Origin of the sequence: Caballeronia sp. INML3B (assembly GCF_023631305.1) — a bacterium.
GTDB classification, from domain to species: Bacteria; Pseudomonadota; Gammaproteobacteria; order Burkholderiales; family Burkholderiaceae; genus Caballeronia; species Caballeronia turbans.
The window spans coordinates 57,672-284,577 of sequence record NZ_JALQDI010000003.1 but is presented as its reverse complement, the minus strand read 5'-3'; the positions used below and the strand labels follow the sequence as shown (position 1 = coordinate 284,577).

The 226,906-nt window shown below is 64.0% G+C and carries 209 protein-coding genes, 7 tRNA genes, 1 other RNA gene, 1 pseudogene and 1 riboswitch (2 of these 219 only partly in view); of the genes and pseudogenes, 114 read left to right on the top strand and 104 right to left on the bottom strand.

The genetic code is table 11. The annotated features are described in order from the left end of the window. Both NCS58_RS04560 and NCS58_RS04555 read left to right on the top strand, forming a co-directional pair. Positions 1–592, top strand: the 3' portion of a protein-coding gene (locus NCS58_RS04560; protein WP_250537971.1) for an asparaginase. It extends 404 nt beyond the left edge of the window; 592 of the gene's 996 nt are visible here — the last part of the coding sequence; its start codon lies off the left edge, out of view; it ends in the stop codon at positions 590–592. A 4-nt stretch (positions 593–596) separates the two neighbouring features. Next, complete coding sequence (locus tag NCS58_RS04555) at positions 597–1,265, top strand: LysE family translocator (protein WP_250537970.1); 669 nt, start codon at positions 597–599, stop codon at positions 1,263–1,265. Positions 1,266–1,278: 13 nt separating this feature from the next. On the opposite strand, the gene NCS58_RS04550 is transcribed toward NCS58_RS04555, so the two are convergent. From NCS58_RS04550 to NCS58_RS04540, 3 genes are all read right to left on the bottom strand, one after another. Further along, entirely contained in the window at positions 1,279–2,244 is a 966-nt protein-coding gene (locus NCS58_RS04550; RefSeq protein WP_061118880.1) for a threo-3-hydroxy-L-aspartate ammonia-lyase, read from the bottom strand. Positions 2,245–2,368: 124 nt separating this feature from the next. Continuing rightward, positions 2,369–2,698 carry a hypothetical protein gene (locus NCS58_RS04545; RefSeq protein ID WP_250537969.1) on the bottom strand — a complete coding sequence of 110 codons (330 nt, stop codon included), beginning with the start codon at positions 2,696–2,698 and terminating at the stop codon, positions 2,369–2,371. A gap of 334 nt (positions 2,699–3,032) precedes the next feature. Continuing rightward, positions 3,033–3,194 carry a hypothetical protein gene (locus tag NCS58_RS04540; RefSeq protein ID WP_167354150.1) on the bottom strand — a complete coding sequence of 54 codons (162 nt, stop codon included), beginning with the start codon at positions 3,192–3,194 and terminating at the stop codon, positions 3,033–3,035. 784 nt (positions 3,195–3,978) lie between these two features. Between NCS58_RS04540 and NCS58_RS04535 the strand changes: the two genes are divergently transcribed. The 3 genes from NCS58_RS04535 to trmB all read left to right on the top strand — a co-directional run bounded on the left by NCS58_RS04535 (position 3,979) and on the right by trmB (position 5,491). After that, the gene (locus NCS58_RS04535; protein ID WP_061118878.1) at positions 3,979–4,539 is read left to right on the top strand and encodes a YggT family protein; all 561 of its coding nucleotides are present in this window, start codon (positions 3,979–3,981) and stop codon (positions 4,537–4,539) included. A gap of 54 nt (positions 4,540–4,593) precedes the next feature. Further along, positions 4,594–4,668 (top strand) — tRNA-Gly (locus NCS58_RS04530). A 76-nt stretch (positions 4,669–4,744) separates the two neighbouring features. Further along, on the top strand, positions 4,745–5,491 hold the full coding sequence (gene trmB, locus NCS58_RS04525) for a tRNA (guanosine(46)-N7)-methyltransferase TrmB (RefSeq protein ID WP_250537968.1): 747 nt from the start codon (positions 4,745–4,747) through the stop codon (positions 5,489–5,491). Between the two features lie 73 nt (positions 5,492–5,564). On the opposite strand, the gene NCS58_RS04520 is transcribed toward trmB, so the two are convergent. The 3 genes from NCS58_RS04520 to NCS58_RS04510 all read right to left on the bottom strand — a co-directional run bounded on the left by NCS58_RS04520 (position 5,565) and on the right by NCS58_RS04510 (position 7,414). After that, entirely contained in the window at positions 5,565–6,398 is an 834-nt protein-coding gene (locus tag NCS58_RS04520) for an undecaprenyl-diphosphate phosphatase (RefSeq protein WP_061118876.1), read from the bottom strand. Positions 6,399–6,462: 64 nt separating this feature from the next. Continuing rightward, positions 6,463–7,056 carry a DUF1439 domain-containing protein gene (locus tag NCS58_RS04515; protein WP_061118875.1) on the bottom strand — a complete coding sequence of 198 codons (594 nt, stop codon included), beginning with the start codon at positions 7,054–7,056 and terminating at the stop codon, positions 6,463–6,465. Positions 7,057–7,123: 67 nt separating this feature from the next. After that, entirely contained in the window at positions 7,124–7,414 is a 291-nt protein-coding gene (locus NCS58_RS04510; RefSeq protein WP_250537967.1) for a YkgJ family cysteine cluster protein, read from the bottom strand. A gap of 147 nt (positions 7,415–7,561) precedes the next feature. Here NCS58_RS04510 and hemN point away from each other — a divergent pair, with 147 nt between their 5' ends. From hemN to NCS58_RS04460, 10 genes are all read left to right on the top strand, one after another. Continuing rightward, complete coding sequence (gene hemN / locus NCS58_RS04505; protein ID WP_250537966.1) at positions 7,562–8,944, top strand: oxygen-independent coproporphyrinogen III oxidase; 1,383 nt, start codon at positions 7,562–7,564, stop codon at positions 8,942–8,944. Between the two features lie 146 nt (positions 8,945–9,090). Next, a complete protein-coding gene (locus tag NCS58_RS04500; protein WP_061118872.1) occupies positions 9,091–10,470 on the top strand; it encodes an amidase in 1,380 nt (459 codons plus the stop codon). A 181-nt stretch (positions 10,471–10,651) separates the two neighbouring features. Further along, positions 10,652–11,170, top strand: a complete 519-nt coding sequence (locus NCS58_RS04495) for a disulfide bond formation protein B (protein ID WP_061118918.1) — start codon at positions 10,652–10,654, stop codon at positions 11,168–11,170. Between the two features lie 275 nt (positions 11,171–11,445). Next, entirely contained in the window at positions 11,446–12,954 is a 1,509-nt protein-coding gene (gene xdhA / locus NCS58_RS04490) for a xanthine dehydrogenase small subunit (protein WP_250537965.1), read from the top strand. Continuing rightward, a complete protein-coding gene (xdhB, locus tag NCS58_RS04485; protein ID WP_250537964.1) occupies positions 12,951–15,293 on the top strand; it encodes a xanthine dehydrogenase molybdopterin binding subunit in 2,343 nt (780 codons plus the stop codon). The genes xdhA and xdhB overlap by 4 nt, the downstream gene beginning before the upstream one ends. Before the next feature lie 40 nt (positions 15,294–15,333). After that, entirely contained in the window at positions 15,334–16,362 is a 1,029-nt protein-coding gene (gene xdhC, locus NCS58_RS04480) for a xanthine dehydrogenase accessory protein XdhC (RefSeq protein ID WP_061118869.1), read from the top strand. A gap of 40 nt (positions 16,363–16,402) precedes the next feature. Next, complete coding sequence (locus tag NCS58_RS04475) at positions 16,403–17,425, top strand: adenosine deaminase (RefSeq protein ID WP_250537963.1); 1,023 nt, start codon at positions 16,403–16,405, stop codon at positions 17,423–17,425. Between the two features lie 9 nt (positions 17,426–17,434). Further along, positions 17,435–18,808, top strand: a complete 1,374-nt coding sequence (locus NCS58_RS04470) for an NCS2 family permease (RefSeq protein WP_061118867.1) — start codon at positions 17,435–17,437, stop codon at positions 18,806–18,808. Between the two features lie 24 nt (positions 18,809–18,832). Then, entirely contained in the window at positions 18,833–20,161 is a 1,329-nt protein-coding gene (gene guaD / locus NCS58_RS04465; RefSeq protein ID WP_061118866.1) for a guanine deaminase, read from the top strand. A gap of 145 nt (positions 20,162–20,306) precedes the next feature. Continuing rightward, positions 20,307–20,744, top strand: a complete 438-nt coding sequence (locus tag NCS58_RS04460; RefSeq protein WP_250537962.1) for a hypothetical protein — start codon at positions 20,307–20,309, stop codon at positions 20,742–20,744. A gap of 12 nt (positions 20,745–20,756) precedes the next feature. Here the strand turns inward: NCS58_RS04460 and NCS58_RS04455 are convergent, their stop codons facing one another. From NCS58_RS04455 to NCS58_RS04420, 8 genes are all read right to left on the bottom strand, one after another. After that, positions 20,757–21,821 carry a 2-aminoethylphosphonate aminotransferase gene (locus NCS58_RS04455; protein ID WP_250537961.1) on the bottom strand — a complete coding sequence of 355 codons (1,065 nt, stop codon included), beginning with the start codon at positions 21,819–21,821 and terminating at the stop codon, positions 20,757–20,759. Next, positions 21,821–22,978: a phosphonopyruvate decarboxylase gene (gene aepY, locus NCS58_RS04450; RefSeq protein WP_061118863.1), complete on the bottom strand. Its 1,158-nt coding sequence runs from the start codon at positions 22,976–22,978 to the stop codon at positions 21,821–21,823. Before aepY ends, NCS58_RS04455 begins: the two co-directional genes overlap by 1 nt. Further along, positions 22,971–24,668, bottom strand: coding sequence for a phosphoenolpyruvate mutase (gene aepX / locus NCS58_RS04445; RefSeq protein ID WP_061118862.1), 1,698 nt, complete (start codon positions 24,666–24,668; stop codon positions 22,971–22,973). The genes aepY and aepX overlap by 8 nt, the downstream gene beginning before the upstream one ends. Beyond that, positions 24,665–25,441: an NTP transferase domain-containing protein gene (locus tag NCS58_RS04440; RefSeq protein ID WP_061118861.1), complete on the bottom strand. Its 777-nt coding sequence runs from the start codon at positions 25,439–25,441 to the stop codon at positions 24,665–24,667. The genes aepX and NCS58_RS04440 overlap by 4 nt, the downstream gene beginning before the upstream one ends. Positions 25,442–25,464: 23 nt before the next feature. Next, positions 25,465–26,481 carry a flippase-like domain-containing protein gene (locus NCS58_RS04435; RefSeq protein ID WP_250476431.1) on the bottom strand — a complete coding sequence of 339 codons (1,017 nt, stop codon included), beginning with the start codon at positions 26,479–26,481 and terminating at the stop codon, positions 25,465–25,467. Continuing rightward, positions 26,478–27,290 carry a 2OG-Fe(II) oxygenase gene (locus NCS58_RS04430; protein ID WP_250537960.1) on the bottom strand — a complete coding sequence of 271 codons (813 nt, stop codon included), beginning with the start codon at positions 27,288–27,290 and terminating at the stop codon, positions 26,478–26,480. The genes NCS58_RS04435 and NCS58_RS04430 overlap by 4 nt, the downstream gene beginning before the upstream one ends. Further along, positions 27,287–27,985 (bottom strand): CDP-alcohol phosphatidyltransferase family protein, encoded by a 699-nt coding sequence (locus NCS58_RS04425; protein ID WP_061118858.1) that lies wholly within the window; start codon positions 27,983–27,985, stop codon positions 27,287–27,289. Before NCS58_RS04425 ends, NCS58_RS04430 begins: the two co-directional genes overlap by 4 nt. 208 nt (positions 27,986–28,193) lie before the next feature. Then, entirely contained in the window at positions 28,194–28,910 is a 717-nt protein-coding gene (locus NCS58_RS04420) for a DUF4136 domain-containing protein (RefSeq protein WP_250537989.1), read from the bottom strand. Between the two features lie 221 nt (positions 28,911–29,131). Between NCS58_RS04420 and pepN the strand changes: the two genes are divergently transcribed. The 5 genes from pepN (at position 29,132) to NCS58_RS04395 (ending at position 34,761) form a co-directional block, all read left to right on the top strand. Continuing rightward, positions 29,132–31,849: an aminopeptidase N gene (gene pepN / locus NCS58_RS04415; RefSeq protein ID WP_250537959.1), complete on the top strand. Its 2,718-nt coding sequence runs from the start codon at positions 29,132–29,134 to the stop codon at positions 31,847–31,849. Between the two features lie 136 nt (positions 31,850–31,985). Next, entirely contained in the window at positions 31,986–33,005 is a 1,020-nt protein-coding gene (locus tag NCS58_RS04410; RefSeq protein ID WP_250537958.1) for a class 1 fructose-bisphosphatase, read from the top strand. A gap of 53 nt (positions 33,006–33,058) precedes the next feature. After that, a tRNA-Thr gene (locus tag NCS58_RS04405) sits at positions 33,059–33,134 on the top strand. Positions 33,135–33,755: 621 nt separating this feature from the next. Continuing rightward, positions 33,756–33,905: a hypothetical protein gene (locus NCS58_RS04400; RefSeq protein WP_250476429.1), complete on the top strand. Its 150-nt coding sequence runs from the start codon at positions 33,756–33,758 to the stop codon at positions 33,903–33,905. Between the two features lie 253 nt (positions 33,906–34,158). Next, entirely contained in the window at positions 34,159–34,761 is a 603-nt protein-coding gene (locus tag NCS58_RS04395; RefSeq protein ID WP_061118855.1) for a chorismate mutase, read from the top strand. A gap of 7 nt (positions 34,762–34,768) precedes the next feature. Here NCS58_RS04395 and NCS58_RS04390 read toward each other — a convergent pair whose 3' ends face one another. Further along, positions 34,769–35,914: an exonuclease domain-containing protein gene (locus tag NCS58_RS04390; RefSeq protein ID WP_250537957.1), complete on the bottom strand. Its 1,146-nt coding sequence runs from the start codon at positions 35,912–35,914 to the stop codon at positions 34,769–34,771. A gap of 1,416 nt (positions 35,915–37,330) precedes the next feature. On the opposite strand from NCS58_RS04390, the gene NCS58_RS04385 reads away from it, so the two are divergent. Beyond that, positions 37,331–38,473 carry a porin gene (locus NCS58_RS04385; RefSeq protein WP_250537956.1) on the top strand — a complete coding sequence of 381 codons (1,143 nt, stop codon included), beginning with the start codon at positions 37,331–37,333 and terminating at the stop codon, positions 38,471–38,473. Between the two features lie 73 nt (positions 38,474–38,546). Here NCS58_RS04385 and greB read toward each other — a convergent pair whose 3' ends face one another. Beyond that, the gene (gene greB / locus NCS58_RS04380; protein ID WP_250537955.1) at positions 38,547–39,098 is read right to left on the bottom strand and encodes a transcription elongation factor GreB; all 552 of its coding nucleotides are present in this window, start codon (positions 39,096–39,098) and stop codon (positions 38,547–38,549) included. 173 nt (positions 39,099–39,271) lie between these two features. Here greB and NCS58_RS04375 point away from each other — a divergent pair. Next, a tRNA-Arg gene (locus tag NCS58_RS04375) sits at positions 39,272–39,348 on the top strand. Between the two features lie 100 nt (positions 39,349–39,448). Continuing rightward, positions 39,449–39,525, top strand: a tRNA-Arg gene (locus tag NCS58_RS04370). Positions 39,526–39,586: 61 nt separating this feature from the next. Here the strand turns inward: NCS58_RS04370 and NCS58_RS04365 are convergent. The 5 genes from NCS58_RS04365 to NCS58_RS04345 form a co-directional block, all read right to left on the bottom strand. Further along, positions 39,587–40,078: a phage protein NinX family protein gene (locus NCS58_RS04365; protein ID WP_250476427.1), complete on the bottom strand. Its 492-nt coding sequence runs from the start codon at positions 40,076–40,078 to the stop codon at positions 39,587–39,589. A 62-nt stretch (positions 40,079–40,140) separates the two neighbouring features. Further along, positions 40,141–42,537, bottom strand: a complete 2,397-nt coding sequence (locus NCS58_RS04360) for a bifunctional (p)ppGpp synthetase/guanosine-3',5'-bis(diphosphate) 3'-pyrophosphohydrolase (RefSeq protein ID WP_250476426.1) — start codon at positions 42,535–42,537, stop codon at positions 40,141–40,143. 72 nt (positions 42,538–42,609) lie between these two features. Beyond that, entirely contained in the window at positions 42,610–42,813 is a 204-nt protein-coding gene (gene rpoZ, locus NCS58_RS04355; RefSeq protein ID WP_006999799.1) for a DNA-directed RNA polymerase subunit omega, read from the bottom strand. 70 nt (positions 42,814–42,883) lie between these two features. Continuing rightward, complete coding sequence (gene gmk / locus NCS58_RS04350) at positions 42,884–43,558, bottom strand: guanylate kinase (RefSeq protein WP_061118850.1); 675 nt, start codon at positions 43,556–43,558, stop codon at positions 42,884–42,886. A 9-nt stretch (positions 43,559–43,567) separates the two neighbouring features. Continuing rightward, on the bottom strand, positions 43,568–44,518 hold the full coding sequence (locus tag NCS58_RS04345; RefSeq protein WP_250537954.1) for a YicC/YloC family endoribonuclease: 951 nt from the start codon (positions 44,516–44,518) through the stop codon (positions 43,568–43,570). Positions 44,519–44,761: 243 nt separating this feature from the next. Between NCS58_RS04345 and rph the strand changes: the two genes are divergently transcribed. From rph to NCS58_RS04315, 6 genes are all read left to right on the top strand, one after another. After that, positions 44,762–45,520 carry a ribonuclease PH gene (rph, locus tag NCS58_RS04340; protein WP_250537953.1) on the top strand — a complete coding sequence of 253 codons (759 nt, stop codon included), beginning with the start codon at positions 44,762–44,764 and terminating at the stop codon, positions 45,518–45,520. Further along, a complete protein-coding gene (gene rdgB, locus NCS58_RS04335; RefSeq protein ID WP_250537952.1) occupies positions 45,513–46,130 on the top strand; it encodes an RdgB/HAM1 family non-canonical purine NTP pyrophosphatase in 618 nt (205 codons plus the stop codon). Before rph ends, rdgB begins: the two co-directional genes overlap by 8 nt. Further along, positions 46,127–47,350, top strand: a complete 1,224-nt coding sequence (hemW, locus tag NCS58_RS04330; protein WP_250537951.1) for a radical SAM family heme chaperone HemW — start codon at positions 46,127–46,129, stop codon at positions 47,348–47,350. Before rdgB ends, hemW begins: the two co-directional genes overlap by 4 nt. Before the next feature lie 11 nt (positions 47,351–47,361). Further along, a complete protein-coding gene (locus NCS58_RS04325) occupies positions 47,362–48,570 on the top strand; it encodes an MFS transporter (RefSeq protein WP_250476450.1) in 1,209 nt (402 codons plus the stop codon). Positions 48,571–48,615: 45 nt separating this feature from the next. Beyond that, a tRNA-Ser gene (locus NCS58_RS04320) sits at positions 48,616–48,705 on the top strand. Between the two features lie 471 nt (positions 48,706–49,176). Further along, positions 49,177–49,494 (top strand): hypothetical protein, encoded by a 318-nt coding sequence (locus tag NCS58_RS04315; RefSeq protein ID WP_250537950.1) that lies wholly within the window; start codon positions 49,177–49,179, stop codon positions 49,492–49,494. Positions 49,495–49,518: 24 nt separating this feature from the next. Here NCS58_RS04315 and NCS58_RS04310 read toward each other — a convergent pair whose 3' ends face one another. Both NCS58_RS04310 and NCS58_RS04305 read right to left on the bottom strand, forming a co-directional pair. Continuing rightward, positions 49,519–49,689 carry a hypothetical protein gene (locus tag NCS58_RS04310; RefSeq protein WP_250476424.1) on the bottom strand — a complete coding sequence of 57 codons (171 nt, stop codon included), beginning with the start codon at positions 49,687–49,689 and terminating at the stop codon, positions 49,519–49,521. Positions 49,690–49,766: 77 nt separating this feature from the next. Continuing rightward, positions 49,767–49,925: a hypothetical protein gene (locus NCS58_RS04305; RefSeq protein ID WP_250537949.1), complete on the bottom strand. Its 159-nt coding sequence runs from the start codon at positions 49,923–49,925 to the stop codon at positions 49,767–49,769. Positions 49,926–50,065: 140 nt separating this feature from the next. Here NCS58_RS04305 and NCS58_RS04300 point away from each other — a divergent pair, with 140 nt between their 5' ends. Next, on the top strand, positions 50,066–50,545 hold the full coding sequence (locus tag NCS58_RS04300; RefSeq protein WP_250537948.1) for a TonB family protein: 480 nt from the start codon (positions 50,066–50,068) through the stop codon (positions 50,543–50,545). A gap of 303 nt (positions 50,546–50,848) precedes the next feature. After that, positions 50,849–52,153 carry an MFS transporter gene (locus NCS58_RS04295; RefSeq protein WP_061118843.1) on the top strand — a complete coding sequence of 435 codons (1,305 nt, stop codon included), beginning with the start codon at positions 50,849–50,851 and terminating at the stop codon, positions 52,151–52,153. Between the two features lie 19 nt (positions 52,154–52,172). On the opposite strand, the gene NCS58_RS04290 is transcribed toward NCS58_RS04295, so the two are convergent. Beyond that, positions 52,173–53,357: an OpgC domain-containing protein gene (locus NCS58_RS04290; RefSeq protein ID WP_250537947.1), complete on the bottom strand. Its 1,185-nt coding sequence runs from the start codon at positions 53,355–53,357 to the stop codon at positions 52,173–52,175. 261 nt (positions 53,358–53,618) lie between these two features. On the opposite strand from NCS58_RS04290, the gene NCS58_RS04285 reads away from it, so the two are divergent. Further along, on the top strand, positions 53,619–53,798 hold the full coding sequence (locus tag NCS58_RS04285; protein WP_250537946.1) for a hypothetical protein: 180 nt from the start codon (positions 53,619–53,621) through the stop codon (positions 53,796–53,798). A gap of 292 nt (positions 53,799–54,090) precedes the next feature. Then, the gene (locus tag NCS58_RS04280; protein ID WP_250537945.1) at positions 54,091–55,437 is read left to right on the top strand and encodes a chloride channel protein; all 1,347 of its coding nucleotides are present in this window, start codon (positions 54,091–54,093) and stop codon (positions 55,435–55,437) included. A 134-nt stretch (positions 55,438–55,571) separates the two neighbouring features. On the opposite strand, the gene NCS58_RS04275 is transcribed toward NCS58_RS04280, so the two are convergent. Then, positions 55,572–55,883, bottom strand: a complete 312-nt coding sequence (locus tag NCS58_RS04275) for a YXWGXW repeat-containing protein (protein WP_061118841.1) — start codon at positions 55,881–55,883, stop codon at positions 55,572–55,574. Between NCS58_RS04275 and NCS58_RS04270 the strand changes: the two genes are divergently transcribed. After that, positions 55,882–56,157, top strand: coding sequence for a hypothetical protein (locus NCS58_RS04270; protein ID WP_250537944.1), 276 nt, complete (start codon positions 55,882–55,884; stop codon positions 56,155–56,157). The genes NCS58_RS04275 and NCS58_RS04270 overlap by 2 nt on opposite strands. A 34-nt stretch (positions 56,158–56,191) precedes the next feature. On the opposite strand, the gene minE is transcribed toward NCS58_RS04270, so the two are convergent. The 5 genes from minE to map form a co-directional block, all read right to left on the bottom strand. Continuing rightward, positions 56,192–56,446, bottom strand: coding sequence for a cell division topological specificity factor MinE (minE, locus tag NCS58_RS04265; protein WP_006999197.1), 255 nt, complete (start codon positions 56,444–56,446; stop codon positions 56,192–56,194). A gap of 9 nt (positions 56,447–56,455) precedes the next feature. Next, positions 56,456–57,271 (bottom strand): septum site-determining protein MinD, encoded by an 816-nt coding sequence (gene minD, locus NCS58_RS04260; RefSeq protein ID WP_035505288.1) that lies wholly within the window; start codon positions 57,269–57,271, stop codon positions 56,456–56,458. Between the two features lie 87 nt (positions 57,272–57,358). Further along, entirely contained in the window at positions 57,359–58,144 is a 786-nt protein-coding gene (gene minC, locus NCS58_RS04255; RefSeq protein ID WP_250537943.1) for a septum site-determining protein MinC, read from the bottom strand. A gap of 143 nt (positions 58,145–58,287) precedes the next feature. After that, positions 58,288–58,812, bottom strand: a complete 525-nt coding sequence (locus NCS58_RS04250) for a GNAT family N-acetyltransferase (RefSeq protein WP_061118838.1) — start codon at positions 58,810–58,812, stop codon at positions 58,288–58,290. Between the two features lie 158 nt (positions 58,813–58,970). Then, the gene (gene map / locus NCS58_RS04245) at positions 58,971–59,753 is read right to left on the bottom strand and encodes a type I methionyl aminopeptidase (RefSeq protein ID WP_250537942.1); all 783 of its coding nucleotides are present in this window, start codon (positions 59,751–59,753) and stop codon (positions 58,971–58,973) included. 247 nt (positions 59,754–60,000) lie between these two features. Between map and NCS58_RS04240 the strand changes: the two genes are divergently transcribed. Continuing rightward, positions 60,001–60,351, top strand: a complete 351-nt coding sequence (locus tag NCS58_RS04240) for a hypothetical protein (RefSeq protein WP_250537941.1) — start codon at positions 60,001–60,003, stop codon at positions 60,349–60,351. 107 nt (positions 60,352–60,458) lie between these two features. On the opposite strand, the gene NCS58_RS04235 is transcribed toward NCS58_RS04240, so the two are convergent. From NCS58_RS04235 to NCS58_RS04225, 3 genes are all read right to left on the bottom strand, one after another. Further along, positions 60,459–60,549, bottom strand: a tRNA-Ser gene (locus NCS58_RS04235). A 116-nt stretch (positions 60,550–60,665) separates the two neighbouring features. Next, complete coding sequence (serS, locus tag NCS58_RS04230; RefSeq protein WP_250537940.1) at positions 60,666–61,964, bottom strand: serine--tRNA ligase; 1,299 nt, start codon at positions 61,962–61,964, stop codon at positions 60,666–60,668. A gap of 128 nt (positions 61,965–62,092) precedes the next feature. Further along, positions 62,093–63,409, bottom strand: coding sequence for a replication-associated recombination protein A (locus NCS58_RS04225; RefSeq protein ID WP_250537988.1), 1,317 nt, complete (start codon positions 63,407–63,409; stop codon positions 62,093–62,095). A 177-nt stretch (positions 63,410–63,586) separates the two neighbouring features. Here NCS58_RS04225 and cytX point away from each other — a divergent pair, with 177 nt between their 5' ends. Continuing rightward, the gene (cytX, locus tag NCS58_RS04220; RefSeq protein WP_250537939.1) at positions 63,587–64,915 is read left to right on the top strand and encodes a putative hydroxymethylpyrimidine transporter CytX; all 1,329 of its coding nucleotides are present in this window, start codon (positions 63,587–63,589) and stop codon (positions 64,913–64,915) included. Between the two features lie 104 nt (positions 64,916–65,019). On the opposite strand, the gene speB is transcribed toward cytX, so the two are convergent. Next, positions 65,020–66,036: an agmatinase gene (gene speB, locus NCS58_RS04215; protein ID WP_250537938.1), complete on the bottom strand. Its 1,017-nt coding sequence runs from the start codon at positions 66,034–66,036 to the stop codon at positions 65,020–65,022. Positions 66,037–66,151: 115 nt separating this feature from the next. On the opposite strand from speB, the gene NCS58_RS04210 reads away from it, so the two are divergent. Beyond that, positions 66,152–67,072, top strand: coding sequence for a LysR family transcriptional regulator (locus NCS58_RS04210; protein WP_061118912.1), 921 nt, complete (start codon positions 66,152–66,154; stop codon positions 67,070–67,072). A 31-nt stretch (positions 67,073–67,103) separates the two neighbouring features. Here NCS58_RS04210 and lolA read toward each other — a convergent pair whose 3' ends face one another. Next, entirely contained in the window at positions 67,104–67,784 is a 681-nt protein-coding gene (gene lolA / locus NCS58_RS04205) for an outer membrane lipoprotein chaperone LolA (RefSeq protein WP_061118832.1), read from the bottom strand. Positions 67,785–67,812: 28 nt separating this feature from the next. After that, positions 67,813–70,128 (bottom strand): DNA translocase FtsK, encoded by a 2,316-nt coding sequence (locus NCS58_RS04200; protein WP_250537937.1) that lies wholly within the window; start codon positions 70,126–70,128, stop codon positions 67,813–67,815. 378 nt (positions 70,129–70,506) lie between these two features. Between NCS58_RS04200 and trxB the strand changes: the two genes are divergently transcribed. The 5 genes from trxB to NCS58_RS04175 all read left to right on the top strand — a co-directional run bounded on the left by trxB (position 70,507) and on the right by NCS58_RS04175 (position 74,321). Continuing rightward, positions 70,507–71,502, top strand: a complete 996-nt coding sequence (gene trxB / locus NCS58_RS04195) for a thioredoxin-disulfide reductase (RefSeq protein ID WP_284502126.1) — start codon at positions 70,507–70,509, stop codon at positions 71,500–71,502. 218 nt (positions 71,503–71,720) lie between these two features. Continuing rightward, positions 71,721–72,548: a Smr/MutS family protein gene (locus NCS58_RS04190; RefSeq protein ID WP_061118830.1), complete on the top strand. Its 828-nt coding sequence runs from the start codon at positions 71,721–71,723 to the stop codon at positions 72,546–72,548. 22 nt (positions 72,549–72,570) lie between these two features. Beyond that, positions 72,571–73,158, top strand: a complete 588-nt coding sequence (locus NCS58_RS04185; RefSeq protein ID WP_250476448.1) for a trimeric intracellular cation channel family protein — start codon at positions 72,571–72,573, stop codon at positions 73,156–73,158. 131 nt (positions 73,159–73,289) lie between these two features. Next, on the top strand, positions 73,290–73,943 hold the full coding sequence (locus NCS58_RS04180; protein ID WP_061118828.1) for a protein-L-isoaspartate O-methyltransferase: 654 nt from the start codon (positions 73,290–73,292) through the stop codon (positions 73,941–73,943). 54 nt (positions 73,944–73,997) lie between these two features. Next, on the top strand, positions 73,998–74,321 hold the full coding sequence (locus tag NCS58_RS04175; RefSeq protein ID WP_061118910.1) for a rhodanese-like domain-containing protein: 324 nt from the start codon (positions 73,998–74,000) through the stop codon (positions 74,319–74,321). A 42-nt stretch (positions 74,322–74,363) separates the two neighbouring features. On the opposite strand, the gene NCS58_RS04170 is transcribed toward NCS58_RS04175, so the two are convergent. The 4 genes from NCS58_RS04170 to hemC all read right to left on the bottom strand — a co-directional run bounded on the left by NCS58_RS04170 (position 74,364) and on the right by hemC (position 80,489). Beyond that, entirely contained in the window at positions 74,364–75,941 is a 1,578-nt protein-coding gene (locus tag NCS58_RS04170) for a GDSL-type esterase/lipase family protein (protein ID WP_250537936.1), read from the bottom strand. Positions 75,942–76,156: 215 nt separating this feature from the next. Continuing rightward, positions 76,157–77,350: a heme biosynthesis protein HemY gene (locus tag NCS58_RS04165; RefSeq protein WP_250476447.1), complete on the bottom strand. Its 1,194-nt coding sequence runs from the start codon at positions 77,348–77,350 to the stop codon at positions 76,157–76,159. Further along, entirely contained in the window at positions 77,350–79,482 is a 2,133-nt protein-coding gene (hemDX, locus tag NCS58_RS04160) for a fused uroporphyrinogen-III synthase HemD/membrane protein HemX (protein ID WP_250537935.1), read from the bottom strand. The genes NCS58_RS04165 and hemDX overlap by 1 nt, the downstream gene beginning before the upstream one ends. Further along, the gene (gene hemC, locus NCS58_RS04155; protein ID WP_250476417.1) at positions 79,482–80,489 is read right to left on the bottom strand and encodes a hydroxymethylbilane synthase; all 1,008 of its coding nucleotides are present in this window, start codon (positions 80,487–80,489) and stop codon (positions 79,482–79,484) included. Before hemC ends, hemDX begins: the two co-directional genes overlap by 1 nt. Before the next feature lie 334 nt (positions 80,490–80,823). Between hemC and ppc the strand changes: the two genes are divergently transcribed. After that, positions 80,824–83,883, top strand: a complete 3,060-nt coding sequence (gene ppc / locus NCS58_RS04150; RefSeq protein WP_250537934.1) for a phosphoenolpyruvate carboxylase — start codon at positions 80,824–80,826, stop codon at positions 83,881–83,883. Between the two features lie 41 nt (positions 83,884–83,924). Here the strand turns inward: ppc and NCS58_RS04145 are convergent, their stop codons facing one another. Then, entirely contained in the window at positions 83,925–84,689 is a 765-nt protein-coding gene (locus NCS58_RS04145; RefSeq protein WP_250537933.1) for a class I SAM-dependent methyltransferase, read from the bottom strand. Between the two features lie 110 nt (positions 84,690–84,799). Between NCS58_RS04145 and NCS58_RS04140 the strand changes: the two genes are divergently transcribed. The 3 genes from NCS58_RS04140 to NCS58_RS04130 all read left to right on the top strand — a co-directional run bounded on the left by NCS58_RS04140 (position 84,800) and on the right by NCS58_RS04130 (position 88,168). After that, positions 84,800–85,606, top strand: coding sequence for a helix-turn-helix transcriptional regulator (locus tag NCS58_RS04140; protein WP_061118821.1), 807 nt, complete (start codon positions 84,800–84,802; stop codon positions 85,604–85,606). A gap of 69 nt (positions 85,607–85,675) precedes the next feature. Beyond that, entirely contained in the window at positions 85,676–87,079 is a 1,404-nt protein-coding gene (argH, locus tag NCS58_RS04135; protein ID WP_250537932.1) for an argininosuccinate lyase, read from the top strand. Positions 87,080–87,235: 156 nt separating this feature from the next. Continuing rightward, entirely contained in the window at positions 87,236–88,168 is a 933-nt protein-coding gene (locus NCS58_RS04130) for a bestrophin family protein (RefSeq protein ID WP_250537931.1), read from the top strand. Positions 88,169–88,211: 43 nt separating this feature from the next. Here NCS58_RS04130 and NCS58_RS34440 read toward each other — a convergent pair. Next, positions 88,212–88,256, bottom strand: a pseudogene (locus NCS58_RS34440) (hypothetical protein); the annotation flags it as partial. A 274-nt stretch (positions 88,257–88,530) separates the two neighbouring features. Here NCS58_RS34440 and gstA point away from each other — a divergent pair. Beyond that, positions 88,531–89,136, top strand: coding sequence for a glutathione transferase GstA (gene gstA / locus NCS58_RS04125; protein WP_061118817.1), 606 nt, complete (start codon positions 88,531–88,533; stop codon positions 89,134–89,136). Positions 89,137–89,211: 75 nt separating this feature from the next. On the opposite strand, the gene NCS58_RS04120 is transcribed toward gstA, so the two are convergent. The 4 genes from NCS58_RS04120 to apbC all read right to left on the bottom strand — a co-directional run bounded on the left by NCS58_RS04120 (position 89,212) and on the right by apbC (position 94,074). Next, positions 89,212–91,497 (bottom strand): arginine/lysine/ornithine decarboxylase, encoded by a 2,286-nt coding sequence (locus NCS58_RS04120; protein WP_061118909.1) that lies wholly within the window; start codon positions 91,495–91,497, stop codon positions 89,212–89,214. Between the two features lie 104 nt (positions 91,498–91,601). After that, the gene (gene dcd, locus NCS58_RS04115; RefSeq protein WP_061118816.1) at positions 91,602–92,171 is read right to left on the bottom strand and encodes a dCTP deaminase; all 570 of its coding nucleotides are present in this window, start codon (positions 92,169–92,171) and stop codon (positions 91,602–91,604) included. 161 nt (positions 92,172–92,332) lie between these two features. Then, positions 92,333–92,866: a superoxide dismutase family protein gene (locus NCS58_RS04110; RefSeq protein WP_250537930.1), complete on the bottom strand. Its 534-nt coding sequence runs from the start codon at positions 92,864–92,866 to the stop codon at positions 92,333–92,335. 119 nt (positions 92,867–92,985) lie between these two features. Next, positions 92,986–94,074: an iron-sulfur cluster carrier protein ApbC gene (gene apbC / locus NCS58_RS04105; protein ID WP_250537929.1), complete on the bottom strand. Its 1,089-nt coding sequence runs from the start codon at positions 94,072–94,074 to the stop codon at positions 92,986–92,988. A 264-nt stretch (positions 94,075–94,338) separates the two neighbouring features. Between apbC and NCS58_RS04100 the strand changes: the two genes are divergently transcribed. Next, positions 94,339–94,995 (top strand): OmpA family protein, encoded by a 657-nt coding sequence (locus NCS58_RS04100; protein WP_061118813.1) that lies wholly within the window; start codon positions 94,339–94,341, stop codon positions 94,993–94,995. 118 nt (positions 94,996–95,113) lie between these two features. On the opposite strand, the gene NCS58_RS04095 is transcribed toward NCS58_RS04100, so the two are convergent. Next, on the bottom strand, positions 95,114–95,323 hold the full coding sequence (locus NCS58_RS04095; RefSeq protein ID WP_250537928.1) for a hypothetical protein: 210 nt from the start codon (positions 95,321–95,323) through the stop codon (positions 95,114–95,116). 139 nt (positions 95,324–95,462) lie between these two features. On the opposite strand from NCS58_RS04095, the gene metG reads away from it, so the two are divergent. Next, on the top strand, positions 95,463–97,586 hold the full coding sequence (gene metG, locus NCS58_RS04090) for a methionine--tRNA ligase (protein WP_250537927.1): 2,124 nt from the start codon (positions 95,463–95,465) through the stop codon (positions 97,584–97,586). 79 nt (positions 97,587–97,665) lie between these two features. Here metG and NCS58_RS04085 read toward each other — a convergent pair whose 3' ends face one another. Then, complete coding sequence (locus NCS58_RS04085; protein ID WP_250537926.1) at positions 97,666–101,766, bottom strand: translocation/assembly module TamB domain-containing protein; 4,101 nt, start codon at positions 101,764–101,766, stop codon at positions 97,666–97,668. 34 nt (positions 101,767–101,800) lie between these two features. Continuing rightward, positions 101,801–103,588: an autotransporter assembly complex family protein gene (locus tag NCS58_RS04080; protein WP_250537925.1), complete on the bottom strand. Its 1,788-nt coding sequence runs from the start codon at positions 103,586–103,588 to the stop codon at positions 101,801–101,803. Positions 103,589–103,930: 342 nt separating this feature from the next. On the opposite strand from NCS58_RS04080, the gene NCS58_RS04075 reads away from it, so the two are divergent. From NCS58_RS04075 to panD, 4 genes are all read left to right on the top strand, one after another. Beyond that, positions 103,931–104,119, top strand: a complete 189-nt coding sequence (locus tag NCS58_RS04075) for a DUF3460 family protein (protein WP_250476444.1) — start codon at positions 103,931–103,933, stop codon at positions 104,117–104,119. 86 nt (positions 104,120–104,205) lie between these two features. Then, positions 104,206–105,033 (top strand): ScpA family protein, encoded by an 828-nt coding sequence (locus tag NCS58_RS04070; RefSeq protein ID WP_061118907.1) that lies wholly within the window; start codon positions 104,206–104,208, stop codon positions 105,031–105,033. A 70-nt stretch (positions 105,034–105,103) separates the two neighbouring features. Further along, a complete protein-coding gene (gene panC, locus NCS58_RS04065) occupies positions 105,104–105,937 on the top strand; it encodes a pantoate--beta-alanine ligase (RefSeq protein ID WP_061118809.1) in 834 nt (277 codons plus the stop codon). A 10-nt stretch (positions 105,938–105,947) separates the two neighbouring features. After that, positions 105,948–106,334 (top strand): aspartate 1-decarboxylase, encoded by a 387-nt coding sequence (gene panD / locus NCS58_RS04060; RefSeq protein WP_061118808.1) that lies wholly within the window; start codon positions 105,948–105,950, stop codon positions 106,332–106,334. A 48-nt stretch (positions 106,335–106,382) separates the two neighbouring features. On the opposite strand, the gene NCS58_RS04055 is transcribed toward panD, so the two are convergent. Beyond that, positions 106,383–107,009 (bottom strand): ParA family protein, encoded by a 627-nt coding sequence (locus NCS58_RS04055; protein ID WP_250537924.1) that lies wholly within the window; start codon positions 107,007–107,009, stop codon positions 106,383–106,385. A 198-nt stretch (positions 107,010–107,207) separates the two neighbouring features. On the opposite strand from NCS58_RS04055, the gene NCS58_RS04050 reads away from it, so the two are divergent. Then, complete coding sequence (locus NCS58_RS04050; protein ID WP_250537923.1) at positions 107,208–107,627, top strand: PaaI family thioesterase; 420 nt, start codon at positions 107,208–107,210, stop codon at positions 107,625–107,627. Here NCS58_RS04050 and NCS58_RS04045 read toward each other — a convergent pair. Beyond that, positions 107,621–109,096, bottom strand: coding sequence for a cobyric acid synthase (locus NCS58_RS04045; RefSeq protein ID WP_250537922.1), 1,476 nt, complete (start codon positions 109,094–109,096; stop codon positions 107,621–107,623). The two genes, NCS58_RS04050 and NCS58_RS04045, sit on opposite strands and share 7 nt — an antisense overlap. A 56-nt stretch (positions 109,097–109,152) precedes the next feature. Here NCS58_RS04045 and cobU point away from each other — a divergent pair, with 56 nt between their 5' ends. From cobU to NCS58_RS04025, 4 genes are read left to right on the top strand one after another with little or no spacing between them, the layout of a single operon-like run. After that, positions 109,153–109,701, top strand: coding sequence for a bifunctional adenosylcobinamide kinase/adenosylcobinamide-phosphate guanylyltransferase (gene cobU, locus NCS58_RS04040; protein WP_250537921.1), 549 nt, complete (start codon positions 109,153–109,155; stop codon positions 109,699–109,701). A 5-nt stretch (positions 109,702–109,706) separates the two neighbouring features. After that, positions 109,707–110,648 carry an adenosylcobinamide-phosphate synthase CbiB gene (gene cbiB, locus NCS58_RS04035; RefSeq protein WP_061118804.1) on the top strand — a complete coding sequence of 314 codons (942 nt, stop codon included), beginning with the start codon at positions 109,707–109,709 and terminating at the stop codon, positions 110,646–110,648. Between the two features lies 1 nt (position 110,649). Next, positions 110,650–111,645: a threonine-phosphate decarboxylase CobD gene (gene cobD / locus NCS58_RS04030; RefSeq protein WP_250537920.1), complete on the top strand. Its 996-nt coding sequence runs from the start codon at positions 110,650–110,652 to the stop codon at positions 111,643–111,645. Next, the gene (locus NCS58_RS04025; protein WP_061118802.1) at positions 111,645–112,535 is read left to right on the top strand and encodes a cobalamin-binding protein; all 891 of its coding nucleotides are present in this window, start codon (positions 111,645–111,647) and stop codon (positions 112,533–112,535) included. Before cobD ends, NCS58_RS04025 begins: the two co-directional genes overlap by 1 nt. 19 nt (positions 112,536–112,554) lie before the next feature. Here the strand turns inward: NCS58_RS04025 and cobC are convergent, their stop codons facing one another. From cobC to NCS58_RS03995, 6 genes are read right to left on the bottom strand one after another with little or no spacing between them, the layout of a single operon-like run. Further along, the gene (gene cobC, locus NCS58_RS04020; protein ID WP_250537919.1) at positions 112,555–113,124 is read right to left on the bottom strand and encodes an alpha-ribazole phosphatase family protein; all 570 of its coding nucleotides are present in this window, start codon (positions 113,122–113,124) and stop codon (positions 112,555–112,557) included. Further along, complete coding sequence (locus NCS58_RS04015; RefSeq protein ID WP_250537918.1) at positions 113,109–113,867, bottom strand: adenosylcobinamide-GDP ribazoletransferase; 759 nt, start codon at positions 113,865–113,867, stop codon at positions 113,109–113,111. The genes cobC and NCS58_RS04015 overlap by 16 nt, the downstream gene beginning before the upstream one ends. A 1-nt stretch (position 113,868) precedes the next feature. After that, complete coding sequence (gene cobT / locus NCS58_RS04010; RefSeq protein ID WP_250537917.1) at positions 113,869–114,918, bottom strand: nicotinate-nucleotide--dimethylbenzimidazole phosphoribosyltransferase; 1,050 nt, start codon at positions 114,916–114,918, stop codon at positions 113,869–113,871. Between the two features lie 11 nt (positions 114,919–114,929). Beyond that, positions 114,930–115,706, bottom strand: coding sequence for an ABC transporter ATP-binding protein (locus NCS58_RS04005; RefSeq protein ID WP_250476404.1), 777 nt, complete (start codon positions 115,704–115,706; stop codon positions 114,930–114,932). Next, positions 115,703–116,701 carry an iron ABC transporter permease gene (locus NCS58_RS04000; RefSeq protein ID WP_250537987.1) on the bottom strand — a complete coding sequence of 333 codons (999 nt, stop codon included), beginning with the start codon at positions 116,699–116,701 and terminating at the stop codon, positions 115,703–115,705. Before NCS58_RS04000 ends, NCS58_RS04005 begins: the two co-directional genes overlap by 4 nt. 35 nt (positions 116,702–116,736) lie before the next feature. Continuing rightward, positions 116,737–118,611: a TonB-dependent receptor domain-containing protein gene (locus tag NCS58_RS03995; protein ID WP_250537916.1), complete on the bottom strand. Its 1,875-nt coding sequence runs from the start codon at positions 118,609–118,611 to the stop codon at positions 116,737–116,739. A 79-nt stretch (positions 118,612–118,690) separates the two neighbouring features. Further along, positions 118,691–119,016, bottom strand: a riboswitch (cobalamin riboswitch). Positions 119,017–119,274: 258 nt separating this feature from the next. On the opposite strand from NCS58_RS03995, the gene NCS58_RS03990 reads away from it, so the two are divergent. The 5 genes from NCS58_RS03990 to NCS58_RS03970 all read left to right on the top strand — a co-directional run bounded on the left by NCS58_RS03990 (position 119,275) and on the right by NCS58_RS03970 (position 121,579). Beyond that, the gene (locus NCS58_RS03990; RefSeq protein ID WP_061118797.1) at positions 119,275–119,643 is read left to right on the top strand and encodes a hypothetical protein; all 369 of its coding nucleotides are present in this window, start codon (positions 119,275–119,277) and stop codon (positions 119,641–119,643) included. Then, positions 119,640–119,954 carry a cell division protein ZapA gene (locus tag NCS58_RS03985; protein WP_061118796.1) on the top strand — a complete coding sequence of 105 codons (315 nt, stop codon included), beginning with the start codon at positions 119,640–119,642 and terminating at the stop codon, positions 119,952–119,954. Before NCS58_RS03990 ends, NCS58_RS03985 begins: the two co-directional genes overlap by 4 nt. Before the next feature lie 105 nt (positions 119,955–120,059). Continuing rightward, a non-coding RNA gene (gene ssrS, locus NCS58_RS03980) (6S RNA) lies at positions 120,060–120,241 on the top strand. Between the two features lie 71 nt (positions 120,242–120,312). Then, positions 120,313–120,771, top strand: a complete 459-nt coding sequence (locus NCS58_RS03975; protein ID WP_061118795.1) for an EVE domain-containing protein — start codon at positions 120,313–120,315, stop codon at positions 120,769–120,771. 76 nt (positions 120,772–120,847) lie between these two features. Then, the gene (locus NCS58_RS03970) at positions 120,848–121,579 is read left to right on the top strand and encodes an SIMPL domain-containing protein (RefSeq protein WP_284502124.1); all 732 of its coding nucleotides are present in this window, start codon (positions 120,848–120,850) and stop codon (positions 121,577–121,579) included. A 29-nt stretch (positions 121,580–121,608) separates the two neighbouring features. Here the strand turns inward: NCS58_RS03970 and lgt are convergent, their stop codons facing one another. After that, entirely contained in the window at positions 121,609–122,511 is a 903-nt protein-coding gene (gene lgt, locus NCS58_RS03965) for a prolipoprotein diacylglyceryl transferase (RefSeq protein ID WP_250537915.1), read from the bottom strand. A gap of 36 nt (positions 122,512–122,547) precedes the next feature. Then, positions 122,548–123,507, bottom strand: a complete 960-nt coding sequence (locus NCS58_RS03960) for a LysR family transcriptional regulator (RefSeq protein ID WP_250537914.1) — start codon at positions 123,505–123,507, stop codon at positions 122,548–122,550. A gap of 109 nt (positions 123,508–123,616) precedes the next feature. On the opposite strand from NCS58_RS03960, the gene ilvD reads away from it, so the two are divergent. After that, positions 123,617–125,290 (top strand): dihydroxy-acid dehydratase, encoded by a 1,674-nt coding sequence (ilvD, locus tag NCS58_RS03955; RefSeq protein WP_250537913.1) that lies wholly within the window; start codon positions 123,617–123,619, stop codon positions 125,288–125,290. Between the two features lie 77 nt (positions 125,291–125,367). On the opposite strand, the gene NCS58_RS03950 is transcribed toward ilvD, so the two are convergent. The 3 genes from NCS58_RS03950 to NCS58_RS03940 all read right to left on the bottom strand — a co-directional run bounded on the left by NCS58_RS03950 (position 125,368) and on the right by NCS58_RS03940 (position 127,769). Beyond that, positions 125,368–125,709, bottom strand: coding sequence for a DUF2486 family protein (locus NCS58_RS03950; RefSeq protein ID WP_250537912.1), 342 nt, complete (start codon positions 125,707–125,709; stop codon positions 125,368–125,370). Positions 125,710–125,821: 112 nt separating this feature from the next. Further along, positions 125,822–126,238: a DNA polymerase III subunit chi gene (locus NCS58_RS03945; protein WP_061118790.1), complete on the bottom strand. Its 417-nt coding sequence runs from the start codon at positions 126,236–126,238 to the stop codon at positions 125,822–125,824. Between the two features lie 7 nt (positions 126,239–126,245). Then, positions 126,246–127,769 carry a leucyl aminopeptidase gene (locus tag NCS58_RS03940; RefSeq protein WP_061118789.1) on the bottom strand — a complete coding sequence of 508 codons (1,524 nt, stop codon included), beginning with the start codon at positions 127,767–127,769 and terminating at the stop codon, positions 126,246–126,248. 171 nt (positions 127,770–127,940) lie between these two features. Between NCS58_RS03940 and lptF the strand changes: the two genes are divergently transcribed. From lptF to NCS58_RS03925, 3 genes are read left to right on the top strand one after another with little or no spacing between them, the layout of a single operon-like run. Next, entirely contained in the window at positions 127,941–129,032 is a 1,092-nt protein-coding gene (lptF, locus tag NCS58_RS03935) for an LPS export ABC transporter permease LptF (RefSeq protein ID WP_250537911.1), read from the top strand. A gap of 4 nt (positions 129,033–129,036) precedes the next feature. Then, positions 129,037–130,185, top strand: coding sequence for an LPS export ABC transporter permease LptG (gene lptG, locus NCS58_RS03930; RefSeq protein WP_250537910.1), 1,149 nt, complete (start codon positions 129,037–129,039; stop codon positions 130,183–130,185). 22 nt (positions 130,186–130,207) lie between these two features. Further along, positions 130,208–130,579 (top strand): sirohydrochlorin chelatase, encoded by a 372-nt coding sequence (locus NCS58_RS03925; protein WP_250476403.1) that lies wholly within the window; start codon positions 130,208–130,210, stop codon positions 130,577–130,579. 88 nt (positions 130,580–130,667) lie between these two features. On the opposite strand, the gene cobA is transcribed toward NCS58_RS03925, so the two are convergent. The 6 genes from cobA to NCS58_RS03895 form a co-directional block, all read right to left on the bottom strand. Continuing rightward, entirely contained in the window at positions 130,668–131,423 is a 756-nt protein-coding gene (gene cobA / locus NCS58_RS03920; RefSeq protein ID WP_250537985.1) for a uroporphyrinogen-III C-methyltransferase, read from the bottom strand. A gap of 34 nt (positions 131,424–131,457) precedes the next feature. Beyond that, entirely contained in the window at positions 131,458–132,783 is a 1,326-nt protein-coding gene (locus NCS58_RS03915) for a GTP-binding protein (protein ID WP_284502123.1), read from the bottom strand. A gap of 28 nt (positions 132,784–132,811) precedes the next feature. Further along, positions 132,812–133,774: a sulfate adenylyltransferase subunit CysD gene (gene cysD / locus NCS58_RS03910; RefSeq protein ID WP_061118902.1), complete on the bottom strand. Its 963-nt coding sequence runs from the start codon at positions 133,772–133,774 to the stop codon at positions 132,812–132,814. An 89-nt stretch (positions 133,775–133,863) separates the two neighbouring features. Next, the gene (locus NCS58_RS03905) at positions 133,864–134,586 is read right to left on the bottom strand and encodes a phosphoadenylyl-sulfate reductase (RefSeq protein ID WP_250537908.1); all 723 of its coding nucleotides are present in this window, start codon (positions 134,584–134,586) and stop codon (positions 133,864–133,866) included. A 3-nt stretch (positions 134,587–134,589) separates the two neighbouring features. Then, the gene (locus NCS58_RS03900) at positions 134,590–135,129 is read right to left on the bottom strand and encodes a DUF934 domain-containing protein (RefSeq protein WP_250537907.1); all 540 of its coding nucleotides are present in this window, start codon (positions 135,127–135,129) and stop codon (positions 134,590–134,592) included. 9 nt (positions 135,130–135,138) lie between these two features. After that, positions 135,139–136,815 carry a nitrite/sulfite reductase gene (locus tag NCS58_RS03895; RefSeq protein WP_250537905.1) on the bottom strand — a complete coding sequence of 559 codons (1,677 nt, stop codon included), beginning with the start codon at positions 136,813–136,815 and terminating at the stop codon, positions 135,139–135,141. A gap of 225 nt (positions 136,816–137,040) precedes the next feature. Here NCS58_RS03895 and NCS58_RS03890 point away from each other — a divergent pair, with 225 nt between their 5' ends. The 3 genes from NCS58_RS03890 to NCS58_RS03880 all read left to right on the top strand — a co-directional run bounded on the left by NCS58_RS03890 (position 137,041) and on the right by NCS58_RS03880 (position 139,397). Further along, complete coding sequence (locus tag NCS58_RS03890; RefSeq protein WP_061118780.1) at positions 137,041–137,982, top strand: CysB family HTH-type transcriptional regulator; 942 nt, start codon at positions 137,041–137,043, stop codon at positions 137,980–137,982. Positions 137,983–138,037: 55 nt separating this feature from the next. Next, a complete protein-coding gene (locus NCS58_RS03885) occupies positions 138,038–139,198 on the top strand; it encodes an ABC transporter substrate-binding protein (protein ID WP_061118779.1) in 1,161 nt (386 codons plus the stop codon). Positions 139,199–139,312: 114 nt separating this feature from the next. Next, positions 139,313–139,397 (top strand) — tRNA-Leu (locus tag NCS58_RS03880). A 260-nt stretch (positions 139,398–139,657) separates the two neighbouring features. On the opposite strand, the gene NCS58_RS03875 is transcribed toward NCS58_RS03880, so the two are convergent. Then, a complete protein-coding gene (locus tag NCS58_RS03875; protein WP_250537903.1) occupies positions 139,658–139,990 on the bottom strand; it encodes a hypothetical protein in 333 nt (110 codons plus the stop codon). Between the two features lie 323 nt (positions 139,991–140,313). Between NCS58_RS03875 and NCS58_RS03870 the strand changes: the two genes are divergently transcribed. From NCS58_RS03870 to NCS58_RS03855, 4 genes are all read left to right on the top strand, one after another. Next, positions 140,314–141,909 (top strand): hypothetical protein, encoded by a 1,596-nt coding sequence (locus NCS58_RS03870; RefSeq protein ID WP_250537902.1) that lies wholly within the window; start codon positions 140,314–140,316, stop codon positions 141,907–141,909. A gap of 109 nt (positions 141,910–142,018) precedes the next feature. Then, a complete protein-coding gene (locus NCS58_RS03865; RefSeq protein ID WP_250537900.1) occupies positions 142,019–143,116 on the top strand; it encodes a TIGR03118 family protein in 1,098 nt (365 codons plus the stop codon). A gap of 192 nt (positions 143,117–143,308) precedes the next feature. Next, positions 143,309–144,031, top strand: a complete 723-nt coding sequence (locus NCS58_RS03860) for a pseudouridine synthase (RefSeq protein ID WP_250476393.1) — start codon at positions 143,309–143,311, stop codon at positions 144,029–144,031. A gap of 219 nt (positions 144,032–144,250) precedes the next feature. Continuing rightward, positions 144,251–144,427 carry a hypothetical protein gene (locus tag NCS58_RS03855; protein ID WP_250537898.1) on the top strand — a complete coding sequence of 59 codons (177 nt, stop codon included), beginning with the start codon at positions 144,251–144,253 and terminating at the stop codon, positions 144,425–144,427. Here the strand turns inward: NCS58_RS03855 and NCS58_RS03850 are convergent. Continuing rightward, positions 144,424–145,437 carry an NAD-dependent epimerase/dehydratase family protein gene (locus tag NCS58_RS03850; protein WP_250537897.1) on the bottom strand — a complete coding sequence of 338 codons (1,014 nt, stop codon included), beginning with the start codon at positions 145,435–145,437 and terminating at the stop codon, positions 144,424–144,426. The genes NCS58_RS03855 and NCS58_RS03850 overlap by 4 nt on opposite strands. Before the next feature lie 85 nt (positions 145,438–145,522). Here NCS58_RS03850 and NCS58_RS03845 point away from each other — a divergent pair, with 85 nt between their 5' ends. From NCS58_RS03845 to NCS58_RS03835, 3 genes are all read left to right on the top strand, one after another. Beyond that, positions 145,523–146,554 (top strand): CDP-6-deoxy-delta-3,4-glucoseen reductase, encoded by a 1,032-nt coding sequence (locus NCS58_RS03845; RefSeq protein WP_061118774.1) that lies wholly within the window; start codon positions 145,523–145,525, stop codon positions 146,552–146,554. Positions 146,555–146,830: 276 nt separating this feature from the next. Next, complete coding sequence (locus NCS58_RS03840) at positions 146,831–148,015, top strand: acetylornithine transaminase (protein ID WP_250537896.1); 1,185 nt, start codon at positions 146,831–146,833, stop codon at positions 148,013–148,015. Then, entirely contained in the window at positions 148,012–148,434 is a 423-nt protein-coding gene (locus NCS58_RS03835; protein ID WP_250537894.1) for a GNAT family acetyltransferase, read from the top strand. Before NCS58_RS03840 ends, NCS58_RS03835 begins: the two co-directional genes overlap by 4 nt. Before the next feature lie 45 nt (positions 148,435–148,479). Here the strand turns inward: NCS58_RS03835 and NCS58_RS03830 are convergent, their stop codons facing one another. The 7 genes from NCS58_RS03830 to NCS58_RS03800 all read right to left on the bottom strand — a co-directional run bounded on the left by NCS58_RS03830 (position 148,480) and on the right by NCS58_RS03800 (position 155,397). Next, positions 148,480–149,184, bottom strand: coding sequence for an ABC transporter ATP-binding protein (locus NCS58_RS03830; RefSeq protein WP_409219255.1), 705 nt, complete (start codon positions 149,182–149,184; stop codon positions 148,480–148,482). 18 nt (positions 149,185–149,202) lie between these two features. Continuing rightward, positions 149,203–149,979: an ABC transporter ATP-binding protein gene (locus NCS58_RS03825; RefSeq protein ID WP_035497906.1), complete on the bottom strand. Its 777-nt coding sequence runs from the start codon at positions 149,977–149,979 to the stop codon at positions 149,203–149,205. A gap of 16 nt (positions 149,980–149,995) precedes the next feature. Further along, entirely contained in the window at positions 149,996–151,165 is a 1,170-nt protein-coding gene (locus NCS58_RS03820; RefSeq protein WP_250476387.1) for an ABC transporter permease subunit, read from the bottom strand. Between the two features lie 24 nt (positions 151,166–151,189). After that, on the bottom strand, positions 151,190–152,140 hold the full coding sequence (locus NCS58_RS03815) for a branched-chain amino acid ABC transporter permease (protein WP_061118769.1): 951 nt from the start codon (positions 152,138–152,140) through the stop codon (positions 151,190–151,192). A gap of 212 nt (positions 152,141–152,352) precedes the next feature. Further along, entirely contained in the window at positions 152,353–153,579 is a 1,227-nt protein-coding gene (locus NCS58_RS03810; protein WP_061118768.1) for a branched-chain amino acid ABC transporter substrate-binding protein, read from the bottom strand. Positions 153,580–153,976: 397 nt separating this feature from the next. Then, complete coding sequence (ispH, locus tag NCS58_RS03805) at positions 153,977–154,939, bottom strand: 4-hydroxy-3-methylbut-2-enyl diphosphate reductase (protein WP_061118767.1); 963 nt, start codon at positions 154,937–154,939, stop codon at positions 153,977–153,979. Between the two features lie 2 nt (positions 154,940–154,941). Continuing rightward, a complete protein-coding gene (locus NCS58_RS03800; RefSeq protein ID WP_250476386.1) occupies positions 154,942–155,397 on the bottom strand; it encodes a peptidylprolyl isomerase in 456 nt (151 codons plus the stop codon). Positions 155,398–155,601: 204 nt separating this feature from the next. Here NCS58_RS03800 and radC point away from each other — a divergent pair, with 204 nt between their 5' ends. The 4 genes from radC to nadB all read left to right on the top strand — a co-directional run bounded on the left by radC (position 155,602) and on the right by nadB (position 158,805). Next, positions 155,602–156,348 carry a RadC family protein gene (gene radC / locus NCS58_RS03795; RefSeq protein WP_409219254.1) on the top strand — a complete coding sequence of 249 codons (747 nt, stop codon included), beginning with the start codon at positions 155,602–155,604 and terminating at the stop codon, positions 156,346–156,348. Positions 156,349–156,606: 258 nt separating this feature from the next. Further along, a complete protein-coding gene (rpmB, locus tag NCS58_RS03790; RefSeq protein ID WP_008351171.1) occupies positions 156,607–156,840 on the top strand; it encodes a 50S ribosomal protein L28 in 234 nt (77 codons plus the stop codon). Between the two features lie 11 nt (positions 156,841–156,851). Then, positions 156,852–157,019 carry a 50S ribosomal protein L33 gene (gene rpmG / locus NCS58_RS03785; RefSeq protein ID WP_006478046.1) on the top strand — a complete coding sequence of 56 codons (168 nt, stop codon included), beginning with the start codon at positions 156,852–156,854 and terminating at the stop codon, positions 157,017–157,019. A gap of 187 nt (positions 157,020–157,206) precedes the next feature. After that, positions 157,207–158,805: an L-aspartate oxidase gene (nadB, locus tag NCS58_RS03780; protein ID WP_250537893.1), complete on the top strand. Its 1,599-nt coding sequence runs from the start codon at positions 157,207–157,209 to the stop codon at positions 158,803–158,805. Here nadB and nadC read toward each other — a convergent pair. From nadC to purN, 6 genes are all read right to left on the bottom strand, one after another. Continuing rightward, positions 158,802–159,674: a carboxylating nicotinate-nucleotide diphosphorylase gene (nadC, locus tag NCS58_RS03775; protein WP_250537892.1), complete on the bottom strand. Its 873-nt coding sequence runs from the start codon at positions 159,672–159,674 to the stop codon at positions 158,802–158,804. The two genes, nadB and nadC, sit on opposite strands and share 4 nt — an antisense overlap. Next, entirely contained in the window at positions 159,674–160,801 is a 1,128-nt protein-coding gene (gene nadA / locus NCS58_RS03770) for a quinolinate synthase NadA (RefSeq protein WP_250537891.1), read from the bottom strand. Before nadA ends, nadC begins: the two co-directional genes overlap by 1 nt. 119 nt (positions 160,802–160,920) lie before the next feature. Beyond that, entirely contained in the window at positions 160,921–162,117 is a 1,197-nt protein-coding gene (locus NCS58_RS03765; protein ID WP_250537890.1) for an acyl-CoA desaturase, read from the bottom strand. Between the two features lie 243 nt (positions 162,118–162,360). Beyond that, positions 162,361–163,725 carry a mechanosensitive ion channel family protein gene (locus tag NCS58_RS03760; RefSeq protein ID WP_250537888.1) on the bottom strand — a complete coding sequence of 455 codons (1,365 nt, stop codon included), beginning with the start codon at positions 163,723–163,725 and terminating at the stop codon, positions 162,361–162,363. 3 nt (positions 163,726–163,728) lie between these two features. Continuing rightward, positions 163,729–165,027 carry an RsmB/NOP family class I SAM-dependent RNA methyltransferase gene (locus tag NCS58_RS03755; RefSeq protein ID WP_250476381.1) on the bottom strand — a complete coding sequence of 433 codons (1,299 nt, stop codon included), beginning with the start codon at positions 165,025–165,027 and terminating at the stop codon, positions 163,729–163,731. Next, positions 165,024–165,686, bottom strand: coding sequence for a phosphoribosylglycinamide formyltransferase (gene purN / locus NCS58_RS03750; protein WP_061118758.1), 663 nt, complete (start codon positions 165,684–165,686; stop codon positions 165,024–165,026). Before purN ends, NCS58_RS03755 begins: the two co-directional genes overlap by 4 nt. Before the next feature lie 150 nt (positions 165,687–165,836). Here purN and NCS58_RS03745 point away from each other — a divergent pair, with 150 nt between their 5' ends. From NCS58_RS03745 to dut, 6 genes are all read left to right on the top strand, one after another. Then, the gene (locus tag NCS58_RS03745) at positions 165,837–166,832 is read left to right on the top strand and encodes a bifunctional riboflavin kinase/FAD synthetase (protein WP_250537886.1); all 996 of its coding nucleotides are present in this window, start codon (positions 165,837–165,839) and stop codon (positions 166,830–166,832) included. Between the two features lie 92 nt (positions 166,833–166,924). After that, positions 166,925–169,756, top strand: coding sequence for an isoleucine--tRNA ligase (ileS, locus tag NCS58_RS03740; RefSeq protein ID WP_061118900.1), 2,832 nt, complete (start codon positions 166,925–166,927; stop codon positions 169,754–169,756). Beyond that, complete coding sequence (lspA, locus tag NCS58_RS03735; protein WP_061118756.1) at positions 169,756–170,262, top strand: signal peptidase II; 507 nt, start codon at positions 169,756–169,758, stop codon at positions 170,260–170,262. Before ileS ends, lspA begins: the two co-directional genes overlap by 1 nt. After that, the gene (gene coaBC, locus NCS58_RS03730; protein WP_250537884.1) at positions 170,262–171,524 is read left to right on the top strand and encodes a bifunctional phosphopantothenoylcysteine decarboxylase/phosphopantothenate--cysteine ligase CoaBC; all 1,263 of its coding nucleotides are present in this window, start codon (positions 170,262–170,264) and stop codon (positions 171,522–171,524) included. Before lspA ends, coaBC begins: the two co-directional genes overlap by 1 nt. Positions 171,525–171,528: 4 nt before the next feature. Beyond that, positions 171,529–172,530 carry an LLM class flavin-dependent oxidoreductase gene (locus NCS58_RS03725; RefSeq protein ID WP_250537882.1) on the top strand — a complete coding sequence of 334 codons (1,002 nt, stop codon included), beginning with the start codon at positions 171,529–171,531 and terminating at the stop codon, positions 172,528–172,530. Positions 172,531–172,541: 11 nt separating this feature from the next. Further along, entirely contained in the window at positions 172,542–172,988 is a 447-nt protein-coding gene (dut, locus tag NCS58_RS03720; RefSeq protein WP_061118753.1) for a dUTP diphosphatase, read from the top strand. Between the two features lie 68 nt (positions 172,989–173,056). Here dut and clpA read toward each other — a convergent pair whose 3' ends face one another. Beyond that, on the bottom strand, positions 173,057–175,360 hold the full coding sequence (clpA, locus tag NCS58_RS03715; protein ID WP_061117638.1) for an ATP-dependent Clp protease ATP-binding subunit ClpA: 2,304 nt from the start codon (positions 175,358–175,360) through the stop codon (positions 173,057–173,059). Next, positions 175,357–175,671, bottom strand: a complete 315-nt coding sequence (gene clpS, locus NCS58_RS03710) for an ATP-dependent Clp protease adapter ClpS (RefSeq protein ID WP_008351199.1) — start codon at positions 175,669–175,671, stop codon at positions 175,357–175,359. Before clpS ends, clpA begins: the two co-directional genes overlap by 4 nt. 521 nt (positions 175,672–176,192) lie before the next feature. On the opposite strand from clpS, the gene cspD reads away from it, so the two are divergent. Then, positions 176,193–176,399: a cold shock domain-containing protein CspD gene (gene cspD / locus NCS58_RS03705; RefSeq protein WP_008351201.1), complete on the top strand. Its 207-nt coding sequence runs from the start codon at positions 176,193–176,195 to the stop codon at positions 176,397–176,399. Positions 176,400–176,559: 160 nt separating this feature from the next. On the opposite strand, the gene icd is transcribed toward cspD, so the two are convergent. After that, positions 176,560–177,816: an NADP-dependent isocitrate dehydrogenase gene (icd, locus tag NCS58_RS03700; protein ID WP_250476376.1), complete on the bottom strand. Its 1,257-nt coding sequence runs from the start codon at positions 177,814–177,816 to the stop codon at positions 176,560–176,562. Positions 177,817–178,019: 203 nt separating this feature from the next. On the opposite strand from icd, the gene NCS58_RS03695 reads away from it, so the two are divergent. The 10 genes from NCS58_RS03695 (at position 178,020) to NCS58_RS03650 (ending at position 189,080) form a co-directional block, all read left to right on the top strand. Then, entirely contained in the window at positions 178,020–178,595 is a 576-nt protein-coding gene (locus tag NCS58_RS03695) for a pseudouridine synthase (RefSeq protein WP_250537881.1), read from the top strand. 381 nt (positions 178,596–178,976) lie between these two features. Continuing rightward, complete coding sequence (locus NCS58_RS03690) at positions 178,977–179,183, top strand: hypothetical protein (protein WP_061117641.1); 207 nt, start codon at positions 178,977–178,979, stop codon at positions 179,181–179,183. Between the two features lie 280 nt (positions 179,184–179,463). Further along, a complete protein-coding gene (locus NCS58_RS03685) occupies positions 179,464–179,901 on the top strand; it encodes a DUF192 domain-containing protein (protein WP_250537983.1) in 438 nt (145 codons plus the stop codon). A gap of 236 nt (positions 179,902–180,137) precedes the next feature. Beyond that, the gene (gene fusA, locus NCS58_RS03680; RefSeq protein ID WP_061117642.1) at positions 180,138–182,243 is read left to right on the top strand and encodes an elongation factor G; all 2,106 of its coding nucleotides are present in this window, start codon (positions 180,138–180,140) and stop codon (positions 182,241–182,243) included. 96 nt (positions 182,244–182,339) lie between these two features. Beyond that, positions 182,340–182,822, top strand: a complete 483-nt coding sequence (locus NCS58_RS03675; protein ID WP_035497879.1) for a cupin domain-containing protein — start codon at positions 182,340–182,342, stop codon at positions 182,820–182,822. 142 nt (positions 182,823–182,964) lie between these two features. Then, complete coding sequence (locus tag NCS58_RS03670) at positions 182,965–184,626, top strand: ABC transporter substrate-binding protein (RefSeq protein WP_250537879.1); 1,662 nt, start codon at positions 182,965–182,967, stop codon at positions 184,624–184,626. Then, positions 184,627–185,646, top strand: coding sequence for an ABC transporter permease (locus NCS58_RS03665; RefSeq protein WP_061117644.1), 1,020 nt, complete (start codon positions 184,627–184,629; stop codon positions 185,644–185,646). Then, positions 185,643–186,506, top strand: coding sequence for an ABC transporter permease (locus NCS58_RS03660; RefSeq protein WP_061117645.1), 864 nt, complete (start codon positions 185,643–185,645; stop codon positions 186,504–186,506). The genes NCS58_RS03665 and NCS58_RS03660 overlap by 4 nt, the downstream gene beginning before the upstream one ends. Then, a complete protein-coding gene (locus NCS58_RS03655; RefSeq protein ID WP_250537877.1) occupies positions 186,503–188,572 on the top strand; it encodes an ABC transporter ATP-binding protein in 2,070 nt (689 codons plus the stop codon). Before NCS58_RS03660 ends, NCS58_RS03655 begins: the two co-directional genes overlap by 4 nt. An 88-nt stretch (positions 188,573–188,660) precedes the next feature. Then, positions 188,661–189,080 (top strand): hypothetical protein, encoded by a 420-nt coding sequence (locus NCS58_RS03650; RefSeq protein ID WP_061117647.1) that lies wholly within the window; start codon positions 188,661–188,663, stop codon positions 189,078–189,080. A gap of 12 nt (positions 189,081–189,092) precedes the next feature. On the opposite strand, the gene NCS58_RS03645 is transcribed toward NCS58_RS03650, so the two are convergent. Genes NCS58_RS03645 through NCS58_RS03635 form a run of 3 tightly spaced genes read right to left on the bottom strand, consistent with a single transcriptional unit; the run spans position 189,093 to position 190,552 of the window. Next, positions 189,093–189,941, bottom strand: coding sequence for an aldo/keto reductase (locus tag NCS58_RS03645; RefSeq protein WP_250537875.1), 849 nt, complete (start codon positions 189,939–189,941; stop codon positions 189,093–189,095). 27 nt (positions 189,942–189,968) lie between these two features. Beyond that, on the bottom strand, positions 189,969–190,121 hold the full coding sequence (locus tag NCS58_RS03640) for a hypothetical protein (protein ID WP_250489877.1): 153 nt from the start codon (positions 190,119–190,121) through the stop codon (positions 189,969–189,971). After that, positions 190,118–190,552: a hypothetical protein gene (locus NCS58_RS03635; protein ID WP_311766295.1), complete on the bottom strand. Its 435-nt coding sequence runs from the start codon at positions 190,550–190,552 to the stop codon at positions 190,118–190,120. The genes NCS58_RS03640 and NCS58_RS03635 overlap by 4 nt, the downstream gene beginning before the upstream one ends. A gap of 570 nt (positions 190,553–191,122) precedes the next feature. Between NCS58_RS03635 and NCS58_RS03630 the strand changes: the two genes are divergently transcribed. After that, positions 191,123–192,121, top strand: coding sequence for a LysR family transcriptional regulator (locus NCS58_RS03630; protein ID WP_061117650.1), 999 nt, complete (start codon positions 191,123–191,125; stop codon positions 192,119–192,121). A gap of 90 nt (positions 192,122–192,211) precedes the next feature. Here NCS58_RS03630 and NCS58_RS03625 read toward each other — a convergent pair whose 3' ends face one another. After that, the gene (locus NCS58_RS03625) at positions 192,212–192,718 is read right to left on the bottom strand and encodes a plasmid fertility inhibition factor family protein (RefSeq protein ID WP_086960950.1); all 507 of its coding nucleotides are present in this window, start codon (positions 192,716–192,718) and stop codon (positions 192,212–192,214) included. 234 nt (positions 192,719–192,952) lie between these two features. Between NCS58_RS03625 and NCS58_RS03620 the strand changes: the two genes are divergently transcribed. The 5 genes from NCS58_RS03620 (at position 192,953) to pdeM (ending at position 199,392) form a co-directional block, all read left to right on the top strand. Next, positions 192,953–193,993 (top strand): ligase-associated DNA damage response exonuclease, encoded by a 1,041-nt coding sequence (locus NCS58_RS03620; RefSeq protein WP_061117651.1) that lies wholly within the window; start codon positions 192,953–192,955, stop codon positions 193,991–193,993. Further along, the gene (locus tag NCS58_RS03615; protein ID WP_250537872.1) at positions 193,990–195,657 is read left to right on the top strand and encodes an ATP-dependent DNA ligase; all 1,668 of its coding nucleotides are present in this window, start codon (positions 193,990–193,992) and stop codon (positions 195,655–195,657) included. The genes NCS58_RS03620 and NCS58_RS03615 overlap by 4 nt, the downstream gene beginning before the upstream one ends. Continuing rightward, positions 195,654–198,224, top strand: coding sequence for a ligase-associated DNA damage response DEXH box helicase (locus tag NCS58_RS03610; protein WP_250537871.1), 2,571 nt, complete (start codon positions 195,654–195,656; stop codon positions 198,222–198,224). The genes NCS58_RS03615 and NCS58_RS03610 overlap by 4 nt, the downstream gene beginning before the upstream one ends. Before the next feature lie 55 nt (positions 198,225–198,279). Then, positions 198,280–198,618: a hypothetical protein gene (locus tag NCS58_RS03605; protein ID WP_250537870.1), complete on the top strand. Its 339-nt coding sequence runs from the start codon at positions 198,280–198,282 to the stop codon at positions 198,616–198,618. A gap of 84 nt (positions 198,619–198,702) precedes the next feature. Then, positions 198,703–199,392, top strand: coding sequence for a ligase-associated DNA damage response endonuclease PdeM (gene pdeM, locus NCS58_RS03600; protein WP_061117655.1), 690 nt, complete (start codon positions 198,703–198,705; stop codon positions 199,390–199,392). Here the strand turns inward: pdeM and NCS58_RS03595 are convergent. Then, positions 199,355–199,798 (bottom strand): hypothetical protein, encoded by a 444-nt coding sequence (locus NCS58_RS03595; protein WP_061117656.1) that lies wholly within the window; start codon positions 199,796–199,798, stop codon positions 199,355–199,357. The genes pdeM and NCS58_RS03595 overlap by 38 nt on opposite strands. A gap of 327 nt (positions 199,799–200,125) precedes the next feature. On the opposite strand from NCS58_RS03595, the gene NCS58_RS03590 reads away from it, so the two are divergent. Together NCS58_RS03590 and NCS58_RS03585 are read left to right on the top strand one after the other, a co-directional pair. Further along, complete coding sequence (locus NCS58_RS03590) at positions 200,126–201,298, top strand: MFS transporter (protein WP_250537868.1); 1,173 nt, start codon at positions 200,126–200,128, stop codon at positions 201,296–201,298. Between the two features lie 22 nt (positions 201,299–201,320). Next, positions 201,321–202,481 carry an MFS transporter gene (locus NCS58_RS03585; protein ID WP_250537867.1) on the top strand — a complete coding sequence of 387 codons (1,161 nt, stop codon included), beginning with the start codon at positions 201,321–201,323 and terminating at the stop codon, positions 202,479–202,481. A gap of 260 nt (positions 202,482–202,741) precedes the next feature. Here the strand turns inward: NCS58_RS03585 and fahA are convergent, their stop codons facing one another. Beyond that, positions 202,742–204,028 (bottom strand): fumarylacetoacetase, encoded by a 1,287-nt coding sequence (gene fahA, locus NCS58_RS03580; RefSeq protein WP_250537866.1) that lies wholly within the window; start codon positions 204,026–204,028, stop codon positions 202,742–202,744. Continuing rightward, entirely contained in the window at positions 204,025–205,374 is a 1,350-nt protein-coding gene (gene hmgA, locus NCS58_RS03575; RefSeq protein ID WP_061117663.1) for a homogentisate 1,2-dioxygenase, read from the bottom strand. The genes fahA and hmgA overlap by 4 nt, the downstream gene beginning before the upstream one ends. 252 nt (positions 205,375–205,626) lie before the next feature. Here hmgA and NCS58_RS03570 point away from each other — a divergent pair, with 252 nt between their 5' ends. Beyond that, positions 205,627–206,448, top strand: a complete 822-nt coding sequence (locus NCS58_RS03570; RefSeq protein ID WP_061117664.1) for an EAL domain-containing protein — start codon at positions 205,627–205,629, stop codon at positions 206,446–206,448. A gap of 30 nt (positions 206,449–206,478) precedes the next feature. Here NCS58_RS03570 and NCS58_RS03565 read toward each other — a convergent pair whose 3' ends face one another. Continuing rightward, positions 206,479–208,023 carry an FGGY-family carbohydrate kinase gene (locus tag NCS58_RS03565; protein WP_250537864.1) on the bottom strand — a complete coding sequence of 515 codons (1,545 nt, stop codon included), beginning with the start codon at positions 208,021–208,023 and terminating at the stop codon, positions 206,479–206,481. Positions 208,024–208,389: 366 nt separating this feature from the next. Between NCS58_RS03565 and dalD the strand changes: the two genes are divergently transcribed. The 3 genes from dalD to NCS58_RS03550 all read left to right on the top strand — a co-directional run bounded on the left by dalD (position 208,390) and on the right by NCS58_RS03550 (position 213,134). Beyond that, positions 208,390–209,769 carry a D-arabinitol 4-dehydrogenase gene (dalD, locus tag NCS58_RS03560; protein WP_250537863.1) on the top strand — a complete coding sequence of 460 codons (1,380 nt, stop codon included), beginning with the start codon at positions 208,390–208,392 and terminating at the stop codon, positions 209,767–209,769. 170 nt (positions 209,770–209,939) lie between these two features. Next, positions 209,940–211,421: a xylulokinase gene (gene xylB, locus NCS58_RS03555; protein ID WP_061117667.1), complete on the top strand. Its 1,482-nt coding sequence runs from the start codon at positions 209,940–209,942 to the stop codon at positions 211,419–211,421. A 765-nt stretch (positions 211,422–212,186) separates the two neighbouring features. Then, entirely contained in the window at positions 212,187–213,134 is a 948-nt protein-coding gene (locus tag NCS58_RS03550) for a sugar-binding transcriptional regulator (protein WP_250537862.1), read from the top strand. Positions 213,135–213,137: 3 nt separating this feature from the next. Here NCS58_RS03550 and NCS58_RS03545 read toward each other — a convergent pair whose 3' ends face one another. The 7 genes from NCS58_RS03545 to NCS58_RS03515 all read right to left on the bottom strand — a co-directional run bounded on the left by NCS58_RS03545 (position 213,138) and on the right by NCS58_RS03515 (position 220,295). After that, positions 213,138–214,001: an MOSC domain-containing protein gene (locus NCS58_RS03545; RefSeq protein WP_250537860.1), complete on the bottom strand. Its 864-nt coding sequence runs from the start codon at positions 213,999–214,001 to the stop codon at positions 213,138–213,140. A 135-nt stretch (positions 214,002–214,136) separates the two neighbouring features. After that, entirely contained in the window at positions 214,137–215,273 is a 1,137-nt protein-coding gene (locus NCS58_RS03540; protein WP_250537859.1) for an ABC transporter ATP-binding protein, read from the bottom strand. 46 nt (positions 215,274–215,319) lie between these two features. Then, positions 215,320–216,033, bottom strand: coding sequence for an HAD family phosphatase (locus NCS58_RS03535; RefSeq protein WP_061117671.1), 714 nt, complete (start codon positions 216,031–216,033; stop codon positions 215,320–215,322). Positions 216,034–216,043: 10 nt separating this feature from the next. Continuing rightward, positions 216,044–216,895 carry a carbohydrate ABC transporter permease gene (locus NCS58_RS03530; protein WP_061117672.1) on the bottom strand — a complete coding sequence of 284 codons (852 nt, stop codon included), beginning with the start codon at positions 216,893–216,895 and terminating at the stop codon, positions 216,044–216,046. Then, positions 216,892–217,830, bottom strand: a complete 939-nt coding sequence (locus NCS58_RS03525; protein WP_061117673.1) for a carbohydrate ABC transporter permease — start codon at positions 217,828–217,830, stop codon at positions 216,892–216,894. The genes NCS58_RS03530 and NCS58_RS03525 overlap by 4 nt, the downstream gene beginning before the upstream one ends. A gap of 68 nt (positions 217,831–217,898) precedes the next feature. Next, positions 217,899–219,266: a sugar ABC transporter substrate-binding protein gene (locus NCS58_RS03520; RefSeq protein WP_250489874.1), complete on the bottom strand. Its 1,368-nt coding sequence runs from the start codon at positions 219,264–219,266 to the stop codon at positions 217,899–217,901. A 255-nt stretch (positions 219,267–219,521) separates the two neighbouring features. Continuing rightward, positions 219,522–220,295, bottom strand: coding sequence for an L-iditol 2-dehydrogenase (locus tag NCS58_RS03515; protein ID WP_250537858.1), 774 nt, complete (start codon positions 220,293–220,295; stop codon positions 219,522–219,524). Between the two features lie 352 nt (positions 220,296–220,647). Here NCS58_RS03515 and NCS58_RS03510 point away from each other — a divergent pair, with 352 nt between their 5' ends. From NCS58_RS03510 to NCS58_RS03495, 4 genes are read left to right on the top strand one after another with little or no spacing between them, the layout of a single operon-like run. Beyond that, positions 220,648–221,106: a Fur family transcriptional regulator gene (locus NCS58_RS03510; protein WP_250476361.1), complete on the top strand. Its 459-nt coding sequence runs from the start codon at positions 220,648–220,650 to the stop codon at positions 221,104–221,106. 40 nt (positions 221,107–221,146) lie between these two features. Continuing rightward, positions 221,147–222,028, top strand: a complete 882-nt coding sequence (locus NCS58_RS03505) for a metal ABC transporter solute-binding protein (RefSeq protein ID WP_061117677.1) — start codon at positions 221,147–221,149, stop codon at positions 222,026–222,028. Continuing rightward, a complete protein-coding gene (locus tag NCS58_RS03500) occupies positions 222,025–222,906 on the top strand; it encodes a metal ABC transporter ATP-binding protein (protein ID WP_250537857.1) in 882 nt (293 codons plus the stop codon). The genes NCS58_RS03505 and NCS58_RS03500 overlap by 4 nt, the downstream gene beginning before the upstream one ends. Positions 222,907–222,916: 10 nt before the next feature. Then, positions 222,917–223,705, top strand: a complete 789-nt coding sequence (locus tag NCS58_RS03495) for a metal ABC transporter permease (protein ID WP_250476359.1) — start codon at positions 222,917–222,919, stop codon at positions 223,703–223,705. Between the two features lie 125 nt (positions 223,706–223,830). Here the strand turns inward: NCS58_RS03495 and fghA are convergent, their stop codons facing one another. The 3 genes in view from fghA to NCS58_RS03480 are tightly spaced (at most 38 nt apart) and all read right to left on the bottom strand, a layout consistent with a single transcriptional unit that may run on beyond the window. Then, on the bottom strand, positions 223,831–224,679 hold the full coding sequence (gene fghA, locus NCS58_RS03490; protein ID WP_250537856.1) for an S-formylglutathione hydrolase: 849 nt from the start codon (positions 224,677–224,679) through the stop codon (positions 223,831–223,833). A gap of 14 nt (positions 224,680–224,693) precedes the next feature. Next, positions 224,694–225,800, bottom strand: a complete 1,107-nt coding sequence (locus NCS58_RS03485; RefSeq protein ID WP_250476345.1) for an S-(hydroxymethyl)glutathione dehydrogenase/class III alcohol dehydrogenase — start codon at positions 225,798–225,800, stop codon at positions 224,694–224,696. A 38-nt stretch (positions 225,801–225,838) separates the two neighbouring features. Then, positions 225,839–226,906, bottom strand: the 3' portion of a protein-coding gene (locus NCS58_RS03480; protein WP_250537855.1) for an AGE family epimerase/isomerase. The gene runs 147 nt beyond the window's last position; only the last 1,068 of its 1,215 coding nucleotides appear in the window; its start codon lies beyond the right edge, outside the window — the gene reads right to left on this strand; it ends in the stop codon at positions 225,839–225,841.

The following is a 226,906-nucleotide window of genomic DNA, read 5'->3' as shown; positions in this document are numbered from 1 at the left end:
CGCCGGCATGCTCGCCGGCGCGCGGGCGATGAACGCGCCGCCCGGCGATTATCACCTGCCCGATCATCCGTTCCAGACGCACGTGAAGCGCACGGTCGCGCGCGCGGTCGATCTCACCGACGACGCTGTGCAATGGGCCATCGACGGCTGCAATCTGCCGACGCCCGCCTTCCCGCTCGAACGTCTCGCGCGGCTCTATATGAAAATCGCCGCCGCGCCGGACGGCTCGCCGCTTGCGCGCATCCATCGCGCGATGACGTCGCATCCGGAGCTCGTTGCCGGCGAAGGGCGTTTCTGCACGCTGTCGATGCAGGCGTTCGGCGGCACGCTCGTCGGCAAGACGGGCGCGGATGCAAGCTATGCAATCGGCGTGCGCCGCGAACGAGGTCCGATCGGCATCGCGGTGAAGGTCGAGGACGGCAACACGTCGGTGCTCAATGCTGTCGTCGTCCGCGTGCTCGATACGCTCGGCATCGGCACGCAACGGCAACGCGACGCGCTCGCCGCGTTCCGCAATCCGCCGACGCGCAACACGATGAACGTGCCGACCGGCCGTCTCGACGTGAGTTTCGAGCTTCACAACCATCAATAACAATATGCATTCGTGGTCGTTGCTGTCGGACGGTTTCTTTCTGTCGCTGTCGCTGTGTCTGGATATCGGGATCGCCAATGTCGCGATCATTTCGCTTGCGCTGTCGCATGGCTTCAAACCGGGGCTCGTGCTCGGCCTCGGGACATGCTTCGGCGATCTGGTCTATGCGATGCTCGCGCTCGCGGGCATGTCGGCGCTGCTGCAGTTTTCCGCGGTGCGCTGGGTCGTGTGGATCGGCGGTGCGATCGTGCTGCTCTTCCTCACGTGGAAGATGGCGCGGGAAGCGCTCAATCCGGCATCCGCGCCGCCCGTCGAAGGCGAAGCGGATCTCACCGTGCCCCGTCCCGGCCACTGGAAAAGCTTCTTGCGCGGATGCCTGCTCGCGGTGTCGTCGCCGAGTGCAATCCTGTGGTTCGCGGCGGTCGGCGGCGCGCTCATCGCCAAGTCCGGCGCGACGAGCCCCGTCTCCGCGTCCGTGTTTCTGATCGGCTTTTTCTGCGGCGGACTCGGCTGGACCATCTTTATCTGCACGCTCGCGAGCCACGGCAGAAAGCGCGCCGGAACCCAGCTCCTGCGCGCGTGCCACGTGATGTCCACCCTGCTCTTCGCGTACTTCGCGTACAGCGTGATCGTCAACGGCTACCGCGATCTGATCGTCAACGCGACATCATGACGAAGCACCATCATCACGCGACGAACTGAGCCAGCTTCGCGAGATCGACGTTGCCGCCCGACACGATCACGCCGACCCGCTTGCCTTCGACCGGCACGACCTTCTGCAGGACGGCCGCGGCCGCGAGACAGCCGGTCGGCTCGACGACCATCTTCATGCGCTGCGCAAAGAAGCGCAGCGTCTCGATCAACTGCGCGTCGCTCACGGTGACGATCCGGTCGACGTGACGCTGGATGATCGGGAAGTTGTATTCACCGACATGCGTGGACGCGGCGCCATCGGCGATCGTGCGCGGCACCTCGATATGCACGATCTCGCCGCGCGCGAGCGACTGCTGCGCGTCGTTGCCCGCTTCCGGCTCGACGCCGATCACCTTGCAGTCCGGCGACAGCGCCGCCGCCGCGAGCGCGCATCCGCCGATCAACCCGCCGCCGCCCAGGCACACGAACAGATAATCGAGCGGCCCGGTTTCCTCGATCAGTTCCTTCGCCGACGTGCCCTGCCCGGCGATGACATGCGGATGATCGTAAGGCGGGATCAGCGTCATGCCGCGCTCATCGGCCAGCTTGCGGCCGATTTCCTCACGGTTTTGCGTGTAGCGGTCGTAGGTGATCACTTCGCCGCCGTAGCCGCGCGTCGCCTCCATCTTCGCGGCGGGCGCGTCCTCCGGCATCACGATCGTTGCGCGGATGCCCGCGAGCTTCGCGGACAGCGCGATCGCCTGCGCATGATTGCCGGACGAGTACGTGATCACGCCCGCGGCGCGCTGCCGGTCGTCGAAATGGGAGAGCGCGTTGTAGGCGCCGCGGAACTTGAACGCGCCCATGCGCTGGAAGTTCTCGCACTTGAAAAAGAGCGACGCGCCCGCGATAGCATCGGCAGTGCGGGAAGTCAGGACGGGCGTGCGATGGGCGACGCCTTCGATGCGCCGGGCGGCATCGGCGACGTCATCGAAAGTCGGGGCAGGAAGAGAGGACATCGGCGTGGGCGTGCGAGTTGAAGGGGATCACCATTCTCCCAGTTCCATCGCAGAATTCAAAAGCCCTGAAACGAAGAAGGCGACGCACGCTTGCATCGCCTTCTTGATTTGCCCGCCGGACCGATCAGTAACGCCAGCCCGGACCATGACGGTAGTAGCCATGATGCCGATAGTACGGACGGCCGTAGTAGCGGTATCCGCCATATCCGCCATATCCGCCATATCCGCCGTAACCGCCTACGACCACGGCAGGCGGCGGCCCATAGACGACCGGTGGCGGCGGCGCGACGTACACGGGCTGCGGCGGAGCTACATAGACGGGTGCGGGCGGCGCAGCGTAGACCGGATAGGCTGGCACCCCGATGCCCACGCCAACTGAGACATGCGCCTGCGCAGCACCGACAAAACCGACGCCGAGCGCACCAGCAACCAACAAACCACCGAGCTTTTTCACTTTCGTTCTCCTCGCCGCTTCGCGTGTGGCCGGTATCCACGGCTCACGAGCGACGGTATGAACTAAATTTATCGAAAAAGACGGTCGGTCGCAGGGGCCATTTGTTGCAAATTGCAAGTTCCTTAACGCCGGCGCGGACGTGAAAGCCCGACGTCGCCGGCGAAAGTGTTCGAATTCGCCGTTCGGCGGTCGTTGGCGAGCGATGCACGAGACGCCCCGCTGAAAACGGCAAAAAATGCGTAACGTCTATTTACAAATGAAGCGAAAAGCCCCGCCAGACAGCGCGTCCGGCGGGGCTTTTTATGTACTCCGCGAGATTTTTAAACGGTTCGCTTCAGCCTACTTTCACGTAAGCGAACTCACGCGTGACGTTGGGCGGCACATACGCCGCGCCGATGACCACCCGTGGCGTAAGGCGCTTCTTCTGGTCCCACCAGCGGCGCCGCTGGGCTTGGCTCAAGAAGCGCAGATGCTTTCGGTAAGAGAAAATGCTCATGGCGACCTCCGAACGTAGCGAATGAAACCCTTAAGGGAGAACGGGCGGCTTCGGCCGCATGCCGTCTGCCGCTGAATCCTTGTTCTCGTTAGTATTGAGCGCCGGTTCGTTCCTCGATGTTCGCAAAGAAACCTAGAATGACGTCGAATGTGCGTCTAACCACGTACAGCAGGAAAGATACCCTTGAATCCGGAAACCGGCCTTTCCACTTCCGCTCGCCAGTACTTCGACCACAAAATAAGCCCGCCACTGTTTGCTTTGTATTTATATCCTGCCAGTTTTGCGTGAAATAAGCGTTTTCGAGATCGTCTCGGATTGGCAACACTAGGGTTTTCCGATGGTGACGTTGGGTGGCGCGAGCGCCCTCGCGAACCACTTTCACTTGCCTTTCACGCCATTGTCCGGAGAATCGCTCGCGCCACGTGCGACAACGTCCCCAAGCGGCCTTAAAGCCATGTTAAGGTGACGTCCGTCCCCCATCAGGCACGCCTGCTGGGCGGGGAATCCGAGTCGCCGCATTCAGTCAATCGCGACGCTTCATCGAAGGGAACGGGCGCGATCGCGTGGATCGCGCGCGATGCGCTGGCTTCGGCACGATACTCAAGTCCAGAGAACGAACAATGATCAAGGTCAGCATTCACGATTCGCGCCGCATGGCCGAGCGCTCCTCCGAGACCACCACCGGCCGGATCTTCGCCCGCTAGCACCTCCGCATTCCTTCACTCTTCGTCAATACGACCCGGCGCAAGTCGCGACACTGCGCACGCATCCTAGAGGACCCGAGATGTTCGGCGATATCGCCCGTTTTCTGCTTAACACGCTTTTCACCCTGTTCGGCGCGGCGCTTTTGCTGCGCGCATGGATACAGGTCGTGCGCATGCCGCCCTACAACCCGGTCTCGAACGCCGTCATGCAGGCGACCAACTGGATCGTCCTGCCGCTGCGCAAGATCCTGCCCGGCGGGAAGATCGACTGGGCGAGCATCGTCGCGGCATTCATCGCGTCGGCTGTCTATGTCACGCTGATGGTCGTGCTCGCAGGCGTCGATCCGACGCTCATGGCGCCGATCCTTCTGCTCGTCGCGCTGCTGACCGTCGTCAAGTGGGCGCTGAACCTGGTCATCTGGGTGACGATCCTGATGGCGCTGCTGTCATGGCTCAATCCGCAGTCGCCTGCGATGCCGCTGCTCTACCAGATCACCGCGCCGTTCCTCGATCCGTTGCGGCGCATTCTGCCGCGGCTCGGCGGCATCGATCTCTCGCCGATCCTGCTCTTCGTGATCGTGCAGGTGCTGCTGATGGTCGTGACGCGCGTCGCCGTCTCGATGACGCTGTTCGGGATCTGAACGCCGGGCGCAATTGCGCCTCGGGGCGTGTTGCGCTTACAATAGCCGGTTCATGCGGGCGTCGTATAATGGCTATTACCGTAGCTTCCCAAGCTACTGACGTGGGTTCGATTCCCATCGCCCGCTCCAGAATTCCAGCGAAAGCCGCCCCAAGTCACGTTTGGGCGGCTTTTTAGTTTCCCGCATCCGTTTCCAGCATCGCCTCATGAACCACGATCCCAAGGACGACGCCGACGCCAACGGCAATCACCAGCCCGAGGTCAACAGCGGCGAAGACGTCACGCTGCGCCATCGCCGCATCCGCAGCTTCGTCACGCGCGCGGGCCGTGTGTCGCCGGGCCAGCAGCGCGCAATCGACGATCTCGGTCCGCGCTATGTCGTGCCCTACGCGCCTCAGCCCGGCGATTGGGATGCGCTCTTCGGCCGACAGGCGCCGCGCGTGCTGGAGATCGGCTTCGGCATGGGCGCCACCACGGCGGAGATCGCGGCCGCGCGTCCCGGCGATGACTTCATCGGCGTGGAAGTGCATGAGCCGGGCGTCGGCGCACTCCTGAAGCTGATTGGCGAGCAAGGGCTCGGCAATATCCGGATCCTTCAGCACGACGCGGTTGAAGTGCTCGAACACATGATCGCGCCCGACAGTCTCGACGGCGTGCACATCTACTTCCCCGATCCGTGGCACAAGGCGCGTCATCACAAGCGCCGCCTGATCCAGCCGAAGTTCGTCGCGCTGCTCGTGTCGCGCATGAAACCGGGCGGCTACATCCATCTTGCGACCGACTGGCAGAACTATGCCGAGCAGATGCTCGAAGTGCTGTCCGCCGAGCCGGCACTGGAAAATACCGCGGACGGGTACGCGCCGCGCCCCGATTTCCGTCCGGTCACCAAGTTCGAGCGACGCGGACTGCGGCTCGGACACGGGGTCTGGGACCTGATGTTCCGCCGCTGCTGAAACGCGCCCGGGCAAAAAACGACAACGCCACGGCAAGCCGTGGCGCTTTGCATCCTGCGCGGCGAGACGCGCGTCAGTCGGCCCAGCTCAAGCCCCCGCTGTATCCGACGATCAGAATCAGCAAGCCGAAGCCGATGCGATACCACGCGAACGCCGTGAAATCGTGCGAGGCGACGTAGCGCAGCAGCCACCGCACGCAGACGAAGGCGCTGATGAAGGCCGCGACGAGCCCGACCGCGAAGAGCCCGAAATCGTTCACGGTCAGCGTGCGCCAGTACTTCGCCATTTCGTAGAGCGTCGCGCCGAAGATGATCGGAATGGCGAGGAAGAACGAAAACTCGGTGGCGACGCGTCGTTCGAGTCCGAACAGCATCCCGCCGATGATCGTCGCGCCGGAACGCGAGGTGCCCGGAATCAGCGCGAAGCACTGCGCGAGACCGACCTTGAAGGCATCCGTGTAAGAGAGATCATCGACGGATTGCACGCGTGGCGTGACGGCGCGTTCGCGCTGGCGCGACTCGGCCCACAAGATCACGATGCCGCCGACGATCAGCGCCACCGACACCGGCACCGGCGAGAACAGAACCGACTTGATGCCCTTCTCGAAAAGCAGACCGAGCACGATGGCCGGAATGGTCGCGATGATCAGGTTCAGCGTGAATCGCCGCGCATCGGCGCGTACGGGCAGACCCGTGACCACGGAACCGATCTTCCCGCGATATTCCCAGCAGATCGCGAGAATGGCGCCGAACTGGATGACGACATCGAAGGTTTTCGATTGCGCGTCGGTGAAATTCAGCAAACTGCCCGCCACGATCAGATGCCCCGTGCTCGAAACCGGCAGGAATTCGGTCAAGCCCTCCACGACGCCCAGAATGAGCGCCTTCACCATCAATATCCAGTCCATCCGTTCAGCCCTTGTTCGCCGTTATCGCCGTTGCTTGCGGAGCACATTGCGCAGAGATTTCGACTCACTTCTCAACGATCTGCACACGTATGCCGTTTGTAAGGACTGTGATTGTACCGGGTTCGTAGGACACGCCGGCGAACTGGAGTTCCTCGGGTTTGAAGGTGTGGATCGGATAACGATCGAGCAATTGCGCGGCGAGTTGCGCGCCGACCGACGCAATCTGCTGGTTGTACTGCCCGGCGTCACCACTAAACTGCGCATCGTCAACGGATGGCGAGACGAGAATGACTGAACGGCTCGGCGCGTCGTAAGCGAGTTGCGTCGAGAGCGTGAACGCGCCGATCACGGGATTCGGCATGAATGGCGTGGACAGACGCGCGTCGACGCGCACCGTCACGCGATTCCGATCCGGCGCCATGCCAACGACCGGATTGCTCAGGACGACATCGAATATCTGCGACGCCGTGCGTTGCAGCGGGAATTTGCGCGCGACGGCTTGCTGAACCTGCTGCGTCGAAAATGTGTAGTGGTCCGGAATGAAGGGGAATATCGAGTTCGACGCGGATTGCGCCGTCGAAGTGAATGCGAGTGCGGACAAAGACACCAGTCCTGCCAGCACGAACCGGCGCCGCAGCGGCGCGACGGGTTCCGTCATGCGTAATCCTCCAAAGCTTTTTTTCAAGTCTGCGCCGTGTGGGGCGATTCGCGAATTGGACTGCCGATCATCGAGACAGTTGCGTCGGCCGCGTCTGCGTTTCCAGTCGTTCGATCCACGTCAGCGCATATTCGCGCGTCTCTCCGCACATCTCCACGGACGGCTGCAAACCGCCGCAGCACGCCGGCCTGCGCGGATCGCCGAAAATCCCGCAGCGCAGATCGTCGCCCAGTTGGACGCAACGCTCGCCCGCGCGCTTGCCTTCCGGCATTCCTGGAATCGGACTCGAGATGGACGGCGCGATGCAGCAGGCGCCGCAACCTTCCCGGCAGGCATGAGACGAAGAATCGATCGGCATGGCGACACTCAACCGCATAAAAAGAAACGATATTGTCCCACGCCTCATCTTTGCGCTTCGTCAAATCGCTGCTATCAGGCTGCGACCTTATCGCGCAATGCCGCGTTCACCGCCCGACTACACTCGGAAGATTCCCCGAGGTTCGCCATGACTGCCGCCGCCCCGCTCTTTCGTCCCGATCTGCTCACGCGCTACGACGCGCACGGCCCGCGCTACACGTCCTACCCGACCGCCGTCCAGTTCACCGACACGTTCGACCCCGCGCATTATCGCGAAGCCGCGAGCAAGGCGAAAGCGAACGCCGATCTCTCGCTCTACTTCCACATCCCGTTCTGCGACACCGTCTGCTTCTACTGCGGCTGCAACAAGGTCGCGACGAAAAATCGCGCGCACGCACGCCCCTATCTCGACCGGATGAAGCGCGAACTGGCCTTGCAGGCCGCGCTCTTCGACACTTCGCGTCCGGTCACGCAGCTTCACTGGGGCGGCGGCACGCCGACCTTCCTCTCGCACGACGAGATGGCCGAACTGATGTCCGCCACGCGCGAGCATTTCAATCTCGTCGCCGACGAGCGCGCCGAATATTCGATCGAAGTCGATCCGCGCGAGGCGTCGGAGGCGACGATCGCGTTGCTGCGCGAGCTCGGTTTCAATCGGCTGAGCCTCGGCGTGCAGGACTTCGACGAACGCGTGCAGCGCGCCGTCAATCGCATCCAGCCGCGCGAAATGACCGAAACGGTGCTCGACGCCGCGCGCAAGAACGGCTTCGAGTCCGTGAGCGTCGACCTGATTTATGGCCTGCCGCATCAGAGCGTCGAGAGCTTTTCGCGCACGCTCGACACGATCATCGATCTGAAACCGGATCGCGTGTCCGTGTTCGGCTACGCGCACATGCCGTCGCTCTTCAAGATGCAGCGGCAAATCGACGAAAGCGCGCTGCCCTCGCCTGCCGTGCGGCTCGCGATTCTCGAGCGCGTGATCGCGCGCATGGGCGAAGCGGGCTACGTGTACATCGGCATGGATCACTTCGCGCTGCCGGGCGACGAGCTCGCGCGCGCGTTCGAAGCCGGCACGCTTCAGCGCAACTTCCAGGGCTACAGCACGCGGGCGGATTGCGATCTGATCGGCATCGGCGCGTCGTCGATCGGCAAGATCGGCGATGTCTACGCGCAAAACGCGCGCGAACTCGCCGACTACGCCGCGGCGATCGACGCGGGCGATCTCGCCATCGCGCGCGGCGTGCGTCTTTGCGCCGATGACGAACTCCGCCGCGACATCATCATGCGTCTCATGTGCGGCGGCGAGCTGCGTTTCGACGATGTCGCGAGCGCGCACGGCATCGAGTTCCCGGCCGCTTTCGCCAGCGAACTCGCGCGCCTCGCGCCGATGGCCGACGACGGCCTCATCGACCTCTCTCGCGACGCGATCCGCGTGCTGCCCGCCGGACGCATGCTGGTGCGCAATATCGCCTCGGTATTCGACCGCTATCTGGGACAAGCGAGCCTGCGGCGCTTCTCGCGCACGATCTGAGCGGTGTTCGATCGGCGGCGGTGGCTTAGAATGACAGCCACCTCGGGCGCCCCGGCTTTGCGAACGGCGCCCCTTCATTCACTGCCGATGCGAAACGCCGGGCGCGCCCGACCTTCTCGCATCAGGCAACGCCACTGCCCGACGCCATGCCGACCACTTCGCCGCAGTTCGCCCCGCTCGCCCAACTCGCCGCCGATCTGAAGCGCGGCCGCACGACGAGCCGCGCGCTCGTCGAGGCGGCGCTCGAGCGCATCGCCGATCCTGCCGGACAGGGCTCGACCGTCTTCCTCCATGTCGATGCCGAACACGCCCGCGCCGCCGCCGATGCCCACGATGCGCTGCGCCGCGCCGGCACCGTGCTCTCGCCGCTCGCGGGCATTCCGGTGTCGATCAAGGATCTCTTCGATATCGAAGGCGAAGTGACGCGAGCCGGCTCGAAAGCGTTGCAGGATGCCGCTCCCGCGAAGGCCGACGCCATCGCCGTCGCGCGCCTGCGCCGCGCGGGCGCGGTAATCGTCGGGCGCACCAACATGAGCGAGTTCGCATTCTCCGGCCTCGGGCTGAACCCGCACTACGGCACGCCGCGCTCGCCGTGGCATGCGGACGTGCCGGGCGACGCGCGCATCGCGGGCGGCTCGTCGTCGGGTGCGGCGGCGTCGGTCGCGGACGGCATGGCCGCCGTCGCGCTCGGGACCGACACGGGCGGCTCCATCCGCATTCCCGCCGCGCTGTGCGGCCTCACCGGCTTCAAGCCGACCGCGAGCCGCATTCCGAAGCAAGGCGGCGTGCCGCTTTCGAAAACGCTCGATTCGTTCGGGCCCATCGGCGTGTCGGTCGCGTGCTGCGCGCTCGTCGACCGCATTCTCGCCGGGCGCGACCCGGGCGTGCCCGCCACGCGCCCACTCGACGGCGTGCGCCTCGGCGTGCTCACGAATTACGTGACCGATGGCGTCGAATCGCCCGTCGCGAGTGCGGTCGCCGCCGCAGTCAATCACCTCGCCGCGGCGGGCGCGCTCGTGGAAGACGTGCGTTTCGCGCCGCTCGATCGGCTGCCTGACATCAATCGCTATCCGCTCGTGGCGATCGAGGCTTACGCGTGGCATCGGAAGCTGATGGCTGAGCGCGGCAACGATTACGACCCGCGCGTGCTCGCGCGTCTGAAGCGCGCCGAAGCGGCCAGCGCGGCGGACTACATCGACTTGTGCGAGGCGCGCGCCGCGATGATCGAAGAAGCCCGCACGACGCTCTGGCAGCGCTTCGACGCAATCATCTGCCCGACCGTGCCGGTGCTGCCGCCGCGCATCGCCGATCTGGAAACGGACGACGACGCCTTCACGCGCACCAATGCGCTGATTCTCCGCAACCCGACGGCCTTCAACTTCCTCGATGCGTGCGCGCTGTCGCTGCCCTGCCATCCGCGCGGCGAGGCGCCCGTCGGCCTGATGCTCGCAGGCGCGCCGAACGCCGATGACACGCTGCTGTCGATCGGGCGCGCCGTCGAAGCGGTGCTGGAGACGACCCGCTGAGCGCCTGAAAAACAGCTGACCATCGCGACCGAACATCGCGGCCGAACATCGCGGCCGAACATCGCGGCTGATTTTGCGCATCGGGCGTTCGCGCTAGAATTCACCGCGATCCCCGCGCAACTCAGGTGCTTCCTTCTCGAATCGTTGAGAAATAATGAACAACTCTTTGAATCACTTCACGATGCATCAGGACGACCGGGTGATGCGCCGCGAGCGCCGCCTGCTCGTGTTGCTCGGTTTCGTCAGTCTCGGGCTCGTCGGCGGCGCGCTGTATCTGCAATTCTTCCACGGCGAAGATCCTTGCCCGCTGTGCATCATCCAGCGCTATTTTTTCGTGCTGGTCGCGATTTTCGCGTTTCTCGGTGCGGCCTTCCGTAACTGGCGCGGCATTGCGCTGCTCGAAACGCTCGTCGCAATTTCGGCGCTCGGCGGCGCCGCCACCGCCGCGCGCCACGTCTATGTGCAATCACATCCCGGCTTCAGTTGCGGTTTCGATGCGCTTCAGCCGATCGTCGACGGTCTGCCGCCCGCAAGCTGGCTGCCGCAGGTATTCAAGGTCGCGGGTCTGTGCGAAACGCCGTATCCGCCGATTCTCGGTCTGTCTCTGCCGCAATGGTCGCTCATCGCGTTTGTGCTGATTTTCGTGCTGGTCGCGGCGAGCGTGCGTTTGAAGCGCAAGTTGCGCACGACGGTCCGGTAATTTGTTCCGGGCGGCGACATTCGCGCGCCGCCCGTTTTCTCCGCTTCACTGCGCACTCCGCGCTTCCTCCTTTCCCGCATCAGCGCATCCGCATAATCTTGATACGTGCCCGACAATATTTTTGGGATATTGGGGTGTTAAGGTCGCGTCTGGATGGCGATCTACGTGCGCGCAGTCCGATTCGTTCAAAGGCAGCCTGAGCGTTTTCTCACGCCAACCATGAAACGAACGGAAACCGCGTAACGCGCGCCCGGTCCGCAATGTCTTCCTGAGTCATGACAACGCAAACCATCCGCTTCCTTCAACGCGGCGCCGTGCGCGAAATCGGCGGCGCGCCCGCCACGCGCACGGTGCTTCAGCATCTGCGCGAGGACGCGCTTTGCACCGGCACGAAGGAAGGCTGCGCGGAAGGCGATTGCGGCGCGTGCACCGTCGTGATCGGCGAGCTCGACGCTTGCGGGGCACTCGCGCTCAAAGCCGTCAACGCGTGCATCCAGTTTCTGCCGACGCTCGATTCCCGCGCCCTCTTCACCGTCGAAGATCTGCGTGGTGCGGATGGCACGCTGCATCCGGTGCAGCAGGCGCTCATCGACTGTCACGGCTCGCAATGCGGCTTTTGCACGCCGGGCTTCGTGATGTCGCTGTGGGCGCTCTATCACCGTCATCCGCGCGATGCAGGCCCGCCGTCGCGCGACGAAATCGCCGCCGCGCTCTCGGGCAATCTGTGCCGCTGCACGGGATATCGGCCGATCGTCGATGCCGCGCAGCGCATGTTCGAGTATCCGCGTCCGCCCTTCGATGCCGACGCCCTCACGCAACAGTTGATCGCACTGAAGCGCACGCAGACGTTCGAATATCGCGCGTCCGATGCATCCGGTCAGCACACCTTCCACGCGCCCGTCACGCGCGCCGAATTCGCCCGGTTGCGCGCCGCGCATCCGAACGCGCGCCTGCTCGCGGGCAGCACCGATGTCGGCCTGTGGGTCACGAAGCAGTTCCGCGATCTCGGCGAGCTGCTCTACATCGGCAACGTCGACGAGCTGAAGACGATCGAGCGCGACGCGCACACGCTGACGATCGGCGCGGCGGCCTCGCTCGAAGACGCGTATGCCGCGCTCGCCGCCGACTATCCCGGGCTTGCCGAGCTGTGGACGCGGTTCGCGTCGCGGCCGATCCGCAACGCGGGCACGCTCGGCGGCAATGTGGCGAACGGTTCGCCGATCGGCGATTCGATGCCGGCGCTCATCGCGCTGAATGCGCAACTCGTGCTGCAGAAGGCCGACAAGACCCGCACGGTGCGCCTCGACGCGTTCTATCTCGGCTATCAGAAGACCGCGCTCGATGCCGGCGAATTCGTCGCGGCGATTCGCGTACCGCGCCCGGTCGCGGCGTTGCGCTTTCGGACTTACAAGGTGTCGAAGCGTTACGACCAGGACATTTCGGCGGTCTGCGCGGCGTTCGCGATCTGGCTCGACGACAGCCATCGCGTGACGGATGCGCGCATCGCGTTCGGCGGCATGGCGGCGACGCCCAGACGCGCGGCGCAGGCCGAGGCGGCGCTCATCGGGCGCGAGTGGAACGAAGCGTCGGCACGCGCCGCGATGACCGCGCTCGACGCCGATTTCCAGCCGCTCACCGACATGCGCGCGTCGAGCGCCTATCGCGCGAAAGTGGCGCGCAACGTACTGTGGCGCTTCTATCTGGAAACGCGACCGGACGCGCCGCTCGCGCCCGCCGAAGTGAATGCCTTCGCGTACGCCGCGCATGGGGAGGAAACGTCATGAACCGACTGACCGAACCGATGGATATCGACGCCGCCGGCGCGTCGCTGCCGCACGAATCGGCGGCGCTGCACGTGAGCGGCGAAGCGGTGTACACCGACGACATCCCCGAGTTGCGCGGCACGCTGCACGCGGCGCTCGGCCTGTCGCGGCACGCACATGCGCGCATCGTGTCGCTGGATCTGGACGCGGTGCGCGCCGCGCCCGGCGTCGTCGCGGTGCTCACGGCCGCGGACATTCCCGGCGAGAACAATTGCGGCCCGGTGCTGCACGACGATCCGATTCTCGCCGCCGATGTCGTGCAGTACCTCGGCCAGCCGGTATTCGCCGTCATCGCCGAGAGTCGCGATCTGGCGCGCCGCGCCGCCGCGCTCGCGAAAAGCGAGGATGTCGTTCGTTACGAGCCGCTCGAAGCCGTGCTGACGCCGCGCGAAGCGAAGGCGCGCAACCAGTTCGTCCTGCCGCCGCTGCACTTGCGTCGCGGCGACGCGGCCGGGCGCATCGCATCGGCGAAACATCGGCTCGCGGGCGAGTTCGAAGTCGGCGGGCAGGAGCAGTTCTATCTCGAAGGACAGGTCGCCTACGCGATTCCGAAAGAGCAGGACGGCATGCTCGTCCATAGCTCGACGCAGCATCCGAGCGAGATGCAGCAGGTCGTCGCGCACATGCTCGACTGGCCGACACACGCCGTGCTGTGCGAATGCCGGCGCATGGGCGGCGGCTTCGGCGGCAAGGAATCCCAATCGGCGCTGTTCGCGTGCGTGGCGTCGCTCGCGGCGCATTGGCTGAAGCGTCCCGTGAAGCTGCGCGCCGATCGCGACGACGACTTCATGATCACCGGCAAACGTCACGACGCGGTCTACGAATACGAATGCGGCTTCGATGACGACGGGCGCATCGCCGGCGTGCGCGTCGAGATCGCGTTGCGGGCCGGCTATTCAGCGGATCTGTCCGGTGCGGTCGCCACGCGCGCCGTATGCCACTTCGACAACGCGTACTTTCTGGGCGATGTCGAGATCCGCGCGCTGTGCTGCAAGACCAACACGCAGTCGAACACCGCGTTTCGCGGCTTCGGCGGCCCGCAAGGCGCGCTCGTGATGGAAGTCATGCTAGACGAGATCGCGCATCGGCTGAAGCGCGATCCGCTCGACGTGCGGCGCGCGAACTATTACGGCATCGGCGATCGCAACGTGACGCCTTACGGTCAGCCGGTCGCGGACAACGTGATCGCGGCATTGACCGACGAACTCGTCGCGTCGAGCGAGTATCAGAAGCGCCGCACCGAAGTCGCCGCGTTCAACGCGAAAAACGGCGTGCTCAGGCGCGGCATCGCGTTCACGCCCGTCAAGTTCGGCATTTCGTTCAACGTGCCGTTCCTGAACCAGGCGGGCGCGCTCGTGCACGTCTACAAGGACGGCTCGGTGCTCGTCAATCACGGCGGCACCGAAATGGGACAAGGCCTCAACACGAAAGTCGCGCAGGTCGTCGCGAGCGTGTTCGGCGTCGGCTTGCAGCGCGTGCGCGTCACGGCGACCGACACATCGAAGGTCGCGAATACATCGGCGACGGCGGCATCGACGGGCAGCGATCTGAACGGCAAGGCCGCCGAAGCCGCGGCACTCACGATCCGCGCGCGTCTCGCCGAGCTCGTCGTCAAGCAGCTCGGCGGCAATGCAGCCGACGTACGCTTTCACGGCGGCGTCGTGGACGTGAACGGCGGGCAGATGCCGTTCGATCAGCTCGTCGCGGCCGCGTATCTCGCGCGCGTGCAACTGTGGTCGGACGGCTTCTATGCCACGCCGAAAGTGCACTGGGACGCGAAGACGCTGCAAGGCCATCCGTTCTATTACTTCGCGTACGGCGCGGCGGTGTCGGAAGTCGTCGTCGATACGCTCACCGGCGAGTGGAAGCTCCTGCGCGCCGATCTGCTGCATGACGCGGGACGCTCGATCAATCCGGCGATCGATATCGGCCAGGTGGAAGGCGGCTTCATCCAGGGCATGGGCTGGCTCACGACCGAAGAACTGTGGTGGAACCGCGACGGACGCCTGATGACGCATGCGCCGTCGACCTACAAGATCCCGGCCGTCAGCGACGCGCCCGCGATCTTCAACGTCGCGCTCTATCGTAATGACAACGCGGAGCCGACGATTTTCCGTTCGAAAGCCGTCGGCGAGCCGCCGCTCCTGCTGTCGTTTTCGGTGCTGCTCGCGATACGCGCGGCGATCGCATCGGTTTCCCCCGATTCAACCGATGCGCCCAAACTGCGCGCGCCGGCGACGCCGGAGGCAATTCTTGACGCGCTCTCTGTCGAGGCGGAGGAAGCGGCCCCGGTAAACTAACGCCTGCAACGACGCAAACCGACATTTCTGGAGCTCACCGATGCAAGTTTGGCTGAACGACCTGCAACACCTGCTCGCGCACGGCGACGCCGTCGTGCTCGTGACGGTCGCGCGTGTCGAAGGCTCCGCGCCGCGCGAGCCGGGCACGAAGATGATCGTCACGCGCGAGGACGCGCGCTACACGATCGGCGGCGGCCATCTGGAATGGAAGGCCATCGAGACCGCACGGCAAGTGCTGAAGGACGGCATGCGCAGCCCGCGCATGAGGCGGCTGGAGCGTTTCGCTCTGGGCCCGAGCCTCGGCCAGTGCTGCGGCGGCGCGGTCGTGCTGGCGTTCGAGCGGCTCGACGTATCCGATCTGAACTGGGTGACGACGCTTGCGAAGCGCACCGCGCAGGGTTTGTCGACCGTGCGCAGCGTCTCGTTCGCGCCGATGCCCGATGCCGTCATGCTCTCCGACCCCGAACCGGGCGCGACCGACGCCGACTGCCTCTTGTGGGACGGCGCCGGTTTCGACGAGAGCGGCGCGCTCCTGACCGAAACCATCGCGCCGCGCGATTTCCAGGTCGTGCTGTTCGGCGCGGGACACGTTGGCGCGGCGCTCGTGCGCGTGCTCGCGACGCTGCCCTGTCACGTCACCTGGGTCGACGAGCGGGACGCCGCCGGCTTCGGCCAGTTCGCCGCGCCGCAGTCCGTGCCGGAAAACGTAACGATCGAGCCGAACGGCGCGCCCGATGAAGCCGTCGACAATGCGCCGCCCAACGCGTACTTCATCGTGATGACGCACAACCACACGGTGGATCTCGCGCTGGCGGAGTGCATTCTCAGACGCGGCGACTTTGCGTTCTTCGGCATGATCGGCTCGTTTGCGAAGAAGAAGCAGTTCGAGCATCGGCTCGCGGCGCGCGGGATCGACCCCGCGCGCATCGCGAGGATGGTGTGTCCGATCGGCATCGACGGCATCGTCGACAAGGCGCCCGAAGTGATCGCCGTTGCAGCGGCAGCCCAACTGCTGCAGGCGGTCGAAGCCAACGCTTCGAGCCACGCGTCGTCGCAACAGACCGCCTGACCCACAGGCACAACCGTAGCCCCATCACAACAAAGCCCACATGAATCCCACACTCGCCGACAAGATTGCACGCGCGCCGAAAGCCGAGCTGCATATCCATATCGAAGGGTCGCTCGAACCCGAGCTCATTTTCGCGCTCGCGAAGCGCAACAACGTGAAGCTCGCGTACGACTCGATCGAGGCGCTGCGCGCCGCCTACGCGTTCACCGACCTGCAATCGTTCCTCGACATCTACTACGCGGGCGCGAGCGTGCTGCTCACCGAGCAGGATTTCTACGACATGACGATGGCGTATGTCGAGCGCGCGCTCGCGGACCACGTCGCGCACGCGGAAATCTTCTTCGATCCGCAGACGCACACGGAACGCGGCGTATCGATCGAAACGGCCGTCGCGGGCATCGAGGCCGCACTCGCCGAAGGTGAGAAGCGCGGTCTTTCGAGCAAGCTGATTCTCTGTTTCCTGCGCCATCTTTCTGAAGAGGACGCGCTCGCGACCTATGAAAGCGCATTGCCGCTGTTCGACAAGTACGCGCATCGGCTGATCGGTGTCGGGCTGGATTCGTCGGAGCGCGGGCATCCGCCCTCGAAGTTCGAGCGCGTGTTCGCGAAGGCGCGTGAGCGCGGCCTGAAGCTCGTCGCGCATGCGGGCGAGGAAGGGCCGCCCTCGTATGTCTATGAAGCGCTCGATCTGCTGAAGGTGGATCGCGTCGATCACGGCGTGCGCAGCATCGAGGACGCGGCGCTCGTCGCGCGTCTCGCGGATGCGCGCATCGCACTGACCGTGTGCCCGCTCTCGAACATCAAGCTCTGCGTGTTCGACGACATGACGAAGCACACGCTGAAAGACCTGCTGGACCAAGGCGTCGCGGTGATGATCAACTCCGACGATCCCGCGTACTTCGGTGGCTACGTCAACGCGAATTACTTCGCGATCGTCGACGCGCTGAAGCTCACCGATCACGAGGTCTACACGCTGTTGAAGAACAGCCTGGAAGCCTCGTTCGTCACCGAAGAAGAACGCGACGCAATGGTCGCGCGCCTGGATCAGCACTGGAAGCAGTAAAGAACAAGCATGGAAACCACAGCAACAACTCCACAACGCGACGCGACCGCGCTCGAGCGCTTCTTCGGCATTCGCGCCGCGGGCTCGCGCACGAAGACGGAAATCGTCGCGGGCATCACGACGTTCCTCACGGCGATGTACATCATCGTCGTCAATCCGGGCATTTTGTCGGCGGCGGGCGTGCCGTTTCCGGCCGCGCTGACGGCGACCGTCATCGTCAGCTTTCTCGGCAGTTGCGCGATGGGCCTCTACGCGCGCAATCCGGTGCTCGTCGCGCCCGGCATGGGCATGAACGCGCTCTTCGCGTTCGTCATGGTTCACGGCGGCAAAATGCCGTGGCAAACCGCGCTCGGCTGCGTGTTCTGGTCCGGCGTGATCTTCGCGGTGCTCGCGGTGTTCAACGCGCGCAAGCTCGTCGTCGATGCGATTCCCGCGAATCTGCGGCACGCGGTGTCGTGCGGCATCGGTCTGTTCATCAGCCTCATCGGCCTCGTGAACGCGAAGTTCGTCGTCGGCGACCCGGTGACGATCGTGCATTCGGCGTCGCTGAATCCCGTCGTCATCACGTTCCTGATCGGTCTCGCGGTCACGACGATTCTCGTCGCCCGCAAGGTCACCGGCGCGCTGATGCTCGGCATCGTGTTCACGACCGTCATCTCGATTCCGATCGGCCGCTTCTGGGGCGACGGCACCGCATACTGGCCCGCCGCGATCGCCACGAAGACGCTCGTCAACTGGAACGGCTTGTTCGCCGCGCCGGATTTTTCCGCGATCGGCCAGCTCGATCTCGTCGGCTCGCTGAAGGTCGTCTACTGGCCGTTCATCTTCGTGATGCTGTTCACGTCGTTCTTCGACGCGCTCTCCACGTTCATGGCGATATCCGAAGCCGGCAAGCTTTACGACTCGGACGGCAATCCGCGCAACATCCGCCAGTCGATGATGGTCGATTCCTTCGCCGCGCTCGTTTCCGCGCCGCTCGGCACGAGCCCGGCGAACGCGTATATCGAATCGGCGGCAGGCATTTCTGCGGGCGGGCGCACGGGCCTCGTCGCCGTCGTCGCGGGCCTGTGCTTTTTGCCCTTCCTGTTTCTCTCGCCGCTCCTGTCGCTCGTTCCGGCGATCGCGACCGCGCCCGCGCTCGTGCTCGTCGGCGTGTTCATGATGGAAGCGATCACGCAGATCGAATGGCATCGCTTCGATGAAGCCATTCCCGCGTTCCTCGCGATGATCCTGATCCCGCTGACCTACTCGATCACCGATGGCGTCGCGTACGGCTTTCTCGCGTTCGTCGTGCTGAAGTCGGCCACGGGGCGCGCGAAGGAAATCAAGCCGGCGATGTGGATCATCGCTGCCTTTTCTCTAGTGCTGCTTTCACAGCTTTAAACCCAGAAACGGAGACGTTGCATCATGACTCAAACCGCCTACCGCGCCCAGTTGCTGACCTTTCGGGAAGATCCCGCGCATGCCGCTGACGGCGCGGTCTACGAGGCCGATGGCCTTCTGATCGTCGAGGACGGCAAAGTGGTCGCGGCAGGCGCGTATGCGTCGCTGCGCGAGCGGCTCAGCCCCGACGCGACCGTCCACACCATGCGCGACAAACTGATCGCGCCGGGTTTCATCGACTCGCACATTCACTATCCGCAGACGGACATGATCGCGTCGCCCGCGCCGGGGCTGCTGCCGTGGCTCAACACGTACACGTTTCCGACGGAGCGCGGCTTCGAGAATCCGGCGGTCGCGCGTGAAACGGCGAGCTTTTTCATCGACGAACTGCTCGCCTGCGGCACGACGACGGCGCTCGTCTACTGCACGGTGCACAAGCAATCCGCCGATGCGTTCTTCACCGAAAGCGAGGCGCGCAATCTGCGCATGGTCGCGGGCAAGGTGCTGATGGATCGCAACTGCCCCGAGTTTCTGCGCGACACGGCGCAATCCGGCTACGACGACAGCGCGGAACTCATCGCGCGCTGGCATGGCCGCGGCCGTCAGCATTACGCGCTGACGCCGCGTTTCGCGCCGACATCGACGCAAGCGCAACTCGAAGCGTGCGGCGCGCTCGCGCAGCAGCATCAGGACGTGTTCATCCAGAGCCACGTCGCGGAAAACACGGATGAGATCAAATGGGTCGAGAGCCTCTTTCCGGGGCATCGCAGCTATCTCGACATTTACGATCACTACGGACTCTTGCGTCGCCGGGCGGTGTACGGCCACTGCATTTATCTCGATGACCGCGATCGCGAGCGCATGGCGGAAACGGGCGCGGTGGCATCGCACTGCCCGACATCGAATCTGTTCCTCGGCAGCGGCCTGTTCGACTTCGAGAAGGCGGGCGCGTCGAACATGCCCGTGGCGCTCGCGACGGACGTGGGCGGCGGCACATCGTTCTCCATGCTGCAGACGATGAACGAAGCGCACAAGGTCGCGCGCCTGACCGGCCATCATCTGACCGCGACGCGCATGTTCTGGCTCGCCACGACGGGCGCCGCACAAGTGCTCGAACTCGACGACAGGATCGGCACGCTTCGCCCCGGCAGCGAAGCGGACTTCGTCGTGCTCGATCCGAACGCGACGCCGCTGCTCGCGCGCCGCACCTCACGCACGGAATCGCTGGAAGAACTGCTGTTCGCGTTCGCGCTGCTCGGCGACGATCGCGCGGTGTTCGAAACCTACGCGGCCGGCAAGCGCGTGCATTCGCGCGACACGCGCAACACGGCGAAGCTGGAGCTGGCGGCCTGACGCGCCCTCGACGCTTCATCCGATGAGCGGCCTGCGGGCCGCTTTTTCGTTGGATCGACCACGCGCCACGACGATTCGCTCGATGTTTCGTGCAGATTTATTGCAATCTCGTTAAAGTGCAAGCTGTCCTGAACATCGTGTCAACATGAAGCACGTCGCCCGAACCTCCCGAATCGCGCTGACCGTGACGCTCGCGTCGGTCGGTGCGCTCGCGCATGCGAAGCCGATCGATGCGCAACTCGACTGCAAATCGACCGCGCATGATTTCGTCGCGCCGTTGCAGCGAGACGGACTGCTGGAAACCAGGCCGATGCGCGTGGAGCCGAACTCCGTCAACGCGTTCAAGCCCGTGAAAGGCGCGACGCTGACGGCTTATGGCTTCAAGGTCTATGTGGTCGTCGCCTACCAGAAGGACGACCCGATCTTCAGGCCCGGCAAGGGCGAGCCGATCGCCGATTCCGCTTACGGCGCGGTCGTGTGGGGGGGCGATAAAGAGGTCGAACAGCAGGTGCGCGCCGCGGGCAGCGACGCGGATGTGCACCACGTCGCGCCCTTCATTACGGCGATTTTTTGCAAGCAGTGAGCGGCTCGCGACTCAGCGCAGCAACTCGACGAACGACGAGATCAGCCGGTCCATGTCGTTGGCATCGACCGCGCCCATCGTCGAAATACGGAACAGTTCCTTCGACAACCCGCCCTGCCCCGCATAGATCACGAAGCCTTTCGCCTTGAGCGCATCGTGCAGCTTGTCGTACGTGACGCCCGCAGGCAGCCGGTACGCCCGCAGCACGACCGACGACTCCTCGGGCGACAACGCGCTGTCGATGCCGAGCGCAGCCAGTCCCGAGCGGACCTGCTCCGCGAGCTTTGCATACCGCGCGTGACGCGCGCGCCAGCCGCCTTCCTCTTCGAACTCGCGCAACGCTTCGACGAGCGCGTAATACGCATGCACCGACGGCGTGAACGGCGTATTGCGCTCGTCCTGCAACTTTGCGAGACGCGCGATGCCGAGGTAGTAGTTGCGGCTCGCCGACTTCGCCAGCGCATCGCGGCGCGCGATGACGAACGCCGCGCCCGGCACGCCGTGCAGGCACTTGTTCGCGGTCGCGGCGATCGCGGCGATGCCGCCGCCGTCGAAGTCGATCGCTTCGGCGCCGAAGCTGCTCACCGCGTCGAGCAGCAGGCCGAGGCCGCGATCCTTGCACGCGCGGGACAACTGATCGATCGCGTTCAGGCGGCCGGTGGTCGTTTCGTGATGGATGATCGCGACGTTCGTGAACGGCTTGCTGTCGAGCAGCGCGATGATCGCGTCGATATCCGGCGCCTGCATCCACTCGTATTTGGCGACCTCGTAGTCGATGCCGTATTGCTTTGCGATCTGCGCGATGCGATCGCCATACACGCCGTTTTCGACGACGAGCAAGCGCCCGCCTTCCGGCACGAGACCGGCGATCATGCTTTCGACCGCGGCGGTGCCCGAACCCGTCATCAGCACGGCGCTCCAGACGGACGGATCGAGTTCGTAAGCGGCGACGAGACGCTTGCGCGCCTCATCCTGCAAGTCGAAAAACTCCGGCTCGCGATGGCACAAGTCGGTTTGCAGCAGGCTCTTGCGCACGCGTTCGCTCAGCGTGACAGGACCGGGATTGAGCAGCAGCATCAACGGCCTCCAATGTGTTGTTGCAAGCGCGCACGCACGTCCTCGGGCGTGATCTTCGGGCGCGGCAAATCGCCCGGCGTGCCCGTCCTGATCGACAGACGCGCGAAACGCGCGCCGTTCACATCTTTCGCATCGAAAAGACGATCGATCACGCCGATATCGTCACCGTCGAGCGCGAGCGCGTAGCCGCACGCCGACGCGATCGATGCAAAATCGACTGCGCGCGAAACCGTCGCCTGGCCGCCCGTCGATTCGTGCGCGCCATTATCGAGCAGCAGGTGAACCAGATTCGACGGACCGTACGCGCCGAGCGTCGCGAAGACGCCCATGCGCATGAGCGCCGCGCCGTCGCCGTCGAGCGCGACGACGCGCAGGTCGGGACGCGAGAGCGCAAGGCCGAGCGCCATCGGCGTGACACAGCCCATCGAGCCGACGAGATAGAGCTGGTTCTCGCGGTCGTCGATCGCGTAGAGCTCGCGGCCGCAGAAGCCGGTCGATGCGAGCACGACCGTCGAATCCTTCGGCGTGTTGGCGATGACCTGGCGCAATGCCTCGTGGCGCGTCACGCGCTCGCCTTCGAAGCGCTCCACCGTTGCGGGATGCGCGTTGACGCGCACGCCCGACAAACCCGTGTTCTTCAATTCGAAAGGCGCGACGCTGCCCTTCTGCATGACGAGCGCATACGGGCGGCCGGTGCTGTCCATGTACTGCGTCGCGCGATCGAGCGCCGGGCCGATCTGGTCGGCTTCCGTCGGGAACAGCTCCCACGGAATCTCCATCGTCTCGAGCATCTGCGGGGTGATCGGGCCCATCAGCGCGTGCTGCGGCTCGTCATGAACGCCCGGCTGGCCGCGCCATGTGACGATCAGCAATTGCGGCAGACGGAACGTCCATGTTAGCGACGTCAGCGGGCTCACCGCATTGCCGAGGCCGGAGTTCTGCATCATCGCGATGCCTCTGCGCTTGCGACTTGCGCCCAGTTCGACCCCCGCGATCAGCGCGACCGCATCGCCCTCGTTCGCCGCCGACACATAGTGCAGCGATTCGTCCTGCAACACGTAATTGATAAAGGGCGTGAGAAACGAGCAAGGCACGCCCGCGTACCAGTCGAAACCGCGCTCGCGCGCGGCCTCGACGAACTGGGCGGCCTCAATCACGGGCGTTCTCCGTTCCTTCCGAGCCGATGGGGCTCTGCCCGTGGGCGAAATCGCCCGCGCGACGGAAATCGTCGAGGTCGTTGACGCCGCGCCAGTGGCCGTGCACGTATTGCACTTCGATCTTCTGCCCCGCGGCGATCAGCGCGTTGAGCAGCGCGGCCATGTCGAGCTTGTCGAAATCCGGGCGCTGTTGCAGCGTGCCGAGCGTCGCGAGCAGGCGTTCGCGCGCGCCGGCGCGCACCTTGATGAGGCCCATCCAGCGGCCTTGCGGCGCGCGGCCGTCCGTGAGCGCCTGCCCCGCGCCGACCACGCCGTCGAGCCACACTTTCTGGCCGAACAGCGCGCGGTCGTCGGCGGTCGAGCAGTACGCAAAATCGGTCGCGGCGGCGCCCGCCTCCGGCGCCTGCGACGAATCGACGACCACGCAGAAATCGCTGTCCGATTCGGTCAGGTCGCGCAGGATGTAGCTGCGAAACAGCAGGTCGCCGTAGGAGATCACGGTGTCGCCGTTCATGTGCCCGACGGCGCACGCGAGCGATGCGAGCTCGCCCGTGGTGTCATGGCGCTCGTTGACGACGAGACGGATGCCGCCCTTCTCGATCGCATCGGCCCGATAACCGCCGACCACGGTGATGTCGTTGATGCTTTCCTTCTTGAACGCCTCGACGAGATGCCGCAGAAGCGGCTTGCCGGCGACTGGCAGCATCACCTTCGGACGCGCTTCGGTCAGCGCCTCGAGGCCCGCGCCCCGGCTCGCCGCGAGCACGATCGCGCTGCGCTTTTCGTTGGCCGCGCTCAGGTAGATGTTTTCGGCAGCCGAATACTCGTCGGCGTCCTGCAGACGGAAGATCTCGTTCACCGACGCGATGCGGTCTTCCACGTTCACGAGCGTCTCGCTGTCGTGGATTTCCTTCGCGATCGCCTGCATCGCGGATACGGCGCCGCGGATCAGATGGTTCGCCCAGATCACGCAGCTGATACCGGCCTGACGGAACGCGTCGGTCGGCGTGCTGTAGTACTTCGTCGGCACGATGACGAGCGGACCGCGGCCCGCCCACTCGCGCGCGAAGGTCAGAATCTCGTCGGGCTTCGACAGCTTGCTGTGGATCAGGATCGCGTCCGCGCCCGCCAGGCGATACGCCTCGGCGCGCTTGAGCGCTTCTTCCATCCCCCAGCCGGCGATCAGCGCTTCCACGCGCGCGACGATCGAAAAGTTCGGATCGCTCTGCGAATCCTTGCCGGCCTTGATCTTGCCGCAGAACTCGTCGATGTCGGCGAGCGGCTGCGCTTCGCCGTTGATGAAGCTGTTGGTCTTCGGAAACTGCTTGTCCTCGATGCACACGCCCGCGATGCCGCGCTGCTCCAGCTTCCTCACGAGACGGCGCACGTTGTTGAAGTTGCCGTAGCCGGTGTCCCCGTCGAGCAGGATCGGCAGATCGCTGGCGTCGGCCATGAATTCGAGGTTGTCGACGACCTGCGTCCAGCTCGCTTCGTTGTTGTCGCGCACGCCGAACTGCGCGGAGATCGACAGGCCCGAGCCCCAGATCGCCTTGAAGCCGGCTTCCTTCGCGATGCGCGCCGAAATGCCGTTGTGCGCCTCCATCAAAAATTCGAGGCGATTGCTTTGCAGCATCTCGCGCAGGCGCATGGTGCGCGAATAGCCGACGGGAATGTTTCCGGGTGCGTTCATTGTTGAGAGGCTCCTGCAAACTGACGCAGCGCGTTCAACTGCGGCAGCACTTCATCGGCCGCGCGCTTCACGTCGTTCTGAAAATCGATTTCGATCCACGGTGCGCCGGTCACGTCGGCGATATCGAACACGTGGGACTTTTCCAGCAACAGGTCGCGCACCGCTTCTTCGTGCGGCATCTTCGCACGGCCCGTCGCCACATAATCGGCGCAGATTTCGGCGAGGCGCGTGGCCGCTTTCTCGTCGAAGCGGAAGAAGCCCACCGATTCGCCGATGGTGTCGTACTTCAGACCCGCCGCGACCTGCTTGCGCAGTTCGACCGGCACGCCATTCTCGACGCACAGCTTCACCGGTTCGTCGCCGGCTTCGAAGTCGCGATCGATCAGCAGGCGATTCACCGCGCCGCCCGCGACGAGCGGATCGAAGATGCGTTCGTCGTAGAGCACGTCGGCGTCCATCAGCAGGACATCGCCGCCGCGCGTCATCGCGTCGCGCGCGGTATGCACGGATAGCACGCTGCCGAGCGTGAATTCCTCGTTGACGACGATCTCGGTCTTCGGCTTCCAGTCGATGGATGCGAGCTCCGCTTCGATCTGCTCGCTCTTGAAGCCGGTCACGAAGACGACTTCATCGACGCCGGCGGCTTTCAAAAAGTGCAGATGACGTTCGAGCAGCGATGCATCGCCAAAACGGAGCAGACATTTCGGCTTTTGCTGGCCTTCGGGCTGAACGAGGCGCAAGCCCATCCCGGCCGCAAGAATAATTGCGCGCATGCTTGGTTCCCTTCGTGGGTGGGTCAGTCGATATCCGGCACGCGCGCGAGACGGCGGCGCTGCCAGCCTTTTTCAACGAAATGCAGATAGACGATGCCCGGCACGCCGAGCAGCAGTTCGCGCGCGCGCTTGGCGAGCGACAGCGCGAGCGCCGCCTCGGGCGGCAGGCCGACCAGACGCGCGAGCAGCAGATAGCCGCCTTCCTGCACGCCGAGCGAGCCGGGAATCGCGAAGGCCGCGCCGCGGATCGCCTGGCCGAGACTTTCCAGCAGCAGCGCTTCCGTCCAGCCGACCGGATGGCCGAGCAGATGCAGCGCGAGCCACACTTCGCCCGTGCCGACGATCCAGCCGATGAAACTCAACCCGAAGCTCGACGCCACCTTGCCGCGCTCGCGATACATCTCGTGCACGGCGGCATCGACGGCTTCGGCGCGCGTCACGAGCGACGACCAGTCGCGTTTGGCCGAGAATTTCGCGGCGATGCCCGACGCGAAGCGCATCGCGCGGCCGAAGAGACCGCGCCGCTGCGCGAGATAGAAACCGAAGATCATGAGGCCGATCACGCCGATCACCGACAGCACCGCGATCGTCACGGTCGACGACGAGCCGCCCGCCGCATAACCCGTCAGCAGGACGACGCCGATCAGCGCGAAGATCAGTTGCGCGACGGTCTGCATCGTCGTGCTGACGGTGATGACCGCGGCCGCGTCTCGCGCGCGCATGCCGCGCTGCGCGAGATAGCGGACCATCAGCATCGGCCCGCCGATCTGGCCTGCGGGCATCAGGCTGTTTACCGATTCGCCGGCCCAGCGCGCGAGCAAGGCGTCGAGCAGTGACACGTCGCGCTGACGGTCGGCGAAGAGCACGCTGATCGCGACGGCATCGATGACGAGCGGCACGAAGTGAAAGGCCGCGACCGCGACCAGCCCCCAGCCCGCCGCGGCAAGCGTCGATGCAACGGAGCCGAAGCCTTGCCAGCCGAGCAGCGCGATGAACAGCACCACGCCGACCGACAGCAGGAATGTGCCGGCGCGGCTCATGCCTGTCCGTTCGTGCCGCCCTTGCGGCGAAAGACCTGCCTGAACCCGAAATACGCGATCGAGTCCTTCATGTTCGAGATGAAGCGCTGGAACGGGCGCATGGTGGGATTCGTCACGTACTCGAACGTGAGCGACACGCGCATCTCGTTCTCGCCGAGCGGCGTGACGCGATGGCGCAGCTTGTCGCCATCGAAGAACACGAACGCGCCGGGCGGATACTGCACAGAGCCCGGCTGATCCGGAACCCCGGGCGTCTTCGTGTGCAGTTCGTAGTCGAGCTTGCAGGACGAATCGTCGATCACGCCGAGCAGGAGCGTGTAGCGCCGGCCGTCGTAATACGACGTGTCGTAATGCCAGCCGATGTGGTCGCCCGGACGTGTGTAGAAGTACAGCGCGTAGGCGTGCGGATCGTCTTCCGGCGAAAGTTGCAGCTTGTCGCCGGTGATCGTCTCCAGCCACCTGATGAGCGCTTCCGAACGATACAAATCCGCGATGAACGGCGCGAGCTTGTCGAGCGTATGGCGGCTCACGCTTCCGCCCGCCTTGTGACCCGGCAGATAGTTGCGGTTCACGGACGGCATCACGTCATGCACGGCGGCAATCAGCCGCTCCGTGTAGTCGCGCGGCAAAAAATCTTCGATGTAGAGAAACGAGCCTTGCTGGCCGTATTCGTCGCGCAGCTTCGGCGTTTGCAGCGCGGCGAGCCGCGCGTTCATGGTCGAATCGATGTCGCGCTTCGACGGGCGGGTCGCCGCAGCCCCATGCGCCGGTTGCGTCAGCGTGCTGTCCGGAGTTGCCGTATCGCTCATCTCACCGCCTGAAAATCTTTGTCGTCTTTTGCGTGGGTGGCCTGCGCACGGCGTTTCAACTGCGCGGTCACGCGCTGATAGTCCACCGCCACATAAATGGCGAAGAGCGGCGCGCCGATCGCCGACGCGACCAGAAACGGCGTCATGCCATTCAGGATGGTCACGACCGGCAGCAGATACAACACGTCTTCCGTTTCGAATCCGCCCATCGACGCCTGCTTCGTGCCGGACTTGCCGACCATCGACTCGACACGCATGCGCAGAAAAAAGATCAGCGCGACCGCCACGCCCGCAATGCCGCCGAGCCATTGCGCGGGCACGATCATCGACGGATGGTGCACGGCGACATAAAACCCGATGCCGAGAAACAGCAACACGGTCACGAGCGCGTCGCACGCGAGGTCGTAGAAGTGGCCGATCTTGCTGGACTGTCCGCTGATGCGCGCGAGTTCGCCGTCGGTGTGATCGACGAGATTCGACAGTGCGATCAGGAGCGCGCCTAGCGTGCACATCCAGAACTGGCCGAGCGACAAATAGTACGCCCCGGCCAGACCGATAACGAGGCGCAGCGTGGTCAGGTGATTGGGCGTTACCGGCGTGCCGACGAGCGGCGTGACGAGGCGGCGTGCGAGCCGCGCGTCCCATGTGGTGGGCTCGGGAACGGTTTTAGGATCGGGCGGACACGATTTTGTCATCCCGGAAATATATCGCTAATTCGCCGAAGCTGCATATATTGCGGCCCAGCATCGAGGCGATGATTCCCTGTTTGGTCAAGGCTGACGGGCGATTCTGAAACTTTCGCTGACATCGTGAGCAGCACCGAGCCGCCACACGTCGCGGCAATATTTTCCGATGCGATCTTCGACGTTGCGACGGCGCGTGGCCGTCGCATTCGCCTCTCGATCAATCGACGGCCTTGTTTGCGGGCGCGGGCGCCGCGCTGCGTTCGTTCGAGCCGGCTGCCGCCGTTTCGTTGGAGATGCCGCCATGCTGGTCGACCGGCAGCGTCACCGTGCGAACCGTGCCGTTGCCGAGCGGGAAATTCGCGAGCGCGCTGCGCACGAGGTAGGGCATCGCCTGATAGAGCGAAGGGTCGCCGGTCGAGTTGACCGCCGTCACCTTGTAGGTCTCGCGACCGGTCTTGCGATCGTTCATGCGGATTTGCAGCGCGTGGATGTAGATCGGATAGCTCTGGTCGACGTAACCCGCCGGGCCCCATGGTCCGTACGGCCCCCACGGCCCCCACGGTCCGCCCCCGAACGGACCGCCCCAGGCGCCGTACATCGGCCACGGATCGTAGTAGACCGGCTGGCGCACGGTCATCATGTCGCCGCGAACCGAATAGGCGAGCGCGACCTGATAGTTCGCGCTCGCCTCCGGCACTTGCCGGAAGTTGTATTTCGAGAGCTCGCTCGCGACGAGCGTCTCGTAGGTCGTCTGCTCGATGCTGTTTTGCTGCTCGCCCTTGCGCGCGAACGCATACGTGCGCGCCGAGTCGCTGCCGCTCCAGTCGGAGAACGCGGTGACCTGCGTCTGGACGTAGGTCGTGCAGCCCGTGAGCCACATCGCCATCAATATCAGCGCCGCCCATCTGGCGAGCGTCCTGATCGGAACATTCATGGTCATCCTCACTTCGTTCGGCACCCTTCCCAGTCATAGATAGCACCGCCGCGGCTTGCACGGCGGCGTCCTGTTTTGTGGGGTCCACGACGCGCTGCGCCGCCCGATTCGCGATCTCCGGACGGCTTGTACAATGATTCGACCAGGCGCGCACGCGTTGGTGCTCGAAAGCACACACGCCCGACGCCCCCGCCGTTCAATCCAAACATGAAGATCTTGCCATGTCTACCACGACCGCATCCGCTGTGATTCGCCGCCAGGACTACACGCCGCCCGCCTTCCTGATCGACTCCGTCGCGCTCGAGTTCGATCTCGTGCCGGCACGCACGGTCGTCAAGAATACGATGAAACTGCGCCGCAACCCCGACGCCCACGGCGACGCGTCGCGGCTCGAATTGATGGGCGAACAGCTCGAATTCGTGAGCGCGGCGATCGACGGCGTCGCGCACGCGGATGTCCGTGTCCACGAAAACGGACTGTCCATCGGCAATATTCCAGCGGATGCGTTCGAGCTCAGCATCGAGAGCATCTGCAATCCGGCGGAGAACACGACGCTCTCCGGGCTGTATGTTTCCAGCGGCAACTTCTTCACGCAGTGCGAAGCAGAAGGCTTTCGCCGCATCACCTACTTCCTCGATCGCCCCGACGTGATGGCCACCTACGTCGTCACGCTGCGCGCCGACAAGACTGCTTATCCGGTGCTGCTGTCGAACGGCAATCTGATCGAGGAAGGCGATCTGCCCGATGGCCGCCACTTTGCCAAATGGGAAGACCCGTTCAAGAAGCCGAGCTACCTGTTCGCGCTCGTCGCGGGCAAGCTCGTGTGCATCGAGGAGCGCATCCGGTCCGGATCGGGAAAGGAAAAGCTGCTGCAGGTCTGGGTCGAGCCGCAAGACCTCGACAAAACCCGCCACGCGATGGACTCGCTCATCAACTCGATCCGCTGGGACGAAAAGCGCTTCGGGCTGGAGCTGGATCTGGACCGCTTCATGATCGTCGCGGTGAGCGACTTCAACATGGGCGCGATGGAGAACAAGGGTCTCAACATCTTCAATACGAAGTATGTGCTCGCGAATCCCGAAACCGCGACGGACACGGACTTCTCGAATATCGAGGCGGTGGTCGGTCACGAGTACTTCCATAACTGGACGGGCAATCGCGTGACCTGTCGCGACTGGTTCCAGCTCAGCCTGAAGGAAGGCCTCACGGTGTTCCGCGATCAGGAATTCTCGGCCGACATGGCCGCAGGCGATGCCGAAGGCGCGGCGAGCGCCGCGGCGCGTGCGACCAAGCGGATCGAGGACGTGCGCGTGCTGCGTCAGATGCAGTTCGCCGAGGACGCCGGCCCGATGGCGCATCCGGTGCGCCCGGAAAGCTACGTCGAAATCAACAACTTCTACACGATGACCGTCTACGAGAAAGGCTCGGAAGTCGTGCGGATGTACCAGACGCTCTTCGGCCGCGACGGTTTCCGGCGCGGCATGGATCTCTATTTCCAGCGGTTCGACGGCCAGGCCGTGACCTGCGACGACTTCCGTCAGGCGCTCGCCGACGCGAACCATCGCGATCTTGCGCAGTTCGAGCGCTGGTACAGCCAGGCGGGCACGCCCCGCGTGTCGGTCCGCGCGAACCACGACGCGGCGAACAAGCGCTACACGCTGACGCTCACGCAAGGTTACGGCGACGCATCCGAAGCGGCGCGCGCCACCCAGAAAGGTCCGCTGCTCATTCCGTTCTCGGTCGGTCTGATCGGGCAGAACGGCGCGGATTTGCCGCTGCGTCTCGAAGGCGAGAAAGAGCCGAACGGCACGACGCGCGTGCTCGAATTCACGGAGCGCGAGCAGACCTTTACTTTCGTCGACGTGAACGAGAAGCCGCTGCCGTCGCTTCTGCGCAATTTCTCGGCGCCGGTGATCGTCGAATACGACTATACGAACGACGAGCTCGCGTTCCTGCTCGCGCACGACAGCGATCCGTTCAACCGCTGGGAAGCCGGCCAGCGTCTCGCCACGCGCGAGCTGCTCGCGCTTGCCGGGCGCGCGGCCAAGGGCGAGCAGCTTGCCATCGACGATCAGGTGATCGCGGCATTCGCCCGCGTCCTCGAGGACACCACGCTCACGCCCGCCTTCCGCGAACTCGCGTTGATGTTGCCGTCGGAAAGCTATCTCGCCGAGCAGATGGCCGTGTCGGATCCGGCCGCCGTGCACGCGGCGCGCGTCTTCATGAGCCGCCGTCTCGCGTCGCAATTGCGCGACAAGTGGCTCGCGACGTATGAAGCGAATCGCACACCGGGCGAATATCGCCCGCTGCCCGAGGATGCCGGCAAGCGCGGGCTGAAGAATCTCTCGCTCGCCTATCTGAGCCAGCTCGACGATCCGCGCGAAGCCGTCAAGCTCGCGCAGGCGCAATACGATGCCGCAAACAACATGACGGACCGCTCGGCGGCGCTCTCCGCGCTGCTGCTCGCCAGCGCGACGAAGGGCGCGAACCCGAGCGTCGCGGACGCGGCGCTTGCGGACTTCTATCGACGTTTCGAGAACGAGGCGCTCGTCATCGACAAGTGGTTCGCGCTTCAGGCGACGCAGCGCGGCGGCCCGGATCGCAAGGTGATCGAGATCGTGCGCAAGCTGATGCAGCATCAGGCGTTCAACATCAAGAACCCGAATCGCGCACGCTCGCTGATCTTCAGCTTCTGCAGCGGCAACCCGGCGCAGTTCCACGCCGCCGACGGTTCCGGCTACGCGTTCTGGGCAGAGCAGGTGATCGCGCTCGACGCGCTCAATCCGCAGGTCGCGGCGCGTCTCGCACGCGGACTCGAACTGTGGCGACGCTTTACGCCGCAGTTGCGCGAGAAGATGCACGCGGCGTTGAGCGAAGTCGCGTCGAAGGCGAAATCGCGCGACGTGCGCGAGGTGGTCGAGAAGGCGCTCGCGGCTTGAGCGCCGTGTCATCGTAGCCTTTCGCTGTGTAGCGACGGCCGCGCGATGTTTTCGCGCGGCCGTCGCTGTCACATGGAGTGGCCGGGGCGAGCGGTTAGAATCGTGAATATTCGTCTAACGCTCACGGAGCCCAAGCATGTCCTCCATCTCCAGCCGCACCACGCTATCGAAATACCTCATCGAACAGCAGCGTGAACACCAGAACCTGCCGGCCGACCTGCGTCTCTTGATCGAAGTCGTCGCGCGCGCGTGCAAGCAGATCAGTTATCACGTGAGCAAGGGCGCGCTGGGCGAGGCGCTCGGCTCGGCCGGCAGCGAGAACGTTCAGGGCGAAGTGCAGAAGAATCTCGACGTGCTCTCGAACGAAATCCTGCTCGAAGCCAATGAATGGGGCGGCAACCTTGCCGCGATGGCATCGGAAGAAATGGAAAAAATCTTCCCGATTCCGAATCGCTATCCGAAGGGCAATTATCTGCTGACGTTCGATCCGCTCGATGGCTCGTCGAACATCGATGTCAATGTATCGATCGGCACGATTTTCTCGGTGCTGCGTTGCCCGGACGGCGTCGAGCCGACCGAGCAGGCGTTCATGCAGCCGGGATCGCAGCAGGTCGCGGCGGGTTATGCGGTGTACGGCCCGCAGACGGTGCTCGTGCTGACGACCGGCCACGGCGTGAACTGCTTCACGCTCGATCGCGAACTCGGTTCGTGGGTGCTCACCCAGCGCGACATGACGATCCCGGTCGAGACGCGCGAATACGCCATCAACGCGTCGAACAGCCGGCACTGGTACGAGCCGGTGCAGCGTTATGTCGACGAACTGAATGCCGGCAAGGACGGCGCGCGCAAAGAAGACTTCAACATGCGCTGGATTGCATCGATGGTCGCGGACGTGCACCGTATCCTGAATCGGGGCGGCATCTTCATGTATCCCGCCGACAAGCGCGATCCGTGGAAACCCGGCAAGCTGCGCCTCATGTACGAAGCGAACCCCATGTCGTTCATCGTCGAGCAGGCCGGCGGCGCCGCGACCAATGGCGAGGAACGCATCCTCGATATCGTTCCCACGAGCCTGCATCAACGCGTGGCCGTGTTCCTCGGCTCGAAGAGCGAGGTGGATCGCGTGACCCGCTACCATCTCGAAAACAAAAATTGATTCAGGGTATTGCCAAATCGAGAATGTGGTCGCTATAATCTTGTTTCTCTGATGCCGGAATAGCTCAGACGGTAGAGCAGCGCATTCGTAATGCGAAGGTCGGGGGTTCGATTCCTCTTTCCGGCACCAACAAGATTCAGCAATATCAAAAACCCGCGGTCACGCAAGTGATCGCGGGTTTTTGCTTTTGTGCTTCGTGCTTGCGATTTGCTCCGCGATTCAGCGACGTGTTTTCCCGCTTTTGCAACAGCCGCCGAGTTCGTACACAGTATTGCGACAGGAATCGAAATCGGCTTCATCGATTTCACAAGCTGCCGCTCTGAGCACCTGATTTGCCCTATATGTGCGCTTTCGTACAACAACAAGCCATTTTCCGCCCCGCACCATCAAGCGTCAACGCTGGTTTCCCGGTATCGTTATATCCATAGAGGAAAAGCTAAAGTTTAAGTACACGGTTGGCTGCTCCACGTCGAGCCATGCTGGACGTGGCCTCCGAGGCGGTCATGACCAATAGGGAAAGCTGTATCTTTTGCGTCGGATTCGGCAGAAGGAAGGCAAAGAATTACCGCTTTGACCCGTTCTAACGAACGGTCATGCGCAAACAATGAATCTGCTTAACCGGCTCAAGCCGAAGCGGCTGCGATCCGATAACGCATTTATAGAGAGACCCGTTTTCATGTCGCATGCGGCGGCGCAAAAACCGCATCGACCAAGTTGTTGCAAATGTCGTAGTCACCGAGGAGAGAAAACATGGACGCAAAACCGACCAAAATCCCGACGCCCGACACGGTGCATTGTCCGGATCCGGAGCCGGTTGGCGTCGAGTTTCTCGCGACCGAATTGCCCGAACACGTGCGCGCGTTCTTCGACGAACAGCGCAAATCGGCGCAGTCGAAATAGGCGAACAGGCTGATCACGCCGTCGTCGTGAGAACGACGCCCGCTGCGCGCGGCGCACTCGGACCATCCGGTCCGGACGTGGCTGAAGCCAGGACGCCTCGCGCCCCTCGTTCATGACCGCATTCAGGCGCGTCGTGCGTTGCGACTCGTCGAATCCTTTCCCGTCAGTAGGCTGCGCTCATTCCGATGCGAAGGCGCTGCGCTATTCTGGCGCTTTTGCCCGCGCTTTTGCCCGCGCCTTTGCCCGCATACCGATGCGCCGCCGATCGAATTCATCCCTCCTCGCCTTTGCCGCAGTTACCTGCGTGCTCGCACTCGCCGCGCCCGCGTCCGTTCACGCGGACGGCGACGACACACCCTTCACCAACGTCATCGCGCTCGTCTCGCAACGGCTCGCGCTCGCGGAACCGGTCGCGCGCTGGAAGTGGGCCCATCACGAGCCGATCACTGACGCGCCGCGCGAAGAGGCGTTGCTCAAACACGTCGAGGAAAAGGCGTCGGCCGCGCAAGTCGATCCTGAATTCGCGCGGCAGTTTTTCCGCGATCAGATCGAAGCCAGCAAGGATGTACAGAACGCACTCTTCGCCAACTGGCGCGCGCTGAAGGCGGCGCCGGAAGCGTCGCCGCCCGATCTCGTCAACGAGACGCGACCGAAGCTGGATCGGCTCACGCAATCGCTCATGTCGGCGCTTGCGCATGTCGAGCCGATTCGTCATGCGGAGGACTGCCCGGTGCGACTCGCCGAGAGCGTCGCGCGATGGAAGCATTTGACGCGCTACAACTCGTCGATGAACGCCCCGCTCATGCGCGCGCTTTCGCACGTATGCGCGTCGGGCGGCGTGGGCGCGGTCGGGTGATCGCGCGTCAGACTGTGGACGCGAGCGTTGCGCAGGCGAGCGGCGTCACGACGAGCCCGCGCGCGAGACGCTCGCTCAAGATGCGATAGGTCGACAGCTCGAATGCGGGCGAATCGACGCTCGCGTGCAGTGCGCCAGCCTGGCCGAGCGCGTCGATGGTGCCGAGATAGCACCAGTTGTCGATGACATGCCATGCGCGTTGCCCCGACGCTTCGTCGCGTTCTTCGATGGCGATCGCGCCCGTGTAAGGCCACGACGCGCCGCGAACATCGCCCGGACGCGATTTCAGCGGGCGATTATGCGCCGGACGCGCGTTTGCGATCCATTGCGCCTCGGCCAGCAGCGCGCCGATTTCGCCGCCCGTCGCCCTCCACTCGAGGCGGCGCACGAGCGCCGCCAGCCGCAGATCTTTTGCCGAGCGCCGCGGCCCGACGAGATGCGAGCGCACGCGCTGCCGCAATCGCACGCTTCTGCCGGCATAGAGCGGCGTGTCGTCGTCGCCATAGAACATGTAGACGCCGCAACCCGCGGCGATCTGCTCGATCGTGTCTTCGTCGATATGCGCCGCGAGCTGGAATCGGCGCGTCACGCGTTCGAGGTGCGCGCGCATGGCATCCGGCGCGTTCGCGCGATGCAGATGTTGCCAGAATTGCCAGAGCAGATCGGCGTCGGCGAGCGCTCGGTGCCGCGCCGAAGGCACGAGCGCGTGACGCTCGATGAGCGCATCGAGTCCGTGACGGCTTTGCGCCGGATAGACCGCGCGGGAAAGCTGCACCGTGCAGAGCACGTCGGGTGCGAAGCGAAGCCCCATGCGCCTGAATTCGCCCTTGAGGAAGCCGTGGTCAAAGTGCGCGTTATGCGCGACGAAGAGCCGGCCATTCAACCGCTCGAGCAGACCGGATGCGAGTTGTTCGAACGTCGGGGCATCGCGCACCATCGCGTCGGTGATTCCGGTCAACTGCTGCACGAACGCGGGAATCGGCCTTTGCGGATTGACCAGCGATGTCCATTGCGAAACGCCCAATGGCCCCACTTCCACGATGCCGATTTCGGTGATGCGGTCCACGCCGAACGTTGCGCCGGTCGTTTCAAGATCGACAAAGACGATGGGCTCGGAGGGAAAGGCAAGACTCGTGGGCAGTTCGGGATGCATCGTGGACGACGGTGGCGGCTCTGGCCTGGAGCGTTGGCGGGATTGCCCATTCTAACGCAGCACAGGTTGGCGGGCTTGGCTCAGGGAAGCTGCTTCGCGGCTTACTTGCGGCGATGCGTTGATTTGAAGCGAAGGAGCTCTATAAAACTGCGGCCCGTCAGTCTTTTATTATTAAGCACGCGCTGATTTATTTTTGTCGCAATAGCGGATAACCCGTAAAGGCATTTGCTGATTAACAAAAGCCGATCTTTTACGAGCAAAGTGGATTGATCCGATCGGCGCTGCAAGTTCAGGCATCGCGGCGGGACACTCGGGCGCACCGGTGCCGGGCTTGGCGCCACGCCGGACGGCTGTCGCGAGTAGTGTTCGCCGCTCGCGGGTTTTGGGCTCGGCAGAACGAAAATCCGGCTATTAGAACTGAATAATTTTCAGCGCAGTTTCGGCATAAACTAAATCATCCGCTCCTCAGTAGATATCACGTCGTACTCGAAACAAGATCCTTGAAAAGGATTGTCGAGCAATATCCGCACTCCCAGTTTCTCGGACAATATTTCACCGTACATGGACTGGCCAAATGCAATCGAACAGGATTATTCGATTCGTAAATGTTTGCTCGTCTTGCCCGATCCTCCAGCGTTAAGCAACATGAAACTGACTCACCGGTTGAATGTAACGGAGGCGACCAACAATATTTAACTGGGTCGATTCGCGCAATGGTTGAGATCGCTTGCCGCGCCCTCGATCACAGAGGCGGCTGAGATGCGTTCGTCGCTTGATTAAAATCCCGCCCGGCATGGCGATCACTGGCAGGACCTCCTCTCGTCGCCCATGGATGCAACGCACCACGTGGTGAAGGACCGGGCGACGCCGCCTCACAGCGACCTTCTCACGAACGACGGCGCCCGACTCGATCGAGCAAAAAAAAAGCGCGACCGGGAAGTCGCGCTGACAAAGTTTGGAGATCTTTTCCGTCAACGAAAAAGTCTGCTTCGGAAAGCAGAAACGACAGTATAGCGATGCGGCCCGCATTAATTACCCGCAAAACTCGCAAACTTCTGTTTCAAATATCTCAACAATCCCGTTTTAGAAATTTTCCGTTATTTACTGTCACGAATCATGTCGCGCAAGCGCAACGTCGTTTGGTTGACACCTTCGCCCGCACGACTTTATTCGCCGATAAATCATTGTATATAAAGAAAAATATACGCCGCGGCGATCATTGCCGCATCAACAATGGTTTATTGTGGAAATTGGAAGGCCCCGCCTGTAACGCCGTCTTTACACTTCGTCTGGTCCGGAAACAAATGTATCGCATCTCGATGCATTGCTCATCCGCCCGCGCCTCTCGCAGCGCGCCGGAGCGAGGTTTCCTCAAAGCCTGGGTCCCCGGCCCAATCTGCTCTCGGAGTAACAAAGATGAAAAAGACTCTTATGGTCGCTGCCCTGACGGGCGTTTTTGCTACCGCCGCCCACGCGCAAAGCAGCGTCACGCTGTATGGCCTGATCGATGCGGGCATCACCTACACGAACAACCAGCAAGGCCACAGCAACTGGAAGGCGACGAGCGGTTCCGTGAACGGTAGCCGTTGGGGCCTGCGTGGTTCCGAAGACCTCGGCGGCGGCCTGAAGGCGATCTTCACGTTGGAGAACGGCTTCAACATCATGAACGGCACGAATGGCCAAGGTGGTCGCGAGTTCGGCCGTCAGGCATTCGTCGGTCTGTCGAGCAACCAGTTCGGCGCGGTGACCCTGGGCCGTCAATATGACTCCGTCGTTGACTACCTCGGACCTCTGGCTCTGACGGGCACGCAATACGGCGGCACGCAGTTCGCCCACCCGTTCGACAACGACAACCTCGACAACACGTTCCGCGTCAACAACTCGGTCAAGTACACGAGCGCGAACTACGCCGGCTTCAAGCTGGGCGCGATGTACGGCTTCTCGAACGAAGCAGGCGGCTTTGCGGATAACCGTGCATACAGCGTCGGCGCGTCGTACAACTACGGTCCGTTGAACGTTGCGGCCGCGTACATGCAGCTGAACAACGTCGGCTCGCCGACCAACAACGTCGGCGGCGCGATCACGACCGACAACACACCGTTCGTCGCTGGCCGTCAGCGCATCTTCGGCGGTGGCCTGAACTACGCGTTCGGCCCGGCAACGGTCGGCTTCGTGTTCACGCAGACGATGCTGGACAACGCTTCGTCGATCACCAACGTCGGCTCGCAAGGCGCTGGCTCGATCAACTTGACCGACGGCCACGTTCGCTTCACCAACTACGAAGTCAACGGCCGCTACAACCTGACGCCGGCTCTGTCGATCGCGGGTGCTTACACCTACACCGACAGCCGTATCGACGGCGAGAAGCCGAAGTTCCACCAGGTCAGCCTGCAAACGGCGTACGCGCTGTCGAAGCGTACCGACGTGTACCTGCAAGGCGAATACCAGCACATGACCGACCAGGACGGCCTGCCGATCGGTGCTGTGATCAACGGCGTGGGCATGTCGTCGAACGGCAACCAGGTTTCGGCTACGGTTGGCATGCGTCACCGCTTCTAAGCTTCACAGGCAGTCCTGCTGTAGAAAAGCCGCTCTTCGGAGCGGCTTTTTTTGTCTGTACGCCGACTTCAGATCAATGCGGATACCGCACATCCAGAATGTCGATCTGCTGCACGCCCGCCGGCGTATGCAGCGCGACCGTGTCGCCGATCTTCGCCTTCAACAGCGCCCGCGCGACCGGCGAGATCCAGCTCACATAGCCGACCTCCAGATTCACCTCGTCCACGCCGACGATCGTCACCGTCTTCACATCGCCGTCTCCGCCCGCGTAATCGACCGTCGCGCCGAAGAACACCTGATCCACGTTCTCCTGCTTGCTGCTGTCCACGACTTCCGCCAGATCCAGGCGCTTCGTCAGAAAGCGGATGCGGCGATCGATCTCGCGCAGCCGCCGCTTGCCGTAGATGTAGTCGCCGTTCTCCGAGCGATCCCCGTTGGAAGCGGCCCAGGAGACGAGCTTGACCACTTCCGGGCGCTCCGTATCCAGAAGCTGCAGAAGTTCGTCGCGCAGCCGCTTGTGTCCCGCCGGCGTGATGTAGTTCTTCGTGCCCGCCGGAACGTCCGGATGGCCGAGTTCGAGGTCGTCGTCGGTGTCATCCGACTCTTTCACAAATGCCTTGTTCATGATGCTGCTCGATGCCGGATGATGTCGAATTTCGTAAGGGACTTGGCTTTCCACTCAGCAACTTACCACGCCGGAAGCCCCTTTCGTAGAAAGCACGCTGATAGATAATTCGATAGATTGGCCAAAACCCCTTCCATTTCGGAACAGGCTTGGCTATAATTCCGCTTCTGCGTGCGGCTGTAGCTCAGTTGGATAGAGTACTTGGCTACGAACCAAGGGGTCGTGGGTTCGAATCCTGCCAGCCGCGCCACCTATTCTGCTGTTTTCACGTTCGGCGGTCGCGCCGCTCGATGAAAAGATCAAGCGCTTAACCAGAAGCGCAGTGCAGTTTAAGCAGTACCGTTTTGCGTGCGGCTGTAGCTCAGTTGGATAGAGTACTTGGCTACGAACCAAGGGGTCGTGGGTTCGAATCCTGCCAGCCGCGCCATCTTTCGAAGGGCCTTCCATACGGAAGGCCCTTTTTGTTTGCCGCGAAGCTAGAAAGTCGTCTATTGCCGCGGTACAGAGCCGATATCGCCGATATGCAACTCAGGCCTCGGCACATCCTCCACCGACGCCACCGCGCTCGATTCCCCGATCGGCTCCGCCCGCGTGCCGAGCAAAGTCTGCGAACGGCGCAGGAACTCATCGTCGACGGTATCGCCGAATGCGTGCCGGACAAAGGCGCGCAGCAGCGCGATGCGCAACGACGCGCCCCGCCCTTCCACAGGCTTGCCGTCCTTGCCGAAGCTCACGGTGCAGATCACCTCGCCGCGCCCGTGATCGTGCATCTCGAGTTTGCAGGCGCGCTCCAGAACGACGGCCGCCGCGTCCCACGACGTCGACGGCAGGAAACGTCCGTCCCACGGTTTGCCGCGGTCGTTGCCGCGTATGGAAAGCGTCTCTCCGCTGTCGGTGAAATGAATTTCTCGGATGAATTCGTGCAGTCCGCGCGCGACCCAATAGTCGAGCGTGGCGCCTTCGAGATCGGAAGTGTTCATTGCGGCGCTCTCTCCTGTTCGTCAGTCGACGACAGGCATGCACGCCGCATACCCGCGCCGCGTCAGTAGTCGGCGCGCTCGCGGTCGATGCGCATGCCGCCGTCCTGATTGCGGTGATGCGGTTCGTCGCTCGGGCGCTCGCGCGCAATGCGCATGACGTCCGGATTGGTGCGTACGCGGCGCATGACGTTCGCCAGATGCACGCGGTCGCTCACCTGGATCACGAAGCGCAAGAGCTTCGCTTCCTGCGACACGTCTTCGTCCATGGCGATATGCACGATGTTCGCGTCGGCCGACGTGATATCCGCCGCCACGCGCGCGAAGACGCCCTTCGTGTTCTTCACGAGAACCTTTACGGCGACATCGAACAGACGTCCGGGCTGCGGCGCCCACGCGACATCGATCCAGCGGCCCGGATCGCGCCGGTGAATCCGTTGCGCGACGCGGCATTCCGTCGTGTGAATCGCCATGCCGAGCCCGATGCCGATGTAACCCATGATGTCATCGCCGGGAATCGGGCGGCAGCACGGCGACAACTGCACCGACATGCCCTCCGTGCCCGTGATGACCACCGGCGGCGCGGTATTGGTGTTGTGATGCTCGCGATGAGGATGCTCGTCGTCATCGGCGATGCCGTTCATCAACACTTCGATGCGCTTCGCCATGACCGCCGCCACGCGCCGGCCGAGACCGATATCGGCGAAGATTTCCTGCCGCGTCTTGTTGCCGGTCCACTGCACGAGCCTTTCCCACACTTCCGGCGTGACGTCCGAGAGCGCAAGACCGTAGCCCTTGAGACTCTGATCGACGAGCCGCTCACCCAACTGGACGGACTCGTTCAGGCGCATCGTCTTCAGATAGTGACGGATCGCCGAGCGCGCCTTGCCGGTGCGCACGAAGCCGAGCCACGCGGGATTGGGCTTCGAATACGGCGCGGTGATCACTTCGACGATATCGCCGCTCTTCAGCTCCGTGCGCAGCGGCAGGAGCTCGTTGTTGATCTTCACCGCGACGCACTGGTTGCCGAGGTCGCTGTGGATCGAATACGCGAAGTCGAGCGCGGTCGCGCCGCGTGGCAGCGGCATGATCTTCGACTTCGGCGTGAATACATAGACCGCGTCCGGGAACAGGTCGATCTTGACATGCTCGAGGAATTCGCTCGAATCGCCCGCTTCGCTCTGGATATCGAGCAGCGATTTGAGCCATTGATGCGCGCGCTTCTGGACGTCGTTCAGATCCGCGCCGCCGTTCTTGTAGAGCCAGTGCGCCGCGACGCCCGCCTCGGCGATCTCGTGCATCTTGCGCGTGCGGATCTGGAACTCGATCGGCGCGCCGAAAGGACCGACCAGCGTCGTATGCAGGGACTGATAGCCGTTCACCTTCGGAATGGCGATGTAATCCTTGAACTTGCCCGGCACGGGCTTGTAGAGCGCATGCAGCGCGCCGATGCACGTATAGCATTCCAGCGCGCTTTCGACCACGACGCGAAAACCGTATACATCGAGCACCTGTGAAAACGACAACTGCTTGTCGCGCATCTTCTTGTAGATGCTGTAGATCGTTTTCTCGCGGCCGGTGACTTCCGCGTTGATCTTGGCATCCGCGATGGTGCGCTGCACCGTCTCGAGAATCTTGCCGACCACTTCGCGCCGATTCCCGCGCGCGGCCTTCACCGCTTTTTCGAGCGTCGCGTACCGGTTCGGATTGAAGTTCGCGAAGGACAGATCCTGCAGCTCGCGATACGTGTTGTTCAGGCCGAGCCGGTGGGCTATCGGCGCGTAGATATCCAGCGTCTCGCGCGCCACACGCCGGCGCTTCTCCGGCGGGACCGCGCCGAGCGTGCGCATGTTGTGTAGCCGGTCAGCGAGCTTGACCAGAATGACGCGCACGTCGCGCGCCATCGCGAGCAGCATCTTGCGGAAGTTCTCCGCCTGCGCTTCCTCGCGATTGCGAAATTCCATCTTGTCCAGCTTGGACAAGCCGTCGACCAGTTCCGCGACCTTCGCGCCGAAGCGCTCCGCGATCTCGGTCTTGGTCACACCCTGGTCTTCGATCACGTCGTGCAGCAAGGCCGCCATGATCGATTGCGCGTCGAGCTTCCAGCCCGCGCAGATTTCCGCGACCGCGACCGGATGCGTGATGTACGGCTCACCGCTCTGGCGATACTGCCCGAGGTGCGCTTCGTCGCTGAAGTGGAAAGCCGCCTTGACTTCCTTGATCTCTTCCGGGGTGATGTAGCTCGCTAGCGCGTTCGTCAGTTTCGCGATGGAAACGACGTCGTGCTTGCGCGGCTGCTCCGGCGTGGCGGTCGGGCCGAACAGATGGCGGAAGGACTGTTCGAGGACCGCGTCGATGTACTTGCGCGCCGCATGCGGCTTGTCCGCATCGAGCAGGGAATCCTGATCGATTTCGAGGTCGGGGTCCACGGCGGCGGAGATGGGCAACGGTGTCTGACTCATCTTCCCCTCCGTGGTGATGTGGCGCGCTGGGTTGTCGGTTGCAAAAAATGAAACCGTGCGGAAAGGCAGCCCTTAGACGGGCACCTTCTTCAACATTTCGATACCAACCTGGCCCGCGGCGATCTCGCGCAGCGCGACGACGGTCGGCTTGTCGCGGCTCTCGATTTTCGGCGTGTGGCCCTGCGCGAGCTGGCGCGCGCGATACGTTGCCGCAAGCGCGAGCTCGAAGCGATTCGGGATTTGTTTCAGGCAGTCTTCGACGGTGATGCGGGCCATGTTTGTTTCCTTCTCAATATGGGTTTTATTCTACCTTATGTGACCGAACGACCCGGCCACTGCAGGCGCGTCATGCTTGCGGCGTGGAGTGGATGCCGAGGTCCACGAAAAGCTGCGTATTGCGCGCGTATTGCGACGTGAAGCGCAGGCGCGTCGCGGCAACGAGACAGCGTAGTTCGGTCAGCGCGCGATCGAAGTTCTCGTTGATGACGACATACTCCGCTTCCGAGGCATGCGCCATCTCGCTACCGGCCGCGAGCAGGCGTCGCACGATCACTTTCTCGGAATCCTGGCCGCGTTTCTTGAGGCGGTCTTCGAGCGCTTCGAGCGACGGCGGCAGGATGAAAATTTCCACCGCGTTGCGGAACTGCTTCTTCACCTGCTGCGCGCCCTGCCAGTCGATCTCCAGCAGCACGTCATGGCCCTGCTTCATCTGCTCCGCGATCCACAGCTTCGACGTGGCGTAGTAGTTGCCATGCACCTCGGCGCTTTCGAGAAACTCACCCTTTTCCCGCCGCTCCATGAATTCGTCGACGGACACGAAGTGATATTGCACGCCGTTGGTTTCCTTCGAACGCGCTTCGCGCGTCGTGTACGAAACCGACAAGAGGATGTCCGGATCCTCGGCGAGCAGCGCGTTCACGAGCGTGGATTTGCCCGCGCCCGAGGGCGCGACGACCATGAACAGATTGCCGGGATAAATGCCCGTGTAGTGGCTGTGCGAGCGGTGTGCGGTATTCGGCATGATGTTGCGTTACTCCAGATTCTGTACTTGCTCGCGCATCTGCTCGATGAGCAGCTTGAGCGTCATCGATGCATCCGCGAGTTCCTTCGCGGCCGCCTTCGAGCCGAGCGTGTTCGCTTCGCGGTTCAGCTCCTGCATCATGAAGTCGAGCCGCTTGCCGACCTTGCCGCCCTTTTGCAGCACGTGGCGCGTCTCGGCAAGGTGCGCCGTGAGACGCTGCAACTCTTCCGCGATGTCGATGCGGATGCCGTACATGGTCACTTCCTGGCGGATGCGTTCGGCGATTTCCTCGCGCGGCACGCTCGTCGCGACCGTTGTGCCGCCTTCGGTGGTCGCGATACCGAGCGCGTCCTGCAGGCGCTCGACGATCTTCTGCTGATGCTTCGCGATGAGTTCCGGCACGAGCGGCGTGATGCGCGCGACGATCGCTTCCATCTCCGTCACGTTCTCGATGAGCACCTTACCGAGGGCCGCGCCTTCACGCGCGCGCACTTCGATGAGATCGGCAATTGCCTGCTTGCCGCACGCGAGCACCGCTTCGCGCAGCGTGTCCTGCGACACCGCGCTTTCCGCGAGCACGCCGGGCCAGCGCAGGATTTCGCCGGTGCGCATGCGCTCGGCGTCGTGAAAGACGTCGAGCACGGCACGCTCGAGCGTGGCGAGCTGCGTGAGCGCCTCGCGATTCAGCGCGCCCGCATTCGCGGTCTGCTCGACGCGATTCAGGTTGATGCGGATATCGACCTTGCCGCGCGAGAGCTTCGTCATCAGCATTTCGCGCAGTTGCGGTTCGGTTGCGCGCACGTCTTCGGGCATGCGGAAGTTCAGGTCGAGAAAGCGCGAATTCACCGTGCGCAATTCCACCGATACACCGACGCCCGAACCGCCTGCGCCATTGGGTCCCGCGCCATCCGCGACGACTTCGCGTGTCGCGCTGGCATAGCCTGTCATGCTGTAGATCATGGTACGTCTCGCGATTGAGAGCCTTCGTTGCGAAGGCCTGTCTGATACGAGCGCCCGGCGCGCCCGAAGTGCTTTGGGATTGGCACGCGTCTGGCCGCCGGGCGAGGAATCCGCATTATCCCATTTTTGATGCGAAGCCCGCCCGGACGGCACGTCCAGCGCCGTGACGCGCGCGCAACGCCGGCAGGTGAATAACGATAAAATCGCTGGGTTCGCTGGTTCCACTCTCTTCTTTCGATACCCATGACCGACTCTCCCCTGCTCAAGCCTTCTCCCCCGCGTCCGAGCGGCCGCCGCGGGAACCAGTTGCGCGACGTGCGCATCACGCGCAATTACACGAGGCACGCGGAAGGCTCGGTGCTCGTCGAATTCGGCGATACCAAGGTGATCTGCACCGCGAGCGTCGCCGAGCGCGTGCCCGAGTTTCTGCGCGGCCGCGAGCAAGGCTGGCTGACCGCCGAATACGGCATGCTGCCGCGCGCGACGCACACGCGCAGCGACCGCGAAGCCGCGCGCGGCAAGCAGACGGGCCGCACGCAGGAAATCCAGCGCCTGATCGGGCGCGCGCTGCGCTCGGTGTTCGACCTGAACGCGCTCGGCGCACGCACGCTGCATATCGATTGCGACGTGATCCAGGCCGATGGCGGCACGCGCACGGCGAGCATCACGGGCGCGTTCGTCGCCGCGCACGACGCAGTCGGCAAACTTCTCGCGGCGGGCAAGATCACGAAGACGCCGGTCAAGGACTTCGTCGCGGCGATTTCGGTCGGCATCTTCGAAGGCTCGCCCGTGCTCGATCTCGACTACGAAGAAGACTCCCAGTGCGACACCGACATGAACGTCGTGATGACGGGCGCGGGCGGTTTCGTCGAAGTGCAGGGCACGGCGGAGGGCGCGCCCTTCACGCGTGAGGAGATGAACGAACTGATCGCGCTCGCCGACAGTGGCATCCGCGCGCTGATCCTGAAGCAGAAGGAAACGTTGGGGATTCAAGGTGTCTGACGCACAGGGTCTCGGCCGCGTAGTGCTCGCGTCGAACAATGCGGGCAAGCTGCGCGAACTCGCATCGCTGCTGGATGCGGCGGGCATCGAACTGATCGCGCAAGGCGAACTCGGCGTGCCCGAAGCGCCCGAGCCGCACGTGACCTTTGTCGAGAATGCGCTCGCGAAGGCGCGGCACGCATCGAAGCTCACCGGCCTGCCCGCGCTCGCCGACGATTCCGGCTTGTGCGTGCGCGCGCTGAACGGCGCGCCGGGAGTGTATTCGGCGCGCTATGCGTCGATGAGCGGCGGCGCGAAGAGCGATGCGGCAAACAACGCGCGCCTCGTCGCCGATCTCGCCGGGCAAGCCGATCGCCGCGCGTACTACTTCTGCGTGCTCGTGCTCGTGCGTTACGCGGACGATCCCGAGCCGCTCATCGCGGAAGGCCGCTGGCATGGCGAAGTGATTGACGTCCCGCGCGGTGCAAACGGCTTCGGCTACGATCCGCACTTCTTTTTGCCGACGCTCGACGCGAGCGCCGCCGAGCTCGATCCGGCGCGCAAGAACGCGCTGAGCCATCGCGCGCTCGCGCTGCGCGACCTGCTGCAACGACTGAAGGAACTTGCGTGAGCGCCGGACCGAAGACAATCAACGTGGTGCAGGCTTTCACGTCGCCGGGAAGCATTCGGCTGACGTCGTTGCCGCCGCTCTCGCTGTACGTGCATTTCCCTTGGTGCGTGCGCAAGTGCCCCTATTGCGACTTCAACTCGCATGAATGGAAGGACGACACGTTCCCCGAGGAACGTTATCTCGACGCCTTGCGCGCCGATCTCGAAAGCGCATTGCCGCTCGTGTGGGGACGGCAGGTGCATACGATCTTCATCGGTGGCGGCACGCCGTCGCTGTTGTCGGCCAAAGGTCTCGACCGGCTGCTCTCCGACGCGCGCGCGCTGCTGCCCGTCGATGCCGACGCCGAGATCACGCTCGAAGCCAATCCCGGCACGTTCGAAGCCGCGAAATTCGCGTCGTTCCGTGCGAGCGGCGTGAATCGTCTGTCGATCGGCATCCAGAGCTTCAACGAAGCGCATCTTAAGGCGCTCGGCCGCATCCACGACGCGATGCAGGCGCGCAAAGCCGTCGAGATCGCCGCGAAGCACTTCGACAACTTCAATCTCGATCTGATGTTCGCGCTGCCGCAGCAATCACTCGACGAATGCAGGCATGACATCGACACGGCCATTTCCTTCGCGCCGCCGCATCTGTCGCTGTATCACCTGACGATGGAGCCGAACACGCTCTTCGCCAAATACCCGCCCGCCCTGCCCGACGACGACGCCTCCGCCGACATGCAGGACTGGATACACGAGCGCACGCGTGAAGCCGGTTACGCGCGCTACGAAGTGTCGGCGTATGCGAAGCCGCATCGCCAGAGCAGGCACAACCTGAACTACTGGCGCTTCGGGGACTATCTCGGCATCGGCGCGGGCGCGCATACGAAGCTGTCGTTTCCGTCGAAGGTCCTGCGTCAGGCGCGCTTCAAGCATCCGGCGACGTATATGGATCAAGCGCTTTCGCCCGGCGAAACCGCCATTCAGGAAGAACGCGACGTCGGCCCGCGCGATCTGCCGTTCGAATTCATGCTGAATACGCTGCGCCTCGTCGAAGGCTTTCCGGTGCATGCGTTCGTCGAGCGCACGGGCCTGGCGCTGTCCGCGATCGAGCCGGCGCTCGTCGAAGCGGAGCGGCGCGGGCTCATCGCGCGCGACATCGAGCGCATTGCGCCAACCGAGCTCGGCCAGCGCTTTCTCAACGATCTGCAGGAGCTGTTCTTGAAGGATCCGCAAAATTGAGCGCGCCGACGATGGCGCAGGACTCGGTAATGCGGCATCGTCCGTTCGCGCTCTTCTGGACCGCGCGGGTGATGTCGTCGGTCGCGTTTCAGATGATGTCGGTCGCGATCGGATGGCAGGTCTATTCGATCACGCATAGCGCTTATGCGCTCGGTCTCGTCGGCCTTGCGCAATTCCTGCCGATGTTCGTACTGACGCTCGTCGTCGGGCACGTCGCGGATCGTTACGACAGGCGCACGATCGCGTACGTGTGCCAATCGATCGAGGGCATCGCCGCGCTCGTGCTGTGTCTCGGCGCATGGCACGGCTGGCACGATGTCGCGCCGATCTACGCAATCGCTGCGATCACCGGCGCGGCGCGCGCGTTCGAATCGCCGTCGATGGCCGCGCTCTTGCCGAATCTCGTCGCGCGCAATCAGTTGCAGCATGCGAGCGCGTGGTCGACCTCCGCGAACCAGACCGCGCAGATCCTCGGCCCCGCGATGGGCGGCGTGCTCTATGGGCTGGGCGCGCTGACCGTGTACGGCGCGGTGACGGTCGCGTTTCTCGTCGCGGCGTGCGCGGTGGGCGCGATCAAAATCGACGAAGCGGTGCGCATGCGCGCGCCGTTGTCGCTGGAGGCGCTCTTTTCCGGCATCGGCTTCATTCGCGGCAAGCCGGTGATTCTGGGCGCGCTGTCGCTCGATCTCTTCGCGGTGCTGCTCGGCGGCGCGACCGCACTGCTGCCGGTGTACGCGCATGACATCCTGCACACCGGGCCGTGGGGACTCGGTATTCTGCGCGCCGCGCCCGCGGTCGGCGCGCTCGCCGGATCGATCTGGCTCGCGCATTTTCCGTTGCGGCAGCGCGCGGGCAATGCGCTGTTCGGCGGCGTGATCGCGTTCGGCATCGCGACCATCGTGTTCGGGCTGTCGCGCAACATCTATGTGTCGCTCGTCGCGCTCGCGGCGCTGGGGGCATCGGATGTAATCAGCGTCGTCGTGCGCATGTCGCTCGTGCAGTTGCAGACGCCCGATGAAATGCGCGGGCGCGTCGGCGCGATCAATTCGCTGTTCATCGGAACGTCGAATCAGCTCGGAGAGTTCGAATCGGGGATGACGGCGGGATTGTTCGGTGCGGTGCCCGCGGTGCTGATCGGCGGAATCGGCACGATCGTCGTCGCGATGGTCTGGATGCGCCTTTTCCCCGCGCTCAAGGCGACGAAATCACTCGAAGGATGAGCGTTTCTCCACGACGATGACTTGCGCTACAATACGCGCCTTGCTGGAGGTGTGGCCGAGCGGTTTAAGGCACCGGTCTTGAAAACCGGCGAAGGAGCGATCCTTCCGTGAGTTCGAATCTCACCGCCTCCGCCAAAAACGAAAGAAAGCCTCGTAAGTTCAAACGCTTACGGGGCTTTGTTGTTTCTGGAGGTACTCGGGGAAATCAGATTGAGTTATCGGACGGCCGTCGGTGCCAATTTCTATGGCTGCAACGCGGTTCCCCCTCGCAGCGCTGTAGTGAAAGCGCAAGTACCTCGCTGCATTCGTTCGTTTCGACATCCTTATGGTTAGCAGGAAGCCGCCACCGCGTTGCGTTGAAATTCAGACGATACGCGTAGCCCACGCGCCGCGCGCCACGTATCTTCGCCCTTCCTCCTTCCCGAGTCTCCCCATCTCGGTCGAAGGGGGCCCTCAATGGGTAAGCTGGACTTGGGCCTCGCAGCAAGCGAGGCCTTTTTTTGCTCTTCCAGCAAGCCCAATCACGCGCTTGGCAAAAAATCGATGTGAACACAATGGCCCGCACGCCATCTAACCGCCTCATCGATAACAACGCGGAGACCCCCCATGAAGCCAGGCCGCATCACGCCGATCCTCTTCGGCTGCGTCGTCGCCGCAAGCCTGCCGGCGCATGCCCAGCCCCAACCGAACGCGCAATGGCGCGCGACCGAGGCAACGCTCTTCGACCTGATCCAGAACGGGTACGGAATCGTCGCAGTGACGAGCGTGGCCGCGCGCAACTCCGGGCTCTTTGAAGACACGTACGTGCTTCAGAAAAACAATAGCCTCTATCGCTGCGTGGAAACGCGCGCGGCAGAGACGGGAACGATCCGTTCCACCGCGCCGGTGCGCTGCGCCGAGCTCGTCAAACCGTACACAGACTGACGATGAGACCGTCAACGACGCGCATCAATTGTCGTCGGACCTGACCGGCGGACGAACGTGTGGAACCGGCTCCGCCTTGGCCGCATCCGGCTTGGGCGCGGCACGTTTCGATTCACTCTTCGAATGTGCGGCCGTGGCCGGTTGCTGCTGCCGCGCGGGCGCGCCCGACGGTGCCGGATGGTTCTTGCGTGACATGGCATCCTCCCGTTAGCGGGGATATCCCCTATCTACGATAGCACCGCCTCGCCGGTGCCGTACACGCGCTGCGCGTCTCAGCCGACCGGCGCCTCGCCCTCGCCCGTCTGCTTGCCCGGCCTGTCGTTCGGGCCTTGCTTGCGGTTTTCATCCTCGCGCTCCGGCAGCTTGCTTTTCTCGTTGTCGCTGTGCTCGGCGGCCTTGCCGTCGTCCGGACTATTCGTTTCGCTGTTCATGGCGCCCTCCTCGAGTGTCGTCGAATGAAATCATCGGCAGCAAGTCGCGCGCCCGAGCGCGCGCTACCGCACGCATTTGTTCCACTCACGGCCTTTGCAGCGACTACCATATAAGTAACGCCAGTTCGTCTTTACCTGCGATGTCCGCGTCACGTTCCTGCTCTATCGCCATTGCGCTCATCGGCGCGTTTGCGATGAGCGCCTGCACGATCACGCCGCCGCCGAGCGTCGTCGCCGCGCGCCCCGCCGCGCCGGCCGTGCCCGTCCTGACGCTCGACGAATACAAGGCACGCATCGCCCAGCGCATCTTCGAGCGTAATCCGTCGCTCGTTCTGAAAGGCGCGCCGCAGGCGATGCTGCGCTCGTTCGTGCTCGTGTCGTTCACGGTGGACCGCGGCGGGCGGCTCGTCGAATCGTCGGTGTATCGCACCAATGGCGACGACGAAGCCGAAGCCACCGCGCTCGCCTCGCTGCGCCGCGCGTCGCCGCTGCCCGCACCGCCCGCGCGTCTTTTGAACGGAAAAGATCAGCTGGAGCTTTTCGAAGGCTGGATGTTCAACGACAACGGCCAGTTCCAACTGCAAACCTCGCACTCGCCGCAGGCGACGACCATCGATTGATCAGCGCGCACCCCGCACGCTCGTTATAATTTTTGGCACCCCTGCCGGACCGGTTCCGGCGCGGCCTTCGCCTCGCGCCCATCCCGCGCGCCGCGCGAAGCGCCTGAGCGCAGCCCGACTGCGCCGCGACATTGCGCGTTACTCGTGCGCGCCGTCAAAGCTGGCTTTCCTGCCATCGCATCGCAATCCCTACAAAAAGCTGACTCGCGTCGAGCGACGAAATCGCTCGTCATTCCGATCGCTCTCACCCGGCGATGCGCGCGACAATGCTTCGCACCAAGGCAACACGACAACGGAGACAACATGGCCTCACCCTCGCTTTCCGCCGCAAAGCCCGGCGACGGTTCCCAAAGCGCTTCTCGCGTTATCTTCGCGAGCTTCATCGGCACCGCGATCGAGTTCTACGACTTCTATGTCTATGCGACCGCCGCCGCGCTCGTCATCGGACCGGTGTTCTTTCCGCACGACTCGCCCGCCGCGCAGGCGCTCTCCGCATTCGTCACGTTCGGCATCGCGTTTTTCGCGCGACCGATCGGCTCGTTCCTGTTCGGTCACTTCGGCGACCGCATCGGCCGCAAATCCACGCTCGTCGCTTCGCTGCTCGTGATGGGCGTCTCGACGACACTCATCGGCTTCGTCCCCGGCTACGATTCGATCGGCAGCCTCGCGCCGATCCTGCTGTGCGTCCTGCGCTTCGGGCAGGGCATCGGCCTCGGCGGCGAATGGGGCGGCGCCGCGCTGCTCGCGACTGAATACGCGCCGAAAGGCAAGCGCGGTCTCTTCGGCATGTTTCCGCAGCTCGGACCGTCGATCGGCTTCCTCGCGTCGAACGGCCTCTTCTTCGGTCTCGCGCTGTCGCTCTCCGATGAGCAGTTCCGCAGCTGGGGCTGGCGCGTGCCGTTCATCGTGAGCGCCGTGCTGGTCGCGCTCGGCCTCTACGTGCGCCTGAAGATCGCGGAGACGCCGGCGTTCCGCGCGGCCGTCGAGCGCGAGGAGCGCGTGAAGGTGCCGGTCGCGACACTGCTGTCGAGCCATCTCGTGCCGACGCTGCTCGGCGCGTTCGCGATGGTCGTCTGCTACACGCTCTTTTACATCTCGACGGTGTTCTCGCTGTCCTACGGCGTCGCCAAGCTGCATTTCGCGCGCGAGACGTTTCTGGGGCTCCTGTGCTTCGCCGTGCTGTTCATGGCGATCGCCACGCCGATTTCCGCAATCGCGAGTGACCGCTTCGGACGCAAGCCTGTGCTGATTGTCGGCTGCCTGCTCGCGATTCTGTCCGGCTTCGCGATGGCCCCGCTCCTCGGCAGCGGCGATACGATCCAGGTCGCGCTCTTCCTCACGATCGAGCTGTTCCTGATGGGCGTCACCTTCGCGCCGATGGGCGCCCTCCTGCCCGAGCTTTTTCCGACGAACGTGCGCTACACGGGCGCCGGCGTCGCGTACAACCTGGGCGGGATTCTGGGTGCGTCGGTCGCGCCGTATATCGCGCAACTGCTCGCCAATCGCGGCGGGCTGACGTGGGTGGGCGGCTATGTGTCGGCCGCCGCGGCGGTGAGCCTCATCGCGGTGCTATGCATGCGTGAGACGCGCAACATCACGCTCGAATGAGAGTGGGCAACCGGCGCGCCTAGCGATCGCGCTGGTTCGTGACATGGGCAGGCACCGGCCTGCCCTTGATTACCGGAATGCGCGGCGCCGGCCGTTCGACGCCGTTCGCGCGCGCTGCCTTCGCCGCCTTGCGGTCGGCCCAGAAGCGCGCAAGCACGAGCAGACTCGCGATGGCGATGCCATCCGCGATGAGCCCCAGAATCCAGTGCGACGGGTAGCGCCCGAGCCCGAGCACGCCCATTGCGCGCAGTGCCGAATCCAGCACGAGCGATACGCACGTTCCCGCGATGAAGCACACGAGCCCCTGCTGGCCGATCGTCACGATGCCGGGCAACTTGCGCGCGAGTCTGCCGACCCATCCCGAATACACCCCGCGCGCGACGATCCACGCGATCGCCGCAAAGCTCACGATGCGCAGCGTCGCGAGGTTCTGCTTCATGTATCCCGGCGGCGCCTGGGTTTCGAGGAAGAGCTTGAAAAACGCGAACGTCAGCGCGAGGGCAATCGCGCCTGCGGTCAGCCAGCGCGCGGCACGGCCGGCATGAAATGCGTCGCTGATTGGCTGGACGCGCGACAGGATGCCGATCATGAACATCAGTTGCCAGGCGAACGGGTTGAACGACCACGCTTCGCCGTAGGTACCCGGCAAAAAGCGCAAGAGCGGCATGGCCGCGAGCCACACGAGCAGACTGCCGAACATCGCGATGACCGGCTTTTTCTGCGCGAGCGGAACGATGACCGGGACGGCGAGCGCGAAAACCGAGTACATCGGCAGCACCGCGGAAAGATAAGGCTGCTGACGCAGCAGAGCGATATCGACGGTCAGGCCGAACGGTCTCACGAGGAAGTTCGGCCACTCGGTGTACTCGACCATCGGCGTATCGACCTTCAGCGCCATCAGGAGCGCGCCGCCGATCAGCATCAGAAACGCCGTGAACAGGTACGCGCGATAGATTTCCCAACTGCGTTTGAAAAAGCGTCGGCGCGCGGCTGAATCGCTACGGCGAGTCGCAAGCGCCGTATAAGCCGCCGCCGACGCATAACCCCCAAGAAACACGAAAACTTCTGCGGAATCGCAGAATGCATATTGATGCAGCGTAAAGCGCGAAAGCACGCTTCCCGTTATATGGTCCACCGCGATAATGAGCAGCACGATTCCTCGAAAGAAATCGACTTCGAGAGAACGTGTCGTCGGGGAAGTCATCTGGCGAATGCTCCACGGACTTGCGGTTTCGGCGCCGCCGGGAATGGCGCGGCGCACATACGGGGTTTGTACCTAGGCTGAAAAGAAAATTCCCTGAATCAACGCTTATTTCAAAGTAACACTCGATGGCAGTCGGCAAGCTGGCGGCAAAATGACTTTTTTGTCCGCTTTCCAGTCAATATGCCGCTGCCTATACTCGAGCAACTTCGACAAAAACAGGTCGCGGAAAACAATGCCGCGAGACCAGAACCGGAGGCCGACATGCGCATTCATCTGCAGAGTTCCCACCTCGTCGCGATAATTGCAATCGCACTAATAACGGCACTGCTGCTCGCGGTGAAGTTTCGTCCGGCGACGTGGCGAGGCATGCTCTTCGAAGCGGTCATCGCGAATGTGGGCGCGCTCCTCGCGGTGCTTGCTTTCGAAGTCCTCACCGCCTGATGCCGAGTGCCGGCGTCGCACACCGGACCTACAAATAAATTTCAAGTCGAGTGAACTTTCCACTGCGCGCTTGCTCTGAGCACTTAATGCTGTTCGTGCGGCTCGCTTTCCGGGCTGACCTGACGGCTCTTCTCTCCTCTCCGCTCCTGCTTATGGCGGGAGCGTTTCTTGGGCGCCCGGCGAAAGCCTCGCGCCTGTTCTTTTTTCTGGCCTCCGCAGTACCCTGCGCATCCACCGCTTCGCCGACGGCCATCGCATGATCCGCGTGCTGCGTTCCTTCTCGGCCGTCACCATGCGACGCACACGCAGCCTGTGGCGCCGTTACGGCATCTTCTGGCTCGGTGCGATCCTGGTCGGGCTCGTCGCCGTCTACTACGCCCGGCTGATCGACTGGGGCTTCAGCGTCTTTTCCGCTATCCGCAGTGAGCATGCCTGGCTGCCGCTCGTGATCACGCCCGCCGCCGCGGCGCTCTGCGTCTTCGTCACGCGGCGATTCTTCCGTGGATCCGAAGGCAGCGGCATTCCGCAGGTCATCGCCGTGCTGGACAGCCCGACATCGGCGGCGGGCGGGCGACTGCTCACCTTGCGCATTCTCGTCGCCAAGATCGGCGTCTCGCTCGTCGCGATACTCGGCGGACTGACCATCGGCCGCGAAGGTCCGACTGTGCAGATCGGCGCGGCGCTGATGTTCAACATGCGGCGCTTCTACCCGCGCTCAAATTCGCTGATCGAACGGCAACTCGTGCTCGCGGGCGCGGCGGCCGGCCTGTCGGCGGCATTCAACACGCCGCTCGCCGGCATCGTGTTCGCGATCGAGGAGCTCACGCGCAGCTTCGAAGTTCGCACGAGCGGCGTGCTCATTACGGGCATCATCATCGCGGGTGTCATCGCGCTCGGACTGAGCGGCAATTACACGTACTTCGGCACGATCCGGGCCGGCGCGCAGTTCCCGAGGTTCTTCGCTGTGGCGGTCGTCGTGACGGGCATCGTCACCGGTATTGCGGGCGGCGTCTTCTGCTGGCTGCTGCTCAACACAAGCAAATGGATTCCCGCGTCGCTGAGACACCTCCATGCGTCGCGGCCGGTCGCGTTCGCGGCGCTCTGCGGCTTCATCATTGCCGTCGTCGGATTGCTGGCCGGCGGCACGACCTTCGGCAGCGGATACGCCGAGGCGCGCGGCCTGCTCGAAGGGCGCGAGCATCTGTCGATGCTCTATCCGCTCCTCAAAATGATCTCGATGATCGGTTCGTACCTGCCCGGCATTCCGGGCGGGATCTTCGCGCCGTCGCTATCGATCGGCGCGGGTTTCGGCAACGTCCTGCACGTGCTCTTCCCGCAGATGTCCTTGCCCATGCTGATCGCGCTCGCAATGGTCGGCTATCTCGCCGCCGTCACGCAGTCGCCGATCACCGCGTTCGTCATCGTGATGGAGATGATCGACGGCCACGCGCTCGTGATCTCGCTGATGGCGGCGGCGCTGATCTCGAGCCGCATGTCGCGCCTCTTCGCGCCGCCGCTCTACGAAGCGCTGTCGGCGAGGTACATGACGCCGCTGGAAAAGCTCGCGCCGTCGCCGGAACTGCCCGAGGGCGGCGAAGCGGCGCCCGCCGGAACGAAGGACGAAGCGCCGCTGAAATAGGCCGTCAATACACGTAGACGTGCGCCGGCCGATACGCGTAAGGATGCGCCGGCACGACGATGCAGCCCGCGAGCGCATCGGCGAGCACGACAGCCATGAGGACGAGCAGGAGCCGCTTCATCTGCGTCCTCCCATCACGCCCAGTGCGCCGGCACCCAGCGATACCGCGCGCCGTGTCCGACCCATTCGCCCGGTACCCATCGATGACCGACACGCTCGGCTTCCCAATGACCGCCGACCCACACGTAGCGGCCATGCTCCCAGTTCCAGTGACCGCGATCCCACACATATCCGGCACGCGCTGGCGGCGCGGCCTCGTAGCGCGGCGCGGGCGGCGCACTCGGCGCAACGATCACGACTTCGGCGGCAGACGCAGCCGTTACGGTGATCGCGCCGGCGACGACCAGCGCGGTTCGGGCGAGCAGCGTGCGGAGGGAAGTTTTCATGACGTACCTCTTCTTCTTTCGAGACATTGAGCGCCACATGGCGCGGATCGATGCAACCGGCGACGCAGCGCGCCGCCGATACGCACTCAATGCGCGAGAACGTCAGAAGGAGGACAAAGCGAGCATTACAACGACTCCCAATGTGCAACCGAATATTGATGAAAGGCGCGCACTGGTCGAACGAATCGCACGCGCAAACGATAGCGCGCAAAAACAAAAGCCAGGATCGTCGGATCCTGGCTTTGCTACTTTCCGCGATGCTCGCGCGGCCTGAGCCGGCGCGATGCCGCGCGCGCAAGCGCTACGCGTTACGCCTGCGGAATCTCGATCTTCACTTCCAGCACTTCGAGGTCGTCCTGACGCTCGAGGCTCACTCGAATATCGTCATCGGAAATCTTCACGTACTTCGAAATCACCGCAACGAGTTCTCGTTGCAACGCCGGCAGATAATCGGCGGCGGCTTTGCCACCCGCGCGCTCGTGCGCAATGATCAACTGCAAGCGTTCCTTCGCGACCGAAGCGGACTTTCTTTTCTCGCCCAGCAAAAACGAAAGAATCGACATTGCGTCCCCTTACTTGGTGCCGAAGATGCGTTGCAGCAGACCAGGCTTGTGATAATCCGTGAAGCGCAGCGCCGTTTCTTCCCCGAGGAAGCGCGACACCACGTCCTTGTACGATTCGGCGACATCCGTGCCATCGAGATGCACGGCCGGCAAGCCCTGGTTCGACGCATGCAGCACCGCTTCCGATTCCGGAATCACGCCGATCAGCTCGATGCGCAGGATTTCCTGAATGTCGGAGAGCGACAGCATTTCGCCCTCGCTGACACGCTTCGGGTTGTAACGCGTGATGAGCAGATGCTCCTTGACGGGCTCCTTTCCTTCGATCGCGCGCTTGGTCTTCGACGACAGGATGCCGAGAATGCGGTCCGAGTCGCGCACGGAAGACACTTCGGGATTCGTCACGATGAGCGCTTCATCGGCGAAGTGCATCGCCATCAGCGCGCCGGATTCGATGCCCGCCGGCGAATCGCAGACGATGTACTCGAAATCCATCTTGATCAGTTCGTTGATGACCTTCTCGACGCCCTCGAGCGTGAGCGCATCCTTGTCGCGCGTCTGCGACGCCGGCAGGATGTAGAGGTTCTCGCACTTCTTGTCCTTGATGAGCGCCTGATGCAGATTGGCTTCGCCCTGAATGACGTTGATCAGGTCGTACACCACGCGGCGTTCGCAACCCATGATGAGGTCGAGATTGCGCAGACCGACGTCGAAGTCGATCACGGCCGTCTTGTGGCCGCGCAATGCGAGCGCCGATGCGAAGCTCGCGCTGGTGGTCGTCTTGCCGACGCCGCCCTTCCCCGAAGTCACCACAATGATTTTTGCCATACAAGTACCTTGTGTTCGTCAATAGGTCCGCTCGCGTTGCTTTCGGGCGCGCGCCGGGGCATCGGGCGCGCGAGTCGATCCAACCCGTCAGGTCAGTCGCAGCGGTTCGATCATGAGTTTTTCTTCGTTCAGCCAGATTTGTACGGCCTTGCTGAGCACGTCGGCCGGCAGCGGGTTTTCAGTCGTCCGATAGATGCCCGCGATGGAGATGAGTTCCGGCTCGAGACAGGTGCAGAAGATCCGCGCGTCGAGATTGCCGTGCACGCCCGCGAGCGCGCGGCCGCGCAACGGCGCATAGATATGGATATTGCCTTCGGCGATCACTTCGGCCCCGTACGACACGAGTCCGAGCACGATGAGATCGCCCTTCGCGTAGACCTGCTGGCCCGAGCGCAGCGGCCGGTCGATGATGGTCGCGGGTGCGGGCAGCGACGCGGGCGCCGGCTCCTTCGCGACGGCCGCCTCGATCACCGCAGCGGCTTCGGTGTTCGGCTTCGCCTCGTCGACCGAAGGCTTCGGCGCGCCGCGCCGGTCGCGCGCTTCGAGAATCGGCAGGCCGCCTTCGTTCGCCCATTGAATCGCCCACGTCTGCGCGGGAAGCGCGACGATGCCGATCGGACGCATGCGCACGCTCTTCAGCAGCGTCTCGAGCGCGGCGAGCGACACGCGCTCGCCTTCGCCGCCCTTCGCGGAATCAGCGAGACGACGCACGTCGATTGCGACGACATCGCCTGCGAAGAATTCGGGAGTTGCTTCGAAGCGCCGCGTGAGTTCGTTACGCAGGGCATCGAGGTCGGAAGTCTTGACGACGAAGAGAAGCGTGTCGACGGAGCCGCTGCGCAGTTCGAAGAAGGGCGTTTTGTTGAGCGACATAGGAACGGCCAAAAATTTTGCGTATTTTACAGGCGTTGTCGCACACGGCCATAATTTTTAGGACCGATTTCAGCTATCGAAAACGAGAAGTGTGTGCCACGCGGGCACGCGAGAAGCGATGACAGAGCGAGAACTAACGGGAGTTAGGCGTGCTCTTCGGGGTGCATGTGGCGCACGAAGAGCGACTCGGCTTCTTCTTCGTGAGACGGCATTGCGCGACGATCGCCGGTGGGGCCAAAACCGAGACGCTCATAGAATCGCACCGCGGTGCGATTCTCCTCGGAGATCCACGCATGCACCTCGGCGACGCCCTGTCCGACGAGCCACTGCGACGCGACGTTCACGAGCAACTCGCCGCCGCGCAGATGCCGCACAGCCGGCGCCACCCACAGCGCGTTCACGAACGCGCGCGCGCTCGGCGCCTCTTCGATGTACGCGTGCACGAGACCGCAGGGATGACCTTCGGTGTAGAGCAGAAACGTCGCGAGTCGGGGCGAATTCGCATGCAGCGCCGCGGTATCGTCGAACAACGACGGGTCGACGAGCAGCGCGTCTTCCAGCGTTTCGCCGAATGCATACGGCGCTTCACGCAGCGATGCCGTGCGAAGCTCGCGCAAAACCGATCCTTGGTGCGCACCGATGCGGCTGACGGTCAATGAGGGACTCATGCGGGCTATTTCTCTCTGGCTCTCTGGCTGATGCGCTAACGGCTCTGTCGGCCGGTGCGGCGCTCGTGCCATGGACATAGCTTCAACCGAACGGGCGACCCCGTCAATTCCTAAATCCTGGAAAGTGCTTTACAGCGCACACGATAAGGCGAACGCGCTCATGGCGTCGCATAGCTTCCCGTCCCGTCCGGCCACGGCGTAAGCAGTTCGAAGCCGCCGTCGGTGACGGCGACCATGTGCTCCCATTGCGCGGAAAGCGAGCGATCTTTGGTCGTCACGGTCCAGCCGTCGCGCGACTGCTGCGTGGCGGCGCGGCCGGCGTTGATCATCGGTTCGATGGTGAAGACGAGTCCCGGCTTCAGGCGCATGCCCGCGCCGCGCTGGCCGTAATGCAGCACCTGCGGGTCCTCGTGATAAACGCGGCCGATGCCGTGGCCGCAATACTCGCGCACCACGGAAAAGCCCTCGCGATGCGCGACGCTCTGAATCGCGAAGCCGACATCGCCGAGCGTCGCGCCCGGGCGCACTTCGCGCATGCCGGCAACCATCGCTTCGTAGGTCGTTTCCGTGAGACGGCGCGCTTCGGCGCTCGGGGTGCCGGCGTAGTACATGCGGCTCGTGTCGCCGTAGTAGCCATCCTTGATGATCGCGACATCGATGTTGATGATGTCGCCGTCTTTCAGTTCTTTCGGCCCGGGAATGCCGTGGCACACGACGTGATTCACCGAGGTGCAGACCGTCTTGGGAAAGCCCATATAGCCGACGTTGGCAGGAATGGCCTTCAATTCGTCGACGATGAAGCGATTGCAGATGGCGTCGAGTTCGTCGGTGGTGACGCCCGGGCGGACGTGTTCGGCGATCATCGCGAGGACTTCGGCGGCCATGCGGCCGGAGATGCGCAACTTTTCGATGTCGGCGGGTGTCTTGAGCGTGATGGCCATTGAGCAATGCGATGGGTTCGTGCCGCCTCGCGCGCATGTTTTAACCGGTGTTCGAGGCGGGCGGCGCGCGAGGACAATGGGCCCGATGATAGCACTCCCGCGTAGGGCCGCTGCTTGGAAAGCCCCATGGGCACTGCATCTGTGGGCTTCGAGCGCGCGTTTTGCGATGCGCCGCGATCGTCGCTCGGCCTTGTGATGAAAGCGCGTTTGTGTTTTAGTGGCCCGATTTCGAACCTGTCGGAGCGTTATGAACCTGTCTCGATTTGCGCTGAGTTCCGTTCTGTCGTCGGGCATCGCCGCCCTCGCCGCCTGCAGTTCGACGAGCGGTCCCGAACTGCGCGCGTCGAAGCCCGTGATACACGTTTCGTCGGCGCGGCCTGCCTCGGATATATCGAATTGCTTGCAACGCATGATTCCGTCCGCGCAAACGCGGCTCGATCAAGGCACGACGGAGCTGCTGGTCGGCTCCAATGCGTGGCTGGTGACGCTGACGCCTTCGGCTTATGGATCGATCGTGAAGGTGCAGCAGTCGTCCAGTGACGATGGCGGAGTGCCGGAGCCGGAGCTGCGGTTCGATATCGCGCGATGTACGACTTGAGGTGAACCGAGCAAGCCGTTCCGTCAACCGGAGCGGCGCTTCTTCGCGGAAGCAGCAGTCCAAAAGCAAAACCCCGCAGTCTTGCGACTTGCGGGGTTTTTGTGTCTTGGCGGAGAGGGTGGGATTCGAACCCACGGTACGGGAAAACCGTACGCCTGATTTCGAGTCAGGTACATTCGACCACTCTGCCACCTCTCCGTCTACCAACCGCGTTTTACTTCGATCGGCCCTCGCTGAGCGGGTCGTTGCTCAACGAAGAACGAAAGTATATCGAACTCTTTCGTGCTTTCCAAGAGCCTTTTTGAAAATAAACGTCACGCCGATGCGGAAACTTCGATTCTTTCCACACCGCGCATGTACGGACGCAAGACCGCCGGAATCGTCACCGAACCGTCCGCGTTCTGGAAGTTCTCGAGCACCGCGACGAGCGTGCGTCCGACCGCCAGCCCCGAACCGTTCAGCGTATGCACGAACTCGGGCTTGCCCTGCGCATTGCGAAAGCGCGCCTGCATGCGACGCGCCTGGAACGCCTCCGTATTCGAGCAGCTCGAAATCTCGCGATACGTGTTCTGCGCAGGCAGCCACACTTCGAGATCGAACGTCTTCGCGGCCGAGAAACCCATATCGCCCGTGCAGAGCGTAATCACGCGATACGGCAGTTCCAGCTTCTGGAGGATCGTCTCCGCTTGCCCGACCATCTCGTCGAGCGCGGCATAAGAATGCTCCGGAGACACGACCTGCACCATCTCGACCTTGTCGAACTGATGCTGGCGAATCAGGCCGCGCGTGTCGCGCCCGTATGAGCCCGCTTCGGAACGGAAGCACGGCGAATGCGCGGTGAGCTTCACCGGCAGCGCACTGGCTTCGAGGATGCTGTCGCGCACCGTGTTGGTCAGCGAGATCTCGGACGTCGAGATCAAATACTGCGTGACCGTGTTCTCGTCGCCGCCCTTCTCGACTCGGAACATGTCGTCGGCGAACTTGGGCAATTGGCCCGTACCGTAGAGAATTTCCGGATTCACGATATACGGCGTGTACGCCTCGGTATAGCCGTGCTGCTCCGTGTGGGTATCGATCATGAACTGCGCGAGCGCGCGATGCAGCCGCGCAATCGGCCCGCGCAGCAACGTGAAGCGCGCGCCCGAAAGCTTCGCGCCCGTTTCGAAATCCAGGCCGAGCGGCGCGCCGACATCGACGTGATCCTTGATCTCGAAGTCGAACGAACGCGGCGCGCCCCAGCGCCGCACTTCGACGTTCTGCGTCTCGTCGTTGCCGACCGGCACGCTCTCGTGCGGCAGGTTCGGCACGGTCAGCATCAGGTCCGACAGACGCTTCTGGATATCCTCCAGCTTCGCCGCCGATTCCTTCATCGTGTCGCCGATGCCGCCCACTTCCGCCATCACCGCAGACGTGTCCTCGCCGCGGCCCTTCATCGCGCCGATCTGTTTCGACAGGCTGTTGCGGCGCGCCTGCAGTTCTTCGGTGCGGGTCTGGATCTCGCGGCGCTCGGCTTCGAGCGCGGCGAAAGCGGCGACGTCGAGCGTATAGCCTCGATCGGCGAGGCGCTTCGCGACGCCGTCCAGGTCTTTGCGGAGGGTTTGTATGTCGAGCATGGCGGGGCAGCTTTGTTAAGTAATCGGAAAGCCGATTTTAGCGCACGGTCATTGCGCGCCGGGGGCGATCGGCCGTCCGCCCCCGGCGAAACGCAGTTTGCCCGCGCGCGAAACGAACGCCGTGGATTTCATCGCTTCTTGTCGTCGCGATGTTCGCGCCGCCAGGCTTCGTCGAGTTCCGCAAGACGCGCGAGCTTTTCGCCGATCTTGCCTTCGAGTCCGCGCGGCGTCGGCTGATACCAGTACGGGTCGCGCATGCCGTCGGGCAGATACGTTTCGCCGGCCGCGTAGGCGTCGGGCTCGTCGTGCGCGTAGCGGTACTCGTGTCCGTAGCCAAGCTCCTTCATCAGCTTGGTCGGCGCGTTTCGCAGATGCACCGGCACGCCGCGCGACTGATCCTTGCCGACGTAGCGCCGCGCCTCGTTGTACGCGTTGTAGCCCGCGTTCGATTTGGGCGCGACCGCCAGATAGATGAGCGCCTGTGCGAGCGCCAGTTCACCTTCCGGCGTTCCGAGCCGCTCGTACGTCTCGGCCGCATCGAGCGCGATGCGCGCGGCGCGCGGATCGGCCAGACCGATGTCCTCCCACGCCATGCGCACGATGCGCCGCGCCATATAACGCGGGTCAGCGCCGCCGTCGAGCATGCGGCAGAACCAGTAGAGCGCGGCGTCCGGATTGCTGCCGCGCACGGATTTGTGCAGCGCGCTGATCTGGTCGTAAAACGCGTCGCCACCCTTGTCGAAGCGCCGCAGATTCTCGGCGAGCGCGCTGCCGAGGAGCGCACCGTCGATGTCGGTCTGCTTTTGCTGCGCCGCCGCGCGCGCGACGATCTCCAGATTGTTCAGCAGCTTGCGGCCGTCGCCGTCGGCGGAGCCGATCAGCGCGTCGCGGGCTTCGTCGGTGAACGTCAGTCCGCCGAGTTCCTTCGTCGCGCGTTCGAGCAGCTCTTTCAGTTCATCGGCGTCGAGACTTTTCAGCACGTAGACCGCCGCCCGCGACAAGAGCGCGCTGTTCACCTCGAACGAAGGATTCTCGGTCGTCGCGCCGACGAACACGAACAGGCCCGACTCCACGTGCGGCAAGAACGCATCCTGCTGACTCTTGTTGAAGCGATGCACTTCGTCGACGAACACGAGCGTCTGGTGCCCGTTCGCGCGATGGATCTGCGCCGTCTCCACCGCCTCGCGGATGTCCTTCACGCCCGAGAGCACCGCCGAGAGCGAGATGAACTGCGCGTGGAACGCATCGGCCATGAGGCGCGCGAGCGTGGTCTTGCCGACGCCGGGCGGGCCCCAGAGAATCATCGAATGCGCCTCACCCGATTCGAATGCGACGCGCAGCGGCTTGTTTGGACCGAGCAGATGTTTCTGGCCGATCACGTCGTCGATGGTGCGGGGGCGCAGGCGCTCCGCGAGCGGAACGTTGCCACGGTTTTCTTCGAACATGTGCTGTGCGATGCGGATTGACGCAGTTGGGTGGATCGCGGCGATAATCTCGCCCTTCAGGGAAGGCGCGGCGCGGTCGCGGAATCGGGTCATTATGACAGCCTGACAGCGGCGGACTCGCACGAAGCGGGCCGCGCGCCCGGAAACCACGCTACGACACGACAAGGACGCAATCCGATGGGGCAAGAGCACACCACGAACGCCGCGGCGCACGGCGAAACCTCGACCTACGCGCCGCTCACGCCGGTTCCGCCGGAACGGCGCGCCTTCGGCACGGGCGATGCCTTCGCGCTGTGGTTCTCGCTCGGCATCGGGCTGCTGGTCGCGCAGGCGGGTGCGCTGCTCGTGCCGGGATTGTCGTTGCCGCACGCGCTGACGGCGATCGTCATCGGCACGGTGATCGGCGTCGTACTGCTCGCGCTGGCGGGTGTCGTCGGCACGGATACGGGGCTCGCGGCGATGTCGTCGCTGCGCCCGACGCTCGGCGTGCGCGGCGCGTCGGTGCCGGCGGTGCTCAACGCGGTCCAGCTCGTCGGCTGGGGCTCGTTCGAGATCATCGTGATGCGCGATTCCGCCGATGCGCTCGCGAAGCAATCCTTCCACCTTTCGATGCCGCTCGTCTGGACGCTCATCTTCGGCGCACTCGCGACGCTGCTCGCGGTCAGCGGGCCGCTTTCGTTCGTGCGGCGCTTTCTGCGAACCTGGGGCATCTGGCTGCTGCTCGGCGGCGCGGGCTGGCTCACGTGGAATCTGCTCGCGCAGCACGATCTCGCCGCGCTGCTGTCGCGCCCCGGCACGGGCGAGCTGGCGTTCGGCGCGGGCATCGACCTCGTTGTCGCGATGCCGCTCTCGTGGTTGCCGCTCATCGCCGATTACACGCGCTTCGGCAAAAGCGCCGGCGGCGCGTTCCGCGGCACGCTGCTCGGCTACGGCATCGCGAATCTGTGGTTCTATGCGCTCGGCGCGATCTACGGACTCGCGGCGGGCGGCGGCGATGCGCTTCTCACGACCGCGTTCGCGCAGGCCGGCGGCGGCATCGCGCTCTTCCTCATTCTGATCGACGAAATCGACAACGCCTTCGCCGATATCCACTCCGCGGCCGTATCGACGGGCACGTTCTGGGCGCGCGCCAGCGTGCCGATGCTCGCATGCGCGTTCGGCGCGCTGTGCACGCTCGTCGCGCTCGTCGTCGCGATGGGCAAGTATCAGAACTTCCTGTTGCTGATCGGCTCGGTGTTCGCGCCGCTCTTCGGCGTCGTGCTGGCCGATCACTTCATCGTGCGCAAGCGCCGCATCGACGCCGCCGCGCTCGGGTCCGTCGAAGGACGCTACGGTTTTTCCGGCGGCTGGCATGTGAGCGCGTTCATCGCGTGGGGCATCGGGATCGCGGCGTATCACGCGATCAATCAATGGCTGCCGAATCTCGGCGCGACGCTGCCCGCGCTCGCGCTCGGCGCGGTGTGCTATCTGCTGCTCGTGTCGGGGCGACGCCGCGCTTACGCGTGACGCCATACGAAAAAGCCGCCTGTTTCTGGCGGCTTTTTCACATCGACTCGCGTACCTCGACCGCTGCGGCACTGAAGCGCGCGTCTCGCCGCGCGATCCGCGTCTTATCTCGCTGCGCGATACTCGACGCCCGGCAGCACGCACAGCAACTCGAACGCGAGGTTCGCGCCCAGCAGCGCCGTCGTCCCGAACGGGTCATAGGGTGGCGCAACCTCCACCAGATCCGCGCCGACGATATTCAGCCCCCGCGCGCCGCGCACGATCTCGAGCGCCTGCGGCACCGTCAACCCTGCGATTTCCGGCGTGCCGGTGCCGGGCGCAAATGCGGGATCGATGCCGTCGATATCGAACGTGATGTAGACGGGGCCATCGCCCATTTGCGCGCGCACTTCGTCCATCAGCGGCGCGAGCGATTTGTTCCAGCACTCTTCCGTCTGCACGACGCGGAAACCCTGGTCGCGGCACCAGTCGAAATCGCCGGCTTCGTAACCGGTGCCGCGCAGGCCGATCTGCACGACGCGCGAGCAATCGAGCAAGCCCTCTTCCACCGCGCGCCTGAACGGCGTGCCGTGCGCGATCTTCTCGCCGAACATCGTGTCGTTGACGTCCGCGTGGGCGTCGATATGAATCAGCCCGACCTTGCCGTGCTTCGCATGGATCGCGCGCAGGATCGGCAGCGCGATGGTGTGATCGCCGCCCAGCGTGAGCGGCTTGCAGTCGTGTTTCAGGATCTCGCGGTAAGCGCGCTCGATGCGGTCGATCGAATCGAGCAGGTTGTACGGATTGATCGCGACATCGCCGATATCCGCGACGCGCAGCGAATCGAAAGGTGCGGCGCGCGTCGCTATGTTGTATGGGCGCAGCAGCACCGATTCGCTGCGCACCTGGCGTGGACCGAAGCGCGCGCCGGTGCGGTTCGACGTGCCGAGATCGAACGGCACGCCGACGAAACATGCATCCAGCCCTTCGGCCGACCGGACGTGCGGCAGGCGCATCATTGTCGTGATGCCACCGCAGCGCGGCATCTGGTTGCCCGACAGCGGCTGCGGGCGCTCGGCGCGCTGTTCGATGAAGTGCGAATCGAAGTGTTCGGCGGGCGCGAAAAGCGATGATGTATTCATGGCGTGAGATGGGTTCCCGTTGTCTTACGACGATTAATAGCCGCTTTTCGGTGAAGATAAAATGGCGCCGAAATTAACTTAACATCGATAATTATCGATGTATCCGGCGGCGCCCATGTTCACTCACCTTTCCGATCTCGATCTGCGCCTCATTCGCGTGTTCCTCGCCATCGCCGATGCGGGCGGCGTCTCGTCGGCGCAGGCGACGCTCAACGTCGGGCAATCGACCATCAGCACGCAGCTCGCGACGCTCGAAACGCGGCTCGGCTACCGGCTCTGCGAGCGCGGGCGCGGCGGCTTCGCGCTGACCTCGCGCGGCGAACGGTTCGTCGAGGCGTGCCGGACGCTGCTCGCCGCCATCGACACGTTCGATTCGACCGCGCGCAACGTCGGCAAGAAGCTCGTCGGTACGCTCACGCTCGGCATGATCGGCAACACGCCCGTCAGCGCAAACGCGCGGGTCAGTCAGGCGATCGCGCGGTTCCGGCAGCGCGACGAATCCGTGCGCTTCGCGGTGCTGGTGCGCTCGCCGGGCGAGCTGGAGGAGATGCTGCTGGCCGAGCGTATCCAGGTGGCGATCGGCTACTTCTGGCATCGCGTGCCGTCGCTCGAGTACACCGAGATCTTCGCGGAGGATCAGCTTGCATACTGCGGACGCGGGCATCCGCTGTTCGCGCAGGCGGGCGGCGTCGGCCTTGCGCAGGCATTCGAGCACGACTGGGCATGGCGCAGCTATCCGCTGCCCGAAGCCGGCGAGCTCACGCCGCGCAATATCGGCGCGGTCGCGGACAACATGGAGGCCGTCGCGATGCTCGTGCTATCGGGCCGGCATCTCGGTTATCTGCCCGAGCATTTCGCCGCGCCGTATGTGAAAGACGGCGTCCTCGCGCCGCTGAATCCGCACGCGATGCGCTATCGCGTCGCGTTCCAGATGGTCACGCGCGCGGAACGCCTGAGCGGCGCGCGGGGCGCGAAGCGCGAGATCGTGGAAGCATTTCTCGAGGACATGGCCGCGGCGCACGCGGCCATCGAATGAAAAAGAGCGCGTTCGTCGCGCCCTTTCTGGATCAGCCGTTGATCACGTCCGCGCCCTTCGGCACGGTGAATTTGAAGGTATCGCTCTTGATCGGCGGATTCTTCTGGATGTTCGAGAACGTGAGCAGCGTGACGTTGCCGAACACGTCGTGCAGTTCCATCGCCTGCAGATTGCCGTCCTTGAAGCCGATGCCGACCGTCTCGAATTGCGTGTCCTTCGCCTTCGGCGTGAGCTCCAGCCAGTCGATGCCGCCCTTCTCTCCGGCATCGCGCAGGTTGAAGTTCTTTTCCAGATCGTTGCTGCCGAAGAGGATCGCCGCCGGACTCGCGCCGAGCGCGCCGCCGAGCGTGCGCACGGTGACCTGGTTCAGGTCCTTGTCGTAGACGTAGAGCTTGTCGCCGTCGGCCTGGAGGATCTGCGAGTACGGCTTCTGATACGACCAGATGAACTTGCCCGGCCGCGCGAACATGAAGGTTCCGCTGGAGGTCGCGCCCTTGGTCGGCATCGCGTTCGAGGTCGCGCCATTGTTGGTCTTGCCGGGCGCCTTGATTTCCTGCTGCGTGAAGTCGCCGCGCGCCGCGCGGACTTGCGACACGAATGCCTTCAGCTGCTCCGTGCCGCTCGCGAATGCGTGCGATGCGAACAGCATCGACGCCGAAAACATCGCCGCACCGAACGCCCTGGCGAGCGAATTCCCCGTAAATTGTTTCATCGTTATGTTCTCCAATTGGACGCGCACGTCACTCCGCGTCGCGGGCCGGCGTCAGGATTTCGCGGTTGCCGTTCGACGACATCGCCGACACGAGTCCCGAGTTCTCCATCTGTTCGAGCAGACGCGCCGCGCGGTTGTAGCCGATGCGCAAATGCCGCTGCACGAGCGAGATCGACGCGCGCCGGTTCTTGATGACGACCTCGACCGCCTGATCGTACAAGGGGTCGGACTCGCCATCGGCACCGCCGGTTCCGCCCGCGCCCGCCGAGCCTTCGTCGCCATCGCCCGCGAGCCCGCCTTCGAGAATGCCCTCGATATAGTTCGGCTCGCCGTGCTCCTTCAACTTGTCGACCACGCGATGCACTTCCTCGTCCGACACGAATGCGCCATGCACGCGCACCGGCAAGCCCGAGCCCGGCGGCAGATAGAGCATGTCGCCCATGCCGAGCAGCGACTCGGCGCCTTGCTGATCGAGAATCGTGCGTGAATCGATTTTCGACGACACCTGGAACGCCATGCGCGTCGGCACGTTCGCCTTGATGAGGCCGGTGATCACGTCCACCGACGGACGCTGCGTCGCGAGGATCAGGTGGATGCCCGCCGCGCGCGCTTTCTGCGCGATGCGCGCGATCAGCTCTTCGACCTTCTTGCCGACGACCATCATCAGGTCGGCGAGTTCGTCGATCACGACGACGATGTTGGGCAGGCGCGTGAGCGGCTCGGGCTCGTCGGGTGTGAGGCTGAACGGATTCGGAATCTTTTCGTCGCGCTTCTTCGCTTCGTCGATCTTCGTGTTGAAGCTCGCGAGATTGCGCACGCCCATCTTGCTCATCAGCTTGTAGCGGCGCTCCATCTCCGCGACCGCCCAGTTGAGCGCGTGGCCCGCCTGCCGCATGTCGGTTACGACCGGACACAGCAAATGAGGAATGCCTTCGTAGACGCTCATCTCGAGCATCTTCGGATCGATGAGAATCAGGCGCACCTGATCCGCGCTCGCCTTGTAGAGCAGCGAGAGGATCATCGCGTTGATGCCGACCGACTTGCCCGAGCCCGTCGTGCCGGCGACGAGCAAGTGCGGCATCTTCGCGAGATCGGCGCAGACCGGATTGCCGCCGATGTCCTTGCCGAGACCCATCGTCAGCGGCGACGCGCCGTTCGCATAGACCTCGGAGCCGAGAATCTCGGAGAGCTTGACCGTCTGACGGCGCTGGTTCGGCAGTTCGAGGGCCATGTAGTTCTTGCCCGGGATCGTCTCGACGACGCGAATCGACACGAGCGACAGCGAGCGCGCCAGATCCTTCGCGAGACCGACGATCTGGCTGCCCTTCACGCCCGTCGCCGGCTCGATTTCATAGCGCGTGACGACCGGCCCCGGATACGCGGCAATCACACTCACCTCGACGCCGAAGTCCTTCAGCTTCTTTTCGATGAGCCGCGACGTGTATTCGAGCGTATCGGCGGCGATGGTTTCCTGCGTCTTGGGCGGCGGATCGAGCAAGGCGAGCGGCGGCAATGTGGAATCGCCCGGCAGGTCCTTGAAGAGCGGCACCTGCTTTTCCTTCTCGGCGCGTTCGGAGCGCGCGGGCGTGGGCGCGGCGGGCACGATCACCACGGGTTCGTGATCCTCGCTCTTCTCTCGCGAGCGCACGACCTTGCCTTCGCGCCTCGACGCGGCCGCTTCGCCGAGCTTGCGGTCGCGTCCAGCCTCGCGGCGCAGTTGCGCGCCGGTGATCGCGTTGAGAATGCCGTCGCCGAGCTTCTCGCATACGGACAGCCACGAGAAACGGAAATAGAGCGACAAGCCGATCGCGAGCGCGATCAGAAGGAACAGTGTCGCGCCCGTAAAGCCGAGCGCATGCGAAACATGCCGCGCGACGAGATCGCCGACCACGCCGCCCGGCGCGCGCGGCAACTGCACCTTGAGCGACCACATACGCAGGGCCTCGATGCCGTCGCTCGCGATGAGCACGAGCACGAACGCGAACGCTTCGGCAAGCCAGGTGCGGTCGCGCGGCGCGTCTTCATCGACAACGGGCGGCTGCGTGATGCGCCTGTAATTCGCGACGATGCGCCGCGCGAGCAGCACGACCAGCCAGTAGGAAGACAGCCCGAAGACGAGCAGCAGGATATCGGACGTGTAGGCGCCGACGCGCCCCGCCCAGTTCCCGATGTGATCGACGCTCACCGCGTGAGTCCAGCTCGGATCCTTGCGGCTGTACGAAAGGAGCGCCATCACGAGAAACAGTCCGAGCGCGACCTGGAGGATCCAGCGAATTTCGGTGAAGAGCCGTGACATGCGGTGCGGCAACGCCTGCGGGCTCGCGGAATAGGTAGCTTTGGCCATTGATTCGGTGTCGCTGTGTGTCGCTTGCTTGCGGCTCGCGCCTTGGCGCAAGGGCCGCCTGGAACGGTGGCCTATTGTAAACGCTGCATTGCGGTGAAAGGCGCAAAACCGGCGCCTTCTTGCAACCTGTAACACTCGTCACGCGCACGTCATGCGGCCGTTTTGGCCCGCCGCGCCTATCAAACCGATTGAAAGGTTCACTCGGAAGGCTTTTCCAGCGGCCTTTATAATCCCCCTTTTGCACCTAAATTCGGTACATCGGGTGCGTCGCGGCGCGTTCTGCGGCCACGAGCCGCGTCGATATTGCTGCATTGCAGGCGATCGGCGTGACATGCCCGCGCGCACCTCCGAGCTGACCATCAAAAACGGACCATCATCATGTCTTCGCCCAAACACGCCAAAGTGCTGATTCTCGGTTCCGGCCCCGCCGGCTACTCCGCCGCCGTGTACGCCGCGCGCGCGAACCTGTCGCCGCTGCTCGTCACAGGCCTTGCGCAAGGCGGCCAGCTGATGACCACCACGGATGTCGAGAACTGGCCGGCGGACCCGTCGGGTGTGCAGGGCCCGGAGTTGATGCAGCGTTTCGAAGAGCATGCGCGCCGCTTCAACACCGAGATCGTGTTCGATCACATCCACACCGCGAAGCTCAACGAGCGCCCCTTCCGTCTGATCGGCGATTCGGGCGAGTACACCTGCGATTCGCTCATCATCGCGACGGGCGCGTCGGCGCAATATCTCGGCGTGCCGTCGGAAGAAGCGTTCATGGGCAAGGGCGTGTCGGCTTGCGCGACCTGCGACGGCTTCTTCTATCGCAACGGCGAAGTCGCAGTGATCGGCGGCGGCAATACGGCCGTCGAGGAAGCGATCTATCTCGCGGGCATCGCGAAGAAGGTGACGGTCGTGCATCGCCGCGACAAGTTCCGCGCCGAGCCTATCCTCATCGACCGGCTGCTCGCGAAGGAAAAGGAAGGCATCGTCGATATCAAGTGGAACCACGTGCTCGACGAAGTCACCGGCGATGCTTCCGGCGTCACGGGCCTGCGCGTCAAGGATACGCAGAGCGGCAAGACCACGGACATCGCGCTGCAAGGCGTGTTCGTCGCGATCGGCCACAAGCCGAATACCGATCTCTTCGTCAACCAGCTCGAGATGAAGAACGGCTACATCATCACGAAGGGCGGCACCACCGGCGACGCCACCGCGACGAGCATCCCCGGCGTGTTCGCGGCGGGCGACGTGCAGGATCACGTCTATCGCCAGGCGATCACGAGCGCGGGCACGGGCTGCATGGCCGCCCTCGATGCGCAGCGTTACCTCGAGACCATCGACGAAACGCCGACGCCGCATTCGATGAGCCACGAAGCGGATCGCTGATCGGACGCCGATCAGGCGCGGCAAGGCGGGACGAGCCGTTAGAATGGAATTCGCCCGCTTCCGGCGCGCCCCATGATGCCGAGTCGCGCCGGCATGCAACGACAACGGGCCACGGTTCAAGCCGCCGGCCCGTTTTCGATTCGACGCGCGGCATGCGGTGATTCACGCGGCGCGCATCGCGTCGAGCCTGATTCCTGTCGATTTCCGCTGGCTGAACGATGCCGAAGAATCTTCCTCACCCGAACGAACCGAAAGTCCGGCGCAAGGAAGCGCCGCGCCCCGCCACGTCCGCTGAAACCAGACCGGTCGATGCGCGCGACGTCGCCGCCGCCGTGAAACGCGACGGACTATCGGGTCTGTCGACGCTCAAGCGCGCGCTGAAAGCCGATGCCGAGAAGCGCGAAGTCCAGCGCGTCGCGGCGGCGCGCGCCGAACGCGAAGCCGTCGCCGATGCGGACGAATTCCGCCGCGCGATCGGCGAAGTCGAACCGCTCAGGACGCCGCCGCGCACGACCGTCACGCGACTGCCGCCTCCGCCCGTCGCGCTGCAAAGCCGCCGCGACGAAGAAGCCGTGCTGCAGGAAGCACTCTCCGACGAATACGATCCCGAAAGCCTGCTCGACATCGACGAAACGCTGTCCTTCCTCCGGCCCGGCATCAGCCAGGAAGTCGTGAGGAAGCTCAGGCGCGGCGCATGGATCGTGCAGGCGCAGCTCGATCTGCATGGCATGCGCCGCGAAGAAGCGCGCGAGGCGCTCGCGGAGTTCATCCGCGAATCGGTCAAGCGCGGGCTGCGGTGTCTGCGGGTGATTCACGGCAAGGGACTCGGCTCCATCGGCAAGGAGCCGGTGCTGAAGGGCAAGGTGCGCGCGTGGCTCGTGCAGAAGTCGGAAGTGATCGCCTTCTGTCAGGCGCGGCCGCACGACGGCGGCGCGGGCGCGGTGCTCGTGCTTCTGCAGCCGGGCCGCGCGCCGCGTCATCACGATCATCCGCAGGACAAGAGCCTCGGCAAGAACCGCGATCCGGGGCCGGACAGTGCATCCTAGACTCACCCTCGCCATCACCGTCATGGAGGCGCTCGCGATTTTCGCGTACGCGTTCTCCGGGCTCATCGAAGCGCGCAAGCGCCGGCTCGACGCAGTCGGCGCGTTTCTCGTCGCGCTCGTCACCGCGTTCGGCGGCGGCACGGTGCGCGACGTGCTGCTTTCGCGTCGACCGTTCTACTGGGTGGAGCATCAGGACTACGTGCTCCTCATCTTCGCGATGGCGATTTTCGCGCCCATCTTCCTGCGCGTCACATCGCGGCTCTTCGACCAGCGTGCGCTGCTCATCACCGATGCGATCGGGCTCGGGCTTTTCAGCGTGTCCGGCACCTCGATCGCGCTCGATGCGCAGATGCCCGCCTTCACCGCCACGATGATGGGCGTCGTCACCGGCGTGTTCGGCGGCGTCCTTCGCGACGTGCTCTGCAACGAGATTCCGCTGATCCTGCGCGACTCGCGCCCCTACGCGGTGTGCGCCTTCGCCGGCTGCTGGATCTATCTCGGGCTCGAGCGGCTCGATGTCGACACGATCTACAACGTGCTGATTTCGACGGCGTTCATCCTGATCGCGCGGCTCATCACCTTCAAGTTCGATATCCGCCTGCCGCACTAGCCGCAAGCGCGCGGCGCCGCCGCGCGCGAAACAGGCGGGAAAAACCGTCCATTTGCTACAATCGCGTAGTTTTCTAGCCCCGCATCCGGCCGCGATGCAGCCCGCTCCGGTCGCCATCACGCACACAGAACATGAACATCGAGCAAGCGCGTTTCAACATGATCGAGCAACAGATTCGTCCGTGGGAAGTGCTGGACCAGGACGTGCTGAACCTGCTCGCGATCGTCAAGCGCGAGAACTTCGTTCCCGCCGCGTACCGCAACATCGCTTTCGCGGACCTCGAAATTCCGCTGCCGGGCGGCGAGCGCATGCTCTCGCCGAAGGTCGAAGCGCGCGTCCTGCAGGAACTGGCAGTCCACAAGGGCGAAACCGTGCTGGAAATCGGCGCCGGCTCGGGCTACATGGCGGCGCTGCTCGCGCATCGCGGCCGCAACGTGACGACAGTCGAGATCTCGCCCGAACTCGCCGATTTCGCGAAGCAGAACCTCGCTGCGAACGGCGTGACGAACGTGGAAGTGATCACCGGCGACGGCGCACTCGGCTGGGATCGGGGCGCGCCTTACGACGTGATCTGCGTGTCGGGCGGGCTGCCCGTCATGCCGCAGGAATTCCTCGAGCAACTAAAGATCGGCGGGCGCATCGCGGCGTTCGTCGGCGCGGCGCCGGTCATGAAGGCGCAGATCATCACGCGCGTGGATGAAAAGCAGTTCCGCGTGTCGGACGTGTTCGAAACGCTCGTCGCGCCGCTGAAGAACGCGGTGCATCCGTCGCACTTCAAGTTCTAAGCCGAAAGCGCGGTGCCGGTTGTGGCCGGCGTCGCGCGTCTTGCCAGGATCTCCATGCAAAACCTCACCGCACCCGAACTCGCCGCGTGGCTCGCGGATGCCTCACGCCCCGCCCCCGTTCTGCTCGACGTGCGCGAGCCGTGGGAAATCCAGACGGCGAAGATGGACAACATCGTGGCGATTCCGATGCGCGACATCCCTGCGCGCAGCGAAGAACTCGATGACGAAGCGCAGATCGTCTGCATCTGCCATCACGGCGCGCGCAGCGCGCAGGTCGCGATGTTCCTGGAATCGCGCGGCTTCACGCAGACTTTCAACCTGTACGGCGGCATCGACGCATGGTCGCGTCAGGTCGATCCGTCGGTTCCCACGTACTGACCGCGCTTCGGGCCGCACATTGCGCGTGGCCCGCGCCCTTTCTCATCCCTCGCTCGACCACAGCGCCGTGCCGCGCGCCGAAAAGATCACGAGATATCCGTTCGGCAGGATAGTCGCATAGGCGCCCGGATTGCCCGAGGTGTGCGTCTGCCAGACCATCGCGCCATTGCTGTCGTACATCGCCAGATTGCCGTCCGGCTGCATGCGCACCTCCACACCCGGCGTGCCGCTCACGCGCGATGACCAGATCGTCGCGCCGTTCCTGACGGCGACGAGGTAACCGTCGCTCTGCAAGTTCAGTTGCACGCTGCCGCTGCACGCAGCAAGCGATCCGCCCGCGCCGAGACCTTCGCCCGACGCAAGAACGCCGCACGCGGTGGGCGCGTTGATCGGCGGCAGCGCGGCGAACCAGGCCAGATCGACGGCATTGGCGATCGCCTGCATCCCGGCATCGTTCGGATGCAGGTCGTCACCGCTGTTGTAGGTGCGCGTGAACGCGGAAGAGGTGTCCGCGCCCGCCGGGCGGCCCAGCGCTGCGGCCTGATCGAGCACGGCGTCGCAGCCGCTCTTTTTGTCGCGCAGATACGCATTCACCGTCTGGCGCGTGTTCTCGATCTCCGGCGTCCATGCGTCCAGGCCTTCAAAGGGCGTGAGCGTCGAGCAGATCAGTCCCACTCTCGCAGCACTCGTCTGCTGCACGAGCTGCTGATAGGCGCCGATGATCTGCTGCGCGCTCGGCGGATTGCCGCTGATGAGATTGTTCACCGCGTCGTCGGAAACGATCACCCACTTCACGTTGGGCTGCCCGAGCACGTCGCGGCTGAAGCGCTTGAGTCCGGACTGGCCTGAGCCGTCCGTGAAAAAGTCGTTTCCGCTGATGCCCTGATTCAGCACGCCGACCGTCATGCCCGCGCGAGTCAGCCGCTCGGCGAGCCGGTTCGGCCAGCGCCGGTTCGTGTTGGGCGTCGATGACAAGCCGTCCGTGATCGAGGCACCGAACGTGACCACCGCGCCCGTCGCCGCGGCGTTCATTACATCGACATTGGTGAGGAAGTAATACGACTGCTCGCCCGCCGCGTTCACGACGCCGCCCGCGAACGCCGGGTCCGCGCTGACGTCGCCCGGCGCAATGTAGTTGTCCTGCAAGCCCTCGATGTGGCCGGTCGATCCCGGCGGCGTTTGCGACGGAATGTGAAAGCTCACGGCGATATCGGCGAGTGCGGGCACCTGAAATGGGATGGCGTCGGTCTGAACCGTGCCGCCCGCGGGAATCGTGACGTAGGGCTGGCCGTTGAAAGTCGCGGCGCGATCCGTGCCGGCGATCGTCCGGGCTCCGCTCTCACGGCGCGCGATATGCACGTCGCCGAGCGTGACCGGCTTCGCGCCGAAGACATTGGAGAACGTCAGGCGCGCCGCCGTGCCGCCGATACTCGTGTGCACGATCTGGCGAATCGTCTGATTGTTGAAGCCGGGATCGCCCGTGACGTCAGGCGAGGCCGACCAGGTCCCGGTCCACGGTGCTGTCGTGATGACCCCCTGCGCAAAATAATGCGAGGTATCGGGCCAGGACAGAAAAACGGCGAGCGTAAGCCCGATAAACGTACGAAGCCCTCGTTTCACGCCGCCTCCCATGTGTCGACGGGCAGCAGCGTCTGAAACGCGCGGCGCCATCTTTCATTTTCGTAAAACGAAACTACAGCAGCTTGCCCGCGTGGCGCCCGTGCGCTGGCGTACAGACAACGCAAAAACCGTGGAAATAGCGGCGTTAAAAAAATAGCCGCATGGGCGCCTCGCTCATGCGGCTTCTTCCTTAAATACCTGCAGACAGCGCGATATCAGACGACGTTCATCGCCAGCGCGCTCGCGCGGTAATGCTCCGCCGCCTTTTCGGTGTCGCCGAGCTGCTCATGCAAGCGGGCGAGCGCGCGATGCGTGCGGATCTTGAGCGGTTCGTTGTCGGCGAGTTTCAGTGCCGATTCGAGGAACGCCTGCGCCTTGCCCCACAACTGCTGATGCAGGCACAGCCGTCCGAGCGTGAAGAGCAGGTCGGCGTCTTCGGTGCGCTCCTTCTGCCACGCTTCGGCGCGCTGGATCAAAGGGAACGCGTCGCCGCCAACGATGCAATCCGGATAACGCCGCAAGAGCCGCGCGTCCCAGTTGTGCGCGAGCGCATCCTCGACGATCTTCTTCGCCTCCGCGCGACGATCCAGCGCGATCAGCAGCTCCGCGGCGAGATCGGCGAGACGCGGCGACTGGCGCTCGGTCACCGAAAGCGATTGCCATAGTTCGAGCAGCGCGTCGGGATTGTGCCGCCGGTCGCGCAGCAGGTTTTCCGCCGCCACCTGACGCAGCCGCACCGCGACCGCCGGATGCAGCGCCTCGCGTTTTTCCAGCGTACGCACGAGCTTCAGCACTTCGCCCCAGTTCTTCAACTGCTGCTGCGCGCGCAGCGCGATCTGCTGCGCGTGAATACGCCGTCCGCCCTGCGCCTGCATTTCGGTGAGCGCGACGAGCGCGCCGTCGGCGTCGCGGCCATCGGCGCGCATGTCGGCGGTCGCCATGAGGCGCGCGTCCTGCCAATCCGTGCCGGAGACCTGCGCGAGCCATTCGTCGCGGCGCGCGTATTCGTGCAGGCGGTGCGCCGCGTTTGCACCGATGAGCCCGGCCGCGCCCTTGTTTTCATCGACGGAAAGCGCATCGCGCGCGGCCTTCTCGGCCTTCGAAAAGCGCCCGGCGTACAAGTGCCCGATCGCATCGCGCAGCGACGCATTCGCCTTCGCGAGCTTGCTGCGCGCGCGATACGCGGCGACGCGCGACGGCATCTTCCACACGCCGCGCACCGCACGGATGATCGCGTAGAGCACGATGAACAGCACGACGAGCGCCACCGCGAACAGGTTGAGCGACATGTCGATCCGATACGGCGGCATCACGAGCAGGATCTGCCCGCCGTTGAAGCCGCCGACCGTCGCGACGATCACCGCGACGGCGAACAGCAGCGCGAGCCAGATGAGTCCACGAATCGTCATCATCCGCCTCGCTTGAACTGATGGACGGCGGCGAGGCTGGCGTTCAGGTTCGGCACGGCGACGGCGAGCGACGCCTGATCGACCTGCTTCACGAGTTCGCGCACGGCCTGCACTTTCTTCGACGATGCATCGAAGTAGCGCGCGAGCGCAGCATCGGCGGCATGCAGATCCGACTTGAGCGTCGGCTCGCTGCGCGACAGGAGCGACAGACGCGCGGACAAGAGACGCAGCTTCACGTTCTCGCGCACGAAGTAGCCCTGATCGGGCGACGTGAGCATCGCGTCGGCATTGTCGATGCGGCGCACCGACACGAGGCTCGACAACTGCTGGCCGATGCCGTTCGTGATCTGATGCCACAGCACCTTCCAGCGCGGCTCGCCGGTCGCCGCGGCGATCGACGCGCTGTTGGCCGGTTCGGCCGTCTGCGCGCGGGCGCGGGCGATCGGCGCTTCGCCCGACAGCGGCAACTGGTCGATCTGGTCGATCGCCGTGTCGAGCTTGATCGCGAGTCCGGTGAGATCGGTGGTGGGCGTGGCCTTCAGCTTGTCGATGTCCTGCGCGATCGCTTTACGGATCGCGACGACCTGCGGGCCGGTGGTCGCGGCAAGGCGCGTGTCGGCGCTTTGCAGCGCGAAGAGCGCGAGTTGCACGTTGCCGGTCAATTGCAGTTGCTGGCTCGCGCTCGACAGGATCTGCTCGACTTCGGCGACGGTCCAGTCGTCGCGGTTGCTGGCGAGATCCTGATACTGCTGCTGCAGCGCCTGGCTATGCGCTTCCGCATCGTTGAGCTTGCCTTGCAACTGGATGATCTGCGTGTTGAGCGCGGTGGTCGCGCTCGCGGCCTGATCGGCTTTCGCGCGCAGATCGGCGTTCTGGTCGTCGGACTGGGCGAGGCGCTGCGACAGTTGCGCGTCGGCGCGGTCGAACTTGCGGTTCAGGACGAACGCGCCGGCGCCCGCCGCCACCGCCAGAATGACGACGACGAACCACAACAACACGATGCCCGCGCCGCCGCGACGCTTCTGCTGCTCGAAAGGCGTGAAAGGCGTGTTCGGCGGCAAGGGCGGTGTCACGTTCGGCTGAGGTGAGGCTTTCTTGGAATCGTTCGAATCAGTCATGCGTGATTGAGCCGTTTGGTGGGCCGGCGCGTTGGCCGGATGGGCGTCCGTCGGCGCGGATGAGGAATGCTTCGAGCTCGATGCGCTCGCTGCAGCGCTCGCGTATGCGTGGGCCTCCGGATCGCGTGAGTTGCGTTGTGGCGCCGCCTGCGCGGCTCTTTCGGCGGTGTCGAGCGGGAACAGCGCTTCCAGCGAATGTGCGATGCGTTCGTCGCCCGCGCCGGACACCGTAATCCTATCAAAACCCGCTCCCCGCGCAGCTTCGGCGATACGCGGATGAGGGCAGACGACCGGCGTGCGTTTGAGCAGCACGATTTCGTCGGCGGTGAGATGTTCGTGCGCAAGTTCGTTGAGATTGCGCACGCCTTCGGAACTCGTCAGCAGCCATGCGTGCGGTTTTCCCGCGAGCAGTTCGTGGATGCGCTCCCACTTCTGCATCGACGGCTCGGGCAGCACGCGGCGATACGCTGCGGCTTTCTCGACCCGCGCGCCCGCCTCGGTCAGCCGCTCGGCGAGCCATTCGCGGCCGCCGTCGCCGCGCACGATCAGCACGCGCCTGCCTTCGAGACCGTTCGTGCCGAAATGCGCTTCGATCGCGGTGTAGAGCGCTTCCGAGTCGAAACGCGGATCCGCTTCTTCCGTCGACGGACTGATCACGCGATGCGCGGGCGCATGCACGCCCTGCCGCGCGAGCGCCGCGACCGATCCCGGACCCACCACCGCGACCGGCAGATCCGCGGGCCACGGCGCGCCGAGCCGGGTGAACGCATGATCGATCGCATTGGGCGACACGAACACCACGAGCGCGTAACGCGCGGGCATATCCGCCAGACCCGGCGGCAGAAAGAGCTCGTCGAGCGCGGCGCGCAGCGGCGCATCGTCAGCGACGGGCGCGATATCGATGAGCGGAAATTCCAGCGTCTCGAAGCCGGCGCTCGCGAGCAGCGCGAGCAACGCGGACGACTGTCCGCCCGGACGCGTGACGATGACGGTGGCGCGGCGCTCGCTCGCCATCAGGACTTGGGCCCCGAAGGCGCGGTGTTGGGGGCATCGGCACGGCTCATCGTCGTGAGCGCGTTGACGATGTCCATCGCGCCTTGCGCTTCGAGATCCGACGACACGCGCTTGCCGAGCGCGAGCGCGCCCGCGAGATCGGGCGAGCGCACGGTTTCTTCCGCGCGCAACACGCGCTTGCCATCGGTCGTCGACACGGCGCCGCACAGATGCAACGAGCCTTCGCGCCACACGGCATGCGCCGCGAGCGGCACTTCGCAACTGCCGCCGAGCGCACGCGACACCGCGCGTTCCGCCTCGACCGCGAGCGCGGTATGTTCGTCGTGCAAAGGCGCGAGCCACGCGGCGAGATCGGCGCGATCCGCGCGAATCTCGATGCCGAGCGCGCCCTGCCCCGCCGCAGGCAAGCTCTCCGACGGATCGAGCAGCGCGCGGATGCGCGCTTCGAGCCCGAGCCGCTTCAGCCCCGCGGCCGCGAGAATGATCGCCGCATATTCGCCGCGATCGAGCTTGGAAAGACGCGTGTCGAGATTGCCGCGCAGCGGACGGACTTCGAGTTCGGGAAAGCGCGCGCGGATCATCGCTTCGCGGCGCAGGCTCGACGTGCCGACGATGCTTCCAGCAGGCAACGCTTCCAGCGATTCATAGTGCGGCGACACGAACGCATCGCGCGGATCTTCACGCTCCAGAATGGCGCCGAGCACGAAGCCTTCGGGCAATGCCATCGGCACGTCTTTCAGCGAATGCACGGCGAGATCGGCGCGGCCATCGGCGAGCGCGGCTTCGAGCTCTTTCACGAAGAGACCCTTGCCGCCGACCTTCGACAACGTGCGATCCAGAATCTGATCGCCGCGCGTCGTCATTCCGAGGATTTTTATGTCACAAGATGGATATAATTTGTGCAGCGCACACCGCACATGCTCGGCCTGCCACATCGCAAGCCGGCTTTCCCGCGAAGCGATGGTGATGCTCGCGGGCGGTGTCGTTGAATGCGTCTCGGAATTCATTGATGCTCGATCGAATGACGGGATGGATGAATACACATTAGCGAACAATGGTAGCACGCACGCCAAGGTCCACTGACACACGGGCAGCGCGCGAGAGCCTTGTCCGATGCGCCTTTCGGGGCGCCCGTGGCGCGTTTGCATCCGGGTGAACGACGGCGCAGGCCGCTTCGCGCGATGAACGCCCGGGCGCCCGCAGAACGCCGCGGCATGCTGTCGCCGGTTTGACGCACGGCCGTTCGCACGGCCTGCGGTTTCCTGCCCGATGCAGCGCCCGTCCGGGTTGCCGTATCGCGTCGATGTGCCCTGGCTTCGCAGCTTCTGAGAGGAACCCAACGTGACGTCTTCTGGATCGGCTCGCCCGGCGCGCCGCAACGCCGCATTGCCCAAGTCTTCCTCCTCCGACGCGCCCCGTTCGGCGTCGTCGCCCATCGTCACAAAGGCCGCCACGGCCGTGAAGGCATCGAAAGCGGCTATCGCGCCGAAACCGAGGCCAGGCGTCAAGGCCGCGGCCAAACGCGTTGCGACCAGGGCGAAGGCGCCGCGCGCCAACGGCGCAGCCGCTCCGAAATCCGCGAGCCGCACGCGCGACGACAAGGACCGCCCGCTCTTCGAGGACATCCGCTTCCTCGGCCGCCTGCTCGGTGAAGTGCTGCGCGAGCAGGAAGGCGACGCCGTGTTCGACGTGGTGGAAGCCATTCGTCAGACGGCCGTGAAGTTTCGCCGCGAAGACGACAGCGAAGCCGCACAGACGCTGGAGAAGAAGCTGCGCGCGTTGTCGCCGGAGCAGACGGTGTCCGTCGTACGCGCGTTCAGCTATTTCTCGCATCTCGCGAACATCGCGGAAGACCGGCATCACAACCGCCGCCGCCGCATTCACTCGCTCGCCGGCTCGGTCCCGCAGCCGGGCACGATCGCCTATGCAATCGAGCGCATGCGCGAGCACAAGAACATCAGCGCGACGCGCAAGCTGCTGGAGAAGTTCTTCGGCGATGCGCTGATCGTGCCGGTCCTCACCGCGCACCCGACCGAGGTCTCGCGCAAGAGCATTCTCGATGCGCAACATGACATCGCGCGACTGCTCGCGGAGCGCGATCAGGAACTGACGGCGCGCGAGCGCGCCCAGAACGAAGCCGTGCTGCGCGCGCGGGTGACCTCGCTGTGGCAGACGCGCATGTTGCGCGACGCGCGGCTCTCCGTCACCGATGAAATCGACAACGCGCTGTCCTACTATCGCGCGACCTTCCTCGCGGAGATTCCCGCGCTCTATGCCGATATCGAAGGCGCACTCGCCGAGCACGGCCTGCCCGTGCGCCTGCCGCCGTTCTTCCAGATGGGAAGCTGGATCGGCGGCGACCGCGACGGCAATCCGTTCGTCACCGGCGAGACGCTCGAAACCGCGATCACGCGTCAGGCGATCGTGATCTTCGAACACTATCTGGAAGAGACGCACAAGCTCGGCGCGGAATTGTCCGTGTCGAACCTGCTCGCCGGTTCGAGCGATGCGTTGAAGGCGCTCGCCGATGCCTCGCCGGATCAGTCGCCGCATCGCACGGACGAGCCGTATCGGCGCGCGCTCATCGGCATCTATACGCGGCTTGCGGCGAGCGCTCGCGTGCGGCTCGGCGAAGGCGTCGTCGCGGTGCGCAGCGCGGGTCCGGGCGCGCCGCAGATCCGCGCGAAGCCCTACGCCGACGCCTCCGAATTCGTGCGCGACCTGCACGTGCTGATCGACTCGCTCGCGGAGCATCACGGCGCGTCGATGTCGATCCTGCGCCTGTCGCCGCTCGCGCGCGCCGCGGAAGTGTTCGGCTTTCATCTCGCGAGCATCGACTTGCGGCAGAGCTCGGATATCCACGAGGCAGTCGTCGCGGAGTTGCTCGCGCGCGCGGGCGTCGCCGCCGATTACGCATCGCTCCCCGAGGAGCAGAAGCGCGAGGTGCTGCTGAAGGAACTGGCGCAGCCGCGTCCGCTGCGTCTGCCTTACGCCGAATATTCCGATCTCGCGAAGAGCGAACTCGGCGTGCTCGAAACCGCGCGCGAGACGCGCCAGAAGTTCGGCGCGCGCGCGGTGCGCAACTACATCATCTCGCACACCGAGACCGTCAGCGACCTGCTGGAAGTGATGCTGCTGCAGAAGGAAACCGGCGTGCTGCGAGGCTGCCTCGGCGCCAAGGACGACTCCCCGCGCGACGGCCTGATGGTGATTCCGCTCTTCGAGACCATCGCGGACTTGCGCAATGCGCCGGTCATCATGGGCGAGTTCTTCGCGCTGCCGGGCATCGACAAGCTGATCGAGAATCAGGGCAACGAGCAGGAAGTGATGCTCGGGTATTCCGACAGCAACAAGGACGGCGGCTTCCTCACGTCGAACTGGGAGCTGTATCGCGCGGAACTGGCGCTGGTCACGCTCTTCAAGGAACGCGGCACGACCCTGCGTCTGTTCCACGGCCGCGGCGGCACGGTCGGGCGCGGCGGCGGCCCGACCTATCAGGCGATCCTGTCGCAGCCGCCCGGCACCGTCGACGGACAAATCCGCCTGACCGAGCAAGGCGAAGTGATCGCGAGCAAGTTCGCCAACGCGGAGATCGGGCGGCGCAATCTGGAGACGGTCGTCGCCGCGACGCTCGAAGCATCGCTGCTGCCGCACGAGAACGCGCCCGCGCAGTTGCCGCAATTCGAAGCGACGATGCAAACGCTCTCCGATTCGGCGATGGCCGCGTACCGCGCGCTCGTCTACGAGACGCCCGGCTTCACCGACTACTTCTTCCTCTCGACGCCGATCTCGGAAATCGCTGAGCTGAACATCGGCAGCCGGCCGGCGTCGCGCAAGCTGCAGGATCCGAAGCAGCGCAAGATCGAGGATCTGCGCGCGATTCCGTGGGGCTTTTCATGGGGTCAGTGCCGTTTGCTGCTGACGGGCTGGTACGGCTTCGGCAGCGCGGTGACGGCGTATCTCGACAAGTCCGGCTCCGACGACGAACGCGCGAAGCGCCTCGCCACGCTTCGCAAGATGCACAAGACGTGGCCGTTCTTCAAGAACCTGCTGTCGAACATGGACATGGTGCTCGCGAAGACGGATCTCGCGGTTGCGTCGCGCTATGCGCAGCTCGTCACCGACAGAAAGCTGCGCAAGACCGTGTTCGACAAGATCGTCGCGGAGCATGAGCGCACGTCGAACGTGCTCGCGGAAATCACCGGCAAAGGCGAGCGACTCTCCGACAACCCGCTGCTCGCGCGCTCGATCAAGAACCGCTTCCCGTATCTCGATCCGCTCAACCACTTGCAGGTGGAGCTGCTTAAGCGCCACCGCGCGGGCGATCAGAACGTGCGCCTGCGTCGCGGGATTCACCTGACGATCAACGGGATCGCCGCAGGTTTGCGCAATACGGGTTGATTGAGGACGGCGTCGTGCGGTGCCGCGCGACGCCGTTTTTCTCAATCCCTTCGTTTCGCCTCGATCATCATCGCGTCCAGCTCGAACGAGCAATCGTCCTTCACGCCGAAATACTGGCGCACTTCATCGGGCGCACTTTTCCACATCGATCTGATTGCCGTCACGCGCTCGGCCGGCGTGCGCATGCGCGTCACCCACGACTCGAACTCCAGCGGAATGCGCCAGCGCTCCGTCACCTGCGCGTCGAAACCGGCGGCGTCGAGCATGGCGATCCATTCGTCGGCGCGATAGTCGCGGATGTGCGACGCATCGCGCAGGAGTTCGATCGCCTGGATGTGCGTGTCGTAAAGCGGATCGTCGATGCCCGCGATATCGATGAACCTGAGCCGCCCGCCCGGCTTCAGCACGCGATGCGCTTCCTTCAACGCGGCCGCCACGTCCCGCCAGTGGTGCGCGCTCATGCGGCTCACGGCCCAGTTGAACGTGCCGTTGGCGAACGGCAGCGTTTCAGCGGCGCCTTGCTGTGTCCGGATCGTCGTCAGACCGCGTTCCTTCGCGGCGGCCTCGACCGTCGCGAGCATCTGCGGCGCGATGTCGTACGCGACGATCTCGCGTACATGCGGCGCGATCGCGAAGCTCGCGTGACCCGCGCCGCAGCCCATGTCGAGCACGACCGCGTTGCCGCACGTGGCCGCGAAAGTCGCGGCAAGGCTCTGCAGATCGGCACCGCTCGCGTGGACGGCGCTCGTGAGATAGGCGGCGGCCGTGCTGCCGAATGCGTCGGCGACCTGATCGTGGTGTTTCATCGCGTTCTCCGGTTCGATGTGGGGAAGGTCTGCCGCTACAATAGAGCCCGCTTTGTACCAGTACAAGTTGTGAATGTATCCTGGTATATAAACCACCTGTCGACGTTTGAATGAACCTCACCGACAAAAACGAACCCCTCGCCGAAACGCCCGCGCATGCGCTCGGGGAATTTATCCGCGCGCATCGCGAAAGGCTGTCGCCGCAGGCAGTCGGCCTCGCGGGCGGTCCGCGCCGCCGCACGCCCGGCCTGCGCCGGGAGGAAGTCGCGCAATTGTGCGGCGTGAGCCCGACCTGGTACACCTGGATCGAGCAGGGCCGTCCGGTGTCCGCTTCCGCCGATGCACTTGCGCGTATCGCCGTCGCGCTGCAGTTGTCGCGCGCCGAACGCGCGTATCTGTTCGAGCTCGCCGCCCAGCGCGACCCCGCCGAGCCCGATCCCGCCAGCCAGGACGCGCCCGCCGCGCTGCTGCAGACGGTCGCGCTGATCGGCGCACCGGCCTATGTGCTCGACCGCCAGTGGAACGCGCTGCGCTGGAACGAGCATGCGTCGGCGCTGTTCGTCGGCTGGCTGGACGGCGACCATGACCGCAATCTTCTGACCTACACGTTCACGTCGCCGGCGGCGCGCGCGCTGATCGTCGATTGGGAGACGCGCGCGCGACGCCTCGCCGCCGAATTCCGCGCCGATTCGATCCGCCATCTGAACGATGCGCCGACCCGCGCGCTCATCGACAGTCTGAGCGCCGCGAGCGACGCCTTCGCGCGCTTCTGGGCGTCGCAGGACGTGTTCGAGCGCGAAGGTGGCGAGCGCGCGTTCAATCACCCGTCGCGCGGGCCTGTCGTGTTCAATCAGATCACGTTCAAGCCGGCTCACCGGGAGGATCTGAAGCTGGTGATACTCGTCGGGTCCGAATAGTCCCGAATGTTAAAATTTTCGACCTCTTGAAGCCGAATCGAAGCCAAACCCTCCGCTGAGAAAATCACCATGACGTCCCAACTCCACAAAAAAGGCGAAGCCTGGTCGGCTCGCTTCTCCGAGCCGATGTCGGAGCTCGTCAAGCGCTATACGTCGTCGGTGTTCTTCGACAATCGACTTGCGCTCGTCGACATTCAGGGCTCGCTCGCGCACGCGTCGATGCTCGCGGCGCAGAAGATCATCGGCGCCGAGGATCTTGCCGCCATCGAGCGCGGCATGACGCAGATCAAGGGCGAAATCGAGCGCGGCGAGTTCGAGTGGAAGCTGGATCTGGAAGACGTGCATCTGAACATCGAAGCGCGGCTGACGGCCTTGATCGGCGATGCCGGCAAACGCCTGCACACCGGCCGCTCGCGCAACGATCAAGTCGCAACGGATATCCGGCTGTGGCTGCGCGGCGAAATCGACCGTATCGGGGACTTGCTCAAGGATTTGCGTCTCGCGCTCATCGACATGGCCGAGAAGCATTCCGACACCATCATGCCGGGCTTCACGCATCTGCAAGTGGCGCAGCCGGTGACGTTCGGTCATCACCTTCTCGCCTACGTCGAGATGTTTTCGCGCGATGCCGAGCGCATGCGCGATCTGCGCCGTCGCGTGAACCGTCTGCCGCTGGGCGCGGCGGCGCTGGCCGGCACGAGCTATCCGATCGATCGGCACGCGGTCGCGAAGACGCTCGGCTTCGACGGCATCTGCACGAACTCGCTGGATGCCGTGTCCGACCGCGATTTCGCGATCGAATTCACCGCGGCGGCCGCGCTCGTCATGACGCACGTGTCGCGCTTCTCCGAAGAACTCGTGCTGTGGATGAGCCCGCGCGTCGGCTTCATCGATCTGGCGGACCGCTTCTGCACGGGTTCGTCGATCATGCCGCAGAAGAAGAACCCCGACGTGCCCGAGCTCGCGCGCGGCAAGACCGGCCGCGTGAACGGCCATCTCATGGCGCTGCTCACGCTGATGAAAGGCCAGCCGCTCGCGTACAACAAGGACAATCAGGAAGACAAGGAACCGCTGTTCGATACCGTCGATACGGTCGCGGACACGCTGCGCATCTTCGCGGAAATGGCGGCCGGCATCACCGTGAAGCCGCAAGCGATGCGCGCGGCGGCACTGCAAGGCTTCTCGACCGCCACCGATCTCGCGGATTACCTCGTGAAGCGCGGCCTGCCCTTCCGTGACGCGCACGAAGCGGTCGCGCATGCCGTGCGCATTTGCGTGGATCGCGAGTGCGATATCGCCGACCTGTCGCTCGAAGAAATGCGTCGCGAACTGCCGAACGTCGCACATCTGATCGGTGAGGACGTGTTCGAGTATCTGACGCTCGAGGGATCGGTCGCGAGCCGCAATCACCCAGGCGGCACCGCGCCGGATCAGGTGCGCGCGGCGGCGAAGGCGGCGCGCGCGGCGCTTTGATCGCATTGCCAGTCGTCACCTTTGCCTCGTGACATCGAGGGCCGTTCGCAAGGACGGCCTTTTTATTGCCGGACGCGGCGTCACGTCCCTGCTCGGCGCCCGGCATTTCCGAGATAATCGGATGTCACGCACTCGCGCTTATCGAAACGCTCCGTCATGATCATCCGCCCCGCGCTCAACTGGTTTCGACTGCTGTTCGTGTGGCGCGGCTCCGTCCTGCCGCAACTGCTGCCGCGCCTCGGGCTGATCTTCGCGCTGTCGGTGGCGGCGATCTTCATGCACGACCACATGCGCCACTATCCGATCGGGCTCGGCACGCCGCCGTTCGCGCTCGTGGGCATCGCGCTCGCCGTGTTTCTCGGGTTTCGCAATAGCGCGAGTTACGAGCGCTGGTGGGAAGGTCGGAAGCTGTGGGGAACGTTGCTCAATACGTCGCGCGCGCTGGCGCAGCAAGTGCTGTCGCTGCCGGCGCCTCCCGAGCGCGGTCAGTCGCATAGCTTCCTCGCGGCGCTCGGAGCACTGGCGCATGCGCTTCGACATCAGTTGCGCGGCACCGATGCGCTCGCCGATCTTGCTCCGCGATTGCCTTCCGAACTGCACGCGCGCGTCGCGGCGGCGAAATACCGGCCCGCGATGATTCTGCTCTGGCTCGGCGAGTGGGTCGCGGAACGCCGGCGCGAAGGCGCGCTCGACGGCTATGCGATGCTCGCGATTCAGCACAATCTGAACGCGCTTTCCGATGTGATCGGCGGATGCGAGCGCATTGCGAGCACGCCGCTGCCGTTTTCCTACTCGGTGATGATTCATCGCACGATCTATCTCTTCTGTGTGATGCTGCCGTTCGGGCTGGTCGATGGCGCGGGTGTGCTCACGCCGTTGTTCGCGCTGCTCGTCGCGTATGCGTTCATGGCGCTGGAAGCGATCGCCGCGCAGATCGAAGATCCGTTCGGACTCGAAGAGAACGACCTCGCGCTGAACGCGATGTGCGAGAGCATCGAGATCGCGCTGCACGATATGGCCGACGATGCCGAGTTCGCGATGCCGCCGGCTGCCGGCCCGACGTTGCAGCGAAAGTTCGTGATCGATTAACGGGCTCGCGACTTCGAGCATCCGAGCAGAAACTTCCGTCCCACTGAGTGACATGTCCTCGCGCATTGGACCAGCCGTGTCCTTTCACGACGATGATTCCTTTCCGACTTCCGCGACACTGACTCGCACTGCGGAGAAAGCAGACAGGCGCCGGCGAACGAAGGCCTTGTACCCATACGTCCCCTCAAAATCGATCGAAAACAAACCGATCCTATACTTCGCAATCCAAAACAAATGCACGAAGAGTCCGATTTCTTGCAAGCCTTTATCTCCACCCACGACACAGACAATTTCACAATCCATTCAGCCACGCCGAAACGAGTTCATTCATAATCGTGCCGACTCATCCTGGAGAAATTGTTTTGAAACTGTTCTACAAAGCAGGCGCCTGTTCCCTCGCATCGCACATCGCGCTTGAAGAATCGGGGCTGCCTTATGAAATCGAAGCCGTCGATCTCAAGACCAAACTCACCGCGAGCGGCGCGGATTTCAGCAAGATCAATGCGAAGGGCTACGTGCCCGCGCTCCTGCTCGACAGCGGCGAGCTGCTCACCGAAGGCCCCGCGATCATGCAGTACATCGCCGACCAGGTGCCGGCGAAGCATCTCGCGCCGCTCAACGACGGCATGGCGCGTTATCGCCTGCAAAGCTGGCTGACGTTTATCGGCACGGAACTGCACAAGAACTTCTCGCCGTTCTTCAATCCGGCCGCGAGCAGCGACTGGAAAGCAGCGGCGATGGCCAATCTCGAGCGTCGTCTCGCCTACGTGGCGCAGCAAGTCGACGACAAGCAATTCCTGCTCGGCAACGAATTCAGCATCGGCGATGCGTACCTCTTCACCGTGCTCGGCTGGGCAAAGCACATCGATCTCGACCTCGGCAAGTGGCCCGCGCTGGTCGCCTATCAGGAACGTGTGGGCGCGCGTGCGGGCGTGCAAGCGGCGATGAAAGCGGAAGGCCTGATCTGAACGATCGGCGTTCCTGAAACGACAAACGGCCCGTTCTGAACGGGCCGTTTGTTTTTGCAACGGGTCAGCGAAACATCAATCGCGCACGCAATCGACGAAATACTCGATACGCCCGTTGATCATCTCGCCGACGAGCCCGTGAATATCCGTGTGGAATCCCGGGAACCGCTCGTTGAACTCGCGCGCGAAACGCAGATAATCGACGATCGTGCGATTGAAGCGCTCGCCCGGAATCAGCAAGGGGATGCCCGGCGGATACGGCGTGAGCAGGATCGACGTGACGCGGCCTTCGAGTTCGTCGATCGGCACGCGGTCGATCTCACGGTGCGCGAGCTTCGCAAACGCTTCTGACGGTTTCATCGCCGGTTCCATGCTCGACAGATACATCTCCGTCGTCAGACGCGCGATATTGTTCGCGCGATAGACGCTGTGAATCTGCCCGCACAGATCGCGCAGGCCGATGCGCTCATACGACGGATGCTGCGCGACGAACTCCGGCAGCACGCGCCACAGCGGCTGATTGTTGTCGTAGTCGTCCTTGAACTGCTGAAGCTCGGTGACCATCGAGTTCCAGCGGCCCTTCGTGATGCCGATCGTGAACATGATGAAGAACGAGTAAAGCCCCGTCTTTTCCACGATGATGCCGTGCTCCGCCAGATATTTCGTCACGATCGCGGCCGGGATGCCGCTCTCGCCGAACTCGCCGTCCACGTCGAGTCCCGGCGTGATGATCGTCGCCTTGATCGGGTCGAGCATGTTGAAGTTTTCGGCGAGCGCGCCGAAGCCGTGCCAGCGGTCGTTTGGCTTCAGCATCCAGTCCTCGCGATCGCCGATACCCTCTTCCGCCAGCGCATCCGGACCCCAGACCTTGAAGAACCAGTCCTCGCCGTATTCGGCATCGACCTTGCGCATCGCGCGGCGAAAATCGAGCGCTTCGGCAATCGATTCCTCGACGAGCGCCGTGCCGCCCGGCGCCTCCATCATCGCGGCGGCGACATCGCATGACGCGATGATCGCGTATTGCGGCGAGGTCGACGTGTGCATCAGATACGCCTCGTTGAAACGATGGCGGTCGAACGTGCTGTTCTCGCTGTCCTGCACGAGAATCTGCGACGCCTGCGAAATGCCGGCGAGCAGCTTGTGCGTCGAGTGCGTCGCGAACACGAGTGCGCCCGTGCGCGGACGGCCCGCGCCGATCGCGTGCATGTCCTGATAGAACGAGTGGAACTCGGCGTGCGGCAGCCAGGCTTCGTCGAAGTGCAGCGTGTCGAGCATGTCGCCGAGCAGATCCTTGATCATCTCGACGTTGTAGATCACGCCGTCATACGTGCTCTGCGTGATCGTCAGAATGCGCGGCTTGATCTTCGGGTTCTTCGCGAGCGCCTCGCGGGCGAACGGATTCGCCTCGATCTTCCTGCGAATGTTTTCCGGCTTGAATTCGTCGCGCGGAATCGGCCCGATGATGCCGAAATGGTTGCGCGTCGGCGTGAGGAACACCGGGATCGCGCCGGTCATCGTGATCGCGTGCAGGATCGACTTGTGGCAGTTGCGGTCGACCAGGACGATATCGCCCGGCGCGACGGTCGCGTGCCACACGATCTTGTTCGACGTCGACGTGCCATTGGTCACGAAAAAGAGATGATCCGCGCTGAAGATGCGCGCCGCGTTACGTTCGGACGCCGCGACCGGACCGGTGTGATCGAGCAGCTGGCCGAGTTCGTCGACGGCATTGCACACGTCCGCGCGCAGCATGTTCTCGCCGAAGAACTGGTGAAACATCTGCCCGAGCGGATTCTTCAGGAACGCAACGCCGCCCGAGTGTCCGGGACAGTGCCACGAATACGAGCCCTCCTCCGCGTACTGCACCAGTTCCTTGAAGAACGGCGGCGCGAGCGAATCGAGATACACCTTCGCCTCGCGGATCACGTGTCGCGCGACGAATTCGGGCGTGTCCTCGAACATGTGGATGAAGCCGTGCAGCTCGCGCAGGATGTCGTTGGGCAAGTGGCGCGAGGTGCGCGTTTCGCCGTACAGGAAGATGGGGATATCGGCGTTGCGGCGGCGCACGGCGTTGATGAACGCGCGCAGCGCGACGATGGCCGATGCCAGCTCGGGCGTGTCGCCCTCCACGACGACGTTGTCCGCGTAGGGCAGCAGCTCGTCGTCGTCGATCGACAAGATGAAGCACGACGCGCGGCTCGACTGCTGCGCGAACGCGGCGAGGTCGCCGTAGCTCGTCAGGCCGAGGACTTCGGCGCCTTCTTTCTCGATCGCCTCGGCGAGCGCCCGGATGCCGGAACCCGAAATGTTCTCGGAGCGAAAGTCTTCGTCGATGATGACGACGGGAAAGCGGAACTTCATGAGGCGATTCTCCAAATGGAACGACCGCTGCCCGAGTCTTATCTCGAAGCCAGCGGTCCTTCGACAAGCGTTTGCCGTATGCGTTTCTTAAAGCGCGGCGATGATCAGGTTTTCGGCAGCGTCACGCCGTGCTGCCCTTGATACTTCCCGCCGCGATCCGCGTACGATGTCTCGCACATTTCATCGCTTTCGAAGAACAGGACTTGGGCGACGCCCTCGTTTGCGTAGATTTTGGCAGGCAAAGGTGTCGTATTCGAGAATTCGAGCGTCACGTACCCTTCCCATTCCGGCTCGAACGGCGTCACGTTGACGATGATCCCGCAGCGCGCATACGTCGATTTGCCGAGGCACACGGTCAGGCACGAGCGCGGAATCCGGAAATATTCGACCGTGCGTGCGAGCGCGAAGGAATTCGGCGGAATGATGCAGACATCGCCCTTGAAGTCGACGAACGATTTCTCGTCGAAGTTCTTCGGATCGACGATCGTGGAATTGATGTTCGTGAAGATCTTGAATTCGTCGGCGACGCGGATGTCGTAGCCGTAGCTGGACGTGCCGTAGCTCACGATCTTGCGGCCGTCCTCGCTCACGCGCACCTGATCGCGCACGAACGGCTCGATCATTCGGTGCTCTTCGGCCATGCGGCGAATCCACTTGTCGGATTTGATGCTCATAGGGACGCTACTCAACGGTGAACGGCTCGGGTCTCGCGACCGCCGCCTGCGGTGAAACGGGCAAGGTCTCCGGCGGCGATGCTCGCCGCGCGGGCCAGACGAAAGCGCGTATTTTACGCGATCGGGCGGCAGCGTCGGGTGCGGTGCGAACGGGCGCTATGTCAGCGACGAATTACGCCGCAAGCGAGCGCAGGCCCCACGTTGTGCGGCGCGCTCGCGTAAGGGTCCACCGCTTCGCGATGCAGCATGATCGCGCGCGAAATGACCGAGCGCACGCCGTCGAGCGATACGTCGGTCGCGACGATGAAGCCCGTCGCAGCGCCGGTCGCGTCCGCGTGGATATTGCCGAGTTCGCCTTCGACACGCGACGACGCCCGTCTGCGCTCCGACGGCAGCGCGAACACCGGGCTTGCATCCTGCTCGTTGACGGCGATGCAGTCGCCGCGCTCGTGAACGGTCAGCGCGTGATCGCTGTTCGGCGGCATGTCGGTCAGGTTGTAGGACACCTGCACACCGTCCGAGCGCTCGATCAGCGTGACGGTGCCGCGCGTCGCGTTGCCGGGCGTCGGTTGCAGCACCGCGTCTGCGCGTTTTTCGTGATTTTGGAAGATGAGGCGGCAACCGCTCAGCATGACGCTGCAAGCGGTCATCGCGATCAAGGCGTGAAGCGCCCTCCCGTCGAACCTGTGTCCCATGCGATCCTCTCGGCGGCCCGCCGACGCCCCGTGCGTCCACGCTGCCGCGCATCGAAGGCGACATGATACCGCGAGCCGCATTGCACAAGGCTCGCGCAGATTCGATCGAATGCTCGAAATCAGGTGTTCTGCACGACGATGCTCGGGAACTTCGAAGTCATGTCGCGCTGACGCTCGGCGATCGAAATCGCCACGCGACGCGCGATCGCGCGATACGTCTCGGCGATACGGCTTTCCGGCTGCGACACGACGCTCGGCTGGCCCGCGTCGGTGCGCTCGCGAATGGAGATATCGAGCGGCAACTGGCCGAGAATCTCGACGCCGTATTCCTTCGCCATGCGCTCGCCGCCGCCCGCGCCGAAGATGTGCTCTTCGTGACCGCAATGCGAGCAGATGTGCGTGCTCATGTTCTCGACGATGCCGAGAATCGGAATGCCGACCTTCTCGAACATTTTCAAGCCCTTCTTCGCATCGAGCAGCGCGATGTCCTGCGGCGTCGTCACGATCACCGCGCCCGTCACCGGCACCTTCTGCGACAGCGTGAGCTGGATGTCGCCCGTGCCCGGCGGCATGTCGACGACGAGGTAGTCGAGATCCTTCCAGTTGGTCTGACGCAGCAACTGCTCGAGCGCCGAGGTCACCATCGGGCCGCGCCACACCATCGGATTGTCCTGCTCGATCAGGAAGCCGATCGAATTCGCCTGGATGCCGTGGCCTTCGAGCGGGTTCATCGTCTGGTTGTCGGGCGATTCGGGCCGGCCGGTGATGCCGAGCATCATCGGCAGCGAGGGGCCGTAGATGTCCGCGTCGAGCATGCCGACCGACGCGCCCTCCGCGGCGAGCGCGAGCGCGAGATTCGCGGCCGTCGTGCTCTTGCCGACGCCGCCCTTGCCCGATGCCACCGCGATGATGTTCTTGACGTTCGGCAGCAGCTTCACGCCGCGCTGCACCGCGTGGGCGACGACCTGCGACGATACGTCCACGGTCACGTTCGCGACGCCGGGCACCTGACGCAACACGCCCTGCACCTGCTCGCGGATGAGGGCGAACTGCGTTCTCGCCGGATAGCCGAGCACGACGCTCACCGCGACGTTCGCCCCGTCGACGGACACGTTGCGAATGCTCTTCGTATCGACGAACTTGCGGTTGGTGTTGGGATCGGTCAGTGTGGCGAGTGCGGTGTCGATCTTCGCGCGGTCAATGCTCATCGAAACTCCATGGAACGGTTGTTGCTAGCGGCCTGCGGCGCGCAACAACAAACTGAAGAAATTGAAAGTATTTGTTAGCACCGTTGCGCGTGACGCCCGGGCACTGCACTATCCCGCTGCAAATCTTTCCGGGGACGCATCGCATCGGGCAGCCGGATGCCTCTTCTCATTATTGTAGAGGCTCGTCCGGAGGCTGGTCCGAAGACCCTTTCGCACTGTCGGCGCTTCTCGCGCCGAAACGCTTGTCGATTCAAGGAGATTAAGATGAACACCAAATTCTTCACTCGTCTGTCCGTGTTCGCCGTGGCCGGGGCACTCGTCGCCGGCTGCGCTTCGCAGCAAGGCACCAACACGGCGGTCGGCACGGGCGTGGGGGCCGCGACCGGCGCGGGCATCGGCGCCATTTTCGGCGGCGGCAAGGGCGCGGCGATCGGCGCGGCCACGGGCGCGGCGGTGGGCGGCATCACCGGCTACAACTGGCAGTCGATCAAGAACAAGATTTCGGGCGACTCGAAGGGCACGGGCACGCAAGTGACCGAGCAGCAGGACGGCTCGCTCAAGGTGAACATCCCCAATTCGATTTCGTTCGATACGAACAGCTATGCAATCAAGCCGTCGTTCGATCCGGTGCTGAATTCCGTCACGCAGACGATGCAGCAGCATCCGGAGCTGATCGCGAACGTCATCGGCCATACGGACAACACCGGCCAGGCGGCTTACAACCAGACGCTGTCGCAGAACCGCGCGCAGAGCGTGGCGTCGTACATCGCGACGCACGGCGTGCCGGCGCAACGTCTCTCGGCGTCGGGCATGGGCCAGAACCAGCCGATCGCGGACAATTCGACGGAAGCCGGCCGCGCGCAGAATCGCCGCGTGGAAATCTATCTGCGTGCCACGGCGCAGCCGGGTCAGGTGCAGTAAAGCAATTGATTTAAAAGGAGAATGCGTCGCCGTGAACGCGGCGGCGGAAAGCTGGAGTCCGCGGAGTTCAGTCGTCTGAAAAAAATTTGAAACTTGGACGCGGTGCCGCTGTCTTTCTCTACGGTGGGTGGATGGCGAGGCCATCACCTGCCATTCTCCTCTTGTCGTTGTTGCTCCGGGGCCCGATTGGACCCCGGTTTTTTTTGGGCGCGCGAATCGCGATCGCCAACGAGATGTTCAGCCGCTTGCCCAATGAAAGAAACGCGGCTTCCATCGCTTCGAGCTTCGACGAATGACGCGGGTCGAGCAGACGGTTGACCTGCGGCATGTGGACGTTGAGCCGCCGAAGTCAGCAAGCCTCCAATCCCGCCTTCCAACGCTGTCCCGCGCGTCCCCTCCCCCCGCCCTGCTAAAATCAAAATCCGCTTTTTCCCCAACCCCAAGCACTCGACACGGGCCGCGCCTTTATGTCAGCACCGATTTCAGCCACTGCCACCGCCGCGCCTGCCGCCTCCGCCAACGAAAGCGGCCGCCGCCAGATCCTCGTCACGTCCGCGTTGCCTTACGCGAACGGTCAGATTCATATCGGCCACATGGTCGAGTACATTCAGACGGATATCTGGGTTCGGACGCTGCGAATGCATGGCCATGAGGTCTACTACGTCGGCGCGGACGACACCCACGGCACGCCGATCATGCTGCGCGCCGAAAAGGAAGGCATCACGCCGAAACAACTCATCGAGCGCGTGTGGAAAGAGCACAAACGTGACTTCGACAGCTTCGGCATTTCGTTCGATAACTATTATTCGACCGATGCCGAGGAGAATCGCGCCCTCTGCAACACGATCTACGGCTCGCTTCAGCAAGCGGGCCTGATCGAGGCACGCGACATCGAGCAGGCCTACGATCCGGTCAAGGAAATGTTCCTGCCGGACCGCTTCATCAAGGGCCAGTGCCCGAAGTGCGGCGCAAAGGATCAATACGGCGACAACTGCGAAGTCTGCGGCTCGACCTATCAGCCGACCGAACTCATCAACCCGTATTCGGTCGTGTCGGGCGCGACGCCCATCCGCAAGACCTCGACGCATTACTTCTTCAAGCTCTCCGATCCGCGCTGCGAGGAATTCCTGCGCGGCTGGGTGAGCGGCCTCGCGCAGCCCGAAGCCACCAACAAGATGCGCGAGTGGCTCGGCGACAAGGGCGAAGCCAAGCTCGCCGACTGGGACATCTCGCGCGACTCGCCCTACTTCGGCTTCGAGATTCCGGGCGCGCCGGGCAAATACTTCTATGTCTGGGTCGACGCGCCGGTCGGCTATTACGCGAGTTTCAAGAATCTCGCGGATCGCATCGGCGTGAATTTCGACGAGTGGGTGAAGCCGGGCGCGAAGGCCGAGCAGTACCACTTCATCGGCAAGGACATTCTGTATTTCCACACGCTGTTCTGGCCGGCGATGCTGGAGTTCTCCGGTCATCGCACGCCGACCAACGTGTTCGCGCACGGCTTTCTGACCGTCGATGGCGCGAAGATGTCGAAGTCGCGCGGCACCTTCATCACCGCGCAGAGCGTGATCGACACGGGCCTGAATCCCGAGTGGCTGCGCTACTACTTCGCGGCGAAGCTCAACAGCACGATGGAAGACATCGACCTGAACCTCGAAGACTTCCAGGCGCGCGTGAACAGCGATCTCGTCGGCAAATACGTGAACATCGCGAGCCGCGCGGCGGGGTTCATCAAGCGCTTCGACGGCCGCGTGCAGGACAGCGCGATGCATCATCCGCTCGTCGCGCAATTGCGCGGGGCGATTGCGCAGATCGCCGGCTTCTACGAATCGCGCGAGTACGGCCGCGCGTTGCGCACGACGATGGAGCTCGCCGATGCCGTCAACGCCTACGTCGATTCCGCCAAGCCGTGGGAACAGGCGAAAGACCCGGCGAACGCCGTCGCGCTGCACGAGACGTGCAGTGTGAGCCTCGAAGCGTTCCGCCTGCTGTCGCTCGCGTTGAAGCCGGTGCTGCCGAAGCTGGTGGAATCGGTCGAGGCGTTCCTCGGCATCGCGCCGCTCGTCTGGGCCGATGCCGCGAAGCCGCTGTCATCGGCCAATGCGATCAACGCGTACAAGCATCTGACGACGCGCGTCGATCCGAAACAGATCGAGGCTTTGCTGGCCGCGAATCGCGAATCGCTCGCGCCGGCCGCTGAAACGGCCGCGCCTGCCGCCAAGACCGTCGCGAAAACGCAGGACGAACCAGGCGTCATCTCCATCGACGACTTCGCGAAGGTCGATCTGCGCATTGCGAAGATCGTCGATTGCAAGACGGTCGAAGGCTCCGACAAGCTGCTGCAACTTACGCTCGACGTCGGCGAGGACAAGACACGCAACGTGTTCTCGGGCATCAAGTCGGCGTATCAGCCGCAGGATCTGATCGGCAAGCTCACCGTGATGGTCGTGAACCTCGCGCCTCGCAAAATGAAGTTCGGGCTGTCGGAGGGGATGGTGCTCGCGGCGTCGGCGACCGACGAGAAGGCCGAGCCCGGGCTCTACATTCTCGAGCCGCACAGCGGCGCGAAGCCGGGCATGCGGGTGAAGTAAGACGCGGCGAAAGCACAGTTTGAAAAACAGAAAGGGCACGCGAATCGCGTGCCCTTTTTTCGTCGAGGAGCGCGGGATGTCAGTCCGGTTCCGGCGCGGACGCGGAATCCGCCGCCGACGCCCGCGCTGCCGACGAAGACGACGCCCACAAGCGCGTCCACGAATTGAACCGCCGCGTATAGGACAGATCGACGCCTTGGTACGTCCCGCCATACGCCGTCACGGCCCAGAAGCGCGACAGGTTCAACGTAGCCTTCACCGCATTGCTCGCCGATTGCAGTCCCTGCTCATAGCCGATCACGAGCCGCTCGTTGATGGCCTTCGAGACCATCACGACCTGCGGATCGGTCAGCCCGACCTCGCTCGATCCGATCGTGAACTCGTCGAGCCCGAACGTCTGCGCGATGCGCTTGCCGCTCGTGCTGCCGAGCAACGCAAGCGCGCTCGTCATGGCGCTCTGCTGGCCGACGTTGTTGCCCTGATCCGTACCATGCCCGAACAGCAGCCACGACAGCTTTTCGTTGTCGGGCACGTTCGGCTCGGAAATCAGCTTCGCGACCGGCGCCTGCACCGTGCCTGTCACCTGAACGCCCGCCTCGACCTCCTGATTGCGCCGCATCGCAAGAATATTCAGACCCGGATTCGCGACCGGCCCGTTGAACGTGAAGAAGCCGTTCTCGATATTGAGCTTGCGCCCGAACGCCGTATACGTGGAACCCGGCGTCACGCGCACGTTGCCGACGGCGCGCAGCGGCATGTTCGGCGCGCTCATCGCCGTGATGGTGCCCGCAAGGCCGAGATCCGCGCCCGCGCCCTTGAAACGGAAGCGATCGCCGAGATTGATGGCGATATTCGCGCGCGGCGTGAACGGCCCGACCGGTTTCTCCGTCGCCGCCGTGATCGGCTGATTGCCGCCCTTGATCGTGCCATCGGGGCGCTCGATCACGACATCGTCGCCGAGTGAGGGGGCCGAGGATTCCGGCAGGTCGATGAGCGCGTGATCGACGGTGAACTTGCCGTCGATCGCCATGCCGCCCTGCAGACCCGCGTTCGCGATGGAGGCGCTGCCCGACAGCATCAGCTCGCGGTCCGGCGACGCGAACAGTTCCAGCTTGTCGGCGATGATGCTTGCGGTCAGATCGGGTTGCTGCTGGTCGAGCCGCACCTTTCCGGTCGCGCGCAACGTGCCGCTCGCGCCGTGGAACTCGACCTTCTGCAAATCGACGAGATTCTCCGACAACGCGATCCGAATGATGCCGTCCTTGAGCTGCACGCCCTGATCGACGACCGTCGCGGACAGGTTGTCGCCGGTGAGCGAGCCCGACAGATTCGGCTTCGCGACGATCCCCGCGATCACGAGCTTGAGCGCGATCTTCCCGCCCAGCAGATAGCTCGCGCCGAGCAGCCCGCCCGTCGTGCGCAGTTCGGGAATGTTCGCGTCGATAGCGCCGGTGAGCGGCGCGTTGTCGTCGAGGGTGAGCATGCCGTCGCGATTGACGAGCGGCGTGTGCACGTTCGCCTCGATCACGCCGATACGGCTCGCCTGCGCATGCAGCGACGCGTTCAGGCGATTGCCGCCGGTGAAGTCCGCGCGCGCCACGATATCCGTGATGCCGAGCGCGGAGAGACCGCGCGTGCCGTCGATCGTCACGTCGCCGCCACGGCGCTTGACCTGCGCGTAGCCGGTCGCGGTCGCGCCGAGCGAGAAGTTCCAGTCGCCGTCGAAGACGAGGTCGGTGCGGATCGGCGGCTCCGCGCCCGTCAGTTCCTGGCGCACGTCGAGCAGGTGCGGCACGGACAGGTTCGTGAGCGTGCCCGCCGATTGCAGACGGCCGTTTTCCATTGCAAACGACTTCAGGTTCAGCACCGCGCCTTCCGCGACCAGCCGCGTTGCGCCGAGCACGAGGCGCTTCGGGCCATAACTCACCGTCAGCGGCGATTCGAGATTCAGCGACGGCGTGCCCTTGTTCGACAGCTTCGTGATCGCGCCGTCCCAGTGCGGGCCGTCGGGCGCATCGGTGAACTTGCCCGCCGCGCCGAGCGCGAGATTCACCGGCTGGCCGCGCACCTTGCCCGTCGCGGTGACGTCGAGCGTGTGATGCGCGCGCGTGCCGTTCAGGTTCGCGTCGAGGTTCGCGACTTCGACGCCCTCCGTGCTCGCGTCGCGCGCCTTCAGCGTGAAGACGAGCGCGCCGTTCGCGCCGTCGCGGATATCCGCTCGGCCTTCCGCATGGCCGACGCGGTTCGCGCCGAAAACGACGCCATCGGCCTGATAGTTCGCCGCAATGTTCGGATGCGCGATCGAGCCGGTCACATCGCCGTCCGCCTTCGCCGTGCCCGCGATGCCGAAGCCGAGCCGCTCCAGCGCGGGCGCATCCACCTTGAAGCGCAGGCGGTCGCCGGGCGCGCCGAAGCTGCCGTTCAGATCGACGTTGTTGCCCGCCACCGACAGCGACGCCCTGCTCGGCAGAAGACGCGTGCCCGCGACCTGCACGGTGCCCTCGCCTGTCATCGGCAGATTGTCGTACATGCTGTCGTTCAGCTTGAACGTCGCCTTGGTCGTGAGCGTGGGCGCGAGTTGCCCCGATGCGGCCAGCGTGCCGTTCACGCGTGCTTCGATCACGCGCGCCGGCGCGGCGGGCTTCTTCGGCGCGCCTTTCGTCACCGGCGCGGGCTTCTGCGCGATCAACTGCTGTTGCAATAACAGCGGGTTGAAGTCGACGATTCTTGCCTTCAGGTCGTAGCTCGAACTGGCGTCCTTCCTGAGCGCGCCGTTCAGTTCGACCCGACCCTTGCCGACCGTGAGCTTCACGTCGTCGAGCGAGGTTTGCTTCGGATCGAGCTTCACCTTGGCTTGCGCGCGGATCGCCGCTTTCGGGTCGTTGAGATCGGCGGTGATCGTCTGCGTGTCGCCCGCGAGCACGATGCCGATCGGCCCGGCGAAATCCGTCGGGCGCAGCGTCGGCTCGATCGCGTTCAGATCGAGCTTCGCGACTTTCAGATCGAACTTGCCCTTGCCGCCCGCGAGCGCGCCGCCGCCCGTCACGGTTGCGTTCTTCACGAGCCGCACGTTGAGATCGGTGATGCTTTGCTCGGCGGCGTCGAGCCGCACGTTCGCGCGCGCGTCGATAAGCGGCAGCAGCTTCTTGTCGATGGAACCGGGCTTCGCGTTGACGATCGACACCGGCCCGCTCACGACGAACGCCTTCGGGTCCGCGCCTTCGGCCGGCTTCACTTCGGCGCGCACGGCCAGATCAGCCTCGGGCGCGCTCGGGCTGAATGCCTGCGGATTCACGTGATCGAAGGTGACGAGCGCGGACTTGAGCGGCACGTCGGCGAAGGGCAACGCTTCGACATGCGCGCGCCCGACGAGCTTCATGCCGCTCGCATCGACGTCCGCGATCAGGTCTTCCAGCGAGCCGGACAGCCGCGCGCTCACATTCACCGCCTCGTTGTTGACCTTGCCGGCATAGCCCGCGTCGCCGGAGAGCGGGAACGGGCGCGCGCCGCCATCCAGCTTCAGCGCCGCCGTCACCGCGCCGAACGGCGTATCGAGGCGCTGAACCGTCGCCTGGTGATGCTGCCCGTCGCTGCGGCCGTTGAAAAGCAGCCGCGAGAATTCGGTGGTCGTCGTGCCCTGATGCAGGCGCAGCTTCTCGACGGAGAGATCGTCGATCGCCAGTTGAATCGGAATGCGCAGATCGTTCGGCAGTTCCGTCTTCTTGCTCGGCTCGTTCGACGGCGCGATGCGGGCATCGACCGTCCCGATGTGCAGATACCCGATCGTGAAGCGCAGCGGCTCGCGGGTGAGCGCCCAGCGGCCCGACACGCTGTCGACCGCGATGTCCGTGCCCTTGCCGTCTTTCCAGTGCACGTCGCGCAGTTGCAGGCCGGTCGCGATCGCGCCGCCGTCGAGCTTGCCGCTCAGTTGCCCTTTGAGCAGCGAGGTGGCGGCGTCCCACGCGTAGCGGGTGCCGCGCTCGGTCGTCAGCACGTAGAACACGCCGCCGACGGCGAGCGCGGCGATCAGCACGACGACGAGCACGAGCGCGCCAATCCAGCGCGCGAGACGGCGCCAGCCGCTTTTGCGCGGCGGCGTCGTCTTCGCGCCGCCGTCGCCGCCGCCTTCGTTGCCGGGGGGCGACGCTTCAGCGTCCGCTTGTTTCGTCGGGTCCGTCATGCCGATTCACTTCCCTTCATCGTTCTCGCGCGCATCAGAAGGCGATGCCGAGCGTCAGATACGGCTTGATGCTCTTGTTCTTGAACCCATACGCCAGGTCGACGTTCACCGGGCCGACCGGGCTGCGCCAGCGCGCGCCGATGCCCGCGCCGGGCTGGAACACGCGCTCGCCCCAGGTGTCGGTCGCGGTGCCGATGTCGAAGAACACCGCGCCGCCCCAGTCGTGCGTGAACCAGTGTTGATATTCGCTGCTGCCCGTCACCATGTACTTGGTCGGCAGGATCGAGCCCGCGACGTTGTTGCCGATACTCAGATAGCTGTATCCGCGCACCGAGTTCGCGCCACCCGCGCGAAACAGCAGCGACGCGGGCACGCCGCTCGACGGCCCGCTCGTGAACACGCCGCCGAACTCCGCGCGGAACACGAGCAGATCGTTCTTGCCGAGCGGCACATACTGCAGCGCGTTGGTGTAGAGGCGCGCGAACGTCTGATCGGCCATCACGCCCTTGACGGCGAAGCCCGCCTCCGCCCGGATGATATTGCCGCGGCGCGGGAACAGCGGATCGTCGACGTCGCGGCGCACCCAGCTCCACGCGGGCACGAGCGCGCGCGCCGTCGACGGATTCGGCTCGTTTTGCGTCAGGCGGTCGTCGTAGAAAGTCAGCGAATACGTCGTGTCGATGTTCTGACGCGAGCGCGAACGCTGCACGCCGACGCGCGCGCTGTAGATCTCCGTGCTCGATACGTCGGTGATCGTGTAGGAGCCGAATACGGCGTTCACCCAGCCGTGCGAATCGGGCGGCATCGCCAGTTGCACGCGGCCGTACTGCTGCGTCTGGTCGAGCCGGCCGGAGATCGTGAACGGATACGCCTTCCCGAACGTGTCGAGATAGCTGTACGCGCCCTGGATGTGAAAACCCGTGTCCGTCGCGTAACCCACGCCGTAGCGGATGCTGTTGTACGGGTACTCGCTCACCTTCACGTGCAGCGGCGTTTCGACCGGCTTGCTGACGTCGTTGTCCACGTCGATCGCCACGCTCGCGTAGTACGGCGTGTTCTGGATCTGCCGCTGCAACTCGTTTACGCGCGCGACGTCGTACACCTCGCCTTCCTGAATCGGATTCACGTGATCGATGATCCACGCGGGATAGCGCTTCGGCCCGCTCACATCGAGCTTGCCGAGCGTGAAGGTCGGACCGCTGTCGAAGGTCACGGAGAGATCGGCGAGATGCGCGCGCGGATTGATGCGCGCCTGCGAGCGCACGATCTTCGCGCCGAGATAGCGCTTCGACTGCAGCGCCCTCAGCGCGGCGTTCTTCGCATCGTTCCAGCCGCTTTGCGTGAACGGATCGCCTTCGTTGACCGAAAAGGCGAAACGCGCCGCGTTCTCCCGCGCGTGGTCCTCGGTCGTCACCGCGCCGGTGAAATGCAGCTGCACCGAGGCGACCTGGGTCCGCGGGCCGGGATCGACGCTCACCTTGACGCTGCGTTTGTCGTCGACGGTCGTGACATCCGTGCGCACGACCGGCGTGAAATAGCCTTCGGTCGCGACGAGATCGCGCACGTCCTTGGGCGTGGCGGTGACGAGGAACTGGAACTGGTCGTCGCTCACGTCGTCGCGCCTCGCGAAGCGCGCGATGTCGAGATTGTCCTTGAGCAGCTTCTTTACGCTGCGCGGCGCGTCGACGTCGACGTCGTACTTGGCGAATGCAGGCGTGGCGAGGCCGAACGCGATGAACGCGACCATCAAGGCCGGCAAGCGTCCCGCGCCTGGCGACTTCGCGCGCAACGCGCGCAGCGGATCAAACGAACGCCCCGCCAAACGTGACCTCCGGCATCGGGATGAATGGGATTGGTATAAACGTGCAGCCGACGCGCAAGCGGGCGCAGGCGCTATTTCACCACATCGGCATGCGCCGCCACCGCAAAGCGGCCCGCCTCGCGCCAGACGTGCGCCGTTGGACGGCTCTGTGCCGGCCGGGTTCCACAAAACCGGCACGCACGTGCGCCTTTCGAGACACGAAACACGCGCTCGCCGATATGCGTTGCCGCCGCACGCTTGCGGTAAAATTCCGCCCAAAGGCAAATTCACAGGCGAAACGCGCGCTGGCGCGTTCGCCGACATCGTCAAAGAGGCCTGCGCCTCGACCCCAACGGAAGCCGGATCATGTATCAGTCGGATATCACCCAGTTCATCAATCAGTTGAAAGAGCAAAAGCCGTCGCTGGAAGAAGAACAGCGCCGCGGCCGCGCACTTCTGTGGGACAAGCAGCCGATCGACCTCGACGAGCGCAGCACGCAACAGAAATCCCGCGTGAACCAGACGCCCTACGTCTACTACCAGAACTTCTGAACGTGAGCGCAGCCGGCCACGAGCCGCAATCGTCCGCGCATTCGCCGCATGAGGGCAAGCGCGACGACGCACGGGAAGACCGGACGGTGGCGCTCGCCACGCCCGCGACCGATTCGACGCCCGACACCATCGACGGCGTCGCGATCGCGCATCTGTACGGCGAGCCGCTCTGGAAGCTGCCCACCGACCTCTACATTCCGCCCGATGCGCTAGAGATCTTTCTCGAAGCGTTCGAAGGCCCGCTCGACCTGCTGCTCTATCTCATCCGCAAGCAGAACTTCAACGTGCTCGACATCCCGATGGCGGATGTCACCGCGCAATACCTCGGCTACGTCGACCAGATCCGCGAATCGAATCTGGAGCTCGCGTCGGAGTATCTGCTGATGGCCGCGATGCTGATCGAAATCAAGTCGCGCATGCTGCTGCCGGTCAAGAAAGCCGACACCGGCGAGGAAGCCGAAGACCCGCGCGCCGAGCTCGTGCGGCGCCTGCTGGAATACGAGCAGATGAAACTCGCCGCGCAGAAGATCGACCAGCTGCCGCAGCTCGGCCGCGACTTCCTGCGCGCGGACATCTATATCGAGCAATCCGCCGAGCAGCGCTTCCCCGACGTCGACATGAACGACCTGCGCGCCGCGTGGGCCGACGTCATCAAGCGCGCGAAGCTGGTTCAGCATCACAAGATCTCGCGCGAGGAGCTTTCGGTGCGCGAGCATATGAGCGTGATCCTGAGGCGGCTTCAGACCGCGCGTTTCATGGAGTTCACGGAGCTTTTCGACACCACGCGCGGCGTGCCGGTGGTCGTCGTGAATTTCATCGCGATGCTGGAGCTGTCGCGCGAATCGCTGATCGAAATCACGCAGGCCGAGCCTTACGCGCCGATCTACGTGAGACTCGCGTACTCGCCCGCCTAGAATTCGCTTTTCCTTTCCCTAGCCTCGGTGCGACGCTGATCCAAGCCGCCCGCCAGGAGACACCCGCTCGATGAAAGTCATCAGCTCCATCCATGAACTGCGCGACCAGTTGCGCGGCCAGAACCGAACCGCCTTCGTCCCGACGATGGGCAACCTTCACGAAGGCCATCTCTCGCTGATGCGCCTCGCGCGCCAGCATGGCGATCCGGTCGTCGCGAGCATTTTTGTGAACCGCCTGCAATTCGGCCCGAACGAAGATTTCGACAAGTATCCGCGCACGCTGCAGGACGACATCGAAAAGCTGCAGAAAGAAAACGTCTACGTGCTGTTCGCGCCGACCGAGCGGGACATGTATCCGGAGCCGCAGGAGTATCGCGTGCATCCGCCGCACAATCTCGGCGACATTCTCGAAGGCGAATTCCGCCCCGGCTTCTTCACGGGCGTGTGCACGGTCGTGATGAAGCTGATGTCGTGCGTGCAGCCGCGCGTCGCGGTGTTCGGCAAGAAGGACTATCAGCAGTTGATGATCGTGCGCGCCATGTGCAACCAGTTCGCGTTGCCGACAGAAATCGTCGCGGCGGAGACCGTGCGCGACGCGGACGGCCTCGCGCTGTCCTCGCGCAACCGGTTCCTGTCGGCGGATGAGCGGGCCGAAGCGCCCAAGCTCGCCGAAGAGCTACAGCGCGTGCGCGAAGCGGTGCTGTCGGGCAATCGCGATATCGCCGCGCTCGAGCGCGATGCGATGAACGCGCTCGCCGGTCGCGGCTGGAAGCCCGATTACATCAGCGTGCGCAAGCGGTCCAACCTGCTGCCGCCGGGCGAGGCGGACGCGGATGCGCCGCTCGTCGTGCTCGCGGCCGCGAAACTCGGCACCACGCGACTCATCGACAATCTGGAAATCTGAAGGAAGCATCATGCAACGCACTCTGCTCAAATCGAAGATTCACCGCGCGACCGTCACGCACTGCGAATTGCACTACGAAGGCTCGTGCGCGATCGACGAAGACCTGCTCGAAGCCGCGAACCTGATGGAGAACGAGCAGATCGACATCTGGAACGTGAACAACGGCGAGCGCCTCACCACATATGCCATCAAGGGCGAGCGCGGCAGCGGCATGATCTCGCTGAACGGTTCGGCCGCCCGGCGCGCGCAACTGGGCGATCTCGTGATCATCGCGGCGTTCGCGCAGGTCGATGAGGAAGAGATCAAGGCGGGCTGGAAGCCGAATCTCGTGTTCGTCGACGACGACAACCGCATCAAGGGAAGCCGCGATCACGTGCCGACGCAGAACTGGACGTAATCGCCGCTTCCTGGCACAAGCCGGCGTTCCTGCGGGACGCCGGCTTTTTTATTTTTTAGACACCCATTCGATGATCGGCGCCCACTGCTCCAGATCCTTCTCGACGCGGCTCTTCGCCACGTCCCAGATGGTGAGACCGTGCGCCGCGAGCTGGACGTAGTTCTGCGTATCGCGCAGAAAGCCGAGCACCGGCAGGTCGAGCCCCTCGACGAAGCGATGCAGCTGGTCCGCCGAACGCGTGCGCGCATCCACGCGCATGCCGACCACGCCGACTTCGATCGATCCCTTGCGCACCGCCTTTTCCTTCGCGAGTTTCGCGAGAAAGTCCTGCGTCGCGAGAATGTCGAACATCGACGGTTGCAGCGGCACGATCACCTTGTCCGCCAGTTCCAGCGCGAGCGCGAGGCGATTGCCGTGCACGCCGGCGGGGGTATCGACGACGGCTTTCTCCAGACCTTTGGGCGGCTTCGCGGGCGTATCGATGTCGATGACCCATTCCTCGATCTTCGGCAGCGTGTCGACGCGCAACGAGAGCCACGCGTGCGATGAGCGCTGCTTGTCGAGATCGGCGAGCGCGACCCACTCGCCTTCTGCCGCGAAATACCCGGCCAGATTGGTTGCGAGCGTGCTTTTGCCCACGCCGCCCTTCGGATTTGCCACCACGATCACGGTCATGAAGTGTCCCGGATTTTTTGTTGAGCGCGCGGGCGCTTGGCCGCGCGGGCGCGCACGATTTCGCTTTACAAGAACAGGTGCATGATTCGAGCGTTGATATTATCGGCAAAAGTGCTGCATCCGGCACGCTGGCCGAACGGCCGTGCCGCATTCGCCGCCAATCCCGGCATTCGTCATCCTTTCCGACTCCGACCGCCCATGACCCAGCTCCGCCCCGATGTCACGCTCGATTTCCTGCGCCACCGCCAGAAAGGCCGCCTGCCCGACCTGCTCGGCGTGCAACTGATTTCGCTCGATCAGGGCGAACTGAACGGCGAACTCACGATCCGTCCGGAGCTGCTCGCGCCCAACGGCTTTCTGCACGCCGCGACCGTCGTCGGCCTGGCGGATACGTGCTGCGGCTACGCATGCATCGCGCATCTGCCGGAGAAGGCGCAGAACTTCACGACGCTCGAACTGAAGAGCAACCACGTTTCGACGGCGCGCGAAGGAAAGATCGTCGCGAAGGCCACGGCCGTGCATCTCGGACGCAGCACGCAGGTATGGGACGCGACGGTAACGAACGGCGACGGCAAGCTCATCGCAATGTTCCGTTGCACGCAGATGATTCTTTATTGAGCGAAGACGGCCTGCAGGGCGTCGAGATCGAGAGATTGCGCGAACGAATCCGCGAGACGATCGAGCGACGCCTCGCGCAGCGCCGGGTAATCGAGCGGCTTGGCGCCCTTCACGCCCGCCCATGCGAGCAGCGCGGCGCAGGCTTCGGGTGTGTCGAATAGGCCGTGCAGATAGGTCGCGGCGATCTGACCATCGTCCGAAACGGCGCCGTCGACGCGCCCCGCATCCAGCGCGACGAACGGCCGCGCGAGCGCCGCGCCATGCGTGCGGCCCATGTGGATTTCGTAGCCGCGCACGCTCGCTTGCGTGTCGCCGATCGTCAGCCGGCCAGCGACGTTCTCCAGTTGCTTTTGCCGCGTGAGCACGGTGACGAGATCGAGCAACCCGAGCCCGTTCACGCAACCCGCCGCGCCTTCGACGCCATCCGGATCGTCGATCGTGCGCCCGAGCATCTGCATGCCGCCGCAAATGCCGAGCATCTTGCCGCCATAACGCAGATGCCGCTCGATCGCGCGGTCCCAGCCGTTCTCGCGCAGCCACGCGAGATCGCGTTGCACGCTCTTCGAGCCGGGCAGCACGATGAGATCGGCGGGAGGCGGCGCGATGCCCGCGCGCACGTAGCTGAAATCGACTTGGGCGTGCGCACGCAGCGCATCGAAATCCGTGTGATTGCTGATGCGCGGCAGCGCGGGCACGATCACCTTCAATGCAGGTGCATCGCGGCGCACGTGCGGCTGGCTCGGCAGCATGTCTTCGGCGTCGAGTGTCAGGCCGTGCAGATACGGCAGCACGCCGAACACCGGCTTGCCGGTTTGCGCTTCGAGCCAGTCGAGCCCTGGTTCCAGCAAGCCGATATCCCCGCGAAAGCGGTTGATGACGAACCCGCGCACGCGCGCCCGCTCGCTTTCCGACAGACACGCCAGCGTTCCGACGAGATGCGCGAACACGCCGCCGCGATCGATATCGGCGACGAGCACGACCGGGCAATCGACGCGCTCCGCAAAACCCATGTTGGCGATATCGCCCTCGCGCAGATTGATTTCGGCGGGACTGCCCGCGCCTTCGACGATCACCGCATCGAACTGATCCTGCAGGCGCGCATAGGATGCGAGCACGGCATCGAACGCGATGCGCTTGTAGTCGTGATACGCGCGCGCATCCAGGTTCGCGTGCGCGTGACCGTGGATGATGACCTGCGCGCCGCGATCGCTCGTCGGTTTGAGCAGCACCGGATTGAAGTCGATGCGCGCCGGCACGCCCGCCGCGATCGCCTGCAGCGCCTGCGCGCGGCCGATCTCGCCGCCGTCGATGGTCACCGCGCTGTTGAGCGCCATGTTCTGCGGCTTGAACGGCGCGACACGCACGCCGCCGCGCCGCGCGAGACGGCACAGGCCCGCGACGAGCGTGCTCTTGCCGGCATCGGACGTCGTGCCCTGGATCATCAACGTGCCGCGTGGCGTGAATGGCATCGGGGGATTCCCATGAAGAGCAACGCGCTATCTTAGCCCGTCAGTACAATATCGCGATGACCCCCGATCTCACTTTCATCCTCGGCGGCGCGCGCTCCGGCAAGAGCGCCCGCGCGGAACGTCTTGCCGCCGAAAGCGGGCTGCCCGTCACGTATATCGCGACCGCCCGCGTGGGCGATGCGGAGTTCGCCGAGCGCGTGCGGCATCATCGCGAGCGCAGGCCGGCGCACTGGTCGCTGGTCGAAGCGCCGCTCGATCTCGCGGGCGCACTTCGCGAAGCCGATCGCCCCGGGCATTGCGTGCTGATCGACTGCCTGACGCTGTGGCTCGCGAATCTGCTCTTCGCGCCGACGAACGCGGGCGAAGCAATCGCCGTCCTGCCCGCCAGCGCGCGCGAGGCCTTTGCGCAATTCGATGCGGCGCTTACCGGCGTGCGCGGCAAGGTCATCGTCGTGAGCAATGAAATCGGGCTGGGTGTGGTGCCGCTCGGCTCGGTCACGCGTCTTTACGTCGATGAACTCGGCCGTCTGAATCAGCGCGTCGCCGCCGCGAGCGCGCGCGCGACGCTGATGGTCGCGGGCCTGCCGCTCTCGCTCAAGGGATAAGCGCGATGCTCCTTCTCTCCGCCTACGCGATGGCCCTGCTGGCGGTGCTCGGCGTGATCGTCGATCGCATCGTCGGCGAGCCGCGCGCGCGGCATCCGCTCGTCGGCTTCGGCACGCTCGCAAAGAAGCTCGAAGCGCGCATGAACACCGGCTTTCGCGCGCGGCCGGCGGGCATCCTCGCGTGGTTCGTGCTGGTCGCGCCGCCGGTGGGCATCGCGTGGTTCCTCGTCAGCGTGCTCCCGTTCGCCTATGCGTGCCTCGTGCATGTGTTGCTGCTCTGGTTCGCGCTCGGCGCGAAGAGTCTGCGCGAACACATCGCGCCGATTGCGCGCGCATTGAGCTTCGGCGATATCGACCACGCGCGCACGCTGACCTCGCGCATCGTGTCGCGCGACACGTCGCACGCCGACGAAAACGCGCTCTCGCGCGCGGCCGTCGAATCCGCGCTGGAAAACGGCAACGACGCGATCTTCGGCGCGATCTTCTGGTTCGCGGTCGCGGGCGGCCCGGGCGCGCTGATGTTCCGCCTCGCCAACACCCTCGACGCGATGTGGGGCTATCGCACGCCGCGCTATCTGCGCTTCGGCTGGGCGGCCGCGCGTTTCGACGACGTGCTCAACTTCATTCCCGCGCGTCTCACGGCGGCGACCTACGCGCTTGGCGGCGATACGCACATGGCGTGGCATTGCTGGCGCACGCAGGCGCGCTCGTGGGACAGCCCGAACGCCGGCCCTGTGATGGCCGCGGGCGCGGGCAGTTTGAACGTGCTGATCGGCGGGCCGGCGGTGTATCACGGCGTGCTCGAATCGCGGCCGACGCTCGGTGCCGGTCACGCGGCGAACCCGAGGCATGTGGTCGCGGCGTTGCGACTCGTCGAACGCGCGATGCTCATGTGGCTCGTGGCGCTGCTGGTCTTCGCCGCCCTCGGCGTCACCACGGGTAGCTGACATGGCGCATCCCATCCGGCATGGCGGCAATCTGCGCGAAGCGGCGCACCGTTACGCGATTCCTTTCGATGACTGGCTCGATCTATCGACGGGCATCAATCCGCGCGGCTTTCCGGTGCCGCCCGTGCCCCCCGAGGCATGGCGACGCCTGCCCGAAGACGACGATGGCCTCGCGGAGCGCGCCGCGCGCTATTACGGCGCGCCTTTCGCGTTGCCGGTCGCCGGTTCGCAGGCGGCGATCCGCGCGCTGCCTGCGCTGTTGCGCCGCGCGACGGCGGGCGTCGCGCCACTGACCTACGGCGAATACGCGCCGGCGTTCGCGCGCGCAGGGCACGCAATCGCGACGCTCGACATCACCGAGCGCGACTTGCCCGATACGGTCGATCACGTGATCGTCGCCAATCCGAACAACCCGACGGCGCAACACATTCCGCGCGACACGCTTTTGCATTGGCACGCGCAGCTCGCATCGCGCGGCGGCACGCTGATCGTCGATGAAGCATTCGCCGATGTCGATCCCGCGTCGTCGCTGGCAAGCGAAACCGCGCGCGAAGGGCTGATCGTGTTGCGCTCGGTCGGCAAGTTCTTCGGCCTCGCGGGCATCCGCGCGGGCTTCGTGCTGGCCGCGCCTTCGATCGTCGATGTATTGCGCGACGCGCTCGGCGCGTGGACCGTCAGCGGCCCGGCGCGTCACGCGGTCATGGCCGCGTTCGCCGATACCGACTGGCAGCGCGCGACGCGCGAACGCCTGCAACGCGACGGCGCGCGCCTCGCCGCGTTGATCGCGAGCCACGGCTTCGACGTGCGCGCGACGCCGCTCTTCGCGTGGACACCGATGCCCGAAGCGCGTGAGATTCAACACGCGCTGGCGTTGCGGGGCATCTGGACGCGCCTCTTCGATTTGCCCGGCATGACGCCGAGCCTGCGCATCGGCTTGCCGGATGCGGAAGGCGACTGGGCGCGCCTGTCGCTCGCATTGCAGGAGACTTGCGCGTGATGCTGCGCGGTGCAATCGCCTTGCTGATCGGCGTCGCTGCTGCGCAAGCGCACGCGATCACCGTGACCGATGACAGCGGCGCATCGGTCACGCTCGCGAAGCCCGCGCAACGCGTCGTCAGTCTCGCGCCGCACGTGACCGAACTGCTGTTCGCGGCGGGCGGCGGCGCGCGCATCGTCGGCGCTGTGACGTATAGCGACTATCCGAAGGAAGCGCAGGCTATCCCGCGTGTCGGCGACAACAAGGCGCTCGACCTCGAACGCATCGTCGCGTTGCATCCCGATCTGATCGTCGTGTGGCGGCATGGGAACGCGGCGCGTCAGATGGATCGACTGACGGCGCTCGGCATTCCGGTCTACTTCAGCGAACCGAAACATCTCGACGATATCGCCGCGAGCATCGACAAGCTCGGCGCGCTGCTCGGCACGTCGGCGCAAGCACACGCGAGCGCGGATGCGTTCACGCGCGACATCGCGCAACTGCGCGCGCGTTATGCGGCGCGGCCGACCGTGAGCGTGTTCTATCAGGTCTGGGACGATCCGCTGATGACGCTCAATCGCGACAACGTCTTCGACGAAGTGATCGGGCTGTGCGGCGGCGTGAACGTATTCGCGGCGGAAAAACCGCGCGTGCCGACGATATCGAGCGAAGCCGTGCTCGCGGCGAATCCCGAAGCGATCGTCACCGCGACGCCCGGCGCGACGCAGCCGGATCGCCCGTTGCCGGCGCTCGAACGATGGAAGCGCTGGACATCGTTGACGGCGGTTGCGCGCGGCAATCTCTTCGGGATCGACGGCGATCTCATCAACCGGCCGACGCCGCGCCTCGTGCTCGGTGCGGCCGAGCTTTGCCGCGATCTGGAAACCGTGCGCGGGCGGCGTGTGAAATAACCAGGGTAGCGCCGAAAGCCTAAGCATTCCACCGCACAAGCAGCCACTGCCCGCGCACGCGCCTGAACCACGCGAGCCCGCCGAAATCGAGCGGCCATTGCAGCGCGCTCTCACGCGCGATGCCGAGAAGATGCGCCGCAAGCACACGCACGACGCCGGCATGAGCGACGGCATGCACGACGTTCTTATCGACACACGCCGCGTCGAACCATGCGATAACGCGTTGCGCGAACTGCGCGAGACTCTCACCGCCGTGCGGACACGCATGTTCGACATCGGCGGCCCAGGCATCGATGAGCGCGCGATCGATCGTGTCCCACGCGCGGCCTTCCCACGCGCCGAAGTGCATCTCCATGAGACGCGCATCGATATGCGCATCGGCTGAAAGGACACGCGCCAGCGACGCGCATCGCTCGAGCGGACTCGCATGCCATCCGTCCACGCACGCCGGAACGTCCAGCGCCTTCATGCGCGCCGTCAATGCGCCGGCGAGATCGCGCACATCGTGGCGCAAGGGCACATCGGTCTGGCCATAGCACACGCCCGCTTCGATGGCGACTTCTGGATGTCGAATCAGGACGAGATCCATGCGAGCCCGATGAGATAGATCGCGATTTCGAACACTTGCTGCGCGAATCCCAGGCAATCGCCCGTATAGCCGCCGATGCGACGCACGAAGTATCGCCCGATAAAGAAGCGCAAAACGATCAGCGCGACGATCGTGACGCACGCGAGCTTCCAGTCGATCACGAAAAGCCAGGGCACGCCGAACACGAGCGCGAGCGCGAACGACGCAGCGCTCATGCGCTGCGCGACCGGTTTGGCCTTGCCCTCGGCGCGCACGTAGTCGAGCGTGACGAGATAGCTGATCGCGAACGCGCGGCTCGCGGCGTGCGCGGCGATCATCGTCCACGCGACGCGTTGCGGCGGCAGCGCGGTGAGCGTCTGCCATTTCAAAGCGAGCGCGATCACGAGTGCAATCGCGCCGAATGCGCCGATGCGCGAGTCGTGCATGATGCGCAGCGCATCCTCGCGCGTGTACGCGCCGCCGAACGCATCGACGCAATCGGCGAGTCCGTCTTCATGGAACGCGCCGGTCATGACGAGCGTCGCGGCCATCGACAACAGCACTGCGACGCCCGCGGGAAACACGCGCAACGCCGCGAGATAGACGAGCGCCGCGACACCGCCGACCATCGCGCCGACGAGCGGAAAGTAACGCGCCGCCGCGTTCAGATACTCGCGCTCGAAGCCGACCCAACGCGGCACCGGCACGCGCGTGAAATAGCCGAGCGCGGTGAAGAAGTAGCGCAGTTCGTCGAGGGGACGCATCTCAACCGGCTTTGTTCGACACACCGGCCGACTCGAAGCTCGCCATCTCGTCGACGAACGCGACGGCCGCGCGCAGGATCGGCAACGCGAGCGCCGCGCCCGTGCCTTCGCCGAGCCGCAGATCGAGTTGCAAGAGCGGCGCGGCATCGAAATGCGCGAGCATGCGCCGATGCCCCGTTTCGTTCGACGCATGCGCGAACACGCAGTACTCGAGCACCTCGGGCGCGATCTTCGCGGCCACGAGCAACGCCGATGTCGCAATGAAGCCATCGACCAAGATCGTCATGCCTTCGCATGCGGCGGCGAGATACGCGCCCGTGATCATCGCGATTTCGAAGCCGCCGAAAGTCGCGAGCGTGTCGATCGCATCGCCTTCGCGATGCAGCGCGAGCGCGCGGCCGAGCACATCGCGCTTGTGCGCGAGGCCATGGTCGTCGAGACCCGTGCCGCGGCCGACGCACTCGCCGATCGGCAGATCGCACAAGCGGCTCATCAGACACGCCGCCGCCGATGTATTCGCGATGCCCATCTCGCCGAAGCCGATCACGTTCGTGCCGAGCGACGCGTGATGCCGCACGCGCGCCGCGCCGCGCGCGATGCCTTCGAGCGCGGTCTCGCGCGACATCGCGGGCTCCCGCGCGAAGTTGCGCGTGCCGAGTCCCAGCGACAGGCGTTCGTACCCGTGGTCGATGGGAATCGGCGTCGCGACACCCGCATCGACGACTTCGAGCGACATGCCGACCGAGCGCGACAACGCGTTGATCGCCGCGCCGCCGCTCAAGAAATTCGCGACCATCTGCGCCGTCACTTCCTGCGGATACGAACTCACGCCCTCCTTCGCGATGCCGTGATCGCCGGCGAAGACGATCATCCCGGGACGCTCGATGCGCGGCCTGGTCGCGCGCTGGATCAGGCCCATTTGCAGCGCGAGGGATTCGAGCCGCCCGAGACTGCCGGGCGGCTTCGTCTTCATGTCGATGACGCGGCGCAGTTCGGCTTCGAGTGCGCGGTCGAGTGCGCGGGGCAGCGGGATGTCGTTGAACGAGGACATCGAAATTCCTTTCAGGGGCGATGAATGGAAGGCACGAGCGCTTCATGCTCGCCGTCGCGGATGAGCGCGAGCGGATAGCCGAATGCCGCGCCCGCGCGTTCGGGCGTGAGGACGTCGGCGACGAGGCCCGCGTGAGCGGCGCCGTTGCCGTCGAGCAGGAGCGCATGCGTCGCGAAACGGCGCGCAAGGTTCAGATCGTGGCACGAGAAGATTACGGTGCGCTTGTGCTCGCGCGCGGTGTCGCACAACGTATGCAGGCAGTCGATCTGATGACGCAGGTCGAGATGCGAAAGCGGTTCGTCGAGCAACAGGCACGGTGCGTTCTGGCACAGCACGGCAGCCAAGGCAACGCGCTGGCGTTCGCCACCCGAGAGCGTCAGCACGTCGCGCGAGGCGAAGGACGCGAGGCCGAGCGTGTCGAGCGCGGCGCGCGCGGCGCTGCGGTCGTCTTCGTTCTCCCAACCCCAGCCGGTGAGATAGGGAAAGCGGTTGAGCAATACGGTGTCGAGCACGGTCGCGCTGAAGGCGTCGTGCATGGCTTGGGGCATCAGCGCGCGCGCGCGTGCGAGGTCCGCCGCGCGCCATGACGCGAGTGCGCGGCCATCGAGCGACACGCGGCCCGACGCCGGTTTCGAGAGACCCGCGAGCACGTTGATGAGCGTCGTCTTGCCCGCGCCGTTCGGCCCGGCGATGCACCATACTTCGCCCGTCGATATCGTCTGCGTGAGACCGCCGATGAGCGTGCGCGCGCCCGCGCGAATCACGACGGCATCGAGTTGCAAGGTCATGGCGCTCTCCGCAAGAGCATCCACAGGAACATCGGCACGCCGATCAGCGCCGTGACGACGCCCACCGGCAACTGCGCGGGCGCGATCACGGTGCGCGCGGCGAGATCGGCGGCCATCACGGCGAGGCCGCCCGCGAGCGCGGCGGCGGGCACGAGCATGCGCTGATCGTTGCCGAACGCGAGACGCAGCAGATGCGGCACGACGAGGCCGACGAAGCCGATGGTTCCCGCCGTCGTCACCGCAGCCGCCGCGGCGATCGACGCGACGAGATACACACGCAGGCGCAATCGTTCGACCGGCACGCCGAGCGCACGCGCGGTGGCATCGCCGCGCAGAAGCACGTTCAATTGCGGCGCGACAGGAACGATGGCGACGAGCGCGACAGCGAGCGCAATCAACGCAGGCCACGGCGCGGCCGCGCCATTGAGATCGCCCGTCAGCCAGAAGATCATGCCGCGCAGCCGGTTCTCGGGCGCGATGCTCAGCATCAGCGTGATCAGCGCGCCCCATCCCGATGCGATCACGACGCCCGTGAGCAATAGTCGCGGCGACGCATCCTGAGCGCTCTGCCAGAGATCCTTGCGCGCGAGTCCGAGCACGACGACGATCGATGCGAACGCGCCCGCGCACGCCGCGATATCGACGCCCCACCACGGCACCGATGCGAGCATCGCGGCAAGCGCGAACGTCGCGGCGCCGCCGGATACGCCGAGCACGTACGGCTCCGCGAGCGGATTGCGCAACAGCACTTGCAGCAGCGCACCCGCCATCGCGAGCAGCGCGCCCGATGCGAAGCCCGCGAGCGCGCGCGGCAGCCGCAAGGTGAGCACGATCTCATCGGCGATATCGGGCGTCGCGGCGTGCGTGCGAACGAGCGCGCCGAGCGCACGCGACATGGGCAACGCGACACTGCCCATCGCGAGCGACGCGACGAGCACGATGAACGTCGCCGCGGCGAGCGCGATCCAGATCGCGGCCGCGCGGCTCGCGTTCATCGCACGCGCACGCTGGAGACACTCAGGCGCGTTGCTCACGACGGATGCCAGCCGAGCGTGATATAGGCGCCGCGCCGCGGCGTGTTGTACGAGTACGCAAGTTCATAGTCCTTGTCGAACAGGTTGTCGATGCGCGCTGTGACGTACCACGACTTCGAGACGTCATAGCGCGCCGAAAGATTCACGATGCCGTAACCCGCGAGCGTCGAATCGTAATCGTGGCGCTCTCCGCTCATGATCCACTCGCCGCCGACGCGCCAGCGCGCGATCGTGCGATGCGCCGTGAGCGTCGCGAAATGCCGCGCGCGCCGCGTCAGATCCTCGTGATTCGTCTCGTCGACGGGATTCTGGAACGTGACGCCCGCGCGCACGTCGGTTGCGCCGACATGTCCCGCCCACGATCCCTCGATGCCCTGCACTTTCGCGCGCCCGACGTTCTGCGCGACATAGTAGAACCCGCCGTCGGAAACATAGTCGATCAGATTCGAATAGCGCGTCTGGAACAGCGTCACGCGCATCACGCCGAGCGCATTCGATGCGTACTGCAACGCCGCCTCGACCGAATGGCTGCGCTCCGGCTGGATCGACGGATTGCCGCTGAACGGATAGTAGAGGTCGTCGAAGCTCGGCGCGCGAAACGAAGCCGCATAGCTCGCGCTCGCCTTCCAGTGCGCATCGAAGTGATATGCGTAGCCCAGATAGTAGCTGTTCGCGCCGCCGAAATCGGAATACTGATCGTGCCGCAGATTCGCCTGCAAATCGTTCGCGCCGATGTGCCCCACGTAGCCCGCGAACACCGAATTCACGTGACGATCGGGCGCGGTGAACTGGTCGGAATCGAGCGTCTGATCGAGATGCTCGTAACCGGACAACAGCGTGTGCGCATCGGTGATCCTGAAATCGTTCTGCCACGTGTATTGCCGATTCTCCGAGTCGAAGCGGCTCGTATAGGCGCCGTTCTGCTCGATATTCGCGCGATCCTGCCCCTGCGCGACCGTGAAGTGCGTGGTCCAGTTGTCGGTGATCCTGCCATTCGCGAACACCGACGCCGAACGCACGCGATCGTGCGCTTCGTTGATGTCGGATGGCTGGCCGTAGGCATCGTCGAAACTGTCGATGCCGTTCGATTGCATGAAGCGCACGCCCGCATCCCACTTGTCGCTGAACCGGTGGCGCAGCGTCGCCGCGACGCTCTCGTTCAGATAGCCGTTCGCGTTAGGATTCGCGCCGGGCGCGATCGCCGGATCGATCGACGAGAATCCATCGGTCTTTTCGCGTGACACGTTCAGGCTGAAGGTCGTGCGGCCGTCCTTGTCGAGCGCGCCGTTCACGCCCGCCGATTGACGCTGCGTGTGATAGCTGCCGTACTCGGCCTCGAAAGCGAAGCGCGGCGGATGCGGCTCGCCTTCCCTGGTGAAGATCTGCACGACCCCGCCAATCGCATTCGAGCCGTACAACGCCGATACATTGCCGTTCACGACCTCGACGCGCCCGATCTCATCGAGCATCAATTGCGATAGCTGCGCCGCGCCGAGCGACACCGATTCGACGCGCACGCCATCGATCAGAACGAGCGATTGCGACGACGCCGCGCCGCGTATGTAGACGCCGGAATTCGCGCCCGGTCCGCCGTTGCGCGTGACCTGCACGCCGGGCGCGAGCGCGACGAGGCCGAGCGCGTCGTCGGCGTTGGCATCGGCGATGTCCTGTTCATCGAACGCCGATGTCTGCGGGATCGATTCGGCGAGCGGCTGCGGCGCGCGCGTCGCGGTGACGACGACTGGGGCAAGCGTTTGCGAGGCGCCGTCGGCGGCGTGCGCCGCGCCGGGGAGCGCCGAGCCGAAGACCGCTGCAACGAGCGCGACATGACGAGTGGGGCCGTTCTTGAGCGCGGCCTGTGGCAATACCATGAGTGAAGTTCCGTTTCGCATGAGCGCGACCCCGCTCCCCGCGAGGACGATGCGCGACGAACGCACTTGCGCATTGAGCGCCGATGCGTCGAACTCTGGCCGGTATCCGGGCTGACGACGGATCGTCTCGCCTTCCCGCGCATCGTGCGCAGTGGCGTCGACACGTTTCTTGCAGTGGATTCGAATAACAAACCCGGTGTGATGAAAATCCACACGTTTGCGCTGCAAAAACGCGCATGAGACGACTTGCAACTTGCGTTGCGGTCGCTTACCGTTGCGGGGGCAGCACAGGTTGGCTCATCCCGGGTGGGTCCCGGTCGGACTTCGGAGACTTCGCTCCCTGTTTCCCGTTTGACTGCATCCGCGAGATCCGCGAATGCGAGCACCAAAAAGTGCGGCAAGTGTAGGAGCGCGGGTTGGGGCCGTCAAGAAAACGGCACGGACAGAGTAGCGCGGCACATGACGAATCGAACGAGAATCGGCCGGCCTGTCCCCACGAGCGATGACCAGCGCTCGCCTTTTCTGCACACGAATGCATGGCGACATGCGCTTGATTCGAAGGATTAAGCGCAAGATCGCATGCTGTTACGTCTCGAAACGAGACAATTATCGGAAGCTCCGTTGAACCGCGCTAAAATGCGAGGTCTTTAGAGGACGCAGCACATGCTCAACGAACTCGAATCACTGTCAGGAAATATCGGCCGGCTGATCCAGATCAGCGAGCGCCACAATCAGGCGCGTCAGGCGCTGCAAGAGCAACTCGAACAACTGCGCGCCGACTATGCGAACGTGCAGGCCGAACTTGCGCAAGTGCGTGAAGAGCGCGATACGCTGCAATCCGAACGCGACTCGCTCTCCGCGAAAATCGACGACGCGCAAGTACGCCTCAACGCCATTCTCGAAAAGCTGCCCCGCGCGAAGTCCGCGCAACATGCCGAATCCGACAATCAACTCGATCTCCTCGACGCCGATTCCCGGGAAGCACAGGAAGCGGAATTGCACGGCGAGCATCATCAAGGAGAGAAGGCATGACGACCACGCAGATCGAAGTATCCATTCTCGGGCAGCCGTATCGCCTCGCGTGCTCGCCGGAAACGGAAGGCGCATTGCGCGAAGCCGTCGCGCGCGTCGATGCCGAGATGAACAAGGTGCGTAATGCGAGCAGCGTGCGCGGCACGGATCGCATCGCGGTGATGGCAGCGCTTTCGCTGGCGTCGGAATTGCTTAAGCTGCAGGACAGCGTGCGTCACGGCGAGGCCTTCCCCGCCGAGGAAATCCGCCGCACGATGCATTCGATGAACGAACAACTGGGCGCGGTCATCGCGCAGTATGAAGCGCAGTGAGACGTCTGCGCGCTGAGTCAATCAGCACGCAATATCAATCGAAAAAAGAAACTGCCGATTTGCTCCCGAGAGGCTGCATAAGGCAAACGATTGGTGTAGAGTGACGGTTCCCTGCCTGGTTCGCCAAGGTCATATATTCCTTGAACCAATGCTACATTGGCACGGTTGCGGAACCTTGCAGCACGGGCGCGCGCGTCGCTAGTCCGATGTACCCGAAGTGTTGCTTACCGCGACCAATCTTGAACCCAGGTTCAGGATGCCGGCCTAGCGGCCGTGGCGGGGACCCATTCAAGAAACGGCATCGGTTTTTCCGATGCCGTTTTCATTTGCATCGACGATTTCCGCATAGCGAACCATCATGCGCTACTGGCTGATGAAGTCCGAACCGGACGAAGCGAGCATCGATCACCTCGCGCACGCGCCGAATAAAACCTTGCCGTGGACGGGCGTGCGCAACTATCAGGCGCGCAACTTCATGCGCGATCAGATGCAGCTCGGCGACGGTGTGCTTTTCTATCATTCGAGTTGTCCGGAGCCTGGCATCGCGGGCATCGCGAAAGTGTGCTCGACGGCGTATCCCGATCCCACTCAGTTCGATCCGAAGAGCGATTACTACGATCCCAAGTCCACGCAGGAAACGCCGCGCTGGATGCTCGTCGATGTCGAGTTCGTGAAGAAGACGCCGCTCATTTCTCTCGCCACGTTGCGCGAGCATGAGGCGCTCGCGGACATGCAGGTGCTCGCGCGCGGCAATCGCCTGTCGATCACGCCGGTAACAGAAGCGCAGTGGCGATTTATTACCGAACAACTCGTCTAACAAGGAACTTACGACACGAAGGCCGCGCCTAAATCCCGTCGCGAATCACGCGATATCCCGCGTTCGGAGTCCTTCGATGATCAACAAGAAAACCGCTGCCGCGCTCGCGCTCCTCGCGATGTCGGGCGCAGCGTTCACGCTTTCCCAAACGGCCGCCGCGCAAACGGTCATCACGCAGCCGCAGCCTTCGGGCGTGCTTTCTCTTTCGGCACAGGCAAGCGCGCAAGTGCCGCAGGATGTCGTCAACATCACGCTCTTCTACGAGCAGGAAGCGGCCGATCCCTCGTCTCTCACCAGTACGCTCAATCAGCGCGCCGAGGCCGCCTTGCGCGAAGCGAGGGGCGTCGACGGCGTGACCGCGAAGAGCGGCTCATTCACCGTGTATCCGGCAACGGACCGTGACGGCAAGATCTCCGCATGGCGAGGCCGCACGGAAATCGTGCTCGAATCGCATGACTTCGCGGCGGCGTCGAAGCTCGCGGGCAAGATGAGCTCGTCGATGCAGGTAGGCAGCGTCGCGTTCTCGCTGTCGCCCGAGGCGCAGCGCGCGGCCGAGCAGAAGCTCGTCACGCAAGCCATCGATTCGTTCCGCAAGCAGGCGCAAGCCGCCGCGCAAGGGTTCGGCTACAGCAATTACACGATTCGTGAAGTGAACGTCGGACATAGCGGCGTTCAGCCGCGCCCGGTCATGATGATGCAATCGCGCGCGATGAGCGCCGATGCGAAGATGGCCGCCCCCATCGCGATGGAAGCCGGCACGACGACAGTGACCGTCGACGTCTCCGGTTCGGTGCAGATGGGGCGTTGAACGATGCGGGGCGTGCTGCCCCGCAAAGCTCAGGCTTTCGCGGATTCGGGCGGCAGACGCAGATTGCGCTTGTACGCCCACACCATCACCAGCACGCCCACGATGATCATCGGCAGCGAGAGCCATTGGCCCATCGAGAGGCCGAGCGCGAGAAGGCCGAGATAGTCATCCGGCTCACGCGCGAATTCCACAGTGAAGCGCGCCAGTCCATAACCGATCAGAAACAGCGCGGAGATCGCGCCGACGGGACGCTGCTTGCGCGAAAACGTCCAGATCACGATGAACAGCACGAGTCCTTCGAGCGCGATCTCGTACAGTTGCGACGGATGACGCGGCAGCATGTGATAGCGCTGGAAGATTTCCGTGAGATGGTAGTGCGCGTCGAGTTGCGGATTCTTCGCAAGCCAGATCGCGTCGTCGTTCGTCGAGCTCTGGAAGAGCATCGCCCACGGCGCGTTCGGGCTCGTCACGCGGCCCCACAACTCGCCATTGATGAAGTTGCCGAGACGCCCCGCCGCAAGACCGAGCGGCACCATCGGCGCGACGAAATCCGTTACCTGCAGCCAGGTGCGCTTGCGGTGATACGCGAACAGCACCATCGCGAGCGTCACGCCGAGAAAGCCGCCGTGAAACGACATCCCGCCTTCCCAGACCTTGAAGATGTCGAGCGGATGCGCCGCGTAATAGCTCGCCTTGTAGAAGATCACGTAGCCGATGCGCCCGCCGAGAATCGTGCCGAGGACGCCATAAAACAGCATGTCGTCGATGTCCTTGGCGGTCCAGCCCTGCGCCGCCACGTAAGGCAGGCGCAGACGCAGCCGGCCGATGACGATGGCCGATATGAACGCCACCAGATACATGAGGCCGTACCAGCGCACGGCGAGCGGTCCGAGATGAATCGCGACGGGATCGAAATTGGGATGTATGAGCATTCTGATGTGGGAGCTTGAGCGAACTACAAGGGCGAATCATACCGAACCCGCGGTTTCGGCCCGCGAACGAACGATCTCGATGAACCCCGCGAGCACCGGGCTCACTTCCGCCGCGCGCCAGACGAGGCCGGTTTCGACGAGCATCGTCGACGCGTTCAGCGGGCGCAGCGGACGATACACGACACCCGTGCGCCGCAGATGACGCAGCGAATGCGGCACGAGCGCCACGCCCATGCCGGCGGACACGAGGCTCACGATGGTCTGCATCTGGATCGCCTCCTGGCCGATGCGCGGCGTGAGGCCGGCCGCGCCGTAGCAGCCCATGATGATGTCATACAAACCCGGCGCGAGACGCCTCGGAAAGACGACGAGCGGCGCGGCGGCGAGATCGTGCAGATCGACGGGCGTATCGGCCCATTCGTCGGCGCCCTGCCCCAGGTCCTGCGCAGCATCGGCGGACATCGCAATGACGAGCGGCTCGCGCGCTACGGACACATACGAGAGCGACGTGGCATGGCGCGGCGGCAGCGGCGGAATTACCAGGCCCGCGTCGATGCGCCCGGCGACGAGTTCCTCGATCTGCACGTCGCTCGTCGCCTCGGTGAGTTGCAGCCGCACGCCGGGATAGCGCGCGCCGAACTCGCGCAGCAGCGCCGGCAAAAGGCCGTAATCGGCGGTGGAGACGAACGCGAGTGACAGCACGCCCGCCTCGCCGCGCGCGAGCGATTGCGCGAGCGGACGCAGCGCATCGGCGCTTGCAAGCAGGCGGCGGACTTCCGGCAGCAGGTCCTTGCCGACGGGCGTCAGCTCCACGGTCCGTTTCGTGCGCACGAAAAGCGCGACGCCGAGCGCGTCTTCCAGCGCGCGGATCGCCTGCGAGAGCGGCGGCTGCGTCATCGCGAGACGCGCGGCGGCGCGACCGAAGTGCATCTCTTCGGCGACCGTTACGAAGTAGCGCAACAGACGCAGTTCGATGGGCGGGTTTCTCTGCTCCATTGATATTTTTTGCGACCTAATAAGCCCTGAATAATATATTGGACAGACACATCGCAGGGGTTGCATGCTTGCTGCACTAGAGCAAAAACGTCCCCTCACGGAGCACATCATGGCCTTCAATCGTCGCTCGAAGCACATCACCCAGGGCGTCGCGCGTTCGCCCAATCGTTCGATGTATTACGCGCTCGGCTACAAGGAAGAAGACTTCGACAAGCCGATGATCGGCGTCGCGAACGGGCACTCGACCATCACGCCGTGCAACGCGGGCCTGCAGCGCCTCGCGGATGCCGCCGTCGAATCGATCAAAAAGTCGGATGCGAACCCGCAGATTTTCGGCACGCCGACGATCTCCGACGGCATGTCGATGGGCACCGAAGGCATGAAGTACTCGCTCGTGTCGCGCGAGGTGATCGCGGACTGCGTCGAAACCGCGGTGCAGGGCCAGTGGATGGACGGCGTCGTCGTGATCGGCGGTTGCGACAAGAACATGCCGGGCGGCATGATCGGCATGGCGCGCATGAACGTGCCGTCGATCTACGTGTACGGCGGCACGATCCGCCCCGGCAACTGGAAGGGCAAGGATCTGACGATCGTGTCGTCGTTCGAGGCGGTCGGCGAATTCACGGCGGGCCGCATGTCGGAAGAGGACTTCAAGGGCGTCGAAAAAAACGCGTGCCCGACGACCGGCTCGTGCGGCGGAATGTACACGGCGAACACGATGAGCTCGTCGTTCGAGGCGCTCGGCATGTCGCTGATGTACTCGTCGACGATGGCGAATCCCGATCAGGAGAAGGTCGACTCAGCCGCGGAATCGGCGCGCGTGCTCGTCGAGGCGGTGAAGAAGGATTTGAAGCCGCGCGACATCATCACGAAGAAGTCGATCGAAAACGCAGTCGCGCTGATCATGGCGACGGGCGGCTCGACCAACGCCGTGCTGCACTATCTGGCGATCGCACATGCGGCGGAAGTGGAATGGAGCATCGACGACTTCGAGCGCATGCGCAAGAAAGTGCCGGTCATCTGCGATCTGAAGCCGTCGGGCCAGTACGTCGCCACCGATCTGCACAAGGCCGGCGGCATCCCGCAAGTGCTGAGGATCCTGCTCGACGCAGGCCTTCTGCACGGCTACTGCATGACGATCACGGGGCGCACGATCGCGGAAGAACTGAAGGACGTGCCGGGCAAACCGCGTGCGGATCAGAAGGTCATCTTCCCGATCGAACAGGCGCTTTACAAGGAAGGGCATCTGGCGATCCTGCGCGGTAATCTCGCGGAGGACGGCGCGGTGGCGAAGATCACGGGCCTGAAGAATCCGGTCATCACCGGCCCCGCGCGCGTATTCAACGACGAGCAAAGCGCGATGGACGCGATCCTCGCCGACAAGATCAAGGCTGGCGATATTCTCGTGCTGCGCTATCTCGGCCCGGTCGGCGGCCCGGGCATGCCGGAGATGCTCGCGCCGACATCGGCGATCATCGGCAAGGGGCTGGGAGAATCGGTCGGCTTCATCACGGACGGGCGCTTCTCGGGCGGCACGTGGGGGATGGTGGTCGGCCATGTGGCGCCGGAAGCTTACGCGGGCGGCACCATCGCGCTCGTGCAGGAAGGCGATTCGATCACGATCGACGCGCACAAGCTGCTATTGCAACTGAACGTGGAGGATGCGGAACTCGCGCGCCGCCGCGCCGCGTGGAAGCAGCCCGCGCCGAAGTACACCCGCGGCGTGCTGGCGAAGTTCGCGGCGCTTGCGCAGCCGGCTAACAAGGGCGCGGTGACGGGGTGAATCGGGCGTGACCGGATTGAAGAAGGGGCGCGCGTGCGCCCCTTTGTTTCGTGTGCCGTATGCGCGTTACATCGCGCTCATTCGCCGCGCTGCCGCCGCAACTCATCCTCGACCGCGTCGCGCACCCATTCGCTCATGCGGCCTTCCAGCGCCATCGCGACTTCGCGCGTGATCGCCGAAACGAGTTGCGTCGATTGCTCACGCAGCACTTCGCGGCAGCGCTCTTCGATCAGCGCGCGCGCATCGCCCGTCAGGAAAGTCGTGAAGCGGCCGTTCAGCCGCTCGGCGATCCGCTGCGCATCGTATTCGATCGCGGCTTCATCGGCGGCGCGCGCGCGCGCGTACTCGGGCTTGCCGGGCACGACGACATCGGTCAGAACGGGGATGGACGAATCGAAGGATTCGGGCTTGTCGGTCATGTTCAAAGGTCTCCTGTCGACCAGCGTTCGCGCATCGGCGCTGATTCCGATCTATTGCGAACCGCCATTTCTCAGCAGAGCTTAGTGCAGCAGAGGCGCGGCCTCTGTGCGCTCAACCGCCCTGATTGTGCGTCTCGATGACATAGCCGCGATCGCGATAGAAGCGATACCGCTCACGGCCCGCAGCGAGTTCATCGCCCTCGCTGCCGACGATCTCCACGAGCCGCTCGAAACGCGCGAACTGCGCAGGCACCGGCGCGCCGAGATTCACGAGCACCTGATGATGCGGCGCTTCGTCCAGATTCGACGTGAGCACGACGGGCGTGTCGTCCGCGAGCGGGCTCTGCGCCATGCAGTGCGGCACGAACTCGAGCGGCTGGAAGCTCCACAACTGCTCGTCGAACGCGGCGAGGCGCTGCGGTTCGGCGAGCACGACGAGCGGCTTGCCGCTCAGGTACGCCTTGCGCGCGAGGCGGCAGGCGTACGCGAGCGGATCGCCGACATTCGTATGAAAGTCGATGCGCGTCATGCCTGCTTCAAGCGCCCGCGCGATCGATCAGGAACTGCGAGAGCAGCGGCACGGGACGGCCCGTCGCGCCCTTCGCGGCGCCGCTCTTCCAGGCGGTTCCGGCGATATCGAGGTGTGCCCACGGATAAGCCGTCGCAAAGCGCGACAGGAAGCACGCCGCCGTCACGCTGCCCGCCGGCCGCCCGCCGATATTCGCGACATCCGCGAAATTCGACTTGAGCTGATCCTGGTATTCGTCGTCGAGCGGCAGTCGCCAGGCCGGATCGACCGCCTCGCGCGACGCGTCGAGCAGTTCGCCCGCGAGCGCATCGTCCTTCGAGAAGAGGCCCGTGTTGTGGTGACCCAGCGCGATGATGCACGCGCCCGTCAACGTCGCGATATCGACCACGGCGGCGGGCTTGAAGCGCTCCGCGTACGTCAGCGCGTCGCACAGGATGAGGCGGCCTTCGGCGTCGGTGTTGAGCACTTCGATCGTCGTGCCGTTCATCGCCGTGATGATGTCGCCCGGCTTCACCGCGTTGCCCGCGGGCATGTTCTCGCAGGTCGGGATCACGCCGATCACGTTGAGCTTCAGACCCATTTCGGCAACGGCGCGCATCGTGCCGAACACCGAGCCCGCGCCGCACATGTCGTATTTCATCTCGTCCATCGCCTCGCCCGGCTTGATCGAGATGCCGCCCGAATCGAACGTGATGCCCTTGCCGACCAGCACGACCGGCGCGTTCTTGCCCTTCGCGGCCGCACCCGCGCCCTGGTACTGCATGACGATGAATTGCGGCGGCTCGATCGAGCCTTTCGCGACCGACAGGAACGAGCCCATGTTGAGCGCTTCGATCTGCTTCTGGCCGAGCACTTCGACCTTCAGCTTGAAGTCGCGGCCGAGCTTCTTCGCCGTCTGGCCGAGATAGGTCGGCGTGCAGACGTTCGGCGGCAGATTGCCGAGATCGCGCGTGAGATCCATGCCGTTCGCAATCGCGACGCCCTGCTTCAGCGCGACCTTGGCGGCTTTCTCGTCGGCGGAATCGATGCTGAACACGACCTTCTTGAGCGAGCGCGCGCCGTTGTCGGGCTTGCTCTTCATCTGCGTGAACTTGTAGGTCAGCTCGCGCAGCGCGAGGATCGCGGCGCGCACGGCCCAGTCGCCGGTGCGTTCCTGGATCGGCAGTTGCGCGAGCGTGAACGTCGCCTGACCGATCTTCGAGCCGAGCACCACGCGCCATGCGGCGCGCACGGCTTCGCCATAGGCTTTCTGATTGAAGGCGTCCTGCTTGCCGAGACCGACGAGCAGCACGCGCGATGCGCCGATGCCGGTGACTTCGGGCACCATCAATGTCGTGCCCGCGCGGCCGCTCATGTCGCCGGCTTTGACCACGCGCGAGATCAGGCCTTTGGTCGCGACGTCCATGTCGCGTGCGGCGCCCGTGAGAGTCTGTGCTTCGAAGATGCCGAGCACGATGACATCCGACTTCCCGGTAAGGAAACCATTTGCCTCGCCTTTGCTCCAATCACAGGCTTTTATGCTAAAGTCCATCGCGCTTATCCTCGGATAAAATCTTGGCTGAAGGATGAAAGCCGCAATTATCCGCTATTTTTTCCGCGGCGGTCACAGGCAGGCGGCGTGAGGGTAAGCGAATACCCTTCCCGTAAGCCACGAGATGCGCGCCAGATTTCCGCATCCCCGCCGGCTCCAAGCAAAAATTCAATGATCTTCGAACGCTCCCTGCAGCGCGAACTCGCGTACACGGCCGGCGCCGTGTTCATGGTGCTGCTCACGATCATGCTCACGACGATGATGATCCGCATCGTCGGCTTCGCGGCGCAAGGTCAGATCGACCCGAAAGACGTCGTCGTGCTGATTGGGCTCACCGTCATCGGTTATCTCGCGGTCATGCTGATCGTGACGCTGTTCGTCTCCATTCTGTTCGTGCTCACGCGCTGGTATCGCGACTCGGAAATGGTCGTGTGGCTCGCATCGGGCGTCAGTCAGACACAGCTCATCAAGCCGATCGCCGTGTTCTCCACGCCGATCATCATCCTCATCATGTTCTTCGCGTTCGTCGGCTGGCCGTGGTCGAATCAGCAGAGCAAGCTCATCAAGCAGCGCTTTCAGCAGCGCGATGAAGTGTCGCTGCTCGCGCCGGGGCAGTTCCGCGAATCGCCGTCGAGCCATCGTGTGTTCTTCATCGAGAAGATGTCGCCGGATCAGGGCCACGTCGAGAATGTGTTCGTGACGAGCACGGAAGGCGGCAAGGTCAACGTGATCGTCTCGAAGAACGGTCACACGGAAACGCGCCCCGACGGCGACCGCTTCATCGTGCTCGACAACGGCCGCCGATACGACGGCGAACCCGGCCAGCCAAACTTCCGCATCATGGAGTTCGAGCGTTACGGTGTGAAGATAATGAGTCGCCAGGTCGTGAATACGCCGACCACAACGGGCATCTACACGCCGGATCTGCTCGCCAATCCGACCAAGGAAAATCTCGCCGAATTCGCGTGGCGCATGGGACTGCCGCTCATCGCCATCAACCTGATGCTGCTCGCCATCCCGCTTTCGTATCAGAACCCGCGCCGCAGCCGCACGATCAATCTCGTGATGGCGGTGCTGATCTACCTGACGTATTCGAACCTGCTGAACGTCGTGCAATCGTGGATCGAGCAGGGCAAGCTGTCGTTCGGCGTGGGTATCGTCGGGCTGCACATCGTCGTTGGGGCACTCGTCGCGTTCATCTTCTGGCTGCGGATTCGCAACCGGCCGCTCTTCAAGCTCCCGTCGCTGTCGAAGGGGGCCTGACGCGATGCGCATCTACGAACGATATTTCGCGCGCCAGATTTATCTCGCGTTCATCTTCATTCTGTTCGCGTTCTCGGGCCTGTTCTTCTTCTTCGACCTGATCAACGAACTGAACACGGTCGGGCACGGCAACTACAAGTTCACGCTGGCGGTACTGCGCGTCGCGCTGCAGACGCCTTCGCGCTTCTACGAGATCATTCCGGTCGCCGCGCTCATTTCGGCCATCTACGTGTTCGCGCAGATGGCGGCGGCTTCGGAGTTCACGATCTTTCGCGTCTCGGGACTCTCGACCGGCGCCGCGCTGCGTTCGCTCCTGAAGATCGGCATCCCGCTCGTGCTCGTCACGTATCTCATCGGCGAAGTGGTCGGGCCTTACACGGACCAGTTGTCCGAGCGCGTGCGGCTGGAGGCGCTCGGGTCGTCGGTGTCGTCGAATTTTCAGTCGGGCGTGTGGGTGAAGGACACCCTGACGGCGAAAGAGAACGGCGAGCAGGTCACGCGCTTCGTCAACGTCGGCACATTGAATCCCGACACGACGATCGCCAACGTGCGCATCTACGAGTTCGATTCGAAGTTCCGGCTGACGAATGTGCGCATTGCGAAAAGCGGCGTGTACCAGCCGCCGGGTCACTGGAAGCTCACGGGCGTCACCGACACGCAACTGAACGATGCGCCGCCGCAGGCGGTCAACCCCGGCGACACGCTGAACCCGGTCTATCGCGCGACGCAAACAACGCTGCCCGAGTATTCGTTGCGTTCCGAGCTGACACCACAGATTCTGTCCGTGTTGCTGGTGTCGCCGGATCGGATGTCGATGTTCAATCTGTTCCGCTATATCCAGCATCTGACGGAGAATCATCAGGATGCACAGCGGTATCAGATCGCGTTCTGGCGCAAGATCCTTTATCCGTTCGCGGTGTTCGTGATGCTGATTCTGTCGCTGCCGTTCGCGTATCTGCATACGCGCGCGGGCGTGGTCGGCGTGAAGGTGTTCGGCGGCATCATGATCGGCATGAGCTTTCAGCTGTTCAACACGCTGTTTTCGCATATCGGCAATCTGAACACGTGGCCCGCGCCGATCACCGCGGCGGCGCCCGCCCTCGCCTATCTCGCGATCGGGCTCGTGGGCCTCAAGTGGGTGGAGCGGCACTGACGTTTCCTGCGAGGAGCGCGCAATGAAGACGCACGGCATCATCCTGTTCGGTCACGGCGCGCGCGATCCGCGTTGGGCCGAGCCGTTCGAACGGCTTGCCGCGAAGTTGCGCGGCGCGCGTGACGAACCGGTTTCGCTGGCTTTTCTCGAGTTGATGTCGCCGGATCTGCCTGCTGCGGTCGATCAGCTAGCCGCCGATGGCTGCAATGCGATTACCGTGGTGCCGGTGTTCTTCGGGCAAGGCGGGCATGTGAGAAGGGATTTACCGGAAATCGTCGAGAGGTGCCAGGCGGCGCATCCGGATGTCGTCATTGCCTGCGCGACGGCCGTCGGGGAGGACGACGCGGTGCTGGATGCGGTGGCGCAGTATTGTTTGCGGCAGGTTGCCCGGTAGTTCATCGTTGGCCGTTCGGCTATCGCGGTTCAAAAAAAAACGCACCGTCTCCGGTGCGCTCTTTGCTTATGGGCCGATCGAACCGACATCAAGCCGCCGCCTGCATCCCCTTCAAATGCACCTTCGGCTTCGCCGATGCACGCTCGCGAAACGCCTCGCCGATCATCAGCAAACTCGGCTGCGACGGATCCAGCCATTCCTGCGCCTCGCCCAGCGCCATGCGCGCCAGCGTCATTGTCAGCGTGCGCTCACGCGGCGTGCTGCATGCCTCGACGATCGCCACCGGCGTCGAGCCCGGGCGGCCCGCGTCGATCAACTGCTGCGCGATATCCGGCGCGCTGTCGCGGCCCATATAGAACACGAGCGAATCCGCCTTTGCCTGCTCGCGGATCTCATCGCTGTCGGGGGCGCGCGAATGAGTCGCCATCGCGACGCTGCGCGCCACGCCGCGCAAGGTCAGCGAACGCTTGAGCGTCGCGGCGCTCGCGAGCGCCGCCGTAATGCCCGGCACCACTTCGAACTCGATGCCGGCCGCTTCGAGCGCGCGCATTTCCTCGTCGGCGCGACCGAAGAGCATCGGATCGCCGCCCTTCAGACGCACGACGATGCCGCGCTCCAGCGCCGCATCGACGATTTGCTTGTTGATGAAGTGCTGGGCCGTCGAGCGCTGTCCACAGCGCTTGCCGACGGCAATCTTCTTCGCGTTCGGCGCGTAATCCAGCATCGCCGGTTCCACGAGCGCGTCGTGCAAGACGACATCCGCCTGCTCCAGCAAACGCATGCCGCGCACGGTGATGAGATCCGCCGCGCCCGGTCCCGCTCCGATCAGATAGACCTTACCCATAGCTTTCATCGATCAACTCGTGTGCTCAGATGGCTCATGCAGAGATTGCACGAATCATACCGGCCGCGACCGTGTGATGCGTCGCTTCGTCGATCAACACGAACGCGCCGGTTCCCTGATGCGTATCGTACTCGTCCGCGACGATCGGCTTTTGCAGCGTGAGCGCCACGCGGCCGATATCGTTCATCGCAAGCGTAGTGCGATCGACCGAATGCGACAGCGTATGCACATCCAGCACCTGCTTCACCGCGCCGACGCGCGCGAACACCGTGTTGGTCGTCTGCTTCAGCAGGTACTTGCGCTGCGGCGAGAGCGGCTCTTCGTCGAACCAGCAGATGTCCGCTTCGAGCTTCTTCGCCGGTTCGACCCTGTGCGCCGCGTTGGCCACATTGGGAACGAAGGTGTCGCCGCGCGACACGTCGACGTCCTCCGTCAGGCGAATGGTCACCGTCTGGCCCGCAAACGCGCGATCGACGGGCGCCACGCCGCCCGGCACCGGCGCGATGATCTCGGCGACGGTCGCTTCACGATTGGCCGGCAGCACGAGAATCGCATCGCCGACGCGCACTTCGCCCGCCTCGACACGGCCCATGTAGCCGCGGAAATCGTCGGCCTGCGAGCCGTCCTGACGCGCGACCCACTGCACCGGGAAGCGCAGCGCCTGATCGTTCGGCTGCGCGACCGGCAGCGACTCGAGCAGATCGAGCAGCGGTTCGCCCGCATACCACGGCATGCGCTCGCTCGCCGTCACGATGTTGTCGCCCTTGAGCGCCGACACGGGCACGAAGCGCACATTCGACAGACCGAGCTGATGCGCGAGCGTGACATACGCATCGCGGATCTCGTTGAAACGCGCTTCGCTGTAATCGACCAGATCCATCTTGTTGATCGCGACGATCGCGTGCTGCAGGCCGAGCAGCTTGACGATCGCGCTATGGCGCTTCGTCTGTGGCAACAGTTGCGCGACGCCGTTCTCGAAGGTGACGCGCGTGGCGTCGACGAGAATGATCGCGGCATGCGCCGTCGATGCGCCCGTCACCATGTTGCGCGTGTACTGCTCGTGGCCCGGCGTATCGGCAATGATGAATTTGCGCTTGGCGGTCGCGAAATAGCGGTACGCGACGTCGATGGTGATGCCCTGCTCGCGCTCGGCTTCCAGCCCGTCCGTCAACAGAGACAGATCGATTTCATCGCCCACCGTGCGCTTGTTCTTCGCGCGCGAAATCGCGGACAACTGGTCCGACAGCACAGCCTTGCTGTCGTACAGCAGACGGCCGATCAGCGTGCTCTTGCCGTCGTCGACGCTGCCCGCCGTGATGAAGCGCAACACGCCCAGGTCTTCAGCTTGATAGATGCTCATGATTCTTTCGTTCCTCGGGGCGTGTGGCTTAGAAATAACCTTGCTTCTTGCGCTGTTCCATCGCGGCTTCGGATGCCTGGTCGTCCATGCGCGTCGCGCCGCGCTCGGTGATTTCCGTCACGGCGGTTTCGGCGATGATCTTCTCGACATCGTCGGCATCGCTCGCGACCGGGCACGTGCAACTGATGTCGCCGACCGTACGGAAGCGCACCTGCGCGATCTCGGCGGCCTCGCCCTCACGCACCGGCGTCAACGGCGTCACCGGCACGAGCAGGCCGTTGCGGCGCACGATCTCGCGCTCATGCGCGTAGTAGATCGACGGCAGTTCGAGCTTCTCGCGGGCGATGTATTGCCACACGTCGAGTTCGGTCCAGTTCGAGATCGGGAACACGCGCAGATGCTCGCCCGCATGCAGCCGCGCGTTATAGATGCTCCACAGTTCCGGGCGCTGGGCCTTCGGGTCCCACTGGCCGAATTCGTCGCGGAACGAGAAAATGCGCTCCTTCGCACGCGCCTTCTCTTCGTCGCGGCGCGCACCGCCGATCATCGCCGTGTAGCCGTATTCCTCGATGGTTTCGAGCAGCGTCACCGCTTGCGCGGCGTTGCGCGAATCCGTCTCGCGGCGCAGGCGCACGGTGCCCTTTTTGATCGAATCCTCGACATGGCCGACAACCAGTTCCGCGCCGATTTCCGCCGCGCGGCGATCGCGGAAGTCGATCACTTCCTGGAAGTTGTGACCCGTGTCGATATGAACCAGCGGGAACGGCAACTGAGTCTTGCGGCCCGCGCCGAGACCGAACGCCTTGAGCGCGAGATGCAGCACGACGACCGAATCCTTGCCGCCCGAAAACAGGAGCGCGGGCTTGCTGCATTCCGCGACAAGTTCGCGAATGATGTGGATCGACTCGGCTTCGAGCCAGTCCAGGTGATCCATGCGGGTCGCCTTGTTGGCGATCGGTGCGGTGACGGTTGAGTCGAGCGTCGTGCTCATGTTCGTCGATCCTTTTTTATGCAGCGTCATGCAGTTTCCACGGCGACGATGCGTTCAATGACAGGGGGTGATGCGGCGTCTTGCGCGCCTTAAATCGTCGAGCTCGGAGCTTCCTCGACGATCTTGATGTTCGTGATGTGCAGGCCGCATTCCTTCGTATCGCGCGATTCCCACCACCAGCGGCCCGCCCGGCTGTCTTCGCCGGGGCGCACCGCACGCGTGCAGGGCTCGCAGCCGATGCTCGGATAGCCGCGCGCATGCAGCGGATTCACCGGGACATCGAAGGCCTTCAGGTAATCCCACACATCCGTTTCGGTCCAGTCCGCGAGCGGATTGAACTTCGCGATGCCGCGCGGCGCGTCGTGCTCTTCCTCGTGCAGCTCGGCGCGCGTCACCGACTGCTCGCGACGCTGGCCCGTCACCCACGCGGACACATCCGACAGCGCGCGATTGAGCGGCTCGACCTTACGGATATGGCAGCAGCCCTTGCGCAGATCAATGCTTTCGTAAAACGCGTTCAGGCCATGATCGCGCACGTAGGTGTCGACCGCGTCCTGCTGCGGATGGAACTGCTCGATGTCGTAGCCGTAGCGTGCCTTCACGATGTCGAGCATGCCGAGCGTTTCCGCATGCAGGCGGCCCGTGTTCAGCGAGAAGATGCCAATCTTCACACCGCGCGACAGAATGGCGTGCGTGAGCACCATGTCTTCGGCGGCGAGGCTGCTGGCTAGCTTGACGCGTTCGTGGCGTGCTGCGATGGAATCGAGCAGCGCATCGATGCGTTCAACCTTGGCTTGCAATTCTGGCGTCATGCATCAGGCTCCAAGCGCTGCCACGAGTGCCGCGCGACGGCGGAACAGCGGTTCGAGATTGTCGGTCGCGCCCTGGTACAGCTCGGTGAACTCGTTGAACGCGTTCAGCGCGTCGTTGATGTCCTTGTCCGCGCGCACCGCGAATGCGTCGAAGCCGCAACGCGAATGGAACAGCACCTGGTCGCGCAACACGTCGCCGACCGCGCGCAGCTCGCCCGTCCACTGATAACGCTCGCGCAGCAGACGGCCGATGGAGAAGCCGCGGCCATCGCGGAACACCGGGAAGTCGACCGCGATCACGGAAAGCTGGCCGAAGTCCGGCGCGAGATCGGCGGGTTCATCATCCGGCGCGAGCCAGACGCCGATGTCTTCCTTCGGGCGCGATGCGACGATTGCCGACTTGTGCTCCTTCCACAGCGCGAACGGCACGATGACCTTGCCGGCGGGCAGCGCATCGACAGCGGGCAACGCGCCGTCTTCGGCGGCACGCACGACGGTGAAATGGTCTTCGACGACGGCGCGGTTCTTGATGATCAACGTCATTTGAAATCCTTAAGCGTGAGCCTGGCGCGATGCGTACACGCGCTCCTTGAACGGCGCCATGCCGATGCGGCCGAACGTCTCGATGAAGCGCTCGCCTTCGATGCGGTTGTCGACGAACGTGTCGATCACTTGCGAGATCACATCGGGCATCTCTTCGGCCGAGAACGACGGGCCGATCACCTTGCCGAGATGCGCGCCGGTCGCGCCCGAGCTTTGCTCGCCGCCGAGCGTCACCTGATACCACTCCGAGCCGTCCTTATCGACGCCCAGAATGCCGATGTTGCCGACGTGGTGATGACCGCACGCGTTGATGCAGCCCGAAATGTTCAGCGACAGGTCGCCGAGATCGTGCACGTAGTCGAGATCGTTGAAACGGTCTTGAATCGCGAGCGCAATCGGGATCGACTTCGCGTTCGCGAGCGAGCAGAAGTCGCCGCCCGGGCACGCGATGATGTCGGTCAGAAGGCCGATGTTCGCGGTCGCGAAACCGAGCGCCTTCGCGCGTTCCCACACGGTGTACAGGTCGCGCTTCTTCACGTTCGCGAGAATCAGGTTCTGCTCGTGCGACACGCGGATTTCACCGAACGAGAATTCGTCGGCGAGCGTGGCGACGTCGGCCATCTGCTTGTCGGTGGCGTCGCCCGGCGCGATGTGACGCTGCTTCAGCGACAGCGTCACCGCCGCATAGCCCGGTACCTTGTGCGGACGCACGTTACGCTCGACCCAGCGCGCGAACGGCTTGTCGTCGATCAGATGCTTTTCGAACGAAGCGTCCGTGTCCGCCAACTTTTCGTATGCAGGCGGCGCGAAGAACGTCGACACGCGATCGACTTCTTCCTGCGTGAGCGTCGAGGGGCCGTCCTTCAGATGCTGCCACTCTTCCTCGACCTGCTTCGAGAACTTCTCCGGCGACAGCGCCTTCACGAGAATCTTGATGCGCGCCTTGTACATGTTGTCGCGGCGGCCGTAGCGGTTGTACACGCGCAGCACGGCTTCGCAATACGTGATCAGGTGTTGCCACGGCAGATCGCGCTTGATGATCGCGCCGACGATCGGCGTGCGGCCGAGACCGCCGCCCGCGAGGATGTCCATCACGACTTCGCCCTGCGCGTTCTTCTTCAGATACACGCCGAGGTCGTGGACCTGCACGGCCGCGCGATCTTCCGCCGAACCGTTCACGGCGATCTTGAACTTGCGCGGCAACCACGCGAATTCCGGATGGAACGTGGACCACTGGCGCAGGATTTCCGACCACGGACGCGGATCGACCTGCTCGTCGGGCGCGACGCCGGCGAACTGGTCGGCCGTGATGTTGCGAATGCAATTGCCCGAGGTCTGGATCGCGTGCATCTGCACCGAGGCGAGCTTGCGCAGGATTTCCGGCGTCTCTTCGAGCTCGACCCAGTTGAACTGGATGTTCGTGCGCGTCGAGAAGTGGCCGTAGCCGCGGTCGTGCTCGCGCGCGATGGTGGCGAGCATGCGGAGCTGGTCGCTGCGCAGGTTGCCGTACGGAATCGCGATGCGGTGCATGTACGCGTGACGCTGCATGTAAAGGCCGTTTTGCAGGCGCAGCGGACGGAATTCCTCTTCGGTCAATTCGCCCGACAGTCGGCGGCGGACCTGGTCAGCGTACTGCGCGACACGTTCGTCGACGATGCGTTGGTCGATCTGATCGTATTGGTACATTCGGGGGCCCCAAGTTCTTGTAAAGGCGCCGCGTCCTAGGTTACGCAGCGCGTCTCGTCCATCGAATACCCATTCAGTCGCCGTCGCGAGCGTCGTTCAGACGAAACGCTCATTTGCTTATGACAGATAGAGATATGGATATTGGAAAAATTGGACTGATAGTAAAGAACCTGCTATATATTGCAAACGACTGAAAAATTACTTTGATATGCGGTTGAGTTATAAATGAATCTGCATCAGTTCCGCTTCGTGCGCGAGGCCGTCCGGCAGAATTTCAATCTGACGGAAGCCGCGAAGGCACTGTATACATCCCAGCCGGGCGTCTCGAAGGCGATCATCGAGCTGGAGGACGAACTGGGCGTCGAAATCTTCACGCGCCACGGCAAGCGCGTGCGCTCGCTGACGGAGCCGGGCCGCATCATCCTCGCGTCGGTCGAGAAAATATTGCAGGAAGTCGAGAGCCTTAAGCGCGTCGGCAAGGATTACGCGGCGCAGGACCAGGGCAATCTCGTCATCGCCGCCACGCATACGCAGGCGCGCTACTCGCTGCCATCGGCAATTGCGGAGTTCAAGAAGCGCTTTCCCAAGGTCCACCTTTCGATTCTGCAAGGCAGCCCCACGCAGGTCGCGGAGATGGTCATCCACGATCAGGCGGATATCGCCATCGCGACCGAGGCAATCGCCAACTATAAAGAGCTGATTTCGCTGCCATGCTTCCAGTGGCAACACCTCGCCGTGATGCTGCCGGACCATCCGCTGCTCGAGCGCAAGACGCTCACGCTCGACGACCTCGCGCAATATCCGATCATCACCTACGAAGCGTCGTTCGCCGGGCGCACGAAGATCAATCAGGCGTTCGCGCGACGCAACCTGACGCCGGATGTCGTGCTCGAGGCCATCGACGCCGACGTGATCAAGACTTACGTCGAGCTGGGGCTCGGCGTCGGGATCCTGGCCGATATCGCGTTCAATCCGGAGCGCGACAAACATCTGCGCGCGATGCCCGTCGGCCATCTGTTCGGCACGAACGTCACGCGTCTCGCGCTGAAACAGGGCGCGTATCTGCGCAGCTATGTGTATACGCTCGTCGAATTGCTGTCGCCGTCGCTGAACCGCAAGTTGATCGAGCAGGCGCTTTCCGGCGAGCACGAGAGTTACGAGCTCTGAATAAAATGGCGGCGCACGCTGCCTCAAAAAATTCCCTCCCTTGGAGACCTTTCCGATGATGCTGTCGAAGTTCACGCGCCGGCTTGCCGCCGGCGTCGTCTTGTCCGTAATCGCGGCGGCCGCGCACGCCCAACTGAAAGTCGGCATCGACCTGTCGAGCACCGGCCCCGCCGCCGCGATCGGCATCACGAGCAAGAATGCGATGCTGATGTGGCCGAAAACCATCGCCGGGCAGAACGCGGAGTACATCATTCTGGACGACGGCTCGGACCCGGGCGCGGCCGTGCGCAACATCCGCAAGCTCATCAGCGAGGATCATGTCGACGTGATCGTCGGGCCGAACATCACGCCTGCCGCCCTTGCCGCGCTCGATCCCGTCGCCGAATCGGAAACGCCGATGATTACGCTGATCGGCTCGGCTTCGGTCGTGGAACCGCAGGAAGGCAAGAAGGTGTGGGCATTCAAGATGGCGCAGACCGACCGCGCGATGGCCGACGTGATGACGCGATACATGGCCAATCACGGCGTGAAGACGGTCGGTTTCATCGGTTTCGCGGACAGCTACGGCGATAGCTGGCTCAACGAGTTCACCAAGTTCGCCGATCTCCGGCATATCAAGATTGTCGCGAGCGAGCGCTTCAACCGGACCGATGCGAGCGTCACCGGCCAGATTCTGAAGCTCATGTCCGCGAAGCCGGACGCGGTGCTGATCGCGGGCGCGGGCACGCCCACGGTGCTGCCTCAGCGCACGCTCGTCGAGCGCGGCTACAAGGGCGCGATCTATCAGACGCATGGCATAGCGACGCCCGAGTTCATCAAGCTCGGCGGCAAGGATGTCGAAGGCACGCTGTTTCCGACGCAGCCGGTCGTCGTCGCCCGGACGCTGCCGGCGGATCATCCGTCGAAAAAGGCCGCGCTCGCGTTCGTGAACGCCTACGAGGAAAAATACGGCAAGGGCACAGTCACGCAATTCGCGGGCGATGCGGCCGGCGTCTATCCGCGTCTGCAGGATGCGGTGGCGCGCGCGCTTCACACGGCCAAGCCGGGCACGAAGGAGTTTCGCGTCGCGCTGCGCTCGGAACTGGAGCACGCGCATGAGCTCGTCGTGCCGAACGGCGTCGTGAATACGAGCGCGACGGATCACGTCGGTCTGGATCAGCGCGCGAGCGTGATGGGCGTGATCACGAACGGTGCGTTCACGTATCTCGCTCAGTAATTTCCCAGCTTGGGAACACGCCGCCGATGCTGCTTGCCGGCGGCGACGTTTTCGGTCATAATCGCCGACTCGATTGGCTCGTTGCTGGCGACGTGTTGCTACGAGTCGATCAAGGCCCAGGTGGTGAAATTGGTAGACGCAGGGGACTCAAAATCCCCCGCCGCAAGGCGTGCCGGTTCGATTCCGGCCCTGGGCACCAGAATTCATGCAAAAGCCGCTCCGAAGTGAGCGGCTTTTTTGCGTTTGGGGCGGACGTGTTCCTGTTCCTATACGTACTTCAAGATCACGCCGCAATGACGTATCCGCGTCGGCCTCGTTGTTACTCGACGCCCGAGCGCCCTTCCGCCTCCTTGACGAAATTGCGAAACAGCCAGTCGACCACGACCGGTACGCCAAATCTCGCGAACGCGCACGCAACCACGACCGGCCAATATTCCCGGAAAAATCCCAAAACGAAGTTCACCACCTCGCCACCCTAGCCTTGCTTTCATTCAACGCAACTGAAAATAGGTAGTAGACCAAAGAATCCCACAGCGGATGAAACGGCAAGATCTCTCTGACCTCTTCACTAAACGAAGCCACGAGCAAGTGTATCCATGGAAGCACGCCAATCAGAGAGGCGAACATTCGCAGATACGCGATAAATATCGCCTGACCGATTCGTTGCGTGGACATCCAGAACTCGCCGCGCATCTCCCCCGCAGCACGGCCAGCGCAAACGATCTCGCCCATGAACAGCGGCAGTCCGACGATCAACTGCCGCGCCGTCGCGTCGAAGCCGTTCGATCGCATTGTCATCATCCTTTTCGTACCTGATGACACACAATTTCGCCCGCGCAAACATTTGCGGGAAGTCGTCCGGATGGCTATCTCGTGTCCAGACGTCGAAACCGTTTCTCTCCAACGTCACGATTCGCGAATGTGCGCAATCGCGTAGACGCACCTCACCGCGCGCCGTAAAAATACCTTCCATCGGCATTCGGAATCCCGCCGCGGGGAACATCACGGGATGCTCGCTCGCGCAGCGCGCCCGCATTTCGGGTTGCTTAGGACTATCTCGATGTCGTAACCCGCTCGCGCGATGCGTCGAGCCATAACTCGAAGAAGGGTGCGACATGAATCGACCTGAATACTCGCTGTCGCTCGACTCCGTCATCTGCCAGCGCTGCAACACCGTTTCGCCAGCCGAAGAAGAGACTTGCCCATCCTGCGGCGCCGATCGTCAGGGCGCGATTTTCACGAGCCGCACGGAAACCCGCGGGAGCGTGCCGGTGCCCGCGCAACTCGACATCGTCGATTGGGATGACAGCCACTGGCTGCAGCGCCTCGTGCGCCGCAGGATGTTGACGTCGTATCCGAACTTCATCGAACCCGGCGATTTGCAGGAGCAGCGGCGCAAGTCCGCACACACGGCCATCGCCGTGCTGGTCGGCGGAGTGGTCGCGAGCATCGCGGTCGGCGCGTACTTTTATGCACGTCTGGACGACAACGCACCACCGCCGAGCGACGACCCCGGCATCAGCGTGGCTGGCTCGGTTCACGACCGCGCATCCGCCGCGCCTGGCGCCAACACTGCGCGACAGGCATCGCTGATGCGCTCCAAAGCGGACTCGACGAACGCGCAGGCCGTCACGCCCGCGTCATCGGCAAATCACGCGCGCGAAGAGCACGTGTCCGTCTCGCCAGGCGCTCCCGCGGCGGCGCATGCGACCACGGAAACCACGTCGGTCGCACCTCGCGTAGAACCTCGTGTGGCCGTCGCGAGCATGCCGGCATCGGTCAGTACGGTTGCCGCCGCCGCGCCTGCGAAGCCGCCGGTGCCCGCCGCGCCCGCCGCGCCCGCCGCACCCACGGCTCACGCCACGGCGAGCCCACCGTCGCCCGGCATCGCTCCAACGACTGCCGTAGCGTCGGCGAAGCCCGCCACCACGAACGCGACGACCAGCTCAGCCGCTGCGGCGGGGGCGTCGGTCGCTGCCGCTGCGCCGCCGATCAAACCATTGACGCCGGTCGTCGCATCGACACAGAAACCGGACCCGCATGCCAGCACGACGCTGAGCGCAGCTATTCCCATCCCGGCAAAACCGTCGGCGCAAGCGCCCGCGCAAGCCACACCGGTCGCGCGCACGGCCGAGCCGCCTCGAAGTATCCCGGCGATCGCATCTGCCGAAAAACCCGCTGCACGCCCGGCTCAGCCCGCTGCGGAGCCGCTGCCCGCGGCCGTCGCGCGAAGCATCGCGGCGCTCCAGCAAGCGCTCGCCGCCCGCGATCTCACCGCCGCGCGCCGTCACATGCGCGGCCTCTATGCAAGTGAGCCGCGCAGTCCGGAAATACAGCAGATCGCGGCCGAATTGTCGCGTCAGGAACGCGCACGCGACAGCGCAATGGCGAGCGCCCGCACGTGCGCCGCGAACATGGACCCGGCGTGCGCGTTGCGCAATGCGCGCCGCGCGGTGGCGCTCGACCCGCGCAACGGACAGACGCAGGCGACCCTGCGTCGTGCGCTCGCCGTGCAAAACGAGACCAATACCGAATACTTCCGGCAAGCCAGCGGCATACCGAAGCCGATCGTCCCGACGATGACCTTCGACGGCCGCTGGAGCGCGGGCAATCGGCATCCCGCGATGTCGGCCGATGACGACGATTCGCGCTACACGCCCTTCGGCCTCGGCGTGCCCGTGGTATCGAAGGGACGCAATGACGCGCACTGATGCACATCGACACAACCACACGGATTGCGAACGGAATAAGCCGCGAGGCACATCCGTTTAGAGGTGACGAACATACTGACGGCGGACCGCTGCCGAAGGAGTCACCATCATGCAAACCGGATTGTGGAGCCGCTTCGTCGTCTGCGCCGCCGCGGTCATGACCTTGACGGGCCTCGCCTCGTGCGGCGGCGGCTCGAACGACAACATGCCGGCGGCGACACGCTTCAAGATGTCGATCGTCGTATCCGATGGCGCCGTGCCCGCGCCGCACACGGACCCGAACCTGAGAAACGGCTGGGGCGTCGCGTTCAATCCGAACGGCTTCGTGTGGGTCGCCAACAACGGCACGCAGACGGCCACGCTGTATGACGGCAACGGCGTCGTGCAATCGCTGGTCGTCTCCATTCCCGCGACCGCGGCGGGTCCGGCCAATCCGACCGGAATCGTCTTCAACAAAGGACCGGACCTCACGCTCGCGCGCAACGGCAAGTCGGGCGTCGCCGCATTCATTTTCGCGGGCGAAGGCGGCTCGATCACCGCGTGGGCGCCCGCGGTCGACATGACGCACGCCTTCACCGCCGTCGATTCGAGCGCGTCGGGCGCGATCTACAAGGGACTTGCGATCGCCACCACGGCGGCGGGCGGGCACCGCCTCTATGCCACGGACTTCCATAACAACAAGATCGACGTTTTCGACGGCACGTTCACGAAGATCGTCGTGCCCGGCAACTTCGCGGACACGCAGATTCCGGCAGGCTTCGCGCCCTTCGGCATCCAGGCGATCGGCTCGAAGATCTTCGTCACCTACGCGAAGCAGGACAGCGACGCCGAGGACGACGTGCAGGGCGCGGGCCTGGGCTTCGTCGACGTGTTCGACATCGACGGCAATCTGATGCAACGCTTCGCGGCGAACGGGCCGCTGAATGCGCCGTGGGGCGTCGCGCAGGCCCCGGGCAACTTCGGCACCTTCAGCAACGACATCCTCGTCGGCAATTTCGGCGACGGCACGATCAATGCGTTCGATCCGGTGAGCGGCGCGTTCGTCGGCCAGTTCATGAACACGGACGGCACGCCGCTCGTGCAGCACGGCTTGTGGGGCATCGCGTTCGGCAACAATCTGAACGCGCAGCCCTCGAACACGCTCTTTTTCGCCGCCGGCCCGAACGACGAAGCCGACGGCGTGTACGGGCGCATCGACATGCAATGAAGCGCGCACCGCGTTTGCCTGGGCGATGATGCCGGCCCCGGACGCCCCTTCGTCCGAGTGCGCATCGCCACGCTCGGCGCCGCCCGTGGTTCGGGCGGCGCTCTTTTTTGTCGCCGATGCGAAACGCGCCCGGGCAAGCGCGGGACCGAACGCGCGGCTTGCTAGAATGCGCGCTTCAACTCCGCTCATCCGATGGACCTCGAAACCCTCCTTTTCTCCCAAGGCTTCGGGTCGCGCCGCCAGTGCCGCGGCATCGTCGCCGAAGGCCGCGTGCGCATCGCGGGTATCGTGCGCGACGATCCGCACGCCGATCTTCCCGTCACGGCCGGTCTCGAATTCGAAGTCGACGATCATCTCTGGCCGTATCGCGAGAAGGCATACATCGCGCTGAACAAGCCGGCGGGCTACGAATGCTCGCGCGATCCGCAGCATCATCTGAGCGTGTTTCATCTGCTGCCGCCGCAGTTCGTCGCACGCGGCGTGCAGCCGGTCGGCCGGCTAGATCAGGACACCACGGGCCTGCTCCTTCTCTCCGATGACGGCGCGTTCGTTCACGCGTTCACCTCGCCCAAACGAAAGGTGCCGAAGGTCTATCTCGCGACCGTGCGTCATCCGCTCGACGATGCACAGCTCGCGAGGCTCTGCGAAGGCGTGCTGCTGCACGGCGAGCCGAAACCGAGCGCCGCGCTCGCGGCCCGACAACGCGACGAGAGGCTGCTCGAACTCACCGTGCTCGAGGGCAAATATCATCAGGTGAAGCGCATGGTTGCGGCAGCCGGGAACCGTGTGGAGAAGCTGCATCGCGAGCAAGTCGGCGGTTATGTTTTGCCTGACACGCTTGCCGAAGGCGAATGGCGCTGGCTCGATGACGCCGATCTCGCCGCGCTGCGTCGCCAGCCGGATATGACGCCGTAGCTTCGCTTCATCGTTCGATTCGCCGGCGCGTTGCGCGCGCACGACCACTCAGCCGAGCTCAAAACCTGCGCGGGCCACGGCCAGATGGTCGAATTGAGCATGCAAATCGGTAAAAGCCCTCAGTGGCGGGCGCTGCAGCGCAGCATGCCTTCCGCTCTCCGCACTCATATACTGGTCTAACGGATACCAAAACGACTATCAGAAAAGCAGGAGGGCATCATGGTCTCCCACTCGACCGCCGCGCTAATTGCGTTCGTCGCGCTGTGCGCTGTCCTCATCGGGGTGCTGGGCATCGTCATGCATGTGCGCCACAAGTATTCGCCGAATCTCATCGGCGCATTGATTGGCGCGCTGATGTGCTTCGTCCTGCTCGAAACGATTCCCGCATTGATCTAGCGCCGCACGGCTGCATTCAGGAAATCATCGACGGTCGGATGGCGTAGCACATAACCCAGTTCGCGCTTCAGTCGCGCGTTGGAGAGCCGCCGCGACTCGCGCATGAACGAGAGCGTCATCGGTTCCAGGCGCGTTTCCGCTTCCTCGCGCGAAATACGCGGCACGCGGGACAGGCCGTACGCGTCGGCCACGCGGTCGAAGTAATCCGCCATTCGAAGATCGGTGTCATCCGAGGCGTTGATGACGCGCTGCGGCCGGCCGCGCGCGAGCGCGCGTAACAGGATCGCCGCGAGATCATCGGCATGAATGTGATTCGTGTAGACGTCATCGGATTCGACGAGCGCGGGCATGCCCTTTTCGATGCGCGCAACCGGCAAGCGATTGGCCGCATAAATGCCCGGGATCCGCACGATCGACACACGCCACCCGCTTTCCACGCCCGCCGCGCGCAACTGCCGCTCCGCCGACACGCGCCGCCGCGCGCGCTCGTTCCCCGGCCGCGCGGGCCGCGTTTCGTCGATCCACGCGCCGGCGCAGTCGCCATAGACGCCGGTCGTGCTCGCGTATGCGAAGCGCGTGCGCGCTCCGGTCCGTCGCCGGGTAGCTGCGCGAAGGCCGTCGGGTACAATGAAAGCCGTTTTTCCGGCGCGATCCGGATGCAGCCAGTGAGTCTTAGCGCCGCGCGCCACAGACCGGCGCGGGCTGCGCAACGCGGCAATCAGCGCGCGCGTGCGGCGGTCCGAATCGCCGTCACGCTGCGGCGGCGCGAGATGCAGCACGTTGCGTGCGAGCCCCGCGAGCCTCCCGAGGCTGCGGCGCACATCGAGATCACCGGAAATCGGCGTCGCGCCGGCCGCGCGCAGTTCGCCGGCGCGCTCGGGATGATGCGTGAGCGCGATGACGCGGGGCGCGCCGGCGCGCGCCTGCAGAAGCGGCAACGCGCGCATGCCGACATCGCCGCACCCGACGATCAGGACACGCGCGCGGCGAAGGTTTCGAGTGGCGATCATCCGGGCATTCTATCCGTCGCCTGAAACCGGCGTGCGGCGTCGAAAAGACGAACGAGACAACTCCACACATCGCAGAAATCGATCTATGGCTTTCAACGTAACGCTCCGGCAAAGCGGCCGGCAGTTTCAAGTAGAACCCGACGAGCCGGTGCTGACCGCCGCGCTGCGCCAGGGCATCGGCCTGCCTTACGGCTGCAAGAACGGCGCGTGCGGCTCCTGCAAGGGCGCCGTCGTGAGCGGTGAAGTCGAGCAGGCGCCGCATTCGTCATCGGCCTTGTCGAACGACGAAAAGACGCGCGGCATGGCCCTCTTCTGCTGCGCGACCGCGCAGACCGACCTCGAAATCGACGTGCGCGAAGTCGCGGGCGTCGGCGACGTTCAGGTGAAGAAGCTGCCGTGCCGTGTGAACGCGCTCGAACGCAAGGCCGACGACGTCATCGAACTGAAGCTGCAATTGCCCGCCAACGAGCGCCTGCAGTATTACGCGGGCCAGTACATCGAGTTCATCCTGAAGGACGGCAAGCGCCGCAGCTACTCGATGGCGAGCCCGCCGCATCACGAAGGCCCGCTCGAGCTGCACATCCGCCACATGCCGGGCGGCACGTTCACGGATCACGTATTCGGCGCGATGAAGGAGCGCGACATCCTGCGCTTCGAAGGCCCGCTCGGCACGTTCTTTTTGCGCGACGAATCCGAGAAGCCGATCGTGCTGCTCGCGTCGGGCACAGGTTTCGCGCCGATCAAGGCGATCATCGAGCATGCGGTATTCAAGAACCTGAATCGCCCGATGACACTCTACTGGGGCGGCCGCCGCAAGAAGGACCTCTACATGATGGATCTCGCCGCGCAATGGGCGAAGGAGATCCCGAACTTCAAGTTCGTGCCCGTGCTCTCCGAGCCCGACGCAAACGACAACTGGACGGGCCGCACGGGCTTCGTTCATCGCGCTGTCATCGAAGACCTGCCAGACTTGAGCAGCTATCAGGTGTATGCATGCGGCGCGCCGGTGATGGTGGAATCCGCGCAGCGCGATTTCACGCAGCATCATCGCCTGCCGGAGGACGAGTTCTACGCGGATTCGTTCACGAGCGCGGCGGATCTCGCGCATCCGGTCTGAAGCCGCATGAAGCCCGCACGCGGACAAAAAATCCGCGTGCACGGTTTACAGGCAGCAACCGCTTAACGTATCCTTCGCGAATGATCAAAATCCTGAACGCACTTCGACGTCGCCGCTCGCCGCTTCCATAGGGATGCCGCTGGCTCGTCAAGCATTTGCGCTCACGGTTCGGTTTGTTCGAAGCGTACGAAATGAAGCCACGGAACTCCGTGGCTTTTGTTTTTTCGGCATCGTTTTCCTCCTTTTCTCGCACTCGCCTTCGTGGAGCCCGCTGTCATGAATTTCAATGAGTACCCCGTTGATTCGCTGATGTACATCACGAACCGCCCCGAGATCGTGTTCACGCGCGGCAAAGGTTCATGGCTCTACGACAACACGGGCAAGCGCTATCTCGACTTCATCCAGGGCTGGGCCGTCAACTCGCTCGGTCACTGCAACGAAGGCATGATCGAGGCGATGGAAAAGCAGGCCCGCACGCTGATCAATCCCTCGCCGGCGTTCTACAACGCGCCGATGGCGCAACTCGCAGGTCTGCTCACCGCGAACAGCTGCTTCGACAAGGTGTTCTTCGCCAACAGCGGCGCCGAAGCGAACGAAGGCGCAATCAAGCTCGCACGCAAGTGGGGCAGGAAGTTCAAGAACGGCGCGTTCGAGATCATCACGTTCGATCACAGCTTCCACGGCCGCACGATCGCGACGATGTCCGCGAGCGGCAAGGCCGGTTGGGACACGATTTACGCGCCGCAGGTGCCGGGCTTCCCGAAGGCCGATCTGAACGACATCGCTTCGGTCGAGAAGCTCATCAACGAGAAGACCGTCGGCGTGATGCTCGAGCCCATCCAGGGCGAAGGCGGCGTGATTCCCGCGACGCGCGAGTTCATGCAGCAGCTGCGCGAGCTGACGAAGAAGCACAACATCCTCCTGATCGTCGATGAAGTACAGAGCGGCTGCGGCCGCGCGGGGACGTTGTTCGCGTACGAGCTGTCGGGCATCGAGCCTGACATCATGACGCTCGGCAAGGGCATCGGCGGCGGCGTGCCGCTCGCGGCGCTGCTGTCGAAGGCCGATGTCGCGTGCTTCGATGCAGGCGATCAGGGCGGCACCTACAACGGCAATCCGCTGATGACGGCGGCCGGTTACTCGGTGATCTCGCAACTCGTAGCTCCTGGCTTCCTCGAAGGCGTACGCGAGAAAGGCGCATATCTGAGGCAGGAGCTGCTGAAACTCTCCGACGAACGCGGCTTCAAGGGCGAGCGCGGCGAAGGCCTCTTGCGCGCGCTGCTGCTCGACAGCGACAAGGGTCCGCAGATCGTCGAGAAGGCGCGTCTGATGCAGCCCGACGGCTTGCTGCTCAATGCCGCGCGTCGGAACCTGCTGCGCTTCATGCCGGCGCTCAACGTAACGAAGGACGAGATCGATCAGATGATGACGATGCTGCGTTCGGTGCTCGATTCGCTGTGATCATCCGTGCGTTCGATGCAGGCGATCGCGCAGCCGTAATCGCCCTGTGGCGTGACGTGTTTCCGGAGTACGCGGATACATCGCGGCCGCAGCGCGATCCCGCTTTGTCGATCGCCAACAAGATGAAGACGCAGCCGGAGCTGTTCTTCGTCGGCGCGCTCGATGGCGAGGTGATCGGCACGGTGATGGCCGGCTATGACGGTCATCGCGGCTGGGTGTATTCGCTGGCCGTCACGCCGTCGCTTCGTGGACGCGGGTATGGCAGCGCGTTGATGAGGCACGCGGAAGGCGTGTTGAAGAAGCTCGGCTGTCCGAAGGTGAATCTGCAGATTCTGTCGGTCAAGACGGAGTTGCGCGGGTTCTATGAGAAGCTCGGATATCGTATCGATGAAGTCGTGAGTCTCGGCAAGCGACTATGAAAAAGGCCGGCTGCAAGAGCCGGCCTTTCATCGACAGCAAGACGCTTACTCGCCCAGATAAGCCGCGCGAACCTTCGGATCGTCGAGCATGACCTTGGCGTCGCCGGACATCGTCACCGTGCCCGAATCCATCACGTAGCCGCGATTCGCCGCCTGCAACGCGAGACGCGCGTTCTGCTCCACGAGCAACACCGTCAGACCTTCCGCCGAGATCTCGCGCACCACTTCGAAGATCTTCTCGACCATGATCGGCGAGAGGCCCATCGACGGTTCGTCGAGCAGCAGCAGCTTCGGCCGCGAGAGCAGCGCACGCGCCATGGCGAGCATCTGCTGCTCACCGCCCGACAACGTGCCCGCATACTGCGACGCGCGTTCCTTCAGACGCGGAAAGAAGCCGAACATGCGCTCGGTGTCCTTCTGGATGCCGTCCGAATCGTTGCGCAGATACGCGCCCATCTGCATGTTTTCGAGAATCGACATGCGCGCGAAGATGCCGCGGCCTTCCGGCACCATCGCGAGGCCGCGCTTGAGCAGTTCGTGCGTCGGCACGCCCTTGATCGACTGGCCCATGTACTCGATATCGCCGCCCGAGTACGGCTTGAGACCCGTGATCGCCTTCATCGTCGTGGTCTTGCCCGCGCCGTTCGCGCCGATCAGCGTGACCAGTTCGCCCTGCCCGACTTCCAGATCGACACCCTTCACCGCCTGGATGCCGCCGTAGTTCACCTGCAGACCCTTGACCTTCAACATTGCGCTTGTGGTCGCCATTTAGTGCACCCCCGCACCCAGATATGCCTCGATCACCTTCGGGTCCTTCTGCACGTCCTGCGGCAGACCTTCGGCGATCACCTTGCCGTAATCGAGCACCGTCATGCGGTTGCACAATCCCATCACGAGTTTCACGTCGTGTTCGATCAACAGAATCGTCTTGCCGTCCGAGCGGATCTTGTCGAGCAGACGCGTGAGTTCGACCTTTTCCGTCGCGTTCATGCCGGCGGCGGGTTCATCGAGCGCGAGCAGCTTCGGATCGGTCGCGAGCGCGCGTGCGATCTCGAGACGCCGCTGGTGACCGTACGACAGATTGCGCGACGTGTAATCCGCGTACTGGAGCACGCCGACGTATTCGAGCAGTTCGAGCGCGCGCTCCTTGATCTCGCGCTCTTCACGGCGCTCGGCGGGCGTCTGGAACACCGCGCCGATCAGACCGTGCTTCGTGCGCACGTGACGGCCGACCATCACGTTTTCCAGCGCGGTCATGCCGCCGAACAGGCGAATGTTCTGGAACGTGCGCGCGATGCCCGCCTTCGCCACCTGATACACGGCCGTTGGCGTATAAGCCTGGCCGTCGAGCTTGAATTCGCCCGAGTCCGGCGTATAGAGGCCGGTGATCACGTTGAAGAACGTCGTCTTGCCAGCGCCGTTCGGGCCGATCAGGCCGTAGATCGTGCCTTCTTCGATCTGAAGGCCCACGTCCGACAAAGCCTGCAAGCCGCCGAAGCGCTTGTTGACGCCTTTGACGGAAAGTCGTGTTTGCTTTTCGCTCATGTTCTGAATCTCCGCCTTATGCACGCGCCGGCTTCTTGCCGCCGCGCTTCGCGATCTTCGCGATCTTGTCTTCGTGTTTCGCGGCGGGCCACAGGCCTTCCGAGCGATACAGCATGATCAGCACCATCGCCAGACCGTACAGGAGCTGACGGATGACTTCGGTATCGACGATCTGATGACCGAAGATGGCGTTTTGCAGCGGGCCCATCGTGGAGCGCAGGAATTCGGGGAACACGGCGAGCAGCACCGCGCCGAGAATCACGCCCGGAATATGGCCCATGCCGCCCAGCACCACGCACGCCAGCACGACGATCGATTCCCAGAACGTGAACGATTCCGGCGATACGAAGCCCTGGAACGCGCCGAACATCGCGCCGGACAGACCGCCGAACGACGCGCCCATCGCGAACGCGAGCAGCTTGACGTTACGGGTGTTGATGCCCATCGCCTTCGCGGCGATTTCGTCTTCGCGGATCGCGGCCCATGCGCGGCCGATGCGCGAATGCTGCAGACGCGTACACACCCAGATCACGAAGAGCGCGCACAGCACGAACAGGTAGTAGTACATGTACACCGACGGGAACTTCATGCCGAACAACTCGTGCGTCTGCGACAGGTTGAAGCCCGCCACCGTCACCGGATCGATGCCCGTAATGCCCTTCGGCCCGTTCGTGATGTTCACCGGACGATCGAGGTTGTTCATGAAGATCCGGACGATTTCCCCGAAGCCCAAGGTCACGATCGCGAGGTAGTCGCCGCGCAGGCGCAGGGTCGGTGCGCCGAGCAGCACGCCGAAGGTGGCCGCGAGCGCCATCGCGATCGGCACGATGATGAGAAACGGCACATGCAATCCGCCGGGCGCGAGATGCGCGATCCATTCGAATTGCGTCGTCAGTTGCGGCGACGACAGCAGCGCGGCAACGTAAGCGCCCACCGCGTAGAACGCGATGTAGCCCAGGTCGAGCAGGCCGGCGAAGCCGACCACCACGTTGAGACCCAGCGCGAGCATCACGTAGAGCATCGCGAAGTCGAGCACGCGGACCCAGTAGTTGCCGCCTGCTGCGCCGATCACCATAGGCGCGGCGATGACCAAGATGGCGGTGATGACGCCGACGACGAGCGTCTTTGTCGTGTTCTTCTCGGGGATGAGCGTCGTGGACGGCTCGATAGGTTGAATCGAAGTCATTTTTATGAGCTCCTCACACGGTCTTTAAGCGCGGTCCGCGACGCGTTCGCCGAGCAGACCCGACGGACGGAACACGAGCACGATGATCAGCACGACGAAGGCGAACACGTCCTGGTAGTTGGAACCGAAGACGCCGCCCGTCAGATTGCCGATGTAGCCAGCGCCCAGCTGTTCGATGAGTCCGAGGAGCACGCCGCCGACCATCGCGCCGCCGAGGTTGCCGATACCGCCCAGCACCGCCGCCGTGAACGCCTTCAGGCCGGGAATGAAGCCCATGTAGAAGTGCGCGTTGCCGTATTCCGACGCGATCATCACGCCGGCCAAGGCAGCTAACGCCGAGCCGATCATGAAGGTCGCGGAAATCACGAAGTTCGGGTTGACGCCCATGAGGGACGCGACGCCCGGGTTCTCGGCAATGGCGCGCATTGCGCGGCCGAGCTTGGTCTTGTGCACGAGAAGGAGCAGTCCGCCCATCACGAGGAACGCGACGACGATGATCACGATTTCGGTCATCGAGATCACGGCGCCCGGACGGGTTTCGTCGGCGGCGATCACGTTGATCGGGTCGGTCGGCAGGAGCTGCGGGAACGCCAGCGGATTACGGCCCCAGATCATCATCGCGATGGTCTGCAAGAGGATCGACACGCCGATCGCGGTGATCAGCGGCGCGAGACGCGGCGCCTTGCGCAGCGGCCGGTACGCGACTTTTTCGATCGTGTAGCCGACGAGCGCGCAGACGACCGCGGCGATCACGAGCGCGATCGTGAGCATGATCGGCCCGGGCAAACCTGGAGCGTGATTCTGCATGACGCCGATGGCCGAGAGCGCAACCATCGCGCCCACCATCAGCACGTCGCCGTGCGCGAAGTTGATGATGCCGAGAATGCCGTACACCATCGTGTAACCCAACGCGATGATGGCGTAGACGCTGCCAAGCACCAGACCGTTGAGGATCTGCTGGATGAAAATATCCATTTAAAGCTCCTTAGCCCCGTGCGATTCGATAACGCCTTTATGACCGGCCGATAAACCGGTGTGAAGCGAAATCTGAAGCGGCACTGCGCGTACTTTTAAAAAACCGGTAAGGGTTGAGCGCCGATCGTCCGCCCGCCGCCGGATGAGGCTGCGAACGTTTCACGGACGGATACGAAAACGGCGCCGCCGGATAGCTGGCACCGCCAGACTGCCTACTGCTTGACGACGTCGAGTACGTCCTTCTTCTTATCCTTGAAGTCGTACAGCGTGATGGTCCCCGCCTTCAGATCACCCTTGTCGTCGAAAGCGATATGCCCCGTCAGACCGTTGTAGTCGGTCGTGGCAATCGCAGCGAGCACTTTGGGCGCTTCGGTGGAGTTCGCACGCTTCATTGCATCGACGATCACGTACATCGCGTCATACGTGAACGGCGCGTAAATCTGCACCGGCGTGTGGAAGCGCGCTTCGTACTTCTTCTCGAAGTCCGCTCCCTTGTCCATCTTCGAAAGCGCGGGTCCCGCCTCCGAGCAGATGATGTTTTGCACGGCGTCGCCCGCGAGCTCGGCTACCTTGTCGGTGCAGACGCCGTCGCCCGCGAGGATCTTCGCCTTGATGCCGAGCGCCGCCGCTTCCTTGGCGAACGGGCCGCCCGTCACGTCCATGCCGCCGTACATCACGACGTCCGGCTGAATGCGCCTGATCTTCGTCAGAATCGCCTTGAAATCGCGGGCTTTCTCGGTCGTCGCCTCGCGCGCGGCGATCTTCACGCCGCCGGCCTGCGCCGATTTCGCGAACTCGTCGGCCAATCCCCGGCCATAGGCGCTCGCATCGTCCACCACGACGACCTTCTTCGCATGCAGCGTCTTCATCGCGTAGCCGGCCAGCACGGGGCCCTGCAGCGCGTCGGTCGCCACGACGCGAAACGTCGTCTTGTAACCTTGCTTCGTGTACTCCGGGTTCGTCGTCGACGGAGAGATCTGGGCGATGCCCGCATCGCTGTAGATTTTCGACGCCGGGATCGATACACCCGAGTTCATGTGACCGATCACCGCGATCACGTGGTCGTCGACGAGCTTCTGGGCGGCTTCCGTGCCGACGCGCGGATCGGCCGCATCATCCTGGCCGTCGAGCACGAGACGGATGGAATGTCCGTCGATCGTCAAACCCTGGGCGCTGATCTCTTCCAGTGCGAGACGCGCGCCGTTTTCATTGTCTTTACCGAGGTGGGCCTGCAGGCCCGTCAAGGGCGCGACATGACCGATCCTGACGACGGTTGCCTCACTCGCCGGCGCAGGCGCGGGCGAGGACGCAGCGGACACTGCGGCGGAACTTGCCGCCGGCGCTGCCGTGCTCGCCCCGCCTTCGTCCTTCTTGCCGCATGCGCTTGCCATTGCAACCGCAGCCGCGATGGACACGGCGTGAGCAAACTTGAATCGCATCAAATAGGTCTCCTGCGCCTCTAAAAACTGTCGTCGTGAACCCTTCTGGCCTCAAGACGCGCGCATTGTAACGCTAAATATGAGACGAGCAATATTCTTGCGTGGCGGGGTTTTCCAGCATTGCAACCCTCATTTTCAGCCGATTTTCCGGCAGAAGCGCAACCGGGTTGCGATCCGTTTTTGTGCAGTAGTTGCACCATAACGAAAACAGGTTTAATCGGCCGAATGTCGAGGGCTACGTCTGGTTATCGGATTTACGGGAAAACCCTTGAGTTATTCAGGAGAAAATGTCGCTACAGCGCGCGCCCCGTTGCGGTGCTCAGTTTTAGCCCTGCGCGCTTGCTTCTCCGGGCGAAAAAAAAGCGCCCGGAGGCGCTTCTTCATAACTCTTCCTGATTTACTGCGGCAGCGACAGTCCGCGTGGCAACGGAAACGAGATCGTCTCCTCAATGCCTTCGAGCGAGCGCACGTTGCGCACACCGAGTTCGCGCAAGCGTGCGATCACGGCCTGAGCCAGCACCTCCGGCGCCGATGCGCCCGCCGTCACGCCGATACGCTTTCTGCCCTCGATCCAGCGCGGATCGATCTGCGTCGGCGAATCCACCATATAGGCGGGAATGCCGCGCTTCTCGGCGACTTCGCGCAAGCGGCTCGAATTCGAGCTGTTCGGGCTGCCGACGACGATCACGACATCGCACTGGGGCGCCAGGAACTTGACCGCATCCTGGCGGTTCTGCGTCGCATAGCAGATGTCCTGCTTCTTCGGTTCCCTGACGTCCGGGTATTTCGTCTTGAGCGCGTCGATGATCGCAGAGGCGTCGTCGACCGAAAGCGTCGTCTGCGTGACATACGCAATGCGCAGCGGGTCGGGCAGATCGAGCTTCTGCACATCCTCGATATCCTCGACGAGATGCATGCCCTCGCCCGACTGCCCCATCGTGCCTTCGACTTCCGGATGGCCCTTGTGACCGATCATCACGATGTCGAAGCCCTCCTGACGCATCTTCGCGACTTCCATGTGCACCTTGGTCACGAGCGGGCAAGTTGCGTCGAACACGCGCAGGCCGCGCGCCTCCGCCTCGCCGCGCACCGCCTTCGAGACGCCGTGCGCGCTGAAGATCAGCGTGGCGCCTTCCGGCACATCGGACAGTTCTTCGATGAAGATCGCGCCCTTCTTGCGCAAATCCGCGACGACATAGGCGTTATGGACGATCTCATGACGCACGTAGATGGGCGCGCCGAAGAGCTTGATCGCGCGCTCGACGATTTCAATCGCGCGATCGACGCCTGCACAAAACCCGCGCGGCTGCGCGAGCAGGATTTCGACGTCGGTCTGAACTTCGTTGAGGCTTTCAATCATGGTTACAGAATTCCGATGATTTTCACTTCGAAGACGAGCGCCTGGCCCGCGAGCGGGTGGTTGAAGTCGAACAGCGCCGCGGTCTCGCCGACTTCCTTCAGCACGCCCGCGTAGCGCCCGCCGGCCGGCGCGTTGAATTCGACGAGATCGCCGGGGGAAAAATCCTCGCCGATCATGCTGTTTTCGCGCAGCGTCGCGAGCGACACCCACTGGACCAGTTCCGGATTGCGCGGCCCGAACGCCTGATCGGGCGTTAGCTGAAAGGTCGAGTGGTGGCCGACCTTCAGGCCCAGCAAAATCTCTTCCAACGGCTCCGCGAGCTGGCCTGCGCCGAGCAGGAGCGTCGCGGGCTTGTCCGTGAACGTGTTGACGATGTCAGCACCGTCGGCGAGCGCGAGCCGGTAGTGAAGCGTGACGTGCGAACCGGGTTTCACCTCGGAGATATCGATGATGCTCATGAGTATTGGATGTGGCCGTTCGTTTGAAGGCAGGGCGCGGGCCCGGCATGGGGCGGATCTTCCGCGCGAGGCAGCGAACCGCGCGGCGCCGGTGCGAACCGGACGCCAAAACCGCTATTGTAAGACAGAGTTGTGTCGTGACGCGTCACGCGGCGGTGTCCTGCGTGCGCTCGGCCGCGCGACAAGACGTCCCGGAGGGCCGCGATGAGCGCCGATCTGCGGCTCGTGAAGCCGCCCGCGGCACCCGACGAAAACATCGCGACGATTGCGCCCTTCATGTCGATCCGCAAGTGGGCGCGCGCCGACCGTCCGCGCGAACGCCTGCTCGATAGCGGCCCGGCGTCGCTGTCGGACGCGGAACTGTTCGCATTGTTCCTGCGCACCGGGGTGTCCGGCGTGACGGCAGTCGATGTGGCGCGCCAGCTTCTGCGGCGCTTCGGATCGCTGCGCGGCGTGCTGGACGCGTCGGCCACGGAATTGCGCGAGCAGCATGGCATCGGGCCGGCTCGCGCGGCGACGCTGCTCGCCGTGTCCGAACTGTGCCGGCGCGCGCTCGCGGAAAAAGCACGCGACCGCGAACTCCTGAACGCGCCGGGCGCGGTCGAGGACTATCTGCGGCTGTTGATCGGCACGCGGCCTTACGAAGTGTTCATCTGCCTGTATCTCGACGCGCGTCATCAGTTGCTGCTCGCCGAGGAGTCCGCGCGCGGCTCGCTCACGCGCGTCGCGGTCTATCCGCGCGAGATCGTTCGGCGCGCGCTCACTTTGAACGCGGCGGGGCTCATCGTCGCGCATAATCACCCGTCGGACGGCGTCGAGCCGAGCGCGAACGACCGGCGGCTGACCAAGACGCTGCAGGACGCCTTGACGCTCATCGATGTGCGGCTGCTCGATCACATCGTCGTGGCCGCGAACGAGGTGTTCTCCTTCGCGCGGCACGGTTGGCTGTGAACGAAAGGGCCATAAATGGTTTGATATTTCAGCGTTTTTCCTGTTACAATCCGCGTTTGCTTTTCTCAACCCGCCTGTTCTGAGTAAAGTGTGAACTGCGGTGTGAACCGCAAGGTGCGCTGAGCGCAGCCCTCATTGGCATAACCGTGCTGCCAAGTCCCCGATCGGCAAATTGGGCGATAAGAGGCATCGAACGGAAGCGAGTGCTTTCGTTTCGAGCGTTCGACTCAGACTTAACGTGTATTTAGGAGTGTCCTCATGGCACGCGTATGCCAAGTAACTGGGAAAGGCCCGATGTCGGGCAACAACGTTTCCCACGCAAACAACAAGACCAAGCGTCGTTTCCTGCCGAACCTGCAGAACCGCCGTTTCTTCGTTGAAAGTGAAAATCGCTGGGTCCGTCTGCGCGTTTCGAACGCCGGCCTGCGCCTGATCGACAAGAACGGTATTGACGCCGTGCTCGCAGACCTGCGCGCACGCGGTGAAATCTAAGGAGCACGCAAATGGCCAAGGGCGCACGCGACAAGATCAAGCTGGAATCGACCGCAGGCACGGGTCACTTCTACACGACGACCAAGAACAAGCGCAACATGCCGGAAAAGATGGCGATCAAGAAGTTCGATCCCGTCGTCCGCAAGCACGTTGAGTACAAGGAAACCAAGATCAAGTAACCCCTTGATTCGAGATTCCTGAACGAAGACAGCAAAAAGCCCCGCAAATGCGGGGCTTTTTGTTTTATGGCGCGCGCTTTCTCACGCGCTTTACACACGACCGTGCGGGGGTTTTCGCTGTCACTGAATGTTCATGCGGGTTATGCTTTCCGGCTATCGACGAGAACACGGACGGAGAACCGGCAGCATGAATTTCGATGTAGCGATCGTAGGGAGCGGACTCGCAGGTTTGAGCGTCGCGCTGAATCTGGCTGAGACGCGTCGCGTCGCGATCCTCGCAAAGCGCGGCGCGAGCGTCGGCGCGAGCGACTGGGCACAGGGCGGCATCGCGGCCGTACTGGATTCCGCCGACAGCGTCGACAACCACGTCGAGGATACGCTCGTAGCCGGCGGCGGCCTGTGCGACGAAGCCGCGACGCGCTTCATCGTCGAAAACGGGCGCGCGGCGATCGAATGGCTCATAGATGAAGGCGTGCCCTTCACGCGCGACCTCTCAGCCGAACTCGGCTTTCATCTGACGCGGGAAGGCGGTCATAGTCACCGCCGGATCATCCACGCGGCGGACGCGACCGGCCACGCGGTCGTCACGACGCTCGGCGAACGTGTGCGCAACCATCCCAACATTACCGTTCTCGAAGATCATTACGCGATCGATCTGATCACGTCGGATCGTCTCGGGCTGCCCGGCCATCGCTGCCACGGACTTTACGCGCTCGATCTGAATACCGGCCGGACTGTCACCATTCAGGCGCCGCACACCGTCCTCGCGACGGGCGGCGCGGGCAAAGTCTATCTCTACACGACGAACCCCGACACCGCGACCGGCGACGGTATCGCAATGGCGTGGCGCGCGGGCTGCCGCGTCGCGAACATGGAATTCATCCAGTTCCATCCGACGTGCCTTTTTCACCCCTACGCGAAGTCGTTCCTCATCTCCGAGGCGGTGCGCGGCGAAGGCGGCCTCCTCCGCCTGCCCGATGGCACGCGCTTCATGCCCGCGCACGACGAGCGCGCCGAACTCGCGCCGCGGGATATCGTCGCGCGTGCGATCGATTTCGAAATCAAGAAGCGCGGCATCGACTGCGTGTATCTCGATATCAGCCACCAGCCGCGCGCGTTTCTCGAAGAGCACTTTCCGACGATCCTCGCGCGCTGCCGCGAATTCGGCATCGATATCGCGAAGGAGCCGATTCCGGTCGTGCCCGCCGCGCATTACACGTGCGGCGGCGTCGTCACCGATCTCGCGGGGCGCACGGATCGTCTCGGGCTGTATGCGGTCGGCGAGACGTCGTGCACGGGTCTGCACGGCGCGAACCGGCTCGCGAGTAATTCCCTGCTCGAGTGCCTCGTGATCGGTCGCGCGGCCGCGCAGGCGATCGAAGCTGACGGATTCTCCAACGGCTGTCACGCGGAATTGCCCGACTGGGACGAAAGCCGCGTGTCCGATCCGGACGAGGAAGTCGTCGTCGCGCATAACTGGGATGAACTGCGACGCCTGATGTGGAACTACGTCGGCATCGTGCGCACGGACAAGCGCCTCGCGCGCGCGCAACATCGGCTTGCCATGCTGCGCGACGAGATCCACGAGTATTACGCGAACTTCAAGGTGAGCCGCGATCTGCTGGAATTGCGCAATCTCGTTGATGTGGCGTCGCTGATCGTCGAAAGCGCGTGCTCCCGGCGCGAGAGCCGCGGCTTGCACTACAGCCGCGACTGGCCCGAGACTTTACCGAAGGCGCTGCCGACCGTGCTGATGCCGCCGGTCGCCCGCCGCACGAGTATTTAGAGCAGGCGCATCGAAAAATCGGTCGCGCGCACGTCCTTCGTGAGCGCGCCGATCGAGATGCGATCGACGCCGGCTTCCGCGATCGCGCGAACCGTGTCGAAGTTCACGCCGCCGGACACTTCGAGCAACGCGCGGCCCGCGGTGATGCGCACGGCTTCGCGCATCATGTCCAGCGTGAAGTTGTCGAGCAGAATCGATTCGGCCCGGTGCGCCAGCGCCGTTTCGAGTTGCTCGAGTGTTTCCACTTCGATTTGAATCGGCACGCCCGCGTTCAGCGCGAGCGCCGCGTCCATCGCCGCGCCCACGCCGCCAGCGGCCGCGATGTGGTTTTCCTTGATCAAAATGCCGTCGTAGAGCGCGAGGCGCTGGTTCGCGCCGCCTCCCACGCGCACCGCATACTTCTGCGCGAGCCGCAGGCCCGGCAACGTCTTGCGCGTATCGAGGATGCGCGCGCGCGTGCCTTCGATCGCCTCGACGTACCGGCGCGTCGCGGTCGCGACGCCCGACAGCAATTGCAGAAAATTGAGACCGTTGCGCTCCGCCGTCAGCAGCGAGCGCGCGGGACCGTTCAGCAGCACGACGGGCGAATTCGCCGTCATGCGATCGCCTTCGCGATACTGCCATTCGACTTCGATCGACGGATCGACGCGACGCATCACTTCATCGAACCACGGCACGCCGCACAACACCGCTTCCTCGCGCACGATGATGCGCGCGGTGCGTCGCGCGTCCGCGGGCACGAGACGGCCGGTGTGATCGCCGGCGCCGACGTCTTCGTCGAGCGCATCGACGACATTGCGCGCGAGCGCCGTGTCAAACGCTTCGCCGTATTGGGCGCGGACTTCGTCAAAAACGGGCGAAAAAGCCATCACGCCGCTCCCACATTCGTGAACAGGGACGTATCTTTCGCCAGATCGCCGCTCGCTTGCACGCGCTGCTTATGACGCGCGGCGAAGTCGAGCATGCGGTCGATCGGCACGCGCGCGCGCAATCCGATAGCCGGATCGACGTGGATCTCGTTGTGACCGCGTTCCAGGACATCGGCGAGGTTTGCCAGGCCGTTCATCGCCATCCACGGGCAGTGCGCGCAGCTCTTGCAGGTCGCGCTGTTGCCGGCGGTCGGCGCTTCGATGAACGTCTTGCCCGGCGCGGCCAGCCGCATCTTGTGCAGGATGCCGAGATCCGTCGCGACGATGAAGCGCTTCGCGTCGAGCTTCACGGCGGCGTCGATCAATTGCGTGGTCGAGCCGACGACATCCGCAAGCGCCACGACGCCTTCCGGCGATTCCGGATGCACGAGGATCTTCGCGTCGGGGTATTCATTACGCAGCAGGTCGAGCTCGATACCTTTGAACTCGTCATGGACGAGACACGAGCCTTGCCACAACAGCATGTCCGCGCCGGTCTTCTTCTGGATGTAACTGCCGAGGTGACGGTCTGGCGCCCACAGGATTTTTTGGCCGCGCGCGTGAAGATCGCCGACGATTTCGAGCCCGATCGACGACGTCACCATCCAGTCCGCACGCGCCTTCACGGCCGCACTCGTGTTCGCATACACAACGACCGTTCGATCGGGATGCGCGTCGCAGAGGGCGGAAAACTCGTCGGCGGGGCAGCCGAGATCGAGCGAGCAAGTCGCGTCGAGATCGGGCATCAGCACGCGTTTGCCCGGGCTGAGGATCTTGGCGGTCTCGCCCATGAAGCGCACTCCCGCGACGACCAGCGTCTTCGCTGCATGGTCACGCCCGAAGCGCGCCATTTCGAGCGAATCGGCGACGCAGCCGCCGGTTTCGTCGGCGAGTTCCTGCAGTTCGGCATCGACATAATAATGCGCGACCAGAACCGCCTCTTCCCGCCGCAGCAGCGCGCGAATGCGTTCCTTCAGCTCGCGCCGCTTTTCGGCCGATGGTGCGTCCGGCACTCGCGCCCACGCCTCGCCCACCCCACACGTCAGGCCTTGCGGCCGGTCGTACTCGACGCTTCTGATCGCTTCCATGTCTCCTGTCCCCACTTGCAACTCAAGCAAAACGAAATGCGAAAATCGGCCGCCCAAAAACAAAGACCCCGCCAGAGCGGGGTCTTGTGACGTTCATAAATTTTAACGGATATCGCGCCTCAGGCGTAGCGGCGCAGACGCAAAGCGAAGTCCTGCAGCGCCTTGATGCCGCTCTCTTCCGCGCGATGGCACCAGTCCTGCAACTGCGTCACCAGTTGCTCGCGCGACGCATTGGAGCGATCCCACATGGCCGACAAGTCCTTGCGCAGTTCGATGAACGTGCGCAGTTTCTGGTTATCCGACGTCAGTTCCGGAAGTTGCTTGAGCTGCGGCTCGTCCAAGCCGTCCTCTTCCTTGTGGAACCACTTGCGCGCGCCGCGCATCAACTGATACTTCTCGCGCGCGCCGGCTTCCTTCAGCTTCGCCAGTTCTTGCGCGTAGGCGCGCTTGAGCGCCTTGCCGTAACGCGCCATCACTTCATAACGGTTCGACAGCACGGCCTGCAATGTGTCCTGATCAACGACTGCCTTGCTCGCCGCGAGCTTCGGGGTGGGCGCGACCTTCTTCACCTTCGCGAGGCCGACCATGGACATCAGGCGGATATACATCCAGCCGATGTCGAACTCGTACCACTTGCTCGACAGCTTCGCGGAGGTCGCGAACGTGTGGTGATTGTTATGCAGCTCTTCGCCGCCAATCAAAATGCCGAGCGGGAAGATGTTCGTCGACGCATCCGCCGAGTTGAAGTTGCGATAGCCCCAGAAGTGAGCGAGACCGTTGACGACGCCGGCCGCCCAGAACGGAATCCAGATCATCTGCACGGCCCACACCGACAGACCGACGATGCCGAACAGCGCGACGTCGATGACCATCATGATGCTGATGCCGAGAATCGGATAACGCGTGTAGACGTTGCGTTCGATCCAGTCGTTCGGCGTGCCGTGACTGAACTTGCGCATGGTTTCTTCATTCTTCGCTTCGGTGCGATAGAGCTCCGCGCCCTCGAGCAGCACCTTCCAGATGCCGCGCGTCTGCGGGCTGTGCGGATCTTCCTCGGTCTCGCATTTCGCGTGATGCTTGCGGTGGATCGCCGCCCACTGGCCGGTCAGCATGCCCGTGGTCATCCACAGCCAGAAGCGGAAGAAGTGGCTCGCAACGGGATGCAGATCCAGCGCGCGGTGCGCCTGGCAACGGTGCAGATAGATCGTGACGCCGGCGATCGTGACGTGCGTCATCGCAAGCGTGAACAGCAGAATCTGCCACCAGGAAAAGTCCAGCAATCCGTTGGCGAGAAATTCGAGAGAAGAATTCAGCAAGGCGGTTTACCTGTATAGCTGTGAAATTCGGGAAAAATGGCCAGTCAAAACTGACTTCGAGCAACTTGTTGTGCACGTGAAAGGAACGTGCGCAGGCTCGATCGCATTTTACTGCATGCGTTCCAAGTCTTTGTCCTAAAGGTGAAATTTTTTGAATCGTACCGAAACAAGGGAAAACTCACGCCCCGAATTGGTGTTGATTCATCGGGCAAATCGAGGGATCGCAACTCTGCCGATCGGCATTCAGGCGACAGGTGCAGCGCCTTGGTCGCCTCGTTCGGCATTTAATACCGATCTGCTGCTCACCGTACCGGCATCGCCGAGAATTCTTATGTCGCGCTGCGCGTAAGGGATTTCAATGCCATGCTCGCAGAATAACCGCCAAACAGCGCGATTGACCTGCGACTTGACGCCGCCCGTGCCCTTCGCGGCCTCCTCGATCCAGAAACTCAGTTCGAGATTAATCCCGTCCGCGCCAAAACTCGACAGCAGCGCAGCGGGCGCCGGGTCTTGCAGCACGCGCTCCACGCCCTGCGTCGCCTCGACGAGCAGTTGCATCGCGCGCTCGACATCGCACCGGTAGCTCACCTGCACCGCAATCTTCGCGTTGCCGCGTGTAAGGAACGACGAATGGTTCTGAACCACGTCGGTGATGAGCTTTTCGTTCGGAATCAATGTTTCGATGCCGTCCAGCCCACGCACGACTGTGTAGCGCGTGCGAATCTGCGTGACCGTGCCCTGATTTCCGCTCACATTGATCATGTCACCTAGCCGCAAGGAACGGTCCAGCAGAATGATGAAGCCCGACACATAATTGCTCGCGATTTTCTGCAAGCCGAAACCGAGCCCGACGCCGAGCGCCCCGCCGAACACGCCGAGCACCGTGATGTCGATTCCGACGATGGACAGGCTCACCAGAATCGCAGCGAGAATCATCAGCGCCCGGCCGACGCGCGCGAGCACCACTTTGAGATTCGCGTCGAGCGAGCGCGCGCGCATCAGGCGATCGTCGAGCAGCGCGCCCGCCCACATCGCGACGATCAGCGTCACGCACACCCACAGCACGCCGGAGGCGAGCGAGAGCAGCGTCATGTGCGCGTTCGCGAAATTGAAGCGCACGCTCGCCATCCAGTGCACGACATCGTCCTGTATGCCCATCACGGTGAGCACCATCGCTATCCAGACGATCACCGTCACGAGCTTCTCGAACAGATAGAGCAGCGCGTTCGCCTCGTGCTCCGTCTGGCCGCGGCTGGACACGCGCCGCGCGACATAGAACATCGTATAGATGACGGTGATGCCGCATAGCGGCACGAGCGAGAGACGCAGGAACGACGTATGGATGAACGGCGCCAGCACGACCTGGGCGATCGACACGAAAACCGTGCCAAGCAACGGGAACAGCGCCTTGTTGAGACTTTCCGCGCCGAAACGAACGGCTTCGAATCGCGACTGGCGGCGCGCATCCAGCTTCTTGCGAAGCAGACGCGCGCACCACCAGGCGACTACGAGCAGACCGAGCAGAACCGCCACCTGCCAGATCACTTCCGGCTCGCCGAAATCGCGGAAGAGCCGCGCGGAGAGTTCGCTCAGGAAGTGGTTCTGCATTGCTTAGGCAGTTTCTTCAGCCGCCTTCGGCGCCTTCGCGGCGTCGGGCACGCGCTCCAGCACGGCCGCGAAGAAGCCGTCCGTGCCATGCTTGTGCGGCCAGAGCGACAAATACTCGCCGGTATCCAGATCGATGCGCTGTTCCGCCAGCACGTCGCGCGCCGGCACGACGCGGAAGTTCGGATGCGCTTCGAGGAACTGCTTCACGACGCTTTCGTTTTCAGCTTCGAGCATCGAGCACGTCGCGTAGACGAGACGGCCGCCGGTCTTCACGAGGCGCGCCGCGCTCGTCAGGATCGAGAGCTGTTTGGGCATGAGCTCGGCGACGGTCGCGGGCGACTGGCGCCACTTCAGGTCGGGATTGCGACGCAAGGTGCCGAGGCCGGAGCACGGCGCATCGACGAGCACGCGATCGATCTTGCCCGCGAGACGCTTGATCTTCGCGTCATGCTCGCTGTCGATCAACACCGGATTGACGTTCGACAGACCGCTGCGCGCGAGACGCGGCTTAAGCTTGGCGAGCCGGCGATCGGACACGTCAAAGGCGTAGAGACGGCCGGTCGAACGCATCATCGCCCCGAGCGCGAGCGTCTTGCCGCCCGCGCCCGCGCAAAAGTCGACGATCATCTCGCCACGGCGCGGGGCCATCAGCGAGCAGAGCAACTGGCTGCCTTCGTCCTGCACCTCGATCCAGCCTTCCTGGAACGGTGCGAGACGCGTGAGCGCGGGCTTGCCGTCCACGCGGATGCCGAACGGCGCGAATGGCATTTCGCCCGCGTCGATGCCCGCCTCGGTCAGCGCCTTCAGCGCGATTTCGCGGCTCGCCTTGATCGGATTCACGCGCAGATCGAGCGGGGCGGGATAGTTCAGCGCGGCGGCAAGCTGCGCGAGTTCCTCGGGCGCGAAGCGCTTGGCCATCGCGTCGTAGATCCACTGCGGCAGGTTCGTGCGCACGCGCACCGGCAGGCTCGCCGGATCGATCTTCGAGACTTGCGCGAGCCATTGATACTCGTCCGCCGATACGAACGGCTTCAGCGCATTCAGGCCGGCGGTTTGCATCAGCCCGAGCAGCGCGAGGCGGCGCGCCTGGTTGCCGCTGCCGCTTTCCGCCAGGTGAGAAAACTCCATCTTCCGGCGCAGCACGGCGAAGACAGCTTCGGCGATCACGCCGCGCTCGCCGTGTCCGAGCTTCGGATGGGCGCGAAAGAAGCGGCTCGTCGCGGCATCGGCGGGGCCGGAAAAGCGCAGCACATCCGCGAGCAGCGTTTCGGTTTGACCAATCAGAAATCCATGCAGCCTCATACGCCCTCCCCGGCAATGTCGGCAAAGAGCCATTGCGGCTCAGACGGCGTGAGCACCACACGCCCATCCTGGCGCTCCCCTTCGATAGAAAGACGCCCTTCGATAAACCAGCGCACCGCGCGCGGATAGATGTCGTGCTCGACCTTCAGCACGCGCGCGGCGAGCGCCGCGGCATCGTCGCCGGCGACGACGGGCACCGCCGCCTGCGCGACGATCGGCCCGTGATCGAGCGTCGGCGTCACGAAATGCACGCTCGCGCCGTGCACGCGCACGCCGGCGTCGAGCGCCTGCTGATGCGTGCGCAAGCCCGGAAAACTCGGCAGGAGCGATGGATGGATGTTGAGCATGCGCCCCGCGTATTTCGCGACGAAGGCGTCGGTCAGCACGCGCATGAAGCCCGCCAGCACGACGAGATCGGGCTCGAAGCGATCGATCTCATGCGCAAGCGCGGCATCGAACGATTCGCGAGCGTCGAACCGACGATGATCCACCACCTTTGTTTCGATGCCGTTCGCGGCCGCAAAGCCTAATCCGGCGGCATCGGGCCGGTTGGAAATGACCGCGCAGATGCGGGCCGGCCAGCCTTCGCGCGCGCACGCACGCACGACGGCCTCCATGTTGCTCCCGCGTCCGGAGATCAGAATGACGATTTTTTTCATCCGCGGATTTTATCATTCGGACGGTGCGAGAATCGTGCCAAACTGGGTCGGTCAGGCGTCGAGCCGGGCCGCTCGCGCCCGTCGTCCCGTGCGAGCGTTTATAATCTAACGCTTTGCAGCATCAGCCCCTCCCATCGACCATCGCCTATCGTGAGAGTCTTTCGCGGCCTCCCCAATGCCGAAAGCCGGGCGCCCTGCGCACTGACCATCGGCAATTTCGACGGTGTCCATCGCGGTCACCAGGCGCTGCTCGCGCACGTGCGGGCGGCCGCCGATGCGCGCGGCCTGCCGGTGTGCGTGATGACCTTCGAGCCGCATCCGCGCGAGTTCTTCAATCCGGCGGGCGCGCCGCCGCGCATCGCGATGCTGCGCGACAAGCTCGAAGCATTGCGCACCAACGGCGTCGACCGCGTGGTGGTCGAGCATTTCAACAAGACGTTCGCCGGACAATCGCCTGATACGTTCGTGAAGAATGTCATCGTCGATGGCCTGCATGCGCGCTGGGTCATGGTCGGCGACGACTTCTGCTACGGCGCCAAACGCGCGGGCAATTTCGATTCACTCAAAGCCGCCGGCGACAAGTACGGCTTCGAAGTCGAGCAGATGGCCACGGTCGCGCATCCGAACGGCGCGCGCATTTCATCGTCGTCGGTGCGCACGTCGCTCGTCGCGGGCGATCTCGACGCCGCGCAGGTCGCCCTCGGGCGGCCGTACATCATCAGCGGGCACGTCGTGCACGGCGCGAAGCTCGGCCGCGATCTCGGCTTTCCGACGCTGAACCTGCCGATCGCGCACAAACGGCCGGCGCTCGCGGGCATTTTCGTGGTGCGCGTGCACGGCCTCGCCGATGAACCGCTGCCCGCGGTCGCGAGCCTCGGCCTGCGTCCGACCGTCGACGACTCCGGCCGCGTGCTGCTCGAAGTCTTCGTGCTCGACTGGCACGGCGACGCGTACGGCAAGCTCGTGCGGGTCGAATTCCTGAAGAAGCTGCGCGACGAAGAGAAATACGTCGACCTAGAGAAGCTGTCCGCCGCGATCGCGAAGGATGTCGACAACGCGCGCGCGTACTTCGGCCTTCCGCCCGCAAGCAACGCCGGCAGCCGTGCCACGGGCTTTGCCATTTCGGCGACCGACCGAATTAGGTGAGCGCGCGGCGCATCATGCGCCGCCCGCTGCCCCGCCTCCGAATCATCGCGCGCCAAGACAAGCGCCGTCTCACCGAATTCACCGAGTCATTCATGAGCGACAAGAAAGAGAAAGCCTCTTCGAAGTATCCCGTCAACCTGCTCGACACGCCCTTCCCGATGCGCGGCGACCTGCCCAAGCGCGAACCCGCGTGGGTCAAGGAATGGCAGGACAACAAGATCTACGAGAAGATCCGCGCCGCCTCCAAGGGCCGCAAGAAGTTCATCCTGCACGACGGCCCGCCGTACGCGAACGGCGACATCCACCTTGGGCACGCGGTCAACAAGATCCTGAAGGACATGATCGTCAAGGCGCGCAATCTCGCCGGCTTCGATGCGGTCTACGTGCCGGGCTGGGATTGCCATGGCATGCCGATCGAAATCCAGATCGAAAAGCAGTTCGGCAAGTCGCTGCCCGCCGCTGAAGTGATGCAAAAGGCGCGCGCCTATGCGGGCGAGCAGATCGAGAAGCAGAAGGCCGGCTTCCGGCGTCTCGGCGTTCTGGGCGACTGGGACAATCCGTACAAGACGATGAACTTCGCCAACGAGGCGGGCGAAATCCGCGCGCTCGGCAAGATCATGGAGAAAGGCTTCGTGTTCCGCGGCCTGAAGCCGGTGAACTGGTGCTTCGATTGCGGCTCCGCGCTCGCCGAGGCGGAAGTCGAATACAAGGACAAGACCGATCCGACCATCGACGTCATGTTCGCCTTCGCCGAGCCGGAGAAGACCGCGCAGGCGTTCGGCCTGAACGCGCTGCCGAAAGCGGAAGGCGGCATCGTCATCTGGACGACGACGCCCTGGACCATTCCCGCCAACCAGGCGTTGAACGTGCATCCGGAGATTGTCTACGCGCTCGTCGATACGTCGCGCGGCTTGCTGATCCTCGCGCAAGAACGCGTCGAAGCGTGCCTGGAGAACTACGGCCTGACGGGCGAAATCATCGCGACGGCGACCGGCGAACAGCTCGCCAACCTGCGCTTCCATCATCCGCTCGCGGCCGCGCACCCGGGTTACAAGCGCACCGCGCCCGTCTATCTCGGCGACTACGTGACGACCGAAAGCGGTACGGGCATCGTGCACTCGTCGCCGGCGTATGGCGTCGAAGACTTCGTGTCGTGCAAGGCGCACGGCATGGCGGATGCCGACATCATCAACCCGGTGATGGGCGATGGCCGCTATATCGAATCGCTGCCGCTTTTCGGCGGGCTGTCGATCTGGAAAGCGAATCCGCAGATCGTCGAAGCGCTCCAAGGCGCGGGCTCGCTGCTCAAGAGCGAGAAGTACACGCACAGCTACATGCACTGCTGGCGTCACAAGACGCCGATCATCTATCGCGCTACATCGCAATGGTTCGCGGGCATGGATGTCACGCCCAAGGACGGCGGCAAGACGCTGCGCGAGACCGCGCTCGAAGGCGTCGAGAACACCGCGTTCTACCCGTCGTGGGGTAAGCAGCGTCTGTACAGCATGATCGCGAACCGTCCGGACTGGACGCTCTCGCGCCAGCGCCAATGGGGCGTGCCGATGGCGTTCTTCGTGCACAAGGAGACAGGCGAGCTGCATCCGCGCACGCTGGAGCTACTCGAGGAAGTGGCGAAGCGCGTCGAGGAAGGCGGCATCGAGACGTGGCAATCGCTCGATCCGCGAGAACTGATCGGCGACGACGCCAACATGTACGAGAAGAACCGCGACACGCTCGACGTGTGGTTCGACTCCGGCACGACGCACTGGCACGTGCTGCGCGGTTCGCATAAGGATTCGCTGCAATTCCCGGCCGACCTCTATCTCGAAGGCTCGGATCAGCATCGCGGCTGGTTCCATTCGTCGCTGCTCACGGCTTCGATGCTCGACGGCCGTCCGCCCTACGACGCGCTGCTCACGCACGGCTTCACCGTCGATGGCGAAGGCCGCAAGATGTCGAAGTCGCTCGGCAACGGCATCGATCCGCATGAGGTGTCCAATCGCCTCGGCGCGGAAATCATCCGCTTGTGGATCGCGTCGACGGACTATTCCGGCGAACTCGCGATCTCCGAAGAGATCCTGAAGCGCGTAACGGAAACGTATCGCCGTATCCGCAACACGTTGCGCTTCCTGCTCGCAAACCTGTCGGACTTCGACTTCGCGAAAGACGCGGTGCCGGTGGAAAACTGGCTCGAAATCGATCGCTATGCGGTCGCACTCACGCACAACCTTCAGGACGACGCGCTCTCGCATTACGAGAAGTACGAGTTTCATCCAGTCGTCGCGAAGATCGCTACGTTCTGCTCGGAAGACCTCGGCGGCTTCTATCTCGACGTGTTGAAGGACCGTCTCTACACGACGAAGGCCGATTCGCGCGAGCGCCGCAGTGCGCAGACGGCGTTGTATTACGTCGCGCATGGCCTGCTGCGCCTGGTCGCGCCGTATCTTTCGTTCACGGCGGAAGAAGCGTACAAGGTGCTCAAGCCCGGTCAGGACACGATCTTCAATGAAGTCTTCGCGACGTATCCGGACATCGCGAACGGCGGCGAACTGCTCGACAAGTGGACGCTCATCCGCCATGCGCGCGGCGACGTGACGAAGGCGCTGGAAGAAGCGCGCACGGCGAACCAGATCGGCTCGTCGCTGCAAGCCGAAGTGACGGTCCGCGCGAGCGGCGCGCGTTACGACGCACTTGCAAGCCTCGGCGATGCGCTGCGCTTCGTGCTCATCACGTCATCGGCTCGACTGGAAAAGGTCGCGGGCGAAGCGGAAGAAGGCGTCGATGTCACGGCATCGAGCTACATGAAGTGCGAGCGGTGCTGGCACTACTGCGCGGACGTCGGCTCGCACGCGGACCATCCGGGTCTGTGCGGCCGCTGCTTCTCCAATCTCTTCGGCGCCGGTGAAACGCGAGGCGCAGCATAATGGCTCGAACGATGGCGAAACAAACTTCCAGCAGTGGATCGCTTGCGCCGTGGCTCGGCGTCGCGCTCATCGTGATCCTGTTCGACCAGTTGACGAAGATCGCCGTGCAGCGCGTGTTCGCCTACGGCGAACCTCACGCGCTCACGCCTTTCTTCAACCTGCTGCTCGTCTACAACCGCGGCGCGGCGTTCAGCTTCCTCGCGATGGCGGGCGGCTGGCAGCGCTGGGCGTTCACGGCGCTGGGCGTCGTCGCGGCAATCGTGATTTGCTATCTGCTCAAGAGGCATTCGGGGCAGCGGCTCTTCTGCACGGCGCTCGCGCTCATCATGGGCGGCGCGATCGGCAACGTGATCGACCGGATCGCGTACGGGCACGTCATCGACTTTCTGGATTTTCACGTGAAAGCGTGGCACTGGCCGGCGTTCAATCTCGCCGATAGCGCCATTACCATCGGCGCGGTGTTGCTGGTGTTCGACGAACTGCGGCGCGTGCGCGGTTCGCGTTGATGTTCACGTGCGGCTCCTTCCTCGGAGCCGTGTTCTTTTGCGATGGAGGCAAATTGGAACTCGCGGGCAAACATCTCGTTCTAGGTCTGACCGGCGGCATCGCCTGTTACAAGATCGCCGAACTTACGCGCTTGCTCATCAAGGCCGGCGCGACCGTGCAGATCGTGATGACGGAAGCGGCCACGCAGTTCATCACACCCGTCACGATGCAGGCGCTTTCGGGCCGTCCCGTCTACACGTCGCAGTGGGATGCGCGCATGCCGAACAACATGCCGCATATCGATCTCTCGCGCGAGGCGGATGCCATCGTCATCGCGCCCGCCTCCACCGACTTTCTCGCAAAACTCGCGCACGGCATGTGCGACGACCTGCTCTCGACGCTATGCATCGCGCGCGACTGTCCACTGCTCGTGGTTCCGGCGATGAACCGGCAAATGTGGCAGAACCCGGCGACCCAACGCAACGTCGCGCAGCTTCGCGCTGACGGCGTCGAAGTTCTCGGACCGGATTCGGGTTCGCAGGCGTGCGGCGAAGTCGGCGACGGCCGCATGATCGAGCCGGAAGCCGCGTTCGAAGCGATCTGCGCGTTCTTCCAGCCGAAAATTCTGCGCGGCCAGCGCGTGCTCATCACGGCGGGCCCGACTTTCGAGCCGCTCGATCCGGTGCGCGGCATCACCAATCGTTCGTCGGGCAAGATGGGCTTCGCGCTCGCGCGCGCGGCAGCGCAGGCAGGCGCGGACGTGCATCTCGTCGCCGGTCCGGTGTCGTTGCCGACGCCGTGGGGCGTGTATCGCGAGGACGTCCAGACCGCGCAACAGATGCACGACGCCGTCATGGCCGCGACGCCTGACGCGGACATCTTCATCGCGGTGGCGGCAGTCGCGGACTGGCGCGTGGATCATGTCAGCGAGCAAAAGATCAAGAAAACTGCGGACGCGATGCCCTCGTTCAACTTCGTCGAGAATCCGGACATTCTCGCGACGGTGGCAAAGCAGCCGAATCCGCCCTACTGCGTCGGCTTCGCGGCCGAAAGCGGCGATCTCGAGGTCCACGGCGCCCAGAAGCGCGAGCGCAAGGGCGTGCCGCTGCTCATTGGAAATATCGGACAGCTGACGTTCGGTCAGGACGACAACGAAGTCGTTCTTTTCGAAGAGCGCGGCACGACGCCGCTGCCGCGCGCCGGCAAGCAGGCACTCGCGCGCACGCTGATCGCGGAAATCGCGAAGCGCGCGCCGAAAACCGGCGGCCAGCTGCTGTCCTGACACGATGACAAAGCTCTCCGTTCTCGATCAGACGCCGGTCATCCACGGCCACAGCGCCGCCGACGCCATCGCGGCGACGCTCGATCTCGCGCAGCTCGCCGACGATCTCGGCTACACGCGCTACTGGTGCGCGGAGCATCACGGCCTGCACGGCGTGTCGAATCCGTGTCCCGAAGTGATGCTCGCGCGCATCGGTAGTCTCACGAAGCGCATCCGCATTGGTTCGGGCGGCGTGATGCTGCCGTATTACTCGTCGTTCAAGATCGCCGAGCAATTCCTGATGCTCGAAGCGCTGTTCCCGAATCGCGTGGATCTCGGCGTCGGTCGCGCACCCGGCGGCGACATGCGAACGGCGCAGGCGGTCGCGGCGGGTTCGTACAATCGCGGCGATATTTTTCCGCAGCAAGTCGCCGAACTGATCGCGCTCTTCAGCGGCAAGATTCCCGACGATTCGCTCGCCAAAGGCGTCCTGCTGCAACCGCAGATCGACACGCGTCCCGAACTGTGGATGCTCGGCTCGAGCGATTTCGGCGGCTTGCTTGCCGCGCAGCTCGGCGTTCGGTTCGCGTTCGCGCATTTCATCAACGCGCAATATGGCGATCGCGTGGCGCAGGCGTATCGCGAGCGCTTCACGCCGGGTCACGAGGAGAAGCCTTATCTCGCCGCCGCCGTGTTCGTGATTTGCGCCGATACGGATCGCGAAGCCGAAGCGCTCGAGCGCGCGGTCGACCTGCGCCGGGTGCAGATGGCGTACGGGCTCAATCAGCCGATTCCATCGATCGCACAAGGCATCTCGCAGGTCTACGGAGAGCGCGAGCTCGCGGTGATCGCGCATGAGAAAGCGCGCAGCATCATCGGCACGCCGGAACGTGTGACGGAAAAACTGCGCGCGCTGCAGGAACAATTCAACGCCGACGAATTGATCGTTCTGACGGTCTCCGGCAGCTACGCCGCACGCACGCGGTCCTATCAACTTTTGGCCGACGCCTTCGAGCTCGGCCGCTGAAGCCTCGATCCATGAAACTCGACGTCAAGATTCTCGACGCGCGCATGCGCGACTTCATGCCCGCCTACGCCACGCCCGGCAGCGCGGGTCTCGATCTGCGCGCGTGTCTCGATGCGCCGCTCGTCATCGAGCCGCACCAGACCGTGCTCGTGCCGACCGGCCTCGCCATTCATCTCGCCGATCCCGGCTACGCCGCGATGATCCTGCCGCGCTCGGGCCTCGGCCACAAGCATGGCATCGTGCTCGGCAATCTCGTCGGGCTCATCGATTCCGATTATCAAGGCCAACTGATGGTCTCGACATGGAATCGCGGCGACACCGCGTTCACGCTCAACCCGATGGAGCGTCTTGCGCAGATGGTGATCGTGCCCGTCGTGCAGGCGGCGTTCAATATCGTCGAGGACTTCGAGGAGAGCGAGCGCGGCGCGGGCGGTTTCGGGAGCACGGGCAAGCATTGAGCTTTCCCAGCTCAAAAAAAACGGCGCGGTCGAACCCGCGCCGTTTTTACTTCCAAAGACCCCTTCGATCAATCCACTTCGATTGCTTCCGGATTCGGATTGCGCGGCGGCGCCGAGTTTTCGTCGAACGTGAGCTGTACCTTGTCGTCCGCATCGACATCCACCGTCACGCGGCCACCGTTGAGCAGCTTGCCGAACAGCAGTTCGTCGGCCAGTGCACGACGGATCGTGTCCTGAATCAGACGCTGCATCGGGCGAGCGCCCATCAGCGGATCGAAACCGTGCTTCGCGAGATGCTTGCGCAATGCATCGGTAAAGACCGCATCGACCTTCTTCTCGTGCAATTGATCTTCCAGTTGCATGAGGAACTTGTCGACCACACGCAGGATGATTTCCTCGTCCAGCGAGCGGAAGCTGATGATCGCGTCCAGACGGTTACGGAACTCCGGCGTGAACATGCGCTTGATGTCGGCCATTTCGTCGCCCGATTCGCGGCGCGACGTGAAACCGATCACCGACTTGCCCATCGTCTCGGCACCCGCGTTCGTCGTCATGATGATGATGACGTTGCGGAAGTCCGCCTTGCGGCCGTTGTTATCCGTCAGCGTGCCGTGATCCATCACCTGCAGCAGCACGTTGTAGATATCCGGATGCGCCTTCTCGATTTCGTCGAGCAGCAGCACGCAGTGCGGCTTCTTCGTGACGGCTTCGGTCAGAAGACCACCCTGATCGAACCCGACATAGCCCGGCGGCGCACCGATCAGACGGCTGACCGCATGGCGCTCCATATATTCCGACATGTCGAAGCGCAGCAGCTCGATGCCGAGCGTGAACGCCAGCTGCTTCGCGACCTCGGTCTTGCCGACGCCCGTCGGCCCGGAGAAAAGGAACGCGCCGATCGGCTTGTCCGTTTTGCCGAGTCCCGCGCGCGCCATCTTGATCGATGCCGACAGCGCATCGATGGCCGGATCCTGGCCGAACACGACGGCCTTCAGATCGCGATCGAGCGTCTGGAGCTTGCTGCGATCGTCCTGCGAAACGCTCTGCGCCGGCACGCGCGCGATCTTCGAGATGATCTCTTCGATCTCGCTCTTGCCGATGGTCTTCTTCTGCTTCGACTTCGGCAGGATGCGTTGCGCCGCGCCCGCTTCGTCGATCACGTCGATGGCCTTGTCCGGCAGATGACGATCCGTGATGAAGCGCGCCGACAGCTCCGCCGCCGCGGACAAAGCACCCGACGAATACTTCACGCCGTGATGCTCTTCGAAACGCGTCTTGAGGCCGCGCAGAATTGCCACGGTCTGCTCGACGGTCGGCTCGGTGACATCCACCTTCTGGAAACGACGCGACAACGCCGCGTCCTTCTCGAAGATGCCGCGATATTCCGTAAACGTAGTTGCACCGATGCACTTCAACTGACCCGACGACAACGCCGGCTTCAGCAGGTTCGACGCATCGAGCGTGCCGCCCGAAGCCGCGCCCGCGCCGATCAGCGTATGAATTTCGTCGATGAACAGAATGGCGTGCGGACGCTCCTTCAGTTCCTTGAGCACCGTCTTCAGACGTTGCTCGAAATCGCCGCGATACTTCGTGCCCGCGAGCAGCGCACCCATGTCGAGTGAATACACCTGCGCGTCAGCGAGGATGTCCGGCACTTCGCCGCGCGTGATGCGCCAGGCGAGCCCTTCTGCGATCGCAGTTTTGCCCACGCCGGCTTCACCCACGAGCAGCGGATTGTTCTTGCGACGGCGGCACAACACCTGCACCACGCGCTCGACTTCCAGTTCGCGGCCGATCAGCGGATCGATCTTGCCATCCTTCGCGAGCTGATTGAGGTTTTGCGTGAACTGCGCAAGCGGCGTTTCCTTTTGCGCAGCGGCGTCTTCCGACTCCGGATTGGCTTCGCTGTTCGTCTTCGCGGCGTCGCCGCTGTTCGTCTTCGCGATGCCGTGCGAAATGAAATTCACGACATCGAGACGCGTGACGCCCTGCTGCTGCAGGTAGTACACCGCGTGCGAGTCCTTCTCGCCGAAGATCGCCACCAGCACGTTCGCGCCGGTCACTTCCTTCTTGCCGTTCGAGGTCGATTGCACGTGCATGATCGCGCGCTGGATCACGCGCTGGAAACCAAGCGTCGGCTGAGTATCGACGTCGTCCGTCCCCGGCACGGTCGGCGTGTTGTCATGAATGAAATTGCGCAGGTTCTGACGCAAATCTTCAATGTTGGCTGCGCAGGCGCGCAACACTTCAGCCGCGGTCGGATTGTCCAACAGGGCGAGCAGCAGATGCTCGACCGTTATGAACTCGTGCCGCGCCTGACGTGCTTCCATAAACGCCATGTGCAGACTGACTTCCAGTTCCTGGGCAATCATGCTTCCTCCATCACGCACTGCAGCGGGTGTCCCGCTTGCCGTGCATGGCTAACGACTTGCTCAACTTTGGTCGACGCGATATCCCGCGTGTAGACCCCACAAACTCCCCTGCCTTCGCGATGAACCTTCAGCATGATCTGCGTCGCAGTCTCACGATCTTTATTGAAGTATTCCTGCACGATCATCACGACGAATTCCATCGGCGTGAAGTCGTCATTCAGCAGCACCACCTTGTACATGGCCGGCTTCTTGAGCTTCTGCTCCTGCCGCTCCAGTACCGTGCCATCCTGCTTGTTGGGATTGATCGCCATACACCCATTCTAAACAACACGGACGTCCTTGCAATTGCCGCTCCAGCACCGACCGCCCGGTCGGAATGCAACGCTGAAAACTGCATTCGCACAGCTATCGTCCATTCAATCCTGCCGCTGCCCAACGCTTCGGCGCGGCCCGCTTGCCCCTCGTCGAAACGAGTATCGCACAGCTTCAAAAAAAACAAACCGAGCAGGCGCCGCGGGCCGCCGGGTAACACACACGTGAGTCGATTATGCGACTTTTCAAGATGGCGTGCTTGGACGGCAGCACACACGCAAAGCAGGAATTACCCTACGAATGTGCTCTTTGCAACGAGCTTAACGGCCATCCCAAAAATTCCTTGACACCCGATTTAAGAGATTTAACAATCAAACTGGCACTTTTTTCCGGGGGCCAACCACGGACGAAAAAAGAGGCCGAGGTGAGCTTGTGAGGAGGGGGCGGTTCACAATGTGGGGTGGCCGTCGAGCTTTTCGAGCGTGCTCTGGGTGCGACAAGAGTTAGAGGGGAAGTACGAATGTCTACTGGTACGGTCAAGTGGTTCAACGACGCGAAAGGCTACGGATTCATCACGCCCGATGAAGGCGGCGAGGATCTGTTTGCACATTTCTCGGCGATTCAAATGAACGGTTTCAAGACGCTCAAAGAAGGCCAGAAGGTCAGCTTCGAGATCGTCCAGGGACCGAAGGGCAAGCAGGCTTCGAACATCCAGGACGCTGCCTGACCGTTCGATCGAACTTTGCCTCGTGAAACCCGGCCTCCGAGCCGGGTTTTTTTTCGTTCGGCGCTTCTCAAATATATGAAGCGCTGGCGCCACAGTCAAAAACCGCGCAAGGCGCAAGCCTTCCGGGGTTTTACTTAACACATCGAACTGAGGTGAGTCCTCACATATTCTCGATCATCACCTGTCCGAAGCCTGAACACGATACCTGCGTCGCACCTTCCATCAGGCGCGCGAAGTCGTACGTGACGCGCTTCGAAAGAATCGATTGCTCCATCGACGAAATGATGCGGTCCGCGGCCTCGAACCAGCCGAGGTGGCGCAGCATCATTTCAGCCGAGAGAATTTCCGAACCTGGATTCACATAGTCCTTGCCCGCGTACTTCGGCGCCGTGCCGTGCGTCGCTTCGAACATTGCGACGGAATCGGACATGTTCGCGCCCGGCGCGATGCCGATGCCGCCCACCTGCGCCGCGAGCGCGTCCGAGACGTAATCGCCGTTCAGGTTGAGCGTCGCGATCACGTCGTATTCGGCCGGACGCAGCAGGATTTGCTGCAGGAACGCATCGGCGATCACGTCCTTCACGACGATGTCATTGCCCGATTTCGGATTCTTCACCTTCATCCACGGACCGCCGTCGATCAGTTCCGCGTTGAACTCCTTCTGCGCGAGCGCATAACCGTAGTCGCGGAACGCGCCTTCGGTGAACTTCATGATATTGCCCTTGTGCACCAGCGTCACCGAGCGACGGTCGTTGTCGATCGCGTATTGAATCGCCTTGCGCACGAGCCGCTCCGTGCCCTCGCGCGACACCGGCTTGATGCCGAGCCCCGACGAATCCGGGAAACGGATCTTCGTCACGCCCATTTCCTCGCGCAGGAACTTGATGACCTTCTTCGCCTCGGCCGAATCCGCCGGCCATTCGATACCCGCGTAGATGTCCTCGGAATTCTCGCGGAAGATCACCATGTCGATCTTCTCCGGCTCGCGCACCGGCGAGGGCACGCCCTTGAAATAGCGCACCGGCCGCAGACACACATACAGATCGAGCTGTTGACGAAGCGCAACGTTCAGTGAACGGATGCCGCCGCCGACGGGCGTCGTGAGCGGCCCTTTGATCGACACGATGTAGTCCTTCACCACATCGAGGGTCTCGTCGGGCAGCCACACATCGGGGCCGTAGACGCGCGTCGCCTTTTCGCCCGCGAAGATTTCCATCCATTGAATCTTGCGCTTGCCGCCGTAGGCCTTTTCCACCGCCGCATCGACGACCTTGATCATCACCGGCGTGATGTCGACGCCCGTGCCGTCGCCCTCGATGTACGGGATGATCGGCTGATCGGGGACGTTGAGCGAGAAATCCGCGTTGACGGTGATCTTGTCACCGTCCGCCGGAACCTTGATGTGCTGATACGGCATGGTCGACTCCAAATAAGGCCGGACTTGAGTGGAAGCAAACAAACTGGAAAGAGAACGATGCGATGCAGCATGCGGGGGCGACGCACAGCCCCCAATGTTCGTCATTACATCATTCTAACCATGCTGGCCCGCCCCGGCGCGCCCGACGGGGCCTGGCGCATGCATTAAGATGCCGCATCCGATCACCCCGCGCGCCGCCTTGCATGTCACTCATCGCCCTGAACAAGCCCTTCGGCACCATCTGCCAGTTTTCCGCGCACGAAACGCGCGCATCGCTCGGCGACTGGGTCAAGACGCCGGGCGTGTATCCCGCGGGCAGACTCGACGCGGACAGCGAAGGGCTGCTCCTGCTCACCGATGACGGCGCACTGCAAGCCCGCATCGCAGAACCGCGTCACAAGCTCGTGAAGCGCTATTGGGCGCAGGTCGAAGGCGCACCCGACGCAGCCGCGCTCGCGCGTCTCGCGAAAGGCGTCGATCTCGGCGACTATGTGACGCGTCCCTGCCGCACCGCATTCGTCGATGCACACGACATCGACGCACTCTGGCCGCGCACGCCGCCGATCCGCTTTCGCGCCGCCATCCCGACGACGTGGATCGAGCTGGCCATCACCGAAGGCAAGAACCGGCAGGTCAGACGCATGACGGCGGCGGCCGGTTATCCGACCTTGCGGCTCGTGCGCGTGGCGATCGGCGCGCTCGATGTCTTCGCGCTGGGCATCGCCCCCGGCGAGACCGCGGACGTTGCGCCAGACGCGCCGTGGCAACGCGTTCGTTGAATCGCATTCAACTATCTCGCAAATAAGCGCCTTTGCATCGTTCAGTGCGATGCGCTTAAACGCAGTGTCATGAAGATCGAGTAGCGCAAATCTCGAAACGAATATTTTTTGTTCTGCTGCGCATTTCTCCGTAAATCGCGTCAACCGACTCCGCGCGCGACGCGTTAAGGGCGTCAGATGCCGCAGAAAGCTATCCGGCATGAGCGAAAACTGATTACAACAACCTGTGTGCTCCAGGGAGTTTGAAAGGTTCAAGCGTTCACAGTCGTATCGAGATTAATTTATCGACTCGACTGTCAACCGAAAGGTAGGTGGCTCGTTTACCGACATGACTCAATGACCGGGTCGTTTGGTTAATTAACTCAAGCTGAGGATTCACAGATGAACAAACTGATCGCTGCTCTCGTCGCTGGCCTGTTCGCAACCGCTGCATTCGCACAAGAAGCTTCGGCACCGGCCGCTGCTGCTCCGGCAGCTGCTGCTTCGTCGGCTCACAAGTCGTCGCACAAGAAGTCGCACAAGTCGTCGCACAAGTCGCACAAGAAGGCAGCCGCTTCGGCGCCGGAAGCCGCTTCGGCAGCTCAGTAAGTTCGTTGTAAAACGGCGGTATAGCGAAGTCAAAAACGAGCATTACCGTCGTCTTTACGGCGTTGAAGGGCAGATGGCCGCAAGGCGTCTGCCCTTTTGTTTTGTGCCTGCGCATCGAGTAACATGCGCGGGGCCGCCGGCTTTCCGGCACAACGTTTGTCTTGAAAGGAGCATCGTCGTGAATCTGTTGTTGCGTGCCTTGGTGTCACCATTCAGTTCGACGGCTTCGGCCCGGCGCGCGCGCATCGCCGCCACGATTCGAGCATGCGTGATCGCATTGATGCTGCCATTCGCAGCCGTCCCGCTCGCGCAGGCACAGACAATGCCCCCCGGCGCCAAGCAGCCGTCCGACTTTGCGCGCGCGAAGCTCACCGCGGGCATGTACGTGATCGATGCCGCCGTCGCCGCGAACGATGCCGATCGCGAGCAAGGCCTCATGTATCGCACGAAGCTCGCACCGAACGAAGGGATGCTCTTCGTTTTCAATGAAAACGCCGTGCATTGCTTCTGGATGAAGAACACGCTGATTCCGCTGTCGATCGCGTTCATTCGCGCGGACGGCACGATCACCGACATCGACGAAATGCAGGCCGAGACCGAGAACAATCACTGCCCGCGCAATAACGGCGTGTATGCGCTCGAAATGCCCAAAGGCTGGTTCGCCGCGAAGGGCATCAAGCCCGGCATGCAGCTCAAGGGCCTGCCGCGCGCGCAGTAAGCCCGCAATAAGTCCGCAACAAGCCCTTTCCGCCCGACCAGGGAACCGGCGTCGTCGCACGACACGCCGGTTTTTTTGCGTCCGGAAAGTCCCCTCCGCCGAGCTGGCAGGATTCCTGCAAAGAGCTTGCCGACGCGCTATCCTAAAAAGATTCAGCGCGACGCATCTCACCACTTCAGGTCGCGCCGAAGGTCGCCGCACGGCGACCAGGGTCGACACATCCACAGGAGGTTCACGTGCCCCGCAAGACTCCCATCGAGCGCTATCGGAACATAGGCATTAGCGCTCACATCGATGCCGGCAAGACGACGACTACCGAGCGCATCCTTTTCTACACCGGCGTGACGCACAAGATCGGCGAGGTTCACGACGGCGCGGCCACGATGGACTGGATGGAGCAGGAGCAGGAACGCGGCATCACGATTACCTCCGCAGCGACGACGGCCTTCTGGAAAGGCATGGCCGGCAATTACCCGGAACACCGGATCAACATTATCGACACACCGGGACACGTCGATTTCACGATCGAGGTCGAGCGTTCGATGCGCGTGCTCGACGGCGCGTGCATGGTCTACGACTCGGTCGGCGGCGTGCAGCCGCAGTCGGAAACCGTGTGGCGTCAGGCGAACAAGTACAAGGTCCCGCGCATCGCGTTCGTGAACAAGATGGACCGCGTCGGCGCGGACTTCTTCCGCGTGCAGCGGCAGATCGGCGAGCGCCTCAAAGGGGTCGCGGTGCCGATCCAGATTCCGATCGGCGCGGAAGAGCATTTTCAGGGTGTCGTCGATCTGGTGAAGATGAAGGCGATCGTCTGGGACGACGATAGCCAGGGCATCAAGTTCACCTACGAGGAGATTCCCGACAACCTCAAGGAACTCGCGCACGAATGGCGCGGAAAGATGGTCGAGGCGGCCGCCGAGTCGAGCGAGGAGCTGCTCGAAAAGTATCTCGACGACCACGAGAGCCTGACCGAGGAAGAAATCAAGGCGGCGCTACGCAAGCGCACCATCGCGAACGAAATCGTGCCGATGCTGTGCGGCAGCGCGTTCAAGAACAAGGGCGTGCAGGCGATGCTCGACGCGGTGATCGACTACCTGCCCTCGCCCGTCGATGTCCCCGCGATTCTCGGCCACACGGAAGACGACAAGGAAGCGGAACGCCATCCGAGCGATGACGAGCCGTTCTCCGCGCTTGCGTTCAAGATCATGACGGACCCGTTCGTCGGCCAGTTGATCTTCTTCCGCACCTACTCGGGCGTCGTGAATTCGGGCGACACCGTCTACAACCCGGTGAAGGAAAAGAAGGAGCGCCTCGGCCGCATCCTGCAGATGCACGCGAACGAGCGCAAGGAAATCAAGGAAGTGCGCGCGGGCGACATCGCGGCGGCGGTCGGTCTCAAGGAAGCGACGACCGGCGATACGCTGTGCGATCCGAATCACATCATCATCCTGGAACGCATGATCTTCCCCGAACCGGTGATCTCGCAGGCCGTCGAGCCGAAGACCAAGGTCGATCAGGAGAAGATGGGCATCGCGCTGAATCGTCTCGCACAGGAAGATCCGTCGTTCCGCGTGACGAGCGACGAGGAATCCGGCCAGACGATCATCTCCGGCATGGGCGAGCTGCACCTCGAAATTCTCGTCGACCGGATGAAGCGCGAATTCGGCGTCGAGGCGACCGTCGGCAAGCCGCAGGTCGCGTATCGCGAGACGGTGCGCAACAAGGTCGAGGACGTCGAGGGCAAGTTCGTCAAGCAGTCGGGCGGGCGCGGCCAGTACGGTCACGCGGTGATCGCGCTGGAGCCGGACCCGGGCAAGGGCTACGAGTTCGTCGACCAGATCAAGGGCGGCGTGATTCCGCGCGAGTTCATTCCGGCAGTGGACAAGGGCATTCAGGAGACGCTCAAGGCGGGCGTGCTCGCGGGCTATCCGGTGGTCGACGTGAAGGTGCGGCTGACCTTCGGTTCGTACCACGACGTCGATTCGAACGAAAACGCGTTCCGCATGGCCGGCTCGATGGCCTTCAAGGAAGCAATGCGCCGCGCCAAGCCCGTGCTGCTCGAACCGATGATGGCCGTCGAAGTGGAAACGCCCGAAGAGTTCATGGGCAACGTGATGGGCGATCTCTCCGGCCGGCGCGGGATGGTGCAGGGCATGGAAGACATCGCGGGCGGCGGCGGCAAGCTGGTGCGCGCGGAAGTGCCGCTTGCCGAGATGTTCGGCTACTCGACGTCGCTGCGTTCGCTGACGCAAGGCCGCGCGACCTATACGATGGAGTTCAAGCACTACGCGGAGACGCCGTCGAACGTGTCGGAGGCCATCATCAACGCGAAAGCGAAATAATCGCGATCGAACCGTGTAGTATCGGAAGTCCGTTGCTCGCTCTGTTGGTGGCGGCAACGGACTTTTCCTTATCCGCAGACGATAAACCGTACCGACATGAGCGACGCACATCAGCACATCGATTGGCGCGAACACGGCGTCAAGGTCATCAAGGGCGATCAACTCGACACCAACACTCCGCAGACGCCGGGCATGAACCGCGCGGCTGCCATCAACGCGGCGCGCGTCGGCGCGCAGAAGATCTGGGCCGGCACGGTCACGATCCATCCGAATGCGAAGACCGGCGCGCATCACCATGGCGCGCTCGAGAGCGTCATTTATGTCGTGCGCGGCCAGGCGCGCATGCGCTGGGGCGAGCATCTCGAATTCACCGCCGAGGCCGGTCCCGGCGATTTCATTTTCGTGCCGCCCTACGTGCCGCATCAGGAAATCAACGCCAGCACCGACGATCCGCTCGAATGCGTGCTCGTGCGCAGCGACAATGAAGCGGTGGTGGTGAATCTCAACATCGATGCCGTGGAAAAGCCCGAGGAAGTCTATTGGGTCGATCCGATTCACAAGCATCCACACGATCACTGAAGCGGGCGCAGAGACGCGCGATGCAGCCTCGGCGCGCGCCTTGCTACCTCGCGAAGACGCGGCGGCGCTTTTCGGCGCGGCTAACCTGATCGCTTGCGCGGCGCAGCCCGGGCGAGCGCGACAACGACAACATCCGCACACGATGAAAAAACCTTCGACCGACGCGCATTTCCTCGACCTCGCCCGCCCGCATGCGGGCGAACTGGGCAATCACGCGATCGACGAGTTCATGGCCGGGCGCCTCACGCGCCGCGAGCTGCTGCGTCATGCGAGCATGCTCGGCATCGCGCTGTCGGCGGGCGGCCTCCTCGGCATGCCGGGCGCGCGTGCGCAAGGCGCGGGCAAGCCCGGCGGCACGATCCGCGTCGCGCATCTGATGCCCGCGGGCGCCGTCGATCCGCTCACCGTGACCGACGCCGCCGGTCTCGCGCTCATCAATCAGACGGGCGAATTCCTGATCGACGACGACAGCGAACATCTGACGCTCAAGCCCGCGCTCGCGCTGTCGTGGTCGTCGAATGCGAAAGGCGACGTATGGACCTTCAAGCTGCGCCAGAACGTGAAGTTCCACGACGGCCAGCCGATGACCGCGAAGGACGTCGTCGCCACGTTCAATCGCCTGTCCGATCCGGGCGCGGGCTCGGCGGCGCTGTCGGTGTTGAAGGGCGTGCTGTCGAAGGATTCGGCGAAGGCCATCGACGATCACACCGTCGAATTCCATCTCGATGCGCCCAACGGCAATTTCCCGTATTACGTTTCCTCGGATACGTATAACGCGGTGATCCTGCCGGCCAATTTCACCGGGCCCTACGAGAAGACCTTCATGGGCACAGGCGCGCTGAAGCTCGAGAAATACACGCCGAAGGTCGGTGCGTCTTTCGTGCGCAATCCCGACTACTGGGGCGAGAAATCGCTGCCCGATCGCGTGACCTTCTCCTTCTACGCCGACCAGCAGGCGCAACTCCTCGCGATGCAAGGCCGCCAGGCCGACGTGATGGGCGACTTCACCGTGCAGGGCGGCGTCTCGATTCTGACGAATCCGCAGTTCAAGGTGCTCGGCACGAAGTCGAGTTCGCATCGCCAGATTCACATGCGCTGCGACATGTCGCCGTTCAAGGACAAGCGCGTGCGTCAGGCGCTCGCGCTCGCGATCGACCGCGAGATCATCGTGAGGGGGCTCTTTCGCGGCCGCGCGACCGTCGGCAACGACAGCCCCTTCGCGCCGGTCTTTCCGTCGAGCGATCTCGCGGTGCCGCAGCGCAGGATCGACATCGCTCAAGCGAAGAAACTGATGAGCGAAGCCGGCGTCGCGAACGGCTTCGACGTCACGCTCACGACCGAGAAGTACATGGAGATTCCCGATCTCGCGGTCGTCGTGCAGAACGCGGCGAAGGCGATCGGCATTCGCATCCAGCTGAAGGTGGAGAGCCAGGACCTGTATTACGGCTCGGGCTCGTTCGGCAAGTCGGACTGGCTGGATTCGCCGCTCGGCATCACCGATTACGGGCATCGCGGCGTGCCGAACGTCTTCCTCAACGCGCCGTTGACGAGCGGCGGCACCTGGAACGCCGCGCACTTCAGGAATCCGCAATACGACCAGCTCGTCGCGCAGTTCGTCGCGGCGCTCGATGTCGCGTCGCAGAAGAAGTTGTCCGGCGAGATCCAGCGCCTGCTGCTCGATGAAACGCCGGTCGTGATCCCCTACTTCTACGACCAGCTGATCGTCACGCGCGCCAACGTCTCGGGCGTGCGCTTCAACGCGATCTCGCAGATGTGGTTCGACCGCGCGACGGTATCCGCGTAAATGAGCACGATCACGCCGACGGCGCACGTAGCCGACTTCGCCAAAATGAAACGCATCGTGCGCTTCATCGGCGTGCGGCTGCTGCTCGCGCTCGTCACGCTCTGGCTTTTGTCGATGATCGTCTTCGCCGGCGGTCAGCTCCTGCCGGGCGATGTCGGCCGCGCGATCCTCGGCCCGCTCGCCGATGCGCGCGCCGTCGCGGCGCTTAATCATCAACTGGGCGTCGACCGGCCGCTGTTCACGCAGTATTCGAGCTGGATCGGCCACTTCCTGCGCGGCGACATGGGCGAGTCATATGCGTTTCGCGCGCCGGTCGCGCCGTTCATCGGCAATGCGCTGTGGAACTCGGCGAAGCTCGGCGCGCTCGCGTTCGTCGTCGTGGTGCCGCTCGGCATCGCGGGCGGCGTCTACGCGGCGTTGCACGCGGGGCGCTGGATCGACAGAGTCATCAGCATCGGCGGACTGACGGCGACGGTCGTGCCGGAGTTCGTCTCGTCGATCGTGCTGATCCTGATCTTCGGCGTGTGGCTGCAATGGCTGCCGATCGAAGCGACCGCGCCCGCCGACGCCGGCGTTTTCACGCAACTGGCGCATCTGGTCCTGCCGGTGCTGCCGCTCGTCTTCGTGTTCTTCGGCTATATCGCGCGTATGGCGCGCGCGGGCACCGTCGAGGCGCTCGACGCCGATTACACGCGCACCGCGATTCTCAAAGGCCTGCCGCAGCGCGTCGTGATTCTTCGCCACGTGCTGCGCAATGCGCTCCTGCCGACCGTGACCGTCGCCGCGACGCAGCTCGGCTACATGATCGGCGGCCTCGTCGTCGTGGAGACGCTGTTCCACTATCAGGGCATCGGCTCGCTGATCTATACCGCCGCGCGAGGCAAGGACTTTCCGATGCTCGAAGCGGGCGTGCTGACCATCGGCGTGATCTATACGGCGGCGAATCTGATCGCGGACGCCCTCTACATCGTGCTCAACCCGCGTCTGCGTAACGCCGATTCGAGCGGAGACGCCCGATGAGCACGACCGTCGCGCCGCAAACGCCAGTCAGGCCGCGCCGCTTCGAAGCGCTCGGCGCGCTGATGCGCTCGGCCACCTTCGATATCGGCGTGCTGATCCTGCTCTTCTGGGTGCTGTGCGCGCTCTTCGGCCATTGGCTCGTGCCGCACGATCCCTACGCATCCGACCCGCTCAACTCGCTCGTCGCCCCTTCCGGCGATCACTGGTTCGGCACGGATCAGCTCGGCCGCGACGTGTTCGCGCGCGTGATCGTCGGCTCGCGCGACATCCTGACCATCGCGCCGCTCGCCACCTTGCTCGGCACCGCGGCGGGCACGGCGATCGGGCTCGTCGTCGGCTATTTCGACGGCTGGGTCGATGCCGTCGTCGGCCGCGTGATCGATGCGCTGCTGGCGCTGCCGCTCGTGATCGTCGCGCTGCTCGCGCTGGCCGCCGTCGGCGCGAGCAACACGACGGTGATTCTCGTCATCGGCCTGACGTTCGCGCCGATCACCGCGCGCACCGTGCGCGCAGCGGTCCTGAGCGAGCGCCATCTGGACTACGTGCTCGCGGCGCAACTGCGTGGCGAGAACGCGCTCTACATCATGTTCGCGGAGATCCTGCCGAATGTGCTGCCGCCGATCATCGTCGAGGCGACCGTGCGACTCGGCTACGCGATCTTCGCCGTCGCCACGCTCTCGTTCCTGGGTTTCGGCATCCAGCCGCCCTCGGCCGACTGGGGCCTCGCGCTGTCCGAAAGCTACACGCTGATGGCGGGCGGCGCGTGGTGGACCGTCGTTTTCGACGCCGCCGCGATCGCCTCGCTCGTGATCGCGGTCAATCTCGTCGCCGATGCCGTGCAAGGAGTGCTGGACCGATGAACGGACCGCCGCCATCGGCTTTCCCAACCTTCGGCGCCGCGAAAGGCGACCAGGCCGACGCGCTCACGATCGTCGGCCTCACCGTCGCGTATCGTTCGCGCGGCCGCGAGCGCGAGGTCCTGCAGGACGTGACATTGCGCGTGAAGCGCGGCGAGGCGTATGGGCTCGTCGGCGAATCGGGCTGCGGCAAGTCGACCGCCGCGCTCGCGGTGCTGCGCTACCTGCCGCGCAACGGGCGCGTGAAGGCGGGCCGCATATCGATCGCGGGGCGCGACGTCGCATCGCTGAACGCGGACGCGCTGCGCGGCATGCGCGCCAATGCCGTGTCGATGGTCTATCAGGATCCGGGGCGCGCGCTGAATCCGTCGCTCACGATCGCGCGGCAAGTCTCCGAGGCGTTCGAAGTCACGGGCGCATCCGCCGACGAAGCGCTGTCGCGCACCGCCGAGATGCTGAGGCGCGTGCGCATCGCCTCGCCCGAGCGCGTGATGGAGAGTTATCCGCATCAGTTGTCGGGCGGGATGCAGCAGCGCGTGGTCATCGCGATGGCGCTCGCGTGCAACCCCGAGCTGCTGATTCTCGACGAGCCGACGACCGGGCTCGATGCCACCGTCGAAGCCGAAGTGCTCGATCTCATCGCGCAGTTGCGCGCGGAGCTCGGCACGGCCGTGCTCTTCATCAGCCACAACCTCGCGGTGATCGGGCGCATGTGCGATCGCGTCGGCGTGTTGTATGCGGGCAAGCTCGTCGAGGAAGGCACGACCGCCGACGTGTTCGCGAAGCCCCGGCATCCATACACCGTCGGCCTGCTGCGCTGCCTGCCGCGTGAGGCGCTCGCCAAGGCAAGCGGGCGGCTCGATACGATTCCCGGCTCGCTGCCGTTGCCGGGATCGATCGCGCAGGGCTGCATCTTCGCGCCGCGCTGCAAGCTCGCCGACGAGCGCTGTCTCAGGGACGCGCCGCCGCCCTATCGCATCGCGTCGGCGCACGGCGATCAGATGGCGCGCTGCCACTATCACGAACGCGCGCACATGCTGCCGCGCTCGACCGAGGAAGCGCCGGCGTATGTCGCAAACGGCGAGGATCAGCCGCTCGCGCTGTCCGCGCGCAATCTCTCGAAGACCTTCCGTGTCGGCGATGAAGAAGTGCGCGCCGTGCACGACGTCTCGCTCGATCTCGTGCAAGGGGAGACGCTCGGACTCGTCGGCGAATCGGGCAGCGGCAAGACGACGCTCGCGAAGCTCCTGCTCGGACTCGTGTCGCCGGATAAAGGCGCGTCGCTCGAACTCGAGGGCGCGTTCCTGCCCGAGCGCGTGACCAAGCGCAGCGACGCGCAGGTGAAGTCCCTGCAGATCGTTTTCCAGAATCCGGATTCCGCGCTGAACCGCGCGCATTCGGTGCGGCGGCTGATCGCGCGTTCGCTGTCGAAGCTCGCGTCGCTGCACGGCGAGGCAAAGGAACAGCGCCTGCATACGCTGACGGAAGCCGTGCGCCTGCCGGCGCGCTATCTCGGCTCACGCACGCGGCAATTGTCGGGCGGACTGAAGCAGCGCGTCGCGATCGCGCGCGCGTTCGCGGGCGATCCGCGCGTCGTGGTCTGCGACGAGCCGACGTCCGCGCTGGACGTCTCCGTGCAGGCCGCGATCCTCAATCTGCTCGCGGACCTGCAGCGCGAGCGGCGCGTGAGCTACGTATTCATCTCGCACGATCTGCATGTCGTGCGTTATCTGTCGGACCGCATCGCGGTGCTGTATCTCGGGCGCATCATGGAGATCGGGCGCGCGGCCGCGGTCTTCGACGGACCGCAGCATCCGTACACCGAAGCATTGCTGTCGTCGATGCCGTCGATCGACGGGACGCACGCGAAGCGCATCCGGCTGTCGGGCGAGTTGCCGAGCGCGGCGAATCCGCCTTCGGGCTGCGTGTTTCATACGCGCTGCCCGCGCAAGATCGGCGCGATCTGCGAGACAGAAACGCCGCCGTGCCGCGATGCGGACGACGGGCACGCGATCCATTGCCACATTCCCGTCGACGAATTGCGAATCCTGCAGCGTCAAGAGCGATAAGCGCGGCAAAGCGCTCATTCGTCGGAACCAAAGCGGCTTCGCGCGTCTCTCATCGGTTCGATGTTCAACGATAACGAGGATTCAACCGATGAAACCCGCCCTTTCCGCCGCGCTCTGTGCGCTCACCTTCGGCGTCGCGATGGCCGCACAGGCGCAGACCGCGCCGCAGGCACCGACACCCGGCGCCGCCGATCCGAGCTTCTCCGCCTACGCGCTCGTTCAGCAGTGCGCCGCGAAAGCCGACAACACGGCGCAGGGCCAATGCGTGGGCGCGGTGCGCGGCATCGTGCGCGGTTATCAATATGGCGTGCTGTTCCTGTCGCAGCGCGCTTCGCTGCCGGTCAGCGAGACGCAGCGCATCTCGCTGTGCCTGACGGATACGACGGTGTCGTCGATCGTCGATGACTTCATCTCGGACGCGAAGCAGGTCAACGAAGCGGATCTCCGGCGAACGCCCGCCGAAGTCGCCGTGCTCGGCTCGGTGCACGCGCATCATGCGTGCACCTGATCGCGCGCGGCATCAGAGCATTTCCAGCGAGCGCTTCGACTTCGGCGGCTTGAACTGCTGATCGATGTCGGCGAGTTCGTCGGCGGACAAATGAAGGTCGAGCGCGGCGCGATTCTCCCGGACGTGCGCGAGGTCCGCCGCCTTTGGAATCGCAAACACCTGCGGCTGTTGCAGCACCCACGCGAGCGCGACCTGAAACGCCGACACGCCGCGCGCCGCCGCGATATTTTCGAGCGCGCCGCCACGCGGCAGGCGCGCGTGATCGACCGGGCTATATGCCATCGCGGGCATGCGGCGCTCGCGCAGCCACGGCAGCAGGTCGAATTCCGGCCCGCGCCGCGCGACGTTGTACAGGATCTGATCGGTTGCGCAGGCGTCGCCGTCGTCGATCGAAAAGAGCTCTTCGAGGTCGTCGGTGTCGAAGTTGCTCACGCCCCAATGCCGAATCTTGCCGTCGCGCTTCAGTTTCTCGAAGCCTGCGACCACGCCTTCCAGATCCTCGCCGCCGCGCCAGTGCAACAGATACAGATCGATGCGATCGGTCTTCAGACGCTTCAGGCTGCGTTCACATGCGACCTGCACGCCGCGCTCGCTGCCGTTATGCGGATATACCTTGCTGACGATGAACAGCTCGTCGCGCCGGTCGCCGAGCGCCTCCGCGACGAGCTTCTCGCTTTCGCCGTCGCCGTACATTTCGGCGGTATCGATGAGCGTCATGCCGAGTTCGACGCCTTCGCGCAGCGCGGCGATCTCGCTCTTGCGCGCGTTCGCGCGCTCGCCCATTTCCCAGGTGCCCTGACCGAGCTTCGGGATCGCTTCGCCCGTTGGAAGCGTGACTGTCGACGGACTGGATTGAGCCATGAAAAAGCCTCCTTGTGTGTCTGCCGATTATGGCGCAAGGAGCACGCCCGTCATGTCACACGAGTCCGACACGAGCGGCTGGAGCGCGATGAGCGAGCGGTCACGCCGCAGGCGGCGCACGCTGGAATTGTCCTCGACGCGCTTCTCCAGTTCGCCGATGGAAACCGCCGCGGCCGTCACTCTGAACGCGCGGCCGCCGCTCGCCGAGCCTGGGCCACACGCGCCGCGCTTCGTCGCGCAGCATAGTCACCTGCAGCCGCGCGGTGTCGGCGGCAGGCAGGCCGGTTGATGGCCTCCGGTGCCGTGCCGATCGCGGCGGACTCCGTTGCGCCGCCCGCGAGCAGGCCCGCATCCAGCTTCAGGACAATGACAGCGCCCAGCACGAGCGCGACCACGACGACGATGTCGACGATCAACGGCGCGCGTCGTAATCGACAGCCGCGCCCGATGTTCGCGAAGAACCGCAGGCCGCCCGTGAAACCGGGCGTAAAAATGAATAGCGCAAATACGATGTTCTTGAGATTCGCGAATAACACGCGCCGGTTTGACCGAGAAATCGACGCAACGCTGAGCATGCCGCAGACGCCGCGAGTTGAATGGCCCAACTTCACGAAGCCGATGAGATAGCCGATTGCGAGACTTCAAAACAGAAAAATTGTGCGGCAAGCGGGTTCCATATCACGGCAGCTTCAATATTTTTTGATCAGAATGGCGCACTTCTCGTTAAGTGAATCGAATAGGCTTTCGGTGTAATCTTTCAGTAAGACTCTTTATCAAAATACAAAATCAATAACCAAAATCTTTCAACGGGGCTTTCTGATATATCAATCCCCCGTTCGCAGTTGTGCCAGCAGGAAATTCGATGATTTAAGAAAACACCACATATATCATAAAAAATTCTGCGAAAAGTGAATCCGATCTGCCGAAAAGCCTTATATATAACGGCTCTGGAAAGGATCGTTCCAGATTAAAGAACGACGCCCCGGGTTCGATAACCGCTTCCCAAAACTAAGTCGGCCGCTCGTAAAAAAATCTCTTTTCCCTGCAAAACTTTCTGATTAATATTGCAATCTTGTCTGCCTGTCAATATTATCAGATTCATAGGCCGTCAATCGCTGGACACGCGCATGTGATATGCGCGTAGATCCGGCTCCACGTAGTACAACCGCGAGGCACTCACGATGAACCAGATTCATGCAATGCGCGTCTTCGTGCGCGTGGCGGACACAGAAAGTTTTCGCCGCGCCGCGCAACAACTAGACGTCTCGAACGCGCTGGTCACTCGGGCTATTGCCATGCTCGAAGCGCATTTGAGGACCCGCCTAATTAACCGCACGACCCGCAATCTTTCCCTCACCGAAGCCGGCACACGTTACCTGGAAGGCTGCCGCGCGTTGCTCGAAGAACTGGACCATCTGGAATCGACCGTCACCCACACGGAGGGCGAGCCGAGCGGCACGCTGCGCGTCGTCGCCTCTAGCGCGCTCTCGCTGCTCACGCTCACGCCGCTCATCGACGGCTTTCGAAAGGTCTATCCCAAGGTCAATGTGCGCCTGACTCTCGCCGAGCGGCACGTCGATCTTGTCGAGGACGGATACGACGTCGGCATTGTCACGGCTTTCATGGTGTCGAGCACGGCGCTCATCGAGCGGCCCGTCGGCACCAACTCGCTCGTGCCGGTCGCGACGCCGGCATTCGTCGCCGAGCATGGCATGCCCACCTCGCCCACCGACTTGCATGCACTGCCGTCCGTGGGACTGCCGAACGAGATGCGCAGCCAGACGTGGCACTTCCGGCATCGTCTCGGCGACGCGGATCAGATCACGCTCGCGCCCGTGTACACGGTCAACAATGGGCTGATGGTGCGTCTCGCCACGCTCAAGAGCATGGGCTTCTCGATCCTTCCCGAAGGCATCGTGCGCGCGGATCTCGAAGAAGGCACGCTCGTTCGCCTGCTGGACGGCTATTCGATCGACGACCCCGACATGAAGATATCGATCGTGTATCCGGGAAGGCAGTATCTGCCGGCGAAAACGCGCTTTTTCATCGACTACGCGCTCGACTATCTGGGCCGGGAATTCGCCGCCAGAGGCATGCGTTCCGAGGAGACCCTGCGCCCGCCAATGCAGTCGGTCATGCCCTTGCAAACGATGCGGGGCGCCTCGGCGACCGCGAACTGAAGACCTCTCGAACAAAAGGGCCGGATGGCGTCTGAGCCGTCCGCCCATTGGCGCCGCGAACCGAACATCATCGCCCGGTTCGCGCAGCGCTCAAGTCTCCCCGTACTCCGCACTTGACGCATCCGGCGCCGCGCACATCTCGCGCAGCAATGCCGCCTCGCGCTCGTGCACCTCCACCGGCATGCACAAGGCGCCGGCGTGAGCGAGATAGCGCGCGCGATGCTGCCCGTTGCGAAACGCAACGACCCCTTCCCGATGCACGCCCAGCAGTCCGAGCAAGCCCGGCGAGCGGCGCACGCTGATAGTAACGTAGGGCATTTCGGGTACGCGCGGATTGTCCGGGTCCAGGAACTCGCGGATGCCGCGCACCTTGCCCGCGTGCCAGTCATCGACGGCCTTGAGCACGTAATCGGTGTCGTCGCGATCGGCGCACTCGAGGAGTCTTCGGACGTCGACGAGCACGACCTGATGGCGCGAGCCGAAGTCGTTGAACACCCGTTTCAGGCGCACGAAGTCGTACTGCGGATGGCCCTGGAGCCTGACGATCCAGACCGCTTCTGCGGCGGTCGGCGCAACCATCGTGTCCATGTTCGGCATATGAAGGAGACCGCGGCGCGCGCGCCCCGTGCGCGCGTGTTTCGCTGGCATGCGGCCCGAGCGCAAGCCACTAAACATGCCGCGCGAGCCAAATAAACTTTTACACCCTAGACGCGATTCATGAAAGCGGCATGACGGGCACGTGGCGTGCTTTTGTTGCCAGAATCGAACACATCCACGTAGCCTGACAACACGCGCGGCAAGCGGCTGTCGGCACGCATCCCTCAACGATCAGTGAACACTTCTTCCGATCTCATCGTCGCGCGGCCCGAAGGTCTCTTCTGTGTGCCGGGCAACTTCCATATCGACCCTTGGCGGCCTGTCGAACGCGCGGTCATCACGCATGCGCACGCCGATCACGCGCGCTTCGGCCATGCGCATTATCTGGCTGCGCAACCGGGCGTCGGCGTGTTGTTGTCGAGGCTGCCGGGCATCGACGTGCAAGGGCTCGCCTATGGCGAAGCGGTCGTCGTGAACGGTGTGCGCGTGTCGCTGCATCCCGCGGGGCACGTGCTCGGCTCGGCGCAGGTGCGCGTCGAATACAAGGGGCGCGTGTGGGTTGCGTCCGGCGACTACAAGGTCGAGCCCGATCCGACCTGCGCGCCTTTCGAGCCCGTGCGCTGCGATACGTTCATCACCGAATCGACGTTCGGCCTGCCCATTTACCGATGGGACAGCGCGCACGAGATCTTCGACGGCATCGATTCATGGTGGCGGCACAACGCGGCACAAGGGCGCGCATCGGTGCTCTTCTGCTATTCGTTCGGCAAGGCGCAGCGCGTGCTCGCGGGCGTCGATGCGGCCATCGGCCCGATCTTCTGCCACGGCGCGGTCGAGCCGCTCAATCGCGCATACGCGCAAGCGGGCGTCGCGCTGCCGCAGACGCGCCTCGTCAGCGAAATCGCCGCGAAGGACAAGGCTGCCTTCAAGGGCGCGCTGATCGTCGCGCCGCCGTCCGCGCAAGGCAGCACGTGGATGCGCCGCTTCGGCGATTACAGCGATGCCTTCGCATCCGGCTGGATGCGCCTGCGCGGCACGCGGCGGCGCAAGGGCGTCGATCGCGGCTTCGTGCTCTCGGATCACGCCGACTGGCCCGGCCTGCAACTCGCGATCGGCGCGACGGGCGCGCAACGCGTGATCGTCACGCATGGCCAGATCGAGCCGATGGTGCGCTGGCTCTGCGAACAAGGGCTGGACGCGGGCGCCTTCAAGACCGAATACGGCGACGATGCCATCGAAGCCGATACGGCAGAGCCCGAGAGCGCCGCCTCATGAAGCGCTTCGCGACGCTCTACGCCGCGCTCGACGCGACGACATCGACCAACGAAAAGCTCGAAGCGCTGATTGCGTATTTCTCGGGCGCGGAGCCGGAAGACGCGGCGTGGGCGTCGTACTTTCTCGCGGGCGGCAAGCCGCGCCAGTCGGTGCCGACGCGCCTTCTCACCGAGTTCGCGCGCGAACGCGCGGGCTTGCCGGAGTGGCTTTTCGAGGAGTCCTATCAGGCGGTCGGTGATCTCGCGGAAACGATCGCGCACGTGCTGCCGCCCGCCTCGGGCGAATCGTCGCTCGGGCTCGCGCAGTGGATCGAGGAACGCGTGCTGACCTTGCGCGGCGCGAATCCGCCGGAGCTGCGCGAACGGCTTCTGAGCTACTGGGACGAGCTGAACTGGAGCGAGCGCTTTCTGCTGACGAAGCTGATCGGCGGCGGCTTTCGTGTGGGCGTCGCGCGGCAGCTCGTCGTGCGCGCGCTCGCGCAGGTCGCGGGTGTCGATCACAAGCGCATCGCGCAACGCATGGTCGGCTGGACCGATTCCCGGCAGGCGCCGGGCGCGGCCCGCTATCTGCGGCTGATCGCGCCGGCCGCCGAAGGCGACGACGTCGACACGCCGCACGAAAGCGATATCGGCCTGCCCTATCCGTTCTTCCTCGCGCATCCTTTGCAGGCGGACCCGGCGACGCTCGGTTCGCCCAACGACTGGATCGTCGAATGGAAATGGGACGGTATACGCGCGCAGCTCGTGAAGCGCGCGGGCCGCGTGTGGATCTGGTCGCGCGGCGAGGATCTCGTCACGGAGCGTTTTCCCGAGCTCGCGTCGCTCGGTGCGGCGCTGCCCGACGGCACCGTGATCGACGGCGAGATTCTCGCGTGGGAGCCGGGCGCGAACGCGCCACTGCCCTTTGCGCGCCTGCAACCGCGCATCACGCGCAAGTCGCTCACCAAAAAGGTGCTCGCCGATTCACCCGCCGCGCTGCTCGCCTACGATCTCCTCGAGACCGATGGCCGGGATCTGCGCATGGAGACCCTGCACGAACGGCGCACTCGTCTGGATGCGCTCGCTCACTCGCTCTCCACATCGCTCGCGGTCGACTTGCTGCGCGTATCGCCGACGGTGGTCGCATCGGACTGGCCCGCGCTTGCCGCATTGCGCGACGAGAGCCGCGCGCGCGGCGTAGAAGGATTGATGCTGAAGGAACGCGCGTCGATGTACGGCGTCGGGCGCACGAAGGCGTCGGGCACGTGGTGGAAGTGGAAGATCGATCCGTATTCGATCGATGCCGTGCTGCTCTACGCGCAGCGCGGCCACGGACGGCGCGCGAGTCTCTACACGGATTTCACCTTCGCCGTGTGGGACGAAGCCGATGGCGTGCGCACGCTCGTGCCCTTCGCGAAGGCCTATTCCGGGCTGACCGACGAAGAAATGCGCCAGGTCGATGCGATCGTGCGCAAGACGACAATCGAGAAATTCGGGCCGGTGCGCAGCGTCACGCCGACGCTCGTCTTCGAGATCGGCTTCGAAGGAATACAGGCGAGCCCGCGCCACAAATCGGGCATCGCCGTGCGCTTTCCGCGCATGTTGCGCTGGCGCACCGACAAGAAGATCGAAGACGCCGATACGCTCGACATGCTGAAGGGCTTCCTGAACGAGGCGACGGCATGAGCGCGCCGCGTCCCCGCCGCGTGCCGCGCACGCGTGCGGCGCAGGCGAAGCTCGACGCGGCAGCCGAGATTTTCACGCCCGCGCCTTTCGCCTACGACGAGAACGAAGCCGTCAGGCCGATCGACGAGCGCATCGCGCATTGGTTCGACGACCGCGGCTGGCAGCCGTTCGAGTTCCAGCGCGAAGCGTGGCGCGAGATCGCGCGCGGCGCGAGCGGCCTGCTGCATGCGACGACCGGCGCGGGCAAGACCTGGGCCGTGTGGCTCGGCGCGCTCGCCGCGTATGCCCACGCGCCGCCGAAGCCGAACGCATTGCCCGCGCCGCTGACCGTCCTCTGGATCACGCCGATGCGCGCGCTCGCCGCCGACAGCGCCCGCGCGCTGCAAAGCGCGGTGAGCGCGCTGTCCGTGCCGTGGACGGTCGGCCTGCGCACCGGCGACACGTCGTCGACGGAACGCGCGCGCCAGAATCGCCGCATGCCCTCCGCGCTCGTGACGACGCCCGAAAGCCTCACGCTGATGCTCACGCGCGCCAATGCGCAGGAGGAACTGAAGCACCTGCGCATGATCGTCGTCGATGAATGGCACGAGTTGCTCGGCAACAAACGCGGCACGCAGACGCAACTCGCGATCGCGCGGCTCGCGCGCTGGCGGCCGGAATTGCAGATCTGGGGCCTGTCCGCCACGCTCGGCAACCTCGCGCTCGCGCACGATGCGTTGCTGCATCCCGTGAAAACGCCGCGCGTCGTCGTGCGCGGCGCGCAGCCGAAGACGCTCGTCGTCGATACGCTGATACCGGAGACGATCGAGCGCTTTCCGTGGGGCGGGCATCTCGGCGTGCGGCAGGTCCGCCCCGTCGCCGATGAAATCGATCACGCGCAGAGCTCGCTCGTATTCACCAACACGCGCTCGCAATCGGAGATCTGGTATCGCGCGCTGCTCGACCTGCGGCCGGAGTGGGCGGGCCTGCTCGCGCTGCATCACGGCTCGCTCGACAAGGAGGTGCGCGATTGGGTGGAACTCGGCCTGAAGAACGGGCAACTGAAGGCGGTCGTGTGCACGTCGAGCCTCGATCTGGGCGTCGATTTTCTGCCGGTCGATCGCGTGTTCCAGATCGGCTCGCCGAAGGGCGTCGCGCGGCTCATGCAGCGCGCGGGGCGCTCCGGCCACGCGCCGGGCCGCGTCTCGCGCGTGACGATCGTGCCGACGCATGCGCTCGAACTCGTCGAAGCAGCGGCGGCGCGCTGGGCGATTCAGGAGCATCGCATCGAAGGCCGCGACATGCCGTTGAAGCCGCTCGACGTGCTGGTGCAGCATCTCGTGACGGTGGCGATCGGCGGCGGCTTCACGCCCGCCGACATGCTCGACGAAGTCCGCACCGCGTATGCGTATCGCGATCTGAAGGCGCACGAGTTCGACTGGGCGCTCGCGTTCGTGGAGCGCGGCGGCACGTCGCTCAAGGCGTATCCGGACTTTCATCGCGTCGTGAAGGGCGATGACGGCGTCTATCGCGTGCCGCGCGAGGATCTCGTGCGCCGGCATCGCAACAACGTCGGAACGATCGTTGCAAACGCAACCATCAACGTGGCGTATATGACGGGCGGGCGCATCGGCGCGATGGAGGAATCGTTCATCTCGCGCCTGAAGCCCGGCGACGTCTTCACCTTCGGCGGACGCGCGCTCGAACTCGTGCGCGTGCGCGACATGACCGCCTATGTGAAACGCGCGAGCTCGTCGCGCGGCGCGATGCCGCAATGGGCCGGCAGCAAAATGCCGCTCTCGTCCGAACTCGCGGACGCCGCGCTCGTGATGCTCGCGCGCGCCAGCGACGGCATCTACGACGAGCCCGAAATGCGCGCAGTCAAGCCGCTGCTCGACCTGCAGGCGAAGTGGTCCGCGCTGCCGGGGCCGGGCGTGCTCGTCGTCGAACTGGTGCGCTCGCGCGAAGGTCATCACTTCTTCTGCTATCCGTTCGCGGGCCGCATGGCGCATATCGGTCTGGGATCGCTGTTCGGCTGGCGGGCGTCACGCGACCAGCCCGGCACGTTCTCCATTTCGATGAACGACTACGGCTTCGAGTTGCTGTCGGCGCGGCCGTTCGACTGGGAAACGCTCATCGCGCAAGGCCTCTTTTCGCCGCAGAATCTGGAGCACGACATCCTGGCGAGTCTCAACGCCTCCGAACTGTCGGCGCGGCGTTTTCGCGAGATAGCGCGCGTGTCGGGGCTGATTTATCAAGGCCATCCGGGGCAGCAAAAAAGCGCGCGGCAGTTGCAGGCGTCGAGCGGACTGTTCTACGAAGTCTTCCGCAAGCACGACAGCGAGAATCTGCTGCTCGCGCAGGCGGATCAGGAAGTGATGCTGCAGGAGCTCGAGCTGGGCCGCATCCGCGCCGCGTTGCAGCGCATGAGCGCGAGCCGCCTCGTGCTCACGCGTCCGAAGAAGCCGACGCCTTTCGCGTTCCCGCTGATCGTCGCGCGGCTGCGCGAGAAGGTGAGCACGGAGAAGCTGTCGGATCGCGTCGAGCGCATGCTCGCGGATCTGGAGAAGGCGGCGCTGCGTCCCTGATGCTTTTCGTGCTGGCGGCGGGGCGAATTCGAACTTCGTCGAAAGAGGGAGTGCAATGAGCACGGCGATGCAGAACGCGCTGAAGCCCGTTCCGGCACAACTCATCGACATCACGTTGAGCAGGTCGGCCAATTCGCTGAGGCAATCGCTGTTTGATTTCCGGCCAGGCCATGTCATCCCTATTCTGCCGGCGGGGAGCTCGTCCGTGAACGGATGCCCGGTCAGCTACACTTGGCGGCTGGAAGTCGACGACGTGTCGATCACGCGATTCGCCGCCGTGAACGGCAACCCTCCGGCACGCGCATCGAGACCGGACCCGCGTATGAAGTGCGGGCCGAAGGCGACGCCTCTTTCTCATCGACGCATCACGCGCGGGAATGCGGCGCATCGGTAAGCAAGGTACTCGGCGAAGCGCTTCGCGGGGCGCCGGTCCTGCGGGCAGACGCCGGCATCTGAACATCAATCCACGCTCAATTTAATGGCAGTCGAAGCCCTGACCATCGACCTGGACGGCCACGCGCTCGTTTTATCGGCAGACCGCGCGGCCTTCGATCCGCTCTTGAACACGCTGTTCATCGCGGACGCGCATTTCGGCAAGGACGCGGTGTTCCGCGCGCGCGGCATTCCGGTGCCCGTCGGCACGACCGGCGAAAGTCTGGCGCGGCTCGATGCGCTCGTCGCGGCGCATCGGCCGGAATCGATCGTTTTTCTCGGCGATTTGCTGCACGCCCGCGAATCCCACGCCGATGAGACGCTCGACGCGCTGGCCGCGTGGCGCGCGAAGCATCGCGAGCTGGAACTCGTGCTGGTCGAAGGCAATCACGACAAACATGCGGGCGCGCTGCCCGCCATGTTCGGCGTCGATGTCGTAAAGGAACCGCACGTGCTCGGGCCGTGGGCGCTTTGCCATCATCCGCAGACGGTCGATGGCGCTTACGCGCTCGCCGGACACGAGCATCCTGTATACCGGCTCGCGACGCGCGTCGACAGCGTGCGCCTGCCCTGCTTTCGCTTCGGACCGCGCGCGGGCGTGCTGCCCGCGTTCGGCGCGTTCACGGGCGGCTTCGAGGTGAACGGCGCAGTGCGCGCCGAAGCGCTGTACGTGATCGCCGGCGAGCGCGTGTTTCCGCTCAGTGATAGGTCGTCGTCGACGATTGCAGCTTCGTGAGCTTGCCACGCTGGAAGCCGTACCAGCCGAGATTCGACTGCATCACCACTTCCTCGCCCTGCCAGAACACGCGCCTGACCGTCATGCGCTGACTCACGCGCTGCACGAGCGGCGGATTGCGGCGGAAATCGTAGAGCACCGGGCCGGTGTCGGACTGCACGAGCATGCGCGTGACCGTGGCGCTTCCGCCGGACGTTTCATCGAAATGCGCAATGCGCTTGGCATCGAAGCGATCGAACACCTGTGTGTCGATGAGCGCGGCCATGCCGGATTCGTCGCGCAGGAAATGCAGCGCGCCCGCCTTCGTGGCGATGGGGCCGGCGGCGTCGCTCTGGGCATGCGCGAGCGCGCCGAGCAGCAACGTGGATGCGAGTGCGAAGCGAATATAGATTTTTGACAGTGACATCTTCGTGTTCGGTAGTTGATGCGTTCTTGTTGCAGCGTTTTTCCAACACTCTCCGGCATCTGCGACACGCAAGGATTGCACGGCCGCACGCGTGTTACCGGAAACATCTGACGCATGGCGGCGTGGCATCCGAAAGACCCGTGCGCCGCCGGCGCGTGCAGAAGAATATCCGTTCAGACGAGGCGTGGCTCGGGCCGGTCGGTATCAGGGTTTATACCAGCATCGAAAATGACCTTTCGGTACAATTCGAGCCTTCAACTCCGCCTCGGCGCCTGCATCGCTCACTCCGACGATGCGCCCAGACGTGACACCTCGTCCGCCTCCACCATGCCTCTGCCTCTTTTCGCTCTCGCCATTGCCGCGTTCGGCATCGGCACGACCGAATTCGTCATCATGGGACTGTTGCCCAACGTCGCGCGCGATCTCGCGGTGTCGATTCCGGCGGCCGGCATGCTCGTGTCGGGCTACGCGCTCGGCGTCACGGTCGGCGCGCCGATTCTGGCGGTGGTCACCGCAAAGATGCCGCGCAAGAAGGCGCTGATGAGCCTGATCGGTGTGTTCATCGTCGGCAACCTGCTGTGCGCGCTGGCGCCGAACTACTGGGTGCTGATGGGCGCGCGCATCGTCACCGCTTTCTGCCACGGCGCGTTCTTCGGCATCGGCTCGGTCGTCGCCGCCGATCTCGTCGCGCCGAACCGCCGCGCGCAGGCCATCGCGCTGATGTTCACCGGACTCACGCTCGCCAACGTGCTCGGCGTGCCGCTCGGCACCGCGCTCGGCCAGGCTGCCGGCTGGCGCTCGACCTTCTGGGTTGTCACGCTGATCGGCGTCGCCGCGGCGGGCGCGCTCGCCGTGTGCCTGCCCAAGCACATCGAGATGCGCGACACCAGCATCCTGCGCGAATTCGACGTGCTCAAGAACCCGCAAGTGCTGATGGTCCTCGGCATCAGCGTGCTCGCGTCGGCCAGTTTGTTCTCGGTGTTCACGTATATCACGCCGATCCTCGAAGACATAACCGGCTTTTCGCCGCACGCGGTCACCTACGTGCTGCTGCTTTTCGGCCTCGGTCTCACGGTCGGCAGCACGCTCGGCGGGAAGCTCGCGGACTGGAAGCTGCTGCGCTCGCTGCTGACGTTCCTTTTGTCGATCGTCGTGATCCTGACGATCTTCGCCGGCACCATGCACGAGCCTATCCCGGCGATGATCACGATCTTCTTCTGGGGCGTGCTCGCGTTTGCGATCGTGCCGCCGCTGCAAATGCTGATCGTGAATCGCGCGAGCGATGCGCCGAATCTCGCATCGACGCTGAATCAGGGCGCGTTCAATCTCGGCAACGCGACGGGCGCGTGGCTCGGCGGCTGCGTGATCAGCGCGGGCGCGCCGCTCACGTCGCTGCCGTGGGTCGGCATTCTGATGGCGGTGAGCGCGTTCGGCCTCACGCTGCTGTCGGCGACGCTCGACAAGCGCGGGCGCCGTCTTTCGATCGGACAAGCCGCCTGATTTCCGGCGCGCGGTACGTTGCATGAACGGCATTCTCTCGCGTGACTTTCTCGCGCTGATCCTGAGCGTCGCGGTCGTCGGCCTCGGGCTGGGCGCGACGCTGCCGTTGACCGCGCTCGCGCTCACGCAGGCGGGCTACGGCACCGGCATCGTCGGGCTGATGACGGCGATGCAGGCGGGCGGCGGTCTCGCCGTCGCGCCGTTCGCGAGCCGCGTCGCCGCACGGTGCGGTGCGCGCGAGACGATCGTGGGCACGGTGATCGTCGCGGCGCTCTCCACCATCGCGATGCAGTTCACCGTCGATCTCTGGCTGTGGGCCGTGCTGCGCTTGCTGTGCGGCGCCGCGCTGATGCTGCTCTTCACGATCGGCGAGGCGTGGGTCACGCAACTCGCCGACGATTCGACGCGCGGGCGCGTCGTCGCGATCTACGCGACCAACTTCACGCTCTTCCAGATGACGGGCCCGGTGCTCGTCAGCGTGATCGGCGGTCTGCCGTCGATGCGCTTCGCGATCTGCGGCGCGAACTTTCTGCTGGCGTTGCCCGCGCTCGCGTCGATACGCGGCACGCCGCACACGCTCGCATCCGGCGACGGCGAACATGGCGACTGGCGGCAAGTGCTGCCGCGCATGCCCGCGCTCGTGATCGGCACGGGCTTTTTCGCCCTTTTCGACACGCTCGCGCTCTCGCTGATGCCGCTCTTCGCCATGTCGCACGGCATCAACGAGGAAGTCGGCGTGCTATTCGCCTCGGCCATCCTGTTCGGCGACACGACGATGCAATTTCCCATCGGCTGGCTCGCCGATCGCATCGGGCGCGCGAAGGTGCATGCGGGCGCGGGCGTGGTCGTAGTGCTGCTGTTGCCGTTGCTGCCGTGGGCGATGCCGCACCCGTGGATCTGCCGGCCGCTGCTCTTCGTGATCGGCGCGGCGGCGGGCAGCATCTACACGCTCTCGATCGTCGCGTGCGGCGAGCGCTTCCGCGGCCCGACGCTCGTGTCGGCGACGGCGATCGTCGGCGCGTCGTGGAGCGTGGCGAGTTTCGGCGGACCGATGATTGCGGGGACGCTGATGCAGCGCGTCGGCGCGGATGCGTTGATCGGCGTGTTGACGGTGGCGGCGGGTGCGTTTCTGGTGGCGGCGTGGTGGGAGCGGCGTGCGTCGTCCGCGCGGGTATCGGAGTGAACGTCGTACATGTCGATCGACGGGCGGCCGCTCCGGCGCCTCCGGCTGCTTGAACTGCTCCACCTTTTTCGTACCGCAGGGTCATTTTTACGCGAGCTTATCTCTGCACGCGTGCAGTGGATCGCCAGCTAGCGAATAAGCAACTCTACGGTATCCGAATCAACTTGAACTTCGTGGGCCTCGATGATGTCCTCCGGTTCCATCTCAACGACGAACCGTCCGAAATCTCGAAGCCACCTCTGACCCCGGCCGCTCGTTCGTCAACCACGCGCCGCCAGAACCTGCCCGGCACAAGCGCCGAAGCCAACCCGGTACCCCTCCCCCTGACACCATCCCCGCAAGATGACTTCATCGCCGTCCTGCAGGAACACGCGCTCGCCGCCCTCTTCCAGCTGCAGCGGCCGCTGGCCATTCCACGTGCTTTCGAGCAGACTGCCGCACGACTCCGGCGTGCGTCCGCTGATCGTGCCGGAACCCATCAGATCGCCGACGCGCGTATTGCAGCCGCCGACCGTGTGATGCGCGAGCTGCTGCGCCATCGACCAGTACATCAGCCTGAAGTTGGTGCGCGAAATGGTCGTGGCCGTGCGGGCGCCTTCAGCGCGCAGCGTGACTTCCAGTTCGATGTCGAACGCGTGATCGCCTTCATGACGCAGATAGGCAAGCGGCGCCGGCTCCTGCCGCGGCGTCGCGGTGCGGAACGGCTCGAGCGCATCGAGCGTGACGATCCACGGCGAGATGGTCGTCGCGAAGCCCTTCGAATTGAACGGGCCGAGCGGCACGTATTCCCATTGCTGAATATCGCGCGCACTCCAGTCGTTCAGCAGCACCATGCCGAAGATGTGCGCCTCGGCGTCCTCACACGCGATCGGCTCGCCGAGCGTATTGCCGCGTCCGATGATGAAGCCCGTCTCCAGCTCGATATCCAGCTTGCGGCACGCGCCGTAGACCGGGCGATCTTCATTCGGCAGCTTGATCTGTCCGTTCGGGCGGCGCACCGGCGTGCCGCTCACGACCACCGACGACGCGCGCCCGTTATAGCCGATCGGCATCTCCGACCAGTTCGGCAGCAGCGCGTTCTTCGGATCGCGGAACATCGAGCCGACATTGGTCGCGTGCTCCTTCGACGAATAGAAGTCCGTGTAGCCGGGAATCTCCACGGGCAGATGCAGCGTCGCGCCGGCGCGCGGCACGAGCGCCTGGCGGCGCAGCGATTCGTCGTCGCGCAGTGTCGCGTCGCCCTGCGCGAGCAAGGCGCAGAGCGCAATGCGCACGTCGCGCCATGTCTCACGTCCGAGCGCGATGAAGTCGTTCAGGCGGGGCTTGTCGAACGTGCCTTGCGCTTCGAGGAGACCCGCCCGTTCGAGCGCGGCCAGATCGACGATCCACTCGCCGATCGCGACGCCCGCGCGCGGTTGCGCGTTCACCGCGTCGCTGAAAATACCGAACGGCAGGTTCTGGATCGGGAAGTCGCTCGCGGGATCGTTCGCGGATTCGATCCAGCTCTTCAGGGCAGGCGCAAGTGTGGCCTTCAGCGCGTCGTTCATCGTTGCTCCGGATTGAAGTGTTTCGTGAGGCCTTGCCAGCACTCGTAGTAGTTCGCCTGCAGTTGCGCGGTGTCGAGCGCGAACTGCGTCGGCTTGATGAGGGTGCGCGTCTCGAACATGAAAGCCATCGTGGCGTCGACCTTCGCGGGCTTCGAGGTATCGCTGTTCGATGCCTTCTCGAACGTTCCGGCATCCGGCCCGTGTCCCGACATGCAGTTGTGCAGGCTCGCACCGCCCGGCACGAAGCCTTCGGCCTTCGCGTCGTAGACGCCATGCACGAGGCCCATGAACTCGCTCGCGACATTGCGATGGAACCAGGGCGGCCGGAACGTATCCTCGGCCGCGAGCCAGCGCGGCGGGAAGATCACGAAGTCGATCGTATCGACGCCCGGCGTGTCGCTCGGCGATTGCAGCACGAGGAAGATCGACGGATCGGGATGGTCGTAGCTGATCGAGCCGATCGTGTTGAAATGGCGCAAGTCGTACTTGTACGGCGCGTAGTTGCCGTGCCACGCGACGACATCGAGCGGCGAATGACCGATATCCGCGCGCCACAGCACGCCGTTCATCTTCGTGACGAGCTCGAACTTGCCCTCGCGGTCTTCATAGGCCGCCTGCGGCGTGAGAAAGTCGCGCGGATTCGCGAGCCCGTTCGAGCCGATCGGACCGAGATCGGGCAACTGAAAGAGCGCGCCGAAGTTCTCGCAGATATAGCCGCGCGCCGCGCCTTCGGGCAGCGCAACCGAGAAGCGCACGCCGCGCGGAATCACCGCGATCTCGTACGGCTCGACGTCGAGCTTGCCGAGCTCCGTCGAAATCGCGAGGCGCCCTTGCTGCGGCACGATCAGCAGCTCGCCGTCGCTGTTGTAGAAGAAACGGTCCTGCATCGACCGGTTCGCGGCGTAGAGATGAATCGCGCAGCCGGTCATCGATTCGGCGGCGCCGTTGCCCGCCATCGTCACCCATCCGTCGATGAAATCGGTCGGCGCGGCGGGCATCGGCAGCGGGTCCCAGCGAAGCTGGTTGGGCGGCGTCGGCGGCACATCGGGCGAACCCGCGCCGAAATTGCCCACGAGCTTCGCGCGCATCGTGTCGGCGGGAATACGGGTGAACGGCTTGTGCACGGCACCCGGCCGGATGCGATAGAGCCACGAGCGGCGATTGTGGGCGCGCGGCGCCGTGAACGCCGTGCCCGAAAGCTGTTCGGCATACAGGCCGTAGGCCACGCGCTGAGGCGAATTACGGCCGACGGGCAGCGCGCCCGGCAGCGCCTCGGTGGCGAAATCGTTGGCGAAGCCGGATTGATAGTGCTGATTCGCGTCCGTGTGCGTCTCGAACGTTGGCATGGTCGAAATCCTCGGCGAAAAAATGCGGCGGTCAGGCGACGACGGCGAGCGCGGCACGCTGTCGCGATGTTTTACGCATGGTAAAACCAATTACGATTAGTGAAATCGCTCGTATACCCTTAATCGACGCCCTTACTCCGGCATATCAATATGTGAATTTGGTGCTGGACGCGGTGCTGCGCGCTGATACCATCGACCCTTCCGACGACAATCGCCCGGTACGGCACGCCTCACAATACGAATGCTCCATCCATGATCGCCCCGTCCTTGCCTGAACTCGTCGCCCGCGCCGCGGAACATCCGTTTCTCGGCGCGCATGTCGCGCTCGGCGAGAACGAGCACGCCGGGCAGGCCATCGCGCGGTACGGCGATCTGTGCATTTCGAGCGCCTACGAGCCGATCTTCGATGTCGGCACGCATAGCTTCCCGCAGACATTGAGCGCATCGCCGGAGAGCGCCGAGCGTTTCGGCGATGAACTCGGCGTGCAGGCGTTGACGTTGATTCAGGGCGATGCGCCGCACGATCCGTTCGGCCAACTGGAAAACGATCGCGAACTGGTCGCGCTCGACCGGCTATCGCGCGCGGTGCACGCGTTCAATTTCTTCGGGCCGCATCGGCCGGGGCTTCTGTTTTTGCGCGTGCACGAGCGGCTGTTGAAGAGCGTGAAGTACGATCACGGGCTGCACTTTTCTTCCGTGCTGACGGAGTTCGGCATGACGCCGTCGCGCGTGGTGATCGAATTGCCGGCTGCCGCCGTCGCGCACAAGACGTTTCTTGGTTATCTCACCAAGAGCTATCAGCGTTACGGGTTCAAGGTCGCGGGGAATCTGCCCAATGCCGGGCAGATCATGGCGGTGTCGGATATGGCACGGCTCGATTTCATCAAGATGGATGCGGCGCAGGCTTTACGCGATTCCGTAGTGAAGCATCTCGTGGCGTATGCGCATCGGCTGAAGATTCCGCTCATCTTCTCCAATGTCCGCGACGAAGCGCAGTTCAACGCATTGCAGCAGTTCGACGTGCACTTCGTGCAGGGACCGGTGTTCGATTCGCATCCGGTGCACGGCCGGTGAATCGCGGCGGGCCCCGGACGCTCATTCGCCTCATTCGACCCGCAAACGGTGCATCAGCGGCTTCAACGCGGGATAGAGATCGAGATAGACGCCGAAGCGATCCGCATAGACCCGCTGCCGCTCCTTGTCCGGCTGCGCACGTTCGACGAGCGTGACCCATCCGCCTTCCGCCGTTTCCCGCGACACCAGCCCCGCGCCCAGCGCTGCCAGCAGCGCGGCGCCCATCGCGGCTTCGACGTCCTGCTCGATCGACAATACCGGATAGCCGGTCACATCGGCGATGATCTGCATCCACAGATCCGAATGCGCCGCGCCGCCGACGACGATCAACCGGTCATCGAGCGACTGCGCCCCGCGCCGCCCCGCTTCCATGTTGTGCTTCAACGCGAACGCGACGCCTTCGAGCACCGCGCGATAAAGCGTCGCGCGCGTATGAAACAGGTTGAGCCCGACGAACGTCCCGCTCGCGCGCGCGTCCCAGACGGGGCTGCGCTCGCCCATCAGATACGGTAGAAACACGACGCCATCCGAACCCGCCGCAACCTTCGACGCCGCCTCTTCCAGCAGCCGATGCGGGTCGCCATGCGGCATCGTCTTCGCCGCGGCGATTTCGGCCTGGCAGAACTGATCGCGATACCACGCGACGCACTGCCCCGCGGTGCTCGCGCCGCCGAACACATAGAGATCGTGCTTGCCGTTGTAGACATGCGGCATCGACACGAGTCCGTGACTCGCATCGACGGTCTGGTTGATGTAGCCCCAGCACATGCTCGTGCCGATCATCGCGACGTGATGACCCGCCTTCGTGACGCCCGCCGCGAAGGTCGCGACCGCCGCATCGACGCCGCCCGCGACGATCGGCGTGCCTGCGGCAAGCCCCAGTTTGTCGGCCCACTGCGGCAACAATCCGCCCACCGCTTCCGACGATTCGACGAGCCGCTGCGGCATCATCGAAGCGGGAATGCCCAGCATGTCGAGCGCCTCGCGCGACCACGCGCGCTTCGCCACGTCGTACACGCCGCCGATATTCCCCGCCGAACTGTGGTCGACGGCGAGCTCGCCAGTCAGTCGCTGGATCACGAATGCATTGGGCGGCAGAAAATAGCGCGTCTTGTTCCATACGTCGGGCTGATGGCGGCGCAGCCAGAGCATCTTCGTGAAACCGTAATAGCTGTCGACGCCGTTGCCCGTGATCGTTTCCAGCCGCTTCATGTCGACGTTCGCGCGCACCCAGTCGACTTCCGCCGTCGCGCGCCGATCCATCCAGATTAGGCACGGGTAGAGCGGTTCCATGTGCTCGTCGACGGGAATGCCCGAGCCGCCGTAAAGACTGCTCACGCAGAGCGACTTCACATCGCTCGAAGCGACGCCCTTCTCGCGCGCCTTCGCGACGACCGCCGCGATGCACTCCGTCACGGCCTCAAACCATACCGAAGGCCATTGCTCCGCCCACAACGGTTTGGGCGTATCCGGATGGTAAGCGCTCGAATGCTGCGCGACGATCGCGCCGCTGGTTTCGACGAGCAGCGCCTTCGTGCTCTGCGTGCCGATGTCGATGCCGATCACATAATTCATGTCCGTCTCCCGCGTTCTGTTTTTGCGCCTATCGTTAAAGGCAATTGGCTCACGCACCTTCGTTCATTGGCCGTCAGCTTGCCTATACGGGTTATTCCCGATGCGTACCCGTCGATGGAATTTGTGCGCCGCAGCGCCGTCCGGAGCGCGCGTCGGCGATGGATGTGCCGTTCGCGCGACGCGCGGTTTGCGCGGCGTCGCACGAACTATCGCGCCTTGACTTTAGTCCGGGCGAATACGATCATTCGATCAACGACAGAGCAAATGCTCACTTCAACGCCTTGAGCGCTTTGAGCGCCTCGCGCGCCATCGCGACCCGCCGTCCGCGAAGAACGGGCGCGCATCCCAATCAGAGGAAGAGACGACATGATTAGCGAAGCCAACGTGATCCTGCACATCGGCGCCGGGTCTTTTCATCGCGCGCATCAGGCGTGGTATCTGCACCGACTGAACGAAACGGGCGATACGAGCTGGTCGCTCGCCGTCGGCAATATTCGCGGCGACATGAATGCCGTGCTCGAAGCGCTCGCCGCGCAGCATGGGGCGTACACGCTCGAGACCGTCACGCCTAAGGGCGAGCGCGAATACGAGACCATCCGCTCGATCAGGAAGGTCGTGCCGTGGTCGGCCGATCTGAACGAACTGATCGCGACGGGCGCCGATCCGGCCTGCAAGATCGTGTCGTTCACCGTCACGGAAGGCGGCTACTACCTCGACGAGCACGACAAGCTCGACACCGCCAACACCGATCTCGCCGCCGATCTGAAAGGGGCGAAGACGACCATCTACGGCGCGCTCGCCGCCATCCTCGATGCGCGCATGAAAAACGGCGCGGGCAAGGTGTCGCTGCAGAATTGCGACAACCTGCGCAGCAACGGCGACCGCTTCAAGGCGGGCATGCTGGAATTCCTGGAGCGGCGCGGCGAGACCGCGCTGCGCGACTGGATGATCGCGAACACGTCGTGCCCGAACGCGATGGTCGATCGCATCACGCCGCGTCCGACGCCCGATGTCGCCGAGCGCGTGAAGGCCGCGACCGGCTTCGACGACAAAGCGCCCGTGATGGGCGAGAAGTTCATCCAGTGGGTGATCGAGGACAACTTCATCGCCGGGCGGCCCGCGTGGGAGAAGGTCGGCGCGGAGATCGTCGAATCGGTGCATCCCTACGAGGAAGCGAAAATCCGCATCCTGAATGCGAGCCATAGCTGCATTGCGTGGGCGGGCACGCTCGTCGGGCTGCAATACATCCATGAAGGCACGCAGGACCTGGAAATTCGCGCGCTCGCGGACGCCTACGTCACCGACGACGTCATCCCCTGCCTCACGCCCAGTCCGATCGATCTCGCGAAGTATCGCGATGTCGTGCTCGATCGTTTCAGCAATCCCTATATCAGGGACACGAACCAGCGCGTCGCGGCGGACGGCTTCTCGAAGCTGCCGGGCTTCATCGCGCCGACGCTCTCCGAATGTTTCGCACGCAACGTCGATCCCGATTCGACCGCCATCCTGCCCGCGCTCTTCTTCCGCTTTCTCGAACGCTGGCACGAAGGCAAGCTGCCTTACACGTATCAGGACGGCGTGATGGACCCATCGGCCGCGCATGCCTTCTTCACGGCCACCGATCCGGTCAAGGCGTTCACGGCAGACAAGCTCCTGTGGGGCAGCATGGCGCAGACCGAAGGTCTCGAGCGCGTGATGCGCAACGCGATTTCGAAGGTCGATGCGTGGCTCGCCAATCGCCCATAAGCCCGGTGTTATCGCCGCCCTAAACGCGAGTTGAAACCAGCGCCGCGCCGCTCGGGTAATGTGCCCATGGCGCGGCGCGCTGCGTGGCGTTAAATTAGCGCCTCCCGCTGCATCGGCGTCACGCCTGTTTTTGGCCGGGTTCGATCCCGGCGACGACAAAGGGTCCGTTCATGTACTTAGGCATCGACCTCGGCACCTCCGAAGTGAAAGTTCTGCTGCTCGCGAGCGACGGCAGCGTCATCGGCACGGCGGGCACGCCGTTTACCGTATCGCGTCCGAAGCCGCGCTGGTCGGAGCAGAATCCGCTCGACTGGTGGGAAGGCACGCGCGCCGCGCTCTTCAAGCTGCGCGACAAATTTCCGGATGAATTCGCGCAGGTGCGCGGCATCGGCCTCTCGGGTCAGATGCACGGTGCGGTGCTGCTCGATTCATACGACAACGTGCTGCGCCCCGCCATCCTGTGGAACGACATGCGCAGCGACAAGGAGTGCGCCGAACTCTACGAGCGCGCGCCGAACCTGCACGAAATCGCCGGCAATCTGGCGATGCCCGGCTTCACTGCGCCGAAGCTCCTCTGGGTCGCGCACAACGAACCCGAAATCTTCAAGCAGACCGCGTGCGTGCTCTTGCCGAAGGATTATCTGCGCATGCATCTGACGGGCACGAAGGTCTCCGATCCATCGGATGCCGCGGGCACGCTCTGGCTCGATGTCGCACGGCGCGACTGGTCCGACGAGTTGCTCGCGGCGTGCAGCATGTCGCGCCAGCAGATGCCGTCGCTTGCCGAGGGCAGCGAGCCGTCAGGGATGTTGCGGCGTGAGCTCGCGCGCGAATTCGGGCTGGGCGACCACGTGGTCGTCGCGGCGGGCGGCGGCGACAATGCCGCGAGCGCGGTAGGCATCGGCGCGACCGATCCGGGCGATGGCTTTCTCTCGCTCGGCACATCGGGCGTGCTGTGCGTGATCGGCGATCGCTTCCGGCCGAATCCGGCGTCGGCGGTGCATGCGTTCTGCCACGCGATTCCGGATCGCTGGCATCAGATGAGCGTGGTGTTGTCGGCGGCGAGCTGTTTGCGCTGGGTGTGCAAACTGACGTCGACGGACGAGCCGACCTTGCTCGCGGAAATCGAAGCCTTGCCCGCCGACGTGTTGCCTTCCGCGCCGTTGTTCCTGCCGTATCTGAGCGGCGAGCGCACGCCGCACAACGATCCGTACGCGCAGGGTGTGTTTTTCGGCATGACGCACGCGACCGATCGCGCGCTGCTCGGTTACTCGGTGCTCGAAGGCGTGACGCTCTCGCTGACCGACGGTCTCGACGCGCTGGAATCCGCGGGCACGCAGGCGCGCGCGTTGTCGATGTTAGGCGGCGGTGCGCGCAGCGCGTACTGGGCGCAGATGTTCGCCGATGCCTTCGATACGCCGACGCGCACGCACGGCGGCGGCGAGACCGGCGCGGCGCTGGGCGCGGCACGGCTTGGCTGGCTTGCGGCGGGCGGCGACCCGGCGACGGTGCTCGCCAAGCCCGAGATCAAGCAGGAATTCACGCCGGACGCGGGGCGGCATGAGATGCTTCGGCAGCGCCTGAAGGGGTTTCGGGAGTTGTATCAGCATGTGAGACCGTTGTTTGATCCGGCGCGGCCGAGGTTGGCTTGATTTTGTGGTGCTCGTGGGCTTCTATGGAATTTGTCGTCGTGGTCGTTGTTGGCGCTTTTTTTTTCGGCGGATCCCGTTTTCTTTTTGGTTTATTAGCGTTGCCCCTGTGCGGGGCGGCAGTCACTTTCTTTGCTGCTGCAAAGAAAGTAACCAAAGAAAGCAGCTCCACACGCCCGCGGTCACACGCAGTTTGGCCATGCTTGCCAGCCCATCGTGGGCTCAGTAGAGAGTGCCCTCATAGGCCCCGCCGGGCGTGGATCGCGCACGGTCTGACAAGCTAGTCGTTCAAACGCGCTGGTTCAGCACGAAACAGCGCCGGCACAGCGCTACGCGCTGCCGCCGGGTCCACAAGGGAAACCAACGGTGTACAGGGGCAGTGCATTGAGAGGGAAGCGTCAGCAAAGAAGCATATGCGGACCCGATTGACCCAACGGCCGCGAAGCGGGCTGGAGCCATTTCGTGCTGAACCAGTTTGTTGTGTGGCGTGAGGTGGCGGACCGTGCGCGATCCAAGCCCGGTTTAACCTTTGAGGGCGACACTTAGGCAGCCCACGATCACCTGGCAAGCGTGGCCAAACTGCGTGTGACCGCGGGCTTATCGAGCTGCTTTCTTTGGTCACTTTCTTTGCAGCAGCAAAGAAAGTGACTGCCGCCCCGCATAGGGGCAGCGCTAATAAACCAACACCAACACGGGATCCGGCAACACCCCAAAAAAACCCCAAAAACACCCCTAAAAAAAGCAACAAAGCAAAAAACGAAACCACCAGTGCCCAAGTCCACTGAAAAACTCGACCTCGCGACGCGCGCAGCGTGGCTCTATTACGTCGCCGGCAACACCCAGAACGAGATCGCCGAAAAGCTCCAGATCTCGCGACCGGTGGCGCAGCGACTCGTCGCCTTCGCGGTCGAAAAGAACCTGATCCGGGTGCGCGTCGATCATCGCATCGCCGATTGCCTGTCGCTCGCGAAGTCGCTCAGCGACCGCTACGGTCTCGCGATGTGCGAAGTCGTGCCCATCGACGGCGACGCGCCCGAGCAAGTCGACCGCAAGCTCGCCGTCGCGGGCGCGCAGGTGATGGAGCGCTATCTGCTCGAAGAGAAACCGCTCGTCGTGTCGATCGGCAGCGGGCGCACGCTGAAGGCCTGCGTCGCTCAGATCGGGCAGATCGACCGGCCGCAGCATCGCTTCGTTTCGATGGTCGGCGCAATAGCACAGGACGGTTCATCGAATCGTTATGACGTCGCGCAGCAGCTATCGGAGAAGACCGGCGGCAAGCACTTCATGTTGCCCGCGCCGCTCATGGCCGACAGCGAAGCCGAGCGCGCGCAGTGGGTGAGTCACCGGCTGTATCGCATCGTCAGCGAACTCGCGAAGCAGGCGGACGTGGCGTTCGTCGGCATCGGCAACGTGGGCGTGAATTGTCCGCTGCACCAGGACGGTTTCATCACGCGCGCGGAAGTCGACGAGATGATGTCGGCGGGCGCCGTGGCCGAATGGCTCGGCCTGCCGATCGATGCAAACGGCAAGCGCGTGACCTCGAAAACCGGGGCGCGCGTGACGAGCCTCAAGCTCGATGCACCGCCCAAACGCCCGACGATCGGTTTCGCGGGCGGCGAGCGCAAGCGCGAGGCGCTCATCGCCGCGTTGAAAGGGAAATGGCTGTCGGGGCTTGTCACGGACGAGTTGTGCGCGAAAGCCGCGCTCGACGCGTGAGCGTCAGAAGTCGATTTCCGCTTCCACGTCCTGCCCGACTTCCAGCGCGACGCCCTCGCCTTCCAGGATGATCGCGTTCTTGCCGAAGGTGAGCGCGCCGTCGAACTGATCGCTGCCGCGATACGCGCTCATCGTGTCGAGCGGCTCGTGCGGCCACGATGGATCGTGCGCGCCCGTGCCCTGATCGATCGATGGAATCGGACAGCGCGTGCAGAGCTTCACGAGCCGTAGCCGCACAGCGCGTCCCGGCACGCGAACGTGCATGTCGCCGATGAAATCCTCTTCGTACGCATCGAGCCCGCCGATCACGAGATTAGGGCGGAAGCGATTCGCCGCGATGCCCGGCGCGCCCTTGATGGACAGGCGCGCGTTGAGATCGTCGAGCGATGCCTGGCCGACGACGAGCAGCGGAAACTGATCCGCGAAGCGCGTGTGCGTGCTGTGCGGCGCGGTCCATTCGTCGCTGACGTCGCGACGCGAGGACGGCGCGAAACGCACGAGACGCGCGGGCGTGTCCATGAATTCGCTGAACCATCGCGCAGCGTCCTCGCCGGTGTCGAGCGCATCGACGGTATCGCGCCAGACGGTCGCGCGTATCGCTCGCGCATCGGTGAGCGCTTCGGCGCAGAGCGGCGTGCGAAGCGTCGGCATGCCGGGCGCGTCGATGACGAGATCGCCGCCATCGAATGCGGTCCTGATCAGCGCCATGCGCGGATGTGTGCGTTGCGTGAACATCGCGCCCGCCGGATCGGTCACCATCCAGTGACGGTCGTATTCGAGACCCGTGTCGAGGAGCGTCGCGCGGCGCAGCGAAACGCCGGCGCAGGACTTGACGGGATAGACGAAGAGTTCGTTCAGGACGGGCATGGCGATATCGTGTGGGACGGGCGCGGGCCAACGCGGGTGGCTGGTCGAAAACGAGATTATCGCGCGTATGCGGGTCGTGCAAAAAACAACGGCGCCGCTCTGCCGAACGGCGCCGCTCATACGATCAGCGGAATTTCAGGCCGCTGTCGCGTGCTCCCGCAGCCACGAATCCACGACCCTGCGCGTGTACGCCTGCCCTTCCGCGTTGAACAGATGGCAATGATCCGGCGCCGTACCGAGCTTCAGCTTCTCGCCGCGCGCGTGCTTCTCGAGCGGCGGAATGCGCGAGATCAGCCCATCCGGCGCGACGTCCGTTTCGGCATAGAGATACGCGGCGTCGCCGAGCGTTTCGACCGTCATCGCCGAAGCGGAAACGCCGTAATCGCCGGAGTCGGGCGCGTTCGGCTGCAAGTGCTCGGGACGAATGCCGACGGTCACCGCATCGCCCGGTTTCGCATTGCCGGGCAGCACGCCGACGAGCTGCGTCTCGCCCGTCGCGTATTTCACGAGCACGCCGTCGTTCTGGATCTGCGCGACCGTGCCCGACAGGAAGTTCATCTTCGGCGAGCCGATGAAGCCCGCGACGAAGCGGTTCGCCGGCGCGTGATACAGCGTGTTCGGCGTGCCGACCTGCTCGATGTTCCCCGCCGACAGCACGACGATCTTGTCCGCGAGCGTCATCGCCTCGACCTGATCGTGCGTCACGTAGATCATCGTCGTCTTGAGGTCGTCGTGCAGGCGCGCGAATTCAAGGCGCATCTTCACGCGCAACGCGGCATCGAGGTTCGAGAGCGGCTCGTCGAACAGGAACACCTTCGGCTTGCGCGTGATCGCGCGCCCGATCGCCACGCGCTGACGCTGGCCGCCCGACAACTGCTTCGGCTTGCGATCGAGCAGATGGTCGATATGGAGAATCTTCGCGGCGTTCTTCACGGCGGCATCGATCGCGGGCTTCTTCTCGCCCGCGAGCTTGAGGCCGAACGCCATGTTGTCGTAAAGCGTCATGTGCGGATACAGCGCGTACGACTGGAACACCATGGCGATGCCGCGCTTCGCGGGCGCCAGTTCATTCACGCGCGCGTTGTCGATCATGAGGTCGCCGCCGCTGATGTCCTCCAGACCCGCGATCATGCGCATCAACGTCGACTTGCCGCAGCCCGACGGGCCGACGAACACGACGAACTCGCCGTCCTCGATATCGAGGTTGATGTTGCGCATCACCTCGGTTTCTTCATAACGCTTGCTGATATTGCGCAGTGTCAGGCTAGCCATGATGTGTGTCTCCTGTCTTCATTAGCGATGCGTCACGCGCTTTCCGCTATCTGATTTCGAACGTCGCGTTCTGCAGCCATTGCTCGACGAGCGCAGGCAAGCGCGTCATGTCGTCGAATACCTTCTGCGCCCCCGCCCTTTCGAGCGCGCCGATCTGCCCTTCGGTCGCATGTCCGCCGCCGATGAAGCCGAGCACCGGCATGCCCGCCGCCTTCGCCGCCGTCACGCCGGTCACGCTGTCCTCGACGACGAGGCAGCGCAGCGGATCGATGCGCATCGCGCGCGCCGCCGCCAGATAGACGTCGGGCGCGGGCTTCGGATTCGCGACCATGTCCGCGCAAAAACGCCGCTCGCCGAAAAAGCGCAGCAGGCCCGTGCGTTTGAGCACGGCATCGACATAGGTCGAAAAGCTGTTGCTCGCGCACGCCTTCATGAATGGCACGGCCGCGAGCGCCTCGGCGATGCCGGGCACCGCCGGCGCCTCGATCGCCGCGACTTCGACGGCATGCCGGATCGCGACGACCTGATCGTGCGTCAGCGTGCGGTTCACCGTATCGGCGGCGCTCGCGAGCACCGCCTCGATGCGCAGGCCGAGCAGCGGCATCACGACCGGCTCGACATCGACGCCCGGCCACAGCGCCTGCAACTCGGTGACGAGCATGCGCGCGGCCACCGCTTCGCTGTCGATCAGCACGCCGTCGCAATCGCAGATCAACAGGCGGTCTTCGAGATTGGCCTCGTGGGATGGAGTGAGGTTCACGCTCGCATCCTCACTTCACCGCGCCAAACGTGAGGCCGCGCACCAGTTGCTTCTGCGAGACCCAGCCGACGATCAGGATCGGCGCGACCGCGAGCAGCGAAGCCGCCGAGAGCTTCGCCCAGAAGAGGCCCTCCGGACTCGAGTACGACGCGATGAACACCGTCAGCGGCGCCGCGTTCGAGCTCGACAGGTTGATGCTCCAGAATGCCTCGTTCCACGACAGGATGATGAGCAGCAGACCCGTCGATGCGAGACCGGGCAGCGCCATCGGCATCAGCAGGTAGACGATTTCCTGCCACGTCGTCGCGCCGTCGATGCGGCCTGCTTCGAGAATGTCCTTCGGCACTTCGTTGAAGTACGTGTAGGCCATCCAGACGGCGATCGGCAGGTTGATCAACGTGTACACGATGATGAGCCCGGACACGCTATCGAGCAGGCCCGTGTTCTTCCACAAGAGGTAGATCGGCACGAGCACGCCGACCGACGGCATCATCTTCGTGGACAACATCCACAGGAGGACCGACTGCGTTTTCCGGGTCGGGAAGAAGGCCATCGCGTACGCGCACGGCACGGCGAGGATCAGGCAGAGCAACGTGACGCCCACCGAGATCAGCACCGAATTCCACGCGAAGCCGAAGTAGTTGCTGCGCGCAAACACTTCACGGAAGCTCTCCAGCGTCGGCGTGAAGAACAGCGACGACGAGTACGCCTGCTGCTCCGTCTTGAACGCGGTGATCGTCATCCAGAAGATCGGAAAGAACAGCAGGATGGACACGATCCACGCGACGATGCCGGGCACCACATTCTTGGCGTGACCGAGCGCGGTGGTCCGCGGCGCGCCCGTAACCGTTTGAGTGCTCATGACTCGTACTCCCCTTTGAGGTTCTTCGCGAGCATTCTCACGAGGAAGAACGCGACGATGTTGGCGAGAATGACCGCGAGAATGCCGCCCGCCGATGCGAGACCGACATCGAACTGCTGCAGGCCGAGTGCGTAGATCAGGTACGACAGGTTGGTCGTCGCGGTGCCGGGGCCGCCGCCCGTCGTCGTGTAGATTTCCGCGAAGATCGACAGCAGGAAGATGGTTTCCATCATCACGACCACGGCGACCGCGCGCTTCAGGTGCGGCAGCGTGATGAAGAAGAACATCGCGAACGGACCCGCGCCGTCGATGCGCGCCGCTTCCTTCTGTTCCTGATCGAGCGACTGGATCGCCGTGAAGAGAATCAGGAACGCGAACGGCAGCCATTGCCACGCGACGATCACGATGACCGCGAACAGCGGATAGTCGGCGAACCAGTCGATCGGCTGCATGCCCATCGAGCGCATCAGGCTGGCGATGAGGCCGTACACCGGATGCAGAATCATGTTCTTCCAGATGAGCGCGGAGACCGTCGGCATCACGAAGAACGGCGCGATCACGAGCAGACGCGCGATGCCCTGCCCGAAGAACTTGCGATCGAACAGCACGGCGAGCAGCACGCCGCCCACGACCGTGATGACGAGCACCGAAATGATCAGCGTCAGCGTATGGCCGATGGATGGGCCGAACGCCGGATCGGTGACGAGGAACTCGAAATTGTCGAAGCCCGCGAAGCCTTTGACATCGGGGTTCAGCAGGTTGTAGCGCGAGAACGAAAACCAGATCGTCATCGCGAGCGGAATGGCCATCCACAGAAAGAGCAATCCGGTCGATGGCGCGATCAGCCATCGCACCGACTTTGCGCGCCGCTTGTCGCGCTCGGCGGCGGACTCCTCCAGATGATGATCGGTGATGGGGGGATTCAGTTGACTCATCGTGTCACCTCTCGATGATGATGCCGGCGGGCCGCATCAGGCGACGCGGCCCGTGTACCGCGGAAGATTTACTTCTGATAGCCCGCCTGCTTCACGGCGCGATCCGCGGCGGCGTTCGCCGCCTTCAGCGCGTTGTCGACGCTCGTCTGACCCGCGACGACGCCTGCGATCGACTGGCCGACCACCGTGCCGAACGACTGGAACTCCGGAATGCCGACGAACTGGATGCCGCTATACGGCACCTTGTGCAGCGTCGCGTCGTTCGGGTCCGCGGTTTCGATCGCCTTCAGCACGAAGTCGCCGAACGGCGCGGCCTGCTTGTACTCGGGGCGCGCGTAGGTCGACTTGCGCGTGCCCGGCGGTACCGACGCCCAGCCTTCGTCCTTGCCGACCATCTCGATGTATTCCTTCGACGTCGCCCACGCGGCGAATTTCTTCGCGGCGTCCTGCTGCTTCGACGTCTTCGGGATCGCGAGCGACCACGACCACAGCCAGTGCGAGCCCTTCGGCGTGACGGCAATCGGCGCCGCCGCGAAGCCGATCTTGTCCGACACCTGCGACTGCGACTTGTTGTAGAGCATGCCGGCGGCGACCGTCGCGTCGATCCACATCGCGCACTTGCCGGAGGACATCAGCGTGAGGTTCTCGTTGAAGCCGTTCGAGCTCGCTCCCGGCGGGCCGTCGCTCTTCAGCAGATCAGCGTAGAAGCCGACTGCCTTCTTCCACTCGGGCGTGTCGAGCTGCGCCTGCCACTTCTCGTTGAACCATTCGCCGCCGAAGGTGTTCACGACCGTCGACACGAACGCCATGTTCTCGCCCCAGCCCGCCTTGCCGCGCAGGCAGATGCCGTACTGGCCCTTGGACTTGTCGGTGAGCTTGTCGGCGAACTGCTTGATCTGGTCATAGGTCGGCTGGTCGGGCATCTTGAGGCCGGCCGCCTGGAACAGATCCTTGCGGTAATACGTCATCGAGCTTTCGACGTAGAACGGCAGCGCATAAAGCACGCCGCCGGACGAGAGGCCGTCGCGCGCGGTTTTCACGACGTCGTCGAGATCGTAGTTGGCGGGCAGGCCGGTCATCGGCGAGAGCCAGCCGCGCTTGCCCCATTGCGGCGCCTCATACGTGCCGATGGTGATCACGTCGAACTGGCCGCTGTTGGTCGTGATGTCGGTCGTCGCGCGCTGACGCAGCACGTTCTCTTCGAGGATCACCCATTTCAGCTGGATGTCCGGATTGGCCTTCTCGAAGGCCGGGGCGAGCTTCTTCAACTCGATCATGTCCGGGTTGTTCAACGTCGCGATCGTGATGGTCGACGCGGCATGCGCCGACAGCGGCACGAGCGCGGCGGCGGCCAGCGCGGCCGACAGCGCCCCGGTCACGAACGGGGCGCGACGTGCGCGCGGTTGTGCTCGAACGATACGTTGGGTGCGTTTCATTGGGTTCGTCTCCTTTTTGTTTGCACGGACACGGCGGACAGTCTCATGCATGACCGCAAGCGCCGTGTATGCCGCTGCCTGCTTTTGAGGGTGCGCGATCGGGGATCGCGTGGTTGCCGGGTTGATCCTTTGCCGCGCCTGCCTCCGTCGTCGTAGAGGTTCGGTTTTCACGCGCACGCATTCGCCGCGACGCCGTTTCACTATAGACGGTGCCTGCCGCGCTGCAAGCCGCATGGCGTGCGGGCGTGGAGCGCGTCAACTCATCCAGTTGCCGCCGTCGACGTTGATTGTCTGAGCGGTGATGTAATCCGAATCCGATGACGCCAGAAAGAGCGCCGCCCCTGTGAGGTCCGCGGGCACGCCCATGCGCCCGAGCGGCACTTCCTCGCCGACGAGCCGCTTCTTCTCGCCAAGCGGCCGGTTCTCGTAGCGCGCGAAGAGCGCGTCGACTTCGTTCCACATCGGGGTATCGACGACGCCCGGCGCGATGCCGTTCACGTTGATGCGTTCCCTGGCGAGCGCAAGCGCCGCCGACTGCGTATAGCTGATCACCGCCGCCTTGGTCGCGCAGTAATGCGACACGAGCGCCTCGCCGCGCCGTCCGGCTTGCGATGACATATTGATGATCTTGCCGCCACGCCCCTGCTCGACCATGCGCTTCGCGACCGCCTGCATCAGAAAGAACATGCCTTTGACGTTGACCGCGAACAGGCGGTCGTACACGTCCCAGGATTCATCGAGGATCGGGCGCATGTCGAAGAGCGCCGCATTATTGAAGAGAATGTCGATGCCTCCGAAACGCTCGACCGTGCGCGCCACGATGCGCGCGATCTCTTCACGCTGCGTGACGTCGGCCTTGAGCGCGAGCATGCGCGCGCCGACGTCCGCGAAGCGCTGCGCCATGTCGTGTTCGTCTTTCACGTCGACGGCGGCGACCTGCGCACCTTCCTCCATATAGCGCCGCGCGACCGCTTCGCCGATGCCGCTCGCGGCACCCGTAATGACCGCGACCTTGTCTGTCAGTCTCACCGATGTCTCCGATTCCTTCGATCGCCGTTCGTGTGAGCGAACGCTCTGCGAGTGAACAATTGCTCTTTGTTTGATCGAATGATCGGCGTTGCACGCGGTCGTGTCAAGGCGTCGGCACAGGTTTCGATGTTGCGTCGCGCAAACGCGGATAAGGTCGGGAAAACCCGTGTAGCAACGGGTCGGAGAGCCAAGCGCGGTATCACGCGGGCGGCACTACAGACGGTTCAGCACAATTCTAGTTCTCGCATGTCAACGCGATACGTTATATCATTTCCAAATCGTCCGACGAGCGGCACGCCCGCTCACGGTTCAACCCCTTGCACGGGTCGCGTCCCGACGCGGCCGAGATGACATGACCGCATCCGTCGAAACCATGCTGGCCCGCGCCGAAGCGCTCAGCGTCGAGCGCGGCGTCGCGCTCACGCCGCTGCGCCGCCAGGTCTACGAACTCGTGCTGAAGGCGCACAAGCCGATCGGCGCCTACGACCTCATCGACGCGATGGAGCCGCAGCGCGGCGCGCGCGTGCCGCCGACCACCGTCTATCGCGCGCTGGAATTTCTCGTCGAGAACGGCTTCGTGCATCGCATCGAGTCGAAGAACGCGTTCATCGCGTGCTGCGACGCGGGCAAGCCGCACGAAAGCCAGTTCCTCATCTGCGACGAATGCGGCGCGACGCTCGAAATCCAGGGCCGCGAGCTCGCTTCGTCCCTGTCCGCGAGCCCGCCGGCGCACGGCTTTCAGGTGCATCACCAGGTCGTCGAGTTGAGCGGGCTGTGCGCCGATTGCCAGCGCAAACATCGCGACGCCTGATTCGCTTCGGTCGAGAACGACTCATCCAGAAAGGAAATCGATGAAATTCGCGCACATCCTGACCTGCTTCGCCATCGCACTCGGCTTGTGCAATACGGCATCCGCGCAGACCGCGCGCGTGCCGGTCGTCGCGGCGGAGAACTTCTACGGCGACGTCATCCGGCAGCTCGGCGGCGATCACGTGCAGGTGACGAGCATCCTCAGCAATCCGGACGAAGACCCGCATCTCTTCGAAGCGAGCCCGAAAACCGCGCGCGCATTGCAGCACGCGGCCCTCGTCGTCTATAACGGCGCGGACTACGATCCGTGGATGGACAAGTTGCTCGCCGTATCGAAGAGCAACGACAAGCGCACAGTGATCGTCGTGGCGAAGCTCGTCGGCAGGAAGGCCGGTGACAATCCGCACCTCTGGTACGACCCGGCGACGATGCCCGCCGTCGCGAAGGCAGTGAGCGCATATCTCGTGAGCGCCGACCCGTCGCACAAAAGCGATTACGACGCGCGCCTCGCGGCCTTCCTCGGTTCGATGAAGCCGATCGACTCGACCGTTGCGCAGTTGAAGACGCACTACAAGGGCGTGCCCGTCACCGCGACCGAGCCGGTGTTCGGCTACATGGCCGATGCCATCGGCTTCGAGATGCGCAACCTGCGCTTTCAAATGGCATCGATGAACGAGACCGAGCCGAGCGCCGCCGATATCGCCGCGTTCGAAAAGGATCTGCGCGAGCGCCGGGTGCACGTGCTCATCTACAACAGCCAGGCCACGGGCGCGCTGACGAAGCGCATGCTCAACATCGCAAAGGATGCACATGTGCCGAGCATCAGCGTGACCGAAACCCTGCCCGCAAAAGAGACCTATCAGCAATGGATGCAGTCGCAACTCGACACGCTGTCGGGCGCGCTGCAAGGATGGCAGCGATGACCGCCGCCGCAACCACACAAGCCGCGCTCGAAGTCGATCGCGTGACGCTCGCCCTCGGCGGGCGCGAGATTCTCAACGACGCGAGCTTCACGGTCCGCAACGGCGAGTTCATCGGCGTGCTCGGGCCGAACGGCGCAGGCAAGACCACGCTGATGCGCGCGCTGCTTGGCCTCGTGCCGCTCAAAAGCGGGTCGATCCGTGTGAACGGCGAAACGGTCGTGCGCGGCAATGCATCCATTGGTTACATGCCGCAGGTTCGCACCGGACTCGCCAACCGGCGCGTGCTGGGCCGCGATTTCGTCGCGATGGCCGCCGACGGGCATCACTGGGGCCTGCCGCATCGCAACGCGCGCATTCGCGCCGATGTCGAGCGCGTGCTCGAACTCGTCGGCGCGCATCAACTGGCTTCGCGTCCGTTGTCGGAACTGTCGGGCGGCGAGCGCCAGCGTCTGCTGCTCGCGCAGTGTCTGCTCGGCAATCCGCGGCTCCTGCTGCTCGACGAGCCGCTCATCAGTCTCGATCCGCGTCATCAGACGGGCGTCGTCGAACTCGTGCGGCGCGTTCAGCGCGAACTGAACATCACCGTGCTGTTCTCGGCGCACGAGCTCAATCCGCTGCTGAATTCACTCGACCGCGTGCTCTATCTAGGCAGCGGGCGCGCCGCGCTCGGCACCGTCGACGAAGTCATCTCGAGGCCCGTGTTGTCGCGCCTGTACGGTTCGCCCATCGACGTGATGCGCGTGAACGGCCGCATCTTCGTGATGTCGGGCGATGTCGAGATCGACAAGCTCGATCACGCTCATGAAGAAGGCGGGGAGCATGAGCACGAACACGAGCATGACCATGCGCACGGTCACGGCCACAGCCACGCCAAATAGAAAAAGCACAATGTTCGAATACGACTTCATGGTGAATGCGTTCGCGGCGTCGGGGATGGTCGCGGTGCTGTCGGGAATCGTCGGGTACTTTCTCGTGTTGCGCGGGCAGACCTTCGCGGGTCACGCGCTGTCGCACGTCGGCTTCACCGGCGCGACGGGCGCGGTGCTGCTCGGCATGCCGCCGCTCTGGGGGATGGTGGGCTTTACGCTCGCGGCCGGCGTCGGCATGGGCGCGCTCGGCGAACGCCTCTCGGGCCGCGATGTGGCGATCGGCGTGATTCTTTCGCTATCGCTCGGCTTCGGCCTGTTGTTTCTGCACTTCTTCACCGCGTATGCGACGCAGGCCACGGCGCTGCTTTTCGGCAACGTGCTTGGCGTGAGCCATGAGACGCTCGTCGTGCTGGCGGGTCTCGCCATCGTGAGTCTGGGCGCGCTCGGCTTCATCATGCGGCCTTTGCTGTTTGCGTCCTTGCAGCCGGAGCTTGCGGAAGCCAAGGGTGTGTCGTTGCGGCTCGTTTCCGTGCTGTTTCTGGCGATCACCGCGCTCGCGGTTGCGGCGTGCACGCAGATCGTGGGCGTGCTGCTCGTGTTCGCGTTGATGGTCGGGCCGGCGGCCGCGGCGCAGAACGTGACGACGCGGTTATCGTCGGGGCTGGTGCTCGCGGCATTGTTTGCGCTCGGGCAGGCGTGGGTCGGGCTTACTCTCGCCTACTACACCGACTGGCCGACGAGCTTCTGGATCACGATGCTCGCCGCAATCGTGTATGGCGGCAGTCTGCTTGCGCGGCGCGGGAATTGAGGGTTTGGCTTTGCTTTTGGTTTTGTTTTCGCTGGATCCCGTTAGGGTGTCGGTCTATTAGCACTGCCCCGCACAGGGGCAACGCTAATAAACCAACAAGAACTCGGGATCCGCCGAAAAAAAAATCAACGACACAAAACCCGCGCATGATGCGCGACATGCCCCCCGACGAACGTCGAAATGAAGAAATACCCATGATCGTAGCCTTCATGACGCCGCACCGTCACCCGGTGCCCCGCTTCCTGTGCATTGCGCTCCAACACATCAGGATGTAACTGCTCGGCAAGAAACTGATCCGCCATTCCCTGATCGACGAGAATCCCGCCTTCGAAACGCGACGCCGCATCGCCCTTGATGAGTTCGCTCGCATCGTATTGCTTCCACGCTTCGCGATCATCGCCGAGATAGCCGGAAAACGCCTTCACGCCCCACGGGCACTGCGACGGCGCCGCGATCGGCGCGAACGCCGACACCGACCTGTAAAGGTCAGGATTGCGCAACGCGAGCACGAGCGCCCCGTGACCGCCCATCGAATGCCCGAAGATGCCGATGCGATCCTCCCGCACCGGCAACGCCGAAAGCACCGTCTCACGCAATTCCTGCGTCACATACGAGTACATGCGATAACGCCGCGCCCACGGCTCGCGCGCCGCATCGACATAAAAGCCCGCGCCGACGCCGAAATCCCATGCGTCTTTCTCGCCGGGAATATCCGCGCCGCGCGGACTCGTATCCGGCGCGATCAGCGCAATGCCGCGTTCCGCCGCATAACGCTGCGCGCCCGCCTTGATCGGGAACGTCTCTTCGGTGCAAGTGAGGCCGGCGAGATAAAACAACGCGGGCACCTTGTGCGATGCGGCCTCTTTCGGCAGAAAGACGGAGAAACGCATCGGCAGGCCGATCGTCTGCGATTCGTGCCGATAGATGCGCTGCACGCCCTCGAAGCAACGATGTTCTTCCACGAGTTCCAGCATGGCGTTTTCCCCGCTCAGTAGATGACGACAGAACGAATCGACTCGCCCTTCTTCATCAGGTCGAAGCCATCGTTGATCTGCTCCAGCTTGAGATGATGCGTGATCAGATCGTCGATGTTGATCTTGCCTTCCATATACCAGTCGACGATCTTCGGCACGTCCGTGCGCCCGCGCGCGCCGCCGAACGCCGAGCCTTTCCATTCGCGGCCGGTGACGAGCTGGAACGGGCGCGTGCTGATCTCCTCGCCCGCCGCCGCCACGCCAATGATGAACGACTGTCCCCAGCCCTTGTGCGTGCATTCCAGCGCCTGACGCATCAGCTTCACATTGCCGACGCACTCGAACGAATAATCCGCGCCGCCATCGGTAAGCTGCACGATATGGTCGACGACGTTCTCGACTTCCTTCGGGTTGATGAAGTGGGTCATGCCGAACTTCTTCGCGAGTTCGACACGGCCCGGATTGATATCGACGCCGATGATCTTGTCCGCGCCGACCATCTTCGCGCCCTGAATCACGTTCAGGCCGATACCGCCGAGACCGAACACGACGACATTCGCGCCCGCCTCGACTTTCGCCGAATAGACGACCGCGCCGACGCCCGTCGTCACGCCGCAGCCGATGTAGCAGATCTTGTCGAACGGCGCGTCTTCGCGCACTTTCGCGACCGCGATCTCAGGCACGACGATGTAATTCGAGAACGTCGATGTGCCCATGTAATGGAACAAGGGCTTGCCATCGAGCGAGAAACGCGAAGTCGCATCCGGCATCAGCCCTTTGCCCTGCGTCGCGCGAATCGCCTGGCAGAGATTCGTCTTGCGCGACAGACAGAACTTGCACTGGCGACACTCCGGCGTATACAGCGGAATGACGTGATCGCCCTTTTTCAACGTGCCGACGCCCGGCCCGACATCCACGATCACACCCGCGCCCTCATGCCCGAGAATCGCCGGAAAGATGCCTTCCGGATCGGCGCCCGACAGCGTGTAGTAATCGGTGTGACAGATGCCCGTTGCCTTGACTTCGATCAGGACTTCACCCGCGCGCGGTCCTTCGAGATCGACTTCCTCGATCGTCAACGGCTTGCCGGCTTCCCATGCGATTGCTGCTTTCGTTTTCATCGTTCTGCTCCTTGGGTTTCGATAATCTGGATTTTGTCTCAGCGCACGACGTTCAGGACTTCGTAGCATGCACCCATCGTGTGATAGTCGACCTTTCCGGCCGGACTCTTCTCGTCGCTGTACTGGCGGTTGTCGCGCGTGAGAATGCGGTACCACGCGCCCCATTTGTGATCGACGAAATGCTCCCAGCTATAGGTCCACAAGCGGTCGTAATCGTTCCAGTAACGCGCGGCGAGCGCGGCGTCGCCGTCGCGTTGCGCGCGATCCGCCAGCAGCGCGGCCGCCGCGATCGATTCCGCCTGGACCCAGAAGTATTTGTCCTCGTCGTAGAACTTGCCGTCTGGATCGAAGCCGTACACCATCCCCCCGTGCTCGTGATCCCACGACAGTTCCAGCGCGCGGTCGAACAACTCTCGCGCACGCGTCACGTGCCACGCCTGCGGGCGATGACGCTCGAGGATCAGCAGCAGCTTCGCCCATTCGGTCTGATGCCCCGGCTGAAAACCCCACGGCCTGAAGATGTTGCTGCGGTCTCCCTTGTTGTAATTCCAGTCGATCGACCAGTCCGGCTTGTAGTGTTCCCAGACGAGGCCGCCCGCGAGCGCGGCCTGACGGTTCACCATGTTGTCGGCAAGCAGGGCCGCGCGGTCTAGATAGCGCGCTTCGCCCGTCGCTTCGAACGCGGCGAGCAGCGCCTCGCAGGCGTGCATGTTCGCGTTCTGGCCGCGATAGTCGGACACCTGCCAGTCGGCGGTCGCTTCGTCCTTGTAGAGGCCGTGCTCTGCATCCCAGAAGCGCGTTTCCATCAGGTTCCAGGTTTCGTCGAGCCATGCGCGCGCCTCGTCGAATCCCGCTTCGACCGCCTTCGCATACGCGAGCACGACGAACGCCAGCCCGTAGCAATGGTTGGTCGCATCGGTGACGTCGCGTCCGCTCAGCGTCCACGCATAGCCGCCCGTCTGCGGATTGCGATGAAACTCGCGCAGATATTCGATGCCATGCGCCACGCCGCCGCGATATTCATCGAGACCGAAGTGCTTGTACGCCATCGCATAGTTGAAGACGAAGCGCGTGCTCGATACGAGATGACGCGAGGCGCGGTCGTA

Excerpts from the sequence above, each read along its gene's own strand:
- NCS58_RS04555 (WP_250537970.1), top strand. The coding sequence starts at position 597 with ATGCATTCGTGGTCGTTGCTGTCGGACGGTTTCTTTCTGTCGCTGTCG.
- NCS58_RS04550 (WP_061118880.1), bottom strand. The coding sequence starts at position 2,244 with ATGTCCTCTCTTCCTGCCCCGACTTTCGATGACGTCGCCGATGCCGCC.
- NCS58_RS04540 (WP_167354150.1), bottom strand. The coding sequence starts at position 3,194 with ATGAGCATTTTCTCTTACCGAAAGCATCTGCGCTTCTTGAGCCAAGCC.
- NCS58_RS04535 (WP_061118878.1), top strand. The coding sequence starts at position 3,979 with ATGTTCGGCGATATCGCCCGTTTTCTGCTTAACACGCTTTTCACCCTG.
- trmB (WP_250537968.1), top strand. The coding sequence starts at position 4,745 with ATGAACCACGATCCCAAGGACGACGCCGACGCCAACGGCAATCACCAG.
- NCS58_RS04520 (WP_061118876.1), bottom strand. The coding sequence starts at position 6,398 with ATGGACTGGATATTGATGGTGAAGGCGCTCATTCTGGGCGTCGTGGAG.
- NCS58_RS04515 (WP_061118875.1), bottom strand. The coding sequence starts at position 7,056 with ATGACGGAACCCGTCGCGCCGCTGCGGCGCCGGTTCGTGCTGGCAGGA.
- NCS58_RS04510 (WP_250537967.1), bottom strand. The coding sequence starts at position 7,414 with ATGCCGATCGATTCTTCGTCTCATGCCTGCCGGGAAGGTTGCGGCGCC.
- hemN (WP_250537966.1), top strand. The coding sequence starts at position 7,562 with ATGACTGCCGCCGCCCCGCTCTTTCGTCCCGATCTGCTCACGCGCTAC.
- NCS58_RS04500 (WP_061118872.1), top strand. The coding sequence starts at position 9,091 with ATGCCGACCACTTCGCCGCAGTTCGCCCCGCTCGCCCAACTCGCCGCC.
- NCS58_RS04495 (WP_061118918.1), top strand. The coding sequence starts at position 10,652 with ATGCATCAGGACGACCGGGTGATGCGCCGCGAGCGCCGCCTGCTCGTG.
- xdhA (WP_250537965.1), top strand. The coding sequence starts at position 11,446 with ATGACAACGCAAACCATCCGCTTCCTTCAACGCGGCGCCGTGCGCGAA.
- xdhB (WP_250537964.1), top strand. The coding sequence starts at position 12,951 with ATGAACCGACTGACCGAACCGATGGATATCGACGCCGCCGGCGCGTCG.
- xdhC (WP_061118869.1), top strand. The coding sequence starts at position 15,334 with ATGCAAGTTTGGCTGAACGACCTGCAACACCTGCTCGCGCACGGCGAC.
- NCS58_RS04475 (WP_250537963.1), top strand. The coding sequence starts at position 16,403 with ATGAATCCCACACTCGCCGACAAGATTGCACGCGCGCCGAAAGCCGAG.
- NCS58_RS04470 (WP_061118867.1), top strand. The coding sequence starts at position 17,435 with ATGGAAACCACAGCAACAACTCCACAACGCGACGCGACCGCGCTCGAG.
- guaD (WP_061118866.1), top strand. The coding sequence starts at position 18,833 with ATGACTCAAACCGCCTACCGCGCCCAGTTGCTGACCTTTCGGGAAGAT.
- NCS58_RS04460 (WP_250537962.1), top strand. The coding sequence starts at position 20,307 with ATGAAGCACGTCGCCCGAACCTCCCGAATCGCGCTGACCGTGACGCTC.
- NCS58_RS04455 (WP_250537961.1), bottom strand. The coding sequence starts at position 21,821 with ATGCTGCTGCTCAATCCCGGTCCTGTCACGCTGAGCGAACGCGTGCGC.
- aepX (WP_061118862.1), bottom strand. The coding sequence starts at position 24,668 with ATGAACGCACCCGGAAACATTCCCGTCGGCTATTCGCGCACCATGCGC.
- NCS58_RS04440 (WP_061118861.1), bottom strand. The coding sequence starts at position 25,441 with ATGCGCGCAATTATTCTTGCGGCCGGGATGGGCTTGCGCCTCGTTCAG.
- NCS58_RS04435 (WP_250476431.1), bottom strand. The coding sequence starts at position 26,481 with ATGAGCCGCGCCGGCACATTCCTGCTGTCGGTCGGCGTGGTGCTGTTC.
- NCS58_RS04430 (WP_250537960.1), bottom strand. The coding sequence starts at position 27,290 with ATGAGCGATACGGCAACTCCGGACAGCACGCTGACGCAACCGGCGCAT.
- NCS58_RS04425 (WP_061118858.1), bottom strand. The coding sequence starts at position 27,985 with ATGACAAAATCGTGTCCGCCCGATCCTAAAACCGTTCCCGAGCCCACC.
- NCS58_RS04420 (WP_250537989.1), bottom strand. The coding sequence starts at position 28,910 with ATGAATGTTCCGATCAGGACGCTCGCCAGATGGGCGGCGCTGATATTG.
- pepN (WP_250537959.1), top strand. The coding sequence starts at position 29,132 with ATGTCTACCACGACCGCATCCGCTGTGATTCGCCGCCAGGACTACACG.
- NCS58_RS04410 (WP_250537958.1), top strand. The coding sequence starts at position 31,986 with ATGTCCTCCATCTCCAGCCGCACCACGCTATCGAAATACCTCATCGAA.
- NCS58_RS04400 (WP_250476429.1), top strand. The coding sequence starts at position 33,756 with ATGGACGCAAAACCGACCAAAATCCCGACGCCCGACACGGTGCATTGT.
- NCS58_RS04395 (WP_061118855.1), top strand. The coding sequence starts at position 34,159 with ATGCGCCGCCGATCGAATTCATCCCTCCTCGCCTTTGCCGCAGTTACC.
- NCS58_RS04390 (WP_250537957.1), bottom strand. The coding sequence starts at position 35,914 with ATGCATCCCGAACTGCCCACGAGTCTTGCCTTTCCCTCCGAGCCCATC.
- NCS58_RS04385 (WP_250537956.1), top strand. The coding sequence starts at position 37,331 with ATGAAAAAGACTCTTATGGTCGCTGCCCTGACGGGCGTTTTTGCTACC.
- greB (WP_250537955.1), bottom strand. The coding sequence starts at position 39,098 with ATGAACAAGGCATTTGTGAAAGAGTCGGATGACACCGACGACGACCTC.
- NCS58_RS04365 (WP_250476427.1), bottom strand. The coding sequence starts at position 40,078 with ATGAACACTTCCGATCTCGAAGGCGCCACGCTCGACTATTGGGTCGCG.
- NCS58_RS04360 (WP_250476426.1), bottom strand. The coding sequence starts at position 42,537 with ATGAGTCAGACACCGTTGCCCATCTCCGCCGCCGTGGACCCCGACCTC.
- rpoZ (WP_006999799.1), bottom strand. The coding sequence starts at position 42,813 with ATGGCCCGCATCACCGTCGAAGACTGCCTGAAACAAATCCCGAATCGC.
- gmk (WP_061118850.1), bottom strand. The coding sequence starts at position 43,558 with ATGCCGAATACCGCACACCGCTCGCACAGCCACTACACGGGCATTTAT.
- NCS58_RS04345 (WP_250537954.1), bottom strand. The coding sequence starts at position 44,518 with ATGATCTACAGCATGACAGGCTATGCCAGCGCGACACGCGAAGTCGTC.
- rph (WP_250537953.1), top strand. The coding sequence starts at position 44,762 with ATGACCGACTCTCCCCTGCTCAAGCCTTCTCCCCCGCGTCCGAGCGGC.
- NCS58_RS04325 (WP_250476450.1), top strand. The coding sequence starts at position 47,362 with ATGGCGCAGGACTCGGTAATGCGGCATCGTCCGTTCGCGCTCTTCTGG.
- NCS58_RS04315 (WP_250537950.1), top strand. The coding sequence starts at position 49,177 with ATGAAGCCAGGCCGCATCACGCCGATCCTCTTCGGCTGCGTCGTCGCC.
- NCS58_RS04310 (WP_250476424.1), bottom strand. The coding sequence starts at position 49,689 with ATGTCACGCAAGAACCATCCGGCACCGTCGGGCGCGCCCGCGCGGCAG.
- NCS58_RS04305 (WP_250537949.1), bottom strand. The coding sequence starts at position 49,925 with ATGAACAGCGAAACGAATAGTCCGGACGACGGCAAGGCCGCCGAGCAC.
- NCS58_RS04300 (WP_250537948.1), top strand. The coding sequence starts at position 50,066 with ATGTCCGCGTCACGTTCCTGCTCTATCGCCATTGCGCTCATCGGCGCG.
- NCS58_RS04295 (WP_061118843.1), top strand. The coding sequence starts at position 50,849 with ATGGCCTCACCCTCGCTTTCCGCCGCAAAGCCCGGCGACGGTTCCCAA.
- NCS58_RS04290 (WP_250537947.1), bottom strand. The coding sequence starts at position 53,357 with ATGACTTCCCCGACGACACGTTCTCTCGAAGTCGATTTCTTTCGAGGA.
- NCS58_RS04285 (WP_250537946.1), top strand. The coding sequence starts at position 53,619 with ATGCGCATTCATCTGCAGAGTTCCCACCTCGTCGCGATAATTGCAATC.
- NCS58_RS04280 (WP_250537945.1), top strand. The coding sequence starts at position 54,091 with ATGCGACGCACACGCAGCCTGTGGCGCCGTTACGGCATCTTCTGGCTC.
- NCS58_RS04270 (WP_250537944.1), top strand. The coding sequence starts at position 55,882 with ATGACGTACCTCTTCTTCTTTCGAGACATTGAGCGCCACATGGCGCGG.
- NCS58_RS04275 (WP_061118841.1), bottom strand. The coding sequence starts at position 55,883 with ATGAAAACTTCCCTCCGCACGCTGCTCGCCCGAACCGCGCTGGTCGTC.
- minE (WP_006999197.1), bottom strand. The coding sequence starts at position 56,446 with ATGTCGATTCTTTCGTTTTTGCTGGGCGAGAAAAGAAAGTCCGCTTCG.
- minD (WP_035505288.1), bottom strand. The coding sequence starts at position 57,271 with ATGGCAAAAATCATTGTGGTGACTTCGGGGAAGGGCGGCGTCGGCAAG.
- minC (WP_250537943.1), bottom strand. The coding sequence starts at position 58,144 with ATGTCGCTCAACAAAACGCCCTTCTTCGAACTGCGCAGCGGCTCCGTC.
- NCS58_RS04250 (WP_061118838.1), bottom strand. The coding sequence starts at position 58,812 with ATGAGTCCCTCATTGACCGTCAGCCGCATCGGTGCGCACCAAGGATCG.
- map (WP_250537942.1), bottom strand. The coding sequence starts at position 59,753 with ATGGCCATCACGCTCAAGACACCCGCCGACATCGAAAAGTTGCGCATC.
- NCS58_RS04240 (WP_250537941.1), top strand. The coding sequence starts at position 60,001 with ATGAACCTGTCTCGATTTGCGCTGAGTTCCGTTCTGTCGTCGGGCATC.
- serS (WP_250537940.1), bottom strand. The coding sequence starts at position 61,964 with ATGCTCGACATACAAACCCTCCGCAAAGACCTGGACGGCGTCGCGAAG.
- NCS58_RS04225 (WP_250537988.1), bottom strand. The coding sequence starts at position 63,409 with ATGTTCGAAGAAAACCGTGGCAACGTTCCGCTCGCGGAGCGCCTGCGC.
- cytX (WP_250537939.1), top strand. The coding sequence starts at position 63,587 with ATGGGGCAAGAGCACACCACGAACGCCGCGGCGCACGGCGAAACCTCG.
- speB (WP_250537938.1), bottom strand. The coding sequence starts at position 66,036 with ATGAATACATCATCGCTTTTCGCGCCCGCCGAACACTTCGATTCGCAC.
- NCS58_RS04210 (WP_061118912.1), top strand. The coding sequence starts at position 66,152 with ATGTTCACTCACCTTTCCGATCTCGATCTGCGCCTCATTCGCGTGTTC.
- lolA (WP_061118832.1), bottom strand. The coding sequence starts at position 67,784 with ATGAAACAATTTACGGGGAATTCGCTCGCCAGGGCGTTCGGTGCGGCG.
- NCS58_RS04200 (WP_250537937.1), bottom strand. The coding sequence starts at position 70,128 with ATGGCCAAAGCTACCTATTCCGCGAGCCCGCAGGCGTTGCCGCACCGC.
- trxB (WP_284502126.1), top strand. The coding sequence starts at position 70,507 with ATGTCTTCGCCCAAACACGCCAAAGTGCTGATTCTCGGTTCCGGCCCC.
- NCS58_RS04190 (WP_061118830.1), top strand. The coding sequence starts at position 71,721 with ATGCCGAAGAATCTTCCTCACCCGAACGAACCGAAAGTCCGGCGCAAG.
- NCS58_RS04185 (WP_250476448.1), top strand. The coding sequence starts at position 72,571 with ATGGAGGCGCTCGCGATTTTCGCGTACGCGTTCTCCGGGCTCATCGAA.
- NCS58_RS04180 (WP_061118828.1), top strand. The coding sequence starts at position 73,290 with ATGAACATCGAGCAAGCGCGTTTCAACATGATCGAGCAACAGATTCGT.
- NCS58_RS04175 (WP_061118910.1), top strand. The coding sequence starts at position 73,998 with ATGCAAAACCTCACCGCACCCGAACTCGCCGCGTGGCTCGCGGATGCC.
- NCS58_RS04165 (WP_250476447.1), bottom strand. The coding sequence starts at position 77,350 with ATGACGATTCGTGGACTCATCTGGCTCGCGCTGCTGTTCGCCGTCGCG.
- hemDX (WP_250537935.1), bottom strand. The coding sequence starts at position 79,482 with ATGGCGAGCGAGCGCCGCGCCACCGTCATCGTCACGCGTCCGGGCGGA.
- hemC (WP_250476417.1), bottom strand. The coding sequence starts at position 80,489 with ATGAATTCCGAGACGCATTCAACGACACCGCCCGCGAGCATCACCATC.
- NCS58_RS04145 (WP_250537933.1), bottom strand. The coding sequence starts at position 84,689 with ATGAAACACCACGATCAGGTCGCCGACGCATTCGGCAGCACGGCCGCC.
- NCS58_RS04140 (WP_061118821.1), top strand. The coding sequence starts at position 84,800 with ATGAACCTCACCGACAAAAACGAACCCCTCGCCGAAACGCCCGCGCAT.
- argH (WP_250537932.1), top strand. The coding sequence starts at position 85,676 with ATGACGTCCCAACTCCACAAAAAAGGCGAAGCCTGGTCGGCTCGCTTC.
- NCS58_RS04130 (WP_250537931.1), top strand. The coding sequence starts at position 87,236 with ATGATCATCCGCCCCGCGCTCAACTGGTTTCGACTGCTGTTCGTGTGG.
- NCS58_RS04120 (WP_061118909.1), bottom strand. The coding sequence starts at position 91,497 with ATGAAGTTCCGCTTTCCCGTCGTCATCATCGACGAAGACTTTCGCTCC.
- dcd (WP_061118816.1), bottom strand. The coding sequence starts at position 92,171 with ATGAGCATCAAATCCGACAAGTGGATTCGCCGCATGGCCGAAGAGCAC.
- NCS58_RS04110 (WP_250537930.1), bottom strand. The coding sequence starts at position 92,866 with ATGGGACACAGGTTCGACGGGAGGGCGCTTCACGCCTTGATCGCGATG.
- apbC (WP_250537929.1), bottom strand. The coding sequence starts at position 94,074 with ATGAGCATTGACCGCGCGAAGATCGACACCGCACTCGCCACACTGACC.
- NCS58_RS04100 (WP_061118813.1), top strand. The coding sequence starts at position 94,339 with ATGAACACCAAATTCTTCACTCGTCTGTCCGTGTTCGCCGTGGCCGGG.
- NCS58_RS04095 (WP_250537928.1), bottom strand. The coding sequence starts at position 95,323 with ATGCCGCAGGTCAACCGTCTGCTCGACCCGCGTCATTCGTCGAAGCTC.
- metG (WP_250537927.1), top strand. The coding sequence starts at position 95,463 with ATGTCAGCACCGATTTCAGCCACTGCCACCGCCGCGCCTGCCGCCTCC.
- NCS58_RS04085 (WP_250537926.1), bottom strand. The coding sequence starts at position 101,766 with ATGACGGACCCGACGAAACAAGCGGACGCTGAAGCGTCGCCCCCCGGC.
- panC (WP_061118809.1), top strand. The coding sequence starts at position 105,104 with ATGAAAGTCATCAGCTCCATCCATGAACTGCGCGACCAGTTGCGCGGC.
- panD (WP_061118808.1), top strand. The coding sequence starts at position 105,948 with ATGCAACGCACTCTGCTCAAATCGAAGATTCACCGCGCGACCGTCACG.
- NCS58_RS04055 (WP_250537924.1), bottom strand. The coding sequence starts at position 107,009 with ATGACCGTGATCGTGGTGGCAAATCCGAAGGGCGGCGTGGGCAAAAGC.
- NCS58_RS04050 (WP_250537923.1), top strand. The coding sequence starts at position 107,208 with ATGACCCAGCTCCGCCCCGATGTCACGCTCGATTTCCTGCGCCACCGC.
- NCS58_RS04045 (WP_250537922.1), bottom strand. The coding sequence starts at position 109,096 with ATGCCATTCACGCCACGCGGCACGTTGATGATCCAGGGCACGACGTCC.
- cobU (WP_250537921.1), top strand. The coding sequence starts at position 109,153 with ATGACCCCCGATCTCACTTTCATCCTCGGCGGCGCGCGCTCCGGCAAG.
- cbiB (WP_061118804.1), top strand. The coding sequence starts at position 109,707 with ATGCTCCTTCTCTCCGCCTACGCGATGGCCCTGCTGGCGGTGCTCGGC.
- cobD (WP_250537920.1), top strand. The coding sequence starts at position 110,650 with ATGGCGCATCCCATCCGGCATGGCGGCAATCTGCGCGAAGCGGCGCAC.
- NCS58_RS04025 (WP_061118802.1), top strand. The coding sequence starts at position 111,645 with ATGCTGCGCGGTGCAATCGCCTTGCTGATCGGCGTCGCTGCTGCGCAA.
- cobC (WP_250537919.1), bottom strand. The coding sequence starts at position 113,124 with ATGGATCTCGTCCTGATTCGACATCCAGAAGTCGCCATCGAAGCGGGC.
- NCS58_RS04015 (WP_250537918.1), bottom strand. The coding sequence starts at position 113,867 with ATGCGTCCCCTCGACGAACTGCGCTACTTCTTCACCGCGCTCGGCTAT.
- cobT (WP_250537917.1), bottom strand. The coding sequence starts at position 114,918 with ATGTCCTCGTTCAACGACATCCCGCTGCCCCGCGCACTCGACCGCGCA.
- NCS58_RS04005 (WP_250476404.1), bottom strand. The coding sequence starts at position 115,706 with ATGACCTTGCAACTCGATGCCGTCGTGATTCGCGCGGGCGCGCGCACG.
- NCS58_RS04000 (WP_250537987.1), bottom strand. The coding sequence starts at position 116,701 with ATGAACGCGAGCCGCGCGGCCGCGATCTGGATCGCGCTCGCCGCGGCG.
- NCS58_RS03995 (WP_250537916.1), bottom strand. The coding sequence starts at position 118,611 with ATGGTATTGCCACAGGCCGCGCTCAAGAACGGCCCCACTCGTCATGTC.
- NCS58_RS03990 (WP_061118797.1), top strand. The coding sequence starts at position 119,275 with ATGCTCAACGAACTCGAATCACTGTCAGGAAATATCGGCCGGCTGATC.
- NCS58_RS03985 (WP_061118796.1), top strand. The coding sequence starts at position 119,640 with ATGACGACCACGCAGATCGAAGTATCCATTCTCGGGCAGCCGTATCGC.
- NCS58_RS03975 (WP_061118795.1), top strand. The coding sequence starts at position 120,313 with ATGCGCTACTGGCTGATGAAGTCCGAACCGGACGAAGCGAGCATCGAT.
- NCS58_RS03970 (WP_284502124.1), top strand. The coding sequence starts at position 120,848 with ATGATCAACAAGAAAACCGCTGCCGCGCTCGCGCTCCTCGCGATGTCG.
- lgt (WP_250537915.1), bottom strand. The coding sequence starts at position 122,511 with ATGCTCATACATCCCAATTTCGATCCCGTCGCGATTCATCTCGGACCG.
- NCS58_RS03960 (WP_250537914.1), bottom strand. The coding sequence starts at position 123,507 with ATGGAGCAGAGAAACCCGCCCATCGAACTGCGTCTGTTGCGCTACTTC.
- ilvD (WP_250537913.1), top strand. The coding sequence starts at position 123,617 with ATGGCCTTCAATCGTCGCTCGAAGCACATCACCCAGGGCGTCGCGCGT.
- NCS58_RS03950 (WP_250537912.1), bottom strand. The coding sequence starts at position 125,709 with ATGACCGACAAGCCCGAATCCTTCGATTCGTCCATCCCCGTTCTGACC.
- NCS58_RS03945 (WP_061118790.1), bottom strand. The coding sequence starts at position 126,238 with ATGACGCGCATCGACTTTCATACGAATGTCGGCGATCCGCTCGCGTAC.
- NCS58_RS03940 (WP_061118789.1), bottom strand. The coding sequence starts at position 127,769 with ATGGACTTTAGCATAAAAGCCTGTGATTGGAGCAAAGGCGAGGCAAAT.
- lptF (WP_250537911.1), top strand. The coding sequence starts at position 127,941 with ATGATCTTCGAACGCTCCCTGCAGCGCGAACTCGCGTACACGGCCGGC.
- lptG (WP_250537910.1), top strand. The coding sequence starts at position 129,037 with ATGCGCATCTACGAACGATATTTCGCGCGCCAGATTTATCTCGCGTTC.
- NCS58_RS03925 (WP_250476403.1), top strand. The coding sequence starts at position 130,208 with ATGAAGACGCACGGCATCATCCTGTTCGGTCACGGCGCGCGCGATCCG.
- cobA (WP_250537985.1), bottom strand. The coding sequence starts at position 131,423 with ATGGGTAAGGTCTATCTGATCGGAGCGGGACCGGGCGCGGCGGATCTC.
- NCS58_RS03915 (WP_284502123.1), bottom strand. The coding sequence starts at position 132,783 with ATGAGCATCTATCAAGCTGAAGACCTGGGCGTGTTGCGCTTCATCACG.
- cysD (WP_061118902.1), bottom strand. The coding sequence starts at position 133,774 with ATGAGCACGACGCTCGACTCAACCGTCACCGCACCGATCGCCAACAAG.
- NCS58_RS03905 (WP_250537908.1), bottom strand. The coding sequence starts at position 134,586 with ATGACGCCAGAATTGCAAGCCAAGGTTGAACGCATCGATGCGCTGCTC.
- NCS58_RS03900 (WP_250537907.1), bottom strand. The coding sequence starts at position 135,129 with ATGACGTTGATCATCAAGAACCGCGCCGTCGTCGAAGACCATTTCACC.
- NCS58_RS03895 (WP_250537905.1), bottom strand. The coding sequence starts at position 136,815 with ATGTACCAATACGATCAGATCGACCAACGCATCGTCGACGAACGTGTC.
- NCS58_RS03890 (WP_061118780.1), top strand. The coding sequence starts at position 137,041 with ATGAATCTGCATCAGTTCCGCTTCGTGCGCGAGGCCGTCCGGCAGAAT.
- NCS58_RS03885 (WP_061118779.1), top strand. The coding sequence starts at position 138,038 with ATGATGCTGTCGAAGTTCACGCGCCGGCTTGCCGCCGGCGTCGTCTTG.
- NCS58_RS03875 (WP_250537903.1), bottom strand. The coding sequence starts at position 139,990 with ATGCGATCGAACGGCTTCGACGCGACGGCGCGGCAGTTGATCGTCGGA.
- NCS58_RS03870 (WP_250537902.1), top strand. The coding sequence starts at position 140,314 with ATGAATCGACCTGAATACTCGCTGTCGCTCGACTCCGTCATCTGCCAG.
- NCS58_RS03865 (WP_250537900.1), top strand. The coding sequence starts at position 142,019 with ATGCAAACCGGATTGTGGAGCCGCTTCGTCGTCTGCGCCGCCGCGGTC.
- NCS58_RS03860 (WP_250476393.1), top strand. The coding sequence starts at position 143,309 with ATGGACCTCGAAACCCTCCTTTTCTCCCAAGGCTTCGGGTCGCGCCGC.
- NCS58_RS03855 (WP_250537898.1), top strand. The coding sequence starts at position 144,251 with ATGGTCTCCCACTCGACCGCCGCGCTAATTGCGTTCGTCGCGCTGTGC.
- NCS58_RS03850 (WP_250537897.1), bottom strand. The coding sequence starts at position 145,437 with ATGATCGCCACTCGAAACCTTCGCCGCGCGCGTGTCCTGATCGTCGGG.
- NCS58_RS03845 (WP_061118774.1), top strand. The coding sequence starts at position 145,523 with ATGGCTTTCAACGTAACGCTCCGGCAAAGCGGCCGGCAGTTTCAAGTA.
- NCS58_RS03840 (WP_250537896.1), top strand. The coding sequence starts at position 146,831 with ATGAATTTCAATGAGTACCCCGTTGATTCGCTGATGTACATCACGAAC.
- NCS58_RS03830 (WP_409219255.1), bottom strand. The coding sequence starts at position 149,184 with ATGTTGAAGGTCAAGGGTCTGCAGGTGAACTACGGCGGCATCCAGGCG.
- NCS58_RS03825 (WP_035497906.1), bottom strand. The coding sequence starts at position 149,979 with ATGAGCGAAAAGCAAACACGACTTTCCGTCAAAGGCGTCAACAAGCGC.
- NCS58_RS03820 (WP_250476387.1), bottom strand. The coding sequence starts at position 151,165 with ATGACTTCGATTCAACCTATCGAGCCGTCCACGACGCTCATCCCCGAG.
- NCS58_RS03815 (WP_061118769.1), bottom strand. The coding sequence starts at position 152,140 with ATGGATATTTTCATCCAGCAGATCCTCAACGGTCTGGTGCTTGGCAGC.
- NCS58_RS03810 (WP_061118768.1), bottom strand. The coding sequence starts at position 153,579 with ATGCGATTCAAGTTTGCTCACGCCGTGTCCATCGCGGCTGCGGTTGCA.
- ispH (WP_061118767.1), bottom strand. The coding sequence starts at position 154,939 with ATGATTGAAAGCCTCAACGAAGTTCAGACCGACGTCGAAATCCTGCTC.
- NCS58_RS03800 (WP_250476386.1), bottom strand. The coding sequence starts at position 155,397 with ATGAGCATCATCGATATCTCCGAGGTGAAACCCGGTTCGCACGTCACG.
- radC (WP_409219254.1), top strand. The coding sequence starts at position 155,602 with ATGAGCGCCGATCTGCGGCTCGTGAAGCCGCCCGCGGCACCCGACGAA.
- rpmB (WP_008351171.1), top strand. The coding sequence starts at position 156,607 with ATGGCACGCGTATGCCAAGTAACTGGGAAAGGCCCGATGTCGGGCAAC.
- rpmG (WP_006478046.1), top strand. The coding sequence starts at position 156,852 with ATGGCCAAGGGCGCACGCGACAAGATCAAGCTGGAATCGACCGCAGGC.
- nadB (WP_250537893.1), top strand. The coding sequence starts at position 157,207 with ATGAATTTCGATGTAGCGATCGTAGGGAGCGGACTCGCAGGTTTGAGC.
- nadC (WP_250537892.1), bottom strand. The coding sequence starts at position 159,674 with ATGGCTTTTTCGCCCGTTTTTGACGAAGTCCGCGCCCAATACGGCGAA.
- nadA (WP_250537891.1), bottom strand. The coding sequence starts at position 160,801 with ATGGAAGCGATCAGAAGCGTCGAGTACGACCGGCCGCAAGGCCTGACG.
- NCS58_RS03760 (WP_250537888.1), bottom strand. The coding sequence starts at position 163,725 with ATGCAGAACCACTTCCTGAGCGAACTCTCCGCGCGGCTCTTCCGCGAT.
- NCS58_RS03755 (WP_250476381.1), bottom strand. The coding sequence starts at position 165,027 with ATGAGGCTGCATGGATTTCTGATTGGTCAAACCGAAACGCTGCTCGCG.
- purN (WP_061118758.1), bottom strand. The coding sequence starts at position 165,686 with ATGAAAAAAATCGTCATTCTGATCTCCGGACGCGGGAGCAACATGGAG.
- ileS (WP_061118900.1), top strand. The coding sequence starts at position 166,925 with ATGAGCGACAAGAAAGAGAAAGCCTCTTCGAAGTATCCCGTCAACCTG.
- lspA (WP_061118756.1), top strand. The coding sequence starts at position 169,756 with ATGGCTCGAACGATGGCGAAACAAACTTCCAGCAGTGGATCGCTTGCG.
- coaBC (WP_250537884.1), top strand. The coding sequence starts at position 170,262 with ATGTTCACGTGCGGCTCCTTCCTCGGAGCCGTGTTCTTTTGCGATGGA.
- NCS58_RS03725 (WP_250537882.1), top strand. The coding sequence starts at position 171,529 with ATGACAAAGCTCTCCGTTCTCGATCAGACGCCGGTCATCCACGGCCAC.
- dut (WP_061118753.1), top strand. The coding sequence starts at position 172,542 with ATGAAACTCGACGTCAAGATTCTCGACGCGCGCATGCGCGACTTCATG.
- clpA (WP_061117638.1), bottom strand. The coding sequence starts at position 175,360 with ATGATTGCCCAGGAACTGGAAGTCAGTCTGCACATGGCGTTTATGGAA.
- clpS (WP_008351199.1), bottom strand. The coding sequence starts at position 175,671 with ATGGCGATCAATCCCAACAAGCAGGATGGCACGGTACTGGAGCGGCAG.
- cspD (WP_008351201.1), top strand. The coding sequence starts at position 176,193 with ATGTCTACTGGTACGGTCAAGTGGTTCAACGACGCGAAAGGCTACGGA.
- icd (WP_250476376.1), bottom strand. The coding sequence starts at position 177,816 with ATGCCGTATCAGCACATCAAGGTTCCGGCGGACGGTGACAAGATCACC.
- NCS58_RS03695 (WP_250537881.1), top strand. The coding sequence starts at position 178,020 with ATGTCACTCATCGCCCTGAACAAGCCCTTCGGCACCATCTGCCAGTTT.
- NCS58_RS03690 (WP_061117641.1), top strand. The coding sequence starts at position 178,977 with ATGAACAAACTGATCGCTGCTCTCGTCGCTGGCCTGTTCGCAACCGCT.
- NCS58_RS03685 (WP_250537983.1), top strand. The coding sequence starts at position 179,464 with ATGCTGCCATTCGCAGCCGTCCCGCTCGCGCAGGCACAGACAATGCCC.
- NCS58_RS03675 (WP_035497879.1), top strand. The coding sequence starts at position 182,340 with ATGAGCGACGCACATCAGCACATCGATTGGCGCGAACACGGCGTCAAG.
- NCS58_RS03670 (WP_250537879.1), top strand. The coding sequence starts at position 182,965 with ATGAAAAAACCTTCGACCGACGCGCATTTCCTCGACCTCGCCCGCCCG.
- NCS58_RS03665 (WP_061117644.1), top strand. The coding sequence starts at position 184,627 with ATGAGCACGATCACGCCGACGGCGCACGTAGCCGACTTCGCCAAAATG.
- NCS58_RS03660 (WP_061117645.1), top strand. The coding sequence starts at position 185,643 with ATGAGCACGACCGTCGCGCCGCAAACGCCAGTCAGGCCGCGCCGCTTC.
- NCS58_RS03655 (WP_250537877.1), top strand. The coding sequence starts at position 186,503 with ATGAACGGACCGCCGCCATCGGCTTTCCCAACCTTCGGCGCCGCGAAA.
- NCS58_RS03650 (WP_061117647.1), top strand. The coding sequence starts at position 188,661 with ATGAAACCCGCCCTTTCCGCCGCGCTCTGTGCGCTCACCTTCGGCGTC.
- NCS58_RS03645 (WP_250537875.1), bottom strand. The coding sequence starts at position 189,941 with ATGGCTCAATCCAGTCCGTCGACAGTCACGCTTCCAACGGGCGAAGCG.
- NCS58_RS03630 (WP_061117650.1), top strand. The coding sequence starts at position 191,123 with ATGAACCAGATTCATGCAATGCGCGTCTTCGTGCGCGTGGCGGACACA.
- NCS58_RS03625 (WP_086960950.1), bottom strand. The coding sequence starts at position 192,718 with ATGCCGAACATGGACACGATGGTTGCGCCGACCGCCGCAGAAGCGGTC.
- NCS58_RS03615 (WP_250537872.1), top strand. The coding sequence starts at position 193,990 with ATGAAGCGCTTCGCGACGCTCTACGCCGCGCTCGACGCGACGACATCG.
- NCS58_RS03610 (WP_250537871.1), top strand. The coding sequence starts at position 195,654 with ATGAGCGCGCCGCGTCCCCGCCGCGTGCCGCGCACGCGTGCGGCGCAG.
- NCS58_RS03605 (WP_250537870.1), top strand. The coding sequence starts at position 198,280 with ATGAGCACGGCGATGCAGAACGCGCTGAAGCCCGTTCCGGCACAACTC.
- pdeM (WP_061117655.1), top strand. The coding sequence starts at position 198,703 with ATGGCAGTCGAAGCCCTGACCATCGACCTGGACGGCCACGCGCTCGTT.
- NCS58_RS03595 (WP_061117656.1), bottom strand. The coding sequence starts at position 199,798 with ATGTCACTGTCAAAAATCTATATTCGCTTCGCACTCGCATCCACGTTG.
- NCS58_RS03590 (WP_250537868.1), top strand. The coding sequence starts at position 200,126 with ATGCCTCTGCCTCTTTTCGCTCTCGCCATTGCCGCGTTCGGCATCGGC.
- NCS58_RS03585 (WP_250537867.1), top strand. The coding sequence starts at position 201,321 with ATGAACGGCATTCTCTCGCGTGACTTTCTCGCGCTGATCCTGAGCGTC.
- fahA (WP_250537866.1), bottom strand. The coding sequence starts at position 204,028 with ATGAACGACGCGCTGAAGGCCACACTTGCGCCTGCCCTGAAGAGCTGG.
- hmgA (WP_061117663.1), bottom strand. The coding sequence starts at position 205,374 with ATGCCAACGTTCGAGACGCACACGGACGCGAATCAGCACTATCAATCC.
- NCS58_RS03570 (WP_061117664.1), top strand. The coding sequence starts at position 205,627 with ATGATCGCCCCGTCCTTGCCTGAACTCGTCGCCCGCGCCGCGGAACAT.
- NCS58_RS03565 (WP_250537864.1), bottom strand. The coding sequence starts at position 208,023 with ATGAATTATGTGATCGGCATCGACATCGGCACGCAGAGCACGAAGGCG.
- dalD (WP_250537863.1), top strand. The coding sequence starts at position 208,390 with ATGATTAGCGAAGCCAACGTGATCCTGCACATCGGCGCCGGGTCTTTT.
- xylB (WP_061117667.1), top strand. The coding sequence starts at position 209,940 with ATGTACTTAGGCATCGACCTCGGCACCTCCGAAGTGAAAGTTCTGCTG.
- NCS58_RS03545 (WP_250537860.1), bottom strand. The coding sequence starts at position 214,001 with ATGCCCGTCCTGAACGAACTCTTCGTCTATCCCGTCAAGTCCTGCGCC.
- NCS58_RS03540 (WP_250537859.1), bottom strand. The coding sequence starts at position 215,273 with ATGGCTAGCCTGACACTGCGCAATATCAGCAAGCGTTATGAAGAAACC.
- NCS58_RS03530 (WP_061117672.1), bottom strand. The coding sequence starts at position 216,895 with ATGAGCACTCAAACGGTTACGGGCGCGCCGCGGACCACCGCGCTCGGT.
- NCS58_RS03525 (WP_061117673.1), bottom strand. The coding sequence starts at position 217,830 with ATGAGTCAACTGAATCCCCCCATCACCGATCATCATCTGGAGGAGTCC.
- NCS58_RS03520 (WP_250489874.1), bottom strand. The coding sequence starts at position 219,266 with ATGAAACGCACCCAACGTATCGTTCGAGCACAACCGCGCGCACGTCGC.
- NCS58_RS03510 (WP_250476361.1), top strand. The coding sequence starts at position 220,648 with ATGACCGCATCCGTCGAAACCATGCTGGCCCGCGCCGAAGCGCTCAGC.
- NCS58_RS03505 (WP_061117677.1), top strand. The coding sequence starts at position 221,147 with ATGAAATTCGCGCACATCCTGACCTGCTTCGCCATCGCACTCGGCTTG.
- NCS58_RS03500 (WP_250537857.1), top strand. The coding sequence starts at position 222,025 with ATGACCGCCGCCGCAACCACACAAGCCGCGCTCGAAGTCGATCGCGTG.
- NCS58_RS03495 (WP_250476359.1), top strand. The coding sequence starts at position 222,917 with ATGTTCGAATACGACTTCATGGTGAATGCGTTCGCGGCGTCGGGGATG.
- fghA (WP_250537856.1), bottom strand. The coding sequence starts at position 224,679 with ATGCTGGAACTCGTGGAAGAACATCGTTGCTTCGAGGGCGTGCAGCGC.
- NCS58_RS03485 (WP_250476345.1), bottom strand. The coding sequence starts at position 225,800 with ATGAAAACGAAAGCAGCAATCGCATGGGAAGCCGGCAAGCCGTTGACG.